General features: G+C 62.0%; 178 protein-coding genes, 2 tRNA genes, 1 other RNA gene and 2 pseudogenes (1 of these 183 only partly in view). 92 read left to right on the top strand and 91 right to left on the bottom strand.

Translation table 11 applies throughout. The features are described 5' to 3' along the window. The 8 genes from PQR67_RS10040 to urtA form a co-directional block, all read right to left on the bottom strand. Positions 1-267 (bottom strand): hypothetical protein, encoded by a 267-nt coding sequence (locus PQR67_RS10040; protein ID WP_408457735.1) that lies wholly within the window; start codon positions 265-267, stop codon positions 1-3. A gap of 1 nt (position 268) precedes the next feature. After that, the gene (locus PQR67_RS10035) at positions 269-2,734 is read right to left on the bottom strand and encodes a DUF6531 domain-containing protein (protein ID WP_408457732.1); all 2,466 of its coding nucleotides are present in this window, start codon (positions 2,732-2,734) and stop codon (positions 269-271) included. A gap of 643 nt (positions 2,735-3,377) precedes the next feature. After that, positions 3,378-4,259: an urease accessory protein UreD gene (locus tag PQR67_RS10030; protein WP_408457730.1), complete on the bottom strand. Its 882-nt coding sequence runs from the start codon at positions 4,257-4,259 to the stop codon at positions 3,378-3,380. Between the two features lie 162 nt (positions 4,260-4,421). Continuing rightward, positions 4,422-5,114: an urea ABC transporter ATP-binding subunit UrtE gene (gene urtE, locus PQR67_RS10025; protein ID WP_408457746.1), complete on the bottom strand. Its 693-nt coding sequence runs from the start codon at positions 5,112-5,114 to the stop codon at positions 4,422-4,424. A gap of 806 nt (positions 5,115-5,920) precedes the next feature. Then, positions 5,921-6,784, bottom strand: a complete 864-nt coding sequence (urtD, locus tag PQR67_RS10020; protein WP_408457728.1) for an urea ABC transporter ATP-binding protein UrtD — start codon at positions 6,782-6,784, stop codon at positions 5,921-5,923. Beyond that, a complete protein-coding gene (urtC, locus tag PQR67_RS10015; RefSeq protein ID WP_408457726.1) occupies positions 6,781-7,989 on the bottom strand; it encodes an urea ABC transporter permease subunit UrtC in 1,209 nt (402 codons plus the stop codon). Before urtC ends, urtD begins: the two co-directional genes overlap by 4 nt. A 1-nt stretch (position 7,990) precedes the next feature. Further along, on the bottom strand, positions 7,991-9,616 hold the full coding sequence (gene urtB, locus PQR67_RS10010) for an urea ABC transporter permease subunit UrtB (protein WP_408457724.1): 1,626 nt from the start codon (positions 9,614-9,616) through the stop codon (positions 7,991-7,993). Between the two features lie 136 nt (positions 9,617-9,752). Next, the gene (urtA, locus tag PQR67_RS10005; protein WP_408457722.1) at positions 9,753-11,051 is read right to left on the bottom strand and encodes an urea ABC transporter substrate-binding protein; all 1,299 of its coding nucleotides are present in this window, start codon (positions 11,049-11,051) and stop codon (positions 9,753-9,755) included. Between the two features lie 428 nt (positions 11,052-11,479). Between urtA and PQR67_RS10000 the strand changes: the two are divergent. Both PQR67_RS10000 and PQR67_RS09995 read left to right on the top strand, forming a co-directional pair. Beyond that, positions 11,480-11,668: pseudogene (locus tag PQR67_RS10000) on the top strand (omega-aminotransferase AptA); the annotation flags it as partial. Between the two features lie 634 nt (positions 11,669-12,302). Further along, a complete protein-coding gene (locus PQR67_RS09995; RefSeq protein WP_408457720.1) occupies positions 12,303-14,498 on the top strand; it encodes a S8 family serine peptidase in 2,196 nt (731 codons plus the stop codon). 179 nt (positions 14,499-14,677) lie between these two features. Here the strand turns inward: PQR67_RS09995 and PQR67_RS09990 are convergent, their stop codons facing one another. The 7 genes from PQR67_RS09990 to PQR67_RS09960 all read right to left on the bottom strand — a co-directional run bounded on the left by PQR67_RS09990 (position 14,678) and on the right by PQR67_RS09960 (position 21,573). Then, positions 14,678-16,231, bottom strand: a complete 1,554-nt coding sequence (locus tag PQR67_RS09990) for a DUF3443 domain-containing protein (protein WP_408457718.1) — start codon at positions 16,229-16,231, stop codon at positions 14,678-14,680. A 33-nt stretch (positions 16,232-16,264) separates the two neighbouring features. Then, complete coding sequence (locus PQR67_RS09985) at positions 16,265-16,714, bottom strand: DUF2844 domain-containing protein (protein WP_408457715.1); 450 nt, start codon at positions 16,712-16,714, stop codon at positions 16,265-16,267. Between the two features lie 186 nt (positions 16,715-16,900). Next, positions 16,901-18,199: a DUF3443 domain-containing protein gene (locus PQR67_RS09980; protein WP_408457713.1), complete on the bottom strand. Its 1,299-nt coding sequence runs from the start codon at positions 18,197-18,199 to the stop codon at positions 16,901-16,903. A gap of 32 nt (positions 18,200-18,231) precedes the next feature. After that, a complete protein-coding gene (locus PQR67_RS09975; protein WP_408457711.1) occupies positions 18,232-18,708 on the bottom strand; it encodes a DUF2844 domain-containing protein in 477 nt (158 codons plus the stop codon). Positions 18,709-18,973: 265 nt separating this feature from the next. Further along, entirely contained in the window at positions 18,974-20,521 is a 1,548-nt protein-coding gene (locus PQR67_RS09970) for a TolC family outer membrane protein (RefSeq protein ID WP_408457709.1), read from the bottom strand. Positions 20,522-20,534: 13 nt separating this feature from the next. Next, a complete protein-coding gene (locus tag PQR67_RS09965; protein WP_028200548.1) occupies positions 20,535-20,858 on the bottom strand; it encodes a rhodanese-like domain-containing protein in 324 nt (107 codons plus the stop codon). 61 nt (positions 20,859-20,919) lie between these two features. Then, positions 20,920-21,573: a protein-L-isoaspartate O-methyltransferase family protein gene (locus PQR67_RS09960; protein ID WP_408457706.1), complete on the bottom strand. Its 654-nt coding sequence runs from the start codon at positions 21,571-21,573 to the stop codon at positions 20,920-20,922. 298 nt (positions 21,574-21,871) lie between these two features. Between PQR67_RS09960 and PQR67_RS09955 the strand changes: the two genes are divergently transcribed. From PQR67_RS09955 to PQR67_RS09930, 6 genes are all read left to right on the top strand, one after another. Further along, entirely contained in the window at positions 21,872-22,969 is a 1,098-nt protein-coding gene (locus tag PQR67_RS09955; RefSeq protein WP_408457703.1) for a LacI family DNA-binding transcriptional regulator, read from the top strand. Positions 22,970-22,972: 3 nt separating this feature from the next. After that, positions 22,973-24,460: a sugar ABC transporter ATP-binding protein gene (locus tag PQR67_RS09950; protein WP_408457701.1), complete on the top strand. Its 1,488-nt coding sequence runs from the start codon at positions 22,973-22,975 to the stop codon at positions 24,458-24,460. Further along, a complete protein-coding gene (locus PQR67_RS09945; RefSeq protein WP_408457698.1) occupies positions 24,441-25,454 on the top strand; it encodes an ABC transporter permease in 1,014 nt (337 codons plus the stop codon). The genes PQR67_RS09950 and PQR67_RS09945 overlap by 20 nt, the downstream gene beginning before the upstream one ends. Positions 25,455-25,562: 108 nt before the next feature. Continuing rightward, positions 25,563-26,525 (top strand): substrate-binding domain-containing protein, encoded by a 963-nt coding sequence (locus tag PQR67_RS09940; RefSeq protein WP_408457696.1) that lies wholly within the window; start codon positions 25,563-25,565, stop codon positions 26,523-26,525. Between the two features lie 105 nt (positions 26,526-26,630). Then, positions 26,631-27,680 carry a sugar phosphate isomerase/epimerase family protein gene (locus PQR67_RS09935; protein WP_408457694.1) on the top strand — a complete coding sequence of 350 codons (1,050 nt, stop codon included), beginning with the start codon at positions 26,631-26,633 and terminating at the stop codon, positions 27,678-27,680. An 84-nt stretch (positions 27,681-27,764) separates the two neighbouring features. Next, positions 27,765-28,934 carry a Gfo/Idh/MocA family protein gene (locus tag PQR67_RS09930; RefSeq protein WP_408457691.1) on the top strand — a complete coding sequence of 390 codons (1,170 nt, stop codon included), beginning with the start codon at positions 27,765-27,767 and terminating at the stop codon, positions 28,932-28,934. Between the two features lie 91 nt (positions 28,935-29,025). Here the strand turns inward: PQR67_RS09930 and PQR67_RS09925 are convergent, their stop codons facing one another. The 5 genes from PQR67_RS09925 to PQR67_RS09905 form a co-directional block, all read right to left on the bottom strand. Then, entirely contained in the window at positions 29,026-29,286 is a 261-nt protein-coding gene (locus PQR67_RS09925; protein WP_012432018.1) for a hypothetical protein, read from the bottom strand. A 68-nt stretch (positions 29,287-29,354) separates the two neighbouring features. Beyond that, positions 29,355-32,588 (bottom strand): efflux RND transporter permease subunit, encoded by a 3,234-nt coding sequence (locus tag PQR67_RS09920; RefSeq protein WP_408457688.1) that lies wholly within the window; start codon positions 32,586-32,588, stop codon positions 29,355-29,357. Positions 32,589-32,603: 15 nt separating this feature from the next. Further along, positions 32,604-33,794 carry an efflux RND transporter periplasmic adaptor subunit gene (locus PQR67_RS09915; RefSeq protein ID WP_408457686.1) on the bottom strand — a complete coding sequence of 397 codons (1,191 nt, stop codon included), beginning with the start codon at positions 33,792-33,794 and terminating at the stop codon, positions 32,604-32,606. Between the two features lie 278 nt (positions 33,795-34,072). After that, positions 34,073-35,233 carry an ABC transporter substrate-binding protein gene (locus PQR67_RS09910; RefSeq protein WP_408457683.1) on the bottom strand — a complete coding sequence of 387 codons (1,161 nt, stop codon included), beginning with the start codon at positions 35,231-35,233 and terminating at the stop codon, positions 34,073-34,075. 33 nt (positions 35,234-35,266) lie between these two features. Then, positions 35,267-36,208 (bottom strand): CysB family HTH-type transcriptional regulator, encoded by a 942-nt coding sequence (locus PQR67_RS09905; protein WP_408457680.1) that lies wholly within the window; start codon positions 36,206-36,208, stop codon positions 35,267-35,269. A gap of 218 nt (positions 36,209-36,426) precedes the next feature. Between PQR67_RS09905 and PQR67_RS09900 the strand changes: the two genes are divergently transcribed. The 6 genes from PQR67_RS09900 (at position 36,427) to cobA (ending at position 42,658) form a co-directional block, all read left to right on the top strand. Then, on the top strand, positions 36,427-38,106 hold the full coding sequence (locus PQR67_RS09900) for a nitrite/sulfite reductase (protein WP_408457678.1): 1,680 nt from the start codon (positions 36,427-36,429) through the stop codon (positions 38,104-38,106). 22 nt (positions 38,107-38,128) lie between these two features. Next, positions 38,129-38,668, top strand: a complete 540-nt coding sequence (locus tag PQR67_RS09895; RefSeq protein ID WP_408457675.1) for a DUF934 domain-containing protein — start codon at positions 38,129-38,131, stop codon at positions 38,666-38,668. Next, positions 38,665-39,420, top strand: coding sequence for a phosphoadenylyl-sulfate reductase (locus PQR67_RS09890; protein WP_408457672.1), 756 nt, complete (start codon positions 38,665-38,667; stop codon positions 39,418-39,420). The genes PQR67_RS09895 and PQR67_RS09890 overlap by 4 nt, the downstream gene beginning before the upstream one ends. Positions 39,421-39,533: 113 nt before the next feature. After that, entirely contained in the window at positions 39,534-40,496 is a 963-nt protein-coding gene (cysD, locus tag PQR67_RS09885; RefSeq protein WP_408457669.1) for a sulfate adenylyltransferase subunit CysD, read from the top strand. 22 nt (positions 40,497-40,518) lie between these two features. Next, a complete protein-coding gene (locus PQR67_RS09880) occupies positions 40,519-41,832 on the top strand; it encodes a sulfate adenylyltransferase subunit 1 (protein ID WP_408457666.1) in 1,314 nt (437 codons plus the stop codon). A gap of 73 nt (positions 41,833-41,905) precedes the next feature. Further along, positions 41,906-42,658, top strand: a complete 753-nt coding sequence (cobA, locus tag PQR67_RS09875) for a uroporphyrinogen-III C-methyltransferase (RefSeq protein ID WP_408457664.1) — start codon at positions 41,906-41,908, stop codon at positions 42,656-42,658. Between the two features lie 938 nt (positions 42,659-43,596). On the opposite strand, the gene PQR67_RS09870 is transcribed toward cobA, so the two are convergent. From PQR67_RS09870 to lptF, 3 genes are read right to left on the bottom strand one after another with little or no spacing between them, the layout of a single operon-like run. After that, complete coding sequence (locus PQR67_RS09870; RefSeq protein WP_408457661.1) at positions 43,597-43,977, bottom strand: sirohydrochlorin chelatase; 381 nt, start codon at positions 43,975-43,977, stop codon at positions 43,597-43,599. Positions 43,978-43,988: 11 nt separating this feature from the next. After that, positions 43,989-45,137 carry an LPS export ABC transporter permease LptG gene (gene lptG, locus PQR67_RS09865; RefSeq protein ID WP_408457658.1) on the bottom strand — a complete coding sequence of 383 codons (1,149 nt, stop codon included), beginning with the start codon at positions 45,135-45,137 and terminating at the stop codon, positions 43,989-43,991. Positions 45,138-45,140: 3 nt separating this feature from the next. Next, positions 45,141-46,238 carry an LPS export ABC transporter permease LptF gene (gene lptF, locus PQR67_RS09860; protein ID WP_408457655.1) on the bottom strand — a complete coding sequence of 366 codons (1,098 nt, stop codon included), beginning with the start codon at positions 46,236-46,238 and terminating at the stop codon, positions 45,141-45,143. 137 nt (positions 46,239-46,375) lie between these two features. Here lptF and PQR67_RS09855 point away from each other — a divergent pair, with 137 nt between their 5' ends. The 3 genes from PQR67_RS09855 to PQR67_RS09845 all read left to right on the top strand — a co-directional run bounded on the left by PQR67_RS09855 (position 46,376) and on the right by PQR67_RS09845 (position 49,082). After that, positions 46,376-47,902 carry a leucyl aminopeptidase gene (locus PQR67_RS09855; protein WP_408457652.1) on the top strand — a complete coding sequence of 509 codons (1,527 nt, stop codon included), beginning with the start codon at positions 46,376-46,378 and terminating at the stop codon, positions 47,900-47,902. Between the two features lie 52 nt (positions 47,903-47,954). Further along, complete coding sequence (locus tag PQR67_RS09850; RefSeq protein ID WP_408457650.1) at positions 47,955-48,371, top strand: DNA polymerase III subunit chi; 417 nt, start codon at positions 47,955-47,957, stop codon at positions 48,369-48,371. 93 nt (positions 48,372-48,464) lie between these two features. After that, entirely contained in the window at positions 48,465-49,082 is a 618-nt protein-coding gene (locus PQR67_RS09845) for a DUF2486 family protein (RefSeq protein WP_408457647.1), read from the top strand. A 90-nt stretch (positions 49,083-49,172) separates the two neighbouring features. On the opposite strand, the gene PQR67_RS09840 is transcribed toward PQR67_RS09845, so the two are convergent. Beyond that, positions 49,173-49,514: a c-type cytochrome gene (locus tag PQR67_RS09840; protein WP_408457644.1), complete on the bottom strand. Its 342-nt coding sequence runs from the start codon at positions 49,512-49,514 to the stop codon at positions 49,173-49,175. 229 nt (positions 49,515-49,743) lie between these two features. On the opposite strand from PQR67_RS09840, the gene PQR67_RS09835 reads away from it, so the two are divergent. Then, the gene (locus PQR67_RS09835; RefSeq protein ID WP_408457641.1) at positions 49,744-52,644 is read left to right on the top strand and encodes an enterotoxin A family protein; all 2,901 of its coding nucleotides are present in this window, start codon (positions 49,744-49,746) and stop codon (positions 52,642-52,644) included. 78 nt (positions 52,645-52,722) lie between these two features. Here the strand turns inward: PQR67_RS09835 and ilvD are convergent, their stop codons facing one another. Next, positions 52,723-54,396 (bottom strand): dihydroxy-acid dehydratase, encoded by a 1,674-nt coding sequence (gene ilvD / locus PQR67_RS09830; RefSeq protein WP_408457638.1) that lies wholly within the window; start codon positions 54,394-54,396, stop codon positions 52,723-52,725. Positions 54,397-54,613: 217 nt separating this feature from the next. Between ilvD and PQR67_RS09825 the strand changes: the two genes are divergently transcribed. Continuing rightward, the gene (locus tag PQR67_RS09825) at positions 54,614-55,609 is read left to right on the top strand and encodes a LysR family transcriptional regulator (RefSeq protein ID WP_408457636.1); all 996 of its coding nucleotides are present in this window, start codon (positions 54,614-54,616) and stop codon (positions 55,607-55,609) included. Positions 55,610-55,742: 133 nt separating this feature from the next. After that, positions 55,743-56,648: a prolipoprotein diacylglyceryl transferase gene (gene lgt, locus PQR67_RS09820; RefSeq protein WP_408457633.1), complete on the top strand. Its 906-nt coding sequence runs from the start codon at positions 55,743-55,745 to the stop codon at positions 56,646-56,648. 92 nt (positions 56,649-56,740) lie between these two features. Here lgt and PQR67_RS09815 read toward each other — a convergent pair whose 3' ends face one another. The 5 genes from PQR67_RS09815 to PQR67_RS09795 all read right to left on the bottom strand — a co-directional run bounded on the left by PQR67_RS09815 (position 56,741) and on the right by PQR67_RS09795 (position 59,193). After that, the gene (locus PQR67_RS09815) at positions 56,741-57,472 is read right to left on the bottom strand and encodes an SIMPL domain-containing protein (RefSeq protein ID WP_408457631.1); all 732 of its coding nucleotides are present in this window, start codon (positions 57,470-57,472) and stop codon (positions 56,741-56,743) included. A gap of 207 nt (positions 57,473-57,679) precedes the next feature. Beyond that, positions 57,680-58,138, bottom strand: a complete 459-nt coding sequence (locus PQR67_RS09810; RefSeq protein ID WP_408457628.1) for an EVE domain-containing protein — start codon at positions 58,136-58,138, stop codon at positions 57,680-57,682. A gap of 95 nt (positions 58,139-58,233) precedes the next feature. Next, a non-coding RNA gene (gene ssrS / locus PQR67_RS09805) (6S RNA) lies at positions 58,234-58,415 on the bottom strand. Positions 58,416-58,525: 110 nt separating this feature from the next. Beyond that, positions 58,526-58,840: a cell division protein ZapA gene (locus tag PQR67_RS09800; RefSeq protein WP_064269037.1), complete on the bottom strand. Its 315-nt coding sequence runs from the start codon at positions 58,838-58,840 to the stop codon at positions 58,526-58,528. Beyond that, entirely contained in the window at positions 58,837-59,193 is a 357-nt protein-coding gene (locus PQR67_RS09795; protein WP_408457625.1) for an ATPase, read from the bottom strand. Before PQR67_RS09795 ends, PQR67_RS09800 begins: the two co-directional genes overlap by 4 nt. A gap of 547 nt (positions 59,194-59,740) precedes the next feature. On the opposite strand from PQR67_RS09795, the gene PQR67_RS09790 reads away from it, so the two are divergent. The 6 genes from PQR67_RS09790 to cobC all read left to right on the top strand — a co-directional run bounded on the left by PQR67_RS09790 (position 59,741) and on the right by cobC (position 64,708). Next, a complete protein-coding gene (locus PQR67_RS09790; RefSeq protein ID WP_408457622.1) occupies positions 59,741-59,998 on the top strand; it encodes a hypothetical protein in 258 nt (85 codons plus the stop codon). A 282-nt stretch (positions 59,999-60,280) separates the two neighbouring features. Continuing rightward, positions 60,281-61,345, top strand: a complete 1,065-nt coding sequence (locus tag PQR67_RS09785) for a FecCD family ABC transporter permease (protein ID WP_408457619.1) — start codon at positions 60,281-60,283, stop codon at positions 61,343-61,345. Further along, positions 61,342-62,181 (top strand): ABC transporter ATP-binding protein, encoded by an 840-nt coding sequence (locus tag PQR67_RS09780; RefSeq protein WP_408457615.1) that lies wholly within the window; start codon positions 61,342-61,344, stop codon positions 62,179-62,181. The genes PQR67_RS09785 and PQR67_RS09780 overlap by 4 nt, the downstream gene beginning before the upstream one ends. Before the next feature lie 39 nt (positions 62,182-62,220). Continuing rightward, a complete protein-coding gene (cobT, locus tag PQR67_RS09775; RefSeq protein WP_408457612.1) occupies positions 62,221-63,282 on the top strand; it encodes a nicotinate-nucleotide--dimethylbenzimidazole phosphoribosyltransferase in 1,062 nt (353 codons plus the stop codon). A gap of 74 nt (positions 63,283-63,356) precedes the next feature. Further along, on the top strand, positions 63,357-64,133 hold the full coding sequence (locus tag PQR67_RS09770) for an adenosylcobinamide-GDP ribazoletransferase (protein WP_408457610.1): 777 nt from the start codon (positions 63,357-63,359) through the stop codon (positions 64,131-64,133). Continuing rightward, a complete protein-coding gene (gene cobC / locus PQR67_RS09765; RefSeq protein WP_408457607.1) occupies positions 64,118-64,708 on the top strand; it encodes an alpha-ribazole phosphatase in 591 nt (196 codons plus the stop codon). Before PQR67_RS09770 ends, cobC begins: the two co-directional genes overlap by 16 nt. A gap of 59 nt (positions 64,709-64,767) precedes the next feature. On the opposite strand, the gene PQR67_RS09760 is transcribed toward cobC, so the two are convergent. From PQR67_RS09760 to cobU, 4 genes are read right to left on the bottom strand one after another with little or no spacing between them, the layout of a single operon-like run. Further along, the gene (locus tag PQR67_RS09760) at positions 64,768-65,679 is read right to left on the bottom strand and encodes a cobalamin-binding protein (protein WP_408457604.1); all 912 of its coding nucleotides are present in this window, start codon (positions 65,677-65,679) and stop codon (positions 64,768-64,770) included. Then, the gene (cobD, locus tag PQR67_RS09755) at positions 65,676-66,713 is read right to left on the bottom strand and encodes a threonine-phosphate decarboxylase CobD (RefSeq protein ID WP_408457601.1); all 1,038 of its coding nucleotides are present in this window, start codon (positions 66,711-66,713) and stop codon (positions 65,676-65,678) included. The genes PQR67_RS09760 and cobD overlap by 4 nt, the downstream gene beginning before the upstream one ends. Beyond that, entirely contained in the window at positions 66,706-67,641 is a 936-nt protein-coding gene (cbiB, locus tag PQR67_RS09750) for an adenosylcobinamide-phosphate synthase CbiB (protein WP_408457598.1), read from the bottom strand. Before cbiB ends, cobD begins: the two co-directional genes overlap by 8 nt. Then, positions 67,641-68,195 carry a bifunctional adenosylcobinamide kinase/adenosylcobinamide-phosphate guanylyltransferase gene (gene cobU / locus PQR67_RS09745; RefSeq protein WP_408457595.1) on the bottom strand — a complete coding sequence of 185 codons (555 nt, stop codon included), beginning with the start codon at positions 68,193-68,195 and terminating at the stop codon, positions 67,641-67,643. The genes cbiB and cobU overlap by 1 nt, the downstream gene beginning before the upstream one ends. A gap of 166 nt (positions 68,196-68,361) precedes the next feature. Here cobU and PQR67_RS09740 point away from each other — a divergent pair, with 166 nt between their 5' ends. After that, the gene (locus tag PQR67_RS09740; protein WP_408457744.1) at positions 68,362-69,822 is read left to right on the top strand and encodes a cobyric acid synthase; all 1,461 of its coding nucleotides are present in this window, start codon (positions 68,362-68,364) and stop codon (positions 69,820-69,822) included. A 141-nt stretch (positions 69,823-69,963) separates the two neighbouring features. Further along, positions 69,964-70,380 (top strand): DoxX family protein, encoded by a 417-nt coding sequence (locus PQR67_RS09735; RefSeq protein WP_408457592.1) that lies wholly within the window; start codon positions 69,964-69,966, stop codon positions 70,378-70,380. Positions 70,381-70,644: 264 nt separating this feature from the next. Here PQR67_RS09735 and PQR67_RS09730 read toward each other — a convergent pair whose 3' ends face one another. After that, a complete protein-coding gene (locus tag PQR67_RS09730; protein ID WP_408457589.1) occupies positions 70,645-71,064 on the bottom strand; it encodes a PaaI family thioesterase in 420 nt (139 codons plus the stop codon). Between the two features lie 210 nt (positions 71,065-71,274). On the opposite strand from PQR67_RS09730, the gene PQR67_RS09725 reads away from it, so the two are divergent. Then, positions 71,275-71,913, top strand: coding sequence for a ParA family protein (locus tag PQR67_RS09725; RefSeq protein ID WP_408457587.1), 639 nt, complete (start codon positions 71,275-71,277; stop codon positions 71,911-71,913). Between the two features lie 59 nt (positions 71,914-71,972). On the opposite strand, the gene panD is transcribed toward PQR67_RS09725, so the two are convergent. The 4 genes from panD to PQR67_RS09705 form a co-directional block, all read right to left on the bottom strand. Further along, the gene (gene panD, locus PQR67_RS09720; protein ID WP_120346351.1) at positions 71,973-72,359 is read right to left on the bottom strand and encodes an aspartate 1-decarboxylase; all 387 of its coding nucleotides are present in this window, start codon (positions 72,357-72,359) and stop codon (positions 71,973-71,975) included. A gap of 50 nt (positions 72,360-72,409) precedes the next feature. Next, complete coding sequence (panC, locus tag PQR67_RS09715; protein ID WP_408457584.1) at positions 72,410-73,243, bottom strand: pantoate--beta-alanine ligase; 834 nt, start codon at positions 73,241-73,243, stop codon at positions 72,410-72,412. A 191-nt stretch (positions 73,244-73,434) separates the two neighbouring features. Beyond that, entirely contained in the window at positions 73,435-74,307 is an 873-nt protein-coding gene (locus PQR67_RS09710) for a segregation and condensation protein A (RefSeq protein ID WP_408457582.1), read from the bottom strand. Positions 74,308-74,311: 4 nt separating this feature from the next. Continuing rightward, positions 74,312-74,497 (bottom strand): DUF3460 family protein, encoded by a 186-nt coding sequence (locus tag PQR67_RS09705; RefSeq protein ID WP_054035105.1) that lies wholly within the window; start codon positions 74,495-74,497, stop codon positions 74,312-74,314. Positions 74,498-74,604: 107 nt separating this feature from the next. Between PQR67_RS09705 and PQR67_RS09700 the strand changes: the two genes are divergently transcribed. The 3 genes from PQR67_RS09700 (at position 74,605) to PQR67_RS09690 (ending at position 81,103) form a co-directional block, all read left to right on the top strand. Next, on the top strand, positions 74,605-74,745 hold the full coding sequence (locus PQR67_RS09700) for a hypothetical protein (protein ID WP_408457579.1): 141 nt from the start codon (positions 74,605-74,607) through the stop codon (positions 74,743-74,745). Positions 74,746-74,898: 153 nt separating this feature from the next. Continuing rightward, positions 74,899-76,737, top strand: coding sequence for an autotransporter assembly complex protein TamA (locus PQR67_RS09695; RefSeq protein ID WP_408457577.1), 1,839 nt, complete (start codon positions 74,899-74,901; stop codon positions 76,735-76,737). A 28-nt stretch (positions 76,738-76,765) separates the two neighbouring features. Further along, positions 76,766-81,103, top strand: coding sequence for a translocation/assembly module TamB domain-containing protein (locus tag PQR67_RS09690; RefSeq protein WP_408457575.1), 4,338 nt, complete (start codon positions 76,766-76,768; stop codon positions 81,101-81,103). 135 nt (positions 81,104-81,238) lie between these two features. Here PQR67_RS09690 and metG read toward each other — a convergent pair whose 3' ends face one another. Then, entirely contained in the window at positions 81,239-83,374 is a 2,136-nt protein-coding gene (metG, locus tag PQR67_RS09685; RefSeq protein WP_408457572.1) for a methionine--tRNA ligase, read from the bottom strand. Positions 83,375-83,816: 442 nt separating this feature from the next. Further along, positions 83,817-84,470 (bottom strand): YiaD family glycine zipper/OmpA-like lipoprotein, encoded by a 654-nt coding sequence (locus PQR67_RS09680; RefSeq protein WP_120346359.1) that lies wholly within the window; start codon positions 84,468-84,470, stop codon positions 83,817-83,819. 331 nt (positions 84,471-84,801) lie between these two features. Here PQR67_RS09680 and apbC point away from each other — a divergent pair, with 331 nt between their 5' ends. The 5 genes from apbC (at position 84,802) to PQR67_RS09655 (ending at position 90,512) form a co-directional block, all read left to right on the top strand. Beyond that, on the top strand, positions 84,802-85,890 hold the full coding sequence (gene apbC / locus PQR67_RS09675; protein ID WP_408457569.1) for an iron-sulfur cluster carrier protein ApbC: 1,089 nt from the start codon (positions 84,802-84,804) through the stop codon (positions 85,888-85,890). A 142-nt stretch (positions 85,891-86,032) separates the two neighbouring features. Beyond that, positions 86,033-86,566 carry a superoxide dismutase family protein gene (locus PQR67_RS09670; protein WP_120346361.1) on the top strand — a complete coding sequence of 178 codons (534 nt, stop codon included), beginning with the start codon at positions 86,033-86,035 and terminating at the stop codon, positions 86,564-86,566. Positions 86,567-86,797: 231 nt separating this feature from the next. Beyond that, positions 86,798-87,367 carry a dCTP deaminase gene (gene dcd, locus PQR67_RS09665; RefSeq protein WP_122151938.1) on the top strand — a complete coding sequence of 190 codons (570 nt, stop codon included), beginning with the start codon at positions 86,798-86,800 and terminating at the stop codon, positions 87,365-87,367. 83 nt (positions 87,368-87,450) lie between these two features. Continuing rightward, the gene (locus tag PQR67_RS09660; protein ID WP_408457565.1) at positions 87,451-89,736 is read left to right on the top strand and encodes an Orn/Lys/Arg family decarboxylase; all 2,286 of its coding nucleotides are present in this window, start codon (positions 87,451-87,453) and stop codon (positions 89,734-89,736) included. Positions 89,737-89,738: 2 nt separating this feature from the next. Then, entirely contained in the window at positions 89,739-90,512 is a 774-nt protein-coding gene (locus PQR67_RS09655) for a lysozyme inhibitor LprI family protein (protein WP_408457563.1), read from the top strand. Positions 90,513-91,436: 924 nt separating this feature from the next. On the opposite strand, the gene PQR67_RS09650 is transcribed toward PQR67_RS09655, so the two are convergent. The 3 genes from PQR67_RS09650 to zwf all read right to left on the bottom strand — a co-directional run bounded on the left by PQR67_RS09650 (position 91,437) and on the right by zwf (position 95,707). Beyond that, entirely contained in the window at positions 91,437-93,353 is a 1,917-nt protein-coding gene (locus tag PQR67_RS09650; protein WP_408457561.1) for a bifunctional transcriptional regulator/glucokinase, read from the bottom strand. Beyond that, the gene (gene pgl / locus PQR67_RS09645) at positions 93,331-94,053 is read right to left on the bottom strand and encodes a 6-phosphogluconolactonase (protein ID WP_408457558.1); all 723 of its coding nucleotides are present in this window, start codon (positions 94,051-94,053) and stop codon (positions 93,331-93,333) included. The genes PQR67_RS09650 and pgl overlap by 23 nt, the downstream gene beginning before the upstream one ends. A 190-nt stretch (positions 94,054-94,243) precedes the next feature. Beyond that, positions 94,244-95,707 carry a glucose-6-phosphate dehydrogenase gene (zwf, locus tag PQR67_RS09640; protein ID WP_408457556.1) on the bottom strand — a complete coding sequence of 488 codons (1,464 nt, stop codon included), beginning with the start codon at positions 95,705-95,707 and terminating at the stop codon, positions 94,244-94,246. A 532-nt stretch (positions 95,708-96,239) separates the two neighbouring features. Here zwf and PQR67_RS09635 point away from each other — a divergent pair. The 4 genes from PQR67_RS09635 to PQR67_RS09620 all read left to right on the top strand — a co-directional run bounded on the left by PQR67_RS09635 (position 96,240) and on the right by PQR67_RS09620 (position 100,689). After that, a complete protein-coding gene (locus tag PQR67_RS09635; protein WP_408457554.1) occupies positions 96,240-97,487 on the top strand; it encodes an ABC transporter substrate-binding protein in 1,248 nt (415 codons plus the stop codon). A gap of 197 nt (positions 97,488-97,684) precedes the next feature. Then, a complete protein-coding gene (locus tag PQR67_RS09630) occupies positions 97,685-98,623 on the top strand; it encodes a carbohydrate ABC transporter permease (RefSeq protein WP_408457552.1) in 939 nt (312 codons plus the stop codon). After that, on the top strand, positions 98,613-99,470 hold the full coding sequence (locus tag PQR67_RS09625; RefSeq protein WP_408457550.1) for a carbohydrate ABC transporter permease: 858 nt from the start codon (positions 98,613-98,615) through the stop codon (positions 99,468-99,470). Before PQR67_RS09630 ends, PQR67_RS09625 begins: the two co-directional genes overlap by 11 nt. A 103-nt stretch (positions 99,471-99,573) precedes the next feature. Next, positions 99,574-100,689 carry an ABC transporter ATP-binding protein gene (locus PQR67_RS09620; protein WP_408457547.1) on the top strand — a complete coding sequence of 372 codons (1,116 nt, stop codon included), beginning with the start codon at positions 99,574-99,576 and terminating at the stop codon, positions 100,687-100,689. A gap of 132 nt (positions 100,690-100,821) precedes the next feature. Here PQR67_RS09620 and PQR67_RS09615 read toward each other — a convergent pair whose 3' ends face one another. Continuing rightward, positions 100,822-101,739: a LysR family transcriptional regulator gene (locus tag PQR67_RS09615; RefSeq protein WP_408457545.1), complete on the bottom strand. Its 918-nt coding sequence runs from the start codon at positions 101,737-101,739 to the stop codon at positions 100,822-100,824. A 101-nt stretch (positions 101,740-101,840) separates the two neighbouring features. Beyond that, on the bottom strand, positions 101,841-102,500 hold the full coding sequence (locus tag PQR67_RS09610; RefSeq protein ID WP_408457543.1) for a glutathione S-transferase family protein: 660 nt from the start codon (positions 102,498-102,500) through the stop codon (positions 101,841-101,843). A gap of 385 nt (positions 102,501-102,885) precedes the next feature. On the opposite strand from PQR67_RS09610, the gene PQR67_RS09605 reads away from it, so the two are divergent. The 3 genes from PQR67_RS09605 to fliD all read left to right on the top strand — a co-directional run bounded on the left by PQR67_RS09605 (position 102,886) and on the right by fliD (position 107,800). Continuing rightward, positions 102,886-104,391 carry a flagellar hook-basal body complex protein gene (locus tag PQR67_RS09605; RefSeq protein WP_408457541.1) on the top strand — a complete coding sequence of 502 codons (1,506 nt, stop codon included), beginning with the start codon at positions 102,886-102,888 and terminating at the stop codon, positions 104,389-104,391. A gap of 390 nt (positions 104,392-104,781) precedes the next feature. Then, positions 104,782-105,930, top strand: coding sequence for a flagellin (locus PQR67_RS09600; RefSeq protein ID WP_408457539.1), 1,149 nt, complete (start codon positions 104,782-104,784; stop codon positions 105,928-105,930). A 361-nt stretch (positions 105,931-106,291) separates the two neighbouring features. Beyond that, entirely contained in the window at positions 106,292-107,800 is a 1,509-nt protein-coding gene (gene fliD, locus PQR67_RS09595; protein ID WP_408457537.1) for a flagellar filament capping protein FliD, read from the top strand. 109 nt (positions 107,801-107,909) lie between these two features. On the opposite strand, the gene PQR67_RS09590 is transcribed toward fliD, so the two are convergent. The 3 genes from PQR67_RS09590 to trxB form a co-directional block, all read right to left on the bottom strand. After that, complete coding sequence (locus PQR67_RS09590; RefSeq protein ID WP_408457741.1) at positions 107,910-108,530, bottom strand: trimeric intracellular cation channel family protein; 621 nt, start codon at positions 108,528-108,530, stop codon at positions 107,910-107,912. Positions 108,531-108,543: 13 nt separating this feature from the next. After that, positions 108,544-109,302: a Smr/MutS family protein gene (locus PQR67_RS09585; RefSeq protein ID WP_408457535.1), complete on the bottom strand. Its 759-nt coding sequence runs from the start codon at positions 109,300-109,302 to the stop codon at positions 108,544-108,546. Between the two features lie 192 nt (positions 109,303-109,494). Beyond that, the gene (trxB, locus tag PQR67_RS09580; RefSeq protein WP_408457532.1) at positions 109,495-110,493 is read right to left on the bottom strand and encodes a thioredoxin-disulfide reductase; all 999 of its coding nucleotides are present in this window, start codon (positions 110,491-110,493) and stop codon (positions 109,495-109,497) included. Between the two features lie 336 nt (positions 110,494-110,829). On the opposite strand from trxB, the gene PQR67_RS09575 reads away from it, so the two are divergent. Next, positions 110,830-113,145 (top strand): DNA translocase FtsK, encoded by a 2,316-nt coding sequence (locus PQR67_RS09575; protein ID WP_408457529.1) that lies wholly within the window; start codon positions 110,830-110,832, stop codon positions 113,143-113,145. A 246-nt stretch (positions 113,146-113,391) separates the two neighbouring features. Next, complete coding sequence (lolA, locus tag PQR67_RS09570) at positions 113,392-114,120, top strand: outer membrane lipoprotein chaperone LolA (protein ID WP_408457526.1); 729 nt, start codon at positions 113,392-113,394, stop codon at positions 114,118-114,120. Between the two features lie 94 nt (positions 114,121-114,214). On the opposite strand, the gene PQR67_RS09565 is transcribed toward lolA, so the two are convergent. Continuing rightward, on the bottom strand, positions 114,215-115,135 hold the full coding sequence (locus PQR67_RS09565; protein WP_408457523.1) for a LysR family transcriptional regulator: 921 nt from the start codon (positions 115,133-115,135) through the stop codon (positions 114,215-114,217). Between the two features lie 170 nt (positions 115,136-115,305). On the opposite strand from PQR67_RS09565, the gene speB reads away from it, so the two are divergent. After that, positions 115,306-116,295 (top strand): agmatinase, encoded by a 990-nt coding sequence (gene speB / locus PQR67_RS09560; protein ID WP_408457520.1) that lies wholly within the window; start codon positions 115,306-115,308, stop codon positions 116,293-116,295. A gap of 91 nt (positions 116,296-116,386) precedes the next feature. On the opposite strand, the gene cytX is transcribed toward speB, so the two are convergent. Further along, complete coding sequence (gene cytX / locus PQR67_RS09555) at positions 116,387-117,703, bottom strand: putative hydroxymethylpyrimidine transporter CytX (RefSeq protein WP_408457517.1); 1,317 nt, start codon at positions 117,701-117,703, stop codon at positions 116,387-116,389. Positions 117,704-117,936: 233 nt separating this feature from the next. Here cytX and PQR67_RS09550 point away from each other — a divergent pair, with 233 nt between their 5' ends. The 5 genes from PQR67_RS09550 (at position 117,937) to PQR67_RS09530 (ending at position 123,248) form a co-directional block, all read left to right on the top strand. Further along, entirely contained in the window at positions 117,937-119,250 is a 1,314-nt protein-coding gene (locus tag PQR67_RS09550; protein WP_408457514.1) for a replication-associated recombination protein A, read from the top strand. A gap of 136 nt (positions 119,251-119,386) precedes the next feature. Further along, positions 119,387-120,682 carry a serine--tRNA ligase gene (gene serS, locus PQR67_RS09545; RefSeq protein WP_408457512.1) on the top strand — a complete coding sequence of 432 codons (1,296 nt, stop codon included), beginning with the start codon at positions 119,387-119,389 and terminating at the stop codon, positions 120,680-120,682. A gap of 177 nt (positions 120,683-120,859) precedes the next feature. After that, positions 120,860-120,949 (top strand) — tRNA-Ser (locus PQR67_RS09540). 130 nt (positions 120,950-121,079) lie between these two features. Next, positions 121,080-121,904 (top strand): alpha/beta fold hydrolase, encoded by an 825-nt coding sequence (locus tag PQR67_RS09535; RefSeq protein ID WP_408457509.1) that lies wholly within the window; start codon positions 121,080-121,082, stop codon positions 121,902-121,904. A 198-nt stretch (positions 121,905-122,102) separates the two neighbouring features. Then, a complete protein-coding gene (locus PQR67_RS09530; RefSeq protein WP_408457507.1) occupies positions 122,103-123,248 on the top strand; it encodes a TraB/GumN family protein in 1,146 nt (381 codons plus the stop codon). A 47-nt stretch (positions 123,249-123,295) separates the two neighbouring features. Here the strand turns inward: PQR67_RS09530 and PQR67_RS09525 are convergent, their stop codons facing one another. Continuing rightward, a complete protein-coding gene (locus tag PQR67_RS09525) occupies positions 123,296-123,703 on the bottom strand; it encodes a RidA family protein (RefSeq protein ID WP_408457504.1) in 408 nt (135 codons plus the stop codon). A gap of 106 nt (positions 123,704-123,809) precedes the next feature. Further along, complete coding sequence (locus tag PQR67_RS09520; protein ID WP_408457501.1) at positions 123,810-125,120, bottom strand: MFS transporter; 1,311 nt, start codon at positions 125,118-125,120, stop codon at positions 123,810-123,812. Between the two features lie 235 nt (positions 125,121-125,355). Here PQR67_RS09520 and PQR67_RS09515 point away from each other — a divergent pair, with 235 nt between their 5' ends. Then, positions 125,356-125,610: a DUF4148 domain-containing protein gene (locus tag PQR67_RS09515; protein ID WP_408457499.1), complete on the top strand. Its 255-nt coding sequence runs from the start codon at positions 125,356-125,358 to the stop codon at positions 125,608-125,610. Positions 125,611-125,703: 93 nt separating this feature from the next. Here PQR67_RS09515 and PQR67_RS09510 read toward each other — a convergent pair whose 3' ends face one another. Next, positions 125,704-127,467 carry a winged helix-turn-helix domain-containing tetratricopeptide repeat protein gene (locus PQR67_RS09510; protein ID WP_408457496.1) on the bottom strand — a complete coding sequence of 588 codons (1,764 nt, stop codon included), beginning with the start codon at positions 127,465-127,467 and terminating at the stop codon, positions 125,704-125,706. 532 nt (positions 127,468-127,999) lie between these two features. On the opposite strand from PQR67_RS09510, the gene PQR67_RS09505 reads away from it, so the two are divergent. From PQR67_RS09505 to PQR67_RS09480, 6 genes are all read left to right on the top strand, one after another. Beyond that, a complete protein-coding gene (locus PQR67_RS09505) occupies positions 128,000-128,758 on the top strand; it encodes a hypothetical protein (RefSeq protein ID WP_408457493.1) in 759 nt (252 codons plus the stop codon). A gap of 42 nt (positions 128,759-128,800) precedes the next feature. Beyond that, a complete protein-coding gene (locus tag PQR67_RS09500; RefSeq protein ID WP_408457490.1) occupies positions 128,801-129,976 on the top strand; it encodes a transporter substrate-binding and LysM peptidoglycan-binding domain-containing protein in 1,176 nt (391 codons plus the stop codon). 255 nt (positions 129,977-130,231) lie between these two features. Continuing rightward, positions 130,232-131,536 carry an NAD(P)/FAD-dependent oxidoreductase gene (locus PQR67_RS09495; protein ID WP_408457488.1) on the top strand — a complete coding sequence of 435 codons (1,305 nt, stop codon included), beginning with the start codon at positions 130,232-130,234 and terminating at the stop codon, positions 131,534-131,536. Next, entirely contained in the window at positions 131,533-132,390 is an 858-nt protein-coding gene (locus PQR67_RS09490) for a DUF1365 domain-containing protein (RefSeq protein WP_408457485.1), read from the top strand. Before PQR67_RS09495 ends, PQR67_RS09490 begins: the two co-directional genes overlap by 4 nt. Before the next feature lie 12 nt (positions 132,391-132,402). Next, complete coding sequence (locus PQR67_RS09485; RefSeq protein ID WP_408457482.1) at positions 132,403-133,614, top strand: class I SAM-dependent methyltransferase; 1,212 nt, start codon at positions 132,403-132,405, stop codon at positions 133,612-133,614. 1 nt (position 133,615) lies between these two features. Continuing rightward, positions 133,616-134,128, top strand: a complete 513-nt coding sequence (locus tag PQR67_RS09480) for a chalcone isomerase family protein (RefSeq protein WP_408457480.1) — start codon at positions 133,616-133,618, stop codon at positions 134,126-134,128. 66 nt (positions 134,129-134,194) lie between these two features. On the opposite strand, the gene PQR67_RS09475 is transcribed toward PQR67_RS09480, so the two are convergent. Together PQR67_RS09475 and PQR67_RS09470 are read right to left on the bottom strand one after the other, a co-directional pair. Next, complete coding sequence (locus tag PQR67_RS09475) at positions 134,195-135,499, bottom strand: Nramp family divalent metal transporter (RefSeq protein WP_408457477.1); 1,305 nt, start codon at positions 135,497-135,499, stop codon at positions 134,195-134,197. 134 nt (positions 135,500-135,633) lie between these two features. Then, on the bottom strand, positions 135,634-136,611 hold the full coding sequence (locus PQR67_RS09470; RefSeq protein ID WP_408457474.1) for a ferritin-like domain-containing protein: 978 nt from the start codon (positions 136,609-136,611) through the stop codon (positions 135,634-135,636). Between the two features lie 391 nt (positions 136,612-137,002). Here PQR67_RS09470 and map point away from each other — a divergent pair, with 391 nt between their 5' ends. The 6 genes from map to PQR67_RS09440 all read left to right on the top strand — a co-directional run bounded on the left by map (position 137,003) and on the right by PQR67_RS09440 (position 141,395). After that, complete coding sequence (gene map / locus PQR67_RS09465) at positions 137,003-137,788, top strand: type I methionyl aminopeptidase (RefSeq protein ID WP_408457471.1); 786 nt, start codon at positions 137,003-137,005, stop codon at positions 137,786-137,788. 185 nt (positions 137,789-137,973) lie between these two features. Further along, positions 137,974-138,507 (top strand): GNAT family N-acetyltransferase, encoded by a 534-nt coding sequence (locus tag PQR67_RS09460; RefSeq protein WP_408457468.1) that lies wholly within the window; start codon positions 137,974-137,976, stop codon positions 138,505-138,507. Positions 138,508-138,708: 201 nt separating this feature from the next. Further along, positions 138,709-139,560: a septum site-determining protein MinC gene (gene minC / locus PQR67_RS09455; protein ID WP_408457465.1), complete on the top strand. Its 852-nt coding sequence runs from the start codon at positions 138,709-138,711 to the stop codon at positions 139,558-139,560. 104 nt (positions 139,561-139,664) lie between these two features. Next, complete coding sequence (gene minD / locus PQR67_RS09450; protein WP_027799748.1) at positions 139,665-140,480, top strand: septum site-determining protein MinD; 816 nt, start codon at positions 139,665-139,667, stop codon at positions 140,478-140,480. Positions 140,481-140,494: 14 nt separating this feature from the next. Then, positions 140,495-140,758 carry a cell division topological specificity factor MinE gene (gene minE, locus PQR67_RS09445; protein WP_408443294.1) on the top strand — a complete coding sequence of 88 codons (264 nt, stop codon included), beginning with the start codon at positions 140,495-140,497 and terminating at the stop codon, positions 140,756-140,758. A gap of 325 nt (positions 140,759-141,083) precedes the next feature. After that, positions 141,084-141,395 carry a hypothetical protein gene (locus tag PQR67_RS09440; protein ID WP_408457461.1) on the top strand — a complete coding sequence of 104 codons (312 nt, stop codon included), beginning with the start codon at positions 141,084-141,086 and terminating at the stop codon, positions 141,393-141,395. Positions 141,396-141,616: 221 nt separating this feature from the next. Here the strand turns inward: PQR67_RS09440 and PQR67_RS09435 are convergent, their stop codons facing one another. Then, complete coding sequence (locus PQR67_RS09435; protein ID WP_408457458.1) at positions 141,617-143,032, bottom strand: chloride channel protein; 1,416 nt, start codon at positions 143,030-143,032, stop codon at positions 141,617-141,619. 212 nt (positions 143,033-143,244) lie between these two features. Between PQR67_RS09435 and waaC the strand changes: the two genes are divergently transcribed. Both waaC and PQR67_RS09425 read left to right on the top strand, forming a co-directional pair. Then, positions 143,245-144,249, top strand: coding sequence for a lipopolysaccharide heptosyltransferase I (waaC, locus tag PQR67_RS09430; RefSeq protein WP_408457455.1), 1,005 nt, complete (start codon positions 143,245-143,247; stop codon positions 144,247-144,249). A gap of 741 nt (positions 144,250-144,990) precedes the next feature. Further along, positions 144,991-145,122: a hypothetical protein gene (locus tag PQR67_RS09425; protein ID WP_255246783.1), complete on the top strand. Its 132-nt coding sequence runs from the start codon at positions 144,991-144,993 to the stop codon at positions 145,120-145,122. Between the two features lie 155 nt (positions 145,123-145,277). Here PQR67_RS09425 and PQR67_RS09420 read toward each other — a convergent pair whose 3' ends face one another. From PQR67_RS09420 to PQR67_RS09400, 5 genes are all read right to left on the bottom strand, one after another. Beyond that, entirely contained in the window at positions 145,278-145,457 is a 180-nt protein-coding gene (locus PQR67_RS09420; protein ID WP_408457452.1) for a hypothetical protein, read from the bottom strand. A gap of 98 nt (positions 145,458-145,555) precedes the next feature. Continuing rightward, the gene (locus tag PQR67_RS09415; RefSeq protein ID WP_408457449.1) at positions 145,556-146,863 is read right to left on the bottom strand and encodes an MFS transporter; all 1,308 of its coding nucleotides are present in this window, start codon (positions 146,861-146,863) and stop codon (positions 145,556-145,558) included. A 226-nt stretch (positions 146,864-147,089) separates the two neighbouring features. Then, positions 147,090-147,512, bottom strand: coding sequence for an energy transducer TonB family protein (locus PQR67_RS09410; RefSeq protein WP_408457739.1), 423 nt, complete (start codon positions 147,510-147,512; stop codon positions 147,090-147,092). Between the two features lie 456 nt (positions 147,513-147,968). Beyond that, positions 147,969-149,375, bottom strand: a complete 1,407-nt coding sequence (argH, locus tag PQR67_RS09405) for an argininosuccinate lyase (RefSeq protein ID WP_408457446.1) — start codon at positions 149,373-149,375, stop codon at positions 147,969-147,971. Between the two features lie 186 nt (positions 149,376-149,561). After that, entirely contained in the window at positions 149,562-150,374 is an 813-nt protein-coding gene (locus tag PQR67_RS09400; RefSeq protein WP_408457443.1) for a helix-turn-helix transcriptional regulator, read from the bottom strand. A gap of 176 nt (positions 150,375-150,550) precedes the next feature. Here PQR67_RS09400 and PQR67_RS09395 point away from each other — a divergent pair, with 176 nt between their 5' ends. After that, complete coding sequence (locus PQR67_RS09395; protein WP_408457440.1) at positions 150,551-151,303, top strand: class I SAM-dependent methyltransferase; 753 nt, start codon at positions 150,551-150,553, stop codon at positions 151,301-151,303. A gap of 205 nt (positions 151,304-151,508) precedes the next feature. Here PQR67_RS09395 and ppc read toward each other — a convergent pair whose 3' ends face one another. Continuing rightward, positions 151,509-154,637: a phosphoenolpyruvate carboxylase gene (gene ppc / locus PQR67_RS09390; protein ID WP_408457437.1), complete on the bottom strand. Its 3,129-nt coding sequence runs from the start codon at positions 154,635-154,637 to the stop codon at positions 151,509-151,511. Between the two features lie 427 nt (positions 154,638-155,064). Here ppc and hemC point away from each other — a divergent pair, with 427 nt between their 5' ends. From hemC to PQR67_RS09375, 3 genes are read left to right on the top strand one after another with little or no spacing between them, the layout of a single operon-like run. Next, positions 155,065-156,081: a hydroxymethylbilane synthase gene (hemC, locus tag PQR67_RS09385; protein WP_408457434.1), complete on the top strand. Its 1,017-nt coding sequence runs from the start codon at positions 155,065-155,067 to the stop codon at positions 156,079-156,081. Further along, on the top strand, positions 156,081-158,099 hold the full coding sequence (hemDX, locus tag PQR67_RS09380) for a fused uroporphyrinogen-III synthase HemD/membrane protein HemX (RefSeq protein WP_408457432.1): 2,019 nt from the start codon (positions 156,081-156,083) through the stop codon (positions 158,097-158,099). The genes hemC and hemDX overlap by 1 nt, the downstream gene beginning before the upstream one ends. Before the next feature lie 2 nt (positions 158,100-158,101). Further along, positions 158,102-159,292 (top strand): heme biosynthesis protein HemY, encoded by a 1,191-nt coding sequence (locus PQR67_RS09375; protein WP_408457430.1) that lies wholly within the window; start codon positions 158,102-158,104, stop codon positions 159,290-159,292. Between the two features lie 209 nt (positions 159,293-159,501). Here PQR67_RS09375 and PQR67_RS09370 read toward each other — a convergent pair whose 3' ends face one another. The 3 genes from PQR67_RS09370 to PQR67_RS09360 all read right to left on the bottom strand — a co-directional run bounded on the left by PQR67_RS09370 (position 159,502) and on the right by PQR67_RS09360 (position 163,170). After that, positions 159,502-160,821 (bottom strand): MFS transporter, encoded by a 1,320-nt coding sequence (locus PQR67_RS09370; RefSeq protein ID WP_408457427.1) that lies wholly within the window; start codon positions 160,819-160,821, stop codon positions 159,502-159,504. 84 nt (positions 160,822-160,905) lie between these two features. Beyond that, positions 160,906-161,664: an SDR family oxidoreductase gene (locus tag PQR67_RS09365; RefSeq protein WP_408457425.1), complete on the bottom strand. Its 759-nt coding sequence runs from the start codon at positions 161,662-161,664 to the stop codon at positions 160,906-160,908. A gap of 66 nt (positions 161,665-161,730) precedes the next feature. Continuing rightward, positions 161,731-163,170, bottom strand: a complete 1,440-nt coding sequence (locus PQR67_RS09360; protein WP_408457422.1) for an aldehyde dehydrogenase family protein — start codon at positions 163,168-163,170, stop codon at positions 161,731-161,733. Between the two features lie 299 nt (positions 163,171-163,469). Here PQR67_RS09360 and ppa point away from each other — a divergent pair, with 299 nt between their 5' ends. Continuing rightward, positions 163,470-163,997 (top strand): inorganic diphosphatase, encoded by a 528-nt coding sequence (gene ppa / locus PQR67_RS09355; RefSeq protein ID WP_074285059.1) that lies wholly within the window; start codon positions 163,470-163,472, stop codon positions 163,995-163,997. Between the two features lie 333 nt (positions 163,998-164,330). Beyond that, complete coding sequence (locus tag PQR67_RS09350; RefSeq protein WP_408457419.1) at positions 164,331-166,436, top strand: FUSC family protein; 2,106 nt, start codon at positions 164,331-164,333, stop codon at positions 166,434-166,436. A 34-nt stretch (positions 166,437-166,470) separates the two neighbouring features. Here PQR67_RS09350 and PQR67_RS09345 read toward each other — a convergent pair whose 3' ends face one another. Continuing rightward, positions 166,471-166,821: a GIY-YIG nuclease family protein gene (locus tag PQR67_RS09345; RefSeq protein WP_408457416.1), complete on the bottom strand. Its 351-nt coding sequence runs from the start codon at positions 166,819-166,821 to the stop codon at positions 166,471-166,473. A 9-nt stretch (positions 166,822-166,830) separates the two neighbouring features. After that, entirely contained in the window at positions 166,831-168,000 is a 1,170-nt protein-coding gene (locus tag PQR67_RS09340) for a GNAT family N-acetyltransferase (protein ID WP_408457413.1), read from the bottom strand. A gap of 132 nt (positions 168,001-168,132) precedes the next feature. Here PQR67_RS09340 and PQR67_RS09335 point away from each other — a divergent pair, with 132 nt between their 5' ends. Together PQR67_RS09335 and glnK are read left to right on the top strand one after the other, a co-directional pair. After that, the gene (locus PQR67_RS09335; RefSeq protein WP_408457410.1) at positions 168,133-169,848 is read left to right on the top strand and encodes an NAD+ synthase; all 1,716 of its coding nucleotides are present in this window, start codon (positions 168,133-168,135) and stop codon (positions 169,846-169,848) included. A gap of 140 nt (positions 169,849-169,988) precedes the next feature. Beyond that, positions 169,989-170,327, top strand: coding sequence for a P-II family nitrogen regulator (gene glnK / locus PQR67_RS09330; RefSeq protein ID WP_006048444.1), 339 nt, complete (start codon positions 169,989-169,991; stop codon positions 170,325-170,327). 239 nt (positions 170,328-170,566) lie between these two features. Here the strand turns inward: glnK and PQR67_RS09325 are convergent, their stop codons facing one another. The 5 genes from PQR67_RS09325 to PQR67_RS09305 all read right to left on the bottom strand — a co-directional run bounded on the left by PQR67_RS09325 (position 170,567) and on the right by PQR67_RS09305 (position 175,702). Continuing rightward, positions 170,567-171,718, bottom strand: coding sequence for a porin (locus tag PQR67_RS09325; RefSeq protein WP_408457408.1), 1,152 nt, complete (start codon positions 171,716-171,718; stop codon positions 170,567-170,569). A gap of 591 nt (positions 171,719-172,309) precedes the next feature. Beyond that, positions 172,310-173,089 (bottom strand): ABC transporter ATP-binding protein, encoded by a 780-nt coding sequence (locus PQR67_RS09320; RefSeq protein WP_408457406.1) that lies wholly within the window; start codon positions 173,087-173,089, stop codon positions 172,310-172,312. Positions 173,090-173,137: 48 nt separating this feature from the next. Continuing rightward, a complete protein-coding gene (locus PQR67_RS09315) occupies positions 173,138-173,851 on the bottom strand; it encodes an ABC transporter permease (RefSeq protein ID WP_408457403.1) in 714 nt (237 codons plus the stop codon). Then, on the bottom strand, positions 173,848-174,537 hold the full coding sequence (locus PQR67_RS09310; RefSeq protein ID WP_408457400.1) for an ABC transporter permease: 690 nt from the start codon (positions 174,535-174,537) through the stop codon (positions 173,848-173,850). Before PQR67_RS09310 ends, PQR67_RS09315 begins: the two co-directional genes overlap by 4 nt. A gap of 388 nt (positions 174,538-174,925) precedes the next feature. Then, the gene (locus tag PQR67_RS09305) at positions 174,926-175,702 is read right to left on the bottom strand and encodes an ABC transporter substrate-binding protein (RefSeq protein ID WP_408457397.1); all 777 of its coding nucleotides are present in this window, start codon (positions 175,700-175,702) and stop codon (positions 174,926-174,928) included. 611 nt (positions 175,703-176,313) lie between these two features. Between PQR67_RS09305 and PQR67_RS09300 the strand changes: the two genes are divergently transcribed. Beyond that, positions 176,314-177,024 carry a pirin family protein gene (locus tag PQR67_RS09300; protein WP_408457394.1) on the top strand — a complete coding sequence of 237 codons (711 nt, stop codon included), beginning with the start codon at positions 176,314-176,316 and terminating at the stop codon, positions 177,022-177,024. 182 nt (positions 177,025-177,206) lie between these two features. Here PQR67_RS09300 and PQR67_RS09295 read toward each other — a convergent pair whose 3' ends face one another. Continuing rightward, the gene (locus PQR67_RS09295) at positions 177,207-177,734 is read right to left on the bottom strand and encodes a periplasmic heavy metal sensor (RefSeq protein WP_408457391.1); all 528 of its coding nucleotides are present in this window, start codon (positions 177,732-177,734) and stop codon (positions 177,207-177,209) included. A 220-nt stretch (positions 177,735-177,954) separates the two neighbouring features. On the opposite strand from PQR67_RS09295, the gene PQR67_RS09290 reads away from it, so the two are divergent. Together PQR67_RS09290 and PQR67_RS09285 are read left to right on the top strand one after the other, a co-directional pair. Then, a complete protein-coding gene (locus PQR67_RS09290) occupies positions 177,955-178,680 on the top strand; it encodes a response regulator (RefSeq protein ID WP_120346014.1) in 726 nt (241 codons plus the stop codon). Beyond that, positions 178,664-179,980, top strand: coding sequence for an ATP-binding protein (locus PQR67_RS09285; RefSeq protein ID WP_408457389.1), 1,317 nt, complete (start codon positions 178,664-178,666; stop codon positions 179,978-179,980). The genes PQR67_RS09290 and PQR67_RS09285 overlap by 17 nt, the downstream gene beginning before the upstream one ends. An 82-nt stretch (positions 179,981-180,062) precedes the next feature. On the opposite strand, the gene PQR67_RS09280 is transcribed toward PQR67_RS09285, so the two are convergent. Together PQR67_RS09280 and PQR67_RS09275 are read right to left on the bottom strand one after the other, a co-directional pair. Then, positions 180,063-180,329, bottom strand: a complete 267-nt coding sequence (locus PQR67_RS09280) for a double-stranded DNA-specific endonuclease (RefSeq protein WP_408201294.1) — start codon at positions 180,327-180,329, stop codon at positions 180,063-180,065. A 198-nt stretch (positions 180,330-180,527) separates the two neighbouring features. Beyond that, positions 180,528-182,219, bottom strand: coding sequence for a sensor domain-containing diguanylate cyclase (locus tag PQR67_RS09275; protein WP_408457386.1), 1,692 nt, complete (start codon positions 182,217-182,219; stop codon positions 180,528-180,530). An 800-nt stretch (positions 182,220-183,019) separates the two neighbouring features. Between PQR67_RS09275 and PQR67_RS09270 the strand changes: the two genes are divergently transcribed. Then, complete coding sequence (locus tag PQR67_RS09270) at positions 183,020-184,771, top strand: ABC transporter permease (RefSeq protein WP_408457383.1); 1,752 nt, start codon at positions 183,020-183,022, stop codon at positions 184,769-184,771. Between the two features lie 21 nt (positions 184,772-184,792). After that, positions 184,793-186,139 (top strand): ABC transporter ATP-binding protein, encoded by a 1,347-nt coding sequence (locus PQR67_RS09265; RefSeq protein WP_408457381.1) that lies wholly within the window; start codon positions 184,793-184,795, stop codon positions 186,137-186,139. Positions 186,140-186,213: 74 nt separating this feature from the next. On the opposite strand, the gene PQR67_RS09260 is transcribed toward PQR67_RS09265, so the two are convergent. The 3 genes from PQR67_RS09260 to PQR67_RS09250 form a co-directional block, all read right to left on the bottom strand. After that, positions 186,214-186,834: a hypothetical protein gene (locus PQR67_RS09260; protein WP_408457379.1), complete on the bottom strand. Its 621-nt coding sequence runs from the start codon at positions 186,832-186,834 to the stop codon at positions 186,214-186,216. Next, positions 186,831-187,427, bottom strand: coding sequence for a hypothetical protein (locus tag PQR67_RS09255; protein ID WP_408457376.1), 597 nt, complete (start codon positions 187,425-187,427; stop codon positions 186,831-186,833). Before PQR67_RS09255 ends, PQR67_RS09260 begins: the two co-directional genes overlap by 4 nt. A gap of 385 nt (positions 187,428-187,812) precedes the next feature. Beyond that, positions 187,813-188,859, bottom strand: a complete 1,047-nt coding sequence (locus PQR67_RS09250; RefSeq protein ID WP_408457374.1) for a sigma-54 interaction domain-containing protein — start codon at positions 188,857-188,859, stop codon at positions 187,813-187,815. 394 nt (positions 188,860-189,253) lie between these two features. On the opposite strand from PQR67_RS09250, the gene PQR67_RS09245 reads away from it, so the two are divergent. The 6 genes from PQR67_RS09245 (at position 189,254) to otsA (ending at position 194,965) form a co-directional block, all read left to right on the top strand. Next, positions 189,254-189,571 (top strand): ElaB/YgaM/YqjD family protein, encoded by a 318-nt coding sequence (locus PQR67_RS09245; RefSeq protein ID WP_408457372.1) that lies wholly within the window; start codon positions 189,254-189,256, stop codon positions 189,569-189,571. A gap of 59 nt (positions 189,572-189,630) precedes the next feature. Next, entirely contained in the window at positions 189,631-189,924 is a 294-nt protein-coding gene (locus PQR67_RS09240) for a hypothetical protein (RefSeq protein WP_408457370.1), read from the top strand. A gap of 301 nt (positions 189,925-190,225) precedes the next feature. Continuing rightward, complete coding sequence (locus PQR67_RS09235; RefSeq protein ID WP_408457367.1) at positions 190,226-191,626, top strand: sigma-54-dependent transcriptional regulator; 1,401 nt, start codon at positions 190,226-190,228, stop codon at positions 191,624-191,626. A gap of 1,104 nt (positions 191,627-192,730) precedes the next feature. Beyond that, entirely contained in the window at positions 192,731-192,979 is a 249-nt protein-coding gene (locus tag PQR67_RS09230; protein WP_408457365.1) for a hypothetical protein, read from the top strand. 134 nt (positions 192,980-193,113) lie between these two features. Beyond that, the gene (locus tag PQR67_RS09225; RefSeq protein WP_408457363.1) at positions 193,114-193,326 is read left to right on the top strand and encodes a hypothetical protein; all 213 of its coding nucleotides are present in this window, start codon (positions 193,114-193,116) and stop codon (positions 193,324-193,326) included. A 211-nt stretch (positions 193,327-193,537) separates the two neighbouring features. After that, on the top strand, positions 193,538-194,965 hold the full coding sequence (gene otsA / locus PQR67_RS09220) for an alpha,alpha-trehalose-phosphate synthase (UDP-forming) (protein WP_120347851.1): 1,428 nt from the start codon (positions 193,538-193,540) through the stop codon (positions 194,963-194,965). A gap of 219 nt (positions 194,966-195,184) precedes the next feature. Here otsA and PQR67_RS09215 read toward each other — a convergent pair whose 3' ends face one another. The 5 genes from PQR67_RS09215 to PQR67_RS09195 all read right to left on the bottom strand — a co-directional run bounded on the left by PQR67_RS09215 (position 195,185) and on the right by PQR67_RS09195 (position 199,807). Then, complete coding sequence (locus tag PQR67_RS09215; protein ID WP_408457360.1) at positions 195,185-196,624, bottom strand: MFS transporter; 1,440 nt, start codon at positions 196,622-196,624, stop codon at positions 195,185-195,187. Between the two features lie 148 nt (positions 196,625-196,772). Then, positions 196,773-197,276 (bottom strand): YbhB/YbcL family Raf kinase inhibitor-like protein, encoded by a 504-nt coding sequence (locus PQR67_RS09210; protein WP_408457357.1) that lies wholly within the window; start codon positions 197,274-197,276, stop codon positions 196,773-196,775. Positions 197,277-197,449: 173 nt separating this feature from the next. Next, positions 197,450-197,896 carry a very short patch repair endonuclease gene (locus tag PQR67_RS09205; protein ID WP_408457355.1) on the bottom strand — a complete coding sequence of 149 codons (447 nt, stop codon included), beginning with the start codon at positions 197,894-197,896 and terminating at the stop codon, positions 197,450-197,452. Between the two features lie 30 nt (positions 197,897-197,926). Then, a complete protein-coding gene (gene dcm, locus PQR67_RS09200; RefSeq protein ID WP_408457353.1) occupies positions 197,927-199,210 on the bottom strand; it encodes a DNA (cytosine-5-)-methyltransferase in 1,284 nt (427 codons plus the stop codon). Between the two features lie 270 nt (positions 199,211-199,480). After that, positions 199,481-199,807: a hypothetical protein gene (locus PQR67_RS09195; protein ID WP_408457351.1), complete on the bottom strand. Its 327-nt coding sequence runs from the start codon at positions 199,805-199,807 to the stop codon at positions 199,481-199,483. A 177-nt stretch (positions 199,808-199,984) separates the two neighbouring features. Between PQR67_RS09195 and PQR67_RS09190 the strand changes: the two genes are divergently transcribed. The 3 genes from PQR67_RS09190 (at position 199,985) to PQR67_RS09180 (ending at position 201,512) form a co-directional block, all read left to right on the top strand. After that, a complete protein-coding gene (locus PQR67_RS09190; protein ID WP_408457349.1) occupies positions 199,985-200,188 on the top strand; it encodes a CsbD family protein in 204 nt (67 codons plus the stop codon). 146 nt (positions 200,189-200,334) lie between these two features. Continuing rightward, positions 200,335-200,556 carry a hypothetical protein gene (locus PQR67_RS09185; protein WP_408457346.1) on the top strand — a complete coding sequence of 74 codons (222 nt, stop codon included), beginning with the start codon at positions 200,335-200,337 and terminating at the stop codon, positions 200,554-200,556. Positions 200,557-200,804: 248 nt separating this feature from the next. Further along, the gene (locus tag PQR67_RS09180; RefSeq protein ID WP_408457344.1) at positions 200,805-201,512 is read left to right on the top strand and encodes a glutathione S-transferase N-terminal domain-containing protein; all 708 of its coding nucleotides are present in this window, start codon (positions 200,805-200,807) and stop codon (positions 201,510-201,512) included. 104 nt (positions 201,513-201,616) lie between these two features. Here the strand turns inward: PQR67_RS09180 and PQR67_RS09175 are convergent, their stop codons facing one another. After that, positions 201,617-201,826 carry a hypothetical protein gene (locus PQR67_RS09175; protein ID WP_408457341.1) on the bottom strand — a complete coding sequence of 70 codons (210 nt, stop codon included), beginning with the start codon at positions 201,824-201,826 and terminating at the stop codon, positions 201,617-201,619. Positions 201,827-202,063: 237 nt separating this feature from the next. After that, positions 202,064-202,456 (bottom strand): annotated as a pseudogene (locus PQR67_RS09170) (porin); the annotation flags it as partial. A gap of 116 nt (positions 202,457-202,572) precedes the next feature. Here PQR67_RS09170 and PQR67_RS09165 point away from each other — a divergent pair. Next, positions 202,573-202,812, top strand: a complete 240-nt coding sequence (locus PQR67_RS09165) for a hypothetical protein (protein WP_408457338.1) — start codon at positions 202,573-202,575, stop codon at positions 202,810-202,812. Positions 202,813-203,103: 291 nt separating this feature from the next. On the opposite strand, the gene PQR67_RS09160 is transcribed toward PQR67_RS09165, so the two are convergent. The 5 genes from PQR67_RS09160 to PQR67_RS09140 all read right to left on the bottom strand — a co-directional run bounded on the left by PQR67_RS09160 (position 203,104) and on the right by PQR67_RS09140 (position 205,873). Further along, on the bottom strand, positions 203,104-203,523 hold the full coding sequence (locus tag PQR67_RS09160; protein ID WP_408457336.1) for a lysozyme inhibitor LprI family protein: 420 nt from the start codon (positions 203,521-203,523) through the stop codon (positions 203,104-203,106). Then, entirely contained in the window at positions 203,520-204,014 is a 495-nt protein-coding gene (locus tag PQR67_RS09155) for a lysozyme (protein WP_408457334.1), read from the bottom strand. Before PQR67_RS09155 ends, PQR67_RS09160 begins: the two co-directional genes overlap by 4 nt. Positions 204,015-204,588: 574 nt before the next feature. Next, positions 204,589-204,663 (bottom strand) — tRNA-Arg (locus PQR67_RS09150). 428 nt (positions 204,664-205,091) lie between these two features. Further along, the gene (locus tag PQR67_RS09145) at positions 205,092-205,391 is read right to left on the bottom strand and encodes a hypothetical protein (RefSeq protein ID WP_408457331.1); all 300 of its coding nucleotides are present in this window, start codon (positions 205,389-205,391) and stop codon (positions 205,092-205,094) included. Positions 205,392-205,681: 290 nt separating this feature from the next. Beyond that, on the bottom strand, positions 205,682-205,873 hold the full coding sequence (locus PQR67_RS09140) for a rubredoxin (protein ID WP_408457329.1): 192 nt from the start codon (positions 205,871-205,873) through the stop codon (positions 205,682-205,684). Between the two features lie 325 nt (positions 205,874-206,198). On the opposite strand from PQR67_RS09140, the gene PQR67_RS09135 reads away from it, so the two are divergent. Together PQR67_RS09135 and PQR67_RS09130 are read left to right on the top strand one after the other, a co-directional pair. Further along, positions 206,199-206,600, top strand: a complete 402-nt coding sequence (locus PQR67_RS09135; protein WP_408457737.1) for a DUF4399 domain-containing protein — start codon at positions 206,199-206,201, stop codon at positions 206,598-206,600. 202 nt (positions 206,601-206,802) lie between these two features. Further along, positions 206,803-207,962 carry the 5' portion of an ATP-binding cassette domain-containing protein gene (locus PQR67_RS09130; RefSeq protein WP_408457326.1) on the top strand. The gene runs 763 nt beyond the window's last position, so 1,160 of the gene's 1,923 nt are visible here — the first part of the coding sequence; it begins with the start codon at positions 206,803-206,805; its stop codon lies off the right edge, out of view.

Below are 207,962 nucleotides of genomic sequence, written 5' to 3'. Positions count from 1 at the left end.
TTACCAGTCCTCTCCGCTGGCTAGGACTTCCGCGTGGTAGGCGCGTGCGCGCCTCGAAATTTCGTCCCATTGTTCAACGGTCAAGGACTGAGCCTTGTCGGTCTTGTAGACGGTAAGAACCAGATTGTTGTCCTTTTCAACGGCAAGCTCCATGAAGGGATTGAACTTGCCGGGGTCGTAAGACTCGCCATCTTCAAAGAGATGGACAGCAATGTATGGGTGCGCGGCGGTGACGTCAGCGAATAACTCAAAATATAGAGTAGCCAATTTATTTCCTGAATCCGATGAAGTCGCCGTTTGCATAGAAAGATGCCGAAGGTCCGGTAGGAGGAGTATAGGTCACCCACCCATCTGCGTAGCGCCCCCCTATACCTGTTGTGCGTACGCCATTATCCAATGCGTTTCTTACCGCGTCGGATGCCAATTGGTTTAGCTGGTTCGTGGTCCGATATGTCTGACGCAAATCTTCTGCTGACTGGAACCCGAAATATTCCGGGTGCTTGGTGGCCGCTCTCCCAGCCGCAGACATGGGTTGCCCGTCTCTAAAGGGCTTGTTCGCTGCAGCCAGCAGTTCGTCGTTGCTTAACTGCGTCGCCTTGCAATGTGGAGCACCTCCGCTTTTTACCCATCCCCGAATCGTGCCGGCCACTCCGATTATTCCGAACGGGTCTTCGTTATTCGAGGATATGGCCCATCCGTACCCAAGAGCGGGATGGAACATGCACTCAATACAGATACGGATCAACCCCGGCTCAGGAGATGCACCGAGCAGAGATTGCCCCCATCCCAGTCGATTTGCCGGGGGAGCGACGGGGTTCGCACCGCGCTCGTAATTGTTAAGCCACAGATCAATCTCGTCGTCGCTGATAGGGCTCGGCGAGCCGACCGTCGTGGACCCGCCATTGTTCTGTGCGACCGTGCCTGTTCGGGACACGAGTTGCCCATCGGCTGCGTATCCGTAGTTGACCGTCAGGAATCGATAGAGGCTTCCATTCGCTGCGGTCGGATACTCGTTATAGAGAAACTTTGTTACCTCACCACGTGCGTTATAGGCGACTGCCGCTTCACGGTTATCGCCAGCCATGGAAGTGGGTCGGTGTGCAGCGTCCCGCTGCATGACACCCCACGTCCAACCGGATTTCTGCTCGATAGCCAGTCGCAGGTTGCCGGTCGAGTCGTAGAGGTATTGCCACCTGGCGATGTTTTCGCCGTTGGCGAAATCCAGCCGGGTGTCGATCCGGTTTGATCCGTCGTAGTGCGCACCGACTGTTTTTTCCTGCCCCGTCGCTATGGCATCGAAGCCTGCTTCGCCGGTCGGATCGCTGGTCTTGAATTCGCTTGAGCCGGTGACGTTGCCGCTTGCGTCATACACGAACGACTGGACCTTGCCGGGCATGGCAATCATCGAGGCACGAAGGCTGGTCGCGTCGGCATATCTGACCGAGAACACTGCTGTGCCTTGGGAGGTACGTACAGTCCGTTTGACAGGGCGACCTGCCGCGTCGTAACTGTATTCGATGGTGCCTCCGCTTGCCGTCACGTCCTTTAGCAAGTTGCCCGAGGCGTCATAAACGGAACTGGTCGTCGCAGACGGTGAACTGGTGCCAGTCGGCCGCAACATTCCGGCGACCGAGGAAAGCTTCAGCGTAGTCGTGTTCCGGCTGGTGGTAACCGCAGTGGACTTGTCGCCATATGCGAACTGCACATTCTTCGACGCGTCAGGATGAGTAACGGAACTTGCTCGCCCTTGAGCGTCGTACGCCCACGTCGCTATGCGCGTGCCTGTCTCGTCAATCTCTCCGGTGATCGAGTTTTTGAAACGAGAATCGTCATAGACATACCGGTGCACGTTACCGTCAGGCCACGTAACAGACACAAGATTGCTGTTGGCGTCATAGGCGTACTGCGTCATTCCGCCCAAGGGGTCGTTCAACCTTGAGAGACGACCCTTATCGTCGTACTCAAGTCGCAGTGTTAAATCCGAGTTTGCATCGTGCCCGTTCGCGTGCTGGGTGATGATTGCAAGCTGTCCGTTGCCGCCGTATGCCAGCGTCCTCGTGAACCCGATTCTGTTCCTCTCGGTTTGCAGAATGCCCTGCGACGAGTACGTCTCAACCACACCGGTAGTCGTGTCGGTGAACGTCCAGTCATTCCCGCTTTGCGAGAGCACCAAGCCGCTGTAGTCCGCTGTTTTCCAGTAGCCACTTGACCAGTTAAACGTGAGCGGATCGCCGCTTTCACGATACGCCAGCACCTTGGAAGAACTGCCAGCATTTGCGTTTGACAGATCGAGTTTGCGCTGCCAGTTATGGAACCAGACCGGCCCCATAGCGTTCACGTCTTTGACAGCCGGCCTGGACCGGTAACTGCGGGTGAACAGCACCGGCGTATCGTCGCCGCTCCTGAAGTCGGTAGAGGTCAGAGAGACGGCGCCGCTTCCTGGATAAACAGGATCGGCCACCGGGCAGCTTAGTTCCTGGTCCTCAGCGGTAGGCGTGGCGCACCACGCGTCGATAAGCGGCAAACTGATACAGTTGTAGTACTGCATGCCGCCTGGTACACCAGCGTAAGCATCCCACCGGCAGGTGGGTGAGCCGGGTTTTGCTCCGGTGGCTGCCCACACCGCATTGCATTCGGCCGCCTTTGCGCCGAACGCGGCAAATAGCAGCACGAACGCGACCAGCAAACGGACCACGTTCGGCACCGGGCTATTAAATAAGCTGCTTGGCTTCATGAGTCTCCCGCTTGTAAAGCGTCGTTATAAATTCGTAATAATCACGACACTCCAACAGCGGGAAACTGGGGCGTAAATGGGAGAATTCGGAAATCCGGCACTGGGCTTCCGATTCGGAAAATTCGACAGGAGCGCGCGCTTAGGCCTGCCGTTTCAGTTGTCGGATCTGACATTGCCCGGGACAAATCGGACGCTGAAGCCATCCATAAACCGGTCAATAGATCACTCAGTCGGCCGCAACAATCAACTGCATGCAAGCAAGCTCATCATTGAGATTGCCTGTTACGTTGCGGGCTAATTCGGCATGCACGCACGTGTTAGCGAGGTTGCAGGTGGCTTGCTCAACAGCCTCGAGCAACAGACTCGTAACGTTGTAGCGGCGCGAAGCCGGGCAGGATTGACATGGCGCGCGGGCTATCGTGATATCGCTCGATAGCCCAAAGCAATTGCTGGATCGTGCAGGCAAGCCGGATTGCCTGATGCAGTGGGTGCTGCTCTTGATGGGGCTTTGTGTGGTTCGTGCCTGTCATCCTCTTTGTCTGCGAGGGGCTTGCCGCAAAGAACGTAAGTGCCCGCCGCGCACAGGAGCGACGCTCATAGCCCACTAACAAAGCAAGGAAAGGCCCGCAACCAAACCTCAAGACTACGTCGCCCATATCCTCAAAGGCACCGCCTCGACCCCATGCACAACAGGCCTCAGCTGAAGCCAGCACTGAGTCAAAGCGCGCTGCAGCGTTTCCATCGACCGCGAAACCGCACGCACGAGCAAAACCCCACTGGTGACACAAGAAGCCGCTGCCCGTAACGAATCGTCGAACGGCAACCGGGCAGTCAACGTCTCGGCGAGCGCATCGTCGCAGGACGCCCCGACCGCCCATAGCGTCCCATAAGCAGGAAACCCGGCGAGCCCGTGCGCGGCATCGCGCAATGGATCTTCCGCGCTGAGGCTCGCACGTTCGAGCCACAGCGCCTCGCCATTCGCCCCTACGATTCGCGATACGGCTCGCAAGTGCCCCTTCGACCATCGCTCACCAGCCGCTTGCCGCCCAAGCTGAGTCGCGTCCCACCCAATCGCGGTAGCCCCTTCGCCGAGCGTCAGTGAGAAATCCAGCATCGCGTTGGCGTGATCGAAAACGATATTGTTCTGCGGCAGCCAGTCGAGCTTCGCCTGTGCGCCCACGCGCACCTCGATATTCTGCCGCGCCGCACGGCCGTTGGACTTGTACCACTTGGTCGCACCAGGCGTTGTAATCACAGCATGGGCGCTGTCGCCGACCTCCACGTCGATATCGAGTTGATCACCGCCCGCGATCCCGCCCGGCGGATGCACGATCACTGCGTGGCAGATCGCATGACCTTCCGGATAGAGCGGCCGTTGCACGCGCAACGGGCCATCATGCAGCCGATGCTTGAGCGTGGTTCGCTCGCCCTCTTTGACGAAGCCGAGTTCGAGGCGCGCGCGCCATTGCGAGTGCGCAGTGGGTTGAGCGGTGGCGAGTGCAATGTGGTTTTCGTGAAGCGACATGCGGATGGAATTGCGAATAGACGGGCGGGTCGGCGCGTTCAGGGCTGGGGTAACAGGCGCGTTAATGTGGAGCGTGCCGACGCGCGTTGGGCAACGACTAGCCGCGTTGCCACCGGATGTGGCGAGAATAGCACGCGGTGCTGTTCGTGCTGCTGGTGCCGGTCAGACGGCGATCAGTGTACGTACGCCATCCGTATCCATGTTCGCGCCTTCGCCGCCCGCGACGATTTCACCGCGGCTCATGACCCAGTACCGATCGGCGATTTCTTTGGCGAAGTCGTAATACTGTTCGACCAGCAGCACCGTCATGCCCATTTCTTCGACCAGTTGACGCAGCGTGCGGCCGATGTCCTGAATGATCGAGGGCTGGATACCTTCGGTGGGTTCATCGAGGATCAGCAATTGCGGATCGCTCATCAGCGCGCGGCCGATCGCGAGTTGTTGTTGCTGACCGCCGGAGAGGTCGCCGCCGCGGCGGCTGCGCATGTCCTTCAGGACCGGGAAGAGTTCGTAGATTCGGTCCGGGATTTTTTTGGGGGCTTTTTTGCTGGCGGCGCCGACTAGTAGATTTTCTTCGACAGTCAGTCGGGGGAAGATGTCGCGGCCTTGCGGTACGTAGGCGAGGCCTTTCTCCACGCGCGAGTAGGTCGGCAGCTTGGTGATTGGTGTGCCGCGCCAGGCGATCGAGCCGCTTTTCGTCTGGACGACGCCCATCAGGCACCTGAGTAGCGTTGTCTTGCCTACGCCATTGCGACCCAGCAGCACGGTGAGTTTGCCATCAGGCACGGTGAGTTTCACGTCTCTAAGGATGTGGCTGCCGCCGTAGTACTGGTTCAGGTTTTCTACTTCTAGCATTTTGATGTTTCCTCTGAAGGTGTGGTTTTTTTCGGCCTTTGGCGGCGGCATTGTTTTGTGTGTTTGTGGTGTTGGTCTTTCCTTGCTTTGTTAGTGGTCTGTTTTGTCTGTGCTTTTATGGCGTTGGCCTTTCCTTGTTTTGTTAGTGGTCTATTAGCGTTGCCCCTGTGCGGGGCGGCACCTACTTCTCTTTGCCTGCCGCAAAGAGAAGTAGGCAAGAGAAAGCGGCTCAAACCGCTAACTCTTAAGCGGGTCCCCCGCGCAGCCACGGTAGTGGTGCATCTGGAATCGGTGCTCTCGCACACTCCGCGTCAGTGGCACAGCAGTCATACTTCCGGCGGCGCTACGCGCGCCGACGCGCAATTCATAAAATCTCCCGCTACGTTCTACGATCCTGCTCTGCGGCATTTCATTCGAGGTGGGGGCTCGCCAATGAGTGCGCGAGCGTCTCGCCGAGGCGAAGCCGACGGCCCCAACAAACCTAAAACGAAGCCCCCGGTTTCCCTGGCAGACCTGTCCGCGACGCACGCAGTGCGGAGTGGGAGCTGACGAGTGCTTTGTCACTCACGCGGAGTGTGCGGGCGCACGGATTCCAGATGCACCACTACCCCCTCCAAGCCAGGGGACCCGCTTAAGAATTAGCGGGTTGAGCCGCTTTCTTTTGCCTACTTTTCTTTGCGGCAGGCAAAGAAAAGTAGGTGCCCCCCGCACAGGGGGAACGCTAATAGACCACTAGCAAAACAAGGAAAGGCCAAAACCAGCACCAAAACCAGCACCAAAACCACTAAAAAAAATGGCCTCCCACTTCACCTCCCGAGATAAGACTCAATCACCGTCTCATCCCGTTTAACCTCATCCAAAGTGCCATGCGCAAGAACGCGCCCTTCAGCCATCACCGTCACTTTCCCCTTCTCACCCGAAAGCGCCGCCACAAACTCCATATCATGTTCAACCACCATCATCGAACACGTCCCACGCAAATGATTAAGCAGCTCAGCTAACTGCATGGTCTCGTCATCGGTCATGCCGGCCGCAGGTTCATCAAGCAATAGCAGCGCCGGTTGCTGCATCAGCAACATCCCGATTTCTAGCCGCTGCTTCTGCCCATGCGACAACTCCCCAGCAAGCCGTCGAGCCTCACTCTCAAGCCCAATCAACGCCAACGTCTCTTCAATCCGCGCTTGCGCCTCACGATCCAGTCGCGCGCGCAAAGAAGCCCACCATCCCTTGTCGGCCTTCATGGCCAACTCAAGGTTCTCCCACACAGGATGCTGCTCAAACACCGTCGGCTTCTGAAACTTCCGCCCAATCCCCGCACGCGCAATAGAAGGCTCGTTCATCCGCGTCAAGTCGATCGACTGCCCCAAAAAAACCTTGCCGGAATCCGGCTCAGTCTTCCCGGTGATGACATCCATCATCGTTGTCTTGCCCGCGCCGTTCGGACCGATGATGCAACGCAACTCGCCAGCATCGATCGAGAGGCTCAACGCATTCAACGCGCGAAACCCATCGAAGCTCACGGTCACGTCTTCAAGGTACAGAATCGTCCCGTGCGAAATGTCGATCTCGCCGGGCACGACCACATGCCCCATGCTTGCGACGCCACTCAACGACCGTTCAGCAGGTTCTTCAGGCAAGGCAAGATCAGGAACCATCGGGTTTTCGTTCATGAGCGGTTCCTCTTGCGCGTGACCATGTCGATCAGCCCCATGATGCCGTTCGGCAACAACAGCGGGACCAGCACGAAAATCAGACCAAGAAAGAACAGCCAGTATTCAGGGAAGTTCGCCGTAAAAAAGCTCTTCGCGCCATTCACGGCGAATGCGCCGATGATCGGTCCGATCAACGTGCCGCGTCCGCCCACCGCCACCCAGATCGCCATCTCGATCGAGTTGCCCGGCGACATCTCGCCGGGGTTGATGATGCCGACCTGCGGCACATACAACGCGCCGGCAATTCCGCACAAAATAGCGGAGACGGTCCACACGAACAGCTTGTAGGCGAGCGGGCTGTAGCCGAGGAACATCAAACGCGTTTCGCCGTCACGCACCGCAGTGACCACGCGGCCGAGCTTCGACGTGACGATGGCCCGCGCGCCGATAAAGGCCAGGATCAACACCGCGAACGTGATCAGCAGAAGGGCAGTGCGCGTGCCCGGATGCGTGATCGGAAAGCCGCCGATACGCTTGAAATCGGTGAAACCGTTATTGCCGCCGAATCCCGTTTCGTTGCGGTAGAACAGCAGCATGGCGGCAAACGTCATCGCTTGCGTGATGATCGATAGATAAACGCCCTTCACCCGCGAGCGGAACGTGAAGAAGCCGAACACCCACGCGACCACCGCCGGCACCAGCACCACCAGCAGCAGCGCGTAGCCGAGATGCTGCGTGCCTTGCCAATACCACGGCAATTGGTGCCAGTCGAGAAACACCATGAAGTCGGGCAGGTCGCTGCCGTATTTGCCTTCGTGGCCGATCGAGCGCATGAGGTACATGCCGATCGCGTAGCCGCCCAAGGCAAAGAACAACGCATGCCCCAAGCTCAGAATGCCGCAATAACCCCACACGAGGTCGAGCGCCAGCGCGGCAATCGCGTAGCACATGAACTTGCCGGTGATCGTCATCGCATACGCGGACAGATGGAACGCGCTCGTCTCCGGGACCACCAGCGTGGCGAACGGCACGCCGAGACCGAACACAATGATCAGCGCGAGCAGGGCAAGCCACGCGCGACGCGACAGCAGCGCGGGACGCGGCGGCAAGCCAAGCGCGAAGCCGGACTGCGCTTCGCGTCCGGCAGCAGCGCCGGCACCCGCTGCGCCGATGTGAGCCGATGAAGTTGCACCCGGGGTTGCAGATGAGGTTGCCGATGTCATCTCATGCCTCCGCGCTGCGGCCCTTGAGGGCGAACATGCCCTGCGGACGCTTCTGGATGAACAGCACGATCAGCACAAGCACGGCGATCTTCGCAAGTACCGCACCCCAGAACGGCTCGATCGCCTTGCTGACGAGACCGAGACCGAAGCCGCCGATCACCGTGCCCGCGAGTTGACCAACGCCGCCGAGCACTACCGCCATGAACGAATCGATGATGTAGCTCTGGCCCAGGTCCGGACCCACATTGCCGATCTGCGACAGCGCGCAGCCACCCAGTCCGGCAATGCCCGCGCCGAATGCAAAGGCATATGAATCGACGCGTGCGGTCTTCACGCCGACGCAGGCCGCCATCCGCCGGTTTTGCGTGACGGCTCGCACGAACAGACCGAGGCGGGTTTTAGTCAGGACAGCCCACGCAATGCCGACGACGATCAGCGAAAACGCCAGAATCGCCAGCCGGTTGTACGGCAGGATCAGATTCGGCAGTACGGTCACGCCGCCGCTCATCCACGCAGGATTGATCACCTGGACGTTCTGCGCGCCGAACAGCATGCGTGTCGCCTGAATCAGGATCAGGCTGACGCCAAAGGTGGTCAGCAGGGTTTCGAGCGGACGGCCGTACAAATGCTTCAACACCAACCGTTCGAGCACGATGCCGACCAACCCGGCCGCGGCGAATGAGGCCGGCACGGCAAGCAGCGGATACCAGTCGAACGCGCCAGGCGCAAAGCGCTGGAACAGGTTCTGCACGACATACGTGGCGTACGCGCCGATCATCAGGAATTCACCGTGCGCCATGTTGATCACGCCGATCAGCCCGTACGTGATCGCGAGACCGAGCGCGGCGAGCAGCAGTACGCTGCCGAGCGACAGGCCCGCGAACAGCGTGCCCGCGATCTGGCTGCGGCGCTGGATCGAATCGAGTTCGTCGATGCCGCTTTGCGCGGCGGCGCGCACGCGATCGTCCGCTTCGTTGAACGTGCCGTCCGGCTTCTTCGCGACGAGCGGGCGCAGCAGTTCGTTCATGTCGAGATCGTGCCGCGCGGCGACCAGTTGTACGGCTTCGAGTCGTCTGGCTGGGTCGGCGTCGTGCAACGCGGTCATCGCCCACAGCGTGTCGAGGCGCTTCTTGAGCGCAGGGTCGGTCTCCTTCGCGCGCGCTGCGTCGACAAGTGGTTTGATCGAGGGATCGGGGTTTTGCAGCAATGCGGTGATGGCGGCGTCGCGTGTGGCGACGTCGGGCGAATCGAGTTGCAGCCCCGAGAGCGCGCCTGCCACTTTCGAGCGCAGCAAGTTGTTCAGGGTGACCGGTTGCGCGTCGCCCGCGGCGACCGTTTTGCCGGTGACGGCATCGCGTGCGGTGTCGCCGTCTTGCAGCAGCACCGCGCCGGAATCGGTGGCGAGCGCACTGTCTTCGGACAGGGCTTTGAGCACCGCGAGCGATTCTTTGTCGTGGTTGGCAATCAGCTTGTCGATTGCAGCGGATTTCGCGTCGAAGTCGTCACCGGCGAGCGGCGCGACATCGGCCGGGGCAAGCGCAAAGGCGGTCAGCGGCGCGCTAACGATAAGCGCGAACGCAAGGCCGCCGATGCTGCGTCGTGCGAATTTCGGAAATGAAAACGCCATGATGGCCTTTGAAGAAAAACCGGCGAGGCGGCGCGGCATCGCGGTGATGCACCGGTGCCGCGCCGTTGTCTTGCGTCTTGCAGCATCCTGTCGGGCAGAGCAGCGGTTCAGCCCCGGCTCTGCCTACGTTCTAGGCTCAGGCAACCCGCGAGCGCTTCAGGAACGCCGGAATCGAAGTGACTACATCCGGCTTGCTCGAATTGCCGGCGATGAACGGGCTCCACGGCTGCGCGCGAACGGCGGTCTTGGTACGCCACACCACGTTGAACTGGCCGTCGGCACGTACTTCGCCGATCATCACCGGCTTGTGCAGATGGTGATTGCCATCCATCTCGAGCGTGAAGCCCGACGGCGCGGCAAACGTCTGGCCGACCATCGCCACACGCACCTTGTCCACGTCCGTGCTCTTTGCTTTTTCGACGGCCTGCTTCCACATATGGATGCCGACGAAGGTCGCTTCCATCGGGTCATTCGTCACGCGCTTGGTGCCGCCCGGCAGGTTGTTGTCCTTGACCCACTGCGCCCATTGCTTCTTGAACTTCTCGTTGGCCGGGTTACGCAGCGACATGAAGTAATTCCATGCCGCGAGATTGCCGACCAGCGGCTTCGTATCGATACCGCGCAGTTCTTCCTCGCCGACGGAGAACGCGACGACCGGCACGTCGGACGCCTTCAGCCCCTGGTTGCCGAGTTCCTTGTAGAACGGCACGTTCGAGTCGCCGTTGACGGTCGAGATCACCGCGGTCTTGCCGCCCTGCGAGAAGGTCTTGATGTTCGCGACGATGGTCTGATAGTCGCTGTGGCCGAACGGCGTGTAGACCTCCTGGATATCGGCTTCCTGCACGCCTTTCGACTTGAGGAACGCGCGCAGGATCTTGTTGGTCGTGCGGGGGTACACATAGTCGGTGCCCAGCAGGAAGAAGCGCTTGGCGCCGCCGCCTTCCGTGCTCATCAGATATTCGGTTGCCGGAATCGCTTGCTGATTCGGCGCGGCGCCCGTGTAGAAGACGTTGCGCGACATTTCTTCGCCTTCGTACTGCACCGGGTAGAACAGCAGGCCGTTCAGTTCCTCGAACACCGGCAGCACCGACTTGCGCGACACCGAGGTCCAGCAGCCGAACACGACGGCGCACTTTTCCTGGGTGATCAGTTGACGCGCTTTTTCGGCGAACAGCGGCCAGTTCGATGCCGGATCAACGACCACCGGCTGCAGTTGACGGCCCATGACGCCGCCGTTCTTGTTGATGTCCGCGATGGTCATCAGCGCGGTGTCTTTGAGCGATGTCTCCGAGATCGCCATCGTGCCTGACAAGGAATGTAGAACGCCAACCTTGATCGGACCGCTGCCCGACTGCGCCTGAGCAAACGGAACCTGACCTGCAAGCGCCAATGCGCCCGACATGGAGCCGAACTTCAACAGACTGCGACGTTTCATGTATTTCCCCTTGCCATTGATGGTGACTGTTTATGGGCGTCGATTTCAGCCAGCAGGGCTTATCCCGCATGACTTGCCGCTTGTGTACTGCAAGGCACATGCCATGCGGCAATTTCGACTTGAACTCCGCGCATTGCGTGCTGCGACGCGGTGGCGTGCCAGGTCCGTTATGCGTAATGTGGCGCGAAATTGGTGCAGGGGCGGGGCGTGCGCCTCGTTCGGGTGCGTGTCGCGCCGCAACGAAGCGTGTTCATCGGCCAGCGGGCGTGGGCGGTGCATGACCGCCGCGCCTTTGTGCATGCGCGGTGTGCTGCCCGCACTGGAAGGCCACCCAAATAAGGAGACCTGACATGAATAAGCGCGCCGGCGTCGATCCGCCTGACATGTCGGCGTTCTGGATGCCGTACGTAATCGTGGATTGGTGGGAGGAGTTGGCGCCGAGTGCCGGAACGCCGGGTGCGCGTGCTTATGACGTTCTTGTGCCCTGCTTTGAGAAGGGTGTGTTGACGCGCTATACCGGGGATATCCTGGCGTTCTCGCCGCCGTTGATTGTTGACGAGGCGCAGATTGATGAGATCTTCGGGACTGCGGCTGAGGTTTTGAGGGAGACGGATTAGGGGGCTGTCTTGATGCGTCGTTGATGAAATGAAGAAGGTCGGCGCCTCGCGGCGCCGGCTTTTTGGCTTGAACCGCGTGAAATGGCCGAATATCAAAAGGCAGTGAACGACCTTGTGCGGAACAACGCGATCTTTTTTCTTCGCAGAGTCTTCCGTCTGCATACCCTCGCTAGATTCAGACTTTTCATATAGTAGCGAAGGATGCGCCTGAGGCGTCTCTCCTAGCTATGCAGCAAGGTGCGTATGGCGCGCTGCCGTCCTACGCGGCTAGTAAATATTCCGACGCACAAACAGAGATTCCTGATTGTCTGGTGCCCGAGAACTATTTACGCTTCTCATTACTTATTCTTACAATTATTTCGTTGGTGTAATGCGGCGCCTTTCTGCAGGGGAGCATCGTGCGTGATCTTTTGACGCCACTAATAATTAGTTAGAAAACCTTAATAGTTATTGGGTTGATGCGCGAAATCGTCTGCATGAGGTGTTGCGCTCGCGACTTTAGGTTGCATTCATTAGCGCCTGCGACAGAAGGCGAAAGAAGAAATGCATTGCAAGCGGGAAATTGGACTAATACCTGATCGCGCATTAGAAATAGCGAGATCAAGTACGCTCTTTATAAAAAGGAATAAGAAACATGCGGAAAAAGAAACGCGAATTTGACACCCGATTGGAATGCTTTTGCGCCGAGGGAATAGGCCGGATCTGGTCAAAACTTCATGCGGGGCGCGTGTTGGCTGGCGCGGTTGCGCTGTCGTTCGGGGTCGCACTCAGTGCGTGCGGCGGCAGTGGTAGTAGCGTAGCAGCCGGCGACAACTCAGGCTCAGCAGAAAATCCAGTAGCCGATAAGCTGGTCGAAGCGGCGGCTAGTGCCGCTAGTTCTGGCACTGTTCCCCTGCGCACTTCCTTGAGGATGAATGCAACAAGTCTCACGGATGACACAACAACTGATCGGTTTATTGTCCGTTACAAGACCGGCACAACTGAGCGCGGATCGGCGATAGCAGTGCAGTCAAGGCTTGACAGGTTTGCCAGTGCTTTCCCTTCGAGAGCGCGCCACTCGCGCCGAATGGGTCTCGGTTCGGACGTGATAACGACACAGCGTAAGCTGAATGCGAAGGACGCTGTGTCGTTCATGCGAGCGATTGCTTCGGATCCTAACGTCGAATACGTCGAACCGGATGTCTCAATGTCCGGCTCTTCGGCTCCTAATGATCCGATGTATAGAAACCAGTGGGGCCTGAAGTCAAACCTCGACCCTGGTCAGCCCTACGCAGGAATACGCGTGGAGGGTGCGTGGACTATGGCCAGCGGCGCGGGAGTCGTAATTGGCGTGGTAGATAGCGGTGTGACGAGGCACAGTGATCTGAACGCGAATGTTCTGCCCGGCTACGACTTTACCTTCGAAACTCGCGGTGGCGACGGCTCGGATACGGGGGTGCCGCCGGGTTATGGCTGTTCTGCAAATTGGCACGGTACGCATGTAACCGGCATCGCGGCCGCGCTGGCCAATAACGGAATCGGTATTGCAGGCGTCGCACCGGCTGCAAAGGTCGTGTCATCTCGAGCATTGAACGGATGCGCTATCGGCAGCATGTCCGGTGTTGCGGACGCCATCTTGTGGGCGGCTGGCGGGGCGATTCCTGGTGTTCCCGTCAACGCGCATCCTTCAAAGATTATTAACGTCAGCCTTGGAGGGAAGGGGATGTGTTCTGCGACTTATCAGAATGCAATCGACTATGCGATCAACCAAGGCGTAATCGTTGTTGTCGCAGCGGGGAACGACGATGCGCTGGCGTCAGAGTACCAACCTGCCAACTGCCACGGTGTCGTTACGGTAGGCAACAGTCAGCCGAACGGCTCAAGATACCGGGATTCAAACTACGGGCCAACAGTCGATATTGCGGCTCCAGGCGCTAATATCCTTTCGACCCACAACGCTGGCACCTCTACGCCCGGCGCGGAAAGTTATGCCTGGATGTACGGCACTTCAATGTCCGCGCCAATGGTAAGTGGCGTTATCGCGCTCGCTCAGTCTGTTGCGCCTAAACCTCTCACAGGCGCCGAAATGCGGACCCTACTGCAGCAGCACGCGCAACCATTTCCAGTGACGCTTGACCAGCCTATCGGAGCCGGCATTGTGGATGCGACAGCGACGGTGGCAGCTGCGAAGGCTGGAGAAATCCCAACTGTGGCGGATTTCAGGTGTACGCAAAACACTGAGGCGATGCAGTTGGTGTGTAAAGACCTTTCGACCGCGCGGGGTGCGGGTGCTATCAGGTCATGGGACTGGGACTATGGGGCGGGCAAGCCTCATACAATCGTTACGCAGACCACGAACCCAGTATTTAACTATGATTTGCCCGGTAGTTACCAGGTAACGTTGAAGGTGACGGATGCGAAGGGGCTGATAAGGATATCTACACAATCATATCGGGTTGGACCTACCACAGTAACCGATCTGACTTATATGACGACCCCGGTAGTCTTTTCACTTGGATTGGGTGAGGAACGGTATTTTTCTGTGTTTAATCCGGGTCGCGTAGTAAAAAGTAGGTATGACCCTCCCTTTAGCCCGATAGCTAGTACTCTTACGCTCACACCAGCTTTTTCCAATAACGTTGCAACACTGGATCTCGTTGCGGGTTCGTTAGTGATGACTGCTCCTGACTGCACGGTGACCATGAAGCAGGGTATTGCGGCAAGCTGTCAGTTGGCAGACAACGTCTATTACTTCGCGAGGGTACGACCCGCCCCGAAGACAACGCTTAATAGCGTTTCTATCAATATCAACCCTATGTTTAGGGTCTTTTATCCGAGCGAACCTGACTGAACTGTGACGAACGGCATGATGTGCTAGTACCGACTTAACCCAGAATCGCGTCCTTGTCATGCAGGCGCGCGTAGTGAAGTCTAACGCCCCGCTCTTATCGAGTGTGGCGCTTTCCATGACATGAGACCGGCGGCGCGAGGCGCCGGCCTCATGTGTCACCTGTGCCCGTTCGCTGGAAGTCAGAAGGCGACGAACGGCCCAGTCTGCGTGCCGATCTTGGCGCCCTCGAGCACCGTGTATACATTACGGCCGAAGAAGAACGGCAGACCCAATAGGAAGTAGTTGGAGAGGGTTTGATAGGCCCCCAGATTGTCAAACGCAGCGTACTGGCTGGCCATCAGGTTCATCGCATTGCCCACCTGGAACGACGCTGCCACGGATGTGGCTGCACCGTTGCCGGGTTTGAGCGTGGCGGTCAGGCTAAGCGCAGACAGCGGTATGTACATCCGCGAATATTGGTTGACCGGGATGGAGCCGTCTTGGAAGAAGTTCGCGCCCGACCCGCTATCGAGCGCGCTTTGGGTGAACGATTTGCCCTTGTAAATGGTCGTGAAGAAACCCGTCTGGTCCACAGGCAGGACATTCGCTGTTGACGGCAGCACGTTGTTTTGACGTGTGCCGACGCCGAACACCAGTTCGCCGATGGCCGTGGCCTGACCGTCGGCGGGCAACACCGGCAAGCGGATGATCGTGCCGTTGTTGTCCGACGTGAAGTTGGCTACCGGATTCATGACTTGCGTGTCGAGCGGCACGCGTGTTCTGGTGCACGAGGACGGAGAGGCGCAATAGTAGTAGTACGCCGGAGAGGCGGACTGCGCAGCGCTAGGGAAGTCGCGCGCTCGATGGCCGATGCCGATCACACCGTTAGCGCCGAACTCGGCAACCGTACTGAGATCAGTACCGCCGCGCGGGACGCAACTCGCGAGCCCGGTGGCATACGCGCTCTCGCCGATCACCTGGACAGGCAGATTATCGGCTGTTTTGCCGCCGATTGTCACGTCGGCCCGTCTGACCGGCCCCCACGTGTAGCCAGATGCGAACGGCGCGCATTGGGCGATTGGCGCACCACCGGTCGGGTCGTCTGTGGCACCGGTTTGTGCCGGCAATCGGGTGGCGAGCGTGGAACCCAACGCACTGGCCATCACGCGCACGCCAATCGAACCAGTGTCGAGCAACATATGATCGACGGTGGAGCATTGCGTGCTGCCTTGTGAGCCGGGGAGGCATATGGTCGCGCTCACGTAGAGCATGTTGGTTTGACCCATCGTACGATCGACGACGATCGGAACGGTGTTGACGTCGGCGACTGGAGTCGGCGTTGGAGTCGGCGTTGGCGTTGGAGTCGGAGTCGGAGTCGGCGTTGGCGTCGGAGTCGGAGTCGGAGTCGGCGTCGGAGTCGGCGTCGGAGTCGGAGTCGGAGTCGGGGTCGGCGTTGGAGTCGGAGACGGAGTTGGAGTTGGAATTGGAGTTGGAGTTGGAGTCGGCGTCGGAGTCGGAGTCGGAGTCGGAGTCGGAGTCGGAGTCGGAGTCGGAGTCGGAGTCGGAGTCGGAGTCGGAGTCGGAGTCGGAGTCGGAGTCGGAGTCGGAGTCGGAGTCGGAGTCGGAGTCGCCGGCTTTTCGTTATCCTTACTTGTGTTCGGATCGCCGTTGTCACCGCCGCCGCCACCGCAGGCAGAAATAGTCAAACTGGCCGTCAGCAACGCCAAGCAAAGTTTTTTGTTGAGAGTCGTCATGTTTCTTGGGTTCCGTGCAATCAATGCGCCGAGTTATTGCAGATCGTCAGCACGGACATTCGCGGGGATGAGGCGCGGCAAAACTGCCTTGCCGAAGAAGTTTCCTGCCCGGCCTGCGGACTCAATCTGAAAATCACCGTTGCGTTCGATCAACGGACCAGTGCCGCGTGCGCGTCCTGCGCCAGCGGCGACTGCGTTTGGAAAATAGCTGCCGAGTAGCGTCACCATGTCGGGACGCACGGGCCCTTGCCAGGTAACGGCGAACACGACATTGGCAGGCAGCACGTATTCACGAATCCTGACGCCGTCGGTGTCATATGATTCACGCACGGTATAAGCCGCAGTAGATGCGGAGGAAGCCGGTGTCGCGGAGTGAAGCAGGGGCCTCGGGGTCGAGCCCGCACCCGGCGCCCCGCCCAACGCCGCATGCGACGCGAGTGGCAACATTGCCAACACGGCCAGCACGATCTTTACAAATTTCATCACATTGCTCCAAAAAACAGGTCGGAGCATGTTGCCTGCGGGCGATTAATGAGAGTGTCGGAAAAGTCTCAACGCTGAGTAGGAAACACCGATGCGATGTGGCCGCTTCCGCGCGGCGGCAGGAGGCAAGAAACAGGAGGCAGACGCCTTGCGACACCGCCTCCTGAACAAAAAACCACGCACTCGTCAGAACGCGACGAACGGCCCGGTTTGTGTGCCTACCGTGGCGCCTTCGAGTACGGTGTACACATTACGGCCGTAGAAGAACGGCAAGCCCCAGAGGAACCATTTCGAGACTTGTGCGCCGACGTTGTCGTAGGCAGCGTAGTTGTTTGCCGTCACTGCCTGTATGTTGCCGATCGAGAATGGCACTGTGATCGGCTTGCCGACACCGCTAGTAGCTTCCAAAGTTGCCGACAGGCTGAGCGTGCTGGGCGGTGCATACCATGCACCCTCGCCCTCGACTATGGTCGGAATGGTGACGTCGTCAAAGCCGAGTCCATTCGTGCCGCTGTCGATTGCACTGGTGGTGATCACGCGTCCTTGATACTGGGTCGTGAAGTAGCCGTATTGGTCTACTGCCAGGACATTTGCTGTGGCGGGCAGCATATTGTTCGACTGGGTGCCGACGCCGAACACGAGTTCACCCGTGACGCTGGCTTGGCCGCCCGCGGCTAGTGCAGGCAAGCGGATGATCGTGCCGTTGTTATTGGTGGCGAACGCCGCGACGGGATTCATGACCTGCCGGTTGACTGGCACCGTTGTGCCGGCGCATGAGCTCGTAGACGTGCAGGCATAGTAGATCGCCGGCAGCACGGTTGTCGCGGCATCCGGATAGTCACGCACGCCATGGCCGATGCCGATGATGCCGTTGGCGCCGAGCGCCTGGGCGGTGCTGAGATCCGGGCCGCCGTTCGATATGCAATTCGACGGTGTCGTGTACGAGCCGTCGCCAATCAGCTCAATCGGAAGATTGCTTGCTTTCTTACTTCCAATGGTCACGTCGGCGCGCCTGATCGAGCCCCATGTAAAGCCGGAGGCGAATTGTGCGCATTGAGCGAGTGGTAACGAGCTTGCTTGGTCGGCGACGGGTGTGGTTTGAAGCAGCAACTGAGATCGGAGCTTTGCACTGACCGCGCCAGCCATCACGCGCACGCCGACCGAACCAGTATCGATCAGCATGTGACTGACGGTTTCGCATTGACTGCTGTCCTGCTGGCCGGGGCCGCACAGCACAATTGAGACAGCGGGCATGTTGATGCTGCCCATCGAGGTGTCGACGACGATCTGCACGGTGTTGTTGTCAGCAGTCGGAGAAGGCGGCGACGGAGGATTGGGCGTGATGGGCCAGCTCGGCGTGGCGGGCCAGTTGATGGAGGAATTTTGTACGCTGGTGTTGCTATCGCCGCCACCACCACCGCATGCGGAAAGCGCGACGCCAACGGCGGCCATCGCAATCCAGAGTGTCCTGCTAGAGGTTTTCATCTTGTTGTTTTCCCGTGAAATCGGCGTCTCGCTCATGGCAGATCGGCTGCTCGGACATTTGCGGGCATGAGGCGAGGCAGGTACGCGATGCCGAATAAACGACCGGGCCTTCCTGCTGACTCGATCTGCAGGTCACCACGGCGTTTGTTCAGTGCGCCGGTGCCGAGCGGACGTGCTTCGGCTGCCGAAGCGTAGTTCGGGAAATAGCTGCCGAGCAGCGCCCTCATGTTGGGCCGCACCGGCCCCTCCCAAGTGACCGCGAACACGACATTGCTGGGCAGAACGTATTCGCGGGTGGTGACGCCATCTGCGTCGCGCGATTCGCGCACGGTGTAGGGCGCCGTGGCCGTGGTGCTGGTCGCGCCCATGCTTGCAGCGGCGGCAGACTTTGGCGTGGCGCGCAGCATCGACGCAGAGGATGAACCGGAGCTCGGCGCACCGCCCAAAGCCGCATACGACGCAAGCGGCAACAGCGTTGCCGCCAGCATCGCAATCTTCAAAATTCTCATCACCGTGCTCCTCCAAAAATGGTCGGAGCATGGTGCCCGGGCAGAGCTCAGGAAACCGTACGAAAATTCTGCGGCGCAGGCCGGAAGGATCGCAATGAAAGGGGGGTGTCAGGGAGGTCGAGAACGTTCAGCGTCGTGAGAATGTGGGAAGCGTCACAGGCGTCGGAAAACAGCGACAAGCGGCAGACAGCTCACGCGCGCAACGAATGAAACGTTGCGCGGCTAGAGGCTCAAGCGGGGAACAAAAAAGATGGAGCGAATCGGTTTACAGCGGAGCCGCAGCATTCGGCATCGCGCGCCGCCCAAGCTTCCCAGCCGCGCCTTTCGCCGCGACACCCGGATGCGGCACCGCCGGCACCTGTGGCAGCGCGGTCAACGAACCATCGTCGACCGGCGACAGCAGCGCGCTCAACTGCAGCACGTCCTGGTCAGTGAGATTGGCCGTGGATGCCTTCAGCTTCAGGCTATTGATCAGCGTGTCATAACGCGCCTTCGCCAGATCGCGACGTGCCGAGAACAACTGATCCTGCGCATTGAGCACATCGATATTGATCCGCACACCGACCTGATAGCCGAGCAGGTTCGATTCGAGCGAGGTGTTCGCCGATCGCTCGGCGGTCTGCAGCGCGCGCACTTGCGCGAGCCCGCTCACCACGCCGAGAAACGCTTGCCGGGCCGACAGCGCAGCGTTGCGCCGTGCCGTGTCGAGATCGGCGGAGGCCTGATCTTCGAGCGCCAGCGTTTGACGCACGCGGCTTTGCGTCGCGCCGCCCGCAAAGATGGGAATCGTGACTTGCACGCCGATCGTGCTGTTCGTGTACGACGACCCCAGGTTACCCAGTTCCGCGGCGAGCGCCGGTGTGCCGGGTGCGGGCGTATTCGCCCCACTGCCGAAGCCGCCGCCAAAATTGCCGCCAAAGTTGCCCGCGCCGGCCGCGCCGAGACTGCTGCGCGAGCGACTCGCCACCAGATCGACGGTCGGCAGATGGCCGGCCTTGGCCTTCGATGTCTCGCGTTGCGCGCTATCCAGCGCGATCTGCTTCAGTACAACCTGGTAACTCGCATCAGTGGCCGCATCGACCCACAGATTGATGTCGGCGGGCACGGGTGGCGGCAGCGGCGCACCGGCGACGAGCCCATCCACACGCTCGACCGGATGCCCGACAATCTGCTGCAACGCCGCCAGCTTCACCGCGAGATCGTTCTGCGCGGCAATTTCCTGAGAGATCGCCTGATCGTATTTGGCCTGGGCTTCGTTGGTATCGGTGATCGTCGTGTTGCCGACGTCGAATGAGCGTTTGGCCGATTCGAGTTGCTGCGCAATCGACGCTTTCTGCGAGCGCACAATCGCAAGGCTGTCCTGTGAGGACAGCGCGTCGAAATAAGCCTGGCCAAGCCGCACGATCAAATCCTGCCGCGCCTGCGCAAACGACGCTTGCGCCGAATCCACCGCTAGCTTGCCCTGCGCATAGCCGTACCAGGTATCGACGTGAATCAGCGGCTGCGTGAGCGAAATCGTGTAGCCATTGCTGTTGCCGTAGGACGAAGGAAAGCCACCCCCGAAATCGGTGCTCTGGCGGTTCGCGGTGAGCGACGCAGAGACTTGCGGCAGCAGTTTTGCGCGGGCCAGCGGCAACTCTTCGCTATTGGCGGCGAGCGCCGCGCGCGCGCTTTGCAACTGCGAGTCGTTCGAGAGTGCTTCGTCGTAAAGCTGGGAGAGGCCGACGGCGTGCGCCGGGCACGGAAAAAACGCGAGCGCTGCGCAATGAAGCGCCAAAGCCGCCACAAGGACCGGCACCCGGCGGCGGATCATCTCGACCGTGTGATCAATAGGTAGGAACCGACGGATCGACCTGACGCGACCACGCGTCGATCCCGCCTTGCAGATTGAAGACGTTGGTATGGCCGCGCGATTCGAGGAACATCGCGACCTGGGCGCTGCGCGCGCCGTGATGGCATACGCAGACGATTTGCGCGTCGTCGTCGAGCTCTTCGCTGCGTGCCGGAATCTCACGCATCGGGATCGACACGGCGCCGGCGATCGACGCCGTCTGGATTTCCCACGGTTCGCGCACGTCAAGCAATACGGGCGCGGGGCGCGATTGATCGGCGAGCCATTCGGCAAGCGCGGGAGCGGTCAGATTTTGCATCAGCAGAACATCCAGTTCAAAGGACGGCGACGCGCCGCCCGTAAGGACAAACGCGTGTGAATCAGAACTTGAAGCGCGGCGGCTGCACGGCGTTAATCAGCGGCTCGACGTAAGTTTCGAACACGTCGGCGATGCGGTACTGCTTTTCGTCGATACGCGTGATGACCTGCGCCTTCATGACCGGCGCGGTGCCGACAAAGGCCGCCAGACGGCCGCCGATCTTCAGATGTTCGAGGATTTCCTGGGGCAACACCGGCAGGCCGCCCGATACGCAGATCACGTCGTACGGTGCAGCGGCCGCCCAGCCACGCGAGGCGTCACCGGTGGCGACTTCGGCGTTCAGCACGCCGTTGGCGATCAGGTTGTTCTTCGCCAGTTCCGCCAGTTCCGGTTCGATGTCGACCGTCAGCACATGCTGCGCGCGGTGCGCGAGCAAGGCGGCCATGTAACCGGAGCCGGCGCCGATTTCGAGCACGCTTTCGTGTTTCTTCACCGCCAGTTCCTGCAGCACGCGCGCTTCGACGCGCGGCGCCAGCATGTGCTGGCCGGCCGGCAGCGGCACTTCGAAGTCGACGAAGGCCAGATCGCGGTAGACGGTGGGGACGAAGTGTTCACGCTTGACGATCGAGAGCAGATTCAGCACGTCCTGGTCGAGCACTTCCCAGGGGCGGATCTGCTGTTCGATCATGTTGAAACGCGCTTGCTCGATGTTCATGGTGGATTCGGCAGTGTGGTTTGGCGAGTTTGCAATTCTGTGCCACTGACCGGCGGCCTTGGGATACAGCTCAGCGCAAGGCGGGCCACGGCAGGGTAGCTGCGGGATTGTACCAAATGGCGGCGCGAACCCATGCCGCCGCAGGGGGTGCGGTAGTGGGCCGCACTCCGGGCCGTACCCGTGACATGTGCTCGCCGTACCCGCTCGCCCTCCGTGTTAATCCCTAGTGATCCGTCCTTGCGATTCCCGCCTTCATCGCCCAAAAATGTAATCGATTACATTTTCGAGGCGAATCCACGTGCCCAAGTCGGTGTCCAAAGCGGCCTCCGCGAGGGCCGCCCCCGCGAAGTCCTCACCGCCGGCAAAGCGCTCGCGGCCCGAGGCTCAGCCGCTGCATCCGGCCGTCGGGCTTTCGATTTCCCAGGTGGCGGAGCAGGCGGGGGTCTCGGTGGCGACGGTGTCGCGCGTGCTGAACGGCCACGAGAACGTGCGGCCCGCCACGCGCGATAAGGTATTGGCGACGGTCGACGCCAGCGGTTATCGCGTCAACGAACTCGCGCGCAACCTGCGCACTGCCGAAAGCCGCCTGTTGCTGACCATGGTGCCCGACGTCGGCAACCCCTTCTACGCTGAGATCGTGCGCGGCATCGACAGCGTCGCGCGCCAGCACGGTTACTTCATGCTGCTGTGCGACACGGGCGCCGATCCGGGACGCGAGCGCAGCTATTTCGATCTGCTGCGCCGCCGCCGTGCGGATGGTGCGATCTGCCTCGATCCCGCCACCATCCAGCAGGCGCTCGGTGAAGCATCCAGCGCGCTGCCCTGGGTTGCGTGCTGCGAGTTCGATCCGGCGATGGGCGTGCCGTACGTCGGCATCGACAACTATCGGGCGGCGGGCGACGCGGTGCGGCATCTGCTCGCACGCGGCCATCGGCGCATCGGGCTGATCAATTCGGATATCGACTATCTGTACGCCCGGCAGCGCCAGCAGGGCTATCTGGACGCGTTGACCGAAGCGGGCATCACGCCGGACGAGCGTTGGCGCATGAACCTGAACAGTCTCGACTACGAGGCGGGCGCATCGGCCGCGGCCTTGATGATGGAGCAGCCTCACGCGCCGAGCGCGATCTTCGCCGTCTCCGACACACTGGCGATCGGTGTGATCCACGGTCTGCGCAATGTCGGCAAGCGCGTCCCGGACGACGTCGCGGTGGTCGGCTTCGACGACATATCGCTGGCCGCGCAAATCGATCCGCCGCTGACCACCATCGCCCAGCCGATGCGCGAACTCGGTGAAACCGCCGCGCGCCTTTTGCTGCAACGGCTCGCGAATCCATTGGCGAACGTGCCGGGCGTGCTGCTGCCGCATCGCCTCGTGATCCGCAGGAGCGCGTAGGTCATGAGTCTCGCTATTCGCTTCGACGATATCCGCAAAGACTTCGGGCCAGTGCGTGTACTGCACGGGGTGAGCTTTGACCTCGCGCCGGGGCGTATCTACGGTTTGCTCGGTGAGAACGGTGCGGGTAAATCGACGCTGATGAAGATCCTCGCCGGCTACGAAACGGCGACTTCGGGCACCTTGCTGGTCGACGGCCACGCGCAACAGTTCATCGGTTCGCGCGACGCGGAAGCGGCCGGCATCGTGCTGATTCACCAGGAGTTCAATCTCGCCGAGCATCTGACGATCGCGCAGAACATGTATCTCGGCCACGAAAAAAAGCGCGGCTGGTTCGTCGACGATGCGGCAATGCGGGCCGAAGCCGCGCGGTATCTCGCGCAGGTCGGACTCGAGAAAGCGCCGGATACGAAAGTGCGCGAGTTGATCGTCGCGGAAAAGCAGATGGTGGAGATCGCCAAGGCGCTGTCGCGGCGCGCGCGTTTGCTGATCATGGATGAACCGACCGCCACGCTCACGCCGTCGGAAACCGAGCGCCTCTTCACGTTGATGGCAAAGCTCAAAGCCGATGGCGTGACTCTCATCTACATCTCGCACAAGCTGGATGAAGTCGAGCGCATTACCGACGAAGTAATCGTGATGCGTGACGGCCGCTTTGTCGCGCGCGGCGCAACCTCGGGACTCGCGCGGCAGCAGATGGCGAATCTGATGGTTGGGCGCGACGTGTCCGATATGTTCCCCGACAAGATCACGGTGCCGGTTGACGCGCCCATCGCGTTAAAGGTCGAAGGCCTAGCCGTACCGGACTGGGTCGAGGATCTGAGCTTCGACGTGCGCGCCGGCGAGGTACTGGGCTTTGCCGGCCTGGTCGGCGCAGGCCGTACCGAAGCGTTCGAAGCGATCCTCGGCCTGCGCAAACGCACGGCGGGCCGCATCGAGATCGCCGGCCGCCGCGCCGATCTGAAAAACCCACGCGACGCCATGCGCCACGGCCTCACCTATCTGAGCGAGGACCGCAAAGGCAAAGGCCTGCATGTGAATCTGAGCTTGCAGGACAACGTCACGCTGATGACGCTCGAACGCTACGCGCATCCATTGCTCGATATGAAAGCGGGGCGCGCGGCGTTGACGAAAGCCGTGAGCGACTTCGGCATTCGCACCGGCGATCTGTCGAGCCGCGCGCGCATGCTCTCGGGCGGCAATCAGCAGAAGCTCGCGCTCGCCAAATTCCTGCAGCCCGATCCTAACGTGATCGTGCTCGATGAGCCGACTCGCGGCGTCGATGTCGGCGCGAAACGCGACATCTATTTCCTGATCCATCGTCTCGCCGCACAGGGCCGCGCGGTGATCGTCATTTCATCCGAACTGATCGAGCTGATCGGCCTGTGCCATCGCGTTGCCGTGATGCGCGCAGGGCGCCTGCAAACCACGCTCACGCTCGAGCATCTGACCGAAGAGGAGTTGATCGCCCATGCGACCGGCACCCACTGAAGCTGTCCAATCCGGCCGCGCCTTGCGCTTCGCGCATCGTCTGTACGCGCTCGGGCCGCTGGTTGGGCTGATCGCGCTGTGTATTGTCGGCACGCTGCTCAACCGCGACTTCGCGACGCTCGACAACATGATGAACGTGCTCACGCGCACATCGTTCATCGGCATCATCGCGGTCGGCATGACCTTCGTGATCATTTCAGGCGGCATTGACCTCTCGGTCGGGTCGATGGCGGCGCTCATTGCGGGCAGCATGATCTGGCTGATGAACGGGCTTGCTGCCGGTGTCGGCGGCCATACGCTCGCGCCTTTGCTGATTCTGACGCTCGGCATTGTGTTCGCATTGGTGCTCGGTGGACTGTTCGGCTGCGCGCACGGATTGTTGATTACCAAAGGGCGCATCGAACCTTTCATCGTGACGTTGGGCACGTTGGGCATTTTTCGCGCGGTGTTGACATGGCTCGCGGATGGCGGCGCGCTGACTCTGGATAACTCGTTGTCTGACTTGTACGGGCCGGTTTATTACGCGAGCTTCTTCGGCGTGCCGGTGCCGATCTGGGTATTCCTGGTCGTCGCGGCGGGCGGCGCGTTGATCCTCAACCGTACCGCGTTTGGCCGCCACGTACAGGCGATTGGGTCGAACGAACAGGTTGCACGCTACGCGGCGATCCGCGTCGATACCGTGAAGATCGTCACGTACGTCTTGCTCGGCATCTGCGTTGGTGTGGCGACGGTGCTGTACGTACCGCGACTCGGCTCGGCCACGCCGACCACCGGCCTGCTTTGGGAACTGGAAGCGATTGCATCGGTAGTGGTGGGCGGCACGGCGCTGAAAGGCGGCGAAGGGCGTGTAGTCGGCACGGTGATCGGTGCGATCCTGCTTTCGGTGATCGCCAACATTCTGAATCTGACCAGCATCATCAGCGTGTACCTGAACGCGGCGGTGCAGGGCGTCGTGATTATCTTCGTCGCGTTCGTGCAGCGCGGACGGCGGTAAGTGGTAGGCGTTGAGCTTCAAGGGATACAACGGCAAGTTCGAGAATCGGGGCGCATGAACGCCTCATAACGTAGCTATGTGGCATGGATCGACACAGGAGACACAACCATGAAGCAGGTCATTCGAGCGGTCGGCGCCGGCATGTTGGCGTTGGGGATACTGGGCACGGCAGGCGTTGCGCGTGCTGACGAGAAGGTCACGCTAGGCGTCGCGATTCCGACAGCCGACCACGGCTTTACGGGCGGCATCGTCTGGTGGGCGAACAAGGCGAAAACCGATCTGGAGAAAGCGCATCCTGATCTGAAAGTGATCGTGAAGACCGCGGCCGGCGCGCCCGAACAGGCGAACCAGTTGCAGGATCTGGTGACGGTGAACAAGATCAACGCGCTGGTGATTTTTCCGTTCGAATCGGCCTCGCTCACGCAGCCGGTCGCCCAGGTGAAGAAGAAGGGTGTGTATGTGACCGTAGTGGATCGTGGTCTGACGGACACCAGCGCGCAGGACGCCTACGTTGCGGGTGACAACACTGCGTTCGGCAAGATTCCCGCCGAATATCTGGCGAAGGAACTGGGCGGCAAGGGCAACATCGTCGCCTTGCGCGGCATCCCGACCACGCTCGACAACGAACGCTGGACCGCATTCACGAACGTGATCAAGAACTATCCGGAGATGAAGATCCTCGACGGCAAGTACGCGAACTGGAATCGTGACGACGCGTTCAAGGTGATGCAGGACTATCTCACGCGCTTCAAGCATATCGACGCAGTCTGGGCAGCCGACGACGACATGGCCGTGGGGGTCATCAAGGCGATCGAGCAGGCCAAACGCACCGACATCAAGATCGTGTTCGGCGGTGCGGGTTCGAAGGGCATGGTGAAAAACGTGATGGATGGCGCACCGATGATCAAGGCGGACGTGTCGTACTCGCCGAAATTCATCTACGACGCAATCAAGCTCACCGCCGAAGCGCGTCTGAAGGGCGACAAACTTCCGCCGACTACGATTATCCCGTCGGTGCTGATCACGAAGGAAAACGCGCAGCAGTTCTATTTTCCTGATTCGCCGTTCTGATTCCGGGCGTCCGGAGCGTGCTTGCCGTGAATCTGTCGTGGAGGCTTGAGGCAAAGCGATGACGCAGAGGCATGACAGGCGCGCCAAAGTTCGAGGAACCGTACGATGAAAACCATCAAAGGGCCGGCGATTTTTCTCGCTCAATTCATGGGCGACGAGGTGCCGTTCGACAACTTTGCGCACCTGGCGGGCTGGGCGTCGAGTCTTGGTTTCAAGGGGATTCAGGTGCCATGCGATACGCGTCTGATCGATCTTGAACAGGCGGCGGCGAGCCAGGCGTATTGCGACGGGTTGCGCGAGATCGCGGAAAACGCGGGCGTGACGATCACCGAACTGTCGACGCATCTGCAAGGGCAACTCGTCGCCGTGCATCCGGCCTACGACGCCTTGTTCGATGGCTTTGCCGCGCAGCACGTGCGCGGCAATCCTGCTGCGCGCACGCAGTGGGCGGTCGAGCAGATGAAGCTGGCGGCGAAAGCTTCGCAGCGTTTGGGCCTCGATACGCACGTGTCGTTTTCTGGCGCACTGGCGTGGCCCTATCTTTATCCGTGGCCGCAACGTCCCGAAGGTCTGATAGAAGCCGCTTTCGATGAACTCGCGCGCCGTTGGACGCCGATTCTCGATGCGTTCGACGAAGCCGGTGTGAACGTCTGCTACGAACTTCATCCGGGTGAGGACCTTCACGACGGCGTGACCTTCGAGCGTTTTCTCGACGCCGTGAAGCAGCACCCGCGCGCGAACATCCTCTACGATCCGAGCCATTTCGTTCTGCAGCAACTCGACTACCTCGCCTTCATCGACATCTATCACGAACGCATCAAGGCGTTCCATGTGAAGGACGCGGAGTTCCGGCCGAACGGCAGGCAAGGCGTGTATGGCGGCTATAGCGGCTGGGTTGAGCGCGCAGGGCGTTTCCGATCACTGGGTGACGGGCAGATCGATTTCGGTGCGATTTTCTCGAAGATGGCGCAATACGATTTTCCGGGCTGGGCGGTGCTGGAATGGGAGTGCGCGCTGAAGCATCCGCAGGACGGCGCGCGCGAAGGCGCGGAATTCATACGCCGACACATCATTCGTGTGGCAGTGCATGCATTCGACGATTTCGCGGGCAGCGGCGTGGATGCGGAACAGTTGAAGCGCGCGCTTGGTATTTGACTGCGGTCTTTAGTTGAGTCGAGAGCGTGTTGGCTGCGGCCTGAACGTGAAGCAGCCGAAGCAGACCGCAAAGGAATGAGGGCAATGTCAGAAGGAACACCCGGAACACCCGGAAAACTCAAACTCGGCATGGTCGGCGGTGGGCAAGGCGCATTTATCGGCGCGGTGCATCGAATCGCGGCGCGGCTCGACGACCGGTTTGAACTGGTGGCGGGCGCGTTGTCGTCCGATCCGCAGCGCGCACAAGCGAGCGCCGTCGAAGCTGGTATTGCGCGCAGCTATACAGACTGGCGCGAGATGGCGCGTGCCGAAGCCGCCCGCGACGACGGTATCGACGCCGTCGCGATCGTCACGCCAAATCATCTGCATGCACCAGTCGCGACGGCTTTTCTCGAAGCGGGCATTCATGTGGTGTGTGATAAGCCATTGGCGATTTCGTTGGCGGAGGGCGAGGCGCTGGCGAAACTCGCTCGCGAGAAGAACAGGTTGTTCGCGCTGACGCATACGTATTCAGGCTATCCGCTGGTGCGCCATGCTCGCGAGCTCGTCGAACAGGGCGAGCTCGGTGAAATACGCGTGGTGCAAGTCGAATACGCGCAGGACTGGCTGGCTGAACCAATAGAAACGCGCGGCACGAACAAGCAGGCGGGCTGGCGCACCGATCCGTCGTTGGCGGGTCCTGCGGGTTGTCTCGGCGATATCGGCACGCATGCGTATCACCTTGCGGCCTTCATTACGGGGATGACGCCGTCGTCTTTATCGGCAGAGCTGCATACCTTCGTGCCAGGACGTCGTATCGACGACCACGTGCAAGCGATGCTGCGCTATCCGAACGGCGCGCGCGGCATGCTGTGGGCGAGCCAGGTGGCGAGTGGCGCGGAGAATGCGCTGCGTCTGCGGGTGTACGGGACGAAAGCGAATCTTGCCTTCGATCAGGAGAATCCGAATGAATTGTGGATTACGCCGCTCGGCGGGTCGGCTGAGCGACTGACGCGCGGACGTGTGAAAAGTGCGATCGCTGCGCATGCGACGCGTGTGCCGCAGGGACATCCTGAGGGTTATCTGGAAGCGTTCGCGCAGTTGTACAAGGATGCGGCGTTACAGATCGAAGCGTTGAATGCCGGTCAACCGTTGCCCGCTGAAAGCCTGCTGCTCACAACGGTGGATGACGGTGTGGCGGGCCTGCGCTTTATCGAGGCAGTGTTGGCAAGCAGCGTTGCGGACGGTCAGTGGCAAGAGATCGCGAATGGCTGAGCGGAGTGGCGGAGCCGCCGGTCCTGGATTCAGTGCGACCCGCCGCCGCTAAAAGCGCTGCGTCGCCGTCGCACGCCACCGAGCCACGTCCTCAACCGCCCTTGCTCTTCTTGATCTGTTCTTCAAAAGCAATATCGAGTTTGCTCGCCTTGCGCGGTTTCGGCGGCCCGAAACCGTCGACGAACTTGACGAAATCGTCGAGCGTCAGCGGATCGGAGACTTTCTTGTCGGTACCGCTCGATTTATCGACGAGATAAAACAGGCCGCCGGACAGGCTGATCGCCGCGAACTGCGGATTGCCGCTGCGGGTTTTCAGCCGCTCGACGGCGTGGATGGCTCGGGTGGTGCGCATGATGGAGGACGGCTGGTCGGGGAAAGACTTCTACTGTAGCAACTTCGCGCGGGGCGCGCGAAGTTGCGTCATTGCGCGGTCTTATCCGTGATGCCGTGATCCTCCACGGCGTATGCCTTGCGTCTGAACTTGCGCCGCAGCCAATCCGCCCAATCCTCCAGCACCGTGTAGACCACCGGCACCACCACCAGTGTCAGAATCGACGACGTAATCACGCCGCCGATTACCGTCTGCCCGAGCGGCCCGCGTTGCTCGCCGCCTTCGCCAAGCGCCGCCGCCAGCGGCAGCATGCCGAAGATCATCGCCAGCGTGGTCATCAGAATCGGCCGTAGACGCACGCGCGCCGCTTCGAGCAGCGCTTCACGCCGCTCCATGACGCGCCCCTTGCCGGACGCATCGAGCAAGGTGCCGCGCCGCGCCTGATTGGCGAAGTCGATCAGCAAAATCGCGTTCTTCGTGACAAGACCCATCAACATCACGAAGCCGATGATCGAGAACATGTTCAGCGTACTGCCGAACAGCAGCAGCGCGATCAGCACACCGATCAGGGTGAGCGGCAGCGACGCCATGATGGCGAGCGGTTGCGCGAAGCTGGCGAACTGCGACGCGAGAATCATGTAGATGAAGATCACCGCGAGCGCCAACGCCTCCACGGCGTACACGAACGACTCGTTCATGCTCTTGGTCGAGCCTTCGAATCGATAGTGGTAGCCGGCCGGCAGATGCATCGCTTCGAGCGTCTTCGCGACGTCCGCGGCCACTTCGCCGGGCGAGCGGCCATGCACGTTCGCCGACAGCATCACCTCGCGCTGCAGGTCGCGCCGGTTCAACACGTCGGGGCCAGTTGTCTTGACGATATCTGCGATCTGCCGCAGCGGCACCAGCACGGGAGCACCGTTCGCGTCGGTGCGGTTGGTGGCGATCATCAGCCTGGCCAGATCGTCGACGTCCTCGCGTTGCGAGCGCGGCAGGCGCACGCTGACGTCGTAGTCCTGGTCGTCGGGCGCGCGCCACGTGCTGATCGCATCGCCGGAGAGCAGCGGCCGCAACGCGGTGCCGATATCGGCCACACCCACACCGAGATCGGACGCCAGTTCGCGCTTCACATTGATCGCGACAATCGGCTTGTCCGCCTTGAGACTCGAATCGAGATCGACGAGCCCCGGGATCTGGGCCATCCGTGCCTGAGCCGCATCTGAAAGCCGGCGCAGTTCGCCGATGTTGTCGCCCTGCAAGCTCAACTGGATCGCTTTCGTGCTGCCGGCGCCGTCCGGCATGCCGATTTCGGTGACCTTCACGCCCGCGACCGAGGCGAGCCGAGCGCGAAACGCATCGTTCAATTCGACCACGCCACGCGTGCGGTCGCGCCGGTCTTTCAGTCGCACGGTGATCAGCGCCGTGTTTTTGCCTTGCGTATCGCCCGAGTTGACCGTTGCGTAGCTGAAGCGGACTTCGGGATAGGTGGCGAGAATCGTCTGCACCTGTTTTACTTTTTCCGAGGTCGCTTCGAGCGAGGTGCCCACCGGCGTGTTCAAGCCGATCTGCGTTTCGGAGAAGTCCGCATTCGGCACGAATTCGGTGCCGACGAACGGCACCAGAAACAGGCTGCCGAAAAACGTGGCCGCCGCCACGACCAGCGTGATTGCGCGGTGCTTCAGCGACCAGCCGAGCAGGCGCTGGTAGAACGCGGTGAGCCGGTCGATCTGTTTGTCGAACAGATGCAGCGAACGCTCCATGACGCGCCCATAGCGAAAGCCCTTTCGGCCAGTGTCCGCGTCGTGCAGATCGGGGTCCGGCCAGATGGAAGACAGCATAGGATCGAGCGTGAACGACACGAACATCGAGATCAGCACGGCGGCGGCCACGGTGATGCCGAACTGATGGAAGAAGCGGCCGATGATGCCGCCCATGAAACCCACCGGCAAAAAAACCGCGACGATCGAAAAGGTGGTCGCCAGCACGGCGAGCGCGATTTCCTTGGTGCCGTCGAGCGCGGCGGTGCGATGATCCGCGCCGAGTTGCACGTGCCGCACGATATTTTCGCGCACCACGATCGCATCGTCGATCAGCAAGCCGACGCACAAAGACAGCGCCATGAGTGTGATCACGTTGATCGTGAAGCCGCACGCATACATCACGGCGAAGGTGCCGATCAGCGCGATCGGCAAGGTGAGACCGGTGATCACCGTGCTGCGCCACGAGCCGAGGAACAGGAACACGATCAGCACGGTCAGTAACGCGCCTTCGAGCAGGGTGCGCTTCACTTCGTTGACGCTTTCCTCGATGTTGATCGCCGAATCGTCGGTAATGCTGAGTTTGACGCCTGGCGGCAATTGCGGCTGCAGAAGGGTGACGGCGTCACGCACGCCATGGGCGACATCCACGGTGTTCTCGCCCTGCGCCTTGATGATCGACAGGAACAGCGCGCGCTGCCCATTCAGCAAGGCCATGCTGTCGGGCTCCTGCTGGCCGTCCACCACCTCGGCGACCTGATCGAGCGTGACGGGCTGGGTGGCGGATGTCGCTGTCGGAATCGCCGACTGCGCGCCGCGCCGCGCGACAATGATGCGTTTGAAGTCGTCAGGCTTCTCGAAGCGGCCTTTGACCTGCACGGTCTGCTCGATATTGCGCGAGGTGAGCGGTCCGGCCGGAATCTCCTGATTCTCGTTCTGCACAGCGCGGATCACCTGGTCGACGCCGATCGAAAGCGCCTGCAGCTTCTGCGGATTCACGTCGATTTGCACCTGCCGCTTCACGCCGCCCACCAGCGACACCGAGCCGACGCCGCGCACGGTTTCGAGCCGCTTGCGCACGATCTGATCGGCGACTGTGGTGAGATCGCGCGTGGACAGCGACGCGCCCGGCGCGTTCGAGATCGCCACGGTGATGATCGGCATGTCTGCCGGGTCATAGCGCAGCACGCGCGGGTCCTTCACGCCGTCGCGCAGATCGGGGCGGATCAGCGCGATCTTGTCGCGCACGTCCTGGGCGGCCTGCACCGCGTCCACCGAAAGATCGAACTGCACGATCACGACCGACTGCGCGTCATACGAACGCGAGGTGATTTCGTCGATGCCGCTGATCGTGTTGACCGCTTCCTCGATCTTGCGCGTGACATCCGACTCGACCGATTCCGGCGACGCCCCCGGATACGCGGTCTGCACGACCACGACCGGAAACGCGATGTCCGGGAACTGATCGACTTTGAGCCGCTGATAAGAAAACAGCCCGATGACGAGAAGGGCCATCATCATCATCGTGGCGAGCACCGGGTTGCCGATGCTGACGCGGGTGAACCACATAGGCGAGGGCTCCGGTCAGCGTGCGCTGTTTGTGCCCGGCACGCTGGCCGCTTGCGGGGAGGTATTCCCAGCCTGGGCCGGTTGCACCACATGCACGGTGCTGCCGATCCGCAATGAGCCGAGATTGTTCTTCACGATCTGCCGGCCAGACACCAACGGGCCGCCGGCGATCTCGGTCCATGTGCTGCCGTCGGCATCGCCGGTTGCGCCGGTCTCCACTGTCTGCTCGACCAGCTTGCCGCTAACGAGCGCGTAGACGCTGTGTCGCGTGCCGTCTGTGCGAATCGCGCCGGCGGGGACGACCAGCACGTCTTGCCGGTTGCCGACCGAAATCGTGCCGGTGCCGAACATGCCGACCCGCAGCGTGCCCGACGGGTTGGCAACCTGCACATACACCATGATCGAACGCGAGCCGGCTTGCGCCGCCGGATTGATGCGTGTGATCGCACCCTGAACGGGGATGTCGATGCCGTCGAAAGCGATCTGGATCGGCTGGCCGATCCGCACGCGGCCGATCTCGCCGACCGGCACCGGAGCTTCCAGTTCGAGCGTGCGCAGATCGACCACGTCGAACAGCTTGGTATCGACGGCAACTTTCTCGCCCGGTTCGACCGAGCGCGAGGCGATCTGTCCGTCGAGCGGCGAGCGCACAACGGTGTCGTCCAGCGACAGATTCGACGACGCCAGCGCCGCCTTCGCCGCATCGAGATTCGCGCGGGCGATCTGATACTGGCTTTGCGCGGTGTCGAAGGCGTTTTTCGAAATGAAGCCTCTTTCGACCAGCACGCGATTGTTGTCGAGCGTCTGTTTGGCGATGTCGAGCTGGCCGGCCATGGCGGCCATCTGGCCGCGCGTCTGCTCGGCGCGGGCGACATAATCGCGGGCGTCGATCTTCGCGAGAATCTGACCGGTCTTGACCGGGTCGCCTTCGCGCACCATGACGTTGAGCGCGGAGCCGGCCACTTTCGATTTCACCGCGGCTTGCGTGACGGCGCGCAGCGAGCCCGTCAGCGGCAGTGTTTCGGAGAGGGTGCGGCGGCTGACGGTGGTAAGGTCGTCAGGCGCGAATTCGACGACGGAAGAGGGAGCCTCGACGCTGGCGGCTTCTGCGCCGTTGCGCTTCCTGATGGCGTGGCCGATCGCGACGGCAAGGATCACGACGGCTATAACGGCGGCGATGACGACACGTTTTCTGGTTTTTAGCATGCGCGGTCTGACGGACTTCACGGGCTGGCGAGCGGCGGCGGCCTTGTGGTCGCAAGGCGCCGCGCGCTCGCACGGAATCGGCGAAATTAGCCTGTGCCTGCGCTCACTGCAAGCTGGCCGTCAGCATGGTACACGCAGCTTGCAAGGCGCGCGCCGCCCGATTGGTGTGCTCGATCAAAGGGCATGCGCATTGATTCAAATGTGACTCGCCCGGGCGGTGTGGGTGCAAGCGTCACGCGCGGCTCGCCAGCCATGGAAGACGCCACGCGCATCCGCACTTACTGGCTCAGATACACGAATTTGCCGTTCCTGATGATACCCATCACGCTCGCGCGCTGATCCAGACCGACGTGGTCCTTCGGGCTTGTATTGACCACACCGTTCGGCACGACCAGTTCATGTGCGCGCTCCAGTTCGTCGCGCAACGCAACGCGGAAAGCCGGCGTGCCCGGCTGCGCTGTCTTCAACGCCCGTGCGACGGCGTCCTGCAAACGCGGATACACACCTGCCGCATCGCCCGCGAACTGCGTGACGCTGCCCGGGCCGTATTTCGCTTCATATTCGTTGGTGAACGCGAGCGCCGCTTTCTTCGCCGGATGGTCGGCCGGTAGCGTGCGCGCCACCACGACCGGCTGGGTCGGGAACAGCGTGCCTTCCACGTCCTTACCGCCGAGTTTGATGAACTCGGGCGTGGCGATGCCGTGCGTCTGATAGATCGGGCCTTTGAAGCCGCGTTCGATCAGCGTGCGTTGCGGCAGCACGGTCGGCGTGCCGGCCCCGGCGATCAGGATCGCGTCGGGTTTGGCGGCCATCAGTTTGAGGATCTGGCCGGTGACGCTGGCGTCGGTGCGGTTGTAGCGCTCGGTGGCCACCAACTGGATATGCCGCAAAGCCGCGAACTTGCTGAACTCATTGAGCCAGCTTTCACCATAGCCGTCGGCGAAACCGATGAAGCCGACCGTCTTCACGTTGTGGTTCGACATGTAGCGCGTCATCACGTCGGCCATCGCGCTGTCGGTTTGCGCCATCTTGTAGGCCCATACCTTCTTGCCTTCCTGCGGCTCGACCACACTCGCCGAGCCGATCAGCGTGATCATCGGCGTCTGGTTTTCGGCAACCGGATCGAGCGCGGCCATCGCGGCCGGCGTGATATTCGGGCCGACGATCACGTCGACGTGATCTTCATTGATCAGCTTGCGGATGTTGCGCACCGCGTTGCCCGGGTCTGAAGCGTCGTCGAGGAAAATGTAGTCGGCTTTCTGGCCGGCGATCGTGGCCGGCCACATCAGCATCGCGTTCTTGCTCGTGATGCCGATCACGGCCGCCGGGCCGGTGCTCGACAGATCGATGCCGACCTTGATGTCGGCCTGTGCTGCGGTAGCGAGCAAGAGCGCGCCGAGAGCGGCCAGGCCGCTGATCTTTTTCTTATACGACTTCATCGAGGGGTCTCCGTAGCGGGAAGCGTGGTGATGTCAAAGTTCGTAGGTTTCGTGTTCGCCTTTGAGCGCCTGTTCGATCAGCTTGCGGTTCATGCTCGGCGACAGCAGTTCGACGAGCGTATACACATAGCTGCGCAGATAGGCACCCTGTTTCAGCGCGACCCGCGTCACATTGCTGCCGAACAGATGGCCGACCGGCATCGCGCGCAAATGGCGGTCGCGCTCGGCGTTGAACGCGATATCCGCCATGATGCCGACGCCCAGACCCAGTTCCACATAGGTCTTGATCACGTCGGCGTCGATCGCCTCCAGCACGATGTCCGGATGCAACCCGCGCAGGCGGAACGCCTCGTTGATCTTGGTGCGGCCGGCGAACGCGTTGTCGTAGGTAATCAGCGGATATTGGGTCAGATCATCCAATGACAAAAGTTTGCGGTCGAGCAGCGGATGATCCGGCTGCATCACGGCGACGTGATGCCACTGGAAGCAGGGTAGCGAGACCAGTTCCTTATAGTTAGCGATCGCTTCGGTAGCGATGGCCAAGTCGGCCTGGTCGTGAATTACCATTTCGGCGACCTGCGTCGGGCTGCCTTGCAGAATTGAAAGGTGAACTTTCGGGAAGCGCTTCTTGAATTCGGCGATGGCGGCCGGAAGTGAGTAGCGCGCCTGCGTGTGGGTGGCGGCGATCACCAGGTTGCCCTGATCCTGGGCCGCGTAATCTTTACCGACCCGCTTGAGGCTCTCCACCTCCTGCAGAATCCTCTCAACCGACTGAAGAATGATGCGTCCCGGCTCCGTCATGCCGCGCACGCGCTTGCCGTGCCGCGTGAAGATTTCGACGCCCAGTTCGTCTTCCAGCTCGATGATCGCCTTGGAGACGCCCGGCTGGCTTGTAAACAGGGCTTTGGCCGCTTCGGTCAGGTTGAAATTCTGCCGCACAGCCTCGCGGACGAAGCGGAATTGATGCAGGTTCATATATAACCTCTCCGCATATCAAAAGAATTTTTTAGTCGTTTGAAATATAAGGCGAGTTTATTACGATCTGTCCATCTTTTTCAATATGGATATCTGTATTTGTCATAAGCAAATGAGAGATAGGTCTAAACCCTAGCTCGCAAGCGCTGACAAAGGAGATGTCCGGAGCGCGTCGCAGCCGCAGCGACCCGTGTAACGCAAAAAATTGGGGTCCCCGAATGTACCAATACGATCAGTACGACCAGACCATCGTCGATGAACGGGTTGCGCAATACGCCGATCAGGTTCGCCGCCGCTTGTCGGACGAATTGAGCGAAGAGGAGTTTCGTCCGCTGCGCCTGCAGAACGGCCTGTACATGCAGCGTCACGCGTACATGCACCGCATCGCGATTCCGTACGGCAATCTGCGTAGCGACCAGATGCGCGTGCTGGCCCAGATCGCGCGCGAACACGACCGCGGCTACGGCCACTTCTCGACGCGCTCGAACATCCAGTACAACTGGATCAAGCTTGAAGAAACGCCGGAAATCCTGCGCAAGCTTGCAGCGGTGCAGATGCACGGCATCCAGACCTCGGGCAACTGTATCCGTAACATCACGGCCGACCAGTTCGCGGGCGTGGCTCCAGATGAAGTGGTCGATCCGCGTCCGTGGGCAGAAATCCTGCGCCAATGGTCGACGTTCCACCCGGAATTCGCCTGGCTGCCGCGTAAGTTCAAGATCGCCGTGTCGGGTTCGAAGGAAGACCGCGCTGCCGTGCAGATTCACGACATGGGCGTGTATCTGAGGAAGAACGAGCAGGGCGAGCTGGTGGCCGACATTCTGGCCGGTGGCGGCATGGGCCGTACGCCGATCATTGGCGCGGTCATCCGCCGCGACCTGCCGTGGCAACACCTGCTGACGTACTGCGAAGCCGTGCTGCGTGTGTATAACCGCTATGGCCGCCGCGACAATATGTACAAGGCGCGTATCAAGATTCTCGTGAAGGCGTTGAGCCCGGAGAAATTCTCGGCGCAAGTCGAAGAAGAATGGCAACACCTGAAGGACGGTCCGTCGACGCTGACGCAAGCCGAAGTCGACCGCGTGTCGCAATACTTCCAGCCGCCGGTGTATGAAAAGCTGGCCGACACGGATGCATCGTTCGAAAAGCATCTGCTGGAAAGCCGTGCATTCGCGCGCTGGGTCGAACGCAATGTGCGTCCGCACAAGGTGACGGGTTATTCGTCGGTCACGTTGTCGCTGAAGCCGACTACGATCGCCCCGGGCGACGCAACCGACGCGCAAATGGAAGCGGTTGCCGATTGGGCCGACGAATACTCGCTCGGCGAAATCCGCGTGTCGCACGAACAGAACCTGATTCTCGCGAACGTGAAGAAGCATGACCTGTTCGCGCTGTGGGAAAAGGCCAAGGCGCAAGGTTTCGCAACGCCGAATATCGGCTTGCTGACCGATATCATCGCGTGCCCAGGCGGCGATTTCTGCTCGCTCGCGAACGCGAAGTCGATTCCGATCGCGCTGGCGATTCAGGAGCGTTTCAACGATCTCGACTACGTGTACGACCTCGGGGACGTGTCGCTGAACATTTCGGGCTGTATCAATGCCTGCGGTCACCACCACGTCGGCAACATCGGCATTCTGGGCGTCGATAAGGACGGCTCGGAGTGGTATCAGGTGACGCTCGGCGGCGAGCAGGGTACGGGCGCCACGGGCGCGCATCTTGGCCGCGTGATCGGCCCGTCGTTCTCGGCGGAAGAAATGCCGGACGTGATCAGTAAGGTGATCGATACGTTCGTGGAGAATCGTCACGAAGGCGAGCGCTTTGTCGAAACGTACAACCGCATCGGCATGGCTCCGTTCAAGGAACGTGTGTACGCCTCGCGTCAACCGGCTCACGCGTAACCGCGAAAAGGATACTGAACAGATGGCTTCTATCATCAAGAACCGCGCGATCGTCAACGACGACTGGACGGTGGTGCGCGCCGCTGAAGACGGCACGCTGCCCGCAGTCGATACCTTGCCCGCCGGCAAGGTGCTGGTGCCGCTCGCGCTGTGGCAAGTTGGGCGCGATGCGCTGATCGCTTCACGCAGCACCGCGGAAATCGGCGTGTGGCTCGCGCCGGATAGCGAACCGGCGGATATCGTCGGCGACTTCGACACCATCGCGCTGATCGGCGTGGACTTCCCGGTGTTCCGCGACGGCCGTGGCTATAGCATCGGCCGACTGTTGCGCGAGCGTTATGGCTACAAGGGCGAACTGCGTGCGATCGGCGACGTGCTGCGCGATCAACTGACGTTCATGTTCCGCTGTGGCTTCGACGCCTACGCACTGCGCTCGGACAAGGATTTCGACGACGCGCTGAAGGCTTTCGACGAATTCAGCTTCAACTATCAGGGCGCGGTGAACTCGTCGCCGCTGTTCCGCCGCCGTGAAGCGGGTGAACTGGCGAAGGCCCCGGCATGAGCGGCGCGCAATCGGCACAATCGTTTACGCCGGAACTCGCCGCGAAGCTCGAGCGCCTCGATGCGCTGCTCGATTCGATCGCCGCGCGTCACGCGAACGTCAAGCTCGCCAGCAGTCTTGCCGCGGAAGACATGCTGCTTACCCATGCGATTCTGTCGCGTGGCGTGAAGATCGGTATCTTCTCGCTGAACACGGGCCGTCTGCATGCGGAAACGCTCGGCATGATCGATCGCGTGAAAGAGCGCTACGGTTACGACATCGAGCAGTTTCATCCGCAAGCGGCCGCGGTGGAAGAATATGTCGGCTCGCACGGTCTGAACGCGTTCTATGAAAGCGTCGATCTGCGCAAGCGCTGCTGCGAGATCCGCAAGGTCGAACCGTTGAACCGCGCGTTGTCGGACGTCAGCGCGTGGGTGACGGGCCAGCGCCGCGAGCAGTCGGTGACGCGTGCCGAACTGCACGAGGAAGAACACGACGAAGCGCGCAACATCGCCAAGTTCAATCCGTTGACGGACTGGACCGAAGCCGAAGTGTGGGACTATCTGAAAGCGTTGGACGTACCGGTCAATCCGCTGCATGCGCGCGGTTACCCGAGCATCGGCTGCGAGCCTTGTACCCGCGCGATCCGTCCCGGTGAAGACAGCCGGGCAGGGCGCTGGTGGTGGGAGTCGCGCGATACGAAGGAATGTGGCCTGCATATCACCACGATTACGCCGATTCCCGTTAGCATCGGCGAGAACGCTTCGGCATAAAGCATTCAGGCGGTTCGGGTCTTGGTTTTTGGCCCGAACGCCGCACATACCGATTTGAATACTTCCGCCTGGGGCCGCCAACCCGCCCAGGCGAATCAACGAAGGACCCAAACATGAGCACCACGCTCGATTCCACTGTGAATGCACCGCTTACCAACACGGCGAACCGGATGGATCACCTCGATTGGCTCGAAGCCGAGTCGATTCACATCCTGCGCGAACTGGTCGCCGAATGCAGCAAGCCCGCACTGCTGTTTTCGGGCGGCAAGGATTCGGTCGTGGTGCTGCACCTCGCGCTGAAGGCCTTTGGCATTGGCGCAAATCGCAAGACCGTGCTGCCGTTCCCGCTTGTGCATATCGACACCGGTCACAACTACAGCGAAGTGATCGACTTCCGCGATCGCCGCGCGAAAGAGATCGGCGCTGAGCTGGTGGTGGGTCACGTCGAAGATTCGATCAAGCGCGGTACGGTGCGTCTGCGCCGTGAACTGGATTCGCGCAACGCCGCGCAAGCCGTGACGCTGCTCGAAACGATCGCTGAACATGAGTACACCGCACTGATCGGCGGCGCACGCCGCGACGAAGAAAAGGCCCGTGCGAAAGAACGGATCTTCTCGTTCCGCGACGAATTCGGCCAATGGGACCCGAAGGCACAGCGCCCGGAACTGTGGAGCCTGTATAACGCGCGTCTGCACAACGGCGAACACCTGCGCGTGTTCCCAATTTCGAACTGGACCGAACTCGACGTGTGGCAATACATCGCCCGCGAACAGCTCGAACTGCCGTCGATCTATTACGCGCATCATCGTGAGATCGTGCGTCGCAACGGCCTGCTCGTGCCGGTCACACCGCTTACGCCGATGCGTGAAGGCGAAACCAGTGAAACCGCGCTGGTACGTTTCCGCACCGTGGGCGATATTAGCTGCACGTGCCCGGTGGAAAGCGACGCCGATGATCTCGAGAAAATCATTGCGGAAACGGCCGTGACCGAAATCACGGAGCGCGGCGCGACGCGGATGGACGATCAGGTTTCCGAAGCCGCGATGGAACAGCGTAAGAAGCAAGGTTATTTCTAAGCACACGACGAGAGCAATGCAAATGAATATTCATCAACCAGAAGATCTCGGCGTGCTGCGTTTTATTACGGCGGGTAGCGTCGACGACGGCAAGAGCACGTTGATCGGCCGCCTGTTGTACGACAGCAAGGCGGTGTTGAGCGACCAGCTTTCGGCACTGTCGCGCGCGAAGAATAAGCGTACTGTTGGCGACGAAATCGATCTGTCGCTACTGACGGACGGCCTCGAAGCCGAACGCGAGCAGGGCATCACGATCGACGTCGCTTACCGCTATTTCGCAACGGCGAAGCGCAAGTTCATCATTGCTGACACGCCGGGCCACGAGCAGTACACGCGCAACATGGTGACGGGTGCATCGACGGCGCACGCGGCGATCATTCTGGTCGACGCAACGCGTGTGACGTTCGTCGACGGTGTCGCGCAATTGCTGCCGCAAACCAAGCGTCATAGCGCGATCGTGAAGCTGCTCGGTCTGCAGCACGCGATCGTCGCGATCAACAAGATGGACCTCGTCGATTACAGCGAAACGCGCTTCAACGAGATTCGCGATGCGTATGTCGAACTCGCGCGTCAACTGGGTCTGAACGATGTGCGTTTTGTACCGGTGTCGGCGCTCAAGGGCGACAACATCGTGACGGCTAGTGAAAGCATGCCGTGGTATGCAGGCGAGCCGTTGCTCGATCTGCTCGAAGCGTTGCCGGTCGATGTTCCGACGGGTCAGGCGCTGCGCTTCCCGGTGCAATGGGTCGCGCGTCAGGACGGCAGCCAGGCCGACGACTTCCGCGGCTACATGGGCCGTGTCGAAGCAGGCGAGGTGAAGGTCGGCGACACGATCGTCGTGCTGCCGGCGAACCGTGAAGCGACGGTTGCCGAGATCATCGCACCCGTGACGGGCGGTACGGCGGCGGTGGATCGCGCGTTTGCGGGCCAAACGGTTACGATTCGTCTGGCGGAAGACGTCGACGTGTCGCGCGGCGACACGTTCGTGCTGCGCGAAGAAGCACCGGAGCCGGCGAAGAAGCTGGAGGCCGACCTGTGCTGGTTCGACGACACGCCGCTGTCGACGCAACGCAAGTATTTGCTGAAGCAGACCACCAACACGGTGTTCGCGCGGATTGGGGCGATCAAGGAAGTGCTCGACGTGCATACACTGTCGCAGGCGACCGATCGCAAGGATCTGACGATGAACGACATCGGCCGCGTATCGCTGACGTTGCAAAAGCCGCTGGTGTGCGACGTGTACGATTCGCATCAGGGCACGGGCGCATTCGTGCTGATCGACGAGGCGACGCATCACACGGTTGCGGCCGGGATGATTCGGGCGTTTTCGGCCTGAGTGACTGGCTGGACGATTGACTCGACGTCGCGCTCTGGGTTTTGCACGAACCGGACGAAAGGGATTGAGGCAAATGGGTAAGGTGTATCTGATCGGTGCGGGGCCCGGGGCCGCGGATCTCATCACGGTGCGCGGCGCGCGGCTGCTCGGCGCGGCGGACGTGGTGCTGCACGACGCGCTGGTCGAACCCGCGATGCTCGACTATGCGCCGGCTCATGCGCGGCGGATTGCGGTTGGCAAGCGCTGTGGACAGCTTTCGACTGCGCAGCAGTTCATCAACAAGCAGATTGTCGATGCTGCGCTTGAGCATGAGGTGGTGGTGCGCCTGAAGGGCGGCGACCCGATGTTGTTCGGCCGTGCCGATGAGGAGATGCGGGCGCTCGAGGCTGCCGGCATTGAGTATGAGGTGGTGCCGGGGATTACGGCGGCGCTGGCGAGTGCGGCTTCGCTGAAGCGGTCTTTGACGCTTCGCGGTGTGTCTCGTAGCGTGGCGTTGGCTACGCATAGCCGGGCGGCCGATTCAGAGGCGATTCGTGAGCAGGTGAATGCTGATTCGCTGGTGTTCTACATGGGGCGGGATAGTGGGCCTGAGATCGCTCAACAGTTGATTGACGCTGGGCGTGATGGCGCGACTCCCGTGGCGATTGTCGAAGCATGTAGTACGCCTCGTGAGCGGATGCTCACACTCACGCTTTCAGAGCTCGCTTGTGGTGAGGCACAGCAGTGGCTTGATGCTTCGCAGCCCAGTCTTTTGATGATCGGGGAAGCTTTTGCTGACCGGCAGCGGGTGGGGCGCTCCGCGGAGGGGGTTTTAGTCGCGGCTTGAGGTTTGGTTTTTTGTTTTTGCCTTCGCGGTGGTTGGTTGTGGTTTTATGGCGTTGGCCTTTCCTTGTTTTGTTAGTGGTGTATTAGCGTTGCCCCTGTGCGGGGCGGCACTTACTTTCTTTGCCGCCGCAAAGAAAGATAAGCAAAGAAAGCGGCTCAAACCGCTAATTCTTAAGCGGGTCCCCCGCACAGTTGCGGTAGTGGTGCATCTGGAATCTGTGTTCTCGCACACTCCGCTCCGGTGACAAGGCCGTCATACTTCCGGCGGCGCTGCGCGCGCCGACGCGCAGTTCATGAAACCACCCGTTGCGCTTTCGCGCTCATGACGTTCGTCCTTCCTGAAACTACCCGCCAAGCTTTTTGCTCCCACGGTTTGCCCGGTTTCATGGCTCGTCGTTGCATCGCAGCGGTGGGCACAACTGCGCCGTGCAGTGAATGCAACGCAGCGATACTTCAAGCGTTCGCTCCCACGGTTTGCCCAATTCCCTGATTCGTTGCACCGCCGCTGTGGGTACGACTGCCGGCGTCGCAACGAATGCGATGCATCGACATTTCATTTGAAGTGGGGGGGGCAATGAGTGCGCGAGCCTCTCGCCGAGGCGAAGCCGATGGCCCCCGCTGCGCGAAGCAAAACCTCCGGTTTCCCTGGCAGCCCCGTCCGCGACGCACGCAGTGCGGAGTGGGAGCGAATGAGGGCTTTGTCGCTAACGGGGAATGTGCGAGAGCACGGATTCCAGATGCACCACTACCGTGGCTGCGCGGGGGACCCGCTTATGAGCTGGCGGTGTGAGCCGCTTTCTTTGCTTATCTTTCTTTGCGGCGGCAAAGAAAGTAAGTGCCGCCCCGCACAGGGGCAACGCCAATAGACCACAAACAAATCAAGGAAAGGCCAACGCCATAAAAGCACAACCAAACCACAGCAAGAGCAAAAAAAACCACTCAACCCTGCCGAAGGCAACACTCAGCAACAGCATCCAACACAGCTTCATCCTCGCCAACAGCGCCAGCACACCGAATCTCGACAAAAGGATACAACCCGCGACACTGTTCTATCACCGCAGGCAGATCTCTGCGAACATGCCCACCTTGCCCAAAAAACACGGGCACAACAGTCACAACAGAACACCCGTCGGAGACAAGAGAATCCACCGCGGTGGGCAAATCCGGCTCCATCAACTCAAGAAAAGCCAGCAACACCGGCCCAGCTTCAGCATCAGACCCACGCGCAGCGCGAACCTTCCCGGCGAGCCTCTCAAACGGCTCGCGCCAGCGCACATCCCTCGCGCCATGCCCGAACAACACCATCCCATGCGTAGCCATGACAAAGGCCCCTAATGGCGATCAACCCACTTCAATCCGACCAGACCCAGCACCAGATAAACGAGCCCAGGTGTAGCCGCAGTCAAAGGCGCGGGCCACGTATTCAACGTGCCGATATGCGAGAACAGCGTGTTGAACAACTGGAAACTCATCCCCAGCATAATCCCACCGAAAACCTTCACGCCGACCACGCCGGCGCGCGTATGCAGATACGCAAACGGCAACGACAGCACCAGCATGACGAACACCGCAAACGGATACAACAGCTTGCGCCACAGCGCAATTTCATAGCGCTGGGTATCCTGATGATTCTCAGTCAAATGCTGGATGTAGCGGAACAGATTGAACATCGACATCCGGTCCGGTGACACCAGCAGCACCGACAGGATCTGCGGCGTCAGTTCCGAGCGCAGCGAATACTCAGGCAACGTCACCTGCTTGGCGCGATACACCGGATTCAATGCATCGGCCGGCGTGCCCGCAGGAGGGGGCACGTCGATCAGTTGCGTGTCCGTCACGCCGGTCAGTTGCCAATGACCCGGTGGCTGATACGTGCCGCTCTTCGCAATCCGCACATTCGAAAGGCGGAACTTCGAATCGAATTCGTAAATCCGCACGTTGCTGATCGTCGCGTCGGGCTTCAGTTCGCCGACGTTCACGAAGCGCGTCACCTGTTCGCCGTCCGCGCGTGCCGTGAGCGTGTCCTTCACCCACACGCCCGACTCGAAATTGCTCGATACCGACGACCCCAGCGCCTCGAGCCGCACGCGTTCCGACAGCTGATCCGTGTACGGACCGACCACTTCACCGATCAGATAGGTCAGGAACACCAGCGGAATGCCGATTTTCATGAGCGAGCGTAGCGCCTGATTGGTGGCGAGGCCCGACACCCGGAAAATCGTGTACTCGGAGTTCGCCGCCATCTGCGCGAACACGTAGATCGCGCTGATCAGCGCAGCAACCGGAATGATTTCGTAGAAGCGCGACGGCGTTTGCAACGCGACGCGCAGCACCGCGTACTGGAGCTTGTAGTTGCCGTGGCCGACGGAGTTCAGCTCGTTGATCAGGTCGAAGAAAAAGAACAGGCCTGAGAACGCGAACAGAATAAAGATGAACGTGAGGTAGATCTGACGCGCGAAGTATTTTTCATAGATGCGCATCGGTCAGGTCCCCTGTGAACGGCCGAACATCGCCCGCGTGAAGAGCGGCCGGTTGCGAACACGCATCCAGAAGATGAACACGACGATCGCCGCCACGACGACGTGCAACCCCAACAGTCCAACCGCGAACGACATTCGGCCTTGCTCGATCCACGCCTGGACTACGTTCAACAGATTCGAATACGTCAAATAGATCAGGACAGCCATCACCAGGTTGATCGTGCGGCTGCGCCGCGGGTTCTGATGCGCGAGCGGAATCGCCAGCAGCATCAGGTTGATCGCAATCAGCGGCAGGCCCGCGCGCCACGCGAACTCAGCGAGGTTTTCGTTGGTCGGGTTGCGCAGGAGTGTGAGCGTGGACAGGCCGGTCGTAGTCGGCGTATTGATGACCGGCTGGCTCTGGATCTTCACGCCATAGCGCTCGAATTCCATGATGCGGAAATCAGGGTGGCCCGGTTCACCGTCATAGCGGCGCCCGTTTTCCAGCACGACGAAGCGGTCGCCGTTCTTGTGCGTTTCGGTATGGCCGGTTTTCGACACCACCACGTTGAGCTTGCCGTTTTCCGTGCTGGTCACGAACACGTTCTCGACGCGTGCCTGGTCGGGCGACATCTTTTCGATGAAAAACACCCGGTGGCTGGCAGCCGATTCGCGGAACTGGCCCGGCGCCAGCAGCGAGACTTCGTCGCGCTGCTGAAAGCGCGCGCGCAGCAGCTTGCTCTGCTGGTTCGACCACGGCCAGCCGACGAACACGAAGAACATGATGAGGATGATGATCGGCGTGGCGAAAATGCCGATCGGCTTGATGAAGCGGGTCAGACTGACACCCGACGCGAGCCAGACCACCATCTCGGAGTCTTTGTACCAGCGGGTCAGGACGAACAGAATCGACACGAACAGGGTCGCGACGAGCATGATGGCCAGATAGCCGATCACGGTCAGGCCGATCAGGACCAGCACGTCGCGTGGATCGATCTCGCCCGAGGCCGCGAGGCCGACGATGCGGATCATCATCGTCGTCAGCACGAGCGTGAGGAGAACCATGAACACGGCACCAGCCGTATACGCTAGTTCGCGCTGGAGGGAGCGTTCGAAGATCATTATTGATGATGGGAGGGGGCGCTCTCAGCGACGCACGGGTTGGTTCCCGTCACGCCTCCGGTGCAGCCGCCGCGGGAAAAATAGCGGATAATTGCGGCTTTCATCCTAAGCCCAGATTTTATCCGAGGACAAGCGCGATGGACTTTAGCATAAAAGCCTGTGATTGGACCAAAGGCTCGTCAAACGGTTTCCTGACCGGGAAATCCGATTGCATCGTAATCGGCGTGTTCGAGTCGCAAACGCTCTCGGGCGCTGCGCTGGAGATCGACGCGGCCACCAAGGGCCTCCTGACCCGCATCATCAAAGCCGGCGACATGGAAGGCAAGGCCGGCACCACGCTGTTCCTGCACGAGGTTTCGGGCATCGGCGCTTCGCGCGTGCTGCTCGTCGGGCTCGGCAAGCAGGATGCTTTCAGCCAGAAAGCCTACGGCGAAGCCGTGCGGGCCGCCTGGCGCGCACTGCTCGGCACCAAGATCGTCCAGGTCACCTTCACGCTCGCCCAGTTGCCGATCCTTGAGCGCTCGGCCGATTGGGGCGTGCGCGCGGCGATTCTTGCGCTGCGCGAGTTGACCTACAAGTTCACGCAGATGAAGAGCAAGCCGGACAACGCCGCGCGCGCCCTGAAGCGCATCGTGTTCAGTGTCAATACCGGCGACGAGAAGGCCGCCAAGCTCGCGGCCAAGCAGGGTGCCGCGCTCGCCAACGGCATGGATCTGACGCGCGACCTCGGCAACCTGCCGAGCAACGTCTGCACGCCGACTCATCTTGCCAACACCGCGAAGAAGCTCGCCAAAGACTGGAAGCTGAAGGTCGAAGTGCTCGGCGAGAAGCAGTGCGAGGCGCTCAAGATGGGCTCGTTCCTGTCGGTCACGGCGGGCTCGGTCGAACCGGCCCAGTTCATCGTGCTGCAGTACCACGGCGGCGCCGCGAAAGCCGCGCCGGTGGTGCTGGTCGGCAAGGGCGTCACGTTCGACACCGGCGGCATTTCGCTCAAGCCGGGTGAAGGCATGGACGAGATGAAGTACGACATGTGCGGCGCCGGATCGGTGCTGGGCACGTTGCGCGCCGTCGCCGAAATGGGCCTGAAAATCAACGTGGTCGGCATTATCCCGGCCGTCGAGAACATGCCGTCGGCCACCGCCACCAAGCCGGGCGACATCGTCACCAGCATGAAGGGCCTGACGATCGAAGTGCTGAACACGGACGCCGAAGGCCGGCTGATCCTGTGCGACGCGCTGACCTACGCCGAGCGCTTCAAGCCGGCGGCGGTGATCGACATCGCCACGCTCACGGGCGCCTGCATCATCGCGCTGGGTCACCACAACAGCGGTCTGTTCTCGAAAGACGACGCGCTGGCGGGCGAGCTGCTCGATGCATCGCGCGAAGCTTCCGACCCGGCCTGGCGCATGCCGCTCGACGACGAGTATCAGGACCAGCTCAAGTCGAACTTCGCGGACCTCGCGAATATTGGCGGCCGTCCGGCGGGCAGCGTGACGGCGGCGTGCTTCCTGTCGCGTTTCACCGAAGCCTACCCGTGGGCGCACCTGGACATCGCCGGCACCGCATGGAAGAGCGGCGCGGCGAAGGGTGCAACCGGCCGTCCGGTGCCCTTGCTCGCGCAGTTCCTGATCGATCGGGCCGCGGACGGTCGCGTTGCACAATGACGCATTGCAGTAAAGTTGCGAGCGTCGCTGCAGACGCAAAGCGGAGCCGCCGATGACAAGAATCGATTTTCATTCGAACGTCGGCGATTCGCTGCTGTACGCGTGCCGCCTGATCCGCAAGGCGTATCAGGCGGGCCAGCCGACCATCGTGCTGGCCGAGCCCGAGCGCCTGCGGGCTTTCGACGAGCAGTTGTGGACCTTCTCGCCCCTCGACTTCGTGCCGCACTGCATGGCGGGCACACCGCTCGCCGGAGAAACGCCGATCGTGCTGACATCGAATCTCGATGATGTGCCGCACCATCAGGTGCTGCTCAATCTCGGCGCCGCGGTGCCGGCGCAATTCGCGCGTTTTGAAAGATTGCTGGAAGTGGTCGGTAACGCACACAACGAACTCGCGGCGGGCCGCGAACGCTATCGTTTCTATCGCGATCGCGGCTATGCTTTGAACAACTACAAGCAAGGCAGCTAGGCATCGTTCCGCCTGTGTTGCGTGGTGTTCCGTCGGGTGAATTCGACGTGTGCGCGACCTGCTTCAGCTTGGACTCAAACACGGAGAGTGCGCGTGTCCGATCCTAACGACGACAGTTCCATCCCTGTTCTGCACGAGATTCTCGTACCGGGCAAGCCTGCCGAGGTGCGTCATGCGCCGGCAATGCAGCCGGTATCCGTTCCTGATGAGACCACGCAGGAATCGGCGCACAAGCCTGAGCCGGTGCTCGAGCGTGAGGAGCCAACGCTTGCGCCGGAGCACGCGCATCCTGCAGAACATGCTCACGCAAAAAAACGCACGAGGGCGCACCACGCAGCCGATCACCGGCACGGGCATGAGCCCGCCGTTGCGCCGTCAACGGGTGTCTTCGATCGGGCCGAGCCACATGCGCCGATCGAGGCGGGCACGATCGTGCCGCCGGATATCGCTCACGAGGCACTCGCGCAGCCGCAGCCGAATCTCGATGCGGATCTCATTGCCGAGCGTCTGCGTGGGCGGTTCACGAATTTTCTGACGGGCGAGGGGCGTGGCATTATCGAAGCACGCTGCCGCGGTGCGTTGCAGGATCACACGGCGTGGCTGGTCAACCAGATCACGCGCGAAGTGGCGCTGGCTCTGGAGACCGAAATGACCGGCTGGGTCAAGGAAGCGGTCGATCAGGAACTCGCGCGGCGCTCAGGCAGCGCCTGAGCATGGCGGATGACGGGGCGCCCCTTGATCCGGGTGCGCTCACCGCGGTCGCCGGACTGCGGTCATTCTGAGTCGTCAATCAAGCGTCAATCATTTAAGGGTCATCACCCAACTCGCCAGCGTAGCCGCCTGATCGGGCGTGAGTTGCGTATTGGCGGGCATCGGCACGCGACCCCACACCCCCGTGCTGCCATCCAGAATCTTGCGCTTCAGATAGGTGGCGGCATCGTCGTGACCGGCGTATTTCGCGGCGACGTCATGCAGCGCCGGTCCCATGACCGGACGCGACACCGAGTGGCAACTCATGCAATTCTGCTGCTGGGCAAGCGCGAGACCGGCGGAGGCCTCCGCATGCGCCGCCGGACTGCCGGCGCTTAACATGGCGCCCAGCGCGCCGGCCGCTGCAAGCGCCGCATACGACATTGATTTCATTCTGGTCTCCGTCGGTGCAGGTGCCCGACTCGTGGTGCACGCATTATAAAAGGAAAGGGGCGCACGGTTTTCCGTGCGCCCCTTTGCAGTGAGCTTTCGGGCGGAATTGCGATTGAGCGGCTATCGCATAGTACTACCCGGATGATCGGCAATCTTGGTTTCATCGTCATTGGCCTTGTGCCAACCCTTCGCACGCAGACAACCCTAATGTTTGATTTCGCAAGGTGCAATGATGACGACATCCGGTATTGGCAGTACCAAGTCCACAGTTTTCCCCGACGACCTGGATGGCTCGACGTATCCTCTACCGCTAACCGTGCGGCGTGATGCTAGCTCTGCGGGCGGGAAGACGCCGCCAGAAAAAGAACCCGTATCGAGTCCGTTAAGTCCGCTGGCAGCAGGCGATACGCGGGCAGCCCGCGCAGTCTCGCAGACAGGGGGCGGAGAAGCCGCGCCAAAGTCCACTTTTTCTACAGCGGAGCGGTTTGCAGCCTTGCGCAGTGCAAATCTGCAAGCGCGCTCGGGAGAGAGGCCGGCAAAGGAAGCCGCTGCCGTTCCGGACCCGGGAAAAACCAACGACGCAGACCTGTCAGCACAAAGTTCGCGAAGTTCGGACACCCTGCAGCGCGTTCGCAGGACACCCCCGCCTCCGGCGGATCGCCAACCCGATGACCATCCAACGTTCGATGCCCTTGCGGGTCCTTCGACGGGAAATAACGGTCTCGGCTTTGCGGCCATGCAGGGGGCGGCGGACGATCCAACTGCGTTGCCGAATCATTGCGCCGGCATGGTAACCGCCAGCTTCTACAACATAGCGACGGGGCGGGCGTCGAATCTGGCGGAAGTGAACAGCTTTACGCATGATCGTCTGGCCGATCCGCGAACGAGGCAACGGACACTCGACGGACTCGACCGGATGCAGGAACGCAACCAGGACAACATCGAGGACGACATGCCCGGGTTTGTTGCACGATCCGGCGAGTTCGCTGTTAGAGGCGGAGACGATTTGCACAGCACGCTGGCATACGAATTTGGAGAGCGTCATAGTTCGGACGACGGTCGGGGAAGCTATCAGACTGTGATGATGCCGGTAGTGATCAACTACCGCGACCCGCCTAGCGCCGGCACCGTCGACGGCGTTCGCCTAGATGAAAGTCATATGATCGTAGTGCAACGGCTCAATCCGTCGGAAAACTATGAGAATGACCGATACCAGATATACGACCCCAACTACGGGACGTTCGATTATCAGAATTTCCGGCAGATGAGCACCGCGATGGATAGCCTGCTTGGTAACGGTTATCCCCAACACGGGGGTATCTCCCATCTCGACGTGTTCCCGTATGCCGCGGCGAGCACGTGGCAACCCTATGACGAGGCAGCCCCACAGCGCTCGTCCTTGGGCGATGCGTCGTTCCACTCTCTGGATGATGCTAACGGGGATCACGGTCTTCAAGGCGCGCATGCATTGTCGCTCCCGTCCGTGAGTCTGCCCCCGCCAAATTTCGAGCAGCGTGGCCGGCCGCCGCACGATGAGAATAAACGCGATCTGGGTCCTGTGCCGGACCCACAACCGTATACGCTCTATCGACCCTCGAATGTGACGCCCGAGCAGATGAAACAGGCGAACGGATTCAATCTGCAGGACACCAGAATGCAAAACGTCAACTTGGACCTGCATAACTTCCAGTTAGCCGCAAGACCGGGCGCTGTGGACGGCGCCGGCTATCTTGGAACGTTTCGAGACAGGTTGAGCGCGACCGAGCGGCTGTCGTCCGGCGCTCAAAAGAGCGGCTACGTTTACTACGTCGCACCGAGCCCTAACATGGTCGATGTCGATGCGAGCCTTGGTAGAGGCGATCGCATGTCGGACGCCGGCGAGGTGGCCGCGATGGGCCGCATCGACAGTTCCCAGGTACGCGGCTGGCGCAAATTCGAGAATGGCGAGCTCGGTTCCTATGTGGTTAACCCGGACTATCGCTCGGACATCTTCGACCACACCCGGACGGCGGGTGCACAGCCGCAGCTGGCGCATTTCTCCACGAACAATTCGATATGGACGGACGACGACCACAAATCGTTCGTGTCGGAGACGAACAGCGGCGGCAAAGCGCGCTACGTTCCCAAGGCTGATCCAGCCATGGCATCAGCCGAGTTCTACCAGCGTGCGCGCGACAAAATCCAGTATCTGGACAACCAGCAGGCGAAGGGGGAAGACTATCGCGGGTCGGTCTATATCAAGCCGTTTTTCAACAACGATGACGGCAAAGGTAAGACGAAGCTGAACTTCTACAACGACAATAGTTATCCGTCCGTGGATTCGGCGTATTCCAGCAATTCCGAATATAAGTTTTCGATCGGGGACGACGGCCGTATTCATTCCGCTGGCGACTACAGCAAGGTTTTGCGTATCGACGGGAAGGGCAATGCTTATATTGGCGGCATTCCATCGGATCCGGCAAATATGAATGGCGTGTTTGTCTACGATCCACACAGCGGTGGTCTGCAGCATGTTCAGGATCATAGGTGGTTGACCGAGGGAATATCCGCGTTCACACCTTACGTCGCCCCACCGCAGGCACCTCACGGCGAGCTTGCCGCGCGGCAATCCTGGCGACTGGAGAACGGCAAGGGCGACACGGTTCAACCTCCCACGCCGGGTAGTCTGTTCCCGGGCAATTCCGTTGGCACGCCACAACAGCTTTACCAGTTCTATCAGGACCAGGATACCGCGCTGCCCAAAGGCAGCACGCGGTTCGTGACTGACTTGCCCGGCTCGACCTATTCAGGTAGCGGCGACACCTTTGCTGAATCGAGGACTCACATCCAGCCGGATGATGTGAGTCGTATCAACACATGGCTCGCCGCGCACAACGCCGCGTGGCTTTTCCGGGACGGGTTGTACGCGGTTCCTGCGGCGCCGAACCAGTTGGAGATTCGCGGCATTGGTGGAACGCCCTTTTGGCGTGTGAGTGTGGATCCAGCCACTCATCGCGTGCACTACGAATCGCTGCACGGCGGCCAGCCAGCGCCTGGGCTAAAGATTTCAGAATCTCTCTGGAATCGGGCTGTCGAGCAGCAGAAAAGGTACGCCAATCTTGAGGAGCGCGGGAAGCAGTTCTACATGTAGCAACCAGCACAAGGGCATTGCAACGCCCCGGCGAACAGGACGGCCCGGAGGATCGGACGTTCGCCGGGATCTCCGTGCCTAGCCCGTCACCGCACCTTTGTTGGCCGGCAGCGCCAGTGCGGAGTACTTCGCCAGCACGCCACGCGTGTAACGCGGCTTCGGCTGCTGCCATGCGGCGCGGCGGCGCTGCAGTTCGGCATCGTCGATATTCAGTTGGAGGAGCAGCTTGTGCGCGTCGATCGTGATCGAGTCGCCTTCCTGCACCAACGCGATCGTGCCGCCCGCGAACGCTTCCGGCGCGACGTGACCGACCACCATGCCCCACGTGCCGCCTGAGAAGCGGCCGTCGGTAATGAGGCCGACGCTTTCGCCGAGCCCCTTGCCGATGATCGCCGAGGTCGGCGCGAGCATCTCCGGCATGCCAGGGCCGCCCTTCGGCCCGAGGTAGCGCAGCACGACCACGTCGCCGGCAACGATCTTGTCGGCCAGAATGGCTTCCAGTGCGCTTTGCTCGTCGTCGAACACGCGGGCCGGGCCGGTGATGACCGGGTTCTTCAGGCCGGTGATCTTGGCGACCGCGCCGTCAACCGCGAGGTTGCCCTTCAGGATGGCGAGATGGCCTTCCTTATAGAGCGCCTGGTCGATCGGGAAGATCACCTGCTGGTCGGCGCGCGGCTTGCCCGGCACGTCTTTCAGTTCTTCAGCGATCGTCTTGCCGGTGATCGTGATGCAATCGCCGTGCAACATGCCTGCGTCGAGCAAAATCTTCATGACCTGCGGAATGCCGCCCGCCTTATGCAGATCGGTCGCGACGAACTGGCCCGACGGCTTGAGGTTGCAGATCACCGGCACTTTCTTGCGCATGCGTTCGAAGTCTTCGATGGTCCATTCCACTTCGGCCGCATGCGCGATGGCGAGGAAGTGCAGCACAGCGTTGGTCGAGCCGCCCGTCGCCATCAGCACCGCAACGGCATTTTCGATCGACTTCTTCGTGACGATGTCGCGCGGTTTCAGATCCTTCTTTACCGCTTCGACCAGCACGCGTGCCGATTCGGCAGCCGATTCGACCTTTTCCTGGTCGGGGTTCGCCATCGTCGACGAATACAACAGCGACATGCCCAGTGCTTCGAACGACGAGCTCATGGTGTTGGCGGTGTACATGCCGCCGCACGAACCCGTGGATGGGCAGGCGTTCTTTTCGATCCCTTCGAAATCGTCCTGCGACATCCGGCCGGCCGTGAATTCGCCCACTGCTTCGAACGACGACACGATGGTCAGATCGGTGCCCTTCCAGTTGCCGGGACGGATCGTGCCGCCATAGACGTAGATGCTCGGCACGTTGGTGCGCAACATGCCGATCATGCCGCCCGGCATGTTCTTGTCGCAGCCGCCGATCACGACCACGCCGTCCATCCACTGGCCCTGCACGCACGTCTCGATACAGTCGGCAATGACTTCGCGCGACACCAGCGAGTACTTCATGCCTTCCGTGCCCATCGACATGCCGTCCGAGATCGTCGGCGTGCCGAAAATCTGTGGATTCGCGTCCGCGCTTTTGACCGCGGCGACTGCTGCGTCGGCCAGACGCTGCAGGCCGGCGTTACACGGCGTGATGGTCGAGTGGCCGTTGGCGATGCCGATCATCGGCTTGTCGAAGTCGTCCTTCTGATAGCCGAGCGCGTAGTACATCGAGCGGTTCGGGGAGCGCGCCACGCCTTGCGTGATGTTCTTCGAACGACGGTTATATGCCATGGGGAACTCCAGTCTGTTTTGATTTGATCTGTACTGCGTGTTCGGTGCTCGGGCGCTGCCGCATGGGTCGAGCCTGCACGGCCCATGCATTGGCGGCGGTTTTTCGGTTGGCGCGTCAGTTCAGTTTAGTGCCGGTGCGTGGCGCAAGGATGCAGTTTTGCAAAGCGTGCGTCTAATATATTATTCAGGCTCGAATAGGTCGTAAAATATATTAATCATGCTGCCAGCCATTCCTGATCTGCGCCAGTTGCGCTATTTCGTGACTGTGGCCGAGGAAAAACACTTTGGGCGAGCGGCCACGCGCCTTTCCATGACGCAGCCGCCGCTGTCGCAAGCGATTCGGGCGCTCGAGGAGACACTTGGCGTCGAGTTGTTCGCGCGCACCAAGCGTTCGGTCGAACTCACCCCGGTGGGTGCCGACCTGTTGCCCGAGGTTCAGCGTCTGCTGGCGGGCGCGGAGGGGTTGCGGCCGCTGGCGCAGAGCCTCGCACGAGGCGAGGCGGGGGTGCTGTCGCTGGCCTTCGTCTCGACGGCCGATTACGGCCTGCTGCCGCTGCTGCTGCGCGATTTCGGCGCACGCCATCCGCGGGTGCGGCTCGAACTGACCGAAGCCACCAGCGACGTGCAGGTCGACGAACTGGTGGCCGGGCGCATCGATGCGGGCCTCGTGATCGCGCCGCTGCCGTCGCGTCATGCCACCCAGCTCTCGTGGCTGCCGATCGCCCGCGAGCCGCTGGTGATCGCGATGTCGACGGAAACAGCGGCGCGCGTGGGCGGTGCCGCCGGGTCCGCCGCCAACCCCCATGCCGACCCGCGCGCCGAATGGCTGGACACGCCGATCAGCCTGCGCGACGTGGCCGACGAGCCGCTTGTGATATTCCCAAGACGTTTGGCGCCAGGCTTTTATGACATCATTATGGATTGCTACGGCGTGGCGGGCCTGGCGCCCCGGGCCGGGCAGGAGGCGATCCAGATGCAGACGATCGTGAGCCTCGTGTCAGCCGGAATGGGCGTCGCACTGGTGCCGCAATCGTTGCGTAACCTGCGCCGCACTGGCGTTGTGTACCGGCCGCTTTCGGAATCGGTGCCGGCGATCGAGACGGGGCTGGTCTGGCGCACGGCGGAGGTGAGTCCGGTGTTGGCGGGCTTCATCGAGATCGTGCGGGCGCATGCGGCCACCGTCGAGGCGCAGTGTGTGGCGCCCGGCGGTTAGGTTCAACGCTGCCGCGAACGCATTGCAAACCGAACCGTCCAACGCATGCGCCGCATGATGTGCAAACCGCCGGCCGCACCGTGAAAACCGACTAGAACTCCGCTTTTGAACCCGAACTGCCCATAACAACACGATGCTCATTCACCCGAATTTCGACCCCGTTGCCATTCATCTGGGGCCGCTTGCTGTGCGCTGGTATGGACTGATGTACCTCGTTGCGTTCATCGCGGCGATTGTCGTCGGCCGGCTGCGGCTGCGTTTGCCTTACGTCGCCGCGCAAGGCTGGACTGCCAAAGATATCGACGACATGCTGTTTTACGGTGTGCTCGGTACAATTTTCGGCGGCCGGCTCGGTTACGTGCTCTTCTATAAGGCGAGCTTTTACTTTGCGCATCCGCTCGACATCTTCAAGGTGTGGGAAGGCGGCATGTCGTTTCACGGCGGCTTTCTCGGCGTGACCCTGGCAATGGTGCTGTTCGCGTATCAACGCAAACGTTCATGGCTGCAGGTCACCGATTTCGTCGCGCCGATGGTGCCAACCGGGCTCGCGGCAGGGCGCCTCGGCAACTTTATCAACGGCGAGTTGTGGGGCCGTGTGACCGATCCTTCGGCGCCGTGGGCGATGTTGTTTCCGGGCGCCGCGCCGGACGACGCCACTTGGCTCGCCGCGCATCCGCAACTGGCCGCGCAATGGCACCTGAACGAAGTGTTCGCGCAATATCACATGCTGCCGCGCCATCCGTCTGAGTTGTATGAGATTGCGCTTGAGGGCGTGGTGCTCTTCTTCGTGATGATCTTCTTCGCGCGCAAACCGAAGCCGATGGGCGCGATTTCCGCGGTGTTCCTGATCGGCTACGGCCTCGCTCGCTTCACGGTGGAATTCGCGCGGGAGCCGGATGACTTCCTTGGTTTGCTCGCAATGGGCCTCTCGATGGGCCAATGGCTCTCGCTGCCAATGATCCTCGTGGGCATCGGCATACTGGTGTGGTCCTATCGCCGTGCGCGCCGTCAACCGGCGCCGGCAGTTGGCGCAAACTGACCGCTACGTTTTATCGTAGTGGTCAGCCAATGAAAAAGCCACGGCATGCCGTGGCTTTTTCCTTTACAGCGGTACGTCAGGCGTCAATCGTGTTACTTCATCTGCACCGAGCCTGACACGTTGACCGTCACGGTCGACGTGCCGCCTTCGATCGGTACCGGCGCGGATGCCTTCGCATCGGCGCTCATGGCGCGCGCGCTCATCATCATCATGGGACGCGGCATGACGCCGTTGTGCCCGACGTTGACTTCACGAATCGAATAGCTGTTGTAACCGAAGGCCTGCGCCGACGAAGCGGCTTGCTCACGGAACGACTTGATGGCTTCACCAGTGAGCTTCTGCTCGGCGGTACGCTGCGCTTCAGGCGACAGCGAGAACTGAACGTTGCCGACTTGCATGATCGATGCCATCTGGCCCGCGAGCTTCGACGCCGCGGCGAAGTCGTGCGATTCGAGCACAACTTCGGTACGGCCGCGCCATGCTGAAATGCGGCCATCACGGTCGGTGGACGGGTAGATCGAGAAGGAACCGGTGCGCGCCGTTACACCGCTCACACCCTTGGCTTTTTGCAGCGCCGCATCGGCGCGCTGATTCAGCGTGGAGGTGAGCGCGGACGGATCGCTCGCTTCCTGCTCGTAGAACAGCGTGATATCGACCACGTCCTGCGGCACTTCCGCGCTTGCCTGTGCATTCAGTGACAGCACACCCGCGGGCTGATACTGCGTCACACTCTGTGCGCGGGCCATGGCCGGCGTCAGCGCGAGCGCGGCAGGGGCGGCACAAACGAGAGCGAGAGCGAGTGCACGTGCGGTGTTTTTCGTCATTTTTGGACTCCTTGCTTGAACAGGTTGTGCACGATTTGAGCGAAACGCCGTGCGATGGCACAACGTTTGCGAGTCCGTTAGGCGCCTGTAACCTGAGCTTGGTTCCCTAATTTGACGTTTGCTCACACTTGCTTTCAGGCATGCGTGGATTCGCGCTTGATTTGCGTATGACGCTAGCGACGACGGGCAGCTTGTGCGTATGTAGCGTCAAACAAGACGTTTGGTGATGAAGCGCCATTCGGCTTCGGTCACCGGCGTGATCGACAGGCGGTTACCTCTGGCGAGCACGCGCATGTCCTTCAACTCCTCGTGCTCGCGCAGCGCGGCAAGCGGAACCAACGGAATCTTCTTCTTGAACACCACGTCGACGAGCAGCCAGCGCGGCGTCTCCTGCGACGACTTCGGGTCGTAGTAGGGGCTCTTCTTGTCGAATTGAGTCGGGTCCGGATAGGCGGTGGACGATACCTCCGCGATCCCGGCGATGCCTGGCTCAGGGCAACTCGAGTGATAGAACAGCACACCGTCACCGACCTGCATCATGTCGCGCATGAAATTACGCGCCTGATAGTTGCGCACACCAGTCCACGGCAACGTGTGTTGCGGTGCGTGGGCGAGATGGTCGATGCTTGCTTCGTCCGGTTCGGACTTCATTAGCCAGTAGCGCATGAATCGAATTGAACGTTAAAGGTTTGAGAATACAGAAGAAAATGCGAGACCCAAAGAAAAACGGCACCGGACCGAAGTCCGATGCCGTTTTGAATAAGGTCCCCGCCTTAGCCGCTAGGCCGGCATCCTGAACCGGGGGTTCAGAATTGGTCGCAGTTAGCAGCACTTCGGGTACATCAGACAGAGTGACGCGCACACCCGTGCTACAAATTTCCACAACCGTGCACATGGCATTGGTTCAAGGAATATATGACCTTGGCGAACCAGGCAGGGAGGTCAAACCGATTGAACTCAATCACTTGCATGACTCTTCGCTCATGCATTGCGCTTGAATTCGCAGCCGGTCTCAGGACCGGCCACTTGAAACTGCTCGAGACTGCCGGGTACTTACTGCATGCTGTACTGCTGAATCACAGTACCCAGTTGTTCGTTCATTTGATGCATTGTACGCCGGATTTCTTCTGCGGGAAATGCTTCTCCGTGCCGCACGCTCGTTTGCAGCTTAAGCAGTTCCGATGCCAGCGACAGCGCAGCCATGACGGCAATGCGATCCGTGCCGCGCACGTTGCTGTTATTGCGGATCTTCGACATCTCGGCGTCGACACGTGCGACCGCTTCAAGCAGCGCGCCTTCAGTTTCCGGCGAGCAGGCGAGGCGATAGGGCACGCCGAGAATCGATACTTCGATCTGCTTGGTGGTCATGCATTTTCTCCATGGCGGGTGACGTCGCTCTCCGCTTCGACCTCATGCGGCGCGGTATCGAGCAGATCGAGCTGATTGTCCGGCTCGCTGTGCGCGCGGGCACGCGGCAGCTTTTCGAGGATCGCATTCAGGCGTACCTGTGCATCGTCGATCTTGGCCGACAGCGCGTCGCGTTCCGCCTGGAGTGCGTCGCGCTCCTCGCGCATTAATGCGAGTTCCGTGCGCGTGGCCTCTGCTTCGGCATGCGTTTGGGCGAGCTGATTCTCGAGCGCGAGCCGCGCTTCATTGTGGCGTTGGCTGATCGCGATCAGCTTGCCGATATTCTGTGAAAGTGTTTCGAGTTCGGTGAGCATCTGCTGCGTCCTCTAAAGACATTGCATTTTAGCGCGGAATGTCGCAGGTTCCGACAATTGTCTCGTTTCGAGACGTAACAACATCGCTTTGTGCAGGCATTTATCGACCATATGATGAAAAACGACCCGCGCATCGGACAATAACCTGCACATAACGGAACAGATTGCGCACGCATTAACCATTCTTGACGGACCCGAAGGCCGCTCCTAAACTGGCCGCACTTTTTGATGCCCGCGCGCTTTTCCACCGTGCACGCAGCTTAACGGGAGGCAGGGCGCGCGCCTCGCGTGAACGCGCGGACCTGCGGGTCCCGCAACGGTAAGCGGCCGCGTTCGTCATGCCAGTCGATTCTGATCGTGTGTTTGAAGCTGAACCCGCGAGTGTGCCACTGCGCGCCACGCGTGGGAAGGCAGGATCAATGCGTCGCTAGCCGGGATGCTGGCCAGAGGGAGAGCGCTGTCCTCAATCGAACGCAAAAAAACGGCTCAGGCGCCCAACGCGAATCCGGGCGCGAACGGCTATTCGAACGAGAGCAGCTCGGTTTTGATGCGTCACACGTTCAACGATAGATGGGACGCGAACGTCACGTATTTTCAGCCGAACGGCAACGGTAGCGACGACAAGGCGTGTGGTGTGCCCTTCTTGCGCAACCAGATTCATCTCAATCCACGGCGCGATCGGTATTCCGGTTTCGGCGGAGCCAACAGTTACTATCTCGGCTACGGCTACGGCTACGGCTACGGCTACGGCTACGGCTACGGCTACGGCATCACGGGCATTGGAAGGCGACTGCAAGCTAGTTGAATCTGATCGATCGTCCGCAGGTCTCGCGCGGAATTTTTCTGGCCGAACAGGTTGACCGCACGAACGCGGACGGATCGAAGGATCGTGGAGCGGCCATGTGCGCGAGACGGGTATACGCGCTACAACAACATCACGAAGGCCTGTTACGTCACCGCGCAGATCCAGAACCTGTTGAACAAGGACTATGAAACGGCTTACTCGCATAACTCGCCGCGGCGCGGCGCGTGTCTCACGGTTGGTCGACGGCGTCAGTGACGCAGCGATTTGCACGAGAACGTGTCGATGAATCGCGGCTCGAGTCCGTTGCCCACGGCCACGATGCGCGTGATGAACGCGAAGCGCGCGGCCGCGATCTGGTTCGCGCTCGCGGGAATCGCCCTCGCGGTGTTGATGGCGTCGCTCGCACTCGGCAGCGTTTCGCTCGCACCCGCGCGCGTGTTGGCGGCGCTGCTGCCGTCGCATGTGTTGCATCCGTCGCATGTCGAGTCCTCCGATCTTGCCGGTGAGATCGTGCGCACGCTGCGTTTGCCGCGCGCGCTGGCCGGCTTCGCGTGCGGCGCGTTGCTGGCGCTGGCCGGTGCGTTGCTGCAAGTGCTGCTGCGCAACCCGTTGGCTGAACCCTACGTACTGGGTGTGTCGGGCGGCGCGGCGACCTTCGCGCTGGTCGCGATGATCGCCGGTTGCGCGTGGTGGATCGTCGATGTCAGCGCGTTCGCCGGCGCCTTCGTGTCGATCCTGCTGGTGCTCGGTCTCGCGCGTCGCGAGTTATGGCGGGGGGAGCCGCAGGATACGTCGCCGCGTTTGCTGCTGACCGGCGCCGTGATCGCGGCCGGTTGGGGCGCCGTCATTACCCTGCTGCTCAACCTCGCGCCGGACAACCGGCTGCGCGGTATGTTGTTCTGGCTGACCGGCGATCTGAACGGTGGCGCGATGCCGTGGGTGGCGCTCACCGCGCTGGTTGTCGTGCTGGTGGCGATCGTACCCGCCGCGCCGCGTCTGAACGTGCTGCTGCGGGGCGATGCTGCCGCGCAGGCACTCGGTGTTGCCGTGATGCCGCTGCGCCTGCGCGTGTATCTGGTGGCGTCGCTTGCGGCTGCCGCGGCGGTAACGACGGCGGGCACCATCGGTTTTGTCGGCCTCGTGGTGCCGCATATGCTGCGGCTCGCGTTCGGCAACGATCAGCGCATGCTGCTGCCGGCGGCGGCGCTCGGCGGCGGTGTCGCGGTGATGGGTGCGGACCTGATCGCGCGTACCGTGGTCGCGCCGGCCCAATTGCCGGTCGGCGTGATCACGTCGATCGTCGGCGTGCCGGTGTTTCTGTGGATGCTATTGCGCAGGCGCCGATGATGAATCCACACGATGCCCCCCATGTGGCGCTCAGCGCGCAACGCCTGACCTTGCGTGCGGGCATGCGCACCTTGCTCGACGCGTTCACGCATACCTTCTACGCAGGCGAGATCTGGTGCATCGCCGGCCCGAACGGGGCGGGCAAGACGACCTTGCTGTCCACCCTCGCCGGTCTGGCGCAACCGTCGGCGGGCCATGTCGAACTGGACGGCACGCGTCTGGCCGACTGGCCACCGTTGCCGCTCGCGCAGCGTCGCGCGCTGATGCCACAAACCGCGGCGGATGCTTTCAGTGCGAGCGTGCTCGACATCGTGATGCTGAACCGCTTTCCGCATCTGAGCAGTTGGGGCTGGGAAGGCGAAGCCGATCGTGCAGCGGCGCATGCCGCGTTAGATGGCCTGGGCCTCACCGCATTCGCGGCGCGCGATGTGCTCTCGCTGTCGGGCGGTGAACGTCAACGCGTCGCGCTGGCCGCGGTGTTGTGCCAGGAGGCGCCGTTGTTGCTGCTCGACGAACCGCTCTCGCATCTGGATCTGCACCACCAGATCGATTGTCTGGAAGTATTGACTGCCTGGACGCGCGCGCCTCGGCGTACAGTGATGTTTTCGTGCCACGACTTGAATCTCGCGCGCCGCTTCGCGACCCATGCGCTGCTGCTCGACGGCAACGGCGGCGCGTATGCCGGACCGGTGCACGATGTGCTGACGCCCACACTAACAAGCCGCGCGTTCGGCTATCCATTGATTCTGATTCGCGACGGCGAGCATGAGGCGCTGATTCCCGCGCCGCGCTCGTATCACGAATCGCTGGCGGCTGATGACACATCGGCAGGCTAAGCACTTTATAACAACACCCTCTCTCTGTTTGAAACGTCTATGACCTCTTTACCAGGTTTGCCGGGATTGACCGATGTCGAACCGCTCGACCAGACGCTGCGCGCCGAACTGCAACACATCATCGATACCAAGACCAAGCCGCCGGGCAGTCTTGGGCGACTCGAGACACTCGCGCGGCAGTTGGGATTGATCCAGCGCACGACGCACCCCACGGTCGCGCGCCCGGCGATGATCGTGTTCGCCGGCGATCACGGCGTGGCGCAGGAGGGCGTGAGCCCTTATCCGCAAGCGGTGACCGCGCAAATGGTCGCCAACTTTCTCGCGGGCGGTGCGGCGATCAATGCCTTGAGCCGCGTCTGCGACGTCGAGCTCGAAGTGGTCAACTCGGGCATCGCGACGCCGCTGGCGTCCACTGACGGTCTTATCGATATTGCGGTTGCGGCCGGTACGCGCAACTTCGCGCACGAACCCGCAATGACGCATGAACAGGCGCTGGCCGCGATGCAGGCCGGCGCGGCTCGCGTGCGGCATCACGCGGCGCTTGGCACCAATGTGATCGGTTTCGGCGAGATGGGCATTGCGAATACGTCGTCGGCTGCGTGTCTGATGAGCCGCCTGTGCGGCGTGCCGATCGATGAATGTGTCGGACGCGGCACGGGTCTCGACAATGCCGGGCTGGCGAAAAAGCGCAACGTACTGGCTTCGGCACTCGCGCATCACGCCGTTTCCAACGATCCGCTCGACGTGCTCGCCACCTTCGGCGGCTTTGAAATCGCCATGATGACGGGCGCATACCTTGCCGGTGCGCAGGCGCGTATGACGATCCTCGTCGACGGTTTCATCGCGACCTCGGCGTTGCTGGCCGCCGACGCGTTCGCACCGAAGGTGCGCGAATATTGTGTGTTCGCGCATGCGTCGAACGAGGCGGGGCATCGGCGCATGCTCGATCATTTTGGTGCGCTGCCCTTGCTTTCGCTCGACATGCGTCTCGGCGAAGGCACCGGCGCTGTGCTCGCAGTGCCCTTGCTGCGCGCAGCGGTGGCGTTCATCAACGAAATGGCGAGCTTCGAATCGGCCGGGGTCGCGAATCGCGATGCCTGACTCATTGTACAAAGCGGCCGTGTACGAAGCGCTGTCACACAGAAGCGCGCGTCCGGCTAACTTATGAACCCGCTATGAACCCGCTCGCGGAACTGCGCTATTTCTTCACGGCGCTGGGTTATTTCACGCGCGTGCCGGTGCCGCGCTGGGTTGGCTACGAGCCGCACTATCTGAATGCGGCGGCACGTTATTTTCCGCTTGTCGGTCTATTGGTTGGCGGACTGAGCGCGCTGGTCTATCTCGCGGCGTTGCATGTTTTTCCGGCTGGCGTGGCGGTGCTGCTGTCGATGGCTGCGTCGCTTCTCGTCACTGGCGCGTTTCACGAGGACGGACTCGCCGATTGCGCCGATGCGTTCGGTGGCGCCTATACGCGCGAGGACGTGTTGCGCATCATGCACGATTCACGCATTGGTGCGTTCGGCGCTATCGCGCTCGTGATTGCGCTGGCATTGAAATGGCAGACGCTCGCCGCGTTGCCGCCGGTGCGCGCCGCGAGTCTGATGATTGCGGCGCATGCGGCGAGCCGCGTGTTTGCCATCAGCTATCTGGCCACGCTCGACTATGTGCGCGCCGAAGGCAAAGCCAAACCGGTCGCACAACGGTTGAGTGCTCCCGCGTTGCTCTGCGCGGCGGTGTTTGGCTTGCCGTTGCTGCTCTGGCCGAACGGGCCCGGGTTGCCGGATTGGCGCTTCGCCGGCGCGGCATTGCTCGTGCTCGCGGCGCTGCGGTTTGCCATGGGCCGTTACTTCGTTAAACGGATTGGCGGCTACACCGGCGACTGCCTGGGCTTCGCACAACAGATTTTTGAATTGAGCATCTATCTGCTGGGGCTTGCATGGATATCGTCCTGATCCGTCATCCCGCTGTCGCGATCGATGCGGGCGTGTGCTACGGCCAGAGCGACATCGCGCTTGCCGAAGATGCCGAAGTGTCCTCAACCGCGCTTGCATTGAAACTCGCCACGTTGCAGGTGCCGCCGCCGCGCGTGTTCATATCGAGTCCGCTGATGCGTTGTTCGGCGCTCGCCGCCGCCATGGCGAACGACTTCGGCTGCGCGCTCAGCCATGACGATCGTCTGCAGGAAATGAACTTCGGCGCCTGGGAGCAGCAGCGCTGGGACGCGATCGATCGTGCGTTGCTCGACGACTGGGCGGCGAATTTCGAACACGCACGTGCGCACGGCGGCGAGAGCGTCGCGCAATTCGTCGCGCGGGTGCGGGCATGGTTCGACGCGTTTGCGCAGACGCGCGAGCTGTCGCCGGCGTATGTGGTCACGCATGCCGGCGTCATGCGGGTGATCGCTTCGCTGGTGCTGGATGTGCCGTTGCAACGCTGTCTGCGCTGGTCGTTGGAGATGATGGGGATTGTCTGGTTGCGCAGGGATGAGGGCGCGCAGGAGTGGTCGTTGGTGAGGTGGAATGCGTGAGGGGACGTGCGTGCGCTGCGTGGGCCCTGCTCTAATTGCGCCAAGTCGCACGATTAAAATCACCGCGCGCCGCTCGTCCTCCGCGAGCGCGCCAGGTCGAGGTCTTCGCACATCTGCTTCGCCCCTTGCGCAATACGCGGCGCCGGCCGGTTGATCAGATCGCCGTCGATGGCGAACAGATTATTGTTTGCCACCGCCTTCAGGCTCGGCCACGCACGCCATGTGTCGAGCTGCGGTAGCGGTGTGTCCGGGTCGGTCGCGCCGGGCGCGGCAGTGAAGATCGCCTCCGGGTTCGCCGCGAGCACCGCTTCAGTCGAAACGGTCGGCACCAGCGGCGCCAGTTTTGCAAACACATTGCGCCCGCCGCATAACGCAATCACGTCACTGACCATTTGTTCGCCGTTGAGCGTCATCAACGGTTGATCCCACACCTGATAGAACACGCTGACAGATGGCAGGTCGGCATATTTCGTGCGCAATCGCGCGATATCCTGACGGTATGCCGCAGCGGCGGCATTGGCGGTCGGCGAGGTGCCGAGCAATTGCCCGAGCTTTGTCAGCGACACGGCAACGTCGTCGAGATGATGCGGCTCACTGAAGAACAGGGGAACATGCATTTCACGCAGACGATCGAGTTGGCGTTGCGCGTTGCCATGCCGCCATACAACAATCAGATCGGGCTTCAGCGCGACGATCCGTTCGAGGTCGAGCGCCTTGTTGTCGCCGACCCGCGGCAATTGCTTCGCTTCAGGCGGGTAGTCGCTGTAGGACACGGCGCCGACCAGTTTCGCGCCACCGCCGGCGGCATACAGCAGTTCGGTGACATGCGGCGCGAGACTGATGACGCGCTGTGCGGGCGCAGGCAGGGTGACTGTTGCACCGGAATCGTCGGTGACGGTGATGGCGGCGTGCGCGTGCAGGGTGATTGCGAAAAGCGCAGAGGCGACTGTGTAACGTAGACGGGGCATCATCGAACCGCCTCGCGCAAACTTTCTTCGAAACGCACCCATTCGGCGTCGCTCGCGGGCAGCCCGAAGCGCACGCTGCCCGACGCCGTGAAGAGGCGGGTCCACACGCCACGCTGCGCTAACGCTTCGTGCAGAGCGGCGGCGCGCGCATCGTCGGTCCACGCGAAGAGCGGCGTGCTGCGTGTGGCAAAACCGTGTGCATGCAACAGACTCACCAGACGGGCGCTTTCGGCATCGAGCCGCGTGCGCGTCTGCTGCTGCCACGCTTCGTTTTCAAACGCGGCCTTGACGGCGTGACGAGCCGGGCCGCTGACCGTCCAGGCCCCGAGCGTACGACGCAATGCGTCGAGCAAAGCCGGTGCGCCGAGTACGAAACCCGCGCGTACACCGGCAAGTCCAAAAAATTTCCCCGGCGAACGTAGCACGATCAGCCCGTCACGATCGGTGTTTGCTGCAAGCGACGCTGAAGGCATCGTGTCGGCGAAGGCTTCGTCGACTAGCAACGTGCCGTTGCGCGCGCTGAGTTGCGCATGCCAGTGCAGAAGCTTGTCGGCGCTCAGATGTTCCGTCGTCGGATTGTTAGGATTCACGACGACCACATGAGTGAGCGCGTCGGGCAACGAGTCCCAGGACACATCCAGCGGCACGACTTCGTGTCCGGCCCGCTCGAAGGCGGGTGCATATTCACTGTAAGTAAGCGGCGCGATGCCAACCCGGCCACACGGCAGCAACGAGGGCAGTGCGCGAATTGCGGCCTGGCTTCCGGCCACGGGCAGCACGTGCGCCGCATCGGGCGCGCCATAGTAACGCGTGGCACAGGCGGCAAAGCCGTCGCCTTCGTCGGGTAGGCGGCGCCAGGCATCGGCGGGAACGGGTGGCACCGGATAGCCGTGCGGATTGATACCCGTCGACAGGTCGAGCCATTGCGCGTACGGAATGCCGTAACGCTGTGCCGCCTCGTGCAGATTGCCGCCGTGGGCCACGGCGTTGAGCGGTGTCCCGGTACCGACGTTATAACCAGCTATTCGATCAGGCATGAAACGGCACGCTCAGCAAAGCCAGCACGATCAGCACGGCCAGCCAGAGAATGACCGTGCGTTCGACCAGCATCAACGCAGCAGTGACATGACTCGCCTTTGCGGGGTGGCCGAAACCTAGCGTCGGTCTGTGTTCAAGCGCGCCGTGATACACCGCGGGTCCGCCGATCAGCACGTTCAGACTGCCCGCGCCTGAAGCCATGACCGGCCCGGCGTTCGGACTGTCCCAACGCGGTGCCTGCTCGCGCCAGCAATGCAACGCCGTGCGCGTGTCGCCGAGGAGGGCGTAGCTCGCCGCGGTGAGGCGCGCGGGAATCCAGTTGAGCACGTCGTCGATGCGCGCGGCGGCCCAGCCGAAGCGCAAATAGCGCGACGTGCGGTAACCCCACATGGCGTCGAGCGTGTTGGCCAGACGAAACCCCAGCGCGCCAGGACCGCCCGCGATTGCGAACCAGAACAGCGCGCCGAAGATCGCGTCGTTGCCGTTTTCAAGGGCCGATTCGACGGCGGCGCGCGAGAGCGCCGCTTCGTCTGCTTGAGTGGTGTCGCGCGACACGATACGCGCGGTCAGCAACCGTGCTTGCGCCAGATCGCGTTGCACGAGAGCCTGCGCGATGGGCGTAATGTGATCGTGCAGACTGCGTGCGCCGAGGGCGAACCACAGCAGCACGACATGTACCGCACACGCCGCAAAAAACGGCAGTAGGGAGACGAGGCACCAGGCGATCAGCACCGGCGGCATGACCGCTAGCGACCACGCGAGCAGCCCCTTGAGCCGCAGGCGGCGGCCGGTGTTGTAGCGCTTTTCGAGGCGCGTCGCCCAGTTGCCGAAGCCGACCAGCGGATGCGCGGTGCGCGGCTCGCCGAGCCAACGGTCGATGGCAACGCCCGCTGTTGCCAGCGTAACGATCAGAGGCAGCGACAGCATTACGGATTGCCCGCGGTTTTCAAGGCGAGCGGCAAGCCCGCGACCATCATCGTGACGCGGGTGCTCAATGCGGCGATACGCTGATTGAGCCGCCCGAGTTCGTCGACATAGAGACGCGTTGCCGCGCCGAGCGGCACCACGCCCAACCCGATTTCATTGCTGACCACGATGATCTTCCCTTTGGCGTTGATGAGCGCCGCTTCCAGCGCAGCAAAGTGCGCGTGATATTGATCGACCGGCAAGCCGTTGCCGTCAGGCGGGCACAGCAGGTTGGCGAGCCATAGCGTCAGGCAGTCGAGCAGAATACAGTGGCCGTGCGCATCGATTTGTGACACCGCGCCGGCGAGATCGACGCCCGCTTCATGCAAGGCCCAATGCGCCGGACGCCGCTCGCGATGATGCGCGATGCGCGCGCTGAATTCGGCGTCGTCAGCCACGCGGGCGGTGGCGATGTACGTGACGGGCAGGGCGCTGTCGTTCGCCAGTTGTTCGGCGTGCAGGCTCTTGCCCGAACGGGCGCCGCCGAGAACGAAGGTGAGGTCGCGGGAAATCATCGCGTGATTGTACCGGCGTGTACCGGTGTGCAGTGTGTGCCGGCACGATGGGATAATGCCGCGTTCATCGCCTGCATTCATTGCTATCCACCGCTGGACCCGACCCTCCGTGACCACCTCCACTTCGAATCCGCATCACGCCGTACCCGTGCCGCGCGGCACACTGATGATTCAGGGCACCACGTCCGATGCAGGCAAGAGCACGCTGGTCGCGGGCTTGTGCCGGCTGGCGCGGCGCGCCGGCGTGCGGGTCGCGCCGTTCAAGCCGCAGAACATGGCGCTCAATAGCGCGGTGACGGTCGACGGCGGCGAGATCGGCCGCGCGCAGGCCTTGCAGGCGGTGGCCGCGGGCATTGCCGCCCACACCGATCTGAACCCCGTCCTGCTCAAGCCGACGAGTGACCGCGGCGCGCAGGTGATCATCCACGGCAAGGCGCGCATGAATCTCGATGCGCGCGCCTATCACGACTACAAGCCCGTCGCCTTCGAGGCCGTGCTGGAATCGTATGCACGTCTGCAAGCGGCGTACGAGACGATTTTTGTCGAAGGCGCGGGCAGTCCGGCCGAGGTCAATCTGCGCGACCGCGATATCGCCAATATGGGTTTTGCCGAAGCGGTCGATTGCCCGGTCGTGCTGGTGGCCGACATCGACCGAGGTGGAGTGTTCGCGCATCTGACAGGTACGCTTGCGTGTCTGTCGGAAAGCGAGCAGGCGCGGGTGCGTGGCTTCATCATCAACCGATTTCGCGGCGACATCAGCTTGCTCAAACCGGGACTCGACTGGCTTGAAGCGAAAACCGGCAAACCGGTGCTCGGCGTTTTGCCCTACCTGCACGGCCTGACACTCGACGCCGAAGACATGTTGCCGCCGGAACTGCGCGCCGCGCATAGTGGCGATACCGGACGGATGTTGCGGGTGGTCGTGCCGGTGCTGCCGCACATCAGCAATCACACCGATTTCGACGCACTGCGTGCGCATCCGCAAGTCGATTTTCATTACGTGCGAAGCGGCACGCCGCCTCCGCCGACCGATCTGATTATCTTGCCGGGCTCGAAGAATGTGCCGGGCGATCTGGCCTTTCTGCGTGCACAAGGCTGGGATGGGGTGCTGCAACGGCATTTGCGCTATGGCGGCCGCGTCATCGGGATTTGCGGCGGCATGCAGATGCTCGGACGCGAAGTGGCCGATCCGCACGGCGTGGAAGGCGCGCCCGGAACGAGCGCGGGCCTCGGCTGGCTCGATTACTCAACGGTGCTGACGCGCGAAAAAACGCTTAAGAACGTGACAGGGCGTCTCGCCTTGCCCGGTTCACCCGAGGTCGTGGGTTACGAGATTCACATGGGTGAGACGCAGGGTCCGGCGTTGAGTTCGCCCGCGCTGCAGTTGGGCCATGAGCACCACGCTTATCCCGACGGCGCGATCTCGGCGGATGGTCAAATCCTCGCCACCTACGTGCACGGCCTGTTCGACACGCCGGCTGCATGCGCCGCACTGCTCGCGTGGGCGGGTTTGAGTGACGCTGAAAAAATCGACTACCCGGCGTTGCGTGAAGCTTCGCTGGATCGCCTCGCCGACACGCTCGCCGAGCATCTCGATCTATCGAAGCTTTTTGCCGCGATCGGGTGAAGAAGAACAAGTGGATGGCGGTGATTAAATCCTGTTGGGAAATAATCAAAGCCTGGAAAGTGGTTTTTCATCTCATTTGGTTCGAATACAGTCCTGACGTCGACGCCCGCCACGGGCCGTCTTTCTCGTAAAGGACTCGTCATGAACTCGAACCGCTCTGCCGATCTGGCCGCTTTGCTACTTCGTCTGGCCTTGGGCGTCCTGTATCTCGCGCATAGCCTGCAAAAGATTTTTGTGTTCACGCTGCCGGGCACGGCACAGTTTTTCGTTTCGCTCGGCTTGCCGGGCTGGCTCGGGTATGTGACGACGTTCGTCGAACTGATTGGCGGCATCGCGCTGCTGCTCGGCGTGCAGGTCCGCTGGGTCGCGCTGGTGCTGCTGCCGTTCATGCTCGGCGCCATGTCGCAGCATCTGCACAACGGCTGGGGGTTCGCTTCGCCGCACGGCGGCTGGGAATATCCGGCCTTCTGGGCGGTGACCCTGGCGGTGCAGTCGCTGCTCGGCGGCGGTGCGCTGGCGCTGAGCAGTGCGAAGACACCGCGCGTGGTGGCCGCCTGAAGGCTTTGGGCGGAGTACGGGCGGGTTGCCAAATCTGGCGCGCCGGTAGAGCCTGGCGCGGGTGAGGCCTCTGCCTGATCAAGCACTGCGGCGCGCAAGCATTCAGACCAACTGGCGCGCAGGCACCGAAGCGCGCTGGCATCCCGCCCGCTAGACAACAAAAAAGCACGCGCCGCGAGGCCGCGTGCTTTTTTTATCGTACTGACGCAGGACACATCGGGCATCTCGGGCCCTTCGCCGCGCCCCCTGCGCCGGTCGCGTCAGTCAGTACAACACGATCTGCGTGCAACGAAACAGCGCGATCGTCTTGCCGTGCGGATCAATGACGGTGGCATCCCACACCTGCGTGCTGCGGCCCAGATGCACGGCCTTGGCTACCGCGCGGATCGTGCCTTCGGTCGCCGTACCGAGAAAGTTGCTTTTCAGCTCCACGGTCGTGAAATTGCGCGCCGTTTCCGGCAGGTGCGCGAGACAGGCATAGCCGCAGGCGGTGTCGGCGAGGCCGATCACCGTGGCGGCATGCAAAAAACCGTTCGGCGCCAGCAATTCCTCGCGCACGGTCAATTCCGCAGTCAGGGTGCCTTGCTCCAGCGCCAGAACATGCACGCCCAGCAGGCCGGGCAGCTTGCCCTTCTGACGTTCGTGCAGGCGCTCGATGGAGTATTCCGGGCGAAGTTTGCTCATGAGATTCGGGTCCTCGATGGAAAAAACAGGGGTGGAAGGCAGTCAATAGCCGTTTGGGGGCTTCGGCCCCGGTGCATTTGTCGATATTATCAACGGCTGGATCGGCGGGTGAACTTGAAACCGGCACGGATCAGGGCACATCGGCGCAAGTCAGAGCAAATTGCGCGGCAAACCGGCTGGCGGCGCCCAGCCTTCTTTCCGGGAGAATTCATGACGGTGATCGTGGTGGCGAATCCGAAGGGCGGCGTGGGCAAAAGCACGCTGTCCACCAATCTGGCCGGCTATTTCGCCTCGCAAGGGGAATGGATCGCGCTGGCGGACATGGACAGACAGCAGTCCGCACACGCGTGGCTGTCGCTGCGGCCCCCTGCGCTGCCGGCCATCGAGACGTGGGAGGTCGACCTTGAAAACCCCGCCAAACCACCCAGAGGTCTGGAACACGCGGTCATCGACACGCCGGCCGGATTGCACGGCAACCGCCTGAATATCGCGCTGGATCTGGCCGACAAGGTGATCGTGCCGCTGCAGCCGTCGATGTTCGATATTCTCGCCACCCAGGACTTTCTCGAGCGGCTGGCGAAGGAGAAGGCGGTCAGGAAAGGCGCGATCGAGATCGGCGTGGTGGGCATGCGCGTCGACGCGCGCACGCGCTCAGCGGAGCAGTTGCATCGCTTTGTCGAGGGGCTGAAGCTGCCGGTGCTGGGCTACCTGCGCGACACGCAGAACTACGTGCAACTGGCGGCGCACGGCCTGACCTTGTGGGATGTCGCGAAAAGCCGCGTGGAGAAGGATCTGGAGCAGTGGCAGCCGATCATCCAGTGGACCAACGGCGCCAGCAAGAAGGCGTGATGTGAATTAGCAGGCGGCGTGGCCGCCCGCCGTATGCGCCCGTGCGGTGAAAGACCGGCTCAGGTCCAGTTCTGGGTCGGCACGTGATCGCGGCTGCCCTTGATCTTGTTGTTGTCGTCGACGAACACCAGATCCGGTTTCCAGCCTGCCTTCAATTCTGCTTCTTCGACCACCGCGAACGCAGCGATGATCACCAGATCGCCCAACTGCGCGCGCCGCGCGGCCGAACCGTTCAGCGAAATCATGCCGCTGCCGCGTTCGCCCTTGATCGCGTAGGTCGAGAAACGCTCGCCGTTGTTGATGTTCCAGATGTCGATCCGCTCGTTTTCGACGATGTTCGCGGCTTCCAGCAAGTCCTCGTCGATCGCGCACGAACCTTCATAGTGCAGTTCGCAGTGCGTGACCGCGACGCGATGGATTTTCGACTTCAGCATGTTGCGTTGCATGACCAATCCCTTGTGGCTTCTTATGCGCATTCGCGCAAACTAAGACGGCTTCAGATTTCGAGGTTGTCGATAAGACGGGTGGTGCCGAGCTTGGCGGCAGCCAGCACGACCAACTCCGCGTTCGCGTCTTGCGGGCCCGGCGGCAGCAGATTGGAGCGCTTGCGCACCGCGATGTAATCCGGCTGCCAGCCGCGCGCGGCCAGTTCGGCCATCGCCGTTTTTTCGAGTTTTGCGAAGTCGCGATCGCCGGCGAGCACGGCCTCGCGCACGCGATTGAGCTCGGTGGCCAGCATCGGTGCCTCGGCGCGTTCGGCCGTTTGCAGAAAGCGGTTGCGCGAACTGAGCGCGAGGCCGTCGGTATCACGCACCGTTTCCGCGGCGATGATGTCGGTCGGCAGCGCGAACTGGTGACACATGCTGCGCACGATCATCAACTGCTGGTAATCCTTCTTGCCGAACACCGCGACGCGCGGTTGCACGCACGACATCAGCTTCATGACCACGGTGCACACACCCTGGAAGAAACCAGGCCGGAATTCGCCTTCGAGAATATCGCCCAGATCATGCGGCGGATGCACGCGGTACTCCTGCGGTTCCGGGTACAGATCCCGTTCCGTCGGCGCGAACAGCACGTAGACGCCTTCTTTCTGGAGCTTCTCAATGTCCGCTTCCATCGTGCGCGGATATTTGTCGAAATCTTCGTTCGGGCCGAATTGCAGGCGGTTGACGAAAATGCTTGCCACCACCGGATCGCCGTGCTGGCGCGCGAGACGCATCAGCGATAGATGGCCCTCGTGCAGATTGCCCATGGTCGGCACAAAGGCGGTGCGATTCTGGCCGCGCAACTGGTCGCGCAATTCATGGATCGAGCTGATGACTTTCATGATCGGACGGGGATTTCCTCGCGCGGCGCAAGACTCGGTTGGCGCAAAAACTCAGGTTTTGCGCCAACCGCGGCCTTACTTGTAATGACAGGTTCGGAGCGCCGGATTGTAGTGGATTTGTTCCCGGGGCGCACCCACCGAAACGGGGAGGCTGCGGCAGCGATGGCGCATGCAGGCCACGTATTGCGGCGTCAGGCCGGCAGATAGGCGAGGCGCACATAGATCGGTGCGAACGGCTCGGCCTGGGTGATTTCGACGAGCGATTCGCGGCACAACTCGAGCATGGCGATGAAATTCACCACGACCACCGGCACGCCTTTGCTCGTGTCGAACAGATCCGAGAACTCCACGAAGCGCGCGTTCTGCAGCCGCCGCAGGATCGCGCTCATATGCTCGCGCACGGACAATTCTTCGCGCGAAATCTTGTGATGCTGAACGAGCTTGGCGCGTTTGATCACGTCGGCCCACGCGGCGCGCAGGTCTTCGCTATCCACATCCGGAAAGCGCGGCGTGATGCTTTGCTCGATGTACACCTCGGCGCGCAGGAAATCGCGGCCAAGCTGCGGCAGATGATCGATACGCTGTGCGGCGAGCTTCATCTGTTCGTATTCGAGCAGGCGGCGGACCAGTTCGGCACGCGGATCTTCGGCTTCGTCGCCGCTATCGGCCTTCTTTACCGGCAGCAGCATGCGCGACTTGATCTCAATCAGCATGGCGGCCATCAGCAGGTACTCGGAGGCGAGTTCGAGATTGGTCTGGCGCAACTGATCGACGTAGCCGAGGTATTGGACCGTGACGTCCGCCATCGGGATGTCGAGCACGTTGAAGTTCTGCTTGCGGATCAGGTACAGCAACAGATCCAGCGGGCCTTCGAACGTTTCGAGGAACACCTCGAGCGCATCCGGCGGAATGTACAGATCCGTCGGCAGCTTGAAGAGCGGCTCGCCGTACAGGCGCGCGAAAGCGATGCCGTCGACGGTGTCCGGTGTCGAATCGGTGGCGGGCGCGGCAAGCGCGGCGTCGGGCGCCGATTCGACGCCCTTTGCCTCGTCGGCGTGACTCACGCGCTTAGAAGTTTTGATAGTACGAGTAAGGCGTCTGCTCCACGCGCGAGGCTTTCTGCTCGGCGCGTTCTTCGAGGTCGATCGGCTGTTTGTCCCACAGCAGCGACCGGCCACGGCGCTGCTCAGCTTCCAGATTCGGTTTTTGTTGCTTGAGCTGGTTCAGGAACTGGGTGATGTCCGATTGATACATGGCTAGACGTCCGTGATTGGGGGAATGGCGGCTGCCAGGCGGGAATCCGTGCGGCATCGCTGCTATTCCATAATTTTAACGCATGCGCGGCGTATGGTCGAAAAACGGTGGCGACGCCGGCGGCCGGCCTGCAAAATCGCCCGGAACCCGTGCTGCTGCAACGCGTCAAAGGCGAGCGCATGGCCGGCGGCGCGGTGCGGGAATCCGGGCTTTCCATCCGGGCGGGCACGACAACGGATGCTGTGTGAGGCACGCGACATCGGCCGGAAGGCTCGCCGGGCATCATGCTGCAAACACCCTTTAGAGATGGCGCGGCTGCGCCGATGTGGTCAAATAGCGAGCTTCGGCCGCCGCGGCGAGCCCAAGCGACAGAATTCATCAACCACGGCCGGAGGTCCCGTTTGGCGGGGTGTGCGATCGAAGATCCGCGTGTGCGGTGCGGCAGAACCGGCAGCGAGCCCGGGCATCCGACGCCCGATCGGCGCTGGCTGCGCGCGTGGCTGGCACTTGGCATCGTCATGCTCATGCTCGCCACGGTCAGCGCGCATGCAGCGCGGCGCGCGGCCGCCAGCTACAAGGTCGACATCGAAGCCACGCCACGCTCGCTGCGCAAGCTGCTTGAAGCGCACCTCGACGTAGCACGCTTCGCCAAACGTCCTGATATCAGCGACGACCAGTTCGAATTTCTGATTACCGCCACGCCCCAGCAGGTGCGCGATCTGGCTGCCACGCAGGGCTATTTCACGCCGGTTGTGCGGACCGACGTGCGAACCGTCGACGACCAGAAGCGCGTGACCGTGAGCGTCGATTCCGGCCCGCAAACCCTCATTACGTCGATTTCACTGTCGTTTCGCGGGCCGGTGCTGACCGAAGACCCGGCGCAGGAAAACGCCACACGCTTCGCGTTCTCACTGCATGAAGGCGATCCGTTTTCGCAAGGCGACTGGGACGACGCGAAAAACGCGTCGCTCAAGGCGTTGCAGGCGCGCCGTTACCTGGGCGCGAAAATCTATCATTCCGAGGCGCGGATCGACCCGCGCACGCACGAAGCGAAATTGTCGGTGACGTTCGACAGCGGCCCGACCTTCACGATGGGCAAGCTCGACGTCTCCGGTACGCGGCGCTATCCGGAACAGATCGTCGACAATGTGAATCCGATTTCGCCGGGCGATATCTACGACGTGCAGCGCGTCGCTGAATTGCAGCGGCAGTTGCAGAACACGCCGTACTACGCGAGCGTGGCAATCGACGTGGATAGCGATCCGGCCAAGCCGGTCGATACGCCGATGCATGTCAAGGTGTCGGAGTACCCGTACAACAGTATCCGCGGCGGGGTCGGATATTCGACGGACAACGGCCCGCTGATCCAGGGTTCGTATTCCTATCTCGACACATTCGGCAAAGCGTGGCCGTTCACGGTCGACGGCCGCATCGACCAGATCCAGCAATACGGGCAAATTCAGCTCGCCATGCCGCCTGGGCCGCGCGCATGGACCAATAGTGTGCTGGCGTCCTACACCACGACCGACGTGTCCGATACACGCATCTACAGTATCCGGGGCGGCGTGCAGCGAGCCCGTACTTCGCAATTCATCGACTACAACTACGCGATCCTCTATTACCAGGACCGGCTCGATCAGAACGCGGCCGCGCCGACCACGAGTCGCGCGCTGGTGCCGTCATGGTCGTGGACCCGCCGCAATACCGACGATCCCCTGTTCCCGCGTTCGGGCAACCTGATTCACGTCGAAGCGGGTTTCGCGGTCAAAGGCTTGCTGACCGACCAGACGTTCGCGCGTGGCTACGCCCGTGGCCAGCAGTACCTGCCGATCGGCCGGGAAGACCTTGTGCTGATCCGTGCCGAACTCGGTGGCGTGTTCACGAGCGGCAGTTCGAGCGGAATTCCGGCTTCATTGCTGTTCCGTGCGGGTGGCTCGAATTCGATTCGTGGCTATAGCTATCAGAGCATCGGTAACAACGTCGACGGTTCGGTCCTGCCAACCAAGTATCTCGTGACGGCGGCGGCCGAATATCAGCATTGGTTCAATCACGACTGGGGTGCAGCGGCGTTTTTCGACGTCGGCACCGCCACCGATACCTGGGGCGAGAAAGTCTTTTATCCCGGCGTCGGCGTCGGCGCGCGCTGGCGCAGCCCGGTCGGGCCGGTCAATGTCGACGTCGCCTACGGAATCCGCAACAGGAGTGTGCGGCCGTACCTGACCCTCGGCATCGCCTTCTGATGGAAACCTGCTTCTACATGATCCACGCATGACCACGGACGCTTCCGCCCAACCACCCGCGCAGCCGCCCGGCGCTCATCCGCCCGGACAGCCGGCTTCGCCCGACGCGCCGCCGCCTGAGCGCCGTCGCGGCGGGTTGTTGCTGAAAACGCTCGCATGGACGGTTGCCGTGCTGGTGCTGCTGGCCGCCGTGGCAACCGGCCTGCTGTATGGCGCGCTCACGACCGGGCGCGGCACCGCTTACGCGTGGCAGGCGGCTGTCAAACTGCTGGGCGGCAAGCTGACGGGCACGCTCGAGGGCGGCACCATCGCGAACGGTGTGCAACTCCGGCAAGTGCGCTGGCGCAGTCTCGACGGCAGCGGTACCGATATCCAGATCGACCGCGTGGCAGGTCGCTGGGGCCTCATCCATCAGCCTTGGCGTTTCACGATCGACTATCTGCATGTCGGGACGATCGACGCTCGTGTTGGCGCTTCGTCGTCCAGCAGCGGACCGCTGGAATTGCCGAAAGACCTGCGCTTGCCGATGCAACTCGAGGTGCGCGACGTGCAGGTCGACAAACTGCTGGTGCACGAAGGCGGGTCCACAACCGAGTTTTCCCGCTTCATGTTCCATGGCCGCAGCGACGGCCGTCATCACGAGGCGGCGATCGAGCGGCTCGACACGCCGTTCGGCGCGGTGACGGCGGCGGCGAAGCTCGACGGGGTGCGGCCGTTTCCGCTGACCGGCGATGTTGGCTACTCCGGCAAGGTCAACAACGAGGCGGTTCAGGTTGGCGGCCATTTGAGCGGCTCGCTGGAGAATCTCATCGCCGAACTCGATGCCAGCGGCATGAAGCTCGCCGGCCATGCCCGGGTCGAGGCGACGCCGTTCAGCGACGTGCCGCTGCGGCGCGCCATGCTGAGCTTCGACCACGTCAATCCGCAGGCATTCGCGCCCGGCGCACCGCTGGCGGATCTGGCGGTGCGCGCAGAACTGCAGCCGGTGGGGCAGGAAGCAGCGGGTGCGGCGACGTTGGGCGCGGTGAGCGGCGCGAGTGGGGCCGGCGCAGCAAGTGCGGCGAGTGCGGCAAGTGCGGCGAGTGCGGCGAGTGCGGCGAGTGCGGCGAGTGCGGCGAAACCCGCCAGCGCTTCCGGCGCAGCGGGTTTCGCCGTCGCGGGCCATGTCTCGATCGTCAACGCCAAACCGGGGGCGATCGACCAAAACCTGCTGCCTTTGATCGACGCGCAAGCCGACGTGCGTCTCGACGCCCAGGCGCAGCGCATCGCGAATCTGAACGTGCGGCTGGTGAAAAGCGCCACGCTCACCGGCGGCGGCGTGCTGACCGGCAAGCGCGGTCAGTTCGATTTGCAAGTCGCCGGGCTCGACCTGAACGCGCTCGAAGCGACCGTGCGGCCAACCCAGCTTTCCGGTCCGATCGGCTTCCGTCTGAACGACGACGTGCAAAGCCTGACCCTCGATCTCGCCGACCCGAAAGCCGGATTGCGCGCGCAAGGCAAAGTGACCTTTGATCCCGCGCGCATCAGTTTCAACGACGTGCGCGTCACGTCGGGCAAAGGTCGCATCGATCTGTCCGGTGCGCTCAAGCACGACGCGAATTCGACCTACAACCTGAAAGCGCAGTTGACCGATTTCGATCCGTTGACGCTGACTTCGCAGATGCCTTCGCGCACGCCGGTGACGGGTCCGGCACCGGCGGCCAACGCGAAAGCTAAAGCACTCACGCAAGGTGCTGCGCAAGCGAGCAGCACGGCCGGTGCGAAAAGCGCCGCCCCCGCCGACAAAGCCGCCGCGGCTGTCAAGAACAGCGCCAAGGCCGCGGTACGGACCGAGGTGGTTCAACGAAGCAAAGCGTCGCCGCCACCCAGGCGCGCCGCGCCGCCGGCCCGCAAGATCGAGGCGCGCGTGAACGGCACGCTCACCGCGGCCGGCGTGCTCGGCCCGGTCTTTACCACCAAGGCTGAATTCAAACTCGGCCCGAGCGTCTACGACGGCCTGCCGTTGACAGGCGGCGGTGTGGTCCAGTTGGCCGGCTCGCGGATTCTGCCGAGCCGCGCGAATCTCTCGGTGGCGGGCAATCAGGTGGACTTGCAAGGCAGCTTCGGCGCGAGCGGCGACCGGCTGCGTTTCCGCATCGACGCGCCGGAACTCGAGCGCCTGGGTTTCGGCCTCGCCGGCCTCATCGCGGCCGACGGCGACGTGACCGGCTCGTTCGCGCATCCGAATGTCGTGCTGAACTACAAGGCCGACAGCGTGGTATTCAGCAGTAACCGCATCGGCCATGCGGAAGGTCATGCCGAATTGCGCGACGGCGCAAACGGCGCGCTTGCTTTCACGACCGACGCGCGCAATCTCAGCGCCGGCGGCGTCGATCTGACTACCCTCACGGCACGCCTGTCCGGCACGCGTGCCAACCATACGCTGGAGGCCGCGGCCACCGGCAAGCTGCAGGACCGTCCGCTCGATCTGACGCTCGCGGCCAACGGCAAGCTGACCGAAGCACGCGACGGCACGCGCTGGGACGGCACCGTGACCCGCCTGCAGAATCGTGGCACACCGGCATTGAATCTGGAGTCGCCGCTGGCCATCAGCGCCGGATCGAGCCGCCTGACACTCGGCGCGACACGCCTCACGATCGAAGGCGCGGTGCTGAGCCTGAAATCGTTCGCGTTCGACCACGGCAAGATCCAGTCCGCGGGCACCTTGACCGACATTTCGCTTGCACGCCTGCAGGATCTGCGGCGCGAGATCACTGGCGAGCCGCCGGTCGTCAAAACCGATCTGGTGTTCGACGGCGACTGGGACTTCGCGCTCGGCAGCACGGCCAACGGCCATATCCAGTTGAAGCGCCGCGGCGGTGACGTCACGGTCGAAATCGGGCGCGGGTTGGCCTCGTTGGGTATCACGGACATGACCGCGCGCGCTGAATTCAGCGGCGGCAACCGGCTGAATGCCACTGTCCACGCGCAGGCCAGCCGGATCGGCGTGATCGACGCCGACGCACACACCATGCTTGTGATGCGCGATGGCTTCCTGAGCGTCAATGAAGAGGGCGCGCTTACCGGAGATGTGAATGCCAACGTGCCGTCGCTGAAAACGACCGGCGGCCTGTTCGGACCGAGTTATCTGCTCGACGGGCATCTCGCGCTGAAACTCGCGCTCGGCGGCACGGTCGCCAAGCCGAACCTGACGGGGTCGCTGCTCGGCGACGGTTTGTCCGCGACGATGGTCGACCAGGGCGTGCAGTTGAAGGACGGTGTGGTGCGCATCGCTCTCTCGAAAAATCTGGTGGACTTCCAGCAGGTGGAGTTTCACGGTGCGAGCGGCACCTTGCGCGCCACCGGCCGCGTACGGCTGGACGGCGCCGAGCCGGATCTGTCCGCGAGCATCGTGGCGGATAAGCTGGAATTGTTCGCGGCGCCGGACCGCAATCTGTCGCTATCCGGCAGCGCGAGCGTGGCGAATGCCGGCGTGCAGGGCGGCATGGCGATCAACGGCAAGTTCGTGGTGGACCACGCGCTGTTCGATATGCCGGAGCAGTCCGCACCGAAGCTGGGCGACGACGTCGTGATTGTCCGTCCGGACGGCACGGTGGCCGGCGAGAAACCGCCGCCGTTGGAGGGGACCAACAAGCCGATCGGGCCGTTCGCGCCACGCGCCAATATCGACATCAGTCTCGGCAACAACTTCCGTTTCCGCGGGCAAGGCGCCGACCTCGGGCTGAGTGGCACGATCACCGCGATGAGCGCGCCGAACCTGCCGTTGCGCGCGGTCGGCAATGTCCGCGTGACGCAGGGCTCGACCTACACCGCGTTCGGCCGCAAGCTCAACATCGAGAATGGCTTCTTCACGTTCAATGGGCCGGTGGCCAATCCGGGTATCAACATCCTGGCCATGCGCCGCAATCAGCAGGTCGAGGCGGGCGTGCAGGTCACGGGCACGGTCCAGTTCCCGGTCGCGAAACTGGTGTCCGAGCCGACCGTGCCGGATAACGAAAAGCTCTCATGGCTGCTGTTTGGCCACGGCACGGATCAAGGCAATAACCTCGGTCAGCAAAGCACCATGACAACCGCGCTCGCGTTGCTCGGCAGCGCGAGCGGCAAGCGGATCGCGCAGACCTTCGGGCTCGATGAATTTTCGATCGGACGAAGCGAAGTCGGGCTGACCGATCCCCAGGTGGTGATGGTGTCGAAGGCCATCAACGAGTGGCTCGTGGTCGGCTACGAGCAGGGCCTGCAGTCGGCGAGCAATGCGATCAAGGCGACGCTAAACCTCACGCGTTATTGGTCGGTCGCGGCCTATGGCGGCACCTTCGACGGCATAGAACTGCTTTACACACGGCGCTTCGATCAGATCCGCTGGTGATGGGGTGATGGGGTGATGGGGTGATGGGGTGATGGCGCAGGCCGTGGTCCGCGCAACGTCACGGCACAAAAAAACGGCACGCCTTTTAAAGCGTGCCGTTTTTGCTGATGCCTGCTGCGTTCGAGACGCCGCGCTTTACTTCACGCGCATGCCCGGCTTCGCGCCGCTGTCCGGTTCGAGCACGTAGAGGCCCGGTTCGGCTTTCTCGTCAGTCGCCGACGCCGCCAGCACCATCCCTTCGGACAGGCCGAACTTCATCTTGCGCGGCGCGAGGTTCGCGACCATCACGGTCAGCTTGCCGACCAGTTGCTCCGGCTGATAGGCCGACTTGATGCCCGAGAACACGTTGCGCGTCTTCTCTTCACCGATGTCGAGCGTCAATTGCAGCAGCTTGTCCGAGCCTTCCACTGCCTTGCAGTCGACGATCTTCGCGATGCGCAGATCAACCTTGGCGAAGTCGTCGATCGAGATGACATCCGGCGTTTCGTCCTTCTCGGCAACAGCTGTTTTTGCCGCCTTCGACTTGGCTTTCGCGTCCGCCGGCGCCGCAGCTTCCGGCGTGGCTTGCAGTGAGTCGCGATTCGCTGCGACGAGCGCTTCGATCTGCTTCGGATCGACGCGTGTCATCAGATGCTTGTACGCGTTGATCGGGCGCGTGGAACTCAACGGCACGTTTGCGTCGGCCCACACCAGCGGCTCGATGGCGAGGAAGGCTTCGACCGCTTCCGCCAGCTTCGGCAACACCGGCTTGAGCGCCAGCGACAGCAGACGGAACGCCTCGATACTCACGCTGCAGGTTTCGTGCAACGCGACCGCGTTCATCGGGTCTTTCGCCTGATCCCACGGCTTGGCGGTGTCGACGTACGCGTTGACCGCGTCGGCCAGTTCCATGGTCTGACGCAGCGCACGGTTGTACTCGCGCGCTTCGTAGTTCGCGGCGATTTGCGGCACGGCAGCGCGCAGCGTGGCGAGCAGCGGGTGGTGCATGGCGCTGTCCTGCACGCGACCCTCGAAACGCTTGATCAGGAAGCCGGCGGCGCGGCTCGCGATGTTCACGTATTTGCCGACCAGATCGCTGTTCACACGGGCCTGGAAGTCGTCGAGGTTCAGATCGAGGTCTTCCATCGTGCTGTTCAGCTTGGCCGCGAAGTAGTAGCGCAGCCATTCCGGATTCAGACCCGTGTCGATCACGCTTTGCGCGGTGATGAACGTGCCGCGCGACTTCGACATCTTCGCGCCGTCCACGGTCAGGAAGCCGTGCGCGAACACGTTGGTCGGCGTGCGGTGGCCCGAAAATTCGAGCATGGCCGGCCAGAACAACGTGTGGAAATACAGAATGTCTTTGCCGATGAAGTGGTACTGCTCGGCGGTCGAGCCCTTGCGAATCCACGCGTCGAAGTCGAGGCCGCGTTTAACGGCCAGGTTCTTGAAGCTCGCGTAATAGCCGACCGGCGCGTCCAGCCACACATAGAAATACTTGCCCGGCGCGCCCGGGATTTCGAAACCGAAATACGGCGCGTCACGCGAAATATCCCAGTCCGCGAGCTTGGCTTCGCCCGCGTCGCCGAGCCATTCGCGCATCTTGTTGGTGGCTTCGGGTTGGGCCAGACCGCTGACCCACGCGCGCAGGAAATTCTCGCAGCGCGGATCGGACAAGCGGAAGAAGTAGTGCGTCGAGGTCTTACGAATCGGCGTGGCGCCCGAGACGACCGAGTACGGATTGATCAGCTCGGTCGGCAGATAGGTCGAACCGCATACTTCGCAACTGTCGCCGTATTGATCCTTCGCGCCGCACTTCGGGCATTCGCCCTTGATGAAGCGGTCCGGCAGGAACATTTCCTTGACGGGGTCGTATGCCTGTTCGATGTCGCGCGCTTCGATCAGGCCGGCTTCCTTGAGCGCAAGGTAGACCGATTCGCTCAGCACGCGATTCTCTTCGGAATCGGTCGAGTAGTAATTGTCGAACGAAATCCCGAAGCTATCGAAATCGCGCTTGTGCTCCTGCCAGACGCGGTCGATCAGCTGCTTCGGCGTCAGACCTTCCTTTTCCGCGCGCAGCATGACCGGCGTGCCGTGCGTGTCGTCGGCGCCCACGTAGTAGACCTCGTGCCCGTGCATTCGCAACGTCCGGACCCAGATGTCCGTCTGGATATATTCAACCAGATGGCCGATATGGATTTGCCCATTCGCATACGGAAGGGCCGACGTGACGAGAATCTGGCGACGGCCTGACGGCGCGCCTGCGGAGAGATCGGTTGCGGGTGCTGACATAAGGATGGTGGGAGCCTGCGGTGGGACGAAAGGTTGATTCTAGCAGGGCGGGCGTCCGGCGCGGGCTGGGCCGCCTGTGCCGCACCTGGGTCGGTGCCGGGGCAAGACGGTGTGTCCCCAAGGGAACTTCCTACAGGGCGAAAACCGAGCGCCCAAAAAAAACCGGGGCTATTAACCCCGGAGCAACAACGACAAGAGGAGAATGGTGACGCGGCGGCTTCGCCAGCCACGTACCGTAAAGACAGACCGCGAATTTTCGGCAGAGTTCGAAATTTTTTCGCTCTCTCGCGAGATTTTTTGCGTCCGCCCGCGTTTGCGCGCGGTTGTCTGAGTTTGCCTGCGCTTGCCTTTTACGGTTAGCCGGACACCGGCGGTGCCAGACGGCAAAAGGCGGCAAGCATCGCCTGCCGCCTTTTGCTTCATCCTCTTTCAGCCTGTGCCCTTATTGCGTAGCGTGCTGAGCCGTGGCGCGCAGATAGATTTCCACGCGACGGTTTGCGGCACGGCCGGCTTCGGTGTTGTTGTCAGCGATCGGCTGGTTCTGGCCCATGCCTTGTGCCGACAGGCGTTGCGGCGCGACACCGCGTTGCCCCAGATAGCCCGTCACGCTTTCCGCGCGGTTGACCGACAGCGTCTGGTTATACGCCGGCTGACCCGTGCTATCCGTATAGCCGACCACCTGGGCGATCAGTTCCGGATTCTGTTGCAGGGTCTGCGTCAGTTGATCCAGCACCGGTGCGAACGACGGCTTGATCGCGTAGCTGTTGGTGTCGAACGTGACCGAGCTCGGGATGTTCAGCTTGAGCGAGCCGTCGGGCTGCTCGGTGATCTGCGTGCCGGTGCCCTTGGTAGCGCCCGACAGCTTGTTGTGAATGGCTTGCCAGTTGTAGCCGGTGATGCCGCCCACCGCAGCGCCGACGCCCGCGCCGATCGCCGCACCCTTGCCGCCGCCGAAGATTGCGCCGAGCGCCGCGCCGGTACCGGCGCCCACGCCCGTGCCAACCGCCGTGTTAGTACCTTGTTGGGTCGCGCAGCCTGCCAGCAGCGAACCGGCAACTGCGAAAACGGCAAGGCGAGTCATGAGTTTTGCGTTCATTTTTTGATTCCTCTTGAGTGAAGCAGGTGGAAGCGATAAATCTATCCGCCGGATGCAACGGCCGTAAAGCGCACAAGTCGAAAATACGAGAATCCTGCGTCTTCCCTGGTCCCGGTCCGACAGTGGAGAAGGGTCTTCCGGCAAGGCTCGGCGTCAGCCACTACAATGATGACTGAAGTACGCAGCGATGCGACCCCATGGCGTTCCGCCTGCCCGAAGCGTGCACGGCGCGCCTGGTTTTAGCAATGCTGTCTAACAATTTTTTTCAAATTCTGGCAAGTGGCCGAAGCTTGGATTCCGCCACCCCGCAAGTGTTCCCCACGGAGTGTCAATGAGTATCGATCGGGCTTTGGTCGACGCCGCCCTCGCGGCCGTCACTGACCCCAACACGGGCAAGCCCTACGCGGCTGCCCGGAACATCCGGAACGTGGCCGTGGAGGGCGACGCGGTTAGCCTTGAAGTGGTACTCGGCTATCCGGCCAAACGGCAGTTTGAAGCGGTCCGTGCGCAGTTCGCCGACGCCTTGAAGGCCGTTCCCGGCGTAGTAAACACACGCGTCGAGGTGTCCCAGAACATCGCTGCGCACACCGTGCAGCGTGGCGTCAAACTACTACCGAACGTTAAGAACATCGTCGCGGTGGCGTCGGGCAAGGGCGGGGTCGGCAAGAGCACGACCGCCGTGAACCTTGCACTGGCGTTGGCGAGCGAAGGCGCATCGGTCGGCATCCTCGATGCGGATATCTACGGCCCCTCGCTGCCGATGATGCTTGGCATTACCGGCCGCCCCGAATCGCCCGACGAAAAGTCGATGAACCCGATGACCGGCCACGGCTTGCAGGCTAACTCGATCGGCTTTCTGATCGAGCAGGACAACCCGATGGTGTGGCGCGGCCCGATGGCCACCTCGGCGCTCGAACAGTTGTTGCGGCAGACCAACTGGCAAGATCTCGACTACCTGATCGTCGATATGCCGCCGGGCACTGGCGACATCCAGCTCACCTTGTCGCAGCGCGTCCCGGTAACCGGGGCGGTGATCGTCACAACGCCGCAGGACATCGCGCTGCTCGACGCGAAGAAAGGCCTCAAGATGTTCGAGAAGGTGGGCATTCCTATTCTCGGCATCGTCGAGAACATGGGTATGCATATCTGCTCGAATTGCGGCCACGAAGAGCATATTTTCGGCGCGGGCGGCGGCGAGCGGATGGGCAAGGAATACGGTGTGGACGTGCTCGGCAGCCTGCCGCTCGATGTCGGCATCCGCGAGCAGGCCGACTCCGGCACACCCACCGTGGTGGCGGATCCGGAAGGCCGTATCGCGGCGATCTACCGGTCGATCGCGCGCAAGGTTGCGATCCATATCGCCGAGCGGGCTCGCGACATGACCTCGAAGTTTCCCAGCATCGTCGTCCAGAACACCTGAGTCGCCATTCGGGCAAGGGGTCAAAGCGGGGTCAAAGCGGGGCCAAGGCGTCAATTTGCGCCTGGTCTCGCGGTATCATGTCGACTTCACAAGTTCGGCTCGGCGGCCGCAGGGGCGGCCACCAGGCCGGCAAGAGGATCGCATGGGAAAACGAATCGACGGGCAGGCGGTGTATGCATTCATCGTCCTGGCTGCCAGCAGCGCGCTGTTATGCGGCTGTAGCACGTTCCTGAGACCACAGGAAAAGCGCGCCGATGCGCAATTGCTGCCCACCGTGGGCAATCAGGCGCGCGGCCTCGTGACGTTCATCGAGCGTTCGGATGGCGTGCAGGTCACTTACAATCTTGCGGGCTTGCCGCCCAATAGCGACCACGCATTGCAGGTGCACGAGCGCGGCGACTGTAATGCCGCAGACGGCTCCAGCGCCGGTCCGGTGTTCTCGCCGGCCGCCGAGCGTCTGAAAGCGGGCGCCCGGGTCGAAGGCGATCTCGGCAACATCCACGCGGACGCAAATGGCGTGGCCACCGGCTTTATCGTTGCGCCAGACGTCTCGCTCGACGGTATCCGCTCGGTGCTGCAACGCGCCGTCCTGCTGCATCACGACGCAACCGACCCTTATGCGTATCCGCAGCATGGTGCAGGCCCCGCGCTTGCATGTGGGTTGATTCGCCAGTGAAGGCAGCGCCGGGGGCGTTCAGGCCATCCCGCAGCAGCAATTTCACGATCGCGTAAAATAAGCGCCTTTCGTTGGGGGCGCCGAGCCCGGGGCACGTAGCCGGGGGCGCCTAGCCCGGGGCGCTTAACCGAAGGCACCCAGCCGGTGAGGCCGGCCCGGAACTACACCGGCTTGCTATCCGTCATACCTTCGTCACACACCTGTCACTCAAGTCGAGCAGCGTTTACTTCTATGACCATCAAATCCGACAAGTGGATCCGGCGCATGGCCGCGTCGCACAATATGATCGAGCCGTTTTCGCCCGATCAGGTCCGCGTCTCTGAAGACGGCCGGAAGATTGTCAGCTACGGCACGTCGAGCTACGGCTACGACATCCGCTGCGCCGACGAATTCAAGATCTTCACCAACATCAACTCGACCATCGTCGATCCGAAGAATTTCGACGAGAAATCGTTTGTCGATTTCAAGGGCGATGTCTGCATCATCCCGCCGAATTCGTTCGCGCTGGCCCGCACCGTTGAGTATTTCCGTATTCCGCGCAGCGTCCTGACCGTGTGTCTGGGCAAATCCACGTATGCGCGTTGCGGGATCATCGTCAACGTGACGCCGTTCGAGCCGGAGTGGGAAGGTCACGTTACGCTCGAATTCTCAAATACGACACCTTTGCCTGCGAAAATCTACGCGAACGAAGGCGTCGCCCAGGTGCTGTTTTTCGAAAGCGACGAAATTTGTGAGACGTCGTACGCGGATCGCGGCGGCAAATATCAAGGTCAGCACGGCGTCACGTTGCCCAAGACGTGACGCCCGGCAGTACTGACCCACCAGCTATTCGGGTGACCGCTGCCTAGTCAGATGCAGCGGTCGTTCTTTTTGGAGAATCGCCCATGAAGTTCCGTTTTCCCGTCGTCATCATCGACGAAGATTTTCGCTCCGAGAACATCTCGGGTTCCGGCATCCGGGCTTTGGCCGAAGCCATTGAGAAAGAAGGCGTGGAAGTGCTCGGGTTGACGAGCTACGGCGATCTGACCTCGTTCGCGCAGCAGTCGAGCCGCGCGTCGTGCTTCATCCTGTCGATCGACGACGACGAGCTGCTGCCGTACGTCGATAACGTCGTGGTGGAAGGTGAGACGCCGGAATTGGCCGCCGCGATCGTCGCGCTGCGCGCGTTCGTGACCGAAGTGCGCCGCCGCAACGCGGATATTCCGATCTTTCTGTACGGCGAAACGCGCACCTCGCGCCACTTGCCGAACGACATCCTGCGCGAACTGCATGGCTTCATCCACATGTTCGAGGACACGCCGGAATTCGTCGCGCGCCACATCATCCGCGAAACCAAGGTGTACCTGGATTCGCTCGCGCCGCCCTTCTTCAAGGAACTGGTGCAGTACGCGGACGAAGGCTCCTATTCGTGGCATTGCCCGGGGCACTCGGGCGGCGTCGCGTTCCTGAAGAGCCCGCTTGGCCAGATGTTCCATCAGTTCTTCGGCGAGAACATGTTGCGCGCCGACGTCTGCAATGCCGTCGACGAACTCGGCCAACTGCTCGATCACACCGGTCCGATCGCGGCGTCCGAGCGCAACGCGGCGCGTATTTTCAGCGCCGACCACGTGTTTTTCGTGACCAACGGCACGTCGACCTCGAACAAGATCGTCTGGCACGGCACGGTGGCGCCGGGCGACATCGTGCTGGTGGACCGCAACTGCCACAAGTCGATCCTGCACGCGATCACCATGACCGGCGCGATTCCGGTGTTCCTCACGCCGACGCGCAACAACTTCGGCATCATCGGCCCGATTCCGCGCAGCGAGTTCGAGCCGGAAAACATCAAGAAGAAGATCCTCGCGAATCCGTTCGCGCGCGAAGCGTTGGCGAAGAATCCGGATCTGAAGCCGCGCATCCTGACCATCACGCAGAGCACCTACGACGGCGTGATCTACAACGTCGAGATGATCAAGGAAATGCTCGGCGACTGGCTCGATACGCTGCACTTCGACGAAGCCTGGCTGCCGCACGCCGAGTTCCACGAGTTCTATCAGGACATGCACGCGATCGGCGCCGGCCGTCCGCGCATCGGCGCACTGGTGTTTGCGACGCACTCCACGCACAAGCTGCTGGCCGGTATTTCGCAGGCTTCGCAGATCGTCGTGCAGGATTCGAAGAACAGCCGCTTCGACAAGCACCGCTTTAACGAAGCGTATCTGATGCATACGTCGACCAGCCCGCAGTACGCGATCATCGCCTCGTGCGACGTGGCCGCGGCGATGATGGAAGCGCCGGGCGGTCCCGCGCTGGTGGAAGAGTCGATCGCCGAAGCGCTCGACTTCCGCCGCGCGATGATCAAGGTCGACACCGAATACGCCGACGACTGGTTCTTCAAGGTGTGGGGCCCGGAGCAGTTCGCCGAAGAAGGCATCGGTTCGCGCGAAGACTGGGTCCTGCGTCCGAACGACGCGTGGCACGGTTTCGGCCCGTTGGCCGAAGGCTTCAACATGCTCGACCCGATCAAGGCGACCATCGTCACGCCGGGTCTGGACATGGACGGCGGCTTCGGCGAGACCGGCATTCCGGCAGCGATCGTCACGAAGTATCTGGCCGAGCACGGCATCATCGTCGAGAAGACGGGGCTGTATTCGTTCTTCATCATGTTCACGATCGGCATCACCAAGGGTCGCTGGAACTCGATGGTCACCGAACTCCAGCAGTTCAAGGACGACTACGACAACAACCAGCCGCTGTGGCGCGTGCTGCCCGAGTTCGTCTCGCATCACCCGATGTACGAGCGCGTTGGCCTGCGCGATCTGTGTCAGCAGATCCACGGCGTGTACCGCGCGAACGACATTGCGCGCCTGACGACCGAGATGTACCTGTCGAGCATGGAACCGGCTATGAAGCCGTCCGACGCGTTCGCCAAGCTCGCGCACCGCGAGATCGACCGGGTACCGATCGACGAACTCGAAGGCCGCGTCACGTCGATTCTGTTGACGCCGTATCCGCCGGGCATTCCGCTGCTGATTCCGGGCGAACGCTTCAATAAGACCATCGTCAACTATTTGCGTTTCGCGCGTGAATTCAACGAACGCTTCCCGGGTTTCCACACGGATATCCACGGGTTGGTCGGCGAAACGATCAACGGGCGCATCGAATACTTTGTCGATTGCGTACGCGCCTGACGATGCGGATAGCGCGGTCCCTGCTGGGCGCTGATAGCTGGCGGCGCGCGTTTGGCGCGCTGGCTTCGACATCGGCGATGTCGGCGATGTCGTTGGTGGGATTCGGTGCGGTGCTTGCCGTGACGCTCGGTGTGACGCCTTTGGCGGCGCATGCCGAAGTCGCCGCGGCCGATCCGATCGACGCGTCGATGCGCACGTGTCTGGCGCGCAGCGACATGTCGTCGACGGTGGGGCAGGTGCAGTGCATGGACAACGCGCGAATCGGCTGGAACGCCGCACTGGATGGCGCGTGGCAGCAGCTTGACGCGAAGTTGCCGCGCGCGCGGCGCAAGCAGTGGGAGAAGAGCCAGGCGAGCTGGCGGGCCTCGCGCGAAGTCGAGAAGCCGTTGCTGGCAGCCGTGTTCGCGACGACGAGCGGTTCGATGTATGTGCTGGCCGAAGCCGATATGCAGTTGCAACCCGTGCGTGATCGTGCGCTCGCGCTGCGCAGCGCCGTAGCGAGGATCAGCGCCGGCGGGGAACCGCCGCGCCGTCCGCGGGCCTGTAGCGCGGACGCGCAGTGTGAGCACGCGATGTTCGATCTGAACCGCTATTACCGCCGCTTGCAAGCGAAGATGCCGGCGCGTTCGCGGCCGACGCTTGTGCGCGCGCAAGGGGCTTGGACCGGGTATCTCAACGCCACTACGCCGTTAGTCGATGAGCATGGGCGCATTGATATCATCGGCGCGCGGGTGGCCACGCTCAAACGGTTGTCGGAGACTGTCGGCAACGACTGAGGCGGGTTGGTTGCCTGCGGCGTTGGCCTTTTCTTGTTCTGACTTTTTGGCCTTTCCTTGTTTTGTTAGTGGTCTGTTTTGGCTGTGCTTTTATGGCGTTGGCCTTTCCTTGTTTTCCTGGTGGTCTATTAGTGTTGCCCCTGTGCGGGGCGGCACTTACTTTCTTTGCCGCCGCAAAGAAAGATAAGCAAAGAAAGCGGCTCACACCGCTAATTCTTAAGCGGGTCCCCCGCACAGCCACGGTAGTGGTGCATCTGGAATCCGTGCTCTCGCACACTCCGCGTCAGTGACACAGCAGTCATTCTTCCGGCGGCGCCGCGCGCGCCGACGCGCCCCCTAACCAGTTGCTACGTTTTCGTGCTCACGCCTCACTCAGCGCAGTGTCTCGGTCTGTCCCTGATCGGTAGTTTCTATTGCCTTCAGCATTTCGTTCGGGGTGCGAACTTCAAACAGTGCTGATCGCTACGACTTGCCGGTCAGCCAGGGCAAACACAGTATTCGCGAAAGCGCTGCGGTACTCGTGCATTCGACTCATCGCCGATGGCTCTTACCATACCGGAACGAAGTCGAGGGTTTGCATGATGAGCCCTTTCGGCGAGCACGTAGTGCGAGGCGAGATGTATGACGGCCTTGTCACCGGGGGCGAATGTGCGAGGGCACAGATTCCAGATGCACCACTACCGTGGCTGCGCGGGGGACCCACTTAAGAATTAGCGGTTTGAGCCGCTTTCTTTGCTTATCTTTCTTTGCGGCGGCAAAGAAAGTAAGTGCCGCCCCGCACAGGGGCAACACTAATAGACCACTAAGAACACAAGGAAAGGCCAAAGAAGCCAGAACAAGGAAAAATCAAAAAAGTCAGAACAAGAAAAGGCCAACACCACACTCAAACAAAAAACAAGCACGGCGAAGGCCAAAAAAAACCCACTAATCCCGCGCCGAAGACGCCGCCCCATGACTCAACCAGTCAAGCACAGCAGTAGCATCATCATCCGCGCCTTGCCGCGCCTTAGCGACCGTCTCAGCCACATCTTCACTAGGCACGGCGCGCCGAATCGCCACCCCCACAGCAAGAATATCAATCATCACAAGATGCAAAATCCGCGAAATCATCGACAACTGCGACTCGCGAATCTCAATGTGATCGGTCTCCAACGCGACAGTGGCCCGCTTGGCCAGCGGCGTATTGCTGGACGTAATGGCAATCACTTTGGCCCCCGCCTGCATGGCGACATCCAGCACACGCAGCAGCTCAGGCGCACGTCCTGACTTGGACACGGCAACAATCACGTCGCCCTTGCCGAGCAACGCAGCCGACGCCGCCTGCATATACAGATCGCCATAGGCAATCGTCGGAATACCAAACCGGAAGAACTTGTAGTGCGCATCCTGTGCGACGATGTTCGAATTGCCGAGCCCATAAAACTCGATCCGCCGCGCGCCGTTCAACAGATCGATGGCCCGCTCGACCTGGTCGAAATTCAAATGCTCGCGCAACTGCAAAATCGCCGACACGGTGTTATCCAGCACCTTCGCGCCGAAGTCCGTCGCGGTGTCACCCAGATGCACCTGGCTATGACTCACCGGAATCGTGCCGGTCAAACCCGTCGCCAGCTTCAGCTTGAAATCGGACAAACCCTGGCAGCCGAGCGAGCGGCAAAAGCGGATCACCGTCGGCTGGCTCACGTCGGCCTTGCGCGCGATATCCACGATCGGATCGTTGATGATCGAACGCGGATGATTCAACGCGAGATCGGCCACGCGGCGCTCGGCCGGCGTCAACGCGTCGCGCATCTGGCGAATCCGCTCGAACACAGCCGATGAACTGCCGCCCGTGCGATTCGACAACTGTTCCGCGAGAATCGCCGAAACCCCAAGAAACGCCGGGTATTCAGCAGTAATCACGTAGGTCGGCACGTTCTGCAAATACGCTTCGAAGCGGCCCTTTGCCTCGAAGCGCTGACGGAACGACGAGCGCGCGAAGAATTCGCCGAGCCGCGGCACCACGCCGCCGCCAATGTAGATGCCGCCCAATGCGCCGAGCGTCACCGCGATGTTGCCCGCGAACGTGCCAAGAATTCCGCAGAACACATCGACGGATTCGGCCGCCAGCGGCTCGCCTTCCATCGCGCGTTTGACGATCTCGATCGTGTCGACGTTCGCCGCCACACGTTTCTTGTCGCGACCGGCCAGCGCACGGTAAATCACTTCGATGCCAGGGCCCGCCGCCACCCGCTCGAACGAGACGTGCGACCATTTCTTGCGCGCGTACTGCAGCACGATGTCTTCGCGCTCGTCGGCCGGCGCAAAGGTGGCGTGGCCGCCTTCGCTGCCCAGCGCGATCCAGCGGTCGTCGGCCGGAATCAGGCCGGACACGCCCATGCCGGTACCCGGGCCGAGCAGGCCGATCACGCTGTTCGGCCGGCGCGTGCCGCCGCCCACCTGCACGCGTTGCATGTCGGTCAGGCCCGGCAGCGCCATGGCCAGCGCGGTAAAGTCGTTCACCACCAGCAGCGTATCGAAGCCGAGCGTACGGCGCGTGGCTTCGATCGAAAAGCTCCAGTCGTGATTGGTCATCCTGACCTGATCGCCGTCGACAGGGTTCGCAATCGCAATCGCCGCATGATTCACGCGGCCGATTTTGGTGTCCTTCAGGTACTTCTTGATGACTTCGGCAACGCCCGGATAGTCCGCGCACGGATAGACCTGCACCGAGCTGATCTCGCCGGGGCTGGTTTCGAGCGCGAAGCGCGCGTTGGTGCCGCCGATGTCGGCAAGCAGCCTCGGTCCATCGGCGTGCTGGCCCGCGCCCGGAACAGCCTTAGTTTGCACACCAGTAGACATCGAGTCTCACTCCCTTGTCGTTTGCCAACTGCGAGATGGCATTTTTTTGTAGCGAAGCGGCGGCGGCATTCAGCACGTCCTGCTTGCGCGGTCCTGCGATCAGCAAAAACAGGTGCTTCACTTCTTTCAGCGCGGAGAGCGACCAGCTCACGCGCGCATGCGGCGCGCTGCCGGGATGCACGGCAACGAAGCGCTCGGGGGTAGTGATCGCGTAGTCCCATTCGGGCGCATCCGCGAAAATCGACGCGGTGTGGCCATCTTCGCCCATGCCGAGAATCGCGACGTCCGGCACGGCGCTAAAGCGCGGGTCGGCGTTCAGCGCGGCAACCTGCGCGTTCAGGTCCTGCGCCGTGTCCACCAGCGGCCAGAACGTGGCATGCTTCGCGGCGTTCTGCAACAGCGTGTCGTGCACGAGTTGCGAGTTGCTCGCGCTGTCCGTTTCCGGCACCCAGCGATCGTCGACCAGCGTCACGGCAATGCGTGCCCAGTCGAGCGATCGCGTGGACAACGTCTGCAGGAACGGACGTGGACTGGTGCCGCCGGACACTGCAAGCATTGCCGGGCGCGCGCCAGGATGCGGCGTGCCCGCGGCGGCCGTGGCCGCCTGTGCGGCGAGCGACGCATGTAACGCGTCGCCAACCGCTTTCGCCAACGCGTCGGATTGGGCGCGTTGATCGTCGAAAGCGTGAAGCTCGATCACTTCTCCTCCGTGCTGCTTTCTTGTTAGATCTGCGGAACGTGCCGTGCTGCTCTCACGCGATGCCTGCAAGCGGGATGACTTGCAGGCGCCTTCGTAATACCGGCGCCATTCCGTTCAGTTCGTCAGTGGATCCCGCAGGCGCTGCGCTGTGCTTCGATCGGGCAACTCGCGGCGCCGTGATTCAATTGATTCAATTCTCTTCCTCGAGCCAGCAGGTGCCATGCTGCGCCAGCATCGCGCTCGCCGCAGCCGGTCCCCACGTGCCTGCTGCATAAGGCTTGGGCGGCTTGTTCGACGCGGCCCATTCGTTGAGGATCGGTTCGACCCAGCGCCATGCCGCTTCCTGCTCATCGCGCCGCACAAACAGCGCAAGGCGCCCGTTGATGACATCGAGCAACAGACGCTGATACGCCTCCATCTGCCCTTCGCGGAAGAACCGGTCGAACGCGAGATCGAGGTGAACGCTGGCCAGATTCATACCTTCGCCCGGCTGCTTCGCGAGACAGTAGAGGCGAATGGTCTCGTTCGGCTGCAAACGGATCACGAGACGATTCGCACCGCCGCGCAACGCGGACGCGCCCAATGCCGAATGCGGCACCGCACGAAAATTCACCACGATCTCAGCGACCCGGTCCGCAAGACGCTTGCCGGTGCGCAGGAAGAACGGCACGCCGGCCCAGCGCCAGTTTTCGATTTCCACCTTCAGCGCAACGAAGGTTTCGGTCGTGCTCTCCGGCTTGACGCCAGGTTCGGTAGCATACGCCGGCACCGCGTTGCCGCGGATCACGCCCGCATGATACTGGCCGCGCACGGCGACCTTGCCAATATCGCGCGGATCGATCGGCTTCAACGCGCGCAGCACGCGCAGTTTTTCGTCACGGACCGAGTCGGAATCCATCGAATGCGGCGGTTCCATTGCCACGATGGAAAGCAGTTGCAGCAAATGGTTCTGCACCATATCGCGCAATGCACCGGTGTTGTCGTAGAAGTCGCCGCGCGCTTCCACGCCGAGCTCTTCCGCGATCGTAATCTGAATGCTTTCCACCCATTCACGGCGCCACAACGGTTCGAACAGCACATTGCCGAAGCGCAGCGCGAGCAGGTTCTGCACCGGCTCCTTACCGAGGTAGTGGTCGATCCGGTAGATCTGTTCTTCAGCGAAGATTTCACCGACTGCATCATTAATTGCGTTGGACGACTTGAGGTCGTAGCCGAGCGGCTTTTCCAGCACGATGCGCGAATTTTCGTTGAGCCCCACCGAGGCCAGCGCGTGGCAGATCGGCACGAACAGCGACGGACCCGTTGCCAGATAGAACACGCGAATACCGGGCAGGCCGCTCACGGCGTCGCGCAGCAGCACGAAGTCTTCGGGCTTGCCCAGATCGATCTTCACGAACTCGATGCGTTCGAGGAAGCTCGCCCATGCCGTTTCATCCAGACCGTTCTTCGACACGTGCGGCTTGACGTGCTCATTGACCCATTCCAGGTAGCCGGCACGATCCGCCACATGCCGCGCTACCGCGAAGATCTTGCCGCTGTCGGCCAGCATGCCACCTGCACGGTGCGCTTCAAACAGTGCCGGCAGGATCTTGCGCATCGACAGATCGCCGGTTCCGCCGAAGAGAACGAAGGTGAAGCTTGAGTCGGTTTGCATGAGTCTCCGTCGATATCCTGGGGCCGCCGTGATGACCGGAAAGGGCGACCGTAGTCCGATAAAATATTTTTTGACACTGAATTGTAGTTTAACTACAATCCAAATCAAGAGGTAGCGCTAATTCGATGAAAAAAGCGTGCGCTGTGAGGCTGGTTGCGCGTTTTCCCGAATCGGCAGGCGTCCCCTGCATGTTAACGGACATTGCGTGCGAGCACGCGCCAGCATGCCCCCCGGCGGCCCTTACGGAAAGCCGGAAGGCGGGTCTGGTGTCAGGGTTAACGTGTGAGGCACCTCGAGTCTGCCGCGCGCGACGCGGGCAGGCAAAAATCAAAAGAGGAGACAGTCAGTTGCATCCCGAACCACTCATCTCTTGAGCTTCCAGCGGCCGGATATCGGTCCGCCGGCACATGCGTGAAGCATGCGCCCGACCGTGCTCGATCGCCCAGTGTTTTGCCTGTTTGAACCAACCACAGCACCCTGGCGACATCAGGGGCCATTTGTTTTTTGTTCAGGTGTCTGGAGGAGATAAGCAATGAAATTTCGCGCGATCATGAGCGCTTTGTGCGCCGCAGGTCTGATGTGTGGCGTCTCGGCTGTGCAAGCTGCCGAGTCGATCGAAGTGTTGCACTGGTGGACTTCGGGCGGCGAATCGAAAGCCGTCGGCGTCCTCAAGGACGACATGACGAAGCAGGGTTACACGTGGAAGGACTTCGCGGTTGCTGGCGGCGCAGGTGCCGCTGCCATGACGGCACTCAAGACGCAGGTGATCTCGGGTAACGCGCCGAGCGCCGCGCAGATCAAGGGTCCGTTGATCCAGGACTGGGCTTCGCAAGGTGTGCTGGTGCCGATCGACGCTGCAGCAGGCGACTGGAAGAAGAACCTGCCGCCGGAAATCGACAAGATCATGCACGCAGACGGCCACTACGTTGCCGCGCCGTTCTCGGTGCACCGCGTGAACTGGCTGTACATCAACAAGGCGGCATTGGACAAGGCGGGCGGCAAGGTGCCGACCACGTGGCCTGAGTTCTTCGCCGTGGCGGACAAGATGAAAGCCGCCGGCATCCAGCCGATCGCGATGGGCGGTCAGCCGTGGCAAGACCTGACGCTGTGGGAAGACGTGGTGCTGTCGCAAGGCGCGGGCTTCTACAAGAAGGCGCTGGTCGACCTCGACGAGAAGACGCTGACGTCCGATCAGATGGTCGGCGTGTTCGACACGGTCCGCAAGATACAGGGTTACTTCGACGCGGGCCGCACGGGCCGTGACTGGAACCTCGCAACGGCCATGGTCATCAACGGCAAGGCCGGCATGCAGTTCATGGGCGACTGGGCGAAGGGCGAGTTCGCCAACGCCGGCAAGAAGGCGGGTTCGGACTATGTCTGCGCCGCGGTGCCGGGCACGGAAAAGGCCTACACGTTCAACGTCGACTCGTTCGTATTCTTCCAGCAGAAGGGCCAGACGGCTGCAACGCCGGGTCAATTGGCATTGGCCAAGACGATCATGTCGCCGGACTTCCAGGAACAGTTCAGCCTGAACAAGGGCTCGATCCCGGTTCGTCTGGGTGTCTCGATGGCCAAGTTCGACGACTGCGCGAAGAAGTCGTACGCGGATGAACAGGTGGCGATCAAGTCGGGCGGCTACGTGCCTTCGCTGGCACACGGCATGGCGCAACCGGATGCAGCAGCGGGTGCGATCTCGGACGTGGTCACGAAGTTCATGAACTCGCAGCAAGATTCGAAGACCGCGGTTGCCGCGCTCGCGAAGGCAGCGAAGACCAAGTAAGCGATGTAAGCGAAGTGCTGCGCCTGGCGGTTCCCTTGGTGGGCGCCGGGCGCGCGCTTAAGCGTGCTTGCAGCAGTTGCGTTACTTAGGGCGAGAGACTTCACCCCTGGTTTCATCGAGTCATACCTATGCCGTTGCGGCCTCGCGTTTTCCATGCGCGAGCATCCCGGCGGTACAGTTTCAGCAGGAGTCGAGTAGTGACTGCTTCTATCAGCGGAAACGGGAAAACGGCCACCGTGACCCGCCGCACGTCGCCGATGGCGGCCCTTGCCGATCGCTGGATTCCGAAGCTGGTGCTCGCACCCAGCGTCGTGATCAGCCTGATCTTCGTGTATGGCTTCATCGCTATTACCGGCTATCTGTCGCTGTCGAATTCGCGACTGATGCCGCGCTATGACTTTGTCGGTCTCGATCGTTATCGCGAACTGTTCGATAACGATGTGTTCTGGACGTCGGCTGCCAACCTCGGCTGGTTCGGCATTCCGTTTATCGGTATATGTATCGGCCTCGGCCTGTTCCTCGCGATCCTGCTCGATCAGCAGATTCGCAATGAAGGCGCGCTGCGCGCTGTGTTCCTTTATCCGATGGCGCTCTCGTTCATCGTGACGGGTACGGCGTGGCAATGGATCATGACGCCGAGCGTTGGTCTTGAGAAAGTGTTTCACGACTGGGGCTGGACGAGCTTTTCGTTCGGCTGGCTGGGCGACCCGGACAAGGCGATCTTCTGCGTCGTGATCGCGGCCGTGTGGCAATCAGTCGGCTTCGTGATGGCGCTGTTCCTCGCGGGCTTGCGCGGTGTCGACGGTGAAATCTTCAAGGCTGCGCAGATGGACGGCGCGGGCTTGCCCACCATCTACCGCAAGATCGTGATTCCGAGCATGCGTCCGGTGTTTTTCTCCGTGCTGCTGATTCTCTGCCACATCACGATCAAGACATTCGACCTGGTTGTCGCGTTGACCGCGGGCGGCCCGGGTACGTCTTCGTCGCTGCCGGCTATTTTCATGTACACGTTTTCTTTCAATCGCGGGCAGTTGGGCGTCGGCGCGGCATCGTCGATGATGATGCTCGCTACCGTCGTGGCCGTGCTCGTGCCGCTGATGTATCTGGAATCGAGGAGCACCCGCAATGCAGCCTAAGATGACGATCAGCCGTGCCGTCATTTATGCGGCCTTGATTCTGTTCGCCCTGTATTTCCTGTTTCCGCTGTACGTGATGCTGTCCACGTCGTTCAAGGACATCGACCAGTTGCGCTCCGGCAACCTGCTCACGCCGCCCACTCACTGGACTATCGATCCGTGGATCAAGGCATGGAGCGGTGCGTGTACCGGGGTGCGCTGCGACGGTATGCAGCCGTTCTTCATGAACTCCGTGCGCATGGTGATTCCGGCCGTGCTGATCTCGTCGATCATCGGCGCGTTCAACGGTTATGTGCTCACGCACTGGCGCTTTCGCGGCGCGGATCCGATCTTCACCATGATCCTGGTCGGCTGCTTCATTCCGTTCCAGGCGATCCTGCTGCCGATGGCGCGTTTCGAGGGCCTGCTCGGTCTGTCGAACACCACGACCGGCCTGGTGGTGGTGCATGTGATTTACGGTATCGCCTTTACCACGATGTTCTTCCGCAACTTCTACGTGAGCATTCCGGCTGAACTTGTGAAGGCCGCGCGGATCGACGGTGCGGGTTTCTTCACGATCTTCACGAAGATTCTCATGCCGGTGTCGTTGCCGATTTTCATGGTGTGCCTGATCTGGCAATTCACGCAGATCTGGAATGACTTCCTGTTCGGGATTGTGTTCTCCGGTGTCGATTCGATGCCGATCACGGTGGCGCTGAACAACCTCGTGAACACCTCGACCGGCGTGAAGGAATACAACGTGGACATGGCCGGCGCGATCATCGCCGCACTGCCGACGCTGCTCGTCTACATCGTTGCCGGCCGCTATTTCGTGCGCGGTCTGACGGCGGGCGCAGTGAAGGGCTAGACCCGGGCTAAACCCTACGCATTGCGGCGGCGCTTCTTCGATGGTGCGCCGCCGTCATCCGACAAAGTTTTCAGGTAGTACCAGAGACAAGAGGATTCACAGCATGGCAAGCCTTTCCATCCGTGACGTGTACAAGACTTACCCGAACGGGGTGCCGGTTCTGAAGGGTGTCAACATCGACATCGAAGACGGCCAGTTCCTGATTCTCGTCGGCGGCTCGGGCTGCGGGAAATCGACGCTGCTCAACATGATCGCCGGCCTCGAAACCGTGACCAAGGGCGAGATCCAGATCGACGGCAAGACGGTGAACAACCTCTCGCCGAAAGATCGCGATATCGCGATGGTGTTCCAGTCGTACGCGCTGTATCCGTCCATGACGGTGCGCGAGAACATCTCGTTCGGCCTGGGCATCCGCAAGGTGCCGAAGCAGGAGCAGGCGCAGATCGTCGACCGTGTGTCGAACACGCTGCAGATCACGCACCTGCTGGACCGCAAGCCGGGTCAGCTGTCCGGTGGTCAGCGTCAGCGCGTGGCGATGGGCCGTGCGCTCGCGCGCGATCCGGTGATGTTCCTGTTCGACGAACCGCTGTCGAACCTCGACGCGAAGTTGCGTATCGAGATGCGTTCGGAAATCAAGCTGCTGCATCAACGCCTCGGCACGACGATCGTCTACGTGACGCACGATCAGATCGAAGCGATGACGCTCGGCGATCGTATCGCGGTGATGAAAGACGGCATCGTCCAGCAGTTTGGCGCACCGCAAGACATCTACGACTCGCCGGCCAATCTGTTCGTGGCCGGCTTCATCGGCGCACCGCCAATGAACTTCATCCAGGGCAAGCTGGTGGAGCAGGGTTCGGGCGTCGGCATCGAACTCGATACGGGCACCTCGCGCGGCGTGCTGAACCTGCCGTTCGACTCCGCGAAAGTGAAGTCGCACTTGGGGCGTGACGTGATTCTGGGCCTGCGCCCGGAGCGGATTACCGACGCGCGCGGCGCGCATGGCGACAATGCGTCGTTGCAGCCGATCGAAGTGAAGGTCGACGTGATCGAGCCGACTGGACCGGACACGCTGGTGTTCGCGCAGGTCAACGGCAAGCGCATTGTGAGCCGCGTGCACCCGGCGTCGAATCCGCAACCGTTGACGAACGCAACGCTGCTGTTCGATGCGTCGAAGGCGGTGTTGTTCGATCCGTCGAATGAAGAGCGGATTGCCTGAAGCGGGTTATTCGCTGAGCGATTCGAGTTGGAGAAAGCCCCATGCGTTGTGATACGCATGGGGCTTTTTCGTTTGCGAGGCGCGATGTGCCGCGGATTCGGTGTATGAATGCGATGCTCCCGCGCCGCAACGTCAAACGTTCGTGATACGCAGATCCGGATTATTTCGCGCCAGTTCGGTGACCCATTCGGTGAAGGCGCGCAGCCGTGAGCTCAGATTGCGGCGATGGGCGTACAGAATCGACAGCGGCGTGCCAGGGCTCGTGTAGTCCGTGAGAATTTCCCTAAGCGCACCTTGCGCGATCAGATCGGCGACCATGAAGCGCGACGGCTGGATGATGCCGTGGCCGAGCGCGCTCGCGCCGATATAGACGCTGCCGTCGTTCACCGCGAGCACGCTCTTTAACGTGACCTTGACGATCTCGCCGTCCACCTGGTACTCGAACGGGAAGGTCTTGCCGCTGCGCGCGGAAACGTAGTTGACGGCGCGATGTTCGCTGAGTTCATCGAGCGTAGTGGGGGTGCCGTACTTCTCCAGATAGGCAGGTGACGCACAGGTCACGATCCGCGCATCGCCGATGTGCCGCGCGACGAGACTCGACTCTTCCGGCGTGCCCATACGGATCACGCAATCCACCCCGTCCTGAATCAGATCGATATTGCGATCCGCCAGTCCGAGCCGCACGTCGATCTCGGGATATTGCCGGTAGAAATCGTCGAGCGCGGGCAGCAGCAGCGCACGGGCGAGTGTGCCGGAGGTGTCGACGCGAATCGTGCCGCTCGGATTCTCGCGCTTGTTCGATAGCGACGATTCGGCATCGGTGACCTCCGCGAGGATGCGCACGCAACGCTCGTAGAACAGCGCGCCGTCTTCGGTGACGCTGACCTGTCGCGTCGAACGGTTCAAAAGCCGCACGCCGACATGCTCTTCCAGAGCCTGAATGGTGCGGCTGACTTTGGCGCGGGGCAGGTCGAGCGATTCGGATACTTTGGTGAAGCTGTTCGCTTCGACCACCCGCGTAAATATCTCCATCGCTTCGAAACGGTCCATGTTTTGCCTTGTGAGTGATGGGCTGAAGTGGGTTTCGAAGTGAAGTGTATCGCCTGGAAATCGGCTTGGCGCATTCGCCCGATTATGCCGGGCTCGCGCGTTCAGTCCCGGTCAGGCGCGCCGAGCGGGAACAGCGGGCGATAGGGGCGTGCTTCGTCGACCGCGCGTGCGAACGAAGGCCGCGCCAGCAGCCGCTTGCGGTAGGCGAGCACGTGCTCAAAAGCCGGGCTGATGCGATGCGTCCAGTCGGCATAGAACAGGAACGGCCCCGCGCCGCAATCGGCGAGGCTGAAGGTATCGCCGGCGGCCCATTCGCGCCCGGCCATCACCTTGTCGAGCCAGCCGTAGGCGGTGTCGAGCATTGCACGGGCTTCGGCCACGGCGCGCGGATCGCGCTCCGTCTCGGCGCGCATGCTGTCGTACACGATCTTTTGCTGCGGCGTGGAGATGTAATTGTCGAAGAAGCGATCCATGCTGCGCACTTCCAGCGCGGCGCGGGCATCGGCCGGCAGGAGCGGGACGGGCCCCGGGTGATACAAGCCGAGATATTCGATGATGATGCTCGCCTCCGTCACGGTCCGGCTGCCGTCGACCAGCACGGGAAAGCGCTTGATCGGCCAGAGCGCGGCGAATTCCGCCATGACCTGCGGGTCGTCGTGCGCCAGAAAGCGCAGTTCGAACTGCGTGCTGTTTTCGTAAAGCGCGGTCAGCACCTTCTGGCAGTACGAGGAGAAGGGGTGGGCATAGAGCTTCAGGGTCATCGTGGTCACCTGTGGCGGTTGCGAGGCGCGCTGTGGCGCAATGACGGCCGGAGTGGCCGTTTATCCAACGACGAACGGTAGCTGCGGAAATCGACACTCGCGGGCACCAATTCGCAGCGATGGCTCCCAGCAATACCCAGCAGCGCCCATCGATACGCAGCAATCAAACGGACTTGCATAAAAATCAGGCACGTGTTCGAGCCGCCGCATTCCTACGACAAATCTGCACAATACTTTCCTGAAATATAGCGTAACATTTGAAACAATTGTAAGAATGCGGGCGTGATGGGCAGGTGACCTGGTTCAACCGGCCCGGGCGTCACATCAAAGAATAGCGAATAACCTTAAATCCACCGAATTACGATTTTCTGGAACGGAGACCACGATGGGTTACCAGCAAGGGTTGAGTGGGGTGTCGGCAGCGTCGCAGAATCTCGACGTGATTGGCAACAATATTGCCAACTCCCATACAGTTGGTTTCAAGAGCGGGAATGCGCAATTCGCCGACATGTACGCCAATTCGGTGGCGACAGCGGTAAGCAACCAGATCGGCATCGGCACACGGCTCTCCGAAGTGCAGCAGCAATTCTCGCAAGGCACGATTAGCGGCACCAATCAGGCGCTCAACGTCGCGATCAACGGCAACGGTTTCTTCCAGATGTCGAACAATGGCTCGCTGGTGTACTCGCGCAATGGCGTGTTCCAGCTCGACAAGAACGGCTTCATCACCAATGCGCAAGGCCTGAAGCTGATGGGTTACGCGGCGAACAGCACGGGTGTCATCAACACCGCGCAAACCGTACCGCTCAACGTGCCGACCGCGAACATCGCGCCGCAAGCGACCACGAAGATTGTTGCCGGCTTGAACCTGAACGCGCAGGACCGGCTGATGCTCGGCACGCCAACCGTGGCCCCCGGCGCCAACACCGGTACGCTCACCACGCCCGGCGCGACCATCACACACCCCGCCTCGGGCACGAACAACGATAACTACACCGTCAAGTTCACGAGTGCGACCGCTTACACGGTGACCGACAATACCCTCGGCACGTCGACCAACGGTACGTACACGTCCGGTACGGCGATTCCGCTTGGCAGCGGGCAGACCATCACGTTCAACGGCGTACCGGCCGTCAACGATAGCTATACGATCGCGCCGACGCCGATTGCGTTCAACCAGAACACCTCGACGACGTACAACTACTCGACCAGCACGACGGTCTACGATTCGCTCGGCGGTTCGCAGATGGTCAATATGTACTTCACCAAAACCTCGGCCGGCACGTGGAACGTGTATGCCGGCACCTCGACCGGCACGGCGAGCCTGGTTGGCCACGCGAACTTCAATTCGTCGGGCACGCTGCTCGGTACCACCGACAAGAACGGCGTCGCGACGACCACGCCGTTCGCGTTCAATTTCAGCGTTCCGACCACCGATGGTTCATCGACGCCGCAGAACCTCACGCTGAACATCGCGGGCACGACGCAGTACGGCGGCAAGAACGGCGTGAACACGCTGCAACCCGACGGCTACGCTGCCGGCACGCTGACGAGCTTCACAATCAGCGCCGACGGCACGTTGACCGGCAACTACTCGAACCAGCAAACCGCGGCGCTCGGCCAGATCGTGCTCGCGAATTTTTCGAACCAGAACGGTCTCGTGAACCTCGGCAATAACGAGTTTCAGCAGACTTCCCAATCGGGCGTCGCACAGATCTCAGGGCCGGGGTCGACCAATCATGGCGTGCTGCAAGGCGGCGCAGTGGAAAACTCGAACGTCGATCTGACGAGCGAACTGGTGAAAATGATTACCGCGCAGCGTAACTATCAGGCGAACGCGCAAACCATCAAGACGCAAAAGACGGTTGATCAGACATTGATGAACCTTTAATCCATTGTGTGAATCCAGCACAGAGGAAGTACTCATGAATTTTGCGCGATAGTCGCGCGAGGTGATGGATATTTATTATCGGCAGATTGTCTTCGCGACCGCCATGTAGGCCGCGAAGACAATCTCGAATGCGTTCGCGAGCGACTGCGGTGGTTCGCGAAGCCGGGTGCGATGGCTCGTTAATCTTATGCATTTCCATTTGATTAGGATGCCAGAAGAAGTGAGTAAGAGATCGACAAAACTCGACAAAATTAATTGGCACCGAAGTTAGGCAAACCTCTCAAGTTTCCTTTGCCCAGGCCGTCATTTCTGTTGCGGTGAGCATCAACGAATACGTTTGCCGTTGCCGATGTCGGTAATAAATCTAAAGTTTTATTTGAGAGGACTTCCATGCTCGGAATCAATAGCAACATCAACTCGCTGGTTGCACAGCAAAACCTTAATGGCTCGCAAAGCGCCCTTTCGCAAGCCATCACCCGTCTGTCGTCGGGCAAGCGCATCAATAGCGCAGCGGACGACGCAGCAGGTCTGGCGATCTCGACGCGTATGCAAACGCAGATCAACGGCCTGAACCAGGGCGTGTCGAATGCGAACGACGGCGTATCGATGATTCAAACCGCATCGAGCGCGCTGTCCTCGCTGACCTCCAGCCTGCAGCGTATTCGTCAACTGGCTGTGCAGGCATCGACCGGCACGCTGTCGTCGAGCGACCAGGCTGCGCTGCAGAAGGAAGTGTCGGCACAGATCTCGGAAGTGAACCGTATCGCGTCGCAAACGACGTACAACGGCACGAACATTCTGGACGGCTCGGCGGGTAGCGTGACGTTCCAGGTCGGCGCGAACGTTGGCCAGACCATCAGCCTGAACCTGAGCCAGTCGATGTCGTCAGCGAAGATCGGTGGCGGTCTGGTGCAAACAGGTCAAACGCTCGGCTCGGTCAACGTCAGCGTGGATGCGTCGGGTGCCTACACGACCGCTGCCAGCCCGGCCATCACGTCGATCAACGTGCTGTCGGACGGCAAGGGCGGCTACACCTTCACCGACCAGAACAACCAGGCGATTACACAGACCGTCGCATCCGCGGTGTTCGGCGCAGGCGCAACCGCAGGTACGGGTACGCAAGGCACGGCGCTGGCACTCCAGGCCGGTGCAACGACGACGGCAGGCGCGGGTTCCGCCGCTCAGGCTTCGGCAGTCGCGCAGATCAATGCGATCAACAGCCCGCCGGCGGTTTCGAACCTGAACATCAGCACGGTGACGGGCGCGAATCAGGCCTTGGTCTCCATCGACAACGCACTGCAGACGGTGAACAACCTGCAGGCGTCGCTGGGTGCCGCGCAAAACCGCTTCACGGCAATCGCCACGTCGCAGCAAGCTGAATCGACCGATCTGTCCTCGGCACAGTCGCAAATCACGGACGCCAACTTCGCACAGGAAACGGCGAATCTGAGCAAGGCACAAGTGCTGCAACAAGCTGGTATCTCGGTGTTGGCGCAAGCTAACTCGAACCCGCAGCAAGTTCTGAAGCTCCTGCAATAAGAGCTGACGTAGCACCGGCGATGCGCCGCGCGCGAGTGCGGTGCATCGCCGGTTTAAAGCGTCCGACCGGACGCGCCATGAATTCGGGTGTGGGTATTTTTCTGGAAAGCAATATTGCGCCACGCCACGCTGGGTACTGAGCGAAAAACGCTCGTTTTCCCACGACGATTAAATGCGAATCAGATCGCACCGGATCATCTCCGGAAAAACGTCACAAACTTTCAAGAAAGATAGTGTAACATTTGAAAAAATTGTAATAAAACTGATGTGACCACGACGTAGCCGGTTTGCCGCCGTAATGAGCATGACCACCGGGCGTCACGCAATAAACAACGAATAATTCGACGCACGGAGCCTTTGCATGTCAACGATCACTACGTCTGTGAATAGCGCGACGGCTAACGCGCAGAGTCTGGTGCAGCAAGCGGCGCAATCGATCATCAGCGGGTCGACCGGCAACTCGGCAATGGACGTGGCGTCGCTGGTGTCGGCCCTGGTGAATGCGAAGACGGCCGGCCAGACGGCGGCGCTCAAGGCCAAACAGACGACCGACACCACGACCCTGTCCGCCTTCGGCGCCCTGAGTTCCGCGCTGAACGCCTTGCAGGCGGCCATCAAGAATCTCTCGGACGGCACCACGCTGTCGACCTTCGGCGCTACGGCGAGCGGCAAAGGGCTGGACCCGGTGGCCGGCGCCGGCGCAGTGGCCGGCAGCTACACGATCGACGTCAAGCAGATCGCTACGTCGCAGAGCTTGTCGTCGGCGGCGTTCGACGGCGCGGCCAAGTTGGGCACCGGCAAACTGACCATTCAGGTCGGCGGCAAGTCGATGGATGTCACGATCGACAGCACCAACAACACGTTGAGCGGCATCGCCAACGCGATCAACAAAGCGGGCAACAACCCGGGCGTCACGGCCACGATCGTGACCGGCACGGGCGGCGCCCACCTGGTGCTGCGCTCGGCCACCACCGGCGCGGCCAACACGATCAACGTGTCCACCGGCAACGTCGCGGACGACGCCGGTCTGTCGAGCCTCGGCGTGAGTTCGACGCCCGGCGCGAATGGCGCGGCGTCCACGATCGTGTCGTCGGATACCAACAAGGCCTGGCGGCAAAGCGAGGGCGCTCAGGACGCGCTTTTCACCGTCGGCGGCATCGAGGCGAGCAGTTCGACAAACACCGTCACGTCGGCGATTTCAGGCGTCACGCTGAATCTGTCGGGCGCCTCGGTCGGCACCACGCAGACACTGACGATCGCGCCGGATACGACCGCGCAGAACACGGCCATAACGAACTTCGCCAATCTCTACAACACGGTTGTCACGACCATTAACTCGCTGTCCTCGTACGACAAAACGTCGAAGACCGGCGGCGCGTTGCTCGGCGACTCGACGTTGATGACGATCAAGAACTCGCTGGCGTCGATTATCGGCGGCGGCGTCGGCCCGCGCGGCTCAATGGCCACGCTCGGTGCGATCGGTATTTCGCTGAAGGGCGATCCGGCGGACGGCACGCTGGTGATCGACAGCAAGAAGCTGAGCACGTCGCTTACCAGCAATCCGGCGCAGGTTGCCACGCTGTTCAACTCGACCGACGGTATCGGCGCCAAGCTGAACAAGAGCATTACCGATTTCGTGAAGACGGGCGGCATCATCGATACGCGCAACAGCGCGCTGAACGCCGACCTGAAGAGCATCACCGCGCAACAGACCAACCTCGCCAATTACAGCTCGCAGTTGACGAAGCAGTACCAGAATCAGTTCACCGCGCTCAACACGCTGATGTCGACGATGAACAACAACTCCAAGTACCTGACGGCGCTGTTCGGCGGCTCGCAGAGTGCGGGGGCGTTGGCTACCAACAAGTAAGGCCGTAGCAAAGCGCGCACGCCGCCTGGGGTTCCGGGCGGCGTTTTTTTTTTGGGCGTTGCGGGTTTGCTGGAAGCAGACGCAGGGAAGCGGAGCCGGTGAACCGAACCTAATGAGGCAGACGGACGTTGAACCTGAACGTCGCCAGTCTCGAGAGCAGGATGAAGGCGGTGGCGATCAACACGCTATAGACCGTATCGACGTTCATGTAGTCCAGCAGCACATACAGCCAACACCCTGCAAAAGCGCAAGTCGCGTACGGCCGCGAATCGCGCAGAATCAGCGGCACCTCGTTGCACAGCACGTCGCGGATCACGCCGCCGAACACGCCTGTCAACACGCCCATCATCACCGACGTGAACCACGGCATCTGTGCGTCGAGCGCGATCGACGTGCCGGACACGCTGAACAGGCCCAGCCCCACTGCATCGGCCACCAGCAAAACCCGCTCGGAAAGCAGGCGCGACGTCATCTTCAGCAGCGTCGGCGCGAACAGCGACATCACGAAGATCGCAATCAGATAGGCCTGATGCTCGACCCAATAGAAAGGCCGCCGCTCCAGCAGCACGTCGCGCAGGGTACCGCCGCCGAAGGCAGTGGCAATCGCCACGAGGAAAGTCCCCACGGCGTCGAGCCGGCGGGTCCGGGCTTCGATAAACCCGGAAATCGCGTACGCGAAAATGGCCAGCGCCTCCATCACGGTCAGCGCCAGCGTCAGCCTCGGGTGGATCACCGCGGCTCCGTCAGGATTTGGGCTGAGCCGGCATGGCGCCCGGCTGCAACAGCACCAGCACCGCCCCTGCGCCACCGTCATGCGCACGGGCCTGACAAAACGCGATGACCTCGGACTTCTGTACGAGCCACGCGCGCACTTTGCCCTTCAGTACGGGTTCTTTGCCGATCGATCCGAGGCCCTTGCCGTGAATCACGCGCAAACACCGCAGGCCACGCTTCACCGATTCGCGAATGAACTCGGCCAACGCCTCGCGGGCTTCCTCGCGACGCATGCCGTGCAGGTCGATTTGCGCCTGCACGATCCAGTCGCCACGCCTGAGTTTTCGCACCACTTCCTGACTGATGCCGGGCCGGCAATAGGAGAGTGTTTCGTCGGTTTCGAGCAGGATCTCGGGATCGAACTCGTCGGAGATGGCTTCGTGCAGCACGGCTTCTTCGTCGAGTCGGGTCTGGACGGGCAGTGGCGACGGAGGATTGCGCGGCAAGGTGGCGCGCGGCGGGACAGCCAGCGGCGCAACGGCGCCGATCTCGCGGCGAAACAGATCGGCGTCCGCCGAGGCTTCGCGCTGCGCTGCCGCTGCTGCCACGCGCTCGCGTTCACGCCGTTGCGTGTCGCCCTTTAACGCATCGCGCAACGCGCCGAGGCCGGCCAGACCCGCGGCCGGTTCGATCTTCGGTTTGGCGACGGGCGCGGCCGCCTCTGGCGCAGGCCGGGCAACGGCACGGGCGCGCTTCGGTTCGCTAGGGTGGGGCTGATTCTTCGGCATAGGGGTAATACACAGAAAAGTAGATCGGTCGAGCGACGCATCCGACACGCGCCAGGACGCAAAAAAGGCCGCCGGCTTGTGAGCCGCGGCCTTCTTTCTTGCAAGCGGCCGGGCTATGCCCAGCCGCCATTTTACCGTTGCGCTTGCCCGTACCTGCCGCGCAGATTCGCCGGATGCGGATTCACAGCTTGATCAACGGTCGGCTTCAGCGCTCATTACGTGCTCGCCAATTTCTTCGACGCTTTCCAGATAACGCTGGGCATCGAGCGCGGCCATGCAGCCCGTGCCCGCACTGGTGATCGCCTGACGATAGACGTGATCCTGCACGTCGCCCGCCGCGAACACGCCCGGCACATTGGTTGCCGTTGCGAAACCGTTCAGGCCGCCCTTGGTGATGATGTAGCCGTTCTTCATCTCCAGCTGGCCCGCGAAAATATCCGTGTTCGGCTTGTGGCCGATCGCGACGAAAATGCCTTGCAGCGCGATGTCGGTGGTGTCGCCGGTTTTCGTGCTCTTGATGCGCAAGCCGGTCACGCCGGACTGGTCGCCCGTCACTTCGTCGAGCGTGCTGTTCCACTTGATCTCGACGACACCTTCCTTTTCCTTCGCGAGCAGACGGTCGATCAGGATCGGTTCGGCGCGGAACTTGTCGCGGCGATGGATCACCGTCACCTTGCTGGCGATGCCGGACAGATAGAGGGCTTCCTCGACCGCGGTATTGCCGCCGCCGATCACGGCCACATGTTGCTTCTTGTAGAAGAAGCCGTCGCAGGTGGCGCAAGCCGACACGCCTTTGCCCATGAACAATTCTTCGGACGGCAGGCCGAGATACTGTGCCGATGCGCCGGTCGAGATGATCAGCGAGTCGCAGGTGTATTCGGCCGAATCGCCGATCAGGCGGATCGGCTTCTCATCCAGCTTGGCCGTATGGATGTGGTCGAAAATGATTTCCGTGTTGAAGCGCTCGGCGTGCTCCAGAAAGCGCGCCATCAGTTCCGGGCCTTGCACGCCGTGGGCGTCGGCAGGCCAGTTTTCGACGTCGGTCGTGGTCATCAGCTGGCCGCCCTGGGCGAGACCCGTGACGAGCACCGGCGACAGGTTGGCGCGTGCCGCGTAGACCGCTGCCGTGTAGCCGGCGGGACCGGAACCGAGAATCAGAACTTTGGCGTGTTTCGTGGAAGTGGCGGGCATGATCGAAATCCTTTTACGGCGCCCGGCTCGCCCATGCGAGGCCGCGCGACTTGAGCTGGAACTATAGATGGGTATCAGAGCGGCATTATAAAGGGCGGCACGCCGGCCTGCTTCATGAAGCTTTCCGATCGCGGCGATAGCGGTGCCGCGGGTCCCGGCGGCCTTCCATGACGCCAATCGGCTAAGTTACCGTCATTTACAGCCTTGCGTCGGGCACTGCGTTTACAATAGGCCGCATCGATGGACCTGGCAGCCGGGACCGGGTCTGGAGCCGCCCCAAGGGCCGCTTCGGGCCGCGACTCCGGCGGCAGATCGGCCACACACGCAACAGGATCAATGGCAAAAGCTCCCTATTCCGCGAGCGCGCAGGCATTGCCGCACCGCATGTCGCGCCTTTTCACCGAAATCCGCTGGATCTTGCAGGTCGCGCTCGGCGTGTTTCTGCTCATGGCGCTCGTCAGCTACAGCCGGCACGATCCGAGCTGGACGCACGCCGCGCAGGTCGACCGCATCGCCAACTGGGCCGGCCGCGTAGGTGCCTGGACGTCCGACATCCTGCTGTTGCTGTTTGGGCTGTCCGCCTACTGGTGGATCGTGCTGCTCGGCCGCCATATCTCCGCCAATTACCGCCGTATCACCCGCCACGAGGATCTGCAGGAAGACGCGCCGCGCGATGCCGGCTGGCTCGCGGACGCTTTCGCGTTCATGCTGGTGTTGCTCGCGTGCGACGGTATCGAAGCGTTGCGCATGTGGTCGCTGAAAGTGCAATTGCCGCGTGCGCCGGGCGGCGTGGTCGGCGAAGCGGTCGCGCGCGGTATTTCGCATGCGCTGGGCTTCACGGGCGGCACCTTGGCGCTGCTGATCGTGCTCGGCATCGGCTTGTCGCTGTATTTCCGTTTTTCGTGGTTGTCGGTGTCGGAAAAAGTCGGCGAATCGATCATTTCGGCGGTCACGTTCGCCAAGCTGCGCCGCGAAGCCGGCCGCGACCGCAAATTGGGCGAAGCCGCCGCCGTGAAGCGCGAGGGCAAGGTCGAAAAGGGCCGCGTGCGGATCGAGGAGCACGAGCCGGTCATGATCGTGCCGCCAGTCGTCACGCCCGCCAAATCGGAGCGCGTCGAGAAAGAGCGGCAAGTGCCGTTGTTCACCGACCTGCCGGGCGACTCCACGCTGCCGCCGATCTCGCTGCTCGACGCGGCGCCGGCCGCGCAGGAAACCATTTCCGCCGACACGCTCGAATTCACTTCGCGTCTGATCGAGAAAAAGCTCAAGGACTTCGGCGTCGACGTGAGCGTGGTCGCCGCGTATCCGGGCCCGGTTGTCACGCGTTACGAAATCGAGCCGGCCACCGGCGTGAAGGGCAGCCAGATCGTCGGGCTGGCAAAAGACCTGGCGCGTTCGCTGTCGCTGGTGTCGATCCGGGTGGTCGAGACGATTCCCGGCAAGAATTTCATGGCGCTGGAGTTACCGAATCAACGCCGTCAAACCGTGAGTCTTTCGGAGATTCTCGGCTCGGCGGTTTATGCGGACGCGGCTTCGCCGCTCACCATGGGCCTCGGCAAGGACATCGGCGGCAAGCCGGTGTGCGCCGACCTCGCAAAAATGCCGCACTTGCTGGTGGCCGGCACGACCGGCTCGGGCAAGTCGGTGGGTATCAACGCAATGATCCTGTCGCTGCTCTATAAGGCGAGCGCCGAGCAGGTCCGCATGATCCTGATCGATCCGAAGATGCTCGAAATGAGCGTCTACGAAGGGATTCCGCATCTGCTGTGTCCTGTGGTCACGGACATGCGCCAGGCCGGTCACGCGCTCAATTGGGCGGTCGCCGAAATGGAGCGCCGCTACAAGCTGATGAGCAAGCTCGGCGTGCGCAACCTGGCCGGTTACAACAACAAGATCGACGAAGCCGCGAAGCGCGAAGAGAAGCTGCCGAATCCGTTCAGCCTGACGCCGGACGATCCGGAACCGTTGTCGCGCCTGCCGAACATCGTCGTCGTGATCGACGAATTGGCCGATCTGATGATGGTGGTCGGCAAGAAGGTCGAGGAACTGATCGCGCGGATCGCGCAGAAGGCGCGCGCGGCGGGCATCCATCTGATTCTGGCCACGCAGCGTCCGTCGGTGGACGTGATTACCGGCCTGATCAAGGCCAACGTGCCGACGCGGATGGCCTTCCAGGTGTCGTCGAAGATCGACTCGCGCACGATTCTCGATCAGCAGGGCGCGGAATCGCTGCTGGGCATGGGCGACATGCTGTATCTGCCGCCGGGCAGCGGTTTGCCGGTGCGGGTGCACGGCGCGTTCGTGTCGGACGAAGAAGTGCATCGCGTCGTCGACAAGCTCAAGGAGCAGGGCGAGCCGAATTACATCGAGGGCATCCTCGAAGGCGGCGTGACGGGTGAGGGCGACGAAGGCTCCGCGGGCGCCGGGGGAAGCGGCTCGGGCGACGGCGAAGCGGACCCGCTGTACGACCAGGCTGTCGACGTGGTGCTGAAGAACCGCCGCGCGTCGATCTCGCTGGTGCAGCGGCATCTGCGCATCGGCTATAACCGCGCGGCGCGCCTGCTCGAGCAGATGGAGAACTCGGGCGTGGTCTCGGCAATGTCGTCGAACGGCAATCGAGAGATTCTTGCTCCAGCACGGGAAGCGGAATAGGCGATCCATGTGGCTATTTCACCGAACTGGGGCCGCAACGCGCCGCATTCAAGTCCCGCTCATCGGTTCTGCTCATAAGCCCTGCTCATAAGCCCCATTTAAGGCTTTTTGCTTAAGCTGTGACTCAAGGCTGGGGGTTCGTCCCCGGCGGGGCGGGTCAAGCTGACCGTAGCGCTCACGCGGCCGGTACCCTCAACGCCCGCCGCCACGAGCGCTCGATAAATTCAATCAAGGGAGAAAAACACCATGCAACTATTCGCGCAGCAGCACGCCCGAGAGCGTGCTCAATCGGGCCGTTTTGGCCAACTTGCTCGCACGATCGTACGTGGCGTTGGCAGCGTGGCGATCGGCGCGTCGATGCTCGTCGCGTCGCAGGCATTCGCGAGCGGCACCGAGCAACTTAAAGCGTTCGTCGCACAAGTGCATTCCGCGCGCGGTACCTTTGTGCAGCAGGAAGTGCGCGCGCCGAGCAAGGCGCAGGGTGCGAGCGGCGTACTGTCCACGGCTGGCAAGACCGGCACGTCGAGCGGCACGTTCACCTTCGCGCGTCCGGGCAAGTTCATCTGGCAATACGAGAAGCCCTATGCACAACTGCTGCAAGCCGACGGTGACAAGCTCTACGTGTACGACAAGGATCTGAACCAGGTAACGGTGCGCAGCCTCGGCGGCGCACTCGGCGCGAGCCCGGCGGCGATTCTGTTCGGCAGCAACGATCTGGACAAGAACTTCACCCTGCGCGATGCGGGCGTGAAGGCCGGCATCGACTGGCTCGAACTGACACCCAAGGCGAAAGACACGCAGTTTCAGCGCGTCGGCATCGGTTTCAAGGACGGCAATCTTGAAGCGATGGAACTGCACGATGTGTTCGGCAACGTGACACTGCTGACCTTCTCGAACATTCAGAAGAATCCGCCGCTGCCGGCCGATGCGTTCAAGTTCACGGTGCCGAAGGGCGCGGATGTGATCAACGGTTAAACCGCTCCGGTTTGTCCGTGAAATAAAAAAGCCGCGCATTGATTGCGCGGCTTTTCTTTTGGCGGAGTATTGCGGTGGATGCAACGTCGAACCACTACTCCTCCACTTCCAGCACTTGCGCCGGATGCGCGGCCTTCATATCGTCGATAAACGCTTCGACGATATCCGTTCGATGCTGCCGTGCGCGCGTGACCATATGAAACGCCACGCGGTAGCGCATCTGTGCCGGATTCAACGCGGCCAGCAAACCTTGCTTGACGAACGGCGCCGCGAAATGCCCCGGCAGATAGCCGAGATGGTGCCCTGACAGCACCAGCATCGCGACCGCTTCCATGTTGTCAGCGACGGCGGTCACGTTCTGTGGCGTGGTCGAACTTTCGGCCTCGGGGAGCGGATAGCTGCGCCACGCCCATTCGTGAGCCGCAGCTTCGGCGGGCGACACCTCGCCGGCTGAAGCGAACAGCAGATGCCCCTTCGCGCAATACGCGAACTGATCTTCGGCGAACACCTCGGTGTACTCAAGCGACGGCACGCGATGCCAGAAATAGCCGATGCCGACCTGAATCCGGCCATTCAGCAGCAGTTCCTCGAGCTCGCCCGGCGAGCGCACCAGAATCGAAAATCGCACCGACTGATCGCGCGCCCGGAACCGGCCGATCGCGTCGCTGATACGCGCGCTTGCCGACACCGGCGTGTGGCCGATCATGCCGATATCGAGCGTGCCGACCAGCTTGCGGCCGACATTGCGCGCCTGCATGCCGAAGGTGTCGACCGCGGACAGCAGGGCGCGCGCCGCGTCGATGAATTGCTCGCCGCGCGCGGTCAGGCTGAAGCCGCCGCGGCCGCGTTCGCACAGCCGGTAACCAAGGCGTGTTTCCAGCGTGGCGAGCTGCGTACTGATGGTCGACTGGCCGACGTTCAGCGTGGCTTGGGCCGGCGAGACGCCGCCGGCGTCGACGATGGCGAGGAAGACGCGGATCAGCCGCAGGTCGAGATCGGTGAGTTGAGAGAACATACGTCAGGATACATCGCTACGAATCAATGTGAAGTTTATTCTGTTCGTATTTTAACTTGCGGGAAACTGCTCAAGAATCGAGACTCGCCCGGCAAGGTGCGCTTTTTCCGTTGATCCATCGGCCGGTTGCACAGATTTGCTTACTGCCCCCTTTTCATTGCCGAGACACGATGAATACTTCTTCCTTCATTTCCCCCGAGGCCGGCGAACGGCCGCAGCCGCTGTCCGGCAACGCCATGCCCCGCTGCGGCGGCATTGCGACGATGATGCGGCTGCCCAACGTCGGCTCGGCCGAAGGGTTCGACGCCTGCTTCGTCGGCGTGCCGTTCGATCTCGGCACCTCGAACCGTACCGGCGCGCGTTTCGGGCCGCGCCAGATCCGCAGCGAATCGGTGCTGCTGCGTCCATACAACATGGCGACGCGTGCCGCGCCGTTCGATTCGCTGCGCGTGGCCGATCTCGGCGACGTCGCGATCAATCCGTACAACCTGCACGATTCGATCAGGCGCATCGAAACCGCCTACGACGAAATCCTCCAGCACGACTGCAAGCCGATCACGCTCGGCGGCGACCATACGATCGCGCTGCCGATCCTGCGCGCGATTCATCGCAAGCACGGCAAGGTCGGTCTGATTCACGTCGACGCGCATGCCGACGTCAACGACACGATGATGGGCGAGAAAATCGCGCACGGCACGCCGTTTCGCCGCGCGGTGGAAGAGGGCTTGCTCGACTGCGACCGCGTCGTGCAGATCGGCCTGCGTGGCACCGGCTACGCGGCGGAAGATTTCGACTGGTGCCGCGATCAGGGCTTTGAAGTGGTGCAGGCCGAGGCGTGCTGGAACCAGTCGCTGGCGCCGCTGATGGCGCGGGTGCGTGAGCGCATGGGCGACGCTCCGGTGTACATCACCTTCGATATCGACGGGATCGACCCGGCGTTCGCGCCGGGTACGGGCACGCCGGAAATCGCCGGGTTGACGGTGCCGCAGGCGTTGGAAATCATTCGCGGCTCGCACGGCTTGAACATCGTCGGCTGCGATCTGGTTGAGGTTGCGCCGCCGTACGATCCGTTCGGCACGACTGCGTTGCTCGGCGCGAATCTCGCGTTCGAATTGCTGTGCGTGTTGCCGGGTGTCGAGTATCGGGCGTCGAAGCGGTGAACCGCGAGGTCCGCTAAATAAGGTTGATGACGCATGAAGCTAAAAGGCCTGCATTTGCAGGCCTTTCTGTACGTCGGGACGCTTATGCGACTCAGGCGTAAGCAGTCTTCCGAGCCGACACCAGCGCCAGATAACACACCGCGCCGATTACCAACGAGGGCAACGTCGCGCCCAGATTCGGCAGCCATTGATTGATCGCCTGATACGCCACGATGCCGATGGCCCACGACGCGAACGCGCTCAGATGCCAGCCGCCCGAGAAGCCATAACGGCCGCGAACGTCGCTGAGCGCGGCGGCTTCAATACGACGCTTGCGCACGATGAAGTGGTCCACCAGCATCACGCCGAACAGCGGCGCGAACACGGAGCCGATCAACAGCAGGAAGTTCTGATACTTCGCCATCGGCACGAGCAGGGCGATCGCCGTGCACAGCGCGCCGAATGCCGCCGACAACAAGGGCACGCTGCCGCGCGTCCAGAATGTCCCGGTCGAAACCGCTGCCGAATGAATGTCGGCGAATGCGTTATCCACTTCGTCGATCAGGATCAGCAGCAGGGCGAGGCCGCCGCCCGCTTGAGCCAGCGCGCCGGTCAGCAGCGCATCGCCACCGCCCGCCGCGAGGCCGTAGATCGCGCCGAGCGCATAAAACCAGATGTTCGCAATGCCATAGCCCAGCAGCGTGCCGCGGAAGGTTTCGCCGGGGCGTCGGCCGAAACGCGTGTAGTCGGCGATCAGCGGCAGCCACGAGAGCGGCATTGCAACCACCAGATCGATTGCGCCGCCGAACGACATTTCGCCGGTGCCCGGACGGCGCATCAGCGCGGCCAGATCGTGCCTGGCAAGCAGATTCCATGACAGCCACGCGGCGCCCGCCAACAGCAGCCAGATGCCCCAGGTACGCAGAAACCGGCGCACGAACGACAGCGGCCCGCTAATCGCCAGTAGCGTCGCGAGCAAACCGAAGATCACGGTCCAGATCAGCGGCATTGAGAAACCGAAGGCCTGCTTGGCGAGCGCATCGGCGGAATCGCGCATCACGATGACCTCGAACGAACCCCAGCCGACCAGTTGCACCGCGTTCAGCACCGCCGGTACCGATGCGCCGCGTACGCCGAGCGTCGGCCGCAACGACGACATGGCCGCAAGACCCGTATCCGTGCCGACTACGCCGGCCAACGCCAGCAACAGGACGCCGATTGCGCTGCCGATCAGGATCGCCAGCAACGCATGCGGCAGCGACAGCCCCGGCACCAGCAGCGCGCCCGCTTGCGCGACCAGCAGGCCGATGCCGAGCGAGAACCACAGCGCGAAAGCGTCGCCGGTGCGGAACGCGCGGCGCGCGTCGGGCACCGGCGTGAGCGGTGCGTAGGTGGAGCCGGCGTCGCCGGCGAGTGAATCTTGTGTCATCTAATCGTGTCCCTGTCGACCGGAGTTAGCGTGTCGGTTCATTGTCGGAATTTTGCGCGAACGGTGCTACCCAAATCCCTTCGCCACAGTGAACAGTCATCGGCCGAACGCCGTCACTGTCATAATGCAGGACGTTGCCCGCATGCATGCCTGCGTGCGGGCGTGGCTCACCGGCAGCACGCCGCTTTCACACGGACCGCGTCCGGAAAAGCCGAGATTATCCCTAAAACGCCATGTTTGAAGAACCCCGTGCCAATGTTCCGCTCGCCGAACGCCTGCGGCCCCGCAATATCGACGAAGTGATCGGCCAGAAGCACCTGCTCGGGCCGAACAAGCCGCTGCGGGTCGCCTTCGAATCCGGCGAAGCTCACTCGATGATCCTGTGGGGCCCGCCCGGCGTCGGTAAAACCACGCTCGCGCGGCTCATGGCTGACGCGTTTCACGCTGAGTTCATCGCGTTGTCGGCGGTGCTCTCGGGCGTGAAGGATATCCGCGAAGCCGTCGAGACCGCTCAGATTCATCGCGCGAACGGGCATCAGACGCTGGTATTCGTCGACGAAGTGCATCGCTTCAACAAGAGCCAGCAGGACGCGTTCTTACCGCACGTCGAGTCGGGGCTGTTTGTGTTCGTTGGCGCGACGACCGAGAATCCGTCGTTCGAGGTAAATAGCGCGTTGCTCTCGCGAGCGGCAGTCTACGTGCTGAAAAGTCTCACCGACGAAGAACAAACCGAACTGCTCGACCGCGCGCAGAACGAGCTCGGCGGCCTCACATTTACCGACGAAGCCCGCGACGCCCTGATCGGTTCCGCCGATGGCGACGGCCGCAAGCTGCTGAACAACCTGGAAATCGTCGCGCGCGCGGCGGCCCGGCAGAAGAGCACCGAAATCGACGGCGCTTTGCTCGGCAGCGCGCTTGCCGAGAATCTGCGCCGCTTCGACAAAGGCGGCGACGCGTTCTACGACCAGATCAGCGCGCTGCATAAATCGGTCCGCGGCAGCAGCCCGGACGGCGCGCTCTACTGGTTTTGCCGCATGCTCGACGGCGGCGCGGACCCGCGTTATCTCGCCCGGCGCATCGTGCGCATGGCGTGGGAAGACATCGGCCTCGCCGACCCGCGCGCGGCCCGCATCGCACTCGACGCGTCCGAAACCTATGAGCGCCTCGGTACCCCCGAGGGCGAACTGGCGCTGGCGCAGGCGATCATTTATCTGGCGGTCGCGCCGAAGTCGAACGCCGGGTACAACGCGTATAACGAGGCGCGGCGGTTTGTGAGCAAGGACCAGTCGCGCGGCGTGCCGGTGCATCTGCGCAACGCGCCGACCAAGCTGATGAAGGAACTCGGCTACGGCCACGAATATCGCTACGCGCACGACGAACCCGATGCCTACGCGGCCGGCGAGACTTATCTGCCGGACACCATGCGCGACCCGCATTGGTACGAGCCGACGCCGCGCGGTCTTGAAGGCAAAATCGGCGACAAGATGGCGCGGCTGGCCGAACTCGATGCGCAGTGGCGCAGCGAAAACAAGCCGAAGAAGGGCTGAGCGTTTGCGCCTGGCCTTCTGCGGCCGGTTCGGATGCCGTGTCGCCATTCCGCACGCCTTGACCATCTAACGCACCGGCCGCCCGCGCCGGTGCGCTAAAATCGCTGCTTCATACAACGAACACCCGCCCCATTCCATGCTCGACATCCAGCTGCTGCGCAAAGACCTCGACGGCGTCGCCAAGCGCCTCGCCGACCGCGGCTATACCCTCGACGTGGCGGCCTTCGCCGCGCTCGAAGCGGAACGCCGCGACACCCAGACCCGTACCGAAGAGATGCAGGCGCGCCGCAACACCCTGTCGAAGCAGATCGGCGGGATGAAAGGGCGGGGCGAGGATACCTCGGCGCTAATGGCCGAAGTGGGCGGTATTGGCGACGAGATGAAGGCGTCGGCGGCCAGGCTCGACGACATCCAGAAGCGTTTGTCCGACCTGCTGCTCGGCGTGCCGAACCTGCCGCACGAAAGCGTGCCGATGGGCAAGGACGAAACACAGAATGTCGAAGTGCGCCGCTGGGGCACGCCGCGCCAGTTCGATTTTGAAGTGAAGGATCACGTCGACGTCGGCACGCCGCTCGGCCTCGATTTCGAAACGGGCGCGAAACTGTCGGGTGCGCGTTTCACGTTGCTGCGCGGCCAGATTGCGCGGCTGCATCGCGCGCTGGCGCAGTTCATGATCGACACGCACACGCTGCACCACGGCTACACCGAGGTGTACACGCCGTACATCGTGAATCCGGAGATTCTGTACGGCACCGGCCAACTGCCGAAATTCGCCGACGACATGTTCCGCGTCGAGAAGGGCGGCGACGAGAACACGATCACGCAGTATCTGATTTCGACGTCGGAAATCTCGCTGACGAACACGGTGCGCGACAGCATCGTCGAAGCGGAAACGCTGCCGATCAAGCTGACCGCGCATTCGCCGTGCTTCCGCTCGGAAGCGGGCTCGTACGGCCGCGACACGCGCGGTCTGATCCGCCAGCATCAGTTCGACAAGGTCGAGATGGTGCAGATCGTCGCGCCGGAAACGTCGTATGACGCGCTGGAACAGATGGTCGGCCACGCTGAGACGATTCTGCAGAAACTTGAATTGCCCTACCGCGTGATCACGCTGTGCACGGGCGATATGGGCTTCTCGGCTACCAAGACGTATGACCTGGAAGTGTGGGTGCCTGCGCAGAATACGTATCGCGAGATTTCGAGCTGTTCGAATACGGAGTCGTTCCAGGCTCGCCGCATGCAGGCGCGTTTTCGCAATGCGCAAGGCAAGCCGGAACTGCTGCACACGCTGAACGGGTCGGGCCTGGCGGTGGGCCGCACGCTCGTGGCGGTGCTCGAGAACTTCCAGAACGCGGATGGTTCGGTCACGGTGCCGGTGGCGCTGCGTCCTTACCTCGGCGGTGTGGAACGGCTGGCAGTACCGGCGGCTTGATACCGCTTGATGTCGCTTGATAGCGTCACCGATTGCCGAGCCCCTTTGAAATTTTTTGACCAAGGGGCTTGGAAAGTGGGTTCAGCTGTTCTATAATCTTGCTCTCCCAAGCAACGACCCGCTTGGATCTGACGAGATGGCAACTAAGTAGCCTTGTTGCTGTGAGTTGGAAGACCCGGAAAGGTGGCAGAGTGGTCGAATGCGCTGGACTCGAAATCCAGTGTACCTTTAGGGGTACCGTGAGTTCGAATCTCACCCTTTCCGCCAAATTTAAAAGCCCCGCAGAACGAAAGTTCTTGCGGGGTTTTGCTTTTGGGGCGGCTGAATTGTGTTCTATCGAGTGATACCGTGTTGTTCATTCTTTCAGATCAAGTCGTTACAAACACTTGGGATGAGCATGACCTCCAATTTCCGGATTACGTCTGGCCGTGCCACGTTGGTTGCGACAGTTGTCGGTCATGGCGACCCGGTCGTCTTTCTGCACGCCCGCGTCGCTGATAGCCGCATGTGGCACGCACAACTGGATGGCGTCGGCGCTCACAATAAGGCTATCGCCTACGATCGCCGGGGCTTTGGCGAGACCCGCGCCGACGCGGAGGACTTTTCTGCCGTCGCGGACTTGATGGCGGTGATTGATACCGTGGCGAACGATGAGTCGGTCATCCTCGTCGGATGTTCACAGGGTGGGGGGATCGTGCTCGACGCGGCCCTTCGGCATCCATCACGTGTCCGTGCCCTCGTTCTCATTGCGCCCAACGTAACTGGCGCGCCTGAGGCAACTTGCCTGCCTGAAATCGAAGCCCTGCGGATGCAACTGAAGGAAGCCGAAAGGATCGGTGATATAGATCGGGCGATCACGATTAGAACGCGCCTTTCTCTGGACGGCCCACTGGAACGAGAAGGTCGTGTCACGGGTCAGGCTCGCCAACTGTTCGTGGAAATGAACTCAGTTGCGCTCAGGTCTGCGCCGACCGGGACGAATCTTGATGCCGCGCCTGCCTATCATCGTTTGGGTGAGATATCGGTGCCATCGCTGGTGATTTGTGGTGACCTCGACCTCCCCAGCACTCAGGAGCGCAGCCGTTATATTGCAACCACGGTATCGAACGGGTCGTACCATGAATTGTCCGGCGCGGCCCACCTGCCGAGCCTGGAGCGGCCGGCGGAAATCACGAACCTGCTCACGGCATTCATCGGGCGCTGCTCTGGCCGTGAGGAGTAGCCTGGCCGGGATTGGGAGGCCGACTGCCCGGTGGCGCTGACGTTTGCCGCCGCGAAGAAAGGATTCATGCGGCGGGCATTACTTTGCAGGGTCGAGCGTTTCCCCCTACATCATGGGCGTTCTACACGTCTATTATGATTTGAGCGCAGCGGGCAATACGACGACAGCGGATGAGCCGTCGATTTCCATGATGGGCGGATGCATGAATTGAACGCCCAGAGTCAGATTAATTCCCGCGCGCGATCACTACATCGAAAACAAAAAAATGGGGAGACAGGGATGCGGCTCATCATTGGGATGGTGATCGCGCTTGCAGGCAGCGCACTATTCGCCGGCATTTCGTTCGCGCAGACATCCACGCCACCCGTTGCCGACTCCGCGCCGTTATGGACCGCGACTGCACCCGGCCGGCCGACCTTGCTGCTGCTTCCCACCATTCACAAGCTCGCCGCTGACGATCCGCGCATCGACGATCGGCTGTCACAAGTCGCAAGCCGTGCTGAGGCGCTTGTGTTGGAGGGGCCTCTTACCGTGAGCAAAAAGGAGCTGCCGACGGTGTTTCGCTACGGGCAATACGGTCCGCAGGACAACATCACAAATCATGTCAGCACGCTGACGGCTGAAGCACTTGCGCGATGTGCCCGGCAGAGCGAAGAGGACATTGTTCGGTTTTTTCAGTTGAAGCCATGGCTTGCAGCACTGACGGTGGATGGAGCCAGGATGGCAGGTCGTCTTCCAAACCAGATAAAGAATGGCAAGCCGTCTCCGCTTAGCGCGGGCATCGACGAACGGCTGCTCAGGATCGCCCAACGGAACATGATGCCGGTGATCTATCTGGAAACGCTCAGCCGGGCAATGAAGATGTTCGACGACATGCCGGCGGATGAACAGGAGGCCTACCTGAAGAATCGTTGTGCCGGCTTGACTGGTCCTGCGCCGGGCGAACTGGACCTGGGTGAACTCGAACAGGCATGGCTGGACTCGGATATGGCGCGAATCGAGCGGCTATTGACAACCCGTGATCCGCTCGAGAACCAATCGGTTTACGACGCAAACCAATACATCCTTCATGACGGCACGAAAATTTTTGCTACTGCAATAGAACGCTACGGCTACTTTCACGGCAAAGGTCCGATTCTGATTGCGGTCGGCGCAGCGCACTTCTTCGGTGACGACTCGTTGCTGGAGCGGCTCAAGGCGGACGGCTATACGATTACGCCGCCGCCGGGCGTCGTCAGGACTGCATGCGGGCAGAAAACGCAAAATACAGACACGGCATCGCAGCCGTCGGCCAGGCGTTCGGTCAGCGCAGTCTGCCCGGCGCGACCGACGCAAGCAGGTTGAGCGCTCGCTGCCGAGGCTTCAACACGACTGGGTGCTAAAAGCGGCCGTCACGCCGCAGTTGAATCTCGCTTCACTGCCACGCACTTGATCTCGACCAGCAAGCCTGGATGCGCGAGTTCGGACACGCCTATCGTGGTCCATGCGCATGTGCCGCGTGGGAAAACCCGATTCTTCACCTCGCGGAATACAGGCATATGCGTGCTCATCTGCACGTGGTACGTCGTCATATCGACAACATCCTCGAAAGTACAGCCAGCCGCTTGCAGCACGACGCGCAGATTTTCCCAGCATGCCAGGAATTGCGCCTCGGGATCGGCGATTACTCCAAGGTCTGCGGTACGCCCGACCTGCCCGGCACAGAAAACAGTAGCGCCGACCTTCACTGCGGGGACATAGCCTGCACGCTCTACGATAGGTTGCATCGTCGGTGGAACGATCAATTCGCGATCTGTCATGTGATTTTTGCGGTACGGGATTGAGTCGCTTATTTGTGGTGGTCCGAATTATGACCGCGGATGGTTAGATCATGTTCCGATCAATGATGTTCGCTGTTCCAGTAGGTCAGTCTGATGCACCGCTCAGACTATCGATGTCGCTTCCAACCCAACCCCGCCTCATCCCAAACGAAGCAACAAACGCGAGCCCCGCGCCGCACACAAGCAGAAGCGCCGGCGCCTCCATCCAGCCCGTCCTCATAATGAGCATATTGGCGGCAAGTGGCGCCACGCCCATCGTTGTCGCCAACCCGATGTTGATCGCCAGCGCCACGCCGCTATAGCGCACGCCGACGGGAAACATTTCCGCAATCGCGCACGCGAACGTTCCGTTCGCAAACGAAGCGACGAGCGCAGCCATTAAAAAGACCACGCGCAAATCAGTTTGATGACGAGCCAGCGTCAGATAAAAAAATGGCGCGAACAAGGCGGATAACACAGCGCCGGTTCGAAACAGATAACGTCGCGGCAGCACGTCGCCGATGCGCGCAATCAGCAGCATGCATGCAGAGATTGCCACTACATGTAGCGTTTGAGCGGCGGCAATCCGTTGCGGTTCATAGTGAAGCAGCCGCAGCCACGCAGGTGCATGCGCAACAAGCAGACCGTTGCTGAGGCCGACCAGCGTCGACGCAACGACTCCGACGGCGACTGGCCCGCGATAGTCACGCAGGAGAACGGACAGTGGCTTTTGCTCACGTGCATCGCCAGCCTGTGCATAGGCGTCGGTTTCCGGCAACGTTCGGCGCAGCAGAAAGCTAAGCAGTCCGATTACTCCGCCGGCGAGAAAGCCGATGCGCCACCCGAACGCGTCGATCTGTGACGGCGCGAGCGTTCGTTGCTCGATGAGGTTGATGCCCGCAGCAAGCAGTAACGCCATGTTGACCGCGAAGAACACGATGCCGCACGAGAAACCCGGTTTCATACGCGCCGTTTCAACCGCATAGACGATCGCACCCGGCAGTTCTCCGCCGACACAGAATCCTTGCGTGAGCCTCAGCGCGAGCAACAGAAAAGGGGCTGCCGCGCCCCACGCGCGATACGACGGCAAGATCGCGATGAACAGTGTCGAGACCGCCGCGATAATCGCCGACCACGCAAAAACCCGGCGGCGCCCATACCGGTCGCCTAAATGACCGAAGAAGATGCCGCCTAAGGGCCGCGCCAGAAACCCCAGCGCAAATACCGCAAACGACAACGTCACGGTCGACAGACCCGCGCTGGCCGGAAAGAACGCCCGGCCGATCTCTTGCGCGAAAAACCCGTAGATGACGACGTCGAAAGTCTCGAGCGCGCCCGCTGTGCTGGTCGCGAGGATCGTCCAGCGCTGGTGGGCGCGCAGCGTCCCGGTGCGCATCGGGAGTGAACTGCCGGTCATGGCCGTTCCTCTGAAATGCCTCGTAAATCGTCCATCGCGCCCACGCACCTCACCGCGAAAATTAAGGATTTCTTCATTCAGCCTCCATGGGCGAAACGGTCTCGCGCAAGCAGCATGGGGTCAGGCGTCGCGCATTACAACGCCCTTCAGGCTCCTGATGCATGGGGTCGGGGAATCACACCCCTGGCCTCTTCATGAAGGCCTTTCCTGATTCAATTTTCCGGAGTAAAGCAAAATGAAAGCTCTTCGAATTGTGGCCGCCAGTGCAATTGTCTTCGCCGTCGGCAGCGCTTATGCGCAAGACGCTTCAACTCAAACACAGCCTTCCCAGGATCTGGTCGCCACCTCGGTCGGCGGTACGCCGTCGACGAGCACAGAAATGGGATCGCCTACCGGCAAAAGCCGCGAGCAGGTCTACAACGAACTGATTCAATCGCAACACAACGGTGAAGCCGACCGCATGCGCGAGCTATTCAAAGGTGGAAACTGAACGCCGGACCCGGCATTGCTTCGCGATCGCCGGATCGCCGGATCGCCGGACCGCCGGACCGCCGGACTGCGGATTCATCGAACATCATGGTGTTCAGAAGCCGGCCCGCTTGACCACGCTTCTGAACTGGCCGGCCGACAGATAGCGCTGAAACCAGGGATTGGTGCGCAATTCGCACAGACGCGACGAGCGTTCAGCCAGCGCCGCCTCGAGCCAATGAAACATCTCGGACGGTCTGGCGAGTCTGGCGTAGATCTCGGCAAGTAGCAGCGGCGACGTGTAGCTCGTGCGATGCCTAACCAGCAGATCCTCCAGAAGCCAGCGCAGAACCGCATCGTGGCCACCGTTCTCCCACTGCGTGCGGATCGCCTGGGCCCGGGCGTGTCCGCCGCACGAGACCAGTGCTTCCGTGGTGGCTTCCACCGCTTCCTTGAACAAGCCTTTTATCTCGAATGCCGTGGCCAATAGCTGATAGATGAGCGGAGAGCGCTCGCTCCGCTCACCGGAAAAATACTCTTTCATCACCTCGTCGTGACGGCCCGACAACACCAGACCGAAGGCCCGCGACCCCTTGAAAGCGAGCGGGTCGATCTGTTCGGCTCGCTTCATTTGCGCGTCTCCATCCGGCTCGCGTCCGATCGCGAGCAAAAGCCTCGCGTACAGTCTGCGAGCCTCGGGATAGCTGGGATTCAGGCGCAGTGCTTCCAGAAACTCTGCTTCGGCTTTTCGCCAGTCCCAGTCGTAGAAGTAGTGAACCGCAGCCATCGCGTGATGCGCCTCGGGCAGCCCAGGATCCAGTTCCAACGCCCGTTCGACTGCCACGCGGGCAAGGGGCCAGCCTTGCTCGGGTGGGAAAAGACCGTGTACGGCCGTCGAGCCATGAAAGTTCGACAGGCCGACATAACCGAGTGCGTAGGTCGGATCGAGCTCGACCGCGCTTTCGAAGTAGGCTCGGCTCCGAAAGAAATCCTCACCGCTGATGGCGTGGTGCGCGGAAAATCCGGCGTCGAAGTGCACGCGCCGGTACCAGAAATACCGGCCGCGCAAGTAGGCGTCGTGCGCGGCGGGCTCGATGGGCAAGCGTCTTGCCAGCATCGTCTGCTGCTGTTCGGTGAGCGTCGGCGTCACTTCGGTGACCAGTGCCGCGCCGATTTCCTTCTGGATATCGAGCGCGCCTCGCGACGTCGGCTCGTGAGCATGGCTCCAGACCTGCACCTGGTCGGCGCAACGGATTAACTGGGCAAGGATTCGGAAGCGTTGACCTTCCTGGGTCAAGGAGCCCTCGAGGACATAGTCCACCGCGAGTTCGCGCGCTATCTCGGCAATGCTTTTTTCGGTGCGTCGGTAGCGGGCGGCGGTGGTTCTTGCGATGACCATCAGCCGCCCGGGCTTTAGCGCGCCGAGGGTGGCGGACGTTTCAGCCGCCAACGCGTCACAGAAGCTGTCCTGCGCAGCGTCGCCGGTCATGTTCGCGAAAGGCAACACGATCACGCGGACTGCGGGGGTTGGGCTGAGTTGGGACTCGGCGGCCGTTGGCGCCTCGATCCCATCCAGCCGATAGCCCTTGCCCTTGACGGTCTTGACGTACTGCGGGTTCACCGGATCTTCGTCCAGCGCGATGCGGATTTTCCGCACGGCGGTGTTCAGGCCGTTCTCGGTGTCACGAAATGAATTGGCTCCCCATAAAGCGCGCACGATTTCCGCGCGAGCGACGAGTTCTCCCTCGCGCGTCGCCAGCAGAATGAGCAGTTCCATCGGCTTGTGTTCGAGACGCACTTCCTGCCCGGCCCGGCGCAATTGGTAGCGGTCGATGTCGAGTTCGAAGTCGGAGAACCTGACGAGTCCGGACGTCTTCATCTGCGCTCCAGGGCGATCGAACCAGCGGGTGACTCCGGACTTTATATTAGGTCACCCGGAGCACGTCCGACGGTCTCTGAGCTTTCTTGACCCAGGCGCGATCGGTCAGTTTGACGAATGCACCGGCCATGACCGCAGCGTTTAACTATCGGGCCGGTCCTTGCGTAACGGTGAGCCGGATTCATGCCGCTCACATAATCGACAGATATTTTCTCGCGCACATGGACTCATTCACCGGCAATGTCTGCATAAATTGAAAGCAATTAGAAAATAAATTGACTTGTTTTTGTCAGAATAATTTCCACCTGAATGCGACACTCGCCACCCTTGGCCATCGGCTGGATTCGAGTTCATGATCCGCTGAATGAGGGCGGAAAATAAGTGGCACTTCCCGAGCCGCCTCAGTGGCTGTAAAGTCATACAGCGTTTTTGCGGCAGGTCCAGAAAACCGGCGCCAAACGCATAGCCACAACGATGTCCCGAATAGTTTGCAAACGCAGTTTTGTAAAACAGGCTTCAAAAGGGGATTCACATGTCAGTTGGCAATTCCGTCGTAGACACGACCACGAGCTCCACCAGATACAAAGTCATCAAGTGGTCGATTATCGGGCTGTGCATCGCCATCGGCGCGCCGCTCGCGATCTTGCTGGTCAAGGGCCTGGTCGGTCTGATCCTCGCGGCGGTGATCGGGCTGGCAGCGATCAACTTCGGTCCTGTGCTCGCCATGAAGTTCGCGAACCAGAAAGTCAAAATGTTCGTGAACGAGGCGAAGTCGAACCCGATCGAGACGCTTTATAACGAACTGGCGGAAAAGCAGGAAGGTGCGGAACGCTTCAAGAAAAGCATCACTGACTTCCGCACCGAAGTGAAAAACTTCGAGGACAAGACTGCACAATTCAAAAAACAGTATCCGGAAGACGCAGCGCGTTTTGAAACTCAACTCGCAACGATGAGAAAACTGCTGGCGTTTCGTGAGGGGCGTTATAAGCAGGTGCAGGACGAACTCAAGCGATTCTCCGACGCGATCGATCGGGCCAAGGCACTGTGGGATATGTCGCAATCCGCGCAACGGATGAACAAGATCGCCGGCATGCAAACCAGCGACACTTTTGCGCAAATCAAAACGGACGCCGCGCTCGACTCCGTGATGAACTCGGTCAACAAGGCATTTTCCGAAATGGAAACCTCGCTGATGGAAAGCGCCGAAGTGCAGCAAGCCAAGGCCGCCACCGAGTTGGGCACCGTCAATTCGCCCGCTCAGCAACTCGGCTCGCCCGCGGCACCCAAATAATCAGGCACGCGCCACTCGACCATTCAACTCGATCAAAAAACAATGAAGAAAATCCTGGGTTCGGTTCTTTTCCTGATCTTGCTGGCTGCCGCTTGGTATATCCACGAGGGCGGCCTGAAAAATCCCCTTAACAGCAGCCAGAGCGCCGACAAAGACACCGTCGCGGCAAACGGGGTGGACATCGGCAACACCACCAATACCACCAATACCGGCAACACCGACGTCAAAACGCCACCCCCCGGCAACCCGGACGGATTCGTGCCCAACAAGGACACGTTGAAATCGATCTTGAGCAACGGCGTCGTACGCGTCAGCGTCGAAAACCCGTCGCGTCCGTTCTACTCGGAAGACAACGGCAAACCGCAAGGCTTCAACGTCGACTTCGCCAATCTGCTGTTCGCACAGAAAGAGTTCACCTCGGGCGACCATTCGATCATCACGGTCGACACGCGTCACGGCGTGGACACGTATCCGGCTGTCCCCGATCAGCTGACGAAAACCGACAAGCAAGGCAATGCCGTTGTCGACGTCGCCATGGACGGCCTGACTTTCCCTGACAACACCCCGAGTGGCGTCGTCTATTCAATTCCCTATGTCGAGGACTTCGGCTATTCGCTGATCGTCGCCAAGGGTTCGCCGGTTCGCTCCGCAGCCGATCTGGCAGGGAAAACGATCGGCGTGCTGCAGGGTGACCCCGACGTGAAAGCGTTTGTTCAGAAAGCGTTTCCGAACAACAAGATCGTCGAACTATCGGATGCGAGCATCGAGGGGCAGCGCTCGTGGATGTCGCACTTCCTGGACGAGCATCAGGTCGACGCCATCGTCTACGACTATCCGTTTGGCGTGTCGGAGATCAAGGGCACTGACCTGACGTTCGCCGTCACAAAGCTGGACGGCTCCAACCTCGCGTACAAAATCGGCGTACGCAAGGAAGACAGCGCGCTTCTGATCTACCTGAACTCCGCGATCGCGAAGGTCAAACAGTCGCCCGCGTATCTGGACCTGCTGCGTAAATACTTCATCAGCGACCAGGTGCTGACCACCGCCGCGACCGGCGGCGAGAAGACGTACGTGGTCCGCGCCGGCGATACGCTCAATGCTATTGCCGCGAGTCAGTTGGGTAGCGGTGCGCGGTTTGTGGATGTGCAGAAGCGCAATAACCTGCCAAACCCCAACCTCATCTTGATCGGCCAGCATCTGATCATTCCGCTGCGCTGACGCGGTAGCGGTTCCTGCCGGACCCTTGCGGCCCGGCAGGAAACACTCTGCCTGACCGGCCAAGGTCGGGACGCCGCACGCCGCTTATTCCCTGTCTTCTCGGTCTTGCAGGGTTCGCGTGCGCGCGTCTGCCCCCAAAAAACCGCCCGCTTTGCATCCATTTCACCCCCCGCTGCGTAAATCCCGTCAAGGACGCGCACCTCCCGCTACACCCAACTAACCGACCGCGCGCTTCCTGGACCAGGAGATGCGCCCATGACTCATCCCGCACCGACCCCTTCATTACCGTGCGGCTCGCGGATTGCGGTCATCGGCGCCGGTATTTCGGGTTTGGCCAGTGCCTGGCTGCTGGCGCGCAAGCATCGTGTCACGCTGTTCGAATCGGCCGCCTACGCGGGTGGCCACACCAACACCGTGGACGTCACGCTCGACGGTCACACGCATCCGGTCGACACGGGTTTCCTAGTTTTCAACGACCGCACCTATCCGAACCTGATCGCGCTGTTCGCCGAGTTGGGCGTCGAGTCGCACCCGAGCGACATGACCTTCTCGGTCTCGCTCGACGAAGGCCGCCTCGAATGGGCCGGCACGAGTCTGAACACCGTGTTCGCACAACGCCGCAACCTGTTCTCGCCGACCTTCATCGGCATGTTGCGCGACATCATGCGTTTCAACGACAGCGCGCAAAGCAATCTCGAACTCGCGATAGAAACGCGCGCGTCAATGGGCGAACTGCTGACGGCGGGTGGCTACGGCTCCGCGTTCCAGCGGCACTACCTGCTGCCGATGGCCGCGGCGATCTGGTCGAGCGCGACCACCGATATCCTCGCTTTTCCGGCCACCACGTTCCTGCGCTTCTGCCTGAACCATGCGCTGCTACAGGTGAACCGGCGGCCGCAATGGAAGACGGTGGTCGGAGGAGGGCGCGAGTACGTGCGGCGCATCGTCGGCACGCTCGACGACGTGCGCGTCGGTACCGCGGTCCGGGGCGTGCGGCGCGATGCCGATGGCGTCGACGTGTTCACGGACATGGGCACGGAGCGTTTTGACGCGCTGGTGCTCGCCACCCACGCGCCGACCTCGCTGCGCCTGCTCGACAACGACGCCGATCAGGACGAGCGCAGCGTGCTGGGCGCCGTGCGCTACCAGCCGAACGTCGCCGTGCTGCATACGGATGCGAATCTGCTGCCGCGCCGTCAGCGTGTGTGGTCGGCATGGAATTACCTGGGGAGCCGCGCGCTCGACGGCACGCATCCGGTGTGCGTCAGCTACCTGGTCAATCAGCTCCAGCCGTTACCGTTCAGGACGCCGCTCGTCGTCACGCTCAATCCGGTGGCGCGGCTCGCGCCGGGCACTGAGCTGCGCCGCTTCGTCTACGATCATCCGCTGTTCGATCTGGCCGCCATCGATGCGCAGCACCGGCTGCCGTCCCTGCAAGGCAAGCGCTGCACGTGGTTCGCGGGCGCATGGACGGGCTACGGCTTTCACGAGGACGGTCTGAAATCGGCGCTGCGTGTTGCCGCCGATTTCGACGTGTCGCCGGCATGGGCCACGCTATGAATCCCGCCCGTGTCGAAGCCGACATCGATCCGCCCGCCTGGCTCTTGACGGGCAAGGTGATGCACGAGCGTCTGCGGCCGAAGCATCACCGCTTCACGTATCCGGTGTTCTATGTGCGCTGCGATCTGGATCGTCTGGCATCGCTCGATAGCGGCTGGTTCGGCATCGACCGCTGGCGCCCGCTGAGTTTGCATCAGCGCGATCATGGTCCGCGCGACGGCAGCGATCTCGCCACCTGGATGCGCGCGCAACTATCCGCCGCGGGCATCGACGAAGCGGACGGCAAGATCTGGTTGCAAGCGTTTCCGCGCGTATTCGGCTATGCGTTCAATCCGGTCAGCTTCTGGTTTTGCCACGACCGCGACGATCGTCTGCGGGCGCTGTTGGTTGAGGTGCGCAACACCTTCGGCGAGCGTCACTGCGATCTGCTGAGCGCTGCGGGGAACACGCCGATCACGGCTGAAACGGAACTCAAATGCCGCAAGGTGCTGCACGTGTCGCCGTTTTGCCGCGTGGAAGGGCGCTACGAATTTCGCGTCAGGCAGACGTCGAACAGTGTGTCGGTCTCGATCGATTACAAGGACGCTGACGGGCTTCTGATTCGCACCGCAGTCGGTGGTCGTTTAAAGCCCATGACGCGCCCGGCAGCATTGGCCGCGTTGCTGCGCCAGCCGATGCTGACCGTCGGCGTCGTCGCGCGAATTCATTGGCAGGCGTTGCGCCTCGCCATCAAGAAAGCGCCGTTCTACGGCAAAAATCCCGCGCCGGGCCGCACGGCCGACGCCTCCACCGACCACACCGCTGCCGGACAAGACCAACCGTCCGCCGCAGCGCGCCCCATTTCGTCCGATTGAGGAGATCCAGCCATGGCGCTTTCAAGAACCCTAAGCGGACATCGAACCGTTCCCGCGTCAGGCCGTCTGTTTCTATCGCTGCTCGAACGGATTCAGGTCGGGCACCTGGTGCTGATCACGCCTGACGGCCAGCAGCGCGTATTCGGCGATTCGCACGCGGCGCCGGGGGCGCGTCTGGAATTGCGCGACTGGCGTGCGTGCGGCGCGATTCTGCGCAAGGGCGATATTGGTTTTGCCGACGCATGGCGCGCCTTCTGGGTCGATACGCCCGATCTGGCCGCTTTGCTGCGCGTTGCCATCCGCAACGAGCACGCGCTGCAACGCACGGTTTATGGCGGCTGGCTCGCGCAACTCTGGTATGGGCTGCGTCATAAGCTGAGGCCCAATACGCGCTCGGGCAGCCGGCGCAATATTCACGCGCACTACGACATCGGCAACGCGTTTTACACACAATGGCTAGACCCGACGTTCACGTATTCAAGCGCGGTGTTCGACGGCAACTTCTATCAATCGCTTGAAGACGCACAGCATGCGAAGTATCAACGCATCATCGATACGCTCGGCTTGTGCGAGGGCATGCGCATTCTGGAAATCGGCTGCGGATGGGGTGGTTTTGCGATGCATGCGGCGCACCAGGGCATTCACGTGCACGGTGTCACGATCTCCGCGGCGCAGCTCGAATTCGCCCGGAAGCAAGTGAGCGATGCCGGGTTGAGCGATCGCGTGCACCTCGAATTGCGGGACTATCGGACGCTGACCGGGCAGTACGACGGCGTTGTCTCGATCGAAATGTTCGAAGCGGTCGGGGAGAAATTCTGGCCGACGTACTTTCGCATCTTGCGCGAACGTCTGCTGCCGGGCGCACGCGCGCTCGTGCAAACCATCACGATCGACGACTCGCATTTTGCCGCGTATCGAGCGACGAGTGACTTCATCCGCGAATTCATTTTCCCGGGCGGCATGTTGCCGAGTCCGCAGCGCTTCATTGAAGCAGCCCGGCGTGGCAAGCTCGCGGCGTACGCGTCGTTGGCTTTTGGGCCTGATTATGCGGAAACGTTGCGCTGCTGGCGCAGTGCGTTCGAAGCGCAGCTCGGTACGATCCAGAAGCAGGGTTTCGACGAGATTTTTGTGCGCACGTGGCGACTCTATCTGGCTTACTGTGAAGCCGGTTTCGACGAAGGACGCACGGACGTGATGCAATTCGTGCTCGCGTCGGCGGACTGAGATGCGCGTACTCGCGGCTCTCGTGCTGATGTTGTGGGCGAGCGCGGCCTGCGCTGACTGGCTCGGCGATGTGCAGTCCGCGAAACTCGTGGGCGAGGGCGATTTCAGCGTGTTCGGCTTCAGGCTCTATCGTGCGCAGATGTGGAGCGAGCGGATACCCATCGACTATGAAGAACGCTTCGTGCTGCATATCGTCTACCTTCGCGGCATCAAGCGCGAACGGTTCGTCGATACGGGCATGAACGAGATCAGGCGTCTCGCGAGCGCACCGATCCCGGCAGACACGTTGACCCGCTGGCGCGCGGATATGATGCAGGCGTTCGTGGATGTCGGTCCGGGCGATCAGCTCAGCGCCGTCTATTTGCCGGGCAAAGGCGTGCGGTTTTACGCCGGCGACCGGATGACCGGCGAGTTCGACGACCCCGCGTTCGCGCGAGCGTTTTTCGGTATCTGGCTCGACCCGTCGACGCGCGCGCCGGCTTTACGCAAGCAGTTGCTCGGAACGGCGCCGTAGGGCGCTTCGCGCTGCGCGGCACGACTCACTTGTGCGTCGATAAAGGCACCCCTCATGAAGCGATGGCTACGACGAAATGCCGGCGATTTGCAGCAGCAGAACAAGATTGAGCGCCAGCACGGCGATCGTGCCGGCCACCGCGGCGATCGTGGTCGAGCGGCGGTTTCTGTAGCGGCCCATCAAATCCCTCCGCGACGTGAACCACACCAGCGCGATCATCGGCACCGGCAGCGCGACGCTCAGTACCACCTGGCTCAACACCAGCGCGCGCGTCGCGTCCACCCCGCAGGCCACCACCACGAAGGCCGGCACCATCGTAATCAGCCGCCGCGCCCACACGGGGATGTGAAAGCCGACGAAGCCCTGCATGATCATCTGCCCGGCCATCGTACCGACGACCGAACTCGATATGCCGGAGGCAATCAGCGCCGCAAGAAAGAGACCCGCCGCCGCGCTGCCCAGCAGCGGCGTGAGCGTGCGCCACGCGGTTTCGATACTGGCGATATCGGCGTGACCGGCATGAAACGCGCTCGACGCCATGATCACCATCGCCATGTTGATGAGCCCCGCGACGCCGAGCGCGGCCACCACTTCGATGTTCGAAAAACGCAGCAGCCTGGTGCACTCGCCTTCGTTGCGTGGCTTCACGCGATTCTGTGTGAGTCCTGAATGCAGGAATATCACATGCGGCATCACGGTTGCACCGATGATGCCGACCGAAATCGTCAACGCATTGCTGTCGGGTATGCCCGGTGTGAACGTATGTTTGACGACCAATGCCCAATGTACCGGCGCAATCAGCAATTCCGCCAGATACGACAAGCCGATCACGCCGACCAGCGCCGCTATGGCCAGTTCGAGCGGCCGGAAGCCGCGTTTCTCGAACTGCAGCAAACCATAGGTAACGGCCGCGGTGATCAGCATGCTCGGCATCATCGGCAGATGCGTGAGTAACGAAACGCCGATTGCGCCGCCGACGAATTCCGCGAGATCCGTCGCCATCGCCGCGATTTCGCTGACTCCCCACATTGCGAGAACGCAACGGCGCGGCAGCGCCGAGCGGCACAACTCGGCGAGATTGCTGCCGGTCACGAGCCCCAACTTGGCCGATAGCGATTGGAACAACATCGCCACGATGTTCGCGACTGCCACCACCCACAGCAGCGTATAGCCGTAGCCGGCGCCCGCCTGAATGTTGGTGGCGAAGTTGCCGGGGTCCATATAGGCGATCGAGGCGACCACCGCCGGTCCGGCAAATGACAGCATTGACCGCAAGCCGCGGCGGCGTCCGGCCAGCGTCTCGCGGATGTCGAAGCAGGTTTGCTCGGTGAGGGTCTGAGGTAAGGCGGCCTGACTCATCGCTTCGTTCATGACGGCTCCTGTACGGCTTCCGGCGTTCAAGGCAAGGTGGATGAAGGCCGGTCAGCGGGTAAGCGCGATCGTCATCGCGGTAACCCGTTGCCGGTGGAGCGGGCAAGCAGCTTGCGTGCTTCCGCCTGCGGGCGTCAGGCGCTCATGTTGAGCGCGCCGTTCACGCCGTTAGGGAAGAAGCCGCCCTTGGTCGCCATCGAACTCGTCAGGTAGACGATGTTGAGAACGTTCCCATAACCGCGGCTGAAGGCGAGCCCGTTGCTGTCGAGCGGCACGATGTTCGAGGAGCCGGCCGTTGCCCCGGTGATGCCCTGATCGTCGTGGCCGTTGTTGTCGAGGCTGTCGCGCGCGGCGGAGATCGCGTTGGCGGCCGTGTAGATACTCGCGGTGTCGACGCCTTTCGCAAACAGCACCGTACGCACGAGCCCCGCGTGATAGGCCTCGGCCGCGAGAATTCCGGCTGCCGCTTCGAGGAAAGTCTTGTTGCTGATCAGCGGCGAGGCGCCTTTATAGGCCGTCACGCCGACGTCTTCGAAGATGAACGCGCCAAGCAGGAAGTTGTTGTCGTTCGCATACGGATTGAAGGCGACCCCTGCGCCGACGAGTCCCGCTGCGCGTGCCGCATTCGAGAATGCTCCGTTCGGATTGGTGCCGCCGATGTCGATCGAAGGCATTGCTACCGCCGCGCTGCCCAAGGCCGTGCGCAGGAAGTTGACGTGCTCGCGTTCGTCGTTGGCGATCTCGTTCGCGTAGGCCTGCACCACAGGGTCCTGGAACGGCACTTGCTGCCCTGGTACGACGGTACCCAGTGTGCCGACGCCGGCAGTCATGCTCGCGGCCAGCCCCGAACCCGTCGTCGCATACGTATAGAACTGCGATTCGAGGTACTCCAGATTCAGTGCGAAGTTCAGTATTTCCGCGTCGGTCGGCGCGCTCTGGGCTGACGCGACCGACCCGGAACCGCCGCCGCACGCACTGATCAGCGTGCCGCCGACCAAACCCAGGCTCAGGCCGCCAGCGTTTCGGAAAAATTGTCTGCGTTGCAGGCGCCGTTCCACCCGGCGGTCAAATACATCGATAAGTTCTGCTGATTTATTGCTGGACTCCGACATGGCGATGCTCCTCAGATGGTTCGCTGCCAATGCCACGGACTCGCGACGCACACGCGCGGAAAGCAGTTACACAGGCGATGCACCAACGCAAATCGCGGACGCAAAAAGAGGCCCCGTTCTTCCGCGAAGAACCAAACGATGCAGGGGAAGAAAGCGAGTCCTCAACCGCCTTTACGGAGCGAATGAGCTGCCAGATGCAAACATCACAAAAGATTTCCGTGTGCGCTTGCAACATGAGCCGGACCGGCTCGACGTAGCCGGGTCCTGGGCGACGCCTGAAACCGCTCGGCGTCGGGTGGAAAGTTTGCCGCGATGCCGGTTCGGGGAGGCCGTCCGGCGATCCTCTGTACAATTGGGTGATCGTCATTATCGACTCACCTCGACCGAATTCATGGCCATTACCTACAAGACTCCCGACGACATCGCCAAGCTGCGCATCTCCGGCCGCCTCGCGGCCGACGTACTGGCGATGATCGGCGAGCACGTCAAGGCCGGTGTCTCCACCGACGAGCTCGACGCACTGTGCAACGACTACATTGTCAAGACGCAAAAGTCGATTCCGGCAAATGTCGGTTATTTGGGATTTCCGAAGACCGTCTGCACGTCCGTCAACCAGGTGGTGTGCCACGGCATTCCCAGCCGGAGCGAAATCCTGGAGGATGGCGACATCATCAATATCGACGTCGCGATTATCAAAGACGGCTATTTTGGCGACACCAGCCGCATGTATTGCGTCGGCCAGCCGAGTACGGTGGCGCGCCAGTTGATCGACACGACCTATGAAGCGATGCTCGCCGGCATCCGCGAGGTGAAGCCGGGCGCTACGTTAGGCGACGTCGGCTATGCGATCCAGAAGGTGGCGCAGCGTGAAGGCTTCTCGATCGTGCGCGACTACTGCGGCCACGGCATCGGCAAGGTTTATCACGAAGATCCGCAGGTGTTGCACTACGGTCAGCCGGGGCAGGGCGCGCGCCTGAAACCGGGTATGGTCTTCACGATCGAACCGATGATCAACGCGGGCCGCGCCGGCACCACGGTGCAACGTGACGGCTGGACGGTCGTCACCAAAGACCGCTCGCTGTCCGCGCAATGGGAGCACATGATTGCCGTGACCGAAGAGGGCTACGAACTGCTGACGCCGTGGCCGGACGGCACCGGCGCTTACGATGCGCCCTGAATGCGGTGGTCAGCGCGCCTCGCGAACCGGCTAGCAAGGCGGCGCGTGCGCGAATTGCCGCGCAATCGAGGCGCGCTGTCTGCACCAGGGACCGGCGCCGCGGTCCGATCCAGTAAATAAGCATTTGACTCGCGCGCCGGTTCGGTTAAAGCTATGCGTTAGGGTTTCAAGGGGTTTTCGTCTGCATGAGTCCGTCATTGACCGTTCGCCGTATCGCCGCTGATCAGGGCGCCGTTTTCCGCGAACTCCGTACTGCGTCGCTGCGCGAGGCGCCCTATGCCTTCGGCGAAACGCTGGAGGACGCGTTGTCGGCAGATGCCGCCACGTTCGACGCCACCGCTGCCGAACACGCTGTTTCGTTTATCACCACCAGTTTCATCCTCTATACCGAAGGCCATCCGGCCGGACTGATCGAAGCATATTTCGACGACACCGCGGCGCGCCGCGCGTTCGTCTGCGAATTGTGGGTGGCGCCAGCCGTGCGTCATCTGCGAGGCGGCGAGCTGCTGGTCGACACCGCCAGCGCGTGGCTCGCCGGCGAAGGCGCGATGGAAATCTACGCGTGGGTTGCCGACGCCAACCGCAATGCGATGCGCTTTTACGAGGCGCTCGGCTTTGGTCCGACCGGTGAGCATCGGCGCGTCGTGCGCGCGCCCGAGCAGGCCGAAAGCCTGTTGGTGCGTCACGTGCCGAGCACGTCTCAGGTGTTTCAACAGTGATCCCGCGAGCGGCGCGTCAGCCTGCCGCTCAAATCCCATCCGCGTCGCTACAGCGTTCACGGCCGAGTTTATGGCCGCGTTTATGGCTTATTGAGCGGCCACGTCATGGGTATTCAGGCCACAGGGGCGCGCTCTCCCGGCGAAAAAACTCGCTCCCGGCCTGTACGCCTGTAAAATACGCAAAATTTTTTGCCGAACGCTATGTCGCCTAAGAAATCGCCCTTTTTCGAACTCCGCAGCGGCTCTGTCGACACGCTCCTGTTTGTGGTTAAGACAACCGACCTCGATGCGATGCGTGCCGAACTGACCCGGCGCTTCGAGGCGACCCCCGAATTTTTCGCTAACGACGTCGTCGCGATCGACGTGCGCCGTCTCGCCGATAACGAACGCGTGCCGCTCGCGGACATCGCGCAACTGCTCGACAGCGTGCGCATGCGCCCGGTCGGCGTGGTCGCCAACGCGCAGCAGGCATGGGCGGCCGAGTCCGCGCTGCCGCTGCTCGAAGCACGCGACCGCCGCGGCGCGGCCGCGAAGTCCGCTGACGAAGAAAGCGCCAATCCCGCGGCTGTGGCGCCGGCGGCCACTGCCGCGACCGCTACGCCGCCCGCCGATCTGTTTGCTGACGCTGCCGGCGGCTCCCTGGAAAACGGCGTCCCGGCCACGGCGGCCGCGGTCGAGCCGGCGCCCGCAGCCGAGCCCGTCCGTCTCGCCACCTCGTCGCAAACCATGGTGGTCGACAAGCCGTTGCGCTCGGGCCAGCGCATCTACGCAAAGGGCGATCTGGTCGTGCTCGGTCTGGTGAGCTACGGCGCGGAAGTGATCGCGGAAGGCAACATCCATATTTATGCGCCGCTGCGCGGCCGGGCGTTGGCCGGTGTGCAGGGCAATCACGACGCGCGCATTTTCTGCACGTGTCTCGAACCGGAACTGATCTCGATCGCGGGCATCTATCGTACGACCGAGAACCCGCTGCCGGCCGACGTGCTCGGCAAGCCGGTGCAGATCTGGCTCGAAGAAGAAAAGTTGATGATCGAACCATTGCGGCTCACCTGATCGACGTGACATGCGCGCTGCCCTGAACCATCACGGCACGCAGCGTTCCACGGCAAATAGGGCCGCACATAATTGACGAATTTGACGAACACAAGGTAAGGGTAATGGCAAAAATCATTGTGGTGACTTCGGGCAAGGGTGGCGTGGGCAAGACGACCACGAGCGCGAGTTTTGCATCGGCCCTCGCACTGCGTGGCAGCAAAACCGCCGTGATCGACTTCGACGTCGGCCTGCGCAACCTCGACCTCATCATGGGCTGCGAGCGCCGTGTGGTGTACGACCTGATCAACGTGATCCAGGGCGAAGCGAACCTCAACCAGGCGCTGATCAAGGACAAGAAGTGCGAGAACCTGTTCATCCTGCCGGCCTCGCAAACGCGTGACAAAGACGCGCTGACCATGGAAGGCGTCGAGAAGGTCATCAACGACCTGATCGCGATGGACTTCGAATACATCGTCTGCGATTCGCCGGCGGGTATCGAATCGGGCGCGCTGCTCGCCATGCATTTCGCCGACGAAGCGCTGATCGTGACGAATCCGGAAGTCTCTTCGGTGCGCGACTCGGATCGTATCCTCGGCATCCTGTCGTCCAAGACCAAGCGCGCGATCGAAAGCAAGGAGCCGATCAAGGAACACCTGCTGATCACCCGCTACAACCCGAAGCGTGTCAGCGAAGGCGAAATGCTGTCGCTCACCGACATCCAGGAAATCCTGCGCATCGACCTGATCGGCGTGATCCCGGAATCGGAAGCGGTGCTGCATGCGTCGAACCAGGGGCTGCCGGCCGTGCACCTCGACGGTACCGATGTAGCCGAAGCCTATAAAGATGTCGTATCGCGTTTCCTCGGCGAGCAGAAGTCGCTTCGCTTTACCGATTACCAGAAGCCAGGGCTGTTGCAGCGCCTCTTCGGCACCAAGTAAGGGGGGCGTACGTCATGTCGATTCTTTCGTTTTTGCTGGGCGAGAAGAAGAAGTCCGCGTCGGTAGCGAAGGAACGCCTGCAGTTGATCATCGCGCACGAGCGCGCCGGCGGCCATGCGCCTGCCGATTATCTGCCTGCGTTGCAACGCGAACTGGTGGCCGTGATTTCAAAGTACGTGAAAATCTCCGATGACGATATTCGCGTGAGCCTGGAACGCCAGGACGACCTCGAGGTGCTCGAGGTCAAGATCGAAATACCGCAAGCGGGTTCCGCATAAAGCGCGGCGCGCTCTGCTTCGTTGCGTCGATCTGACGTGGCGGAATGGGGCGCGTAAGCGCCGTTTTCTCGTTGTGCCTTCTGCTGTTCAATTAGATGCGCGGGTGCGGGTTCTACGCGCCGTCTGCTCCTTCGTCCTCTCCTTGCTGCTCGAACGCGCTGCGCCGCCGTGCCTGCCCGTGCGCGCCCGCACGCTACCATGCCGCGCGGCGAAATAATCCGTTGCACTTCAGCGTGTGCCGTTACACGGCGGCCGTCAGCGCTTTTGTCCCCTCGCGCATTAAACGGATAACGCCGGATTCGGTGTCCAACTACAGAGGGATAACATGAACAAGACCTTTCGCCTGCTGATCGCCAACGCCGTTCTGATCGCCGCTGGTGCATCCGCCATTGCGTCCGCTTCGGCCGAGGAAATCGTCGTGATCGCTCCGTCCGCACCGCCGGCCGTGCGTTACGAAGTCGTGCCGGCGCCGCGCGTCGGCTATGTGTGGGATCACGGTCACTGGCGTTGGGATCATGGTCGCTATGTGTGGGCGGCCGGTCACTGGCAGGCCGAGCGTGTCGGCTTCCACTGGGTGCCGGGCCACTGGGTCGAACACGGCCCGAACTATCGCTGGGTCGAAGGCCACTGGGCCTAAGTCCGGAAACACCAGCATTGTGCGGCGGGGTGGGGTCGAGCCCGCTCGTGCCGCTCTCCCCAGTTTGACGACACAGGCGCCGCGCAAGCGCTCGCCTGTGTTTCAGAGGAACCCATGATGAAAAAGAATCTGCTTTTGATCGCCGTGCTGGCGGTCATGCTGGCCGGTTGCGTAGTGGTGCCGGCGCGGCCGGTTTATATGCGTGCGCCGGCGGTGGTTGTTTACTGACGCGGGGCGCCGTCTTCAGCGCGGACATCGCCGTCGATTTCGTCGCCGACCGTTGCCTCCGGCGCTTCGACTTCGGGGACTTCCGGCACCGGTGCGGGCGCCGGTTGCGGCAGCGGCGCCATATAGCGCTCCGCCAGCGATTCATACAACGGCGGCGCGAACAAACGCGCGACACGGCTCGCAATCAACGCGGTGGCCATCAGCGAGATCACCAGTGCATGACCATCGATCATCTCCATCACGATCACGAACGACGTAATCGGCGACTGCGTGACGGCCGCCAGATAGCCCACCATGGCAAGGGCGATCAGCATCGGCAATTGCATCGAGCAGAACACCATGTGCAGCAGATTGCCGAAGCCCGCACCGATCGACAGCGACGGCGCGAAGATGCCGCCCGGAATGCCCGGCAGATACGAGCCGACCATCGAGATCATCTTGAGAAACGGATAGAACACGGACAGGTGCTCGTGCCCGTCGAGCAGTCCGCGCGCTTCCGCATAGCCGCTGCCGAAGGTCGTGCCGCCGGAGATGAGGCCGACCACCGCGATCACGAAGCCGCACAGCGCGGCGAACGCGACCGGCCGCTCGCCGTGCAACTGGCGCAGCGGCGCCGGAATCCAGCGCGCGGTATTCAGCAGCAGCCAGCCGAATACGCCGCCTGCAATGCCGGTGACGATGGCGGTGAGCACGACGGCCACCGCCAGCAGGTCAGGGAAATGCGCGCCAATCTGGATGGTGCCGAAATAGGTGTAGTTGCCGTTCAATCCGAGGGCGATCACACCGGCGATAATGATCGCCGTAATCAGCACGCCGCTCGCGCGGGCTTCGAAGCTGCGGGTGAGTTCCTCGATCGCGAACACGATGCCCGCGAGCGGCGTATTGAACGCCGCGGACAAACCCGCTGCCGCACCCGCGAGCACCAGTTGCCGTTCGATTTGCGCGTTCGAGCGCGGATACAGCCGCCGCAAATTGAACATCAGCGCCGCGCCGACCTGCACGGTCGGTCCTTCGCGGCCGATCGTGAAGCCGCCGAGAATCGCCAGAAACGACACCGCGATCTTGCCGAACAGAATCCGGAACGACAGCAGCCGTGCGCCGAATTCGCCGGGTTTGGAATGCAAGGTGGCGATGACTTGAGGAATGCCGCTGCCTTCGGCGCCACGGAAGAATTTGCGCGTGAGCCAGACGGCGAGCGCGGCGACCGCGGGCGTGACGATCAATGGCGCCCACACATGCTGTTGCTGCACGGCGCGGAATTCGCCATAGCCCCAGTCGATGAGTCTCGCATAAAGCACTGCCACGAGGCCGACCGCGATCGCGCCGAGCCAGAAGATGCCGTATTGCCGCCACAGGCGCCTGGCGCGACGCACGATGCTGGAGGAAAGTGGAGGAAAGGCCCGGGACATAAGGGATCTGCTGGCGCAAAGAGTGGATTATAAAGCGCACCGCATCGACAGAACGGCATGAAAGTATTTGGAAATGCAACAAAAATAGTTTTGTAAGCTCTGCAATGTAATCCGTTGTATTAATGCCGCGATGTTGCACCGCCGTGTTCAGCCAGGATTATCCCAATCGTCGGCTAAAATAGTTTGATGTTTGAATAACTAACAGGTCCTCAATGAAGCGAGTCCTTATCGTCAAGGTCACTTCACTCGGCGATATCGTGCAGGCGTTGCCAGTCGTCGCCGACATCAAGCGCGCGTTTCCCGGCGTTGAAGTCGACTGGGCGGCCGACGAAGCATTCGCCGAAGTGGTGCACTGGAGCGAGAGCGTGGACCGCGTGCTTTCCGCTCCGCTGCGCCGCTTCAAGAAGGCGCGCCACTGGGGCGATTTCAAGGCGATCGCGGCGTCGATCGCCGAATTGCGCGCCTACCGCTACGACTTCGTCGTCGACATTCACGGTGTGTATAAGAGCGCGATCATCGCCTTTCTGGCTCGCTCGTCCAAGCGTATTGGATATCAGTCGCGGGATCTCGGAGAGCGGGGCGCCGCATTTGCCTACACCGGGCGTTTCGGTCCGCGTCCGCATTGCGATGCATGGCATGGCATGCGCATCAGCGCGAGTGAGGCGCTGGGCTACAAGGTCGAAGGCCCGCCCGCTTACAATCTGCACCTGCCCGAGCCGGCCGTCGCACCCTTTGCGGCTAACAGCGCGCCCGTCGCGGCGCTGTTTCACGCCACTTCCAAAGACGACAAGAAGTGGCCGCTGCCTCATTGGGTCGCGGTTGGCCGCGAGTTGACGCAGCGCGGTTTTCAGGTGGTGCTGCCGTGGGGTTCGGAAGGCGAGCGCGCCGAGGCGCAGCAAATCGCGTCGCAGGTACCCGGTTCTACCGTCCTGCCCAAGCTGAGCGTGACCGAAGTCGCGCAGATGATCGACGCATGCGCGTTGGTGGTCGGTACCGATACGGGTCTTGTTCATCTGGCGCATGCCTTGCAGAAGCGCACAGTCATGATTTTTGTCGCGACCTCGCCGTCGCATTGCGGCATCGACGCGCCGTTCCGCTCGATTTCGATCGGTGACGGCCGGTCGATACCGTCGGTCGCCGAGGCGCTGGAGGCGATCGATTATGTGCACAGCGAGTCGCGCGCCGTCGCCATGCAGCACGGATCAGCCGCCGCCTGAGCGCAACTTCGCCGCGCGCTCGCGCAATCGTTTGGCGGATGGTTCGGCTATTCGTTTGGCTAAAGAAAAGAGGCGCGACGCACAGTCGCCCAATCAAACGAGCGCTGCCACGGAACGCCTCCGAAAAACGCCCGCGTCGGGGAACTACGGGCGGAGAGGAATCACTGCAATGAACAAACTGACTCAGACACTGAACGGCCACCGCAGGTGGTCGACCCAGTTCTAAACAGACCGCCGGCCGGCTGCCAAGTTCAATGGTGTATTCATCGAGGCATGCCGCGCGCGTGCCGGCAGAACCGTGGGCCGCTCACCGGCGTCTCGCCGCCGGTCTCTCACGACCGCGCTCTGCATTCGGATAAGCATCGCGCATTACATACCTGTTAAATCTGTCGCTTTTCGTAGGGTGCCTAATCAGCTACTCGCGTGGTTTTGCGCGTGATTGCCGGGCTTGTTACGGCACCGGGAGCGCGTACTCGATCGCTACCGCACGCGTCTCAAACCATGCACCCGCCACGGGCAAGGCTTGCACACGACACGCATATTCAAACCAGTATAGGTGCTGTTTTCGTCTGATGTGAATCTGTTCTCGCCATGCTTCGGCGCAACCGGATTCGGGGCGCGAACGTGTAACACCTCAGTGATCTTCCCTTACAAATGGCAACGTTCGCGCGAGGCAGGGTCGTGTTCAATCGAGTCATTCGGGGTTTCGGCTCGAATGACTCTGACTCGAAGGAGAACAATATGAAACGCTTAATCCTGACCCTGATCGCAGGCACGCTGCTGGCAACGGCGCTCGGAGGCTGCATCGTTGCACCGGCGCCTGGCTATTACTACGGCGGCGGTTACTACCATCACGGTTATTACTACCGGTAACGGCCTGCGGCCCGTGTTGGGCCAGACGCAATGCCAGATTCTGACGGCTGCCGCCTGCCTGCACAGGCAAGGGCGGCCGCTTCTTCAGATGAGATCGGCTGCTTCCGGCTACCGCGTTCGACCGGGCAGGTGCCGGCGCCGCGGTGTTCGGCTGCTTAGGCGAGCAGCATTTCGAAAGCAATCACCGCGGCAATGGCAGCCGCGTTCGCAGCCAGCGCTTCCACGACGATGCCTTTCCACGTCGCGGGACGAAAACGCAAAGCCAGCAACAGCGAACCTAGCAGCGCCAACGCGATGATCATCACGATGTCCGCGTTGTGAAGATGAATATTCATCAGAGCCTCCCTGCTTGCCTTAGGGTTATTGGAATCGAGTATAGGCAAGTCAAAAAGACGCGCAAGGCAGGGGATTTACCAGCGCGCCTTTACCCTGATCACATCAGATGCGAATCACGCGTCTCGCGCATGCACAGCACGCCAATCATACTGACGGCCGCCGCAATCGACACATAAGCGCCCACCCACGGCAGCCCGCCATGCGCGGCCAGCACCTGCGCGATATACGGCGCGACTGACGCACCGAGAATCCCGCCGAGGTTGTAGGACACGCCCGCGCCGGTATAGCGCACGTTGGTCGGAAACAGTTCCGGCAGCAGCGCGCCCATCGGCGCGAAGGTCACGCCCATCAGGAACAGTTCGATCACGAGGAACAGCAGCACCAGCGGCGTCTGTCCGCTGCCGAGCAGCGGTGCCATGGTGAAGCCCGACAGGATCGCCGCGACGATGCCGACGATCAGCACCGGCTTGCGGCCATAGCGATCGCTTGCCCAGGCCGACAGCGGCGTGGCGAGCGCCATGAACACGACCGCGATGCACAGCATGCCGAGGAAAGTCGGCCGCGGAATATGCAGCACCGACACCCCGTACGACAACGAGAACGTCGTGGCGTTGTAGAACAGCGTGTAGCAGACCACCATGGCCAGTGCGCCGAGGAGGGTGGGGAGCCAGTGCTGCGAGAACAGCGTCGCGATCGGCACCTTCACGCGCTCCTCGCGTTCGATGGCCGCCTGGAAGGCCGGCGTCTCGGCGATCTTCAAACGCACGTACAAGCCGAGCGCGACCAGCACCGCGCTGACGAGGAACGGCACGCGCCAGCCCCAACTGCGGAATTGCTCGTCGCTCAGCGACAACGCCAAAGCGAAGAACAGACCGTTGGACGCCAGAAAACCGATCGACGGCCCCAGTTGCGGGAACATCCCGAACCAGCCGCGTTTGCCGGCCGGCGCGTTCTCGGTGGCGAGCAGCGCGGCGCCGCCCCATTCGCCGCCAAGACCGATACCCTGGCCGAAGCGCAAGACGCACAGCAGGATCGGCGCGAGGCTGCCAATCGAGTCGTAGCCCGGTACGAAACCGATCAGTGTGGTGGACACGCCCATGACCAGCAGCGAGGCCACGAGGGTCGACTTACGGCCGATCCGGTCGCCGAAGTGACCAAAGATGAACGAGCCGATCGGCCGCGCGACGAACGCGATGCCGAACGTGACGAACGCCGACAAAGCCTGGGCGGTCGCCGAGCCGTGCGGGAAAAATACCGGTCCGATGACGAGCGCCGCGGCGGTCGCATAGACGTAGAAATCGTAGAACTCGATCGCGGTGCCGATGAAGCTCGCGAAGATGATTCGCGCGCTGCTGTTCTGCCCGGCCGCGTTGGGCTGGGCCGCGGAAATCGGCGAAGTGGACATGCAAGGTCTCCAGGTGTCGTGATGCCGTTGGGCGCCGGACTTTTACGTGCGGGCGGCGCGAGCTTGGATGGCATCTTTGTTTAAGTTCGTGCGCTTCGGCGCGTCTTGCATGGCGGTTGAAGCCATGCTTGGCGCGGGCGACGATGCGACAGCTTACAACGGCGGCTGTTGGGTGTCAGCGTTGCGTGTCAGGCAGGCGGCCTACGCGGGTGGCGCGGCGCTGCGTTCAATCGATGGTCTGCGCTTGCGGCGAGGCGAACTCGCGCAACTGGAATTTGCCGTCGTCGTTGAAGAGCCAGTCCTCGAACAGTTCGACTTGCCCACGGCCATTCAGCAATTGGCCGGGCGGTTGCGGCAGCGGCGAGGCGCGCCGCAAGGTGGCGAGCGCGGTGCTTTCGGCATCGTCGTCGCCATTGGTGCGATACACCGAAGACGCCAGCACCTGGCCATTGCGATCTACCGTGAACGAGACCACCACGAGCGAGCGCAGCATGGCTTGCGGGGTGCCGTGCAGCACGTAGGACGGGCTGCGTTCGATGATGCGTCTGGCGACCGCGCTGCGATATTGATCGAGCGTCGCGCTGTTGACGGCGGCCGCCGGCGTGATGATAAGCGGGCGATCCGGCGGTGTGATGGTGCAGCCCGCCATGACCGTGAGCACCAGAACCGAAGTTGCCGTCAATCCGGATGCCGAAGCCACGCGATGTGGCTGCGATAACGGCGCGCCAACGCGGTAAGCGAAGGGTCCGGTCAAGCGGCGAAGGTGACGCGCGAAGGTGAACATCGTCGTGAAAAGCACTGGGCTGGATCTAATTTGATGGTAGTCAAAAAGCGCCAGGATGCAATTGTCGTTCACCCGCTCCGTGCCATTCGAACGCTTGTAATAGGCCGAAATATGACCGGATTTCTCTTCGGCGAAAACGGGCCTACACTTCGTTTGCCTCTTTCGGGAGGCATCGGTGGAAGTCTTTCATTTAGCCCGCTTCGCGCGGGCTTTCTTTTTTTGCGCGGCGCTTTGCGCAATCAACGCGATCAATCCCACCACGAAAACAAAAAAGGCGAACCCGTCGATGAGTTCGCCTTTGTTTTTGCGCCGCCTGTTGCCTTACTTCAACGCTGCCCGTGCGGCCTTGACCGCGGCAAGCACCTGCTCCGGCGCCGTGCCGCCCGCATGGTTGCGGCTCGCCACCGAACCTTCGAGCGTCAGATACGAGAACACGTCTTCGCCGATCAACTGCGCGACATTCGGCAGTTCCTTACGCATTTCTTCCAGCGTCAGGTCGGCCAGGTCACAGCCGCGGTCGGCGCACACGCGAACCGCCAGCGCCACCGCTTCGTGCGCATCGCGGAACGGCAGGCCGCGCTTGACCAGGTAGTCGGCCAGATCGGTGGCCGTGGAGAAGCCTTGCAACGCGGCGTCGCGCATGGCTTGCGGCTTCACCGAGATGCCGGCGACCATTTCAGCGAAGATGCGCAGCGTGTCCGCGACCGTATCGACGGTGTCGAACAGCGGCTCCTTGTCTTCCTGGTTGTCCTTGTTGTAGGCGAGCGGCTGGCCTTTCATCAACGTCAGCAGCGCGATCAGATGGCCGTTCACGCGGCCCGTCTTGCCACGCGCGAGTTCGGGCACATCCGGGTTCTTCTTCTGCGGCATGATCGACGAACCGGTGCAGAAACGGTCGGCCAGATCGATGAAGCCGACGCGCGGGCTCATCCACAGCACGAGTTCTTCGGAGAAGCGCGACACGTGCGTCATCACCAGCGCGGACGCGGCCGTGAATTCGATCGCGAAGTCACGATCGGACACGGCATCCAGCGAGTTCGCGCAGATGCCGTCAAAGCCCAGGGTCTTCGCCACCGCATGACGGTCGATCGGGTAGCTGGTGCCGGCCAGCGCGGCCGCGCCCAGCGGCAGACGGTTCACGCGCTTGCGGCAATCGACCATGCGTTCGGCGTCGCGCGAGAACATTTCGACGTAAGCCATCAAGTGATGGCCGAACGTGACCGGTTGCGCGACTTGCAGGTGCGTGAAGCCCGGCATGATGGTCGACGCGTTCTTCTCCGCCATGTCGAGCAGGGCGGTGCGCAATTCTGTGAGCAGACCGCCGATGCGGTCGATCTCGCCGCGCAGCCACAGGCGGATGTCGGTCGCGACCTGGTCGTTGCGCGAGCGGCCCGTGTGCAGGCGCTTGCCGGCGTCGCCGATCAGCGCGGTCAGGCGCGCTTCGATGTTCAGGTGGACGTCTTCCAGATCGAGTTGCCACTCGAACTCGCCTCGCTCGATTTCACCCTTGATCTGCGCCATGCCGCGTTGGATCGCGGCGAGGTCGTCGGCGGCGATGATCTTCTGCGCGGCCAGCATCGAGGCGTGCGCGAGCGACCCTTCGATATCGACGAGCGCCAGACGCTTGTCGAAGAAAACCGACGACGTGTAGCGTTTGACGAGCTCCGACATCGGCTCCGAGAAGCGAGCCGACCAGGCTTCGCCTTTTTTGTGCAGTTGGGACGTCATGGTGTTGGGCAGTTAAGCGGCAGTTGAGCGAGCGGTGAAAGCGGGACGGCGTGCGCTTCGATGCGCGGGGCCGCCATGGCGAGGAAAGACAGGGATTTTAACACTGGCCGGGAGCGCCAAATGACGCTGCCGGCGGACGGCGTTTTTCAGCGGCCGGCCCCGGATGGTGCGGCCGCCGGGCGGCGCTTACTCCCGCACCAGCACCACCATTTTCAGATCTTCGCGGTGCGCGGGCTTGAAGGTGATCTGGTCGTACACGATGCGCCCGTCGCGCGGGTGGTTGAATTCGCGCCGTCCGCCTTCCCGTCCACCCACATCCTGCGACGCCCAGAAACGCGCGAACGCGTCGCTGGCGGCGCTGAGCGAGTCGATCAGCCCGCGGGTGGGGGCGTCGTTCAGATGGCGGATCGAGTCGGCGCGGAATTCGGCGGCAAGGCGCCGCGCGCGCGTTTCCCAGTCGACGATCAGCTCGCGTGCGGCCGGTTCGGTGAAGGTATAGCGCAGCAGATTGCGGTCGTGAGTGCCGTCCAGCCAGCCGACGAACAGGTCGGCGGCGCGCTCGTTCCACGCCAGTGCGTTCCACTGCCGGTCGAGTACGTAAGCCGGTGCGTTCACGAGCTGCACGGTTTCGAGCAGGGTGGCGGGGGCGTCGGCGGCGGCCGGATCGGGCTCGGCCGGGTCGCGCTGCGCGGCCAGTTCGAACAGATACGCCCGCTCGGCGCGCGACAATTGCAGTGCGACGGCGATCCGCGCCAGCGCTTCGGCGGAGGCGGAGACCGGACGCCCCTGTTCGATCCACGTGTACCAGGTCGGGCTCACGCCGCACAGTTGCGCGACTTCCTCGCGCCGCAAGCCAGGGGTGCGGCGGCGCGGGCCCGGCGGCAGGCCGAGCGCTTGCGGTGTGAGCCGTTCGCGGTGCGCGCGGATGAATTCACCAAGGGCGCGGGCAGGCGTGGCCTCGAGCGGCGGCGGGTGGTCGGCGGAGGGCGGCGTGGTCATTCTTGTCGGGCAGTGCTTGGACGGGATGTCGGGTGGTGTTATCAATACCAGAATAATTGCTTAACTTGTACTGGTACACGGCGGGCTCTATTGTAACGACTGGCACGACGCAGCGCCGTCCAGACCGACCCGGGCTCAAGCCCGGCGCAACCCCACGTAAATAACCGGAGCCTCCCATGAAGCATCACGATCAGGTCGCCGACGCCTTCGGCTCGACCGCCGCCGCGTATTTGACGAGTCAGACGCACGCCACCGGCGCCGATCTGCAGACGCTGGCCGAATCGATCGCCACGACGCCGGATGCGAAGGTGCTCGACATGGGCTGCGGTGCCGGTCATGCGAGTTTCGCAGTCGCGCCGCACGCAAAAGAGGTGGTCGCCTACGACATCGCGCCGCAAATGCTGGCGACGGTCGACGGCGCAGCGAAAGACCGGGGCCTCGCCACCATCCGCACGCAACAGGGCGCCGCCGAAACCTTGCCGTTCGACGATGATTCGTTCGACTGGATCATCAGCCGGATGAGCGCGCATCACTGGCACGACGTGCCGCTCGCGCTGGCCGAAGTGCGACGCGTGTTGAAGCCTGGTGGCAAGGTGCTGTTCATCGACATTGCCGGCGCCGATCATCCGCTGCTCGACACGCATATTCAGGCGGTCGAATTGTTGCGTGATGGTTCGCACATCCGCGATTACCGCGCGGACGAATGGATTGCGTTGTTCGAGGCAGCGGGTTTCAAGGCAGCGATTCGCGAGCGTTGGCGTATCGAGATCGAGTTCAGCTCGTGGGTGGCGCGCATGCGCACGCCGGAGCCGCGCGTGGTGGCGATTCGCTCGCTGTGGAGCAACTCACCCGATGAGGTGCGTCAGTATTTCGACGTGCAGGAAGACGGCTCGTTCAAGCTCGACGCGCTGATGGTCGAGGCGCAGTAAGCCCACTACGTCAGTGCGGAAATGGCGCGGGCGCTGATGCGTTGAGCGCCATTGCGTCGTCGGGCGCCGCGCCTGAAAACACACCTCAGAAATGCCGAAGCCGAGCGTGGCGAATTAATCCGCGCTCGGCTTCGTTTTTCGTGCGGCTCAGCAGCGGCCGCTGGTTAAGCCGGGTGGCATCAACCGCCCGGTTGATATCGCTCGATCAGCCCGTGTTGCGCAAGCCCGCCGCAATCCCGTTGATGCTCAAATGAATTCCGCGCCGCACGCGCGCATTGGTATCGCCCGCACGGTGACGCTTGAGCAACTCCACCTGCAAGTGATTCAAGGGATCGAGATACGGAAAGCGGTTCTTGATCGAACGCGCGAGCAGCGGATTTTCCGCGAGCCGTTCGTTTTTGCCCGTGATCTCCGACAACACCTTCGACGTGCGCTCCCATTCCGCGACGATCCGCTCGAACACATGCTTGCGCAGCTTTTTGTCCGACACGAGCTGCGCGTAACGCGAGGCGACCGCGAGGTCGGTCTTCGCCAGCACCATGTCCATGTTGGAGAGCAGATTCGAGAAGAACGGCCAGGTCTTGTGCATCTTCTTGAGGAGCGCCAGACGGCGGGTGCGTTCGGCGTCGCTCGGCGCGCTGTCCAGATGCGCGGCCACCGCGCTGCCGAAACCGTACCAGCCGGTCAGCAGCAAACGGCATTGACCCCATGAGAAGCCCCACGGAATCGCCCGCAGATCTTCGATCTTGCGTTGCTTCGGGTCCTGCAACTTGCGCGAAGCCGGACGGCTGCCGATGTTCAGCTCGGCGATCTCCGAGATCGGCGTCGACTCGAAGAAATACTCCTTGAAGCCCGGCGTTTCGTAGACCAGCGCGCGATACGACGCCATTGCCGCGTCGGACAACTGCTGCATCGTCTCTTCGAAGGCGGGCAGTTGCGCGGGCGCAATGCCGTGCGGCAACAACGACGCTTCGAGCGTCGCGGCCACCACCGTTTCCAGATTGCGCCGGCCGATTTCCGGATTGCCGAACTTGCTGGCGATCACTTCGCCTTGTTCGGTCAAACGGATCTGACCGTCGACGGTGCCCGGCGGCTGCGACAGAATCGCCTGATAAGTCGGACCACCGCCGCGGCCAACCGTGCCGCCCCGGCCATGGAACAGACGCAGGGTCACACCGCGTTGATTGAAGAGCGACACCAGCGCCAGCTCGGCGCGATACAACTCCCAGTTCGACGTCAGGAAGCCGCCATCCTTGTTGCTGTCCGAATAGCCGAGCATCACTTCCTGCTCGTTGCCCTGATGTTCGATCAGCGCATCCACGCCCGGCAGCGCGATCAGATCGCGCATGATGTGCGGTGCGTTGCGCAAGTCGGGGATCGTCTCGAACAGCGGAATCACCATCAAGCCGGCTCTCGCCGGATCGTTCGCGTCGCCCAGACGTCCTTGCAGCAGGCCGGTTTCCTTTTGCAGCAGCATCACTTCGACCAGATCGCTGACGGTCTCCGTGTGCGAAATGATGTAGTTGCGCACCGCGCGCGCGCCGAACTTCTCGCGCGTGACACGAGCCTCTTCGAGCACGCCGAGCTCGCTCTTCACGAGATCGGAGTACTCGGCGTACGGCAGACGCAACGGGCGCGGCTGCGAAAGTTCAGCGAGCAGCACCTTGAGCTTGTCTTCTTCGGCGAGCGACGCGTAGTCGTCTTCGACGCCCGCGCGTTTCAGCAACTCGGCGATCACCGCTTCGTGGATGTCCGAGCTTTGGCGCAAGTCGATGCTGGCCAGATGGAAGCCGAACACCTCGGCGGCGCGCGCGAGCGGCGACAGACGGGGCGCCGCGAGCGGCGCGCCATGGTGCGCCGCAAGCGAGTCGATCAGCACGTGCAGGTCGCGCACGAATTCGGCGGAGTCGCCGTACGGGATGGCGCGCACCGGCGCCGCGCCGCGGCCCGCGCTGCGCACCGGCACGCTGCCTTCGCCCAGACGCACGCGCGCACTGGCCGCGAGCCGTGTGTACATGCCGATCAAGGCACGGCGATACGGCTCGTCGGTGCGGTGCGGCGACTGGTCGGGCGAGATGGCCGCGAGTTCCTTCAACGCGTCGCTCGCGCCGGCCAGCAGGTTCGACACCGACAGCTCGGCGCCCAGCTTGTGCACCTGCTCCATGTAGTGCTCGAAAATCACCGCGGCCTGGCGAGTGATCGCGTTCTCGAGCGTTTCGGCCGTGACGTTCGGGTTGCCGTCACGGTCGCCGCCGATCCAGCTACCCATCTGTAAGAACGGCGGCAGGCGCGCGTCGATGCCGTGCTCGGAGAGCGCTTCCTCGATATCGGCGTAGAGCGCCGGGATCTCTTCGAGAAAGGTGGCCCGATAATACGACAGCGCATTTTCGATTTCGTCGGCCACGGAGAGGCGCGAGTCGCGCAGCATGCGCGTTTGCCACAGCGACGTGACGCTGGCGCGCAGCATGGCTTCGTTATGCGCGCGTTCGCGGTTGGTCAACGGCTGGTCGCGTTCGGCCAGCAGGCGCGCGACGTCGTGCTGCGCGTCGAGAATGCTCTTGCGCTGCACTTCCGTCGGGTGCGCGGTCAGGACCGGCACGATCAGGGCTTCGTTGAAGAACTGCTGCAGAACCGGGGTCGCGGCGGTGCCCGCCTCGACGAGCCGTTCGAGCGCGTGCGCCATGGTGCCCGGTTGCGAGGTCGAGCCGGCCAGCGCATGAATCCGGTGACGGCGATTGCGGTGGCGGTCTTCGGCGATATTCGCAAGATGCGAGAAGTAGCTGAACGCGCGCACCACGCTGACCGTTTGCTCCGGGGTGAGCGTTCTCAGTTTCTTGTCGAGCGTTTGCGCGGCGGCGTTATCGTCTTCGCGGCGAAAACGCACGGCGGTCTGGCGGATCGTCTCCACGACGTCGAACACCGCATCGCCTTCCTGTTCGCGCAGCACGTCGCCGAGCAGGCGTCCCAGATACCGGATGTCCTGAAACAGCGGATGGTCCTTGTCCTCGCGCGTGCGGGCGCTGCTTTTCGGCGCGGGCACGACCGTATCCTGCGAAACGGCTTGCAGCGTGGGCGCTTTCGCGGTTTGCGCTGCCTTAGCTGTCTTGACGGCCTTCACCGCTTTATTCGCCTTCGCGGGCGTGGAGGTTTTGGCGGACTTGGCGGCTTTAGCGGCGTTGGCAGGCTGAGTTGCCTTGGCTGCTTTGCCGGCGCGTTTGGCCGCGGTGGACGGGGCAGCCGTTGCGGCGGAGGCAGAAGCAGCGGTGTCGGCCGCTTGAGCGGTGGGCGATGCAGTGTTGCGGCGGGCAGGGCGCGCCGATCCGGAAGACGTCACGATGGGTTTCCTCAGGGAAGCCAGGGTCTGTTGAGTGATGAACTGCTACTGCGGAACTGCATATGAGTTGCAACGTGAACTGCGCGAAACCAGTACGAAGCGGTATGCGACCGAAGGCCGCCGATGACAACACGCCGGAGAGGGGGGCCGCGCGCATTTGTACAAAGATCTGCACAAAGCGCACGAGGTGCATGGCACGCGCGCCATGCACGTGAAGCACGTTGCGCCGCATTGCATCATCCCGCATGCCGCGCTCCGGTGCGCGAACGACCGTGCTTGAACAGGCAGGGATGGGGCAGGCACGTTGCGCCGAGGCCCGTCTCCTCCATCGATACCGCGCCGGCACGGCGCTCCGCTGTGCCTTGAGACACAAGGGCGCGTGCTAACATTGATTGTTATTACATCCCGTCTTTCAATCAGCAAGCTAATGAACACCGAGACGTTTTCTACGCCACCCCACACGCTTGTGATTGCGTCGCGAGAAAGCCGCCTTGCCATGTGGCAGGCGGAGCATGTGCGATGTGCGCTGCACAAATTATATCCATCTTGTGACGTAAAAATCCTCGGAATGACGACACGTGGGGATCAAATTCTCGATCGCACTTTGTCGAAGGTTGGTGGTAAGGGCCTCTTCGTGAAGGAACTGGAAGCGGCGCTGGCCGACGGCCGCGCCGATCTGGCCGTGCACTCGCTCAAAGACGTGCCCATGGAGTTGCCCACGGGCTTTGCGCTCTCCACCATCATGGAGCGCGAAGATCCGCGCGACGCGCTGGTCTCCAACGCTTATGACTCGCTTGCCGCACTGCCGGCCGGCGCCGTGGTCGGCACCTCCAGCTTGCGCCGCGAGGCCATGCTGCGCATGCGTTATCCGCACCTCGTGGTGCGCCCGTTGCGCGGCAACCTGGACACGCGTCTGGCGAAACTCGATCGCGGCGACTATGCGGCGATCATTCTGGCGGCGGCCGGCTTGAAGCGTTTGGGTCTCGGCGAGCGCATCCGCGCGCTGCTCGATCCCGAAGACAGCTTGCCCGCAGCCGGGCAGGGCGCGCTCGGCATCGAGATTCGCGCCGATCGCGCGGATCTCGCGGCATGGCTCGCACCCTTGCATCATGAACATACGGCGGCGGCTGTCGAAGCGGAGCGGATGGTGTCGCGCGCTCTCGGCGGCAGTTGCGAAGTGCCGCTCGCGGCCTACGCGCAATGGCATGACGGCGCGCTGCATCTGCGCGGCGTCGTCGCCACGCCCGACGGCCAGCGTGTCTTGAGCGCGCAGGCATCGGCGCCGGCACCCACGGTCGAACGGGCGATTGCGCTCGGTCAGGAAGTGGCGAACGCGCTCGAACAGCAAGGCGCGATGGACATCGTCCGTGCGCTGAGCACGGCCAGCGGTCCCGCGGCAGCGCCGGCAGACGGCGCGTCGGATAGCGCGGCGACCGGCGAGTGATGGCGGCCGATATCCCGGGCAACGCATCCCCGTCCGTCGACAAGACGGCGTTCACGGTCGTGATTACGCGACCGGCCGGTCAGTCGAACGAACTGATCGCGCAGCTCGCGGCGGCAGGCGTCGCCGTGCTCGACTTTCCGCTGATCGACATCGCGCCTGTTACGGACGAAGCGCCATTGCGCGCAGCGCTCGCTTCTCTGGAGCGCTATGCGCTGGTGGTGTTCGTCTCGCCCAACGCGGTCGATCACGCGTTTGCCCGTAGCGACGCGATCTGGCCGCACGCGCTGCCGATCGGCGTAGTCGGACCTGGCAGTGTGCAGGCGCTGGCGCGTCACGGCGTCGCCGCGCCGGCGTACAACGTCATCAGCCCGCCGTCCGTCCCCGAGGACGATACGGCGCGCTTCGATTCCGAAGGCCTGTTCGCGGCGATCGATACCGCGCTCGGCGCGAGCGCGCTGGAAGGCAAGCGCGTGCTGATCGTGCGCGGCGACGGCGGCCGCGAATGGCTCGCCGACCGCTTGCGCGAGGCGGGCGCGGAAGTCGACACGGCGGCGGCCTATCGCCGCCTCGTGCCGGAACCGTCGATCGGCGGCTGGGCGCGGGTCCACGCGTTGCTTGCCGGCGAGCCGCACGCCTGGTTGCTCACGAGTTCGGAAGGGGTGCGCAATCTGCACGAACTCGCGCAAGAACATCTGACCGCCGGCGAAATCGCGCAATTGAAGCACGCTAACCTGGTCACACCGCACCCTCGCATCGCGCAGACCGCGCGGGCATTGGGTTTTGATAGCATTACGGTGTCCGGTGCGGGCGACGATCGGATCGCCCGCGCCTTGCTTGCCGCCGTCCCGACCGTTGTTCAACCGGTACCGTCCAACCCGGCTCATTCACCGGCTAAATCACGCATGACTGAAACGAACGCATCCACGAACGCTTCACCCCAGCCGGCCGCAACCAGCGCGTTGCCGCCGAATCCACCCTTCACGCCCTACGAAGCGCAAAAGCGCCGCAGCGCGAGCGGACCGCTGCTGTGGTTTGTCGTCGTGATCATCGCTTGTGCGGCAGGTGTGGGCGGCTACGCGCTTAATCGCAAGGTGGAGCGCACCGAGCAGCAACTCGCGCAACGCCAGCAGGCGAACGACGCGCAGACCAACGAGTTGCGCGTCAAGACCGATCAGGCGCTGGCCACGGTGCATCAATCCGACGCGCAGGTCGCGCAACTCGAAGGCAAGCTCGCTGACGCGCAAACCGCGCAGCAGGCACTGCAACAGCAATACACCGACCTCGCCCGCAATCGCGACGACTGGACGATGGCCGAAGTCGGCCAGATGCTGTCGGCCGCAAGCCAGCAATTACAGCTCACCGGCAATACGCAACTCGCGCTGTTCGCGCTGCAAAGCGCGGACACGCGGCTCGCCGCATCGGATAGCCCGCAGGCCGTGACGGTGCGCAAGGCGATCGCACAAGACATCGACAAGCTGAAGGCCGCGCCGTCCACGGATCTGACGGGTATGGCGATCAAGCTCGACAACGCGATCGACCAGGTCGACAACCTGCCGCTCTCTGGCGAAGCACCGATTGCCCACGCTACGCCGAAGGCCGCCACCTGGGCCGACACGGCGAAGGTGGCCGCGGCCACCGGCGAGCCGCGCTGGAAAGTCTGGTGGCGCGAAGTCACGACCGGCATCGGCCAGCAGCTCACCAGCCTCGTGCAGGTGCGCCGCATCGACAACGCCGACGCCATGCTCGTCACGCCCGATCAAGGCTACTTCGTGCGCGAAAATCTGAAGCTGCGTTTGCTGTCGGCGCGCCTCGCGCTGCTCTCGCGCAACCAGACCACGCTGAAGTCCGACCTGCAGGCGGCGCAGGCCGCACTGACGCGCTATTTCGATAGCACCTCGAAGAAAACCCAGACTGTGATCGATCTGGTCAACCAGGTGGATGCGGGCTCGGCCGCGGTTGAACTGCCGAATCTGAACACCAGCCTGCAGGCCGTCAATCAATACCGGAGCCGAGGTTAATCATGGCAATCCGGGGACTTCTATGGCTCGCGTTGCTGTTCGCCATCGCGGTGGTGCTGGCGGTGGTCGGACGCTTCGACATGGGGCAGGTGCTGCTGATCTATCCGCCGTACCGCGTCGACATCTCGCTGAATCTGTTCGTGGTCGGTCTGGTGGTGCTGTTCATCCTGCTGTATGCGTTGCTGCGCATCGTGCGCAATATCTGGCGCATGCCGCAGCGCGTGGCCGCCTACCGTGCGCGCTCGCGTGTCGCGAAGGCGCACGCGGCATTGCGTGACGCGATCGGCAATCTGTACGCCGGGCGGTTCTCACGTGCTGAAAAAGCCGCGAAAGACTCACTCACGAATGGCGACAACAAGGGCGCGGCCGGTCTGATCGCGGCCACCGCGGCGCATCGCATGCATGAATATGCGCGGCGCGACGAGTGGCTCTCGCAGATCGACGAAGCCGACTGGCAGGACGCACGCTTGATGGCCACCGCCGACATGCGTGCCGACGGCCGCGACGCGGACGGCGCGCTCGCCGCGCTTACTGAAATGCAGTCGCAGGGTGCACGGCGGATTCACGCGCAGCAGATCACGTTGCGCGCGCAACAGCAATTGAAGAACTGGGGCGAAGTGCTCAAGCTCGTCAAGACGCTGGAAAAACGCGAAGCGATCCATCCGGCGGTGGCGGTGCGTTTGCGTCAGCTCGCCGCGGAAAACCTGCTGCGCGACCGGCGCCATAATGCCGATGCGCTGCTGGAGTTGTGGAATTCGCTGTCGGCCACCGAACGTCATTCGCCGCGTCTCGCCGATGTCGCTGCCGAACTGCTGGTATCGCTGAATCGTCCGCAGGAAGCGCGCAAGATTGTCGAAGAAGCGCTGGCGCAGAACTGGGACGCGCGTCTGCTGCGCCGTTATCCGGACACGACCGGGGGCGACGCGTTGCCGCTGATCCAGAAGGCCGAAGGGTGGCAGAAGGATCGTCCGGAAGATGCGGATCTGATGTTCGCATTGGGCCGCCTGTGCTTGCATCAGCAGTTGTGGGGTAAGGCACAATCGTTCCTCGAGCGGGCACTGAAACTGGCCGACAACGAGACGCTGAAGATTCGTTCGCATCGCGCGCTGGCGCGTTTGCATGAGCAGATCGGCGATTCCGCCAAGGCGAGCGAGCACTATCGTGAGAGCGCGCTGGCGATGAATATCGTTTGATGCTTTGATCGCGGCGGCGCTTGTTTGATCGGGTGCTGCAGCAGATAAAAAAGCCCCCGGTCTCAATGGACGGGGGCTTTTTCGTTGGTGACGTGATGCGCGATGCGTGCTGTGCATGACGCGAAGCGGGGCTCGCGCCCCGCGACGCATGTTTCGTGACGAGCGGCTTTTGACGGCGCTTCCTGCCTCCCGTCACGAAGCGAGCCGCCTCATTTGTTGACCATCTTCGCGGGCACACTGATCGCGAGCAAACCGCCGAGGATCATGAACACTGCCAGCATATACATGCCGGAGTCGTTCGCGGCAGTCGCCTGCTTTAGCCAGCCGACCGCATACGGGCTCAGAAAACCCGCGAGATTGCCGATCGAATTGATCATCGCGATACCGGCCGCGGCGCCGGTGCCGGCGAGGATAGCCGTCGGCAGACTCCAGAACAGCGGCAGGGTGGTGAGGATGCCCATGGTCGCGAGCGTGAGCGACGCCATGGCCAGCACCGTGTTGTGCGCCCATACCACGGAGAGCACGAGGCCAATGGCCCCGGCGATCGCCGGCAACGCGATATGCCAGCGCCGCTCGCGCATGCGGTCGGCGCTGCGCGACACGAACACCATTGCGATCACCGCCGCGGCGAATGGAATCGCCGACAGCAGGCCGATCATGAACGCGTCCGTCACGCCGGTCGCCTTGATGATGGTCGGCAGCCAGAAGCTCACGCCGTACAGGCCCATCACGAACGAGAAGTACGTGAGGCTCAGCATCAGCACGCGGCCGCTCGTCAGCACCTGACGAATCGGCATGTCGTGCTTGGTGGCCTCCTCGGCTGACACCTGACGTTCGAGCAATTCCTTCTCTTCCGTGGTGAGCCACTTGGCCTTCGAGACGCGGTCATCGAGTATCACGAACACCAGGATGCCGACGATCACCGACGGGATGCCTTCGAGCAGAAACAGCCACTGCCAGCCATGCCAGCCGTTCATGCCGTTGAAGCTCTTCAGGATATAGCCCGACACCGGGCCGCCGATCACGCCGGACAACGCGATTGCCGTCATGAACCAGGTGGTCATGCGGCCACGGCGATGCGCCGGGTACCAGTATGTGAGATACAGGATGATGCCAGGGAAGAAGCCCGCTTCGGCGAGACCGAGCAGGAAGCGCATCACGTAGAACATGGCCGGCGTGGTGACGAACATGGTCAGCATCGAGATCACACCCCACGACACCATGATCCGTGCAATCCACACACGTGCGCCCACTTTGTGCAGGATCACGTTGCTCGGTATTTCGAAGATGAAATAGCCGATGAAGAAAATCCCCGCGCCGAAGCCGTAAACCGCGTCGCTCAGACCCAGATCGGTGGTCATCTGCAGCTTGGCGAAGCCGACGTTGACGCGGTCGAGATACGCCACCACGTAGCAGAGCATCAGGAGCGGCGCGAGCCGCCACGTGACCTTGCGGTAGGTCGCCTCCTCGAACGTGGAAGGTGGCGCCCCCGCGCCGGGATGGTGGAGCGGGTCTGCGGGACTAGCCATGGTGTCTCCTTTTTTCTTGTGGAAATGAAGTACCGCCGTCGATCGCGATTCTAGCCGTGCTGGATGGTTTGGTTTGCATGGCGTTTACACGCAGCGCCCGCCGTCCACTTCGAGGCATACGCCGGTGATGAACTCGGCCTCGTCCGAGGCGAGATAGAGCGCCGCGTTGGCGATATCCTGCGGCGTCGAGAAGCGCCCGAGCGGAATGCCGGCGAGAAAGCGCTTGCGGTTTTCCGGCGTATCTTCGACACCCATGAATTCCGACAGCAGCGCTGTTTCGCCGATCACCGGGTTCACGCAGTTCACGCGAATGCGGTCCGGACCCAGTTCGACGGCGAGCGACTTGCTGGCGATGATCACCGCGCCTTTGCTGCCGTTGTACCAGACGAGCCCCGGACGCGGCCTCACGCCGGCGGTCGACGCGATATTGATGAAGTTCCCGCCGCCTTGCTCGCGAAAGTACGGCACGAATTCCTGCACGCTCCAGTAGAGGCTTTTGACGTTCACCGCATAAACCCGGTCGAACTCGGCTTCCGTCACGTCGAGCACGGGTTTGTTGCGATGCGTGGTGCCGGCATTGTTGACGACGATCTGCACGCTGCCGAAGTCTTCGAGCGCGGCCTCGCGCAGCGTCTGCCAATCCTCGCGTAGCGCGACATTGCCGGGCACGGCAATCGCCTTGCCGCCGGCCAGCGCGATTTCGCTCGCCACACGCTCGGCCGCCGGGCCGTTCAGATCGTTGACCACCACATTCGCGCCCTCGCGCGCAAAGGTCTTCGCGATGCCTTCGCCGAAACCCGAGCCGCCACCCGTGACGATGGCCGTTTTACCTGTCAACCGCATGATGTCTCCCTTGTTTGTTGTGGATGATGGTACGTAATGCCTAATGCCTAATGCCTGGTGCAGCGCTTATCCGTGACGAATGGCGATGGTTTTCAGCACCGTGAAGCCATACAACGCTTCGAAACCTTTTTCGCGCCCGTGGCCTGAATGCTTCACGCCCCCGAACGGCAATTCGACGCCGCCCCCCGCGCCGTAATTGTTGATGAACACCTGACCGGAGCGCAGGCGCCGCGCGAGGCGCATCTGCCGGGCGCCGTCGCGCGTCCAGATACCCGCGACCAGGCCGTACTGCGTGCCGTTGGCGAGCGAGAGCGCTTCGTCTTCGTCGCTGAACGGCATGGCGGCGAGCACGGGCCCGAACACTTCGTCGCGCGCGAGACGGTGGCTCGCGGGCACGTCGCGCAGCAGCGTGGGCGCCTGGTAGAAGCCGCTTCCCGGCGCTTCGGGGATTACCTCACCGTGTGCCGCCATCGGAATGCCGTCGTGTTGCGCGTCGGAGAGAAAGTCCCACACGCGCTGTCGCTGCTTCGCGTTGATCAGCGGACCGCAGTCCAGATCGGCGTGCGACGGTCCGACCCGCAGCGCGTGGAACGCGCCGCTCAGCCGGTCGAGCAGCGGCTCATAAATGGCCCGGTCGATCAGCACGCGGCTGCCCGCCGAGCAGGTTTGCCCGGCGTTCTGCACGATCGCCGACACTAGTACGGGCAAGGCCGCGTCGAGATCCGCGTCGGCGAAAACGATCTGCGGTGATTTACCGCCCAGTTCGAGCGTGACCGGCACGTGGTTCTCGGCGGCCATCTGCGTCACGAGCTTGCCGGTCTCGGGCGAACCGGTGAAGGAGATGTGATCGATGCCCGGATGACGCGCGAGCGCCGCGCCCGCTTCATGTCCAAAACCCGTGACGATATTCAGCGCGCCCGCCGGCAGACCCGCCTCGGCCGCCAGTTCGGCGACACGCAACACCGACAGGCAAGCGTCTTCTGCTGGTTTGACAACGCACGCATTGCCGGTGGCAAGCGCCGCGCCGACACTGCGGCCGAAGATCTGCATCGGGTAGTTCCACGGCACGATATGGCCGGTCACGCCGTGCGGTTCGCGAATCGTCAGTACGGTGTAGCCGGCTTGATAGGGCAGCGTTTCGCCGTGCAGCTTGTCTGCCGCGCCGGCATAAAACTCGAAGTAGCGCGCGAGCGCAGCCGAATCGGCGCGCGCCTGCTTGAGCGGCTTGCCGGTGTCGCGCGCTTCGAGTTGGGCGAGCGCTTCCTGATGGGCGGCGACCAGCATCGACAGCCGGTACAGCACGCGGCCGCGTTCGGCGGCGCTCGCTTCGCCCCATGCGCCTTCAAAGGCGCGGCGGGCTGCGTGGACGGCGGCGTCGATATCCGCCGCGGTGCCGCGGGCAAGCCGGGTGAACGGCTGGCCGTCCGATGGATCGAGCACGGCGATCGTCTCGCCGCCTGAGGCAGCGGACCATTCTCCGCCGATGAAATGCCGGGCTTCTTCCATGCAGGCTCCTTGAGGTGTCACGCAGCCGGTGTTCGGGCCGATGCTCAGGCCGATGTTCTGGCCCGAACGCAAGCCGCGGTTCAAATGCGCGGTGGTCACAAACGAGAGGCACAATCGAGAGACTTCCGATGATTATCGCGCCGATCCAACTCGAGGTGCCATCGGCCGATTGGCTATAATGGCGTATTCCGCACTGTCCGGCCGTAGCGCCGCTCGTGCTGGCGAGTTTCACGATTCACGCCGCTCGAGCCCGCGCGCCGCACGCCGTGTTCCGAATTCCATCTGATCAGAGAGCGCTCATGAGCTTCAATCACGTCCCCGCAGGCAAAGACCTTCCGCAAGATTTCAACGTCATCATCGAAATCCCGGCGCAAAGCGATCCGGTGAAGTACGAAGCTGACAAGGAAACGGGCCTGCTCCACGTCGACCGTTTCATCAGCACGGGCATGCGCTATCCGGCGAATTACGGCTACATTCCGCAAACGCTGTCAGGCGACGGCGACCCGGTCGACGTGCTGGTGATCACGCCGTTCCCGCTGCTGGCCGGCTCGGTGATCCGTGCACGCGCACTCGGCATGCTGCAAATGACCGACGAATCGGGCGTGGACGCCAAGCTGGTTGCCGTCGCGCACGACAAGGTCTGCCCGATGACCGCCGATCTCAAGTCGATCGACGACGTCCCGGCCTACCTGAAAGACCAGATCAAGCACTTCTTCGAGCAATACAAGGCGCTGGAAAAGGGCAAGTGGGTGAAGGTCGAAGGCTGGGCGGGCATCGAAGCCGCACACAAGGAAATCACCGAAGGCGTGGCGAACTACAAGAAGTAAGCTGCGTTACACCGGTAGTCGATAAAAACCGTGTGAGCCTGAAAGGGCCACGCGGTTTTTTTATGGGCGGCGTTTTCGGAGACGCCACGTCGCGTTCAATGGGTATTTGCTGCCCATCCGTCCATCCGCTCATTGGCTTATCTGTCCATCAGAGCGCCAGAACGCCCGTCCGCTCCAGCACATAGACACAACGCATCGACTGGATGAACCGAAGGCATTTTTATATCTCAGTGTTAACCCTTATCATCCGGTGGCCGCAGCAGGTTTCCTGCCGGCGGCGTATTAATGCGCTGACGCAGCGCCAATTCCCGTTTTTATGAGCCCATCGTCCGGATGTTGAACCGCAAGTCCAAACCTTCGTCGCCGCGCTGGTCGAGCCGCCTGGTCGCGAGCCTGTACGCGCTCGTTACCGCGATCTACCGCGGCAGGCCGGTGTGGATGGTTTCGTTTTCGACGAGCGAGGCCAACCTGTCCGAAGGACTGCGAGCCGCTTGCGCGTCCACCGCCATGCTGGTGCTCGGCAATCTGCTGCACGAACCGGCCTTCGCGTGGGCCGCGATCGGCGCGTTCTGGACCTGTCTTGCGGACGCGGCCGGCTCGAATCGCGCGCGCTTCGCCTCGATGATGGGTTTTGCGCTTTTGTCGACCGTCTGCGGAGCCGTGACCGCCTTTGCGTCAGGCGCGGGCACGGTGTTCGCGGCGCTCGCCATTCTGGCGTTCACGACGCTCGGCGCGTTCGGCCGGATCTGGGGCGCCGCGACCGCGCAGGTGACGATTCTCGCGGCGACCGCCTGCGTCGTGATGGTCGACCGTCCGATGCACGGCCTTCGGGAAGGCGTGGCGTTTCTCGGCATCTACCTCGCGGGATGCCTGTTTGCCGTCGTGCTGAGCCTGACCGTCTGGCGGATTCATCCGTTCGGCACGAGCCGCGCTTCGCTGCGCGCCGTGTATGTGCGTCTGGCTGACATCGCATTCGACAGCGCGCGCCTGCTCGAGCAGCGGGCCGCCCCTGGACAGTGGGCCACGCATGCCGCGAAATTTCGCGCCGATGCGCGCGCTTCGCTGGAACGTTCGCGCAAGGCACTGGCGAACGTGCCTGATTCGAGAACAGCCGGCCGGGAAACCTACGACAATCTCCTCGCCTTGCTAACCGAAAGTGAGGCGCTCTTTGCGTATCTGATCGCGGTCACCGGCGCATGTGAAAAGAACCCGGAAGACGCCCATCGCACCCGGCGCACAGTGCGGCTCCTGACCGGAATGGGCGAGGTTTTGCGAAGGATCGGCGCGGCTACCAGCGAAGCGCAATGGCACCGCCTGGCTGGCTTGCAGCTTCGCCTGCGACGCCTTGCGAGACGGCTGGAATCCGCGTTGATGGAACCCGTGACACTCAAGTCCGACTTCGAACTGGTCGATTTCGCGCCGGCAACTGCCCAGCCGCTCGGGTGGTCGGAAGGTGCCGCGAGGCGGTTGACGCGGACGTGGTCGACCCTCAAGGCGAACCTCTCGACCCAGTCGGTCGGCTTGCGCCACGCTGCCCGTGTGGGCGTCGCGACGACGGCGGGCTTTCTGGTCATACGGGCGCTCGGGCTTCCCTTCGGCTACTGGGCAACCATGGCGACGCTGCTGATCCTGCAACCGTCGATCGCCGCGACGTGGCCACGCAGTATCGAGCGCGCTGCCGGAAGCATTGTCGGGGGCGTGCTGGCGGCGGCGATCGGCTATGCGATCCATTCGCCGCTCGGCATTTCATTGGTGGTGTTTCCGCTGGTGGTGGCAACCATGGCGCTGCGTCCCGTCAGCTACAGCCTGTTCGTTCTGTTCCTGACTCCGACCTTTGTGCTGGTGGCTGACTTCGCGACGCCGGGCGCCAGCGAATTCGCCTACGCCCTCACGCGGCTCGGCAACAACGTGCTCGGCTGCATGTTGGCGCTGCTGGCAACGTTCTATCTGTGGCCGACGCGCGAAAAGATCGACTATCGCGCCTATCTGGGCGAAGCCGTGCGGGCCAATCTCGCGTATCTGCGGGCGGCATTGGCGTCGCCGGCGCGAAGCGAGAAGGACATGGAACGCCTGCGCCGGGCCGCGGGATTGGGCAGCAACAATGCCGAGGAGGCGATCGGCCGGATTCGGCTCGAAAAGCTCGAGGACTCGATGGTCGACACGGTGACGCTGACGGTGCTGAGCGTGTTGCGGAAAATGGCGGGAACCGCAACCCAACTGCGCTTGAGTACGAACCGGCGCAGCATGAACGATGACCTCGGTGCATGGATTGCCACGGCGAGCGCCGACATCGAGGCGGCTTTGAATCGAACCCTGCGGCCGCTGCCGCGCGACCTTCCCGCACGCGACCGGCTGACTTCGCTGGAGGCGGATGCGGTGGGGGAAATCGCGCTGATGCATCGGCTGCTGACTGAACGGATGCGCGAGGCGAGGGGGTAGGTAGCAACGCGCCGGAAGGATGCGGAAGTCTCGATCAGGACGCGTCGCTTTCTTGTGCCGTTTCGCCAGCGGTAATGGGTTGTGATTCGGGCTCGAGTTCAGGTTCGGGCTCAGCCACGGGCAACACCGATTCAAGCGTACGCAAGCCCGCCGCCAACGCCCGCTTTTCCGCGGGCGCCAGCCGCTTGACCCAATACTCCGCACTCGACGCGCGCGAGCGGTTCGCCAACTCAAACGACGCCAGCACCTGCACCGGCTTGCGCGAACGCGTATAGCGCGCGCCTTCACCGCTCACATGCTTGTCGAAACGCGCCTGCACGTCGGTGGCGATGCCGGTATAGACGCTGCCGTCCGAACATTCGAGCAGATACAGAAACCACGCCATGGGTACGCTTCAGCCTTTGAACGGATTGTGTTCGCGCAGCTCGTCCACATACGCGTGGATGCTGTTCTTTTCGTTGTCGAGGAAATGGCCGACCGCATCGGCGAAGGCCGGATGCGCGAGCCAATGCGCCGAGCGCGTCACCGTCGGCAGAAAACCGCGCGCCATTTTGTGTTCGCCCTGAGCGCCGCCTTCGAACGCACCGAGCTTTTCCTCGATGCAGAATTCGAGCGGCTGATAGTACGCGGTTTCGAAGTGCAGGCAGGGCACGTGTTCCAAAGCGCCCCAGTAGCGGCCATACAAAGTGCCACCGGTTTTCTCATCGCGCTGATAGACCACGAGCGAACTCGCGATCGGCTTGCCTTCGTATTCGGCGATCACGAGCAGCAGATTTTCCGGCATCGACGCGCCGATCATCCGGAAGAAATCGAGGTTCAGATACGGGCTCGAAAAGTGTTCGCGGTAGGTCTGCCGATAACACTTGCTGAAGAATCGCCAATCGGCGTCCTGGATATCCTCACCGCGAATCCTGCGCATGGTCACGCCGGCTTCCTGTACCTTGCGACGCTCCGCGCGAATGTTCTTGCGCTTCTTCTGTTCGAGCGTGGAGAGGAAATCGTCGAAGTCGCGATAGCCGTCGTTCAGCCAGTGAAATTGCACGCCTTCGCGTTGCATCATGCCCATATCGGTGAGCGCAGCGCCTTCCGCTTCGGTCGGAAACAGCACGTGCAGCGACGACACGTCGGCCTGCTCGGCGAACGCCATCAACGTTGCCGCCAGATGTCTGAGGGCATGCGTATCCGCCGACAACAACCGGTTGCCTTGCACCGGTGTGAACGGCACCGCGCACAGTAGCTTCGGGTAATACGGCAGACCGTTGCGTTTGTACGCATCGGCCCAGGCCCAATCGAAGACGTATTCGCCGTACGAGTGCCCCTTCAGGTACACGGGGGCGGCTGCCACGAGCTTGTCGGTGCGCGGGTCGGTCAGCGTGACGAATTGCGGCGCCCAGCCGGTATCGGCGACCGCGCATCGGGTTGCGGAGAGCGCGCTCAAGAACTCGTGCCGCAGAAACGGCGTGGGCTGTGCCTGCTGCGCGAGAAGGGCATTCCATTCCGCGGCGTCCACCTCGGAGGGCGACGCCAGAATGCCCGTGCGATAATCAAAGCGTTCCTGGTTCAATCTGTGTGACTGTTCCCAATGAGCGACGCAGGCTTGTAGCGATGCGTCGTTCGTTTATCCGATTTGTCCGTTGCCGTCGAGCTGACCAGCCGCGGTACTCGCAAGCCGTCTGGCTTGCCTGTCGATCCTGCCATGAAGACCCGAATCGCTCTTGCTCAAATCAATGTCACCGTCGGCGACTTCGCCGGCAATGTCGCGAAGATTGTCGCTGCCGCGCGCGCCGCGCACAACGATGGTGCGAAGCTGCTGATCGCGCCTGAACTCGCGCTGTCCGGTTATCCGCCCGAAGATCTGTTGCTGCGTCCCGCGTTCTACACGGCGAGCGCGGCGGCGCTCGCCGATCTGGCCGCGCAACTGAAGCCCTTCGCCGGCTTGCATGTGATCGTCGGCCATCCGCTGCGTGACCTGACGCACAACCCGCTGACGCACAACGTGGCGCACGGCCATGGTAATGCAAACGCGCCGATCGAGCGCGGCGTGCCGCCGGTCGATACCTTCAACGCGGCCTCGCTGATCGTGGACGGGGAGGTGAGCGGCACCTATCGCAAGCAGGATTTGCCCAATACCGAGGTGTTCGACGAGAAGCGCTACTTCGCTTCCGACCCGAAGCCGTTCGTGTTCGAACTGGACGGTGTGAAGTACGGCGTGGTGATTTGCGAGGACGCGTGGCATGCGTCGGCCGCGCAAATGGCGAAGGCTGCGGGCGCGCAAGTCGTGCTGATTCCGAACGGCTCGCCGTATCACCTGAACAAGGAAGCGGTGCGCTTCGACATTCTGCGCGCGCGGATTCGCGAGACCGGCTTGCCCATGGTCTACGTGAACATGGTCGGCGCGCAGGACGAACTGGTGTTCGACGGCGGCTCGTTCGTGCTCGACGGTGAAGGTCGGCTCGTCGCAAAGATGGCGCAGTTCGAAGAGGGCAATGCAATTGTCGAGTTCGACGACGGCAAGCCGCTGCCTGCCGCGATCGCCCCCGAGCTGTCGCTCGAAGCGCAGGTGTACGCCGCGCTCGTGATGGGCGTGCGCGACTATGTCAACAAGAACGGCTTCCCGGGTGCGTTGATCGGCCTGTCGGGCGGCGTGGATTCGGCGCTGGTGCTGGCCGTCGCGTGCGACGCGCTGGGCGCCGACCGCGTGCGCGCGGTGATGATGCCGTCGCGCTACACGGCGGACATTTCAACCACCGACGCCGCCGAGATGGCACGCCGCGTCGGCGTACGCTACGACGAAATCGCGATCGCGCCGATGTTCGACGCGTTCCGCAGTTCGCTCGCCGATGAATTCGCGGGCCGCGCCGAAGACGCCACCGAAGAAAACATTCAGGCGCGCATTCGCGGCACCTTGCTGATGGCGCTGTCGAACAAGTTCGGCTCGATCGTGCTCACCACCGGCAACAAGAGCGAGATGGCGGTGGGTTACTGCACGTTATACGGCGACATGGCCGGCGGCTTCGCGGTGATCAAGGACATCGCCAAGACGCTGGTGTACAAGCTGTGCCATTACCGCAACCAGGCCGCTACCTTCGGCAAGCAGGACGTGATTCCCGAACGGATCCTGACGCGCGCGCCGTCGGCCGAACTGCGCGAGAACCAGACCGATCAGGACAGCTTGCCGCCGTACGAAGTGCTCGACGCGATCATGCGCATGTACATGGAAGAAGACCGCTCGCTTGCCGAAATCATCGCGGCGGGCTACGCGATCGAAGACGTAAAGCGCGTCACGCGCCTCATCAAGATCAACGAGTACAAGCGCCGTCAGGCGCCGATCGGCATTCGCGTCACGCATCGCGCGTTCGGCCGCGACTGGCGTTATCCGATTACGTCGCGCTACACCGAACCGGTGGAGTGAGTCGAAGCAATCCGTTGCTGCGGACTTACCCGATAGCAGAGTAGAAGCACGCGTCGGGTTGGCGCAACGCATCCGGCGCGGCGTAGAATAAAAATCATCCGTTTCCCTTTCAACCTTCCAATCACGAGACGAGGTCCGCCATGAAGCGCATCACTGCAGTCATTAAACCGTTCAAACTCGACGAAGTGCGCGAGGCGCTCGCTGAAGTCGGTCTCACGGGGTTGACCGTGACCGAAGTCAAGGGCTTCGGCCGGCAAAAAGGCCATACCGAGCTCTATCGTGGTGCAGAGTACGTGGTCGACTTTCTGCCGAAGGTGAAGATCGAAGTGGTGGTCGCGGACAATCAGTGCGATCAGGTGATCGACGCGATCATTGGCGCGGCGCGTACCGGCAAGATCGGCGACGGCAAGATTTTCGTCGCGGACGTGGAGCGTGTGATCCGGATTCGTACGGGCGAAGAAAACGAAGCGGCAGTTTGAGCGCTTCGATTCGCACCGTTGAAACACAGCTTTAAAGCGGCGGTATTGGCACTCACGTAGTGCGCACCGTTCAGGTGCGCCAGGGTAGTGGCAAAACCGTGCGCGCAAATAAAAAACGGTGCGATACCCTTTCGGACATCGCACCGATACGCGCCTCTCGCAGCAGCGTGAAAAAGATTCTCTTGAAGAACTTGTGACTGCGCCCCGAAAGGAAATCCCCTTGGGGGCGCCCCGTTCGATTAGAACGAGTGTTGAATACCTGCGTACACACCCGATTGCTGGTGACCCGGCAGCGGGTTGTCCGTTGCGGTGGACGTGCCAGCGTTGTTCGCTTCCAGGCTGAAGTTCGCGTTCTTGCTGTTACGTACCGTAGCGATCTGGATATCCAGCAGCGTGCGCTTGGACAGGTTGTACGAACCGCCGATCGTGTAGATCGTTGCATTGCCCGCGCCATTGTTGCCGTTGACGTGGTACACCGCTGCGATCAGTGCTGCAGCCGGCGTTGCTTGCCACGTCACGCCGCCCCATTCGTGATCGAGGGTCGTCGGTTGGCCAGGCAGAACGCCCGAAGAACCTGCCGAACGGACAGCCTGGTACGCGGCCTGGACCTTGAACTGGCCGAGGAACACGTTCACGAGAGCCGAGTATTCGCGCGATGCCGCGAACACGCCGCTGCCGATGTTGCCCGGATTAACCGAGCTTGCCGCCGGACCGTACAGAACACCGTTGGCCGGGTTGCGGATTTCGTCATACAGGCCGCGGACCTGGAACAGCGAGTTCGTGTAGGTGACCTGTGCACCGGCTTCGCGACCTTGAGCAGTCGTGCCGTTACCGTTCCAGCTCGTTGCGTTCGACAGCGCGTATTGACCGTAGAAGTCAAAGCCGGCGATCTTCGGCGATTGGTAGGCGAAGTTGTTGCTCGATTGCGGCCAGTTGCGGCCACGCACCAGCGAAGCCGACGACCAGTTCGATTGACCGAACGGGTCGAAGTCCCACACGCCGTTCGAGATATACAGCATACGGCCCATCGTGAACGTACCGTACTGGTCGTTCGCGAGGCCAACCGTTGCCCAACGATTGAAGAGACCGCCGCCGCCCGGGCCCGTACCCGTCATGGTGTTGAAGGAGCCTTCCAACTGGAACAGCACCTTGTTGCCGCCACCGATGTCTTCAACGCCCTTCAAGCCCCACAGGCTGGTACCCCAGTCGCCGCTTTCTGCTTTGAAACGGTTCGTGCTGCCGGTTGCCTGACCGTTTGCACCGACGCCTTGCGGAACGCCCGACATGTATTCCAGGCCAGCGTCAAGGCGGCCGTACAGCGTCACGCTGCTTTGGGCGTGCGCAACTACACCGGCTGTCATCAGCGCAGCGGCGAGCAAAGCTTTCTTCATCTTCTCCTCCATACCCTGTCAAAAAGTGAAACCCAGTACTGCGAATGGTGTTCGGACACAAGCGCGCCGAACAGAAATCGGTACCAGGGAGATTAGCGGGTGGATTGGGTCTCCTGCCGTGACGGATAGCCTCAGCGGGCTATTCTTCGCGCCATGCCGATCCCTCGCCGACCGGTTCTCCTCTGTTGCTTTGAAGTGAAACTACTTTTAATGAACTTTGTTTTGCTACTTTGGTTACTAATTTATCAAAAATACCCTGGACTGGGAGAAGAAATTAGTACCGCCTTGGGCGGATGTCTCCAAATTGCAATACGAATGTGTACAAGGAATCGTTGCGATATCTCCAAAAAGGCGGGAAACCCTTACGCCGCAAGGGAATCACGGATTGGGACGAGCAACGTTAAGGATTGCCACTATTGACGCTTCAAATGCGTCAGAGTAAGGCGGGGAGAGGGCGGTCCGGCCCAGATTTGGGCCCGTTTTGGCGGCCAGAATGGCCGGAATGTGCAGGTGAGCGAAGTAAAAAAAGCGCCGTAAGCGCCTTGTAATGCTACTTTGACTACAGCCCAAATAGCGGGCTGTACGACAGTTTTATTTGAGGCTGCCGGAGAGGAACTGCTTGAGCCGTTCGCTCTTCGTGTTCCTGAAGACCTCGTCCGGATGACCTTCTTCCTCGACGCGGCCTTGATGCAGGAACATCACGTGATTCGACACGTTGCGCGCGAACGCCATTTCATGGGTGACGACGATCATCGTGCGGCCTTCCTCGGCGAGCGTCTGCATGACTTTGAGCACTTCGCCGACCAGTTCGGGATCGAGTGCGGAAGTCGGTTCGTCGAACAGCATCACGTCCGGATGCATGGCCAACGCACGCGCAATCGCCACGCGTTGCTGCTGACCGCCTGACAGATGCGACGGGTACTGTTTTTCGAGGCGCGGCGCGAGGCCCACTTTCTCCAGATACTCGCGCGCCCGCTCTTCGGCCTCCTTGCGCTTCAGACCCAGCACGTTGACCGGCGCCTCGATGATGTTCTCGAGCACGTTCATGTGCGACCACAGGTTGAAGTGCTGGAACACCATCGACAGCTTGGTGCGCACGCGCTGCAATTGCTTCGGATCGGACACGCGCAGCGCGCCGCCCTTGCTGATCTGCGTGCGGACTTCTTCGCCGTCCACAAAGATGCGTCCGGCGTTCGGCTGTTCGAGAAAGTTGATGCAGCGAAGCATCGTGCTCTTGCCCGAACCGGACGAGCCGATCACGCTGATCACGTCGCCGGCGTTGGCCTTCAGCGACACGCCCTTGAGGACTTCGTTGTCGCCGTACTGTTTGTGAAGCTCGTCAACGAAGAGCTTTTGTTTCTTGGTGTTCATCGGGATCCTTGGCGGGCTTACTTGCTTGGGGCTTGGCGCCCTTCTTGATTACTTGCCTTGCGGCCGCAGGTAAGCGAGCCAGCGATGCTCGGCGCGGCGGAACAGCCACACGAGCGCAAAAGAAATGCACAGATAGAGCAGGGCGGCGAGGCCGAACGCATTGAACGACTGATACGTGGCCGAGTTCACGTCGCGCGCGATCTTGAGAATGTCCGGCACGGTCGCGGTGAACGCGACGGTGGTGGCATGCAGCATCAGGATCACTTCGTTGCTGTAGTACGGCAAGGCGCGGCGCAGTGCCGACGGCAGAATCACGCGCCGGTACAGCGTGAACGACGACATGCCGTACGCGCGCGCCGCTTCGATCTCGCCATACGGGGTGGCCTTGATGGCGCCCGCGAAAATCTCGGTGGTGTACGCGCAGGTGTTCAGCGTGAACGCGAGCAGCGTGCAATGCATGCCGTCGCGGAAGAACGCGTTGGTCAGTTCGTGGTTGCGAATGATGTCGAGACTGTATAGGCCGGTGTAGCAGAGCAGCAACTGCACGTAGAGCGGCGTGCCACGGAAGACATAGGTATACAGCCACACCAGGCCGGCGAGCCATTTCTTCTTCGACACGCGCGCGACCGCAAGCGGAATCGACAGGCAGAAACCGAGCCCGATCGACACGACCAGCAGCCACAGCGTGATCGCGACGCCGGTGAGACGGTAGCCATCGGTATAAAGATAGTTGCGCCAGTATTCCTGAATGATCTCGATCATAGATCCGCCTTTCGCACGCCAGTCGAGTAACGCCTTTCGAGGTACATCAGCACGAAGTTGGACACTGTGGTGATGACGAGATAGATCGCCCCTGCGAGCAGGGTGAAGAAAAAGAACCGCAAGGTACCCTTGCCGGCATCCTGCGAGGCCTTGACTACGTCGGCGAGACCGATGATCGACACCAGTGCCGTGGCTTTCACCATCACCTGCCAGTTGTTGCCGATGCCGGGCAGCGCGAAGCGCATCATCTGCGGGAACATGACCCGCCTGAACACCTGCCAGCCGGTCATGCCGTAGGCCGCGCCCGCTTCGAGCTGGCCGCGCGGCACAGCGAGAAAGGCGCCGCGGAAGGTCTCGGTGAAGTACGCGCCGTAGATGAAGCCCAGCACCGCAACGCCGGCCACGAACGGGTCGATGTCGATCTGGTCCCAGCCGAGCAGGTCGGTCAGGTTATTCAGCCAGATCTGGATGCTGTAGAACAGCAGCAGCATCAGCACCAGGTCGGGCACGCCGCGCACGAGCGTCGTATAGACGGTGCCGACGCCATGGGAAAAGCGGTTCTTCGACAGTTTCGCCGCCGCGCCTAGCAGGCCCAGCACGAAAGCGAACGCCAGCGACAACACCGCCAGTTTGACGGTTTGCCAGGTGCCGTTGAGAAGCAGCGGGCCGTAGCCTTGAAGGAACATAGGGGGTCCTTGACGGTGCGCTTATGGCGCACCGCGAAAGACGCGGCCAGTTGTGCACCGCGTTTGCCGCGAGCTTGAGCTCGCCGTTTCCTGCGGCGCACAGCGCACCGCTGTGCAAATCATGACTGCATGACCGTTGCCGGTCTTGCAGCGCGCTTGTCGACTCGTGTTTTGAATCGGGGTTGAAGCTGCTTTTGAAACTGTTGCCGACTGTATTACGAAGCTTCGGGAAAGCCCATGCGGGCGAGCCCCGAGTTTCGCGGGTGCTGCGTATTGCATATTGCGGGTTGCCGGTTTTGCCTGGCCGGCTGCCGGGCAGGAGATCCGCTCAGTGACCTGCTCAGTGACCGGCCTGCCGACCCGCCTGGTATCGAGCTCAGTACCCGGTTCAGCGCCCAGGATAGATATCGACGTCGAAATACTGCTTTTCGAGCTTCCTGAACGTACCGTCCTGATGCACTTGCGCCAACGCCTGGTTGAACATCGCCTTCAGCTCGACGTCTTCCTTGCGCAAGCCGATGGCCGTGCCATCACCAATCGTCTTCGGGTCTTTCACTTCCGGGCCGGCCCAGGCGAAGCCTTTACCACGCGGGGTCTTCAGGAATCCGGCGTCGGCTTGCAATTCGTCCTGCAACGCGGCGTCGAGACGCCCCGACGCGATGTCGGCATACACCTGATCCTGATTCTGGTAGGACACCACGGTCACGCCTTTGGGCTCCCAGTACGCCTTGGCATAGGCTTCCTGCGTCGAACCCTGCTCGACGCCGACATGCTTGCCCTTCAGCGATTCAGCCGTGGGCAGGAGCGGCGAGCCGGCTTTGGCGATCATGCGGGCCGGCGCGTCGAACAGCTTGCCGGAGAAATCGATCTGCTCGCGGCGCTTGTCCGTAACGGTCAGCGACGACACGATCGCGTCGAACTTCTTGCCCTTCAACGCCGGGATGATCCCGTCCAGATCCTGCTCGACCCACACGCATTTGACGTTCATCTTCGCGCACAGCGCTTTCGTCAAATCGACGTCGAAGCCGACGACCTGGCCGCTGGCCGCCTTCGATTCGAACGGCGGGTAGCTGGCGTCCACCCCGATGCGCACGGTTTTCCATTCTTTCGCCATGGCGCCGGTGGCCATGACGGCAAGCGCCACGCACAGTGCGGCCTTCTTCATGTTTCTCCTGGATCAAACTGATCGTCGTGGTGTACCGATCTCGACGACCGCCGGCTCGTGGCCGGCCGTCGCTATTCTAGGCGGTCAAAATTGTCGCGCCGCGTCTGGGTTCTGCTCGGGTTTCGCTTTGGCCCCACCCCGGTCCCGCCCCGGTTCCGCCCCGGTTCCGCGCACGTCTTTTCGACGTATCCGGCGAAATCGGCGAGAGGGTGAAACCCGCGGCTGCCCCATCGCGGCTCGGCCGCCGGGCCTGCCGGCGCGCCTTCGGCGCCCACGCGTCTTGAAAAGGGCGGTATTTTACCCGAACAGGGGCGGGGCGCCAGTGCGGGACGCCCCCGATCGCCGGTGGGTGGACGCATGCGTTGTGGATGCGCGACGCTGGCGACCCCCGGTCCGGCTCTGGTTGCGCGTGTTTATGTGTCGGATGATCGAAAACGCATCCGGCAAGGATCGCAAGCGAGCCGCCAGTAGCCGGGCTGGCTGTGCTGGGCACCCAGCCGGCCTGCGATTGCACGGATTTATGGAACGATCCGGTGCGCCGTTGCCGATTGTTTATCGTGCCTCGCGCCCCTACATTCTGGGCATTGTTATTGAGTCACTGGGAGACCCTCATGATCGAGATCCGCCGTTCAGACGAACGTGGCCACGCCAATCACGGCTGGCTCGACTCGTATCACAGCTTTTCGTTTGCCGATTACCGCGACCCGCAGCACGTGCATTTCGGACCGCTGCGGGTGATCAACGAAGACCGTATCGCCGGCGGCCAGGGTTTCGGCACGCATGGCCACCGCGACATGGAAATCGTCACCTATGTGCTCGAAGGCGCACTCGCGCACCGCGACAGCATGGGCAACGGCTCGACCATCCGCCCCGGCGACGTTCAGCGCATGAGCGCCGGCACGGGCGTGCAGCACAGCGAGTTCAACGCATCGCAGGATGAGCCGGCGCACCTGCTGCAGATCTGGGTAATCCCGCAGCGCGTGGGCGACCAGCCCGGCTACGAGGAAAAACGCTTCGACGATGCCGACAAGCGCGGGCGTCTGCGCGTGATCGCCTCGCCCGACGGCCGGGACGGTTCCGTCACGATTCATGCGGATGCCTCGATCTACGCGGCCTTGCTCGACGGCGCGCAACAGGCTACGTTCGCGTTGCCGGAAGGCCGGCTGGCCTACGTGCACGTGGCGCGCGGCGCGCTGACCGTGAATGGCGAAGCGCTCCAGGCCGGCGACGCCGCCAAGCTCAGCGAGACCGGCACGGTGACGCTCGAGAAGGGCGTGAATGCCGAAGTGCTGCTGTTCGATCTCGGTCCGCTCAACGGGTAAGCGCCAGTCAGCGGCCGCTCAATCATCGGCCGGGAGCGGGTGGTCACTGGTTGCGAGCGCAACGAGTACCTCAACCCGACGTGCGGGCTGCACGCAAACAAAAACGCCACGGAAGATTTTCCGTGGCGTTTTTGCATTCGGACGGCGACCCCGCAGGCCGCCTTCCGCGTGTGTCTTACCGCTTACTGATTTGCAGCAGGCGCCGACGCCGCGCCCTTGTGATGCTGCCAGCGCTCGCCCATCTTCTCGTGACGCGCTTCCATCTTCGCAAAACGCTGCTTCAGCGCGGTGCTGACGGTGGTTTTCTGCTGGTCGTTCAAGCCGTTATAGAAGGCAAGCCACGCATCGGTGGTTTGCTGGCGCAGTTGCGCGTCTTTCTGCTCGACTTGCTGGTGCGCGGCAGCCATGGCGTTCAGATCCAGGATCGGCTGCTGCTGCGCGGCCTTCATCTGGTTCTTGATCTGTTCATGATTGGCGCGCATGGCCTGATGGTTCTGCTTCATCGTGTCGAGCGCGGCTTGCCATTGCTTTTCCTGATCCGCGTTCAGCTTGAGCTGGTCATGCAGTTGCGTCAGTTCCTTCATGAAGTGGCCATGCCAGCCGCCGGGGCCGCCTTGACCGGCGGGTTGGGCGGCATAGGCAGCACCCGCGCCGATGGCGAGGGCCGTAGCGGCGACGGCGAGAACGCGCGACATTTTTTTGGTGGACATATAAGGCTCCTTGTAATGGAATAGCCGACGATGCAACCGGTGATAGAGGACGGCCTGCATTCGGTAAGTCACAGCGTAGAGAAACGCGTTGGACGCTGTGTTACGCGAACGGATGCGGCTATTACGGGTCATTACGTGCGCCTTTCACGGTAACACCCGGTAACCCTTGCGGGCCGTCTGAAATCGAAAACCCCTCCTGCCGCGCGTTAAACTTCATCCCATGGCTACTCAAATACTTGTTGTTGACGACGACGTCGAATTGCGCGATCTGCTGCGCGACTATCTGGCCCGTCAGGGCATCGAGGTCTCCGTGCTGCACGACGCGGGCACGCTCGAGCGCAGGCTCGAACGCGAGCGTCCGGATCTGATCGTGCTCGATCTGATGATGCCGGGCGTAGACGGGCTGACCGCGCTGCGCAAGCTGCGCGCGTCGGGCGACGACATTCCTGTGATCATGCTCACCGCACGTGCTGACGACGTGGACCGGATTGTCGGGCTGGAGCTCGGCGCGGACGACTATCTCGGCAAGCCGTTCAATCCGCGCGAGCTATTGGCGCGCGTGCAGGCGGTGCTGCGGCGCCGCCGCACGCTGCCGTCGGCGGCGGCGCCGGAGCAGCGCGAGCCGTTCAACTTCGGCCGCTTCACACTGGATTTCCAGTCGCGCACGCTGCATCTCGAAGACAAGCCGCTCACGCTGTCGGGCAGCGAATTCGCGCTCCTGAAGATTTTCGTCAATCACCCCATGCGCACGCTCACCCGTGAGCGCCTGCTTGAACTGCTGCATGGCCCGGAGTACGACGGCACCGACCGCGGCATCGACGTACAGGTGTGGCGTCTGCGTCGCATTCTCGAAACCGATCCGTCCACGCCGCGCTTCATTCAAACGGTGCGCGGGCGCGGCTACGTGTTCGTGCCGGATGGCGAACAGCATGCGTCGGCCCATTGATTCGCTGTTCGGGCGCCTGGCGCTGCTAGTTATTGCGGTGCTGCTCCTGTCGCATTTCGCGTGGTACGCGTTGATGCGGCTCGAGCGCAGCCAGTTGCAAACGCGCTACGCCGTCGAGGAAGCCACCTTCCTCGTCGACGCGGTGCGCCAGCACGTCGCCCGCACGCCTGACCTGCCTTTGCCGTCGCGCGTCCGGCTGGTCGATCCGGCGAGCTCCGACGTGCCGCCGGAAAGCACCGCGTTGCCGCCACCGCTCGAACGCTTCATCGAGGACGTGCGCGATCGCATGCCCGCCGGCACGCTGGTGCGAATCGGCCAGCCAGGCCGCCCGCCCACGCTGTGGGTGCGCGCCATCGCGGATCGCAATTGGATCGTCGTCCCGGTGCAGCCCTTGCGGCCGCCGCGCTCGCTCGATCGCACGGTGCTGTGGCTCGCGATCATTTTCTCGTTCGCGGTGATGGCGGCGCTCTTTGCCGCATGGGCGCTGCAGCAGCCGTTACGTTCGCTCGCCCAGGCGGTGGCGCGTTTCGGCCGCGGCCTGCCGGTGCCGCCGGTACCCGAGCGCGGCCCGCGCGAGTTGCGCCAGTTGACCCACGGCTTCAACCAGATGGTTCAGGAAGTGGCGCGTACTGAAAACGACCGGGCGGTCATGCTGGCCGGCGTCGCGCACGATCTGAAAACGCCGCTGGCACGGTTGCGGCTGCGCGCTGAAATGATGGAAGAAGTGAAAATGCGTGACGGCGTCGTGCGCGACGTCGATTCGATGACGCATATCGTCGAACAGTTTCTGGTATTCGCCCACGACGGCGCCGATCGCAGCGAAGCGGTCGAAGTGGATGCGCAGTGCGAGCGCGTCGTGCGCAGTTATCGCGCGGTCGCGGCCGGCGCGCCGACGGTGCGGACCGAGCTCAACGCGGGGCCGGGTTTCCTGCTGCCCGCGGCAACGCTCGACCGGATCTTGTCGAATCTGCTGGACAACGCACATGCGTACGGCGCGCCGCCGATCGTTGTCGCCACTGCGCGAACCGCACAAGGTTTCACGCTTTCCGTGAGGGACAATGGCGGCGGTATCGCCGCGCAGGACCTGATCAATGCAAGCCGGCCGTTCGTCCGGCTCGACCCGGCACGCGGCGGCAATGGTCATAGCGGACTGGGGCTCGCAATCGTCGAGCGTCTGGTGCGGCGTGCGGGCGGGGAGTGGGAGATCGGCAACCACGAAGGCCGTGGCTTGCGGGTCTTGATGAGCTTTCCGTTCGAAGTAGTGCCGCGTGTCACGGCGGCCTCGGAAAGCGTCTGGTAGGTTGAACGGGGCAGGGACGGCAGGCGCTCGGCCCCTGGCCCCGTTGTCTTCATGCCGGAACGCATGTCCGGCAACTGTTGCGCTAGTCTGAAAACAGCGTATTCAACGCATTCGCTGCGTCACTATCCACCGTATTCCACGTGACCGTTTCGGCTTCGAAAATGTAGTGCGTGGTGTACTTGCCGAGACGCGTGAGTATTTCTTCCTGAATCAATTCCGGTGCGACAGCCAGTTTCAGATACCACGCGGTCGACGACAGGCGTGTCTGGAACGCGCCATATTCGGCCAGCAAATGGTCGAATGCGTCAGCATCCTGATCGCGACAGACGATGACCAAATTTCCCTTCATGCGAATCTCCCGTTAGAGCGGTAGCGGCAACCTCAATGTCAAGGTTGATGATACCTGCTTCCTTACGGAACATCGGGCGGCGGGACTTGCTTTGCGTCAGTTGCCGCGCTTGCCGGGCCGTCGGCGGCGCGACAGTCACAGCCGGGCCCATGGAATTTCGACGCTGACCGGCACACCGCTATCCTGCATGGGCAAAACTCACCAGGCGTTGGCCACCGTCCGTGCGGGCGGCGCGGTGTCGTCGGGCGGAAGCGCTTCGATACGATCGCGCCCGCCCGTTTTCGCTGCGTAAAGCGCCATGTCGGCGCGGCTCATGATGCGCTCGGGCAGATCGTCGGCGGAGAGTTCGGTGATGCCGATGCTCACGCTCAGACCCACCGAAGCCGGCAATTTCGGCGAAGGGATCGCCTTGAGACGCAGGCGCAAGCGCTCGACGACTTCGCGCCCCCCCGCCAGATCCGTGGCCGGCAACAGCAAGCCGAATTCTTCGCCGCCTAGCCGGCCGATTGCATCGGTGCCGCGCAATTCAGCCCGGCAGGTATCGACGAAATGTTCGAGGGCGCGGTCGCCGGCGGCATGGCCGAAGCGGTCGTTGATCTGCTTGAAGTGGTCGAGGTCGGCGATTGCCATGCAGAGCGGCTCATTGCCCGCATGGGCGCGTTCGATCTCGTGGCGCAGCAGGTCGAGGAAGTAGCGCCGCGACAGCGCGCCGGTCAGCGCATCGTGGCGCGCCTCGGCAGAGAGCAGGGTGTTGGCCGATTGCAGTTGTTCGGCAAGATCGCGGGTGGCGCGATGGTGGCGCCGCTCGCGCACGTACGACACGGTGATCACCCACGCGAGCGCGACCGTGCCGGCCAGCGTCAGAAACACCAGCAGATGATCGCGCTTATGATTGCGCAGCAGTTCGGGCCAGGCCGCGAGCGGATCGACCAGATGCGCCGACAGCCCCGAATTCAGCCCGCCGCGTGCCTGGTACAACGCGGGCGTGCGCTGCTCGCTCATGCCGAACAACTGGCTGGCGATGCCTGCAGGCACCCAGGGGGCCTGCTCACGGACCTGGGCATCGACCTGAATCCGGATGTCGGGGAGGATGTCGCGGCGGTAGATGGTCCGGCGCTCGGCGGCGCTCATTTGCGTGACGCGCGAGTTCGGCAGGGCATGGCCTTCAAGTTCGCTGTTGTGCGCCATGATGATGACGCCGTGTTCGTCCGCGACGAAGGTGCCGGGATGGGCGACCCAGTGGCGCAGCCGCGCGATCCCCACCTTGGCCACCACGGCTCCGACCAGCAGGCCGTCGGCGTAGACCGGCGCCGCGATGAAAATGCCTGGCTCGCCGCTCGAGCGGCCGACGCCATAGGCTTCCGAAAACGCGCCGAGCAGGGCATTCGTTAAATAGCTGCGAGTGCGCATGTCCGCGCCGACGAAGGAGCGTTCCGCGGCGAGCGGGTTATTCGCGGAGTTGCTGGAGGCGACGCAGGTGCCGTTGGTGTTGACGAGCCAGATCTGATCGAGCCCGGAGAAGCCTTGGGCGTCATGCAGGAAGTTGCTCACGGTGAGCATCTGCGGGTCTTTTAACAACGCGGTGCGCAAGGCGGGTTCCGTCGCTTCGCCGTTCGCGGCATAATTCTGGGATTGCACCAGCGCGTGCTGGACCACGTCCATTTCGGCCATGGTTGCGGGGATAGCCCGAGACATCGAGAGGTCGCTCGCGATCACCTCAGCCATGTTGTCGACGATCGACGTGGACATTTGCCGCTGTGTGCGCAAGGCCGCGTCCAGCTCTTGCTGTACCATCCGGTCCGCGACCATGCCGGCCACGAACCAGCAAACGAGCACGATCAACGCGAAGCTGATCGGTCCGGTTGCCTGGCGCAAGGTTGTCCTGTTCATCGACTCTCAGATCCGTCTGGCTGTGACATGCAACTAGCTCATTCGTGGCAGCGCGGTGGCGCCGTTTTGCCCGGTTTTTTGCCCAGGTTTTTGCCCGGCTCTTTCCGCCCAGCTTTTTACGCCCTTATGGAAGCGGCTGGCGATACGGCCTCGGTATGGGCCGCGTTGTGTGCGGCATAACCTGTCGCGGCATAACCGTACATAGCGTGCGTCTTTTGATTTTAACCGTCATGGGGCCAGACGCCACTGTTATTGCGGGAATGCGAAGTGTGTCTGTCTGGCCCATCAGGTCCTTAACGGCAGCGTGTCAGCTTTCTGAATGGCCGCGCGGGTTTTCCGGGTGTTTGAAATGCCTTGCCGGGTCGCACTCGCAATTGCCCGAAAACTCGCTGACGCACGAGGGTGGATAACGCGTTGCATATCGCCGGATCGACGCTGGATGAAGGCCGTTTGAAGGCCATGGGCGCGGCGTACGCTGCGATTTGCTGGTATTTGGCGCGAAAGGTTGTGCCTGAAACATAGGATGGTGTAGTGTCGTGCCGTCCAAAACAAGGAAAGCCCGCCAGCCTTAGGGCGGCGCCCGCGGCGACAAAGCAGTCCGGCTTCGCGGTACGGTCCTGGGCGGCTCGCCCAAGGACTCGTCCGCACCGGTCTATGTGTCTCCAACGCTAACGATTTACCGCGCACATGCGTTTTGCCATGCCTGATTTCCGCTTTCCGGATCGATCTTCAGACTGCCGCGCCGAAGCCGCGGCCTCCTTTCTCTATTCGAACACCTGTAATAACGAGGAGGCCGCCTGATGGACTTCAGTTTCGACCTGAAACGCACCGCGAACGCTTCGGCCTGGCGATTGTTGCCCAACGGCTGGGATTTCGTCGCCTTCCCGTTGATCATCTGTGTGATCGCGATGGCCGCGATCGGTTTTCATCAGACGTTGGCGCCGATCTCGACGCTGAAGACCCAGGTCATCTCGCTCGACCCGTCGAGCCTTCCCGAATACGCAATGCGCACGACGCTGCGCATGCTGGCGGCGATGGTGGCGTCGCTCGTCTTCACGCTGGTTTACGGCACCCTCGCGGCGAAGAGCCGCCGCGCGGGTCTCGTGCTCGTGCCGATTCTCGACATCCTGCAGTCGGTGCCGGTGCTGGGCTACATTTCGTTTACGGTCACGTTCTTCCTCGCGTTGTTCCCGGGGCGCGTGCTGGGCGCGGAGCTCGCGGCGATTTTCGCGATCTTCACGAGCCAGGCGTGGAACATGACCTTCAGCTTCTATCAGTCGCTGCGCACGATACCGCGCGATCTGGATGAAGTCTCGCGGGGTTTCCACCTGACAGGGTGGCAGCGCTTCTGGAAGCTCGAAGTGCCGTTCTCGATGCCCGGCCTCATCTGGAACATGATGATGTCGATGTCGGGCGGCTGGTTCTTCGTGGTGGCCTCCGAAGCCATCACGGTGGGCAATAACACGATCACGTTGCCGGGGATCGGCGCATATCTGGCGCAGGCGATCTCGGACAAGAATCTGCACGCGGTCGGCTGGGTGATTCTGGCGATGACGGTCGTGATTCTGGCCTACGACCAGTTTCTGTTCCGTCCGCTCGTGGCGTGGGCCGACAAGTTCCGTATGGAAACGACCAGTTCCGGCAACGCCCCGGAGTCGTGGCTGCTCGACCTGATCCGCCGTACCCGCCTGATTCACCGCCTGCTGGTGCCGATGGGCTGGGTCTTCGCGAACGCCGCGCGCGTGCCGATGCGTCTGCCGGCATTCGACCGGGTTCGTTTCGCGATTCCGCAGCGCCAGAAATCGTCACGCGCGGGCGACATCGTGTGGGGGATCCTCGTGATCTGCCTCACCGTGTATGTCGTGTATAGCGTCGTGACGTATGTGCGCACCGGTGTGACGCTCGACGAAGTGGGACACGTGCTCGTGCTTGGCCTCATCACGCTGCTGCGGGTGGCGCTGCTGATCGCGATTTCGTCGGTGATCTGGGTGCCGCTCGGCGTGCTGATCGGGCTGCGTCCGGCGCTCGCCGAGAAGATCCAGCCGCTCGCGCAGTTTCTGGCCGCGTTCCCGGCAAACCTGCTGTTTCCGGTATTCGTGATCGTCATCGTGCGCTTTCACCTGAACCCGGACATCTGGCTGTCGCCGCTGATCGTGCTCGGCACCCAGTGGTATATCCTGTTCAACGTGATTGCGGGCGCCAGCTCCTACCCGAACGATTACCGCGAGGCGGCCGCCAACTTCGGCATTCGCGGCTGGCAGTGGTGGCGCAAGGTGATGCTGCCCGGTATCTTCCCGTACTACGTGACGGGGGCGATTACGGCATCCGGTGGCGCGTGGAACGCGAGTATCGTCTCCGAGTTCGTTCAATGGGGCGACACCAAACTCGCCGCACACGGTCTGGGCGCGTACATCGCGCAAACTACCGCCGCGGGCGACTTCCCGAAGATCATTCTCGGCATTGCTGTGATGTCCCTCTTTGTGACCTTGTTTAACCGCCTGCTGTGGCGTCCGATGTACGCCTATGCCGAGGCCAAGCTTCGGCTCGATTGAGTAAATTTAAGGCAAACCGCGATGCAAAATCCTAAAGCTGCCGTAACCGCCGCGCCGCTCCAGACACCGCCGATGCCTCCGCGCCTGGGTGAGGAGATTCTGTGCGTCAAGGACGTGTGCCGTGGGTTCAACAAGACCCAAGGCGAGCTGCTCGTCCTCGACGATGTGAACCTGTCGCTGCGCGAAGGTGAGATCGTCGGCATGCTGGGCCGTTCGGGCTCAGGCAAGTCGACCCTGTTGCGTATCATCGCCGGCCTGATCGAACCGACCGACGGTGAAGTGACGTATCTGAACAAGCCGCTCGACGGCCCGGCGAAGGGCGTCGCCATGGTGTTCCAGACCTTCGCACTGTTCCCGTGGCTGACCGTGCTGCAGAACGTGGAAGCGGGTCTCGAAGCGCAAGGCGTGGGCGCGCGCGAGCGTCGCGAACGCGCCCTGGCCGCGATCGACCTGATCGGTCTGGACGGTTTTGAGAACGCGTATCCGCGCGAGTTGTCGGGCGGCATGCGTCAGCGCGTCGGCTTTGCGCGCGCGCTGGTGGTCGATCCGACGCTGCTGCTGATGGACGAACCGTTTTCCGCGCTCGACGTGCTGACCGCGGAAACCTTGCGGACCGACCTGCTCGACCTGTGGACGCAAGGCCGCATGCCGATCAAATCGGTGCTGATCGTCACGCACAACATCGAGGAAGCGGTGTTCATGTGCGACCGCATTCTGGTGCTGTCGTCGAACCCCGGCCGCGTGATTGCCGAGATCAAGGTGCCGTTCAAGCATCCGCGCAACCGGCTGGATCCGGCGTTCCGCCGTCTGGTCGACGAGATTTACGCGAAGATGACCGCGCGCCAGACCGACGAATCGACCAAGAAGGGGCTCGAACTCGGCAGCTGGCTGCCGCATGTGTCGACCAACCTGATGGCCGGTTTGATCGAAACGCTGGCTGCCGCGCCGTACCACGGCCGTGCCGACATGCCGGAAATCGCCCGCTCGCTGCATCTGGAGGTGGACGATCTGTTCCCGGTCGCCGAAGTGCTGCAGCACCTGGGTTTCGCCGACGTGCGCGAAGGGGATATTTTCCTGACGCCGCCGGCCCGCGTGTTCTCGGAATTCGGCACGCAGGAACGCAAGATGATGTTCGCCGAGCACCTTCTGCGCCACGTGCCGCTCGCCGCGCGGATCAAGAAGGTGTTGAACGAACGGCCGGGGCATCGCGCGCCGCGCGTGCGCTTCGAGCAGGAGCTGGAGGATTTCCTGTCGGACAGCGCCGCGGAAGAGACGCTCGACGCGGTGATCAACTGGGGCCGGTATGGCGAGATCTTCTCGTACAACGACCAGACGGAAATTTTCAGTCTGGAAGACGTGGAGTCTTAAACGCGGTCGGGCTGTTTAAGCCGCCCGAGGCGAAGGCCATGCAAAAAAACGGCAGGGGAGACCCTGCCGTTTTTTTATTGCAGATTACCCCAGCGCTCGACCGCCGGTTCCGCCGAGGCCCATTTCCAGCCCTTGTCCTGACGGCATGCGCTTGCTGTGTACCAGTCTTCGTGCGCGTTCGGAGCGTCGCCGTCCTGCACCGAGAACACGAATTCCTTGCACAGCGCGAGCGCCGAGCTGAACGCGCGCGTCACGCGCACCTGGCCATGGCCGTTCTCGATCGGCAGCGAGTGCTTGACCGCCCACGGCCGCGTCTCGCCGACCGGCATGGCCCCCGCCAACGCGGCGATCAGGTTCTGCTGATCGGTGTGCATGGTACGCATGTAGCGGTTGACGGCCTCGTCGGTCGCGGCCTGCACGGCGATACCGACGCCGATGCCGACTGCCGGGTTGGCGGTCACAAGACCTGACGCGACACCGGCCGCGGCACCGCTCGCCGCGCCGACCGACGAGCAGCCGCTCGTCAGCAGGCTGGCGCCGACGCAGATTGCGCCGGCCAGCACGAGCCGCAGCCGGTTGCCGGCAAGCGCCGCCGTACGCGCGCGCGGAGCGAGAGCGGCACGTACACCACGGTCGGAGCGTAGTTCGGACAGCGCGTATCCATGCCGGGGACGTGCAAGCGACAGCGCCCTCATTGCAGCGCGCCCCAGCGTTCGGTGGCGGGTTCGGCCGACGCCCATTTCCAGTTGTCGCCATCGCGGCAGACCGACGCGACGTAGAACGCGCTGCTGGCCGGCACATTTTGGGTCGCGGTCTGATCGACCGAGAAGACGATTTCCTTGCAGTCGAGCGCGCCGGTGCTGATCGTGCGGCTGACCGTGACGCGGCCGTGTTCGTCGTCTTCGATCGGCATCGAATGGGTCACGCTCCACGGTGCAATCGCGCCGACCTCCAGGGGGCCGGCGATTTTGGCGATACCGTCCTGCGTGTTCTTATGGACCACACGCTCCGAGTACTGAACGCCGGCGCGCGCTGCGGCCACTGCACCGAGACCGATGCCGGTAGCGACGGCGGCATTGCTGGTGACTTTGGCCGCGAGCGCGGCGCCTGCGACACCGGCGCCGGCGGTGGCGCCTTCGGAATAGAGCGAACCACATCCGCTCAAGGCCGACGTGACCGCCACTGCCAATGCGACGAGCGCCGTTTTATTCAGACGTCCGCGGTTGGCTGCCCTGGACGCGTTGGCTGTTTGTTTTGCCCCTTCGGCCCACACCATACTTTTTTGCATTTCCCTGTCTCTGCTCCTGCAAGTGCCTTCGCACACGTGTCGTTTATTCACGTGCCTCACGTTTGTGAACGGTGCGTGTGCGAGAGGTACTGCTTTCTCATCGTTGCACTATGCGCTGCCGCATTTTGCAGGATGCGATTTGTAATTGGCAGTGGGAAAGTGCAAGCAATTGCAAAAGATGGTGCGAGTCAAATCGGTTTCTGGTGAGCGGAAGCCGATTTGATTGGTGGTGCGAAGGGATTAATTATGAGATGACGGGTGTGCAAAAAAGGGCCGCTTCAGAGGGGCTTGCACGACAAACGTACCAGGCGGGCGAGAAAATGAGCAGTCAGTACACGCAAGATAGACGCTCAGGCGAACGAAGCGCGTGAGCGCACAACGGCGCTTATGCGTCGGTTTCTTCTTCCGGGCCTTCGTCGCCGCCGTACACGCTCAAGCGGTTGTACAGCGTTTTCAGACTTACGCCTAGCGCTTTGGCCGCGCGCCGCTTGTCGCCGCCGCAATACTTGAGCGTGCCGAGAATGATCTGTTTTTGCGCATCGGCAAGGGGGGTGCCGATCCATACGCTCATCGCGTCGCCCTGCGTCACCGGCTTTTTCACGCGAGAAGCGAGATGCGGGTGCGGCAATTCCACTGTTTTCTCCGCGAGAATGAATGCGCGATACACCGCATTCTTCAACTCGCGCACGTTGCCAGGCCACGACCAGGTTCGCAGTGTGTCGATGGAGCGTTTGCTGAAGCTCTTGCTCGCGCTTTCCTGCTGATTGAGCAAGGCGAGGAAGTGTTGGGCGAGCAGTTCGCGATCGCTCTCGCGCTCGCGCAACGGCGGCGCGCGCAACGGAAAAACCGCGAGCCGGTACATCAGGTCTTCACGCAGACCGTGTTCCTTCACGGCGACCGCGGGGTCGCGATTGGTTGCCGCGATCACGCGCACGTCGCTGTGAATCAGTTCGTTGCCGCCGACCCTGAAAAACGTGCCGGTCTCAAGTGCGCGCAAAAGTTTGACCTGGCGCACTGGCGCCATTTCAGTGATTTCGTCGAGAAACAGCGTACCGCCGTTCGCATGTTCGAAATAGCCGATGCGGCCTTGGACTGCACCGGTGAAGCTGCCTTTTTCGTGGCCGAACAACTCGGCTTCGATGAGTTCGTCGGGAATCGCGCCGCAGTTCACGGCGATGAACGGGGCATCCTTGCGGTTGCTTTGATCGTGAATCGTGCGGGCAATCAGTTCCTTGCCGGTGCCGGATTCGCCGATGACCAGCGCGGTCGCGTCGGTGCTGGCGACGCGTCCGATCTGTTCGTACAGATCGAGCATCACCGGCGACGAGCCATACAGCAACCCGTACGATTTCAGTCCCGCGATGCTGTCCGCGACGCGCTGCTTCGTCTGTGCGGCGGAGACGGCGGGCGGGTCCAGGTCGATTGACGCCATAAACGAGGGAGTCCTGTGCAAATGGGGTTCGGTGTTGCGACGCCTAAGCCTTGAAGCCCTTGGAGCAAGACGGACCAGTCCGGTCACTATCTCATAGAAATTCGATTTAACCACTTTGGCCCTGCTTCCGGCAATCCATGTGATGGGCGCCGAAATAGCCCGTCGCACACCTGTCGAAAGTGCCTGAACCCGTGCCGCCATCGAAAGAGCGTGGCAAATTTACCGGGCACGGCGTTTGCGGCGTGATTTCGACGTGTGGGCAGTTTGATGCGACTCTGTTCAGAGCGCGCCGGCGGCGGATGCAATTCCTCGATTGTTCGCCACGCGCTGGAAACAGGACGCAAATGGGACACGAATGGGACGCAAACGCCGATTTCAGGCATAGGAGCGAATAATGAGTGACACCACGCAACAACTCGCACTCGGCGGCCAGAAGATTGTCGAAGATCTAGGCGTGCTGCTGGCGGATTCGGAAGAGATGCTGCGGCTCGCAGCCAACGTGCCGGGAGAGGGCGTCGATGCGCTGCGCGAACGGTTGAGGGCGCATATCGAAACGCTTCAGGCGGCGCTCGGCGACGCACAGCAAAACGCGCAGCGTCGCTACCGGGCTGCTGCCGTCAATACCGAACGCTACGTGCGACGCAACCCATGGCGCTCGCTCGGCATGGCTGCGGGCACCGGCTTCCTGCTTGGCGTTCTCACCGCGCGCTGACGCGCCATGCCGGACGCCGCTTCGCTAGACCTTCGCTAGACGACAACCAGGAGTTCACGATGGGACGACCCAAAATTGGCATCTTCGGCGCGCTGGTGGCACTCGGCGGGTTTCTGGCTTTTCGCTACGTGCAGCGAAACCGTGCCGCACAGGTTTCGGCGGCGCGTGAACTGAGCCGCTGGGAAGGCGAGGGCGGCACAGTGGCGACATCAGCGCCGCCGGCGGTGTTCGGCAGCGTGAGCATGGCGAGCGCCGGGCCGTCCGCGCCAGACGCAGCGCGTGGGGCAAATGGCTCGCATCCGAACGGTCAAGGCGGCGCATGGCCGTTTCCGCGTAGCGAAGAGCCGCAGTGAGCCCCTTGCCTGCGCCTGCACCGCCGCCTGCCGCTTCGCCAGGCGGTGCCTTGCAGACCTGACAAATGTATCTCGATAAAACCGTATAATATGTAAATAGACAACAATGCCGCCTTGCAATGCGAGGTTTTCTGGTTGATTGTTGCGGCATTGAATCAAGTCAGGGGCTCGGCGCTGTCGCGGGACGCTAGTGTGTGCTCACAACCAGGGCACGCCTATAGCATAGCGGCGAGCCGTCGGCTGGCATTTCAGCATGCACTTTGCATGTTCCCCTTTCACGCTTTCGGGCTTTCGAGACGCGATGCCACACGTACTGATTGTCGATGACGATGCCGGTACCCGCGAGGCGCTTGCCGCCATCATCGGGGAAGACGGTCTGACTACCGCCACTGCGGGTGATTTGCGCGAAGCGCGCATTCAACTGGTCCGGCAGATGCCGGATGTCGTCTTTACCGATCTGAAGCTGCCTGACGGCAGTGGAGTCGATCTGTTCGAAGATCTCGATCCGCGCTCTGGCGTGGAGGTGATCGTGATTACTGGCCACGCCACGGTGGAGTCGGCGGTCAACGCGTTGAAGATGGGCGCCACCGACTACCTGGTGAAGCCGATCAACATGCAGCGCGTGAAGGCGATCCTGTCACGTCTGCCGCGCGCCGGCGACCTGAAGGCGGAAATCGGCACTTTGCGCGGCGAGTTGCGCCGCATGGGCCGCTTTGGTTTGATGCTCGGCAGTTCACCGGCCATACAAGAAGTTTATGACCAGATCGGCCGCGTCGCCCCGACGGCTGCCTCGGTCATGTTGGTGGGCGAGTCGGGCACCGGCAAGGAAGTTGCCGCGCAGACGCTGCATCAACTCAGCTTGCGCCGCAAGCATGCGTTCCTCGCGGTGAACTGCGGCGCGATTTCGCCGAACCTGATCGAATCGGAAATGTTCGGCCACGAGCGCGGTTCGTTCACCGGCGCGGACCGTCAGCACAAAGGCTATTTCGAACGTGCGAACGGCGGCACGCTGTTCCTCGACGAAATCACTGAAATGCCGATCGAATTGCAGGTGAAACTGCTGCGCGTGCTGGAAACCGGCATGTTCATGCGGGTCGGTACGACCAGGGAAATCGAAACGGACGTGCGCCTGATTGCGGCGACCAACCGCGATCCTGAACAGGCGGTGCTGGAAGGCAAGTTGCGGCTCGATCTATACCACCGCCTGAACGTGTTTCCGATCAGCCTGCCGCCGCTGCGTGACCGGGGCAAAGATGTGGAGTTGCTTGCGCAAGCGTTCCTCGACGAACTCAACGAGCGTCACAGCACGAAGAAGCATTTCCCGGCCGCAGTGAAGGAAATGTTGATGTCGTATCCGTGGCCAGGCAATGTGCGTGAGTTGAAGAACTACGTGCAGCGTGCGCACATCATGTCGGGTACGGATTCGGATAGCACGGCGACGGTGCCGTTGCAGATCACGTTGTCGAAGCCTGCGGCTGGGACGGCGATTACGATTGCGTTTGGGACTTCGCTTGCTGAAGCGGATCGTCAGTTGATCCTGGCTACGCTTGAGCAATGCGGTGGCGTGAAAACGCGGGCAGCGGAGATTCTTGGGATCAGTTTGAAGACGTTGTACAACCGGCTTGTTGAGTATGGGAATGATGCGCGGGATGAGGGCGATTCTGCGGATGAATCGCGGGCTTTGAGGGGGGCGGATGCTTGAGGTTTGGGGTTGGGGTTGCCTGCGCGGCGCTTGTTGATCGTGCGCTTGTGGTGTGGGTCTTTTCTTGCTTTGTTAGTGGTCTTGTTTGGAGCTGGGTTTTTTGGCCTTTCCTTGTTTTGTTAGTGGTTTATTAGCGTTGCCCCTGTGCGGGGCGGCACCTACTTTTCTTTGCCTGCCGCAAAGCAAAGTAGGCAAAAGAAAGCGGCTCACACCGCCAGCTCATAAGCGGGTCCCCCGCGCAGCCACGGTAGTGGTGCATCTGGAATCGGTGTTCTCGCACATTCGGCGTCAGTGACACAGCAGTCATACCTCCGGCGGCGCTGCGCGCGCCGACGCGCAGTTCATGAAACCACCCGCTGCGTTTTCGCGCTCACGCCGTTCGTCCTTCCTGAAACCACCCGCCAAGCTTTTGCTCCCACGGTTTGCCGGGTTCCCTGACTCGTCGGTGCATCGCCGCCGCAGGCATAACCGCGGCAGCGGCAGCGCAGCGAACGCGGCTTGTCGTTGAATCGCTGTCGCGCGCACAACGACGACGGCCGCACAGTGAACGCAAGGTATCGCATTGCAACGCATTGCATTGCATTTGAAATGGGATGCCAATGACAGCGCGAACACGTCGCCGAGGCGAAGCCGATGGCCCCCGCCGCGCGAAACGAAGACCCTGGTTTCCCCGGCAGACCGATCCGCGACGCACGCAGTGCGGAGTGGGAGCTGATGAGCGCCTTGTCACCAGCGCGGAGTGTGCGGGAGCACGGATTCCAGATGCACCACTACCGTGGCTGCGCGGGGGACCCGCTTAAGAACTAGCGGTGTGAGCCGCTTTCTTTTGCCTACTTTGCTTTGCGGCAGGCAAAGAAAAGTAGGTGCCGCCCCGCACAGGGGCAACGCTAATAGACCAATAAGAAAACAAGGAAAGGCCAACACCGTAAGCACACAGCCAAAGCAGACCACTAACAATTCAAGGAAAGGCCAAAGAAGCCAGAACAAGCAAAGACCAACACGGCAAAACCACAACCAAACAAACCGCCAAACAGGCCCAAAACCACGACTCCGGCATACCCCTTGCTGCAACGCATTGAACCGCAAAAACCAAGGACAACCAACATGCCGGACTACGCCGCCGCGACGCATCTCCCGAAGTACGCCCACCGCCCCGAACCCATCGAGCCGCCATCGCCGGACCCTGCCGAGCCCGACACAATTCCAAACCCCAGCCCGACACCAGACCCGATCGAACCGGTTGCACCGCCAATCGGCGATCCTCCACTGCAACCCACGCAAACGCCACAAGCCGATCGGCATCCGCCGCTGCAAGCATCCACCTATGCAACTCTGACACGCTCCATGCACTGAACCCCGGCCCGCGGCATCGATTTTATGTACTTGTTACAAAGCGGGCGCATCTTTTACCGGCAATTTGCCGTCACGACCCCTACACTAAATGGATGCCGTCTCGATGACGGCGGGCTTCCCCGGAGGCATCGACCATGAGACATCCAGCACTGCGACGTTCCGCGCGCCACTCGAAGCGCGATTCCCGGCCAGGCAGCAGCCAGAGCAGCCCGGCAGAGTCGCCAGACCCGGCAGCGCAAAACCGCGTCGCTCCCAATGCGCCGCCAGACGGCGAGCACAACCAGGGCGGGGTGCGTCCGGAAGGGCTGGAGTATCAGCGCGATCTCGGCTCGGAGCAGGACGCCTGAGTCCGTCCGAGGGCCGCTAAGAAGGGTTCCGGTTTCGTCATACAAAGCAGAAAAAAATTCTTCGCAATGCTTCCGTATTGCGCGTTTTTGCTCGCCCGATACATTTGTAACCATTTTTATTTCCAACATCTCAAAAAACGGCACGCGACTTGCATGCACTTTTAACGCACATATCCGTATGCAACGAAGCAACTGACGAGGTGAAGCACCAATGAGCAGACTGATCGTGGTATCGAATCGTGTGGCGCCAATCCAGGAAGGCCGCCCTGCGGCAGGTGGCCTCGCGATCGGCGTGCTGGACGCGTTGAAGGAAACCGGCGGAGTCTGGTTCGGCTGGAGCGGTGAAACGGTGAGCGAGCCGTCCGCTCCGGTGATCGAGAAGCAGGGCAATGTGACGTACGCGACGGTAGGCCTGACCAAGCGCGATTACGACCAGTACTACCGCGGCTTTTCGAACGCGACGCTGTGGCCGACGTTCCACTATCGCAACGACCTGTCACGCTACGACCGGCAGGAATACGCGGGCTATCAGCGTGTCAACGCGACGCTCGCCAAGCAGCTCAAGGAATTGCTCAAGCCCGATGACATCATCTGGGTGCACGACTATCACCTGCTGCCATTCGCGCGCTGTCTGCGCGAGCTCGGCGTGAAGAACCCAATCGGCTTCTTCCTGCATATCCCCTTTCCGGTTCCAGAAGTACTCCGTACGATTCCGCCGCACGAGGAATTGGTCAAGGCGATGTGCAGCTACGATGTGGTCGGTTTCCAGACCGAAGCGGACCGCCAGTCGTTCGTCGACTTTATCGAGCGCGGCCAGCACGGCACCTCGAGTGAAGACGGCATGGTGCACGCCTGCAACCGCTTCCTTAAAGTGGCGGCCTATCCGATCGGCATCTATCCGGACGCGATCGCCAAGGCCGCTGAGCAGTTCACGGACCGCAAGCCGGTACGCAGCCTGCGTGACGGCATGCGCGGGCGCAAGCTGATCATGAGCGTCGACCGGCTCGATTATTCGAAAGGGTTGGTGGAGCGCTTCCAGGCATTCGAACGGCTGCTGCTGAATGCACCGGGTTGGCATGGACGCGTATCGCTGGTGCAGATCGCGCCGCCAACGCGTGCGGATGTGCAGACGTATCAGCGCATTCGTCAGACCTTGGAGGGCGAAGCGGGCCGCATTAACGGCCGTTTCGCGCAACTCGACTGGACGCCGATCCAGTACCTGAATCGCAAGTACGAGCGCAACCTGCTGATGGCGCTGTTCCGTCAATCGCAGGTCGGCTATGTGACGCCGCTGCGCGACGGGATGAACCTGGTCGCCAAGGAGTACGTTGCATCGCAGGATCCGGCCGATCCGGGGGTACTCGTGTTGTCGCAATTTGCGGGTGCCGCCGAGCAATTGCCGGGTGCGCTGGTCGTCAATCCGTTCGATCTGTCGCAGATGGCCGAGGCGCTGGAGCGCGCACTGTCGATGCCGCTCGCCGAACGTCAGGCGCGTCATGCGGACATGATGGCGCCGATGCGTGAGAACAATCTGTCGGTCTGGCGCGATACGTTCCTGGACGATCTGCGTAACATCGCGACCGCCTCTTCGGTGACGGCCAAAGCGGTAAAGCTCGCTGACGTGACGGCATCGTCGTAGCCGCGCCAGCGGCGGCGCGGTTCCTTCAGGAATCGCGCATGCTGATCACGTCGACCTGTTTGAACAAAGCTGGATGAACAAGGTTGGAGCATTAAAAAAGGGCGCGGACCGCGGCATGCGATTCGCGCCCTTGTCGTATTCGGGGAGAAGGCCTGCAATGAAGCCTGTCATACGCTCACACCGCTCGACCCGCCTGCACCCTTTACATTTGCGCCCGTGTTACGCCCGTTGCATCACGCGCAACGTGCTGACCACGGCGGCAACCGCCGAAAAGCACGCGGCCACATACAAAACGATAGTCGGCCCATGCTGCGGCGCGATGCCGAAGATCAATGCGACGAGCGCGGCGCCGAGCGTCTGTCCGGTCAGGCGCGCCGTGCCGAGCATGCCGCTCGCGCCGCCGCTGCGCTCACGCGGCGCGGCGGACAACATGGTCCGATTGTTCGGCGACTGGAAAATCCCGAAACCCGCGCCGCACAGCGCCATGCGCCACGCGATCTGCATGGGCTCGGGATGCGCGCCGAGGGTGGCGAGCAGCAGCAGGCCCACTGTCATCGCAGCGAGGCCGATGCCGCCTAGCCAGCCCGACGACACCTTGTCCGACAGCACGCCGGCAATCGGCGCCGCGATGATGATCACCGCCGGCCACGGCGTCATCAGCAAACCGGTATCGACTTGCGAGAAGCCGAGCGTGTCCTGCAACAGAAATGGCAACGACACGAAGGCCAGCATCTGCGCGCAGAACGAACAGACCGAGGTGCCGATCGACAGGGCGAACACCGGAATCCTCAGCAAATCGATGGGCAGCAGCGGGGCGGGCTGGGTCAATTGACGGCGTACGAAGAAGTAGCCGATCACCACCGCGCCGAGTGCTTCCGCGGCGACCCAGCCGACTGACTCGCCGTGGCCGAGACCGTCGACGGCGAAAATCAGCAGGCCGAACACCAACGCGTTCATCACCGCGCTCAGATAGTCGTACGGAGACTCGTGGCCGGGGTTCATCGGCAGCGCCTTGAAGCCGCCGATAATCGCCGCGATCCCGATCGGCACGTTGATCGCAAACAGCCACGGCCAGGAGGCGATGGCGAGCACCCCGGAGGCGATCGTCGGCCCGACTGCCGACGACACCGCCACGACCATCGCATTGATCGCCACGCCGCGCCCCAGTTGTGTGGGCGGATAGATCATGCGCACGAGCGCCGTGTTCACGCTCATGACACCCGCCGCGCCGAAGCCCTGGACCACGCGGGCGAGCGCGAGCGTCGGCAGCGAGGTGGATAACGCGCAACCGAACGACGCCACCGTGAACAGGATCAGCCCCGCCAGATAGATGCGCCGGTAGCCGATACGATCGCCGAGCGACGCGAGCGGCAGCAGTGAAATGGTGATGGCGAGCTGGTAGGCGTTGACGACCCAGATCGAGCCGGCCGCGCTCGCATGCAGATTGCGCGCGATGGTCGGCAGCGCCACGTTGGCGATCGCGCTGTCGAGCACCGCTAGCGTGAGCGCGAGAGCGATGACCAGCATCGCCCAGTAGCGTTGCGGAATCGGCAAGCCTTGTTCGGTGCTATCCGCGAATGGTGTGCCGGCGGCGAGTGAGGCAGCGGCGCCGGCATCGGCCGGCATCGAACTGTCCTTGCGCGATGGTTGTGCGTGCATCGTTATTCTTGATTTGGAGTGGAGCGGTTCATCGATCAGGCGACCGGGCGATGAACCACGCGCGCTGCGTGCGGCCCTGCAAGGACAAGACGGTAGCCGCGACGATGCCGAAGCGCGGCAACCGCGCAACGGCATCGCGTCTCGCGCGTTATTTGAGTTCGTACAGACCAGTGTGGGTGGTCGAATCGAGTTCGTTCAGATGGGTCATGAAACGCGCGACCGCGTTGGTGGTATCCGCGTTGACCGGCAGGTGCGGCACCTTCAGCGCATGCAGGCGGAAGATGTAGCGATGTGTCCTGTCGCCACGCGGCGGCGCGGCGCCGCCGTAGCCGACCGTGCCGTAGTCGTTGCGCACCTGCAGCGCGCCTTGCGGCAGCAGCGAACCGTCGGCCTTGCCGGCGTTGCGCGGCAGGGAACGGGCGTCGGCCGGAATGTTGACGATAACCCAGTGCCAGAAGCCGCTGCCGGTGGGCGCGTCGGGATCGTGAACGGTGAGTGCGAAGCTTTGGGTGTCGGCCGGCGGCGTGTCCCACTGCAACGCGGGAGAGATGTTCTCACCATCGACACCGAACGCCTTATCGTGATATTCGTGGGCTTTCGGCATAAAGCCGTTGGTGGGGAAATCGTCGGACCAGAGACGGAAATCAGCCATGGTGTGCCTCCCTTCTTGAGTGGTTCTGGGATGGTCGGAGCGTGCTTTTCTGCCGCCGGCCTGCTGCCCGATTTCTGCAGCTTCGGCACGCAAGAAATGCCCCGAGCTAGCCAGTCGAGTGTATCACCAGCGGCTTCGGGATTCGTTCGAACCGGGCAGGCTACAAGCAGCTTTCAGCCGCGTTCCTCGAAGCGCGGCGTGTCACCCTTCAGCCACTCGACAAGCCGCTGCAGCACGCCCTCGATATCGCGATTCGCCCCGCGCAAAGCGCATTCCCACACGACCCCAACGCGCCAGCCGCTTGCGAGCAATGCCGCCAGAACCTTGTCGTCGTTGCTGCGATTGCGGCCGATCTTGTCGCGCCAGAATTCCGGTCGCGTTTGCGGCCATTTGAAGAGACGACAGTCGTGTCCGTGCCAGAAGCAGCCGTGTACCAGCACAACGGCACGGTAGCGCGGCAGCACGATGTCCGGGCGGCCGGGCAGATCGCGCGCGTCCAGACGGAAGCGGAAGCCCTGGCGATGCAGCAGGCTACGGATCAGAATTTCCGGTTTGGTATTGCGCCCGCGAATGCCGGCCATCATCCGGCTGCGCGTTGCGCTGTCGACGATATCGACCATGGCTAGCGCCCAGGTACCGGATCAGGCCGCTCAGGAATAGAGCGAGAGGGCTTGCTTCGAACCATTGTGCGTTTCCTCGGCGAGCAGGGTTTGCACGTGCGGCAGCATGATGCGCGCCACTTCGCGCATCACCGGCATGACGACGCTGTTGCCGAATTGCCGGTAAGCCTGGGTGTCGCTGACCGGAATCCTGAAGGTATCGGGAAAGCCCATCAGCCGGGCGCATTCACGTGGCGTCAGGCGCCGCGGCCGCAACTGTTCGCCCTGATAGACCAGGATTTCCGAGCCGTCCTTGTGATAACGCGCGGAAAGGGTGCGCGTGACACTGTCGGGATACGCCATGCCGAAGCCAAAGCCGTTTCCCGCCGCGCGATGCTTTGCCGCGTAGTTTTGCAGATAGGTCCAGAGATTCGGCGTGAGCGTGTACTTCGGCTGCACGCGTTTGCCGGCGTGGTCGAAGAACCGGTCGTGGTCCCACGGCAGCACCGGTTCGCTGCCGTCGGTGCGATGCAGGATCGAGCCCAGGCGCGGACCGTTTTCCGGCAGACGCAGATCGTCCCAGGAGAACGACGTCTTGCCGCGAAAGCCGACGATGATGATGCGCTCCCGGTGTTGCGGCGTGAAATGCTGGCCGTCGACCACACGGTAGTGCACTTCGTAGCCGAGCTCGTCGCGCAGCGTCTGCAGGATCACGTCGAAGGTACGGCCCTTGTCGTGCGAGAGCAGATTCTTCACGTTTTCGAGCAGGAACGCGGCAGGACGCTTGGCCGCGATGATCCGCGCGACGTCGAAAAAGAGCGTGCCTTGCGTGGTGCATTCGAATCCGTGCGGACGGCCCAGCGCGTTCTTCTTGCTGACGCCGGCAATCGAGAACGGCTGGCACGGAAAGCCGCCGAGCAGCACATCGTGGCTCGGCACCTCTTCGGCGGGAAACGACACGATGTCGCCGATCAGCGCGTGTTCGCCGTCGGGTGGGTAGTTCTCGCGATAGGTCTTGGTGGAAAAATCGTTCCACTCGCTCGTGAACACACAGTTGCCGCCATGCGCCTCGAAACCCGTACGAATGCCGCCGATGCCGGCGAACAGATCGATAAAGCGGAACTGGGCGCCGTTCGTTACCACGCCGGCCTTCTCCCGGCCGCTGCTATGCAGCAGATCGCGCAAGGCCGGTTCGAGCATGGATGGGCACGGCGTTTCGCCCTTTTCCCAGCGGCGCACCGTCTTGATGTCCTTACCGACGTGCGCTGCGATTTCGCGTTGAGTGAAGCGGGCGCGTGCCTGTTTGAGCAGGTCGAGCGGTGCGGCGACGGTCACGGAGGTCCTTGCTGGGAATTTTTGCGGACATTATGACCTAAGGTCGTCCCTTTTTCCTATTTTTGCCCGCGAAGTCAGGAAATCTCCCGCAACGCAACAACCGCATTTTGTCTAAATGCGACTGTCACAGTTTGACGTGTAGGCTGGTGGCGTGACGCGAATTCCCTGCGTTGCGACGTGTTCAGGCCGCGACAGGATTCGCGGCCTTTTTTTACGGGAAGTAGTTGGACTGGCCAGCGCGGAAGGCCGGCCACCAAGGGGTGCAGCAGATCAGATATGGGGGTGGGCAGTCACGGCGTGCAACGGCGGGCGCGGCGCGACGGTTGCCGGGGGCAATGCATCCCATGCGGGCTGGGCGCTGGTTTCGAACTGATCGAGTTGCAGCAGGAGGCTGTCCACCCGGCACAGTTGCGCATGGGACAACTGGCCCGTGTCGAGCAACTGGTGCAGACGCTTGCGCCAGTAGGCACCGGGGAGAATCGGGCCACCCAGATCGCCGTGTAAAGAAGGCCGCATGACGCGTCCGATGTGCGCGATGTCCTGATCGATCAGCGTTGCCTGGGTTGACCCCGTCAGCGTAATGAGTGTGCGTTCCATAGCCCCTCCTTGGCACCATTACGGCAAGCCGCGGCAGGACTTTAGGGGTTTTTTAAATTTTTTTTGCGACGGGCCCGATCAGGCAAAACGGGCAGGGGCCGGGCGCGGGCACACCCGTTGCTGAATCCGGGATACTGGCGCAACCTCGCGCCGGCTTTTCAGATATTGGAGCCGAACATGAACAAGGATCAAGTGAAGGGCGTAGGCGAGCAGATCAAGGGCAAGGTCAACGAAACCGTCGGTAAAGCGACCAACAACCCCGGTAAGGAGCTCAAGGGCGATCTTCAACAGGCCGCCGGCAAAGTGCAAAAGGCCTATGGCGACGCTAAGGAGGATGCCAAGGACGACGCCAAGGACCGGGCAAAGCACAACACGCCGTAATTCGGCTCGCGGTATCGCCCGATGGGGAAAGGCGCTTCGGCGCTTTTTTGTTTTGGCCTGGGAGTAACCCGGGTTCGGCGCGGGGGACACGCCACGCGCCGTGTGCCGCCTTTAGACTTGGCGCATCCAACCCCGAGGAGGCGCCCATGACACCCGAAAAAGTGCTGTCGATGTTCGAACGGCAGTACCTGCAGGGCAAAGCGCCCGTCGACCTCGAGACCACCTGCGCAAGTTTCGCCACCTGGCTGGCAGCGACGTGGGAGCAACTCGACGACGAGCGACGGATCCTGCTGCTGACGGTCGGCGCGGCGCTGTGGCGCGAAGGATATGACCTGCGCGCCGGTACGGCGACCAAGGATTTGTGGTGAGCGTGGCTGCCGTCTTGCGGTGAAGGGTAGGCGGGAAGCGTGCGCTGAGCGTTGGGCATTGGGCGTTGAGCGACCCTGGGGCAGCCCTGTTCGCGCCGGGCTCTGCCGCGGGCTCGTACGCGTTGTGCCGAGTCGGTTTATATTTGGCGGTCGCGCGTTCGGGTCTTTCTTGTCGGCCTGCTGGCCGATCGCGGATTCCCGATTCCGTTTTCCAGCCAAAGCTCTCGAACAAGGGTTACACCGTCACCATGACCGATCTCTCCGCCTTCCCGATCACGAAGAAATGGCCTGCCGAGCATCCGGACCGGATTCAGCTGTATTCGCTGCCGACGCCCAATGGCGTGAAGGTGTCGATCATGCTCGAAGAGACCGGTTTGCCCTATGAGCCGCACCTTGTGCGCTTCGATACGAACGATCAGATGTCGGCCGAGTTTCTGTCGTTGAATCCGAACAACAAGATTCCGGCGATCATCGATCCGAACGGCCCCGGTGGCAGGCCGCTGCCGCTGTTCGAATCCGGCGCGATTCTGATTTACCTGGCGGATAAGGCCGGCAAATTGATTCCGCAGGATGCCGCCGGCCGTTATGAGGCGATCCAGTGGGTGATGTTTCAGATGGGCGGCATCGGCCCGATGTTCGGTCAGGTTGGTTTCTTCCACAAGTTCGCCGGCAAGGAATACGAAGACAAACGCCCGCGCGACCGGTACATCGCCGAGTCGAAACGGCTGCTCGCGGTGCTGGACCGGCAACTCGAAGGGCGTGACTGGATTTTGGGCGATGCGTATTCGATCGCCGATATCGCGACCTTCCCGTGGGTGCGTAATCTGATCGGCTTCTACGAAGCCGGGGATCTGGTCGGGATTGACGAGTTTTCGAATGTGAAGCGCGTGCTGGCGGCGTTCGTTGCGCGTCCGGCGGTGGCGAGGGGATTGGAGATTCCGAAACGGCCTTCGTGATTGATTGATTGATGCGGCTGGGGGCGTGGATTGTCGCCGGCCGTTGTTCGCTTCACGTCGGTTTGCGCGTTCTGCGTGCGGACTACGTGTTCCCTTGCATCGAGTCAAGGCAAAGCGTTTGGATCGCCACCCATTGCGCGATAAAGGTCGCGCACAAACTGATCGCTGACCACGTCCCATGCGGGTGAGCCATAGAGAACGTCTTCGGGATTTTTCTTGCCCTGCGCGTGACGCAAGGTGCGCACGGTCAATTCGAGGGCCATTGCTTCTTCATAAAGGGGGTGGCCGGGGCGGAGGCGGTCGTCGTTGTCCATGCCTGATTTTCGGCGGCCTCTGGAATTACTTTAGGCCTCGCTGTGCAAGTCGCTTTCACACGTCGCCTGGATCCTGCTGACGTTCGGCGATCCCGGATCGGGGCGAGGCCGTCGATGAGCAATTTCTGGATCTGGAGTGCGGAGGATGGTGCCGACGTGCGGCGCCGCTCTCCTATGCTTGTGGCGAGTCATTCCGTAAACATTGCTGCGTCAGCGCCAGGCGCCGAACTGTGCGGATTGCCCGAAGGTCAACGCGCCCATGTCGTTCGAAGCGAGACCGACATACGCCTGACGGCCGAACATTTGGCCATTCGGCAGCGCGCTGCCGTTATTCACGCTGAAGCCGTTCTCGAGTTGAAAGACCGCGCTGAGCCCGCCGCCGAGATCTTCCGTTCCTTTCAGGCCCCAACGATTGCCCAATTGTTGAGTGCCGCTGACGAGCGCGTAGTCGGCGTGACCGCCGAGATTGCTAATGTATTCGAAACCTTCGCCAATGGATCCGTAGAGTGTCACGCTGCTTTGTGCATGAGCGACACCTGCAACGATGCTGAGCGCTGCCGGAAAGAGTAGCGCGCCGAATGACTGGTTGTGACCGTTCCACGCCAAATGGAGTCTCGTACAACCGCTCATCAATAAGACCGTTGCTTAATTCCCCACCGATCTACGTCGTAGGTAACCACCCATAGGTTCTTGTGAAGCGTGATTACTGAACCGTCTGCGCGATTCCTGGAGTACTCAACGAACAAATGAACTTTTCGAAGGCTGACCAGGACTGCCCGCTTCTCAAGGTAGATCGTTCTGTCCCAACCGGTGCTCCGTTCGAGGTCATCAAAGAAGCTTGCGGGCAACTGACCTCCGTCTTCCCATATCACCAATTGCTCGCCGGAAAGAATGATGTGCGGAAAATGCAGGCAAGCGTCCATGCGGGCGAGGTCACGTGCGTTGAAAGCATCCGTGAAGGCGTCGATACACGAGATAGCCTGTGACACTGCGGAAGACTCGCTGGCGTCCGTGTCTGACGCGGGCAGGAATAGTGAACCGTGATTGCTCATGTCGACGATGACCTTGATTTAGCGTTCGCTCATCGATTGTCAGTGATCTAGGCAACCGTGTCGAATGTCCCAAACTGGCCAAACTGCGACGAGTGGGGGTGGTCTCTGTTCCAGTCCCATGTCCCGCTCACATAAGCCGACAACCGGGTGCCTGATTTTATAAAGAGAGGCTGAAGCGTTGGACAACCTCTAAACCTTGCTACCAGCTATACACCGGTTCGTCAGTCAATTGCATCGGTGAATCGATGCGATTACCTTTGTCATGCGGTCGGTCTCTGCCGCCTCGCAGGCCGCAATCTCCATCGGCACAATCGAACCGCCTCCGTTTTCTGCCTCAGCGGACTTCTTGCAACTCGCATCGCGTCGCTTCTTCCATGCGGCGATCTTGTTCTCCAGGCGTGCTTTGCAGCCCGGGGATTTCGCGGCTTTATCGTCGACGGCATCCTGCAGTTTCTGCTCAGCAACCACCCTGTCGCGCCATGCACAAAAATTCAAGCTCATCTGGTTTGCGTCGCAGTCCGCCAGCATGCCTTGCACCTCGCTCGCGGGCAGTCCACTTTGCCGCGAGATGACGTCAGCAGGATCTGCGGTGGCAGCCAATGCGCAAGAGCACGCGAGTGCGAGTGCCAGGAACGCGACCTTCATCGCGCCCCCTGAGCAAATGGCGCAGCCTCTTCGCGGCGGCGGTTGACAAGTCCATTCACGCGGCGCGGTGGCAGACGGTGACCTTGTGCGTCGCGCGGGTGTACATAGACGCAGAGCGCCATGTTGCTAGCGACCAGCCTATCGTTACCGCTGTTGGCGGCAGAAAACGTGTCGCGCGATCCGCCTTCCCCTGAGTTATAGGTGAAGCTCACCAGTGCGTCGAACTGCTCCTGTGTGAGTTTGTGATCTCTCACATTGCGGCGAACAATCTGTTCGGTGAGTCGGACCTTTGTAGCCAGTTGCGCATTGACCTGTGCGACTGACACAGGGCGTTGAAGTTCGTCCGGGGTGCAGAATCCAAGATGGGCAAGTGTGCCGACCCCGTAGGTGCAGTTATTCGCTACGTCGTTGTAGTAGTTCATGACAGCACCTTCGCGACGGCGCAAATCCGCCCAGCCGGCGGGGCTCAGACGCATTGATTCATTTGGCATAATTCCCTCGCGGAGACCAAGTCGACCCGACTTTATCATTCGTCAGAGGAGAACGGGATGGGTGATTTGGGGTCGCTCTTTATCAACTTGGATCAAACTATTTACTACGATGCCGAGTTAAGCGCTGAGATTCAAAGCTGCTAGTCCTTCGAAAAGAAATAGCTCGTGCGCGACTGGCAGCTGACGAAGCTGTGTTTTTCCATCGAATTGTTAGGCATGGCGTAGCTTTTCTTGAACCTGATCTGGCACAGATGACTGGATCAGTGGCGCGCGCCATGCATCACTGGCGCAGGGCCAGCAGGTGATGAACGTCGCGTGCCGAGTAGCTCAATCGTTCGCCCGAGTTTCAAGGAGCCGATGAGGAAACTTAGTTGGTGGTCTCCGCTCAACGCCCACCAAGGATTTGGGGACTGCAACGCTGGCGATTGCCGTTGGTCGGCACTCTTCACAGACCCTGCGCTACACCTGTCCTCGGGGCATGTGCCCGAATATCGCCGATGATCATTGCGACCGGGCGTGATCCTTAGCTTGGCGGGGTTTCTTGGATTTCGCTGGACAGCTTCGGACGCTTTTATGGTCCCCCCGACAGGAATCGAACCTGTATCTAGCGCTTAGGAGGCACTTGTTCTATCCATTGAACTACGGGGAGATGGATATGGGCAATGGGTGGGCCGAAGCCTTGCTGCTATTGGCTTTAGCCTTATCCCGTGGGCGTTTCCGGCATTTCCGCTTCTTCCTAAATGAAGCGCCGTGACAGCTTGAGAACCTTGGTTTGTGTCCGCCTCTGCTACATTTTTGCTACTTGATGACCCTGTAGCAATCGGAAGTAATCCGGTACTTCCGCAGTTTTCCCGAGACGGAGAAAATCTTGGCCTCAATCCTGCCCGTGGGCAGTTGCTGGCGTGCCCAAGTACGCCAGCGAGCGCAAGAGTATAGCAAAAACGTCCGAAACGAAAGGCGCTGCCGAGGCTTGGACGCGGAGGCGAGAAGTCGAAATCGACAGGCGCAGAACGCCGCCGACGCCGTGGCAATCACGGCCGGCGGGTTGGTGACGAAGCAATAACGGTGGAGCGCTACTTATGCATCGCGCAGGCCGAGCACGGCGAGCGCCGCTGTACGGGTTTCGTCGCTTGCATAAAGCAGAACTACAACGTCGTCGCGTTTCGCGTGGGTAAATGGCTCACTCATGTGGTCCGCTATTTTCTGTACATTGTCGATCGCGACCGTCAGCACGCTTTGGCTTCGGCGCGCAGCTATATTGCCTAAGGAGAGCGTTTCAATTGCAGCGTGTAGATGAATGAAAATCCTCTTGCCGTCCACGAAGGAAACCACTTTCCCTTTGTGAATACCTCGCCCCCATTTGCTTTTTATCCTCATAGTCTCTCAGGCCTTTTTTCATATTTTTAGAAAGGGACGGCGAATCCCGGGTCCACGCAGTGTTGCCCCAACAGGCCGCGCGATCCACGGGATCCAGTCGTTCCGTCTCCATTATTTCAGCCGTTCTCGAACGCGCTTGACCGCCCGTCTCAGGCTAGCCAGCGTTCCCGTCTTTGCCCACAAAGCAAAACGGCCCAGCGGGGTATCACCCGCTGGGCCGTGCAAACCATCCGGCGTACTACAGCACTACAGCTACATCAAGCTGCGTACGCCGGTTCAATCGAGCCAACTCAGAATTCCACTACCGCAAACTCCGCCTTGCTGACATCGCACAGCGGGCAGCGCCAGTCGTCCGCAATTGCCGCGAAGCGCGTACCCGGGGCAATGCCTTCTTCGGGAAGGCCTTCTTCCTCGTTGTAGATCCACCCGCAAATCAGGCAGACCCAGCTCTTATATTCAATCACTTCAATTACTTCGCTCACGACGTACTCTTCTCTCATTCAATGCAGGATCCGCCCAGTCTGCCCCTTTTTTGGGCACGGCGGCGACCCGCAATATTACCGGAATTTGTCAAATGGGCCGCCGATTACCTATGCGGCATCGCCGCAAAGCGCCTGAGACATGGCCGGGCCTGCGTGACGAACCTCGTCATACACAGCGTGTATGCTTCGATCCGCAGCTCATTTTTTGGACAAGCTCGGCTGGCTCCTCACATGGATTGCGACGATCGGTCTCAGACAATCGGAGACGCGATCGACGCCCGCACGGCCCGCGCATCACTTTCGTTTCCCAAAAAGGAGAAAAATGATGTTTAAAAACAGATGGTTGGTCGGCGCGACGCTGGCCGGATTGCTCGCCGTATCAGGTGCGGCGCAGGCCGCAAGCGTGTCTTTCGTACAGCCGGCCGACGGCGCAACCGTCAGCAACCCGGTGCACGTGGTGTTCGCGGTCGACGGCATGACGATCGCGCCGGCCGGCACGATGACGGACGGCACGGGCCACCATCACTTGCTGATCGACGGCAAACCGCTTCCTAAGGGCGAAGTGATTCCCGCCAGCGACAAATCGCTTCACTTCGGTAAGGGCCAGACCGAAACCGATGTGACGCTGCCGCCGGGCGACCATACGCTGACGCTGCAATTCGGCGACGGCATGCACCGCTCGTACGGTCCGGAGATGAGCAAGACCATTACGGTGCACGTGAAGTAAGCGTGTCGCACGGATGAGCGGCCGGACGGGCCTGTACAAGTGCCGTCCGGTCACGTTTTCGTGCGCGATGTCCGCTCGGGATCCGCCTGGAATCCGTTTTTCAAGCCGGCCATTCGGCATATCTCTTCCGGCATACCGGCACCCGCTCGCGCGCCCGGTACAATGGGCAGTTCCGACTCATCGCTGTCTTCTCCAATTCTCCATGTCGCTTTACACCATTACCGGAGCCCAACTGGCGTTCGGTCACGTCGCGTTGCTCGATCACGCGGATTTCTCCCTCGAAGCGGGCGAGCGCGTTGGGCTGATCGGCCGTAACGGCGCGGGCAAGTCGTCGCTGCTGAAGATCGTTGCCGATCTGACCAAGCCGGACGACGGCCTCGTCACGCGCCAGCAGGGCCTGACTTCGGTCTACGTGCCGCAAGAGCCAGAGTTCGATACGGACGACACGGTGTTCGAAGCAGTCGCCGCCGGCCTGACCCACGCTCGCGAGTTGCTGGATCAATACGACGTGGTTGCCAACCAGCTCGCCGACGAGCCGGAAGGTCCGGAGCACGACGCGTTGATGTCGCGCATGAACACGCTGCAATCGGAGCTCGACCATTCAGACGCCTGGAACTGGAGCACGCGCGTGGCCACCACGCTGCAGCAGATCGGTCTGAACGGCGAGGCGCGGGTCGGTTCGCTGTCGGGCGGGATGCAAAAACGTGTCGCACTGGCGCGCGCGCTGGTTGTGCAGCCGGACGTGCTGCTGCTCGACGAGCCAACCAACCACCTCGATTTCGACGGCATCCGCTGGCTCGAGGAGCTGCTGGTCTCGCTGCGCGCGGGGCTGCTCTTCATCACCCACGATCGCGCGTTTCTTGACCGTGTCGCCACGCGCATCGTCGAACTGGATCGCGGGCGTTTGCTGTCGTATCCGGGCAACTTCAGCGCCTACCAGACCAGGAAGGCGCAGCAGCTCGAAGTCGAGCAAGTGGAAGCGGCCAAGTTCGACAAGCTGCTCGCACAGGAAGAAGTGTGGATTCGCAAGGGCGTGGAAGCGCGCCGTACGCGCAGCGTCGGCCGGATCGCGCGGCTCGTGGAGATGCGCAACGAACGCGCGGAACGCCGCAACGTGCTGGGCAACGTCAAGCTCGACGTGGGCCAGGGTGAGAAGTCCGGCAAGATCGTCGCCGAACTGACTGACGTCACCAAGCGCTATGGTTCGCGCACGGTGGTCGATAACTTCACGGCCACGGTGATGCGCGGCGACAAGATCGGCTTTGTCGGTCCGAACGGTGCGGGCAAGACCACGCTGCTGAAGATGATCCTCGGTGAATTGCCGCCTGACGAAGGCGCGGTGCGCGTCGGCACCAATCTGCA

The sequence above is a fragment of the Paraburkholderia fungorum genome (genome assembly GCF_046026025.1).
Lineage (GTDB): Bacteria > Pseudomonadota > Gammaproteobacteria > Burkholderiales > Burkholderiaceae > Paraburkholderia > Paraburkholderia fungorum_E.
This window is presented reverse-complemented; position numbering and strand designations above follow the sequence as displayed.

Bases quoted from the DNA above. Each gene is read 5' to 3' on its own strand.
- PQR67_RS09835 (WP_408457641.1), top strand. From the start codon at position 49,744: ATGATGACGACATCCGGTATTGGCAGTACCAAGTCCACAGTTTTCCCC.
- lolA (WP_408457526.1), top strand. From the start codon at position 113,392: ATGCAACTATTCGCGCAGCAGCACGCCCGAGAGCGTGCTCAATCGGGC.
- minC (WP_408457465.1), top strand. From the start codon at position 138,709: ATGTCGCCTAAGAAATCGCCCTTTTTCGAACTCCGCAGCGGCTCTGTC.
- PQR67_RS09855 (WP_408457652.1), top strand. From the start codon at position 46,376: ATGGACTTTAGCATAAAAGCCTGTGATTGGACCAAAGGCTCGTCAAAC.
- PQR67_RS09680 (WP_120346359.1), bottom strand. From the start codon at position 84,470: ATGAACGCAAAACTCATGACTCGCCTTGCCGTTTTCGCAGTTGCCGGT.
- PQR67_RS09415 (WP_408457449.1), bottom strand. From the start codon at position 146,863: ATGTCCACTTCGCCGATTTCCGCGGCCCAGCCCAACGCGGCCGGGCAG.
- cytX (WP_408457517.1), bottom strand. From the start codon at position 117,703: ATGACACAAGATTCACTCGCCGGCGACGCCGGCTCCACCTACGCACCG.
- minE (WP_408443294.1), top strand. From the start codon at position 140,495: ATGTCGATTCTTTCGTTTTTGCTGGGCGAGAAGAAGAAGTCCGCGTCG.
- PQR67_RS09185 (WP_408457346.1), top strand. From the start codon at position 200,335: ATGACACCCGAAAAAGTGCTGTCGATGTTCGAACGGCAGTACCTGCAG.
- PQR67_RS09320 (WP_408457406.1), bottom strand. From the start codon at position 173,089: ATGAACACCAAGAAACAAAAGCTCTTCGTTGACGAGCTTCACAAACAG.
- PQR67_RS09705 (WP_054035105.1), bottom strand. From the start codon at position 74,497: ATGTATCAATCGGACATCACCCAGTTCCTGAACCAGCTCAAGCAACAA.
- cbiB (WP_408457598.1), bottom strand. From the start codon at position 67,641: ATGCTGTCGCTGCCTCTGATCGTTACGCTGGCAACAGCGGGCGTTGCC.
- PQR67_RS09305 (WP_408457397.1), bottom strand. From the start codon at position 175,702: ATGAAGAAGGCCGCACTGTGCGTGGCGCTTGCCGTCATGGCCACCGGC.
- PQR67_RS10030 (WP_408457730.1), bottom strand. From the start codon at position 4,259: ATGTCGCTTCACGAAAACCACATTGCACTCGCCACCGCTCAACCCACT.
- zwf (WP_408457556.1), bottom strand. From the start codon at position 95,707: ATGCAAACCGACTCAAGCTTCACCTTCGTTCTCTTCGGCGGAACCGGC.
- PQR67_RS09605 (WP_408457541.1), top strand. From the start codon at position 102,886: ATGGGTTACCAGCAAGGGTTGAGTGGGGTGTCGGCAGCGTCGCAGAAT.
- ppa (WP_074285059.1), top strand. From the start codon at position 163,470: ATGAGCTTCAATCACGTCCCCGCAGGCAAAGACCTTCCGCAAGATTTC.
- PQR67_RS09195 (WP_408457351.1), bottom strand. From the start codon at position 199,807: ATGGAACGCACACTCATTACGCTGACGGGGTCAACCCAGGCAACGCTG.
- cobD (WP_408457601.1), bottom strand. From the start codon at position 66,713: ATGCCTGATCGAATAGCTGGTTATAACGTCGGTACCGGGACACCGCTC.
- metG (WP_408457572.1), bottom strand. From the start codon at position 83,374: ATGTCAGCACCCGCAACCGATCTCTCCGCAGGCGCGCCGTCAGGCCGT.
- PQR67_RS09300 (WP_408457394.1), top strand. From the start codon at position 176,314: ATGATCGAGATCCGCCGTTCAGACGAACGTGGCCACGCCAATCACGGC.
- argH (WP_408457446.1), bottom strand. From the start codon at position 149,375: ATGACGTCCCAACTGCACAAAAAAGGCGAAGCCTGGTCGGCTCGCTTC.
- PQR67_RS09530 (WP_408457507.1), top strand. From the start codon at position 122,103: ATGCATGAATTGAACGCCCAGAGTCAGATTAATTCCCGCGCGCGATCA.
- PQR67_RS09350 (WP_408457419.1), top strand. From the start codon at position 164,331: ATGTTGAACCGCAAGTCCAAACCTTCGTCGCCGCGCTGGTCGAGCCGC.
- PQR67_RS09975 (WP_408457711.1), bottom strand. From the start codon at position 18,708: ATGAGAATTTTGAAGATTGCGATGCTGGCGGCAACGCTGTTGCCGCTT.
- PQR67_RS09500 (WP_408457490.1), top strand. From the start codon at position 128,801: ATGAAGAAAATCCTGGGTTCGGTTCTTTTCCTGATCTTGCTGGCTGCC.
- PQR67_RS09290 (WP_120346014.1), top strand. From the start codon at position 177,955: ATGGCTACTCAAATACTTGTTGTTGACGACGACGTCGAATTGCGCGAT.
- PQR67_RS09335 (WP_408457410.1), top strand. From the start codon at position 168,133: ATGAAGACCCGAATCGCTCTTGCTCAAATCAATGTCACCGTCGGCGAC.
- cobA (WP_408457664.1), top strand. From the start codon at position 41,906: ATGGGTAAGGTGTATCTGATCGGTGCGGGGCCCGGGGCCGCGGATCTC.
- PQR67_RS09770 (WP_408457610.1), top strand. From the start codon at position 63,357: ATGAACCCGCTCGCGGAACTGCGCTATTTCTTCACGGCGCTGGGTTAT.
- PQR67_RS09825 (WP_408457636.1), top strand. From the start codon at position 54,614: ATGCTGCCAGCCATTCCTGATCTGCGCCAGTTGCGCTATTTCGTGACT.
- cysD (WP_408457669.1), top strand. From the start codon at position 39,534: ATGAGCACCACGCTCGATTCCACTGTGAATGCACCGCTTACCAACACG.
- PQR67_RS09650 (WP_408457561.1), bottom strand. From the start codon at position 93,353: ATGTCTACTGGTGTGCAAACTAAGGCTGTTCCGGGCGCGGGCCAGCAC.
- PQR67_RS09905 (WP_408457680.1), bottom strand. From the start codon at position 36,208: ATGAACCTGCATCAATTCCGCTTCGTCCGCGAGGCTGTGCGGCAGAAT.
- PQR67_RS09375 (WP_408457430.1), top strand. From the start codon at position 158,102: ATGGCAATCCGGGGACTTCTATGGCTCGCGTTGCTGTTCGCCATCGCG.
- PQR67_RS09470 (WP_408457474.1), bottom strand. From the start codon at position 136,611: ATGTCGGAGTCCAGCAATAAATCAGCAGAACTTATCGATGTATTTGAC.
- PQR67_RS09960 (WP_408457706.1), bottom strand. From the start codon at position 21,573: ATGAACATCGAGCAAGCGCGTTTCAACATGATCGAACAGCAGATCCGC.
- PQR67_RS09925 (WP_012432018.1), bottom strand. From the start codon at position 29,286: ATGCGCACCACCCGAGCCATCCACGCCGTCGAGCGGCTGAAAACCCGC.
- PQR67_RS09870 (WP_408457661.1), bottom strand. From the start codon at position 43,977: ATGGCTACGCATGGGATGGTGTTGTTCGGGCATGGCGCGAGGGATGTG.
- PQR67_RS09795 (WP_408457625.1), bottom strand. From the start codon at position 59,193: ATGCTCACCGAACTCGAAACACTTTCACAGAATATCGGCAAGCTGATC.
- PQR67_RS09585 (WP_408457535.1), bottom strand. From the start codon at position 109,302: ATGCCGAAGAATCAGCCCCACCCTAGCGAACCGAAGCGCGCCCGTGCC.
- PQR67_RS09180 (WP_408457344.1), top strand. From the start codon at position 200,805: ATGACCGATCTCTCCGCCTTCCCGATCACGAAGAAATGGCCTGCCGAG.
- PQR67_RS10035 (WP_408457732.1), bottom strand. From the start codon at position 2,734: ATGAAGCCAAGCAGCTTATTTAATAGCCCGGTGCCGAACGTGGTCCGT.
- PQR67_RS09145 (WP_408457331.1), bottom strand. From the start codon at position 205,391: ATGAGGATAAAAAGCAAATGGGGGCGAGGTATTCACAAAGGGAAAGTG.
- PQR67_RS09735 (WP_408457592.1), top strand. From the start codon at position 69,964: ATGAACTCGAACCGCTCTGCCGATCTGGCCGCTTTGCTACTTCGTCTG.
- PQR67_RS09655 (WP_408457563.1), top strand. From the start codon at position 89,739: ATGCGGATAGCGCGGTCCCTGCTGGGCGCTGATAGCTGGCGGCGCGCG.
- PQR67_RS09505 (WP_408457493.1), top strand. From the start codon at position 128,000: ATGTCAGTTGGCAATTCCGTCGTAGACACGACCACGAGCTCCACCAGA.
- PQR67_RS09210 (WP_408457357.1), bottom strand. From the start codon at position 197,276: ATGGCTGATTTCCGTCTCTGGTCCGACGATTTCCCCACCAACGGCTTT.
- PQR67_RS09940 (WP_408457696.1), top strand. From the start codon at position 25,563: ATGAAGCAGGTCATTCGAGCGGTCGGCGCCGGCATGTTGGCGTTGGGG.
- PQR67_RS09270 (WP_408457383.1), top strand. From the start codon at position 183,020: ATGGACTTCAGTTTCGACCTGAAACGCACCGCGAACGCTTCGGCCTGG.
- PQR67_RS09460 (WP_408457468.1), top strand. From the start codon at position 137,974: ATGAGTCCGTCATTGACCGTTCGCCGTATCGCCGCTGATCAGGGCGCC.
- waaC (WP_408457455.1), top strand. From the start codon at position 143,245: ATGAAGCGAGTCCTTATCGTCAAGGTCACTTCACTCGGCGATATCGTG.
- lptF (WP_408457655.1), bottom strand. From the start codon at position 46,238: ATGATCTTCGAACGCTCCCTCCAGCGCGAACTAGCGTATACGGCTGGT.
- PQR67_RS09550 (WP_408457514.1), top strand. From the start codon at position 117,937: ATGTTTGAAGAACCCCGTGCCAATGTTCCGCTCGCCGAACGCCTGCGG.
- PQR67_RS09235 (WP_408457367.1), top strand. From the start codon at position 190,226: ATGCCACACGTACTGATTGTCGATGACGATGCCGGTACCCGCGAGGCG.
- trxB (WP_408457532.1), bottom strand. From the start codon at position 110,493: ATGCCCGCCACTTCCACGAAACACGCCAAAGTTCTGATTCTCGGTTCC.
- PQR67_RS09495 (WP_408457488.1), top strand. From the start codon at position 130,232: ATGACTCATCCCGCACCGACCCCTTCATTACCGTGCGGCTCGCGGATT.
- PQR67_RS09930 (WP_408457691.1), top strand. From the start codon at position 27,765: ATGTCAGAAGGAACACCCGGAACACCCGGAAAACTCAAACTCGGCATG.
- PQR67_RS09990 (WP_408457718.1), bottom strand. From the start codon at position 16,231: ATGACGACTCTCAACAAAAAACTTTGCTTGGCGTTGCTGACGGCCAGT.
- PQR67_RS09910 (WP_408457683.1), bottom strand. From the start codon at position 35,233: ATGAAGTCGTATAAGAAAAAGATCAGCGGCCTGGCCGCTCTCGGCGCG.
- PQR67_RS09420 (WP_408457452.1), bottom strand. From the start codon at position 145,457: ATGAATATTCATCTTCACAACGCGGACATCGTGATGATCATCGCGTTG.
- PQR67_RS09360 (WP_408457422.1), bottom strand. From the start codon at position 163,170: ATGGAAGAAGCCCGGCATTTCATCGGCGGAGAATGGTCCGCTGCCTCA.
- PQR67_RS09440 (WP_408457461.1), top strand. From the start codon at position 141,084: ATGAACAAGACCTTTCGCCTGCTGATCGCCAACGCCGTTCTGATCGCC.
- PQR67_RS09535 (WP_408457509.1), top strand. From the start codon at position 121,080: ATGACCTCCAATTTCCGGATTACGTCTGGCCGTGCCACGTTGGTTGCG.
- cobT (WP_408457612.1), top strand. From the start codon at position 62,221: ATGACCTCTTTACCAGGTTTGCCGGGATTGACCGATGTCGAACCGCTC.
- PQR67_RS09255 (WP_408457376.1), bottom strand. From the start codon at position 187,427: ATGCAAAAAAGTATGGTGTGGGCCGAAGGGGCAAAACAAACAGCCAAC.
- dcd (WP_122151938.1), top strand. From the start codon at position 86,798: ATGACCATCAAATCCGACAAGTGGATCCGGCGCATGGCCGCGTCGCAC.
- PQR67_RS09620 (WP_408457547.1), top strand. From the start codon at position 99,574: ATGGCAAGCCTTTCCATCCGTGACGTGTACAAGACTTACCCGAACGGG.
- PQR67_RS09345 (WP_408457416.1), bottom strand. From the start codon at position 166,821: ATGGCGTGGTTTCTGTATCTGCTCGAATGTTCGGACGGCAGCGTCTAT.
- PQR67_RS09785 (WP_408457619.1), top strand. From the start codon at position 60,281: ATGAATCGCGGCTCGAGTCCGTTGCCCACGGCCACGATGCGCGTGATG.
- panC (WP_408457584.1), bottom strand. From the start codon at position 73,243: ATGAAAGTCATCAGCTCGATCCATGAATTGCGCGACCAGTTGCGCGGC.
- PQR67_RS09435 (WP_408457458.1), bottom strand. From the start codon at position 143,032: ATGTCCCGGGCCTTTCCTCCACTTTCCTCCAGCATCGTGCGTCGCGCC.
- PQR67_RS09225 (WP_408457363.1), top strand. From the start codon at position 193,114: ATGAGACATCCAGCACTGCGACGTTCCGCGCGCCACTCGAAGCGCGAT.
- PQR67_RS09205 (WP_408457355.1), bottom strand. From the start codon at position 197,896: ATGGTCGATATCGTCGACAGCGCAACGCGCAGCCGGATGATGGCCGGC.
- PQR67_RS09575 (WP_408457529.1), top strand. From the start codon at position 110,830: ATGGCAAAAGCTCCCTATTCCGCGAGCGCGCAGGCATTGCCGCACCGC.
- PQR67_RS09485 (WP_408457482.1), top strand. From the start codon at position 132,403: ATGGCGCTTTCAAGAACCCTAAGCGGACATCGAACCGTTCCCGCGTCA.
- lptG (WP_408457658.1), bottom strand. From the start codon at position 45,137: ATGCGCATCTATGAAAAATACTTCGCGCGTCAGATCTACCTCACGTTC.
- PQR67_RS09175 (WP_408457341.1), bottom strand. From the start codon at position 201,826: ATGGACAACGACGACCGCCTCCGCCCCGGCCACCCCCTTTATGAAGAA.
- PQR67_RS09660 (WP_408457565.1), top strand. From the start codon at position 87,451: ATGAAGTTCCGTTTTCCCGTCGTCATCATCGACGAAGATTTTCGCTCC.
- PQR67_RS09950 (WP_408457701.1), top strand. From the start codon at position 22,973: ATGAGTCTCGCTATTCGCTTCGACGATATCCGCAAAGACTTCGGGCCA.
- PQR67_RS09850 (WP_408457650.1), top strand. From the start codon at position 47,955: ATGACAAGAATCGATTTTCATTCGAACGTCGGCGATTCGCTGCTGTAC.
- PQR67_RS09425 (WP_255246783.1), top strand. From the start codon at position 144,991: ATGAAACGCTTAATCCTGACCCTGATCGCAGGCACGCTGCTGGCAACG.
- PQR67_RS09490 (WP_408457485.1), top strand. From the start codon at position 131,533: ATGAATCCCGCCCGTGTCGAAGCCGACATCGATCCGCCCGCCTGGCTC.
- PQR67_RS09295 (WP_408457391.1), bottom strand. From the start codon at position 177,734: ATGTCCACCAAAAAAATGTCGCGCGTTCTCGCCGTCGCCGCTACGGCC.
- PQR67_RS09995 (WP_408457720.1), top strand. From the start codon at position 12,303: ATGCGGAAAAAGAAACGCGAATTTGACACCCGATTGGAATGCTTTTGC.
- PQR67_RS09790 (WP_408457622.1), top strand. From the start codon at position 59,741: ATGCGTCACACGTTCAACGATAGATGGGACGCGAACGTCACGTATTTT.
- PQR67_RS09635 (WP_408457554.1), top strand. From the start codon at position 96,240: ATGAAATTTCGCGCGATCATGAGCGCTTTGTGCGCCGCAGGTCTGATG.
- PQR67_RS09970 (WP_408457709.1), bottom strand. From the start codon at position 20,521: ATGATCCGCCGCCGGGTGCCGGTCCTTGTGGCGGCTTTGGCGCTTCAT.
- PQR67_RS09615 (WP_408457545.1), bottom strand. From the start codon at position 101,739: ATGGACCGTTTCGAAGCGATGGAGATATTTACGCGGGTGGTCGAAGCG.
- fliD (WP_408457537.1), top strand. From the start codon at position 106,292: ATGTCAACGATCACTACGTCTGTGAATAGCGCGACGGCTAACGCGCAG.
- urtD (WP_408457728.1), bottom strand. From the start codon at position 6,784: ATGAACGAAAACCCGATGGTTCCTGATCTTGCCTTGCCTGAAGAACCT.
- PQR67_RS09245 (WP_408457372.1), top strand. From the start codon at position 189,254: ATGAGTGACACCACGCAACAACTCGCACTCGGCGGCCAGAAGATTGTC.
- PQR67_RS09165 (WP_408457338.1), top strand. From the start codon at position 202,573: ATGAACTTTTCGAAGGCTGACCAGGACTGCCCGCTTCTCAAGGTAGAT.
- PQR67_RS09965 (WP_028200548.1), bottom strand. From the start codon at position 20,858: ATGCAAAATCTGACCGCTCCCGCGCTTGCCGAATGGCTCGCCGATCAA.
- PQR67_RS09840 (WP_408457644.1), bottom strand. From the start codon at position 49,514: ATGAAATCAATGTCGTATGCGGCGCTTGCAGCGGCCGGCGCGCTGGGC.
- PQR67_RS09780 (WP_408457615.1), top strand. From the start codon at position 61,342: ATGATGAATCCACACGATGCCCCCCATGTGGCGCTCAGCGCGCAACGC.
- PQR67_RS09230 (WP_408457365.1), top strand. From the start codon at position 192,731: ATGCCGGACTACGCCGCCGCGACGCATCTCCCGAAGTACGCCCACCGC.
- PQR67_RS09395 (WP_408457440.1), top strand. From the start codon at position 150,551: ATGAAGCATCACGATCAGGTCGCCGACGCCTTCGGCTCGACCGCCGCC.
- PQR67_RS09135 (WP_408457737.1), top strand. From the start codon at position 206,199: ATGTTTAAAAACAGATGGTTGGTCGGCGCGACGCTGGCCGGATTGCTC.
- apbC (WP_408457569.1), top strand. From the start codon at position 84,802: ATGAGTATCGATCGGGCTTTGGTCGACGCCGCCCTCGCGGCCGTCACT.
- glnK (WP_006048444.1), top strand. From the start codon at position 169,989: ATGAAGCGCATCACTGCAGTCATTAAACCGTTCAAACTCGACGAAGTG.
- PQR67_RS09400 (WP_408457443.1), bottom strand. From the start codon at position 150,374: ATGACCACGCCGCCCTCCGCCGACCACCCGCCGCCGCTCGAGGCCACG.
- PQR67_RS09890 (WP_408457672.1), top strand. From the start codon at position 38,665: ATGAGCGGCGCGCAATCGGCACAATCGTTTACGCCGGAACTCGCCGCG.
- PQR67_RS09365 (WP_408457425.1), bottom strand. From the start codon at position 161,664: ATGCGGTTGACAGGTAAAACGGCCATCGTCACGGGTGGCGGCTCGGGT.
- PQR67_RS09315 (WP_408457403.1), bottom strand. From the start codon at position 173,851: ATGATCGAGATCATTCAGGAATACTGGCGCAACTATCTTTATACCGAT.
- PQR67_RS09515 (WP_408457499.1), top strand. From the start codon at position 125,356: ATGAAAGCTCTTCGAATTGTGGCCGCCAGTGCAATTGTCTTCGCCGTC.
- PQR67_RS09690 (WP_408457575.1), top strand. From the start codon at position 76,766: ATGACCACGGACGCTTCCGCCCAACCACCCGCGCAGCCGCCCGGCGCT.
- otsA (WP_120347851.1), top strand. From the start codon at position 193,538: ATGAGCAGACTGATCGTGGTATCGAATCGTGTGGCGCCAATCCAGGAA.
- urtC (WP_408457726.1), bottom strand. From the start codon at position 7,989: ATGACATCGGCAACCTCATCTGCAACCCCGGGTGCAACTTCATCGGCT.
- PQR67_RS09325 (WP_408457408.1), bottom strand. From the start codon at position 171,718: ATGAAGAAAGCTTTGCTCGCCGCTGCGCTGATGACAGCCGGTGTAGTT.
- hemC (WP_408457434.1), top strand. From the start codon at position 155,065: ATGAACACCGAGACGTTTTCTACGCCACCCCACACGCTTGTGATTGCG.
- PQR67_RS09260 (WP_408457379.1), bottom strand. From the start codon at position 186,834: ATGAGGGCGCTGTCGCTTGCACGTCCCCGGCATGGATACGCGCTGTCC.
- PQR67_RS09625 (WP_408457550.1), top strand. From the start codon at position 98,613: ATGCAGCCTAAGATGACGATCAGCCGTGCCGTCATTTATGCGGCCTTG.
- PQR67_RS09160 (WP_408457336.1), bottom strand. From the start codon at position 203,523: ATGAAGGTCGCGTTCCTGGCACTCGCACTCGCGTGCTCTTGCGCATTG.
- PQR67_RS09520 (WP_408457501.1), bottom strand. From the start codon at position 125,120: ATGACCGGCAGTTCACTCCCGATGCGCACCGGGACGCTGCGCGCCCAC.
- PQR67_RS09980 (WP_408457713.1), bottom strand. From the start codon at position 18,199: ATGAAAACCTCTAGCAGGACACTCTGGATTGCGATGGCCGCCGTTGGC.
- PQR67_RS09310 (WP_408457400.1), bottom strand. From the start codon at position 174,537: ATGTTCCTTCAAGGCTACGGCCCGCTGCTTCTCAACGGCACCTGGCAA.
- PQR67_RS09565 (WP_408457523.1), bottom strand. From the start codon at position 115,135: ATGTTCTCTCAACTCACCGATCTCGACCTGCGGCTGATCCGCGTCTTC.
- PQR67_RS09810 (WP_408457628.1), bottom strand. From the start codon at position 58,138: ATGCGCTACTGGCTAATGAAGTCCGAACCGGACGAAGCAAGCATCGAC.
- urtA (WP_408457722.1), bottom strand. From the start codon at position 11,051: ATGAAACGTCGCAGTCTGTTGAAGTTCGGCTCCATGTCGGGCGCATTG.
- PQR67_RS09410 (WP_408457739.1), bottom strand. From the start codon at position 147,512: ATGGCGGGCTGCACCATCACACCGCCGGATCGCCCGCTTATCATCACG.
- map (WP_408457471.1), top strand. From the start codon at position 137,003: ATGGCCATTACCTACAAGACTCCCGACGACATCGCCAAGCTGCGCATC.
- PQR67_RS09915 (WP_408457686.1), bottom strand. From the start codon at position 33,794: ATGCTAAAAACCAGAAAACGTGTCGTCATCGCCGCCGTTATAGCCGTC.
- PQR67_RS09725 (WP_408457587.1), top strand. From the start codon at position 71,275: ATGACGGTGATCGTGGTGGCGAATCCGAAGGGCGGCGTGGGCAAAAGC.
- lgt (WP_408457633.1), top strand. From the start codon at position 55,743: ATGCTCATTCACCCGAATTTCGACCCCGTTGCCATTCATCTGGGGCCG.
- PQR67_RS09525 (WP_408457504.1), bottom strand. From the start codon at position 123,703: ATGACAGATCGCGAATTGATCGTTCCACCGACGATGCAACCTATCGTA.
- ilvD (WP_408457638.1), bottom strand. From the start codon at position 54,396: ATGGCATATAACCGTCGTTCGAAGAACATCACGCAAGGCGTGGCGCGC.
- PQR67_RS09265 (WP_408457381.1), top strand. From the start codon at position 184,793: ATGCAAAATCCTAAAGCTGCCGTAACCGCCGCGCCGCTCCAGACACCG.
- PQR67_RS09985 (WP_408457715.1), bottom strand. From the start codon at position 16,714: ATGAAATTTGTAAAGATCGTGCTGGCCGTGTTGGCAATGTTGCCACTC.
- PQR67_RS09600 (WP_408457539.1), top strand. From the start codon at position 104,782: ATGCTCGGAATCAATAGCAACATCAACTCGCTGGTTGCACAGCAAAAC.
- PQR67_RS09670 (WP_120346361.1), top strand. From the start codon at position 86,033: ATGGGAAAACGAATCGACGGGCAGGCGGTGTATGCATTCATCGTCCTG.
- PQR67_RS09945 (WP_408457698.1), top strand. From the start codon at position 24,441: ATGCGACCGGCACCCACTGAAGCTGTCCAATCCGGCCGCGCCTTGCGC.
- PQR67_RS09900 (WP_408457678.1), top strand. From the start codon at position 36,427: ATGTACCAATACGATCAGTACGACCAGACCATCGTCGATGAACGGGTT.
- PQR67_RS09895 (WP_408457675.1), top strand. From the start codon at position 38,129: ATGGCTTCTATCATCAAGAACCGCGCGATCGTCAACGACGACTGGACG.
- PQR67_RS09250 (WP_408457374.1), bottom strand. From the start codon at position 188,859: ATGGCGTCAATCGACCTGGACCCGCCCGCCGTCTCCGCCGCACAGACG.
- PQR67_RS09920 (WP_408457688.1), bottom strand. From the start codon at position 32,588: ATGTGGTTCACCCGCGTCAGCATCGGCAACCCGGTGCTCGCCACGATG.
- serS (WP_408457512.1), top strand. From the start codon at position 119,387: ATGCTCGACATCCAGCTGCTGCGCAAAGACCTCGACGGCGTCGCCAAG.
- PQR67_RS09275 (WP_408457386.1), bottom strand. From the start codon at position 182,219: ATGAACAGGACAACCTTGCGCCAGGCAACCGGACCGATCAGCTTCGCG.
- PQR67_RS09880 (WP_408457666.1), top strand. From the start codon at position 40,519: ATGAATATTCATCAACCAGAAGATCTCGGCGTGCTGCGTTTTATTACG.
- PQR67_RS09935 (WP_408457694.1), top strand. From the start codon at position 26,631: ATGAAAACCATCAAAGGGCCGGCGATTTTTCTCGCTCAATTCATGGGC.
- PQR67_RS09285 (WP_408457389.1), top strand. From the start codon at position 178,664: ATGCGTCGGCCCATTGATTCGCTGTTCGGGCGCCTGGCGCTGCTAGTT.
- speB (WP_408457520.1), top strand. From the start codon at position 115,306: ATGAATACTTCTTCCTTCATTTCCCCCGAGGCCGGCGAACGGCCGCAG.
- PQR67_RS09370 (WP_408457427.1), bottom strand. From the start codon at position 160,821: ATGGCTAGTCCCGCAGACCCGCTCCACCATCCCGGCGCGGGGGCGCCA.
- PQR67_RS09510 (WP_408457496.1), bottom strand. From the start codon at position 127,467: ATGAAGACGTCCGGACTCGTCAGGTTCTCCGACTTCGAACTCGACATC.
- PQR67_RS09760 (WP_408457604.1), bottom strand. From the start codon at position 65,679: ATGATGCCCCGTCTACGTTACACAGTCGCCTCTGCGCTTTTCGCAATC.
- PQR67_RS09800 (WP_064269037.1), bottom strand. From the start codon at position 58,840: ATGACCACCAAGCAGATCGAAGTATCGATTCTCGGCGTGCCCTATCGC.
- PQR67_RS09280 (WP_408201294.1), bottom strand. From the start codon at position 180,329: ATGAAGGGAAATTTGGTCATCGTCTGTCGCGATCAGGATGCTGACGCA.
- cobU (WP_408457595.1), bottom strand. From the start codon at position 68,195: ATGATTTCCCGCGACCTCACCTTCGTTCTCGGCGGCGCCCGTTCGGGC.
- panD (WP_120346351.1), bottom strand. From the start codon at position 72,359: ATGCAACGCAACATGCTGAAGTCGAAAATCCATCGCGTCGCGGTCACG.
- PQR67_RS09155 (WP_408457334.1), bottom strand. From the start codon at position 204,014: ATGCCAAATGAATCAATGCGTCTGAGCCCCGCCGGCTGGGCGGATTTG.
- PQR67_RS09190 (WP_408457349.1), top strand. From the start codon at position 199,985: ATGAACAAGGATCAAGTGAAGGGCGTAGGCGAGCAGATCAAGGGCAAG.
- PQR67_RS09815 (WP_408457631.1), bottom strand. From the start codon at position 57,472: ATGACGAAAAACACCGCACGTGCACTCGCTCTCGCTCTCGTTTGTGCC.
- PQR67_RS09740 (WP_408457744.1), top strand. From the start codon at position 68,362: ATGATTCAGGGCACCACGTCCGATGCAGGCAAGAGCACGCTGGTCGCG.
- PQR67_RS09610 (WP_408457543.1), bottom strand. From the start codon at position 102,500: ATGACCCTGAAGCTCTATGCCCACCCCTTCTCCTCGTACTGCCAGAAG.
- PQR67_RS09215 (WP_408457360.1), bottom strand. From the start codon at position 196,624: ATGCACGCACAACCATCGCGCAAGGACAGTTCGATGCCGGCCGATGCC.
- PQR67_RS09480 (WP_408457480.1), top strand. From the start codon at position 133,616: ATGCGCGTACTCGCGGCTCTCGTGCTGATGTTGTGGGCGAGCGCGGCC.
- PQR67_RS09475 (WP_408457477.1), bottom strand. From the start codon at position 135,499: ATGAACGAAGCGATGAGTCAGGCCGCCTTACCTCAGACCCTCACCGAG.
- PQR67_RS09240 (WP_408457370.1), top strand. From the start codon at position 189,631: ATGGGACGACCCAAAATTGGCATCTTCGGCGCGCTGGTGGCACTCGGC.
- cobC (WP_408457607.1), top strand. From the start codon at position 64,118: ATGGATATCGTCCTGATCCGTCATCCCGCTGTCGCGATCGATGCGGGC.
- PQR67_RS09730 (WP_408457589.1), bottom strand. From the start codon at position 71,064: ATGAGCAAACTTCGCCCGGAATACTCCATCGAGCGCCTGCACGAACGT.
- minD (WP_027799748.1), top strand. From the start codon at position 139,665: ATGGCAAAAATCATTGTGGTGACTTCGGGCAAGGGTGGCGTGGGCAAG.
- hemDX (WP_408457432.1), top strand. From the start codon at position 156,081: ATGGCGGCCGATATCCCGGGCAACGCATCCCCGTCCGTCGACAAGACG.
- urtE (WP_408457746.1), bottom strand. From the start codon at position 5,114: ATGCTAGAAGTAGAAAACCTGAACCAGTACTACGGCGGCAGCCACATC.
- urtB (WP_408457724.1), bottom strand. From the start codon at position 9,616: ATGGCGTTTTCATTTCCGAAATTCGCACGACGCAGCATCGGCGGCCTT.